This window comes from Aeromicrobium sp. Leaf245 (genome assembly GCF_942548115.1).
Taxonomy (GTDB): domain Bacteria; phylum Actinomycetota; class Actinomycetes; order Propionibacteriales; family Nocardioidaceae; genus Aeromicrobium.
Genome location: NZ_OW824151.1, coordinates 1,796,632 through 2,025,913, shown reverse-complemented (window position 1 = coordinate 2,025,913; position 229,282 = coordinate 1,796,632). Strand labels below are relative to the sequence as shown.

The 229,282-nt window shown below is 71.8% G+C and carries 213 protein-coding genes, 5 tRNA genes and 2 riboswitches (2 of these 220 running past the window's edge); of the genes, 60 read left to right on the top strand and 158 right to left on the bottom strand.

Annotation, left to right across the window (positions count from 1 at the left end):
• The 24 genes from NBW76_RS10010 to pyrR all read right to left on the bottom strand — a co-directional run.
• Positions 1-65 carry the beginning of an SseB family protein gene (locus tag NBW76_RS10010; RefSeq protein WP_055970377.1) on the bottom strand. Its footprint begins 421 nt before the window's first position, so only the first 65 of its 486 coding nucleotides appear in the window; the start codon lies at positions 63-65; its stop codon lies beyond the left edge, outside the window.
• On the bottom strand, positions 62-475 hold the full coding sequence (locus NBW76_RS10005) for a PH domain-containing protein (protein ID WP_055970379.1): 414 nt from the start codon (positions 473-475) through the stop codon (positions 62-64). Before NBW76_RS10005 ends, NBW76_RS10010 begins: the two co-directional genes overlap by 4 nt.
• Positions 472-1,323 carry an ATP phosphoribosyltransferase gene (gene hisG / locus NBW76_RS10000; RefSeq protein ID WP_056554981.1) on the bottom strand — a complete coding sequence of 284 codons (852 nt, stop codon included), beginning with the start codon at positions 1,321-1,323 and terminating at the stop codon, positions 472-474. The genes NBW76_RS10005 and hisG overlap by 4 nt, the downstream gene beginning before the upstream one ends.
• A gap of 115 nt (positions 1,324-1,438) precedes the next feature.
• Positions 1,439-1,702, bottom strand: coding sequence for a phosphoribosyl-ATP diphosphatase (locus tag NBW76_RS09995; protein ID WP_055970382.1), 264 nt, complete (start codon positions 1,700-1,702; stop codon positions 1,439-1,441).
• Positions 1,703-1,709: 7 nt separating this feature from the next.
• Positions 1,710-2,189 (bottom strand): 6,7-dimethyl-8-ribityllumazine synthase, encoded by a 480-nt coding sequence (ribH, locus tag NBW76_RS09990; protein WP_055970385.1) that lies wholly within the window; start codon positions 2,187-2,189, stop codon positions 1,710-1,712.
• Positions 2,186-3,466: a bifunctional 3,4-dihydroxy-2-butanone-4-phosphate synthase/GTP cyclohydrolase II gene (locus tag NBW76_RS09985; protein ID WP_055970387.1), complete on the bottom strand. Its 1,281-nt coding sequence runs from the start codon at positions 3,464-3,466 to the stop codon at positions 2,186-2,188. Before NBW76_RS09985 ends, ribH begins: the two co-directional genes overlap by 4 nt.
• Complete coding sequence (locus NBW76_RS09980; RefSeq protein ID WP_056554985.1) at positions 3,463-4,134, bottom strand: riboflavin synthase; 672 nt, start codon at positions 4,132-4,134, stop codon at positions 3,463-3,465. Before NBW76_RS09980 ends, NBW76_RS09985 begins: the two co-directional genes overlap by 4 nt.
• Positions 4,134-5,186 carry a bifunctional diaminohydroxyphosphoribosylaminopyrimidine deaminase/5-amino-6-(5-phosphoribosylamino)uracil reductase RibD gene (gene ribD, locus NBW76_RS09975; protein ID WP_056554989.1) on the bottom strand — a complete coding sequence of 351 codons (1,053 nt, stop codon included), beginning with the start codon at positions 5,184-5,186 and terminating at the stop codon, positions 4,134-4,136. Before ribD ends, NBW76_RS09980 begins: the two co-directional genes overlap by 1 nt.
• A 77-nt stretch (positions 5,187-5,263) precedes the next feature.
• A riboswitch (FMN riboswitch) is annotated at positions 5,264-5,394 on the bottom strand.
• A 96-nt stretch (positions 5,395-5,490) separates the two neighbouring features.
• Entirely contained in the window at positions 5,491-6,156 is a 666-nt protein-coding gene (rpe, locus tag NBW76_RS09970; RefSeq protein WP_055970394.1) for a ribulose-phosphate 3-epimerase, read from the bottom strand.
• A 34-nt stretch (positions 6,157-6,190) separates the two neighbouring features.
• Positions 6,191-7,462 carry an RsmB/NOP family class I SAM-dependent RNA methyltransferase gene (locus NBW76_RS09965; protein WP_055970396.1) on the bottom strand — a complete coding sequence of 424 codons (1,272 nt, stop codon included), beginning with the start codon at positions 7,460-7,462 and terminating at the stop codon, positions 6,191-6,193.
• A gap of 10 nt (positions 7,463-7,472) precedes the next feature.
• Positions 7,473-8,396, bottom strand: coding sequence for a methionyl-tRNA formyltransferase (gene fmt, locus NBW76_RS09960; RefSeq protein ID WP_055970398.1), 924 nt, complete (start codon positions 8,394-8,396; stop codon positions 7,473-7,475).
• 57 nt (positions 8,397-8,453) lie between these two features.
• Positions 8,454-10,454 (bottom strand): primosome assembly protein PriA, encoded by a 2,001-nt coding sequence (locus NBW76_RS09955; protein ID WP_162239221.1) that lies wholly within the window; start codon positions 10,452-10,454, stop codon positions 8,454-8,456.
• A 351-nt stretch (positions 10,455-10,805) separates the two neighbouring features.
• On the bottom strand, positions 10,806-11,993 hold the full coding sequence (metK, locus tag NBW76_RS09950; RefSeq protein WP_055970400.1) for a methionine adenosyltransferase: 1,188 nt from the start codon (positions 11,991-11,993) through the stop codon (positions 10,806-10,808).
• Between the two features lie 94 nt (positions 11,994-12,087).
• Complete coding sequence (gene coaBC, locus NBW76_RS09945; protein WP_056554992.1) at positions 12,088-13,341, bottom strand: bifunctional phosphopantothenoylcysteine decarboxylase/phosphopantothenate--cysteine ligase CoaBC; 1,254 nt, start codon at positions 13,339-13,341, stop codon at positions 12,088-12,090.
• 10 nt (positions 13,342-13,351) lie between these two features.
• Positions 13,352-13,657 carry a DNA-directed RNA polymerase subunit omega gene (rpoZ, locus tag NBW76_RS09940; protein ID WP_056554994.1) on the bottom strand — a complete coding sequence of 102 codons (306 nt, stop codon included), beginning with the start codon at positions 13,655-13,657 and terminating at the stop codon, positions 13,352-13,354.
• Positions 13,654-14,292 carry a guanylate kinase gene (gene gmk / locus NBW76_RS09935; protein WP_200932671.1) on the bottom strand — a complete coding sequence of 213 codons (639 nt, stop codon included), beginning with the start codon at positions 14,290-14,292 and terminating at the stop codon, positions 13,654-13,656. Before gmk ends, rpoZ begins: the two co-directional genes overlap by 4 nt.
• Positions 14,282-14,605, bottom strand: coding sequence for an integration host factor, actinobacterial type (gene mihF, locus NBW76_RS09930; RefSeq protein ID WP_055970407.1), 324 nt, complete (start codon positions 14,603-14,605; stop codon positions 14,282-14,284). The genes gmk and mihF overlap by 11 nt, the downstream gene beginning before the upstream one ends.
• 61 nt (positions 14,606-14,666) lie before the next feature.
• Positions 14,667-15,110: a hypothetical protein gene (locus tag NBW76_RS09925; RefSeq protein ID WP_056554997.1), complete on the bottom strand. Its 444-nt coding sequence runs from the start codon at positions 15,108-15,110 to the stop codon at positions 14,667-14,669.
• A gap of 64 nt (positions 15,111-15,174) precedes the next feature.
• Complete coding sequence (pyrF, locus tag NBW76_RS09920; RefSeq protein WP_082481958.1) at positions 15,175-15,990, bottom strand: orotidine-5'-phosphate decarboxylase; 816 nt, start codon at positions 15,988-15,990, stop codon at positions 15,175-15,177.
• A complete protein-coding gene (gene carB, locus NBW76_RS09915; RefSeq protein WP_056554999.1) occupies positions 15,987-19,334 on the bottom strand; it encodes a carbamoyl-phosphate synthase large subunit in 3,348 nt (1,115 codons plus the stop codon). Before carB ends, pyrF begins: the two co-directional genes overlap by 4 nt.
• Positions 19,334-20,545: a glutamine-hydrolyzing carbamoyl-phosphate synthase small subunit gene (gene carA, locus NBW76_RS09910; RefSeq protein ID WP_200932672.1), complete on the bottom strand. Its 1,212-nt coding sequence runs from the start codon at positions 20,543-20,545 to the stop codon at positions 19,334-19,336. The genes carB and carA overlap by 1 nt, the downstream gene beginning before the upstream one ends.
• The gene (locus NBW76_RS09905; protein ID WP_055970414.1) at positions 20,542-21,843 is read right to left on the bottom strand and encodes a dihydroorotase; all 1,302 of its coding nucleotides are present in this window, start codon (positions 21,841-21,843) and stop codon (positions 20,542-20,544) included. The genes carA and NBW76_RS09905 overlap by 4 nt, the downstream gene beginning before the upstream one ends.
• A complete protein-coding gene (locus tag NBW76_RS09900; RefSeq protein ID WP_055970416.1) occupies positions 21,840-22,805 on the bottom strand; it encodes an aspartate carbamoyltransferase catalytic subunit in 966 nt (321 codons plus the stop codon). Before NBW76_RS09900 ends, NBW76_RS09905 begins: the two co-directional genes overlap by 4 nt.
• Complete coding sequence (pyrR, locus tag NBW76_RS09895) at positions 22,802-23,395, bottom strand: bifunctional pyr operon transcriptional regulator/uracil phosphoribosyltransferase PyrR (protein WP_056555002.1); 594 nt, start codon at positions 23,393-23,395, stop codon at positions 22,802-22,804. Before pyrR ends, NBW76_RS09900 begins: the two co-directional genes overlap by 4 nt.
• A gap of 265 nt (positions 23,396-23,660) precedes the next feature.
• Here pyrR and NBW76_RS09890 point away from each other — a divergent pair, with 265 nt between their 5' ends.
• Positions 23,661-24,839 carry an HNH endonuclease gene (locus tag NBW76_RS09890; RefSeq protein WP_056555004.1) on the top strand — a complete coding sequence of 393 codons (1,179 nt, stop codon included), beginning with the start codon at positions 23,661-23,663 and terminating at the stop codon, positions 24,837-24,839.
• 33 nt (positions 24,840-24,872) lie between these two features.
• Here NBW76_RS09890 and NBW76_RS09885 read toward each other — a convergent pair whose 3' ends face one another.
• A complete protein-coding gene (locus tag NBW76_RS09885; protein WP_156364811.1) occupies positions 24,873-25,952 on the bottom strand; it encodes a hypothetical protein in 1,080 nt (359 codons plus the stop codon).
• Positions 25,953-26,020: 68 nt separating this feature from the next.
• Between NBW76_RS09885 and NBW76_RS09880 the strand changes: the two genes are divergently transcribed.
• Entirely contained in the window at positions 26,021-26,596 is a 576-nt protein-coding gene (locus NBW76_RS09880) for a GNAT family N-acetyltransferase (RefSeq protein WP_056555011.1), read from the top strand.
• 21 nt (positions 26,597-26,617) lie between these two features.
• Here NBW76_RS09880 and NBW76_RS09875 read toward each other — a convergent pair whose 3' ends face one another.
• From NBW76_RS09875 to aroC, 10 genes are all read right to left on the bottom strand, one after another.
• Positions 26,618-27,586 (bottom strand): glycine betaine ABC transporter substrate-binding protein, encoded by a 969-nt coding sequence (locus NBW76_RS09875; protein ID WP_055970425.1) that lies wholly within the window; start codon positions 27,584-27,586, stop codon positions 26,618-26,620.
• A gap of 1 nt (position 27,587) precedes the next feature.
• A complete protein-coding gene (locus tag NBW76_RS09870; RefSeq protein ID WP_056555014.1) occupies positions 27,588-28,379 on the bottom strand; it encodes an ABC transporter permease in 792 nt (263 codons plus the stop codon).
• On the bottom strand, positions 28,376-29,581 hold the full coding sequence (locus tag NBW76_RS09865; protein ID WP_082481952.1) for an ABC transporter ATP-binding protein: 1,206 nt from the start codon (positions 29,579-29,581) through the stop codon (positions 28,376-28,378). The genes NBW76_RS09870 and NBW76_RS09865 overlap by 4 nt, the downstream gene beginning before the upstream one ends.
• Positions 29,574-30,221, bottom strand: a complete 648-nt coding sequence (locus NBW76_RS09860; protein WP_055970427.1) for an ABC transporter permease — start codon at positions 30,219-30,221, stop codon at positions 29,574-29,576. The genes NBW76_RS09865 and NBW76_RS09860 overlap by 8 nt, the downstream gene beginning before the upstream one ends.
• A 153-nt stretch (positions 30,222-30,374) precedes the next feature.
• Positions 30,375-30,779 carry a transcription antitermination factor NusB gene (nusB, locus tag NBW76_RS09855; protein WP_056555018.1) on the bottom strand — a complete coding sequence of 135 codons (405 nt, stop codon included), beginning with the start codon at positions 30,777-30,779 and terminating at the stop codon, positions 30,375-30,377.
• A complete protein-coding gene (gene efp, locus NBW76_RS09850; RefSeq protein WP_055970431.1) occupies positions 30,779-31,342 on the bottom strand; it encodes an elongation factor P in 564 nt (187 codons plus the stop codon). The genes nusB and efp overlap by 1 nt, the downstream gene beginning before the upstream one ends.
• A complete protein-coding gene (locus NBW76_RS09845; RefSeq protein ID WP_056555022.1) occupies positions 31,342-32,460 on the bottom strand; it encodes a Xaa-Pro peptidase family protein in 1,119 nt (372 codons plus the stop codon). Before NBW76_RS09845 ends, efp begins: the two co-directional genes overlap by 1 nt.
• On the bottom strand, positions 32,457-33,572 hold the full coding sequence (gene aroB, locus NBW76_RS09840) for a 3-dehydroquinate synthase (protein WP_056555024.1): 1,116 nt from the start codon (positions 33,570-33,572) through the stop codon (positions 32,457-32,459). The genes NBW76_RS09845 and aroB overlap by 4 nt, the downstream gene beginning before the upstream one ends.
• Positions 33,569-34,084 (bottom strand): shikimate kinase, encoded by a 516-nt coding sequence (locus tag NBW76_RS09835; protein WP_056555026.1) that lies wholly within the window; start codon positions 34,082-34,084, stop codon positions 33,569-33,571. The genes aroB and NBW76_RS09835 overlap by 4 nt, the downstream gene beginning before the upstream one ends.
• Positions 34,081-35,259: a chorismate synthase gene (gene aroC / locus NBW76_RS09830; protein WP_055970439.1), complete on the bottom strand. Its 1,179-nt coding sequence runs from the start codon at positions 35,257-35,259 to the stop codon at positions 34,081-34,083. Before aroC ends, NBW76_RS09835 begins: the two co-directional genes overlap by 4 nt.
• A 64-nt stretch (positions 35,260-35,323) precedes the next feature.
• Positions 35,324-35,388: riboswitch (guanidine-III (ykkC-III) riboswitch) on the top strand.
• Between the two features lie 10 nt (positions 35,389-35,398).
• On the opposite strand from aroC, the gene NBW76_RS09825 reads away from it, so the two are divergent.
• Positions 35,399-35,713, top strand: a complete 315-nt coding sequence (locus NBW76_RS09825; protein ID WP_055970441.1) for a multidrug efflux SMR transporter — start codon at positions 35,399-35,401, stop codon at positions 35,711-35,713.
• Between the two features lie 7 nt (positions 35,714-35,720).
• Here the strand turns inward: NBW76_RS09825 and NBW76_RS09820 are convergent, their stop codons facing one another.
• The 9 genes from NBW76_RS09820 to NBW76_RS09780 all read right to left on the bottom strand — a co-directional run bounded on the left by NBW76_RS09820 (position 35,721) and on the right by NBW76_RS09780 (position 45,557).
• Positions 35,721-36,422: a prepilin peptidase gene (locus NBW76_RS09820; protein ID WP_056555029.1), complete on the bottom strand. Its 702-nt coding sequence runs from the start codon at positions 36,420-36,422 to the stop codon at positions 35,721-35,723.
• Positions 36,423-36,432: 10 nt separating this feature from the next.
• Positions 36,433-37,281 carry a shikimate dehydrogenase gene (locus NBW76_RS09815; RefSeq protein ID WP_082481959.1) on the bottom strand — a complete coding sequence of 283 codons (849 nt, stop codon included), beginning with the start codon at positions 37,279-37,281 and terminating at the stop codon, positions 36,433-36,435.
• Positions 37,274-38,404, bottom strand: a complete 1,131-nt coding sequence (gene mltG / locus NBW76_RS09810; RefSeq protein WP_056555032.1) for an endolytic transglycosylase MltG — start codon at positions 38,402-38,404, stop codon at positions 37,274-37,276. The genes NBW76_RS09815 and mltG overlap by 8 nt, the downstream gene beginning before the upstream one ends.
• A 7-nt stretch (positions 38,405-38,411) precedes the next feature.
• Entirely contained in the window at positions 38,412-38,858 is a 447-nt protein-coding gene (gene ruvX, locus NBW76_RS09805; RefSeq protein WP_055970447.1) for a Holliday junction resolvase RuvX, read from the bottom strand.
• A 10-nt stretch (positions 38,859-38,868) separates the two neighbouring features.
• Positions 38,869-41,547 (bottom strand): alanine--tRNA ligase, encoded by a 2,679-nt coding sequence (alaS, locus tag NBW76_RS09800; protein ID WP_056555035.1) that lies wholly within the window; start codon positions 41,545-41,547, stop codon positions 38,869-38,871.
• Positions 41,547-41,837 (bottom strand): DUF6167 family protein, encoded by a 291-nt coding sequence (locus tag NBW76_RS09795; RefSeq protein WP_055970452.1) that lies wholly within the window; start codon positions 41,835-41,837, stop codon positions 41,547-41,549. The genes alaS and NBW76_RS09795 overlap by 1 nt, the downstream gene beginning before the upstream one ends.
• Positions 41,834-42,355, bottom strand: a complete 522-nt coding sequence (locus NBW76_RS09790) for a hypothetical protein (RefSeq protein ID WP_056555038.1) — start codon at positions 42,353-42,355, stop codon at positions 41,834-41,836. Before NBW76_RS09790 ends, NBW76_RS09795 begins: the two co-directional genes overlap by 4 nt.
• Before the next feature lie 69 nt (positions 42,356-42,424).
• Positions 42,425-44,056, bottom strand: a complete 1,632-nt coding sequence (locus NBW76_RS09785) for a carboxypeptidase regulatory-like domain-containing protein (RefSeq protein WP_056555041.1) — start codon at positions 44,054-44,056, stop codon at positions 42,425-42,427.
• Positions 44,057-44,150: 94 nt separating this feature from the next.
• On the bottom strand, positions 44,151-45,557 hold the full coding sequence (locus tag NBW76_RS09780; RefSeq protein WP_055970459.1) for a replication-associated recombination protein A: 1,407 nt from the start codon (positions 45,555-45,557) through the stop codon (positions 44,151-44,153).
• 75 nt (positions 45,558-45,632) lie between these two features.
• Here NBW76_RS09780 and NBW76_RS09775 point away from each other — a divergent pair, with 75 nt between their 5' ends.
• Positions 45,633-46,655: a DUF695 domain-containing protein gene (locus NBW76_RS09775; protein ID WP_156364812.1), complete on the top strand. Its 1,023-nt coding sequence runs from the start codon at positions 45,633-45,635 to the stop codon at positions 46,653-46,655.
• Between the two features lie 67 nt (positions 46,656-46,722).
• On the top strand, positions 46,723-47,031 hold the full coding sequence (locus NBW76_RS09770) for a putative quinol monooxygenase (protein ID WP_055970463.1): 309 nt from the start codon (positions 46,723-46,725) through the stop codon (positions 47,029-47,031).
• 22 nt (positions 47,032-47,053) lie between these two features.
• Here the strand turns inward: NBW76_RS09770 and aspS are convergent, their stop codons facing one another.
• Genes aspS through NBW76_RS09755 form a run of 3 tightly spaced genes read right to left on the bottom strand, consistent with a single transcriptional unit; the run spans position 47,054 to position 50,944 of the window.
• The gene (aspS, locus tag NBW76_RS09765) at positions 47,054-48,841 is read right to left on the bottom strand and encodes an aspartate--tRNA ligase (protein WP_056555048.1); all 1,788 of its coding nucleotides are present in this window, start codon (positions 48,839-48,841) and stop codon (positions 47,054-47,056) included.
• Positions 48,838-50,244: a histidine--tRNA ligase gene (gene hisS, locus NBW76_RS09760; RefSeq protein WP_055970467.1), complete on the bottom strand. Its 1,407-nt coding sequence runs from the start codon at positions 50,242-50,244 to the stop codon at positions 48,838-48,840. Before hisS ends, aspS begins: the two co-directional genes overlap by 4 nt.
• Before the next feature lies 1 nt (position 50,245).
• Positions 50,246-50,944 carry an MBL fold metallo-hydrolase gene (locus tag NBW76_RS09755; RefSeq protein WP_056555050.1) on the bottom strand — a complete coding sequence of 233 codons (699 nt, stop codon included), beginning with the start codon at positions 50,942-50,944 and terminating at the stop codon, positions 50,246-50,248.
• A gap of 117 nt (positions 50,945-51,061) precedes the next feature.
• On the opposite strand from NBW76_RS09755, the gene NBW76_RS09750 reads away from it, so the two are divergent.
• Entirely contained in the window at positions 51,062-52,297 is a 1,236-nt protein-coding gene (locus tag NBW76_RS09750) for a DUF349 domain-containing protein (protein WP_055970472.1), read from the top strand.
• 936 nt (positions 52,298-53,233) lie between these two features.
• On the opposite strand, the gene NBW76_RS09745 is transcribed toward NBW76_RS09750, so the two are convergent.
• The 26 genes from NBW76_RS09745 to NBW76_RS09620 all read right to left on the bottom strand — a co-directional run bounded on the left by NBW76_RS09745 (position 53,234) and on the right by NBW76_RS09620 (position 80,295).
• On the bottom strand, positions 53,234-54,808 hold the full coding sequence (locus tag NBW76_RS09745; RefSeq protein WP_056555052.1) for an alkaline phosphatase: 1,575 nt from the start codon (positions 54,806-54,808) through the stop codon (positions 53,234-53,236).
• 77 nt (positions 54,809-54,885) lie between these two features.
• The gene (locus NBW76_RS09740) at positions 54,886-57,219 is read right to left on the bottom strand and encodes a bifunctional (p)ppGpp synthetase/guanosine-3',5'-bis(diphosphate) 3'-pyrophosphohydrolase (RefSeq protein ID WP_200914577.1); all 2,334 of its coding nucleotides are present in this window, start codon (positions 57,217-57,219) and stop codon (positions 54,886-54,888) included.
• Positions 57,220-57,419: 200 nt separating this feature from the next.
• Complete coding sequence (locus NBW76_RS09735; RefSeq protein WP_056555055.1) at positions 57,420-57,944, bottom strand: adenine phosphoribosyltransferase; 525 nt, start codon at positions 57,942-57,944, stop codon at positions 57,420-57,422.
• Positions 57,945-57,949: 5 nt separating this feature from the next.
• A complete protein-coding gene (locus NBW76_RS09730; RefSeq protein ID WP_055970478.1) occupies positions 57,950-58,405 on the bottom strand; it encodes a hypothetical protein in 456 nt (151 codons plus the stop codon).
• Between the two features lie 31 nt (positions 58,406-58,436).
• Positions 58,437-59,552: a protein translocase subunit SecF gene (gene secF, locus NBW76_RS09725; RefSeq protein ID WP_055970480.1), complete on the bottom strand. Its 1,116-nt coding sequence runs from the start codon at positions 59,550-59,552 to the stop codon at positions 58,437-58,439.
• Positions 59,552-61,240 carry a protein translocase subunit SecD gene (gene secD, locus NBW76_RS09720; protein ID WP_056555058.1) on the bottom strand — a complete coding sequence of 563 codons (1,689 nt, stop codon included), beginning with the start codon at positions 61,238-61,240 and terminating at the stop codon, positions 59,552-59,554. Before secD (NBW76_RS09720) ends, secF begins: the two co-directional genes overlap by 1 nt.
• Entirely contained in the window at positions 61,240-61,533 is a 294-nt protein-coding gene (gene yajC, locus NBW76_RS09715) for a preprotein translocase subunit YajC (protein WP_055970484.1), read from the bottom strand. Before yajC ends, secD (NBW76_RS09720) begins: the two co-directional genes overlap by 1 nt.
• A 135-nt stretch (positions 61,534-61,668) precedes the next feature.
• Positions 61,669-62,751, bottom strand: coding sequence for a Holliday junction branch migration DNA helicase RuvB (gene ruvB, locus NBW76_RS09710; protein ID WP_055970593.1), 1,083 nt, complete (start codon positions 62,749-62,751; stop codon positions 61,669-61,671).
• 5 nt (positions 62,752-62,756) lie between these two features.
• The gene (gene ruvA / locus NBW76_RS09705) at positions 62,757-63,350 is read right to left on the bottom strand and encodes a Holliday junction branch migration protein RuvA (protein ID WP_056555062.1); all 594 of its coding nucleotides are present in this window, start codon (positions 63,348-63,350) and stop codon (positions 62,757-62,759) included.
• Positions 63,347-63,883 carry a crossover junction endodeoxyribonuclease RuvC gene (locus NBW76_RS09700; RefSeq protein WP_056555065.1) on the bottom strand — a complete coding sequence of 179 codons (537 nt, stop codon included), beginning with the start codon at positions 63,881-63,883 and terminating at the stop codon, positions 63,347-63,349. The genes ruvA and NBW76_RS09700 overlap by 4 nt, the downstream gene beginning before the upstream one ends.
• Before the next feature lie 95 nt (positions 63,884-63,978).
• Positions 63,979-64,734, bottom strand: coding sequence for a YebC/PmpR family DNA-binding transcriptional regulator (locus tag NBW76_RS09695; RefSeq protein WP_055970490.1), 756 nt, complete (start codon positions 64,732-64,734; stop codon positions 63,979-63,981).
• 41 nt (positions 64,735-64,775) lie between these two features.
• Positions 64,776-65,399 carry a pyridoxal 5'-phosphate synthase glutaminase subunit PdxT gene (pdxT, locus tag NBW76_RS09690; RefSeq protein ID WP_056555068.1) on the bottom strand — a complete coding sequence of 208 codons (624 nt, stop codon included), beginning with the start codon at positions 65,397-65,399 and terminating at the stop codon, positions 64,776-64,778.
• A 43-nt stretch (positions 65,400-65,442) separates the two neighbouring features.
• Positions 65,443-66,465 carry a signal peptidase I gene (locus NBW76_RS09685; RefSeq protein WP_162239222.1) on the bottom strand — a complete coding sequence of 341 codons (1,023 nt, stop codon included), beginning with the start codon at positions 66,463-66,465 and terminating at the stop codon, positions 65,443-65,445.
• 17 nt (positions 66,466-66,482) lie between these two features.
• A complete protein-coding gene (locus tag NBW76_RS09680) occupies positions 66,483-67,100 on the bottom strand; it encodes a SipW-dependent-type signal peptide-containing protein (RefSeq protein WP_082481954.1) in 618 nt (205 codons plus the stop codon).
• On the bottom strand, positions 67,097-67,804 hold the full coding sequence (locus tag NBW76_RS09675) for an LPXTG cell wall anchor domain-containing protein (RefSeq protein WP_056555085.1): 708 nt from the start codon (positions 67,802-67,804) through the stop codon (positions 67,097-67,099). The genes NBW76_RS09680 and NBW76_RS09675 overlap by 4 nt, the downstream gene beginning before the upstream one ends.
• Positions 67,801-68,355, bottom strand: a complete 555-nt coding sequence (locus NBW76_RS09670; RefSeq protein WP_056555089.1) for a signal peptidase I — start codon at positions 68,353-68,355, stop codon at positions 67,801-67,803. The genes NBW76_RS09675 and NBW76_RS09670 overlap by 4 nt, the downstream gene beginning before the upstream one ends.
• 17 nt (positions 68,356-68,372) lie before the next feature.
• Positions 68,373-68,936: an alternate-type signal peptide domain-containing protein gene (locus NBW76_RS09665; RefSeq protein ID WP_056555090.1), complete on the bottom strand. Its 564-nt coding sequence runs from the start codon at positions 68,934-68,936 to the stop codon at positions 68,373-68,375.
• 160 nt (positions 68,937-69,096) lie between these two features.
• Entirely contained in the window at positions 69,097-70,026 is a 930-nt protein-coding gene (gene pdxS / locus NBW76_RS09660; protein ID WP_056555093.1) for a pyridoxal 5'-phosphate synthase lyase subunit PdxS, read from the bottom strand.
• 9 nt (positions 70,027-70,035) lie between these two features.
• Positions 70,036-71,685 (bottom strand): FAD-dependent oxidoreductase, encoded by a 1,650-nt coding sequence (locus NBW76_RS09655; RefSeq protein WP_056555094.1) that lies wholly within the window; start codon positions 71,683-71,685, stop codon positions 70,036-70,038.
• Between the two features lie 3 nt (positions 71,686-71,688).
• Entirely contained in the window at positions 71,689-72,738 is a 1,050-nt protein-coding gene (locus tag NBW76_RS09650; RefSeq protein ID WP_055970519.1) for a diiron oxygenase, read from the bottom strand.
• Positions 72,739-72,815: 77 nt separating this feature from the next.
• Positions 72,816-73,454 (bottom strand): phosphatidylinositol phosphate synthase, encoded by a 639-nt coding sequence (gene pgsA, locus NBW76_RS09645; RefSeq protein ID WP_055970521.1) that lies wholly within the window; start codon positions 73,452-73,454, stop codon positions 72,816-72,818.
• The gene (locus NBW76_RS09640; protein ID WP_082480853.1) at positions 73,454-73,939 is read right to left on the bottom strand and encodes an HIT domain-containing protein; all 486 of its coding nucleotides are present in this window, start codon (positions 73,937-73,939) and stop codon (positions 73,454-73,456) included. The genes pgsA and NBW76_RS09640 overlap by 1 nt, the downstream gene beginning before the upstream one ends.
• A 69-nt stretch (positions 73,940-74,008) precedes the next feature.
• Positions 74,009-75,364: a hypothetical protein gene (locus tag NBW76_RS09635; RefSeq protein WP_156364813.1), complete on the bottom strand. Its 1,356-nt coding sequence runs from the start codon at positions 75,362-75,364 to the stop codon at positions 74,009-74,011.
• Positions 75,365-75,406: 42 nt separating this feature from the next.
• Positions 75,407-77,392, bottom strand: coding sequence for a threonine--tRNA ligase (thrS, locus tag NBW76_RS09630; RefSeq protein WP_056555103.1), 1,986 nt, complete (start codon positions 77,390-77,392; stop codon positions 75,407-75,409).
• A gap of 100 nt (positions 77,393-77,492) precedes the next feature.
• On the bottom strand, positions 77,493-78,740 hold the full coding sequence (locus NBW76_RS09625) for a saccharopine dehydrogenase family protein (protein WP_056555111.1): 1,248 nt from the start codon (positions 78,738-78,740) through the stop codon (positions 77,493-77,495).
• Position 78,741: 1 nt separating this feature from the next.
• Positions 78,742-80,295 carry an APC family permease gene (locus tag NBW76_RS09620; RefSeq protein WP_055970532.1) on the bottom strand — a complete coding sequence of 518 codons (1,554 nt, stop codon included), beginning with the start codon at positions 80,293-80,295 and terminating at the stop codon, positions 78,742-78,744.
• Positions 80,296-80,446: 151 nt separating this feature from the next.
• Between NBW76_RS09620 and NBW76_RS09615 the strand changes: the two genes are divergently transcribed.
• Positions 80,447-81,832, top strand: a complete 1,386-nt coding sequence (locus NBW76_RS09615) for an aspartate aminotransferase family protein (RefSeq protein ID WP_056555114.1) — start codon at positions 80,447-80,449, stop codon at positions 81,830-81,832.
• Positions 81,829-82,287, top strand: a complete 459-nt coding sequence (locus NBW76_RS09610) for an Lrp/AsnC family transcriptional regulator (protein ID WP_055970536.1) — start codon at positions 81,829-81,831, stop codon at positions 82,285-82,287. Before NBW76_RS09615 ends, NBW76_RS09610 begins: the two co-directional genes overlap by 4 nt.
• 9 nt (positions 82,288-82,296) lie before the next feature.
• Here the strand turns inward: NBW76_RS09610 and NBW76_RS09605 are convergent, their stop codons facing one another.
• Positions 82,297-84,006, bottom strand: a complete 1,710-nt coding sequence (locus tag NBW76_RS09605) for a GMC oxidoreductase (RefSeq protein WP_055970538.1) — start codon at positions 84,004-84,006, stop codon at positions 82,297-82,299.
• Positions 84,007-84,062: 56 nt separating this feature from the next.
• On the opposite strand from NBW76_RS09605, the gene NBW76_RS09600 reads away from it, so the two are divergent.
• The 5 genes from NBW76_RS09600 to NBW76_RS09580 are packed head-to-tail and all read left to right on the top strand — an operon-like array spanning position 84,063 to position 87,318.
• Entirely contained in the window at positions 84,063-84,641 is a 579-nt protein-coding gene (locus NBW76_RS09600; protein ID WP_162237371.1) for a TetR/AcrR family transcriptional regulator, read from the top strand.
• On the top strand, positions 84,638-86,059 hold the full coding sequence (locus NBW76_RS09595; RefSeq protein ID WP_056555118.1) for an NAD(P)/FAD-dependent oxidoreductase: 1,422 nt from the start codon (positions 84,638-84,640) through the stop codon (positions 86,057-86,059). The genes NBW76_RS09600 and NBW76_RS09595 overlap by 4 nt, the downstream gene beginning before the upstream one ends.
• A complete protein-coding gene (locus NBW76_RS09590) occupies positions 86,050-86,649 on the top strand; it encodes an acetoacetate decarboxylase family protein (RefSeq protein WP_056555119.1) in 600 nt (199 codons plus the stop codon). Before NBW76_RS09595 ends, NBW76_RS09590 begins: the two co-directional genes overlap by 10 nt.
• A 53-nt stretch (positions 86,650-86,702) precedes the next feature.
• Positions 86,703-87,095, top strand: a complete 393-nt coding sequence (locus tag NBW76_RS09585) for a hypothetical protein (RefSeq protein WP_055970545.1) — start codon at positions 86,703-86,705, stop codon at positions 87,093-87,095.
• A 19-nt stretch (positions 87,096-87,114) separates the two neighbouring features.
• The gene (locus NBW76_RS09580) at positions 87,115-87,318 is read left to right on the top strand and encodes a hypothetical protein (RefSeq protein WP_055970547.1); all 204 of its coding nucleotides are present in this window, start codon (positions 87,115-87,117) and stop codon (positions 87,316-87,318) included.
• Between the two features lie 64 nt (positions 87,319-87,382).
• Here the strand turns inward: NBW76_RS09580 and NBW76_RS09575 are convergent, their stop codons facing one another.
• The 3 genes from NBW76_RS09575 to NBW76_RS09565 form a co-directional block, all read right to left on the bottom strand.
• Entirely contained in the window at positions 87,383-87,868 is a 486-nt protein-coding gene (locus tag NBW76_RS09575) for a YbaK/EbsC family protein (protein ID WP_200914573.1), read from the bottom strand.
• 73 nt (positions 87,869-87,941) lie between these two features.
• Positions 87,942-88,013, bottom strand: a tRNA-Val gene (locus NBW76_RS09570).
• Between the two features lie 52 nt (positions 88,014-88,065).
• Positions 88,066-88,902 (bottom strand): aminotransferase class IV, encoded by an 837-nt coding sequence (locus NBW76_RS09565; protein WP_056555121.1) that lies wholly within the window; start codon positions 88,900-88,902, stop codon positions 88,066-88,068.
• A 93-nt stretch (positions 88,903-88,995) separates the two neighbouring features.
• Between NBW76_RS09565 and NBW76_RS09560 the strand changes: the two genes are divergently transcribed.
• From NBW76_RS09560 to NBW76_RS09540, 5 genes are all read left to right on the top strand, one after another.
• Positions 88,996-89,067 (top strand) — tRNA-Gly (locus NBW76_RS09560).
• Positions 89,068-89,092: 25 nt separating this feature from the next.
• A tRNA-Cys gene (locus NBW76_RS09555) sits at positions 89,093-89,163 on the top strand.
• 34 nt (positions 89,164-89,197) lie between these two features.
• Positions 89,198-89,269, top strand: a tRNA-Val gene (locus tag NBW76_RS09550).
• A gap of 424 nt (positions 89,270-89,693) precedes the next feature.
• Positions 89,694-89,963: a hypothetical protein gene (locus NBW76_RS09545; RefSeq protein ID WP_055970553.1), complete on the top strand. Its 270-nt coding sequence runs from the start codon at positions 89,694-89,696 to the stop codon at positions 89,961-89,963.
• Positions 89,964-90,015: 52 nt separating this feature from the next.
• The gene (locus NBW76_RS09540) at positions 90,016-90,222 is read left to right on the top strand and encodes a hypothetical protein (RefSeq protein WP_055970555.1); all 207 of its coding nucleotides are present in this window, start codon (positions 90,016-90,018) and stop codon (positions 90,220-90,222) included.
• Positions 90,223-90,490: 268 nt separating this feature from the next.
• Here the strand turns inward: NBW76_RS09540 and NBW76_RS09535 are convergent, their stop codons facing one another.
• From NBW76_RS09535 to NBW76_RS09525, 3 genes are read right to left on the bottom strand one after another with little or no spacing between them, the layout of a single operon-like run.
• Positions 90,491-91,012 (bottom strand): hypothetical protein, encoded by a 522-nt coding sequence (locus NBW76_RS09535; protein WP_056555122.1) that lies wholly within the window; start codon positions 91,010-91,012, stop codon positions 90,491-90,493.
• Between the two features lie 2 nt (positions 91,013-91,014).
• On the bottom strand, positions 91,015-91,416 hold the full coding sequence (locus tag NBW76_RS09530; RefSeq protein ID WP_156364814.1) for a DUF4333 domain-containing protein: 402 nt from the start codon (positions 91,414-91,416) through the stop codon (positions 91,015-91,017).
• An 11-nt stretch (positions 91,417-91,427) separates the two neighbouring features.
• Positions 91,428-92,303, bottom strand: coding sequence for a YihY/virulence factor BrkB family protein (locus tag NBW76_RS09525; protein WP_055970563.1), 876 nt, complete (start codon positions 92,301-92,303; stop codon positions 91,428-91,430).
• A gap of 133 nt (positions 92,304-92,436) precedes the next feature.
• Here NBW76_RS09525 and NBW76_RS09520 point away from each other — a divergent pair, with 133 nt between their 5' ends.
• The 4 genes from NBW76_RS09520 (at position 92,437) to NBW76_RS16870 (ending at position 98,109) form a co-directional block, all read left to right on the top strand.
• Positions 92,437-93,057: a hypothetical protein gene (locus NBW76_RS09520; RefSeq protein WP_156364815.1), complete on the top strand. Its 621-nt coding sequence runs from the start codon at positions 92,437-92,439 to the stop codon at positions 93,055-93,057.
• 292 nt (positions 93,058-93,349) lie between these two features.
• The gene (locus NBW76_RS09515) at positions 93,350-95,032 is read left to right on the top strand and encodes a nitrite/sulfite reductase (protein ID WP_056555130.1); all 1,683 of its coding nucleotides are present in this window, start codon (positions 93,350-93,352) and stop codon (positions 95,030-95,032) included.
• A gap of 178 nt (positions 95,033-95,210) precedes the next feature.
• Complete coding sequence (locus NBW76_RS09510) at positions 95,211-95,969, top strand: sirohydrochlorin chelatase (RefSeq protein WP_055970569.1); 759 nt, start codon at positions 95,211-95,213, stop codon at positions 95,967-95,969.
• 67 nt (positions 95,970-96,036) lie between these two features.
• Positions 96,037-98,109, top strand: coding sequence for a metallophosphoesterase (locus tag NBW76_RS16870; RefSeq protein ID WP_256468957.1), 2,073 nt, complete (start codon positions 96,037-96,039; stop codon positions 98,107-98,109).
• Between the two features lie 6 nt (positions 98,110-98,115).
• Here NBW76_RS16870 and NBW76_RS09500 read toward each other — a convergent pair whose 3' ends face one another.
• Positions 98,116-98,943, bottom strand: coding sequence for a PPK2 family polyphosphate kinase (locus NBW76_RS09500; RefSeq protein WP_056555733.1), 828 nt, complete (start codon positions 98,941-98,943; stop codon positions 98,116-98,118).
• A 27-nt stretch (positions 98,944-98,970) separates the two neighbouring features.
• On the opposite strand from NBW76_RS09500, the gene NBW76_RS09495 reads away from it, so the two are divergent.
• The gene (locus NBW76_RS09495) at positions 98,971-99,621 is read left to right on the top strand and encodes a dihydrofolate reductase family protein (protein ID WP_056555731.1); all 651 of its coding nucleotides are present in this window, start codon (positions 98,971-98,973) and stop codon (positions 99,619-99,621) included.
• Here the strand turns inward: NBW76_RS09495 and NBW76_RS09490 are convergent.
• Positions 99,596-100,450 carry an SGNH/GDSL hydrolase family protein gene (locus NBW76_RS09490; protein ID WP_235493028.1) on the bottom strand — a complete coding sequence of 285 codons (855 nt, stop codon included), beginning with the start codon at positions 100,448-100,450 and terminating at the stop codon, positions 99,596-99,598. The genes NBW76_RS09495 and NBW76_RS09490 overlap by 26 nt on opposite strands.
• A 64-nt stretch (positions 100,451-100,514) precedes the next feature.
• Between NBW76_RS09490 and msrB the strand changes: the two genes are divergently transcribed.
• Positions 100,515-100,937 carry a peptide-methionine (R)-S-oxide reductase MsrB gene (gene msrB, locus NBW76_RS09485; RefSeq protein ID WP_055965946.1) on the top strand — a complete coding sequence of 141 codons (423 nt, stop codon included), beginning with the start codon at positions 100,515-100,517 and terminating at the stop codon, positions 100,935-100,937.
• 116 nt (positions 100,938-101,053) lie between these two features.
• Here the strand turns inward: msrB and hemQ are convergent, their stop codons facing one another.
• The 3 genes from hemQ to hemE are packed head-to-tail and all read right to left on the bottom strand — an operon-like array spanning position 101,054 to position 104,158.
• Positions 101,054-101,764, bottom strand: a complete 711-nt coding sequence (gene hemQ / locus NBW76_RS09480; protein ID WP_055965944.1) for a hydrogen peroxide-dependent heme synthase — start codon at positions 101,762-101,764, stop codon at positions 101,054-101,056.
• Between the two features lie 22 nt (positions 101,765-101,786).
• The gene (hemG, locus tag NBW76_RS09475) at positions 101,787-103,109 is read right to left on the bottom strand and encodes a protoporphyrinogen oxidase (RefSeq protein WP_056555728.1); all 1,323 of its coding nucleotides are present in this window, start codon (positions 103,107-103,109) and stop codon (positions 101,787-101,789) included.
• Positions 103,109-104,158: a uroporphyrinogen decarboxylase gene (hemE, locus tag NBW76_RS09470; protein ID WP_055965939.1), complete on the bottom strand. Its 1,050-nt coding sequence runs from the start codon at positions 104,156-104,158 to the stop codon at positions 103,109-103,111. Before hemE ends, hemG begins: the two co-directional genes overlap by 1 nt.
• Positions 104,159-104,257: 99 nt before the next feature.
• Between hemE and NBW76_RS09465 the strand changes: the two genes are divergently transcribed.
• From NBW76_RS09465 to NBW76_RS09450, 4 genes are read left to right on the top strand one after another with little or no spacing between them, the layout of a single operon-like run.
• Positions 104,258-104,836 carry a DUF3000 domain-containing protein gene (locus NBW76_RS09465; protein WP_055965937.1) on the top strand — a complete coding sequence of 193 codons (579 nt, stop codon included), beginning with the start codon at positions 104,258-104,260 and terminating at the stop codon, positions 104,834-104,836.
• Positions 104,833-106,068, top strand: a complete 1,236-nt coding sequence (locus NBW76_RS09460; protein ID WP_055965935.1) for an HRDC domain-containing protein — start codon at positions 104,833-104,835, stop codon at positions 106,066-106,068. The genes NBW76_RS09465 and NBW76_RS09460 overlap by 4 nt, the downstream gene beginning before the upstream one ends.
• Before the next feature lie 55 nt (positions 106,069-106,123).
• The gene (gene efeU, locus NBW76_RS09455; RefSeq protein ID WP_055965932.1) at positions 106,124-106,945 is read left to right on the top strand and encodes an iron uptake transporter permease EfeU; all 822 of its coding nucleotides are present in this window, start codon (positions 106,124-106,126) and stop codon (positions 106,943-106,945) included.
• 60 nt (positions 106,946-107,005) lie between these two features.
• Complete coding sequence (locus tag NBW76_RS09450) at positions 107,006-107,596, top strand: hypothetical protein (protein ID WP_055965930.1); 591 nt, start codon at positions 107,006-107,008, stop codon at positions 107,594-107,596.
• Positions 107,597-107,794: 198 nt separating this feature from the next.
• On the opposite strand, the gene NBW76_RS09445 is transcribed toward NBW76_RS09450, so the two are convergent.
• On the bottom strand, positions 107,795-108,766 hold the full coding sequence (locus NBW76_RS09445; protein WP_056555725.1) for an aldo/keto reductase: 972 nt from the start codon (positions 108,764-108,766) through the stop codon (positions 107,795-107,797).
• Positions 108,767-108,853: 87 nt separating this feature from the next.
• Here NBW76_RS09445 and NBW76_RS09440 point away from each other — a divergent pair, with 87 nt between their 5' ends.
• From NBW76_RS09440 to NBW76_RS09425, 4 genes are all read left to right on the top strand, one after another.
• A complete protein-coding gene (locus NBW76_RS09440) occupies positions 108,854-109,177 on the top strand; it encodes a hypothetical protein (RefSeq protein WP_055965926.1) in 324 nt (107 codons plus the stop codon).
• Positions 109,178-109,218: 41 nt separating this feature from the next.
• Positions 109,219-111,510 (top strand): protein translocase subunit SecD, encoded by a 2,292-nt coding sequence (gene secD, locus NBW76_RS09435; protein ID WP_055965925.1) that lies wholly within the window; start codon positions 109,219-109,221, stop codon positions 111,508-111,510.
• A gap of 93 nt (positions 111,511-111,603) precedes the next feature.
• Positions 111,604-112,980, top strand: a complete 1,377-nt coding sequence (locus NBW76_RS09430) for a cystathionine beta-synthase (RefSeq protein WP_055965922.1) — start codon at positions 111,604-111,606, stop codon at positions 112,978-112,980.
• On the top strand, positions 112,977-114,146 hold the full coding sequence (locus tag NBW76_RS09425; RefSeq protein WP_055965920.1) for a cystathionine gamma-synthase: 1,170 nt from the start codon (positions 112,977-112,979) through the stop codon (positions 114,144-114,146). The genes NBW76_RS09430 and NBW76_RS09425 overlap by 4 nt, the downstream gene beginning before the upstream one ends.
• Positions 114,147-114,164: 18 nt before the next feature.
• Here the strand turns inward: NBW76_RS09425 and rmuC are convergent, their stop codons facing one another.
• Positions 114,165-115,679 (bottom strand): DNA recombination protein RmuC, encoded by a 1,515-nt coding sequence (rmuC, locus tag NBW76_RS09420; RefSeq protein ID WP_055965918.1) that lies wholly within the window; start codon positions 115,677-115,679, stop codon positions 114,165-114,167.
• A gap of 133 nt (positions 115,680-115,812) precedes the next feature.
• Between rmuC and NBW76_RS09415 the strand changes: the two genes are divergently transcribed.
• From NBW76_RS09415 to tgt, 4 genes are all read left to right on the top strand, one after another.
• The gene (locus NBW76_RS09415; protein ID WP_056555723.1) at positions 115,813-116,490 is read left to right on the top strand and encodes a hypothetical protein; all 678 of its coding nucleotides are present in this window, start codon (positions 115,813-115,815) and stop codon (positions 116,488-116,490) included.
• Positions 116,491-116,553: 63 nt separating this feature from the next.
• Positions 116,554-116,958 (top strand): tetratricopeptide repeat protein, encoded by a 405-nt coding sequence (locus tag NBW76_RS09410; protein WP_056576449.1) that lies wholly within the window; start codon positions 116,554-116,556, stop codon positions 116,956-116,958.
• A 38-nt stretch (positions 116,959-116,996) separates the two neighbouring features.
• Positions 116,997-117,656 (top strand): M50 family metallopeptidase, encoded by a 660-nt coding sequence (locus tag NBW76_RS09405; protein WP_235493027.1) that lies wholly within the window; start codon positions 116,997-116,999, stop codon positions 117,654-117,656.
• Between the two features lie 49 nt (positions 117,657-117,705).
• The gene (tgt, locus tag NBW76_RS09400; RefSeq protein ID WP_056555822.1) at positions 117,706-118,962 is read left to right on the top strand and encodes a tRNA guanosine(34) transglycosylase Tgt; all 1,257 of its coding nucleotides are present in this window, start codon (positions 117,706-117,708) and stop codon (positions 118,960-118,962) included.
• Between the two features lie 12 nt (positions 118,963-118,974).
• On the opposite strand, the gene NBW76_RS09395 is transcribed toward tgt, so the two are convergent.
• Positions 118,975-119,697 (bottom strand): queuosine precursor transporter, encoded by a 723-nt coding sequence (locus tag NBW76_RS09395; protein WP_055965915.1) that lies wholly within the window; start codon positions 119,695-119,697, stop codon positions 118,975-118,977.
• On the opposite strand from NBW76_RS09395, the gene NBW76_RS09390 reads away from it, so the two are divergent.
• Complete coding sequence (locus tag NBW76_RS09390) at positions 119,696-120,994, top strand: geranylgeranyl reductase family protein (protein ID WP_304438622.1); 1,299 nt, start codon at positions 119,696-119,698, stop codon at positions 120,992-120,994. The two genes, NBW76_RS09395 and NBW76_RS09390, sit on opposite strands and share 2 nt — an antisense overlap.
• Positions 120,995-121,006: 12 nt before the next feature.
• Here NBW76_RS09390 and NBW76_RS09385 read toward each other — a convergent pair whose 3' ends face one another.
• Complete coding sequence (locus tag NBW76_RS09385; RefSeq protein WP_055965913.1) at positions 121,007-121,510, bottom strand: hypothetical protein; 504 nt, start codon at positions 121,508-121,510, stop codon at positions 121,007-121,009.
• 198 nt (positions 121,511-121,708) lie between these two features.
• On the opposite strand from NBW76_RS09385, the gene NBW76_RS09380 reads away from it, so the two are divergent.
• Positions 121,709-122,653 (top strand): RNA polymerase sigma factor RpoD/SigA, encoded by a 945-nt coding sequence (locus tag NBW76_RS09380; protein ID WP_055965911.1) that lies wholly within the window; start codon positions 121,709-121,711, stop codon positions 122,651-122,653.
• Between the two features lie 117 nt (positions 122,654-122,770).
• Here the strand turns inward: NBW76_RS09380 and coaE are convergent, their stop codons facing one another.
• The gene (gene coaE, locus NBW76_RS09375) at positions 122,771-123,361 is read right to left on the bottom strand and encodes a dephospho-CoA kinase (RefSeq protein ID WP_056555719.1); all 591 of its coding nucleotides are present in this window, start codon (positions 123,359-123,361) and stop codon (positions 122,771-122,773) included.
• Between the two features lie 17 nt (positions 123,362-123,378).
• Positions 123,379-124,140, bottom strand: coding sequence for an SH3 domain-containing protein (locus tag NBW76_RS09370; RefSeq protein WP_055965908.1), 762 nt, complete (start codon positions 124,138-124,140; stop codon positions 123,379-123,381).
• Positions 124,141-124,428: 288 nt separating this feature from the next.
• Between NBW76_RS09370 and NBW76_RS09365 the strand changes: the two genes are divergently transcribed.
• Positions 124,429-125,736 (top strand): class I adenylate-forming enzyme family protein, encoded by a 1,308-nt coding sequence (locus NBW76_RS09365; RefSeq protein WP_082482006.1) that lies wholly within the window; start codon positions 124,429-124,431, stop codon positions 125,734-125,736.
• A gap of 37 nt (positions 125,737-125,773) precedes the next feature.
• Here NBW76_RS09365 and NBW76_RS09360 read toward each other — a convergent pair whose 3' ends face one another.
• Positions 125,774-126,727 carry a GlxA family transcriptional regulator gene (locus NBW76_RS09360; protein ID WP_056555716.1) on the bottom strand — a complete coding sequence of 318 codons (954 nt, stop codon included), beginning with the start codon at positions 126,725-126,727 and terminating at the stop codon, positions 125,774-125,776.
• Between the two features lie 93 nt (positions 126,728-126,820).
• On the opposite strand from NBW76_RS09360, the gene NBW76_RS09355 reads away from it, so the two are divergent.
• A complete protein-coding gene (locus tag NBW76_RS09355; protein WP_156364841.1) occupies positions 126,821-126,970 on the top strand; it encodes a hypothetical protein in 150 nt (49 codons plus the stop codon).
• A 92-nt stretch (positions 126,971-127,062) separates the two neighbouring features.
• On the opposite strand, the gene rpsA is transcribed toward NBW76_RS09355, so the two are convergent.
• The 3 genes from rpsA to NBW76_RS09340 all read right to left on the bottom strand — a co-directional run bounded on the left by rpsA (position 127,063) and on the right by NBW76_RS09340 (position 131,089).
• Positions 127,063-128,508: a 30S ribosomal protein S1 gene (rpsA, locus tag NBW76_RS09350; protein WP_055965904.1), complete on the bottom strand. Its 1,446-nt coding sequence runs from the start codon at positions 128,506-128,508 to the stop codon at positions 127,063-127,065.
• Positions 128,509-128,717: 209 nt separating this feature from the next.
• Positions 128,718-129,983 carry a M18 family aminopeptidase gene (locus NBW76_RS09345; RefSeq protein WP_056555713.1) on the bottom strand — a complete coding sequence of 422 codons (1,266 nt, stop codon included), beginning with the start codon at positions 129,981-129,983 and terminating at the stop codon, positions 128,718-128,720.
• A 113-nt stretch (positions 129,984-130,096) separates the two neighbouring features.
• Positions 130,097-131,089: a DUF3068 domain-containing protein gene (locus NBW76_RS09340; RefSeq protein WP_055965900.1), complete on the bottom strand. Its 993-nt coding sequence runs from the start codon at positions 131,087-131,089 to the stop codon at positions 130,097-130,099.
• A 133-nt stretch (positions 131,090-131,222) separates the two neighbouring features.
• Between NBW76_RS09340 and NBW76_RS09335 the strand changes: the two genes are divergently transcribed.
• From NBW76_RS09335 to NBW76_RS09320, 4 genes are read left to right on the top strand one after another with little or no spacing between them, the layout of a single operon-like run.
• A complete protein-coding gene (locus tag NBW76_RS09335; RefSeq protein WP_156364840.1) occupies positions 131,223-132,989 on the top strand; it encodes a hypothetical protein in 1,767 nt (588 codons plus the stop codon).
• Positions 132,986-134,968 (top strand): hypothetical protein, encoded by a 1,983-nt coding sequence (locus NBW76_RS09330; RefSeq protein WP_056555708.1) that lies wholly within the window; start codon positions 132,986-132,988, stop codon positions 134,966-134,968. The genes NBW76_RS09335 and NBW76_RS09330 overlap by 4 nt, the downstream gene beginning before the upstream one ends.
• Positions 134,965-136,791, top strand: coding sequence for a hypothetical protein (locus NBW76_RS09325; RefSeq protein ID WP_056555706.1), 1,827 nt, complete (start codon positions 134,965-134,967; stop codon positions 136,789-136,791). Before NBW76_RS09330 ends, NBW76_RS09325 begins: the two co-directional genes overlap by 4 nt.
• The gene (locus tag NBW76_RS09320; protein WP_255353830.1) at positions 136,784-137,953 is read left to right on the top strand and encodes an acyltransferase; all 1,170 of its coding nucleotides are present in this window, start codon (positions 136,784-136,786) and stop codon (positions 137,951-137,953) included. The genes NBW76_RS09325 and NBW76_RS09320 overlap by 8 nt, the downstream gene beginning before the upstream one ends.
• On the opposite strand, the gene NBW76_RS09315 is transcribed toward NBW76_RS09320, so the two are convergent.
• Both NBW76_RS09315 and NBW76_RS09310 read right to left on the bottom strand, forming a co-directional pair.
• On the bottom strand, positions 137,854-141,864 hold the full coding sequence (locus NBW76_RS09315) for an alpha-(1->3)-arabinofuranosyltransferase family protein (protein ID WP_162239225.1): 4,011 nt from the start codon (positions 141,862-141,864) through the stop codon (positions 137,854-137,856). The two genes, NBW76_RS09320 and NBW76_RS09315, sit on opposite strands and share 100 nt — an antisense overlap.
• Positions 141,861-142,592: a class I SAM-dependent methyltransferase gene (locus NBW76_RS09310; RefSeq protein ID WP_235493025.1), complete on the bottom strand. Its 732-nt coding sequence runs from the start codon at positions 142,590-142,592 to the stop codon at positions 141,861-141,863. Before NBW76_RS09310 ends, NBW76_RS09315 begins: the two co-directional genes overlap by 4 nt.
• Before the next feature lie 141 nt (positions 142,593-142,733).
• On the opposite strand from NBW76_RS09310, the gene NBW76_RS09305 reads away from it, so the two are divergent.
• Positions 142,734-143,819, top strand: coding sequence for a glycosyltransferase family 4 protein (locus NBW76_RS09305; protein WP_055965886.1), 1,086 nt, complete (start codon positions 142,734-142,736; stop codon positions 143,817-143,819).
• A gap of 84 nt (positions 143,820-143,903) precedes the next feature.
• Here the strand turns inward: NBW76_RS09305 and NBW76_RS09300 are convergent, their stop codons facing one another.
• Positions 143,904-144,050, bottom strand: a complete 147-nt coding sequence (locus NBW76_RS09300) for a hypothetical protein (RefSeq protein ID WP_156364839.1) — start codon at positions 144,048-144,050, stop codon at positions 143,904-143,906.
• A gap of 87 nt (positions 144,051-144,137) precedes the next feature.
• On the opposite strand from NBW76_RS09300, the gene NBW76_RS09295 reads away from it, so the two are divergent.
• The 3 genes from NBW76_RS09295 to NBW76_RS09285 are packed head-to-tail and all read left to right on the top strand — an operon-like array spanning position 144,138 to position 147,122.
• Entirely contained in the window at positions 144,138-145,016 is an 879-nt protein-coding gene (locus NBW76_RS09295) for a decaprenyl-phosphate phosphoribosyltransferase (RefSeq protein ID WP_055965885.1), read from the top strand.
• The gene (locus NBW76_RS09290; RefSeq protein ID WP_235493023.1) at positions 145,013-146,362 is read left to right on the top strand and encodes an FAD-binding oxidoreductase; all 1,350 of its coding nucleotides are present in this window, start codon (positions 145,013-145,015) and stop codon (positions 146,360-146,362) included. Before NBW76_RS09295 ends, NBW76_RS09290 begins: the two co-directional genes overlap by 4 nt.
• A 7-nt stretch (positions 146,363-146,369) precedes the next feature.
• Entirely contained in the window at positions 146,370-147,122 is a 753-nt protein-coding gene (locus tag NBW76_RS09285) for a decaprenylphospho-beta-D-erythro-pentofuranosid-2-ulose 2-reductase (protein WP_056555700.1), read from the top strand.
• On the opposite strand, the gene NBW76_RS09280 is transcribed toward NBW76_RS09285, so the two are convergent.
• On the bottom strand, positions 147,072-148,799 hold the full coding sequence (locus NBW76_RS09280) for a hypothetical protein (RefSeq protein ID WP_056555697.1): 1,728 nt from the start codon (positions 148,797-148,799) through the stop codon (positions 147,072-147,074). The genes NBW76_RS09285 and NBW76_RS09280 overlap by 51 nt on opposite strands.
• Before the next feature lie 95 nt (positions 148,800-148,894).
• Here NBW76_RS09280 and NBW76_RS09275 point away from each other — a divergent pair, with 95 nt between their 5' ends.
• Positions 148,895-150,097 (top strand): hypothetical protein, encoded by a 1,203-nt coding sequence (locus NBW76_RS09275; RefSeq protein WP_055965879.1) that lies wholly within the window; start codon positions 148,895-148,897, stop codon positions 150,095-150,097.
• Between the two features lie 33 nt (positions 150,098-150,130).
• On the opposite strand, the gene polA is transcribed toward NBW76_RS09275, so the two are convergent.
• Together polA and NBW76_RS09265 are read right to left on the bottom strand one after the other, a co-directional pair.
• Entirely contained in the window at positions 150,131-152,794 is a 2,664-nt protein-coding gene (gene polA, locus NBW76_RS09270) for a DNA polymerase I (RefSeq protein ID WP_056555692.1), read from the bottom strand.
• A gap of 931 nt (positions 152,795-153,725) precedes the next feature.
• Positions 153,726-154,337: a GNAT family N-acetyltransferase gene (locus NBW76_RS09265; protein ID WP_082481990.1), complete on the bottom strand. Its 612-nt coding sequence runs from the start codon at positions 154,335-154,337 to the stop codon at positions 153,726-153,728.
• A 102-nt stretch (positions 154,338-154,439) separates the two neighbouring features.
• Between NBW76_RS09265 and NBW76_RS09260 the strand changes: the two genes are divergently transcribed.
• The 5 genes from NBW76_RS09260 (at position 154,440) to NBW76_RS09240 (ending at position 159,444) form a co-directional block, all read left to right on the top strand.
• Positions 154,440-155,255: a DUF554 domain-containing protein gene (locus tag NBW76_RS09260; protein WP_056555689.1), complete on the top strand. Its 816-nt coding sequence runs from the start codon at positions 154,440-154,442 to the stop codon at positions 155,253-155,255.
• Between the two features lie 121 nt (positions 155,256-155,376).
• On the top strand, positions 155,377-156,720 hold the full coding sequence (locus tag NBW76_RS09255; RefSeq protein ID WP_055965872.1) for a branched-chain amino acid ABC transporter permease: 1,344 nt from the start codon (positions 155,377-155,379) through the stop codon (positions 156,718-156,720).
• 10 nt (positions 156,721-156,730) lie between these two features.
• A complete protein-coding gene (locus tag NBW76_RS09250; RefSeq protein WP_055965870.1) occupies positions 156,731-157,726 on the top strand; it encodes a branched-chain amino acid ABC transporter permease in 996 nt (331 codons plus the stop codon).
• Positions 157,716-158,618, top strand: coding sequence for an ABC transporter ATP-binding protein (locus NBW76_RS09245; RefSeq protein ID WP_055965869.1), 903 nt, complete (start codon positions 157,716-157,718; stop codon positions 158,616-158,618). The genes NBW76_RS09250 and NBW76_RS09245 overlap by 11 nt, the downstream gene beginning before the upstream one ends.
• 1 nt (position 158,619) lies before the next feature.
• The gene (locus tag NBW76_RS09240) at positions 158,620-159,444 is read left to right on the top strand and encodes an ABC transporter ATP-binding protein (RefSeq protein ID WP_055965867.1); all 825 of its coding nucleotides are present in this window, start codon (positions 158,620-158,622) and stop codon (positions 159,442-159,444) included.
• A gap of 519 nt (positions 159,445-159,963) precedes the next feature.
• On the opposite strand, the gene NBW76_RS09235 is transcribed toward NBW76_RS09240, so the two are convergent.
• Positions 159,964-161,229, bottom strand: coding sequence for an ABC transporter substrate-binding protein (locus NBW76_RS09235; protein ID WP_055965865.1), 1,266 nt, complete (start codon positions 161,227-161,229; stop codon positions 159,964-159,966).
• Positions 161,230-161,359: 130 nt separating this feature from the next.
• Complete coding sequence (locus NBW76_RS09230; protein WP_055965862.1) at positions 161,360-162,028, bottom strand: ANTAR domain-containing response regulator; 669 nt, start codon at positions 162,026-162,028, stop codon at positions 161,360-161,362.
• 29 nt (positions 162,029-162,057) lie between these two features.
• Between NBW76_RS09230 and NBW76_RS09225 the strand changes: the two genes are divergently transcribed.
• A tRNA-Leu gene (locus NBW76_RS09225) sits at positions 162,058-162,140 on the top strand.
• A gap of 50 nt (positions 162,141-162,190) precedes the next feature.
• On the opposite strand, the gene NBW76_RS09220 is transcribed toward NBW76_RS09225, so the two are convergent.
• The 21 genes from NBW76_RS09220 to hisF all read right to left on the bottom strand — a co-directional run bounded on the left by NBW76_RS09220 (position 162,191) and on the right by hisF (position 185,166).
• Positions 162,191-162,457, bottom strand: coding sequence for a DUF3072 domain-containing protein (locus NBW76_RS09220; RefSeq protein ID WP_056555686.1), 267 nt, complete (start codon positions 162,455-162,457; stop codon positions 162,191-162,193).
• Between the two features lie 58 nt (positions 162,458-162,515).
• On the bottom strand, positions 162,516-163,973 hold the full coding sequence (gene pyk / locus NBW76_RS09215) for a pyruvate kinase (RefSeq protein ID WP_055965857.1): 1,458 nt from the start codon (positions 163,971-163,973) through the stop codon (positions 162,516-162,518).
• Positions 163,974-164,124: 151 nt separating this feature from the next.
• Positions 164,125-165,606, bottom strand: coding sequence for a glutamate synthase subunit beta (locus tag NBW76_RS09210; RefSeq protein ID WP_056555684.1), 1,482 nt, complete (start codon positions 165,604-165,606; stop codon positions 164,125-164,127).
• Positions 165,599-170,134, bottom strand: coding sequence for a glutamate synthase large subunit (gltB, locus tag NBW76_RS09205; protein ID WP_056555816.1), 4,536 nt, complete (start codon positions 170,132-170,134; stop codon positions 165,599-165,601). The genes NBW76_RS09210 and gltB overlap by 8 nt, the downstream gene beginning before the upstream one ends.
• 237 nt (positions 170,135-170,371) lie before the next feature.
• Complete coding sequence (locus NBW76_RS09200; RefSeq protein WP_055965853.1) at positions 170,372-171,094, bottom strand: VIT1/CCC1 transporter family protein; 723 nt, start codon at positions 171,092-171,094, stop codon at positions 170,372-170,374.
• A 41-nt stretch (positions 171,095-171,135) separates the two neighbouring features.
• Positions 171,136-171,972 carry a prolipoprotein diacylglyceryl transferase gene (gene lgt, locus NBW76_RS09195; RefSeq protein ID WP_055965851.1) on the bottom strand — a complete coding sequence of 279 codons (837 nt, stop codon included), beginning with the start codon at positions 171,970-171,972 and terminating at the stop codon, positions 171,136-171,138.
• Positions 171,969-172,763 carry a tryptophan synthase subunit alpha gene (gene trpA, locus NBW76_RS09190; RefSeq protein WP_055965848.1) on the bottom strand — a complete coding sequence of 265 codons (795 nt, stop codon included), beginning with the start codon at positions 172,761-172,763 and terminating at the stop codon, positions 171,969-171,971. The genes lgt and trpA overlap by 4 nt, the downstream gene beginning before the upstream one ends.
• Positions 172,760-173,986 carry a tryptophan synthase subunit beta gene (trpB, locus tag NBW76_RS09185; RefSeq protein WP_056555681.1) on the bottom strand — a complete coding sequence of 409 codons (1,227 nt, stop codon included), beginning with the start codon at positions 173,984-173,986 and terminating at the stop codon, positions 172,760-172,762. Before trpB ends, trpA begins: the two co-directional genes overlap by 4 nt.
• A gap of 86 nt (positions 173,987-174,072) precedes the next feature.
• Positions 174,073-174,879: an indole-3-glycerol phosphate synthase TrpC gene (gene trpC / locus NBW76_RS09180; RefSeq protein ID WP_056555678.1), complete on the bottom strand. Its 807-nt coding sequence runs from the start codon at positions 174,877-174,879 to the stop codon at positions 174,073-174,075.
• A 67-nt stretch (positions 174,880-174,946) separates the two neighbouring features.
• Entirely contained in the window at positions 174,947-175,381 is a 435-nt protein-coding gene (locus NBW76_RS09175; RefSeq protein ID WP_056555676.1) for a DUF2752 domain-containing protein, read from the bottom strand.
• A gap of 25 nt (positions 175,382-175,406) precedes the next feature.
• Positions 175,407-175,889, bottom strand: a complete 483-nt coding sequence (locus tag NBW76_RS09170) for a hypothetical protein (RefSeq protein ID WP_056555674.1) — start codon at positions 175,887-175,889, stop codon at positions 175,407-175,409.
• Between the two features lie 101 nt (positions 175,890-175,990).
• Complete coding sequence (locus NBW76_RS09165; RefSeq protein WP_056555672.1) at positions 175,991-176,626, bottom strand: RDD family protein; 636 nt, start codon at positions 176,624-176,626, stop codon at positions 175,991-175,993.
• 7 nt (positions 176,627-176,633) lie between these two features.
• Positions 176,634-176,879: an HGxxPAAW family protein gene (locus NBW76_RS09160; protein WP_055965834.1), complete on the bottom strand. Its 246-nt coding sequence runs from the start codon at positions 176,877-176,879 to the stop codon at positions 176,634-176,636.
• A gap of 86 nt (positions 176,880-176,965) precedes the next feature.
• Positions 176,966-177,694 (bottom strand): sugar transferase, encoded by a 729-nt coding sequence (locus tag NBW76_RS09155; RefSeq protein ID WP_055965832.1) that lies wholly within the window; start codon positions 177,692-177,694, stop codon positions 176,966-176,968.
• The gene (locus NBW76_RS09150; RefSeq protein WP_056555669.1) at positions 177,694-178,470 is read right to left on the bottom strand and encodes a hypothetical protein; all 777 of its coding nucleotides are present in this window, start codon (positions 178,468-178,470) and stop codon (positions 177,694-177,696) included. Before NBW76_RS09150 ends, NBW76_RS09155 begins: the two co-directional genes overlap by 1 nt.
• Entirely contained in the window at positions 178,467-179,657 is a 1,191-nt protein-coding gene (locus NBW76_RS09145; RefSeq protein WP_056555666.1) for a glycosyltransferase family 4 protein, read from the bottom strand. Before NBW76_RS09145 ends, NBW76_RS09150 begins: the two co-directional genes overlap by 4 nt.
• 109 nt (positions 179,658-179,766) lie before the next feature.
• On the bottom strand, positions 179,767-180,333 hold the full coding sequence (locus NBW76_RS09140) for a Trp biosynthesis-associated membrane protein (protein WP_056555663.1): 567 nt from the start codon (positions 180,331-180,333) through the stop codon (positions 179,767-179,769).
• Positions 180,330-180,668, bottom strand: a complete 339-nt coding sequence (gene hisI / locus NBW76_RS09135; RefSeq protein ID WP_056555661.1) for a phosphoribosyl-AMP cyclohydrolase — start codon at positions 180,666-180,668, stop codon at positions 180,330-180,332. The genes NBW76_RS09140 and hisI overlap by 4 nt, the downstream gene beginning before the upstream one ends.
• Before the next feature lie 19 nt (positions 180,669-180,687).
• Complete coding sequence (locus NBW76_RS09130) at positions 180,688-182,511, bottom strand: ABC transporter ATP-binding protein (protein ID WP_055965821.1); 1,824 nt, start codon at positions 182,509-182,511, stop codon at positions 180,688-180,690.
• Positions 182,508-184,400 carry an ABC transporter ATP-binding protein gene (locus NBW76_RS09125; RefSeq protein ID WP_369815010.1) on the bottom strand — a complete coding sequence of 631 codons (1,893 nt, stop codon included), beginning with the start codon at positions 184,398-184,400 and terminating at the stop codon, positions 182,508-182,510. Before NBW76_RS09125 ends, NBW76_RS09130 begins: the two co-directional genes overlap by 4 nt.
• Positions 184,390-185,166 carry an imidazole glycerol phosphate synthase subunit HisF gene (gene hisF / locus NBW76_RS09120; RefSeq protein WP_056555658.1) on the bottom strand — a complete coding sequence of 259 codons (777 nt, stop codon included), beginning with the start codon at positions 185,164-185,166 and terminating at the stop codon, positions 184,390-184,392. The genes NBW76_RS09125 and hisF overlap by 11 nt, the downstream gene beginning before the upstream one ends.
• 38 nt (positions 185,167-185,204) lie before the next feature.
• Between hisF and NBW76_RS09115 the strand changes: the two genes are divergently transcribed.
• Positions 185,205-185,546, top strand: a complete 342-nt coding sequence (locus NBW76_RS09115) for a hypothetical protein (RefSeq protein ID WP_055965814.1) — start codon at positions 185,205-185,207, stop codon at positions 185,544-185,546.
• A gap of 17 nt (positions 185,547-185,563) precedes the next feature.
• Here the strand turns inward: NBW76_RS09115 and NBW76_RS09110 are convergent, their stop codons facing one another.
• Together NBW76_RS09110 and priA are read right to left on the bottom strand one after the other, a co-directional pair.
• Complete coding sequence (locus NBW76_RS09110) at positions 185,564-186,067, bottom strand: DUF1707 domain-containing protein (RefSeq protein WP_056555656.1); 504 nt, start codon at positions 186,065-186,067, stop codon at positions 185,564-185,566.
• Positions 186,068-186,119: 52 nt separating this feature from the next.
• A complete protein-coding gene (gene priA, locus NBW76_RS09105) occupies positions 186,120-186,851 on the bottom strand; it encodes a bifunctional 1-(5-phosphoribosyl)-5-((5-phosphoribosylamino)methylideneamino)imidazole-4-carboxamide isomerase/phosphoribosylanthranilate isomerase PriA (RefSeq protein WP_055965809.1) in 732 nt (243 codons plus the stop codon).
• Between the two features lie 59 nt (positions 186,852-186,910).
• Here priA and NBW76_RS09100 point away from each other — a divergent pair, with 59 nt between their 5' ends.
• Complete coding sequence (locus NBW76_RS09100; RefSeq protein ID WP_055965807.1) at positions 186,911-187,648, top strand: DUF6498-containing protein; 738 nt, start codon at positions 186,911-186,913, stop codon at positions 187,646-187,648.
• Between the two features lie 82 nt (positions 187,649-187,730).
• On the opposite strand, the gene hisH is transcribed toward NBW76_RS09100, so the two are convergent.
• Genes hisH through hisD form a run of 4 tightly spaced genes read right to left on the bottom strand, consistent with a single transcriptional unit; the run spans position 187,731 to position 191,417 of the window.
• On the bottom strand, positions 187,731-188,393 hold the full coding sequence (hisH, locus tag NBW76_RS09095) for an imidazole glycerol phosphate synthase subunit HisH (protein ID WP_056555653.1): 663 nt from the start codon (positions 188,391-188,393) through the stop codon (positions 187,731-187,733).
• Entirely contained in the window at positions 188,393-188,995 is a 603-nt protein-coding gene (hisB, locus tag NBW76_RS09090) for an imidazoleglycerol-phosphate dehydratase HisB (RefSeq protein ID WP_056555650.1), read from the bottom strand. Before hisB ends, hisH begins: the two co-directional genes overlap by 1 nt.
• The gene (locus NBW76_RS09085; protein ID WP_056555647.1) at positions 188,992-190,083 is read right to left on the bottom strand and encodes a histidinol-phosphate transaminase; all 1,092 of its coding nucleotides are present in this window, start codon (positions 190,081-190,083) and stop codon (positions 188,992-188,994) included. Before NBW76_RS09085 ends, hisB begins: the two co-directional genes overlap by 4 nt.
• Positions 190,080-191,417 (bottom strand): histidinol dehydrogenase, encoded by a 1,338-nt coding sequence (gene hisD / locus NBW76_RS09080; protein WP_056555644.1) that lies wholly within the window; start codon positions 191,415-191,417, stop codon positions 190,080-190,082. The genes NBW76_RS09085 and hisD overlap by 4 nt, the downstream gene beginning before the upstream one ends.
• Positions 191,418-191,460: 43 nt before the next feature.
• Here hisD and NBW76_RS09075 point away from each other — a divergent pair, with 43 nt between their 5' ends.
• Together NBW76_RS09075 and ybaK are read left to right on the top strand one after the other, a co-directional pair.
• A complete protein-coding gene (locus NBW76_RS09075; RefSeq protein WP_082480717.1) occupies positions 191,461-192,660 on the top strand; it encodes a benzoate/H(+) symporter BenE family transporter in 1,200 nt (399 codons plus the stop codon).
• Positions 192,638-193,126 carry a Cys-tRNA(Pro) deacylase gene (ybaK, locus tag NBW76_RS09070; protein WP_156364838.1) on the top strand — a complete coding sequence of 163 codons (489 nt, stop codon included), beginning with the start codon at positions 192,638-192,640 and terminating at the stop codon, positions 193,124-193,126. The genes NBW76_RS09075 and ybaK overlap by 23 nt, the downstream gene beginning before the upstream one ends.
• On the opposite strand, the gene NBW76_RS09065 is transcribed toward ybaK, so the two are convergent.
• The 13 genes from NBW76_RS09065 to NBW76_RS09005 form a co-directional block, all read right to left on the bottom strand.
• Positions 193,092-193,622 carry a hypothetical protein gene (locus NBW76_RS09065; RefSeq protein ID WP_055965794.1) on the bottom strand — a complete coding sequence of 177 codons (531 nt, stop codon included), beginning with the start codon at positions 193,620-193,622 and terminating at the stop codon, positions 193,092-193,094. The genes ybaK and NBW76_RS09065 overlap by 35 nt on opposite strands.
• Positions 193,619-197,173: a DNA polymerase III subunit alpha gene (dnaE, locus tag NBW76_RS09060; protein WP_056555639.1), complete on the bottom strand. Its 3,555-nt coding sequence runs from the start codon at positions 197,171-197,173 to the stop codon at positions 193,619-193,621. Before dnaE ends, NBW76_RS09065 begins: the two co-directional genes overlap by 4 nt.
• A gap of 139 nt (positions 197,174-197,312) precedes the next feature.
• Complete coding sequence (locus NBW76_RS09055; RefSeq protein WP_056555637.1) at positions 197,313-200,087, bottom strand: YncE family protein; 2,775 nt, start codon at positions 200,085-200,087, stop codon at positions 197,313-197,315.
• Positions 200,084-201,385 carry a hypothetical protein gene (locus tag NBW76_RS09050; RefSeq protein ID WP_056555635.1) on the bottom strand — a complete coding sequence of 434 codons (1,302 nt, stop codon included), beginning with the start codon at positions 201,383-201,385 and terminating at the stop codon, positions 200,084-200,086. Before NBW76_RS09050 ends, NBW76_RS09055 begins: the two co-directional genes overlap by 4 nt.
• 138 nt (positions 201,386-201,523) lie before the next feature.
• On the bottom strand, positions 201,524-202,327 hold the full coding sequence (locus NBW76_RS09045; RefSeq protein WP_055965787.1) for an ABC transporter permease: 804 nt from the start codon (positions 202,325-202,327) through the stop codon (positions 201,524-201,526).
• Entirely contained in the window at positions 202,324-203,310 is a 987-nt protein-coding gene (locus NBW76_RS09040; protein ID WP_055966499.1) for an ATP-binding cassette domain-containing protein, read from the bottom strand. Before NBW76_RS09040 ends, NBW76_RS09045 begins: the two co-directional genes overlap by 4 nt.
• Before the next feature lie 121 nt (positions 203,311-203,431).
• A complete protein-coding gene (locus NBW76_RS09035) occupies positions 203,432-203,890 on the bottom strand; it encodes a hypothetical protein (protein WP_055965786.1) in 459 nt (152 codons plus the stop codon).
• Positions 203,890-204,912: an OmpA family protein gene (locus NBW76_RS09030; RefSeq protein WP_056555632.1), complete on the bottom strand. Its 1,023-nt coding sequence runs from the start codon at positions 204,910-204,912 to the stop codon at positions 203,890-203,892. Before NBW76_RS09030 ends, NBW76_RS09035 begins: the two co-directional genes overlap by 1 nt.
• Positions 204,913-204,916: 4 nt before the next feature.
• Positions 204,917-206,143 (bottom strand): pyridoxal phosphate-dependent aminotransferase, encoded by a 1,227-nt coding sequence (locus NBW76_RS09025; RefSeq protein WP_055965783.1) that lies wholly within the window; start codon positions 206,141-206,143, stop codon positions 204,917-204,919.
• Between the two features lie 46 nt (positions 206,144-206,189).
• The gene (locus NBW76_RS09020) at positions 206,190-206,738 is read right to left on the bottom strand and encodes a YbaK/EbsC family protein (protein ID WP_055965781.1); all 549 of its coding nucleotides are present in this window, start codon (positions 206,736-206,738) and stop codon (positions 206,190-206,192) included.
• Between the two features lie 12 nt (positions 206,739-206,750).
• The gene (locus NBW76_RS09015; protein WP_055965779.1) at positions 206,751-207,704 is read right to left on the bottom strand and encodes an RluA family pseudouridine synthase; all 954 of its coding nucleotides are present in this window, start codon (positions 207,702-207,704) and stop codon (positions 206,751-206,753) included.
• Entirely contained in the window at positions 207,701-208,255 is a 555-nt protein-coding gene (gene lspA, locus NBW76_RS09010; protein WP_235493022.1) for a signal peptidase II, read from the bottom strand. The genes NBW76_RS09015 and lspA overlap by 4 nt, the downstream gene beginning before the upstream one ends.
• 46 nt (positions 208,256-208,301) lie before the next feature.
• Entirely contained in the window at positions 208,302-208,703 is a 402-nt protein-coding gene (locus NBW76_RS09005) for a TraR/DksA C4-type zinc finger protein (protein ID WP_055965777.1), read from the bottom strand.
• Positions 208,704-208,987: 284 nt separating this feature from the next.
• On the opposite strand from NBW76_RS09005, the gene ileS reads away from it, so the two are divergent.
• Positions 208,988-212,218, top strand: coding sequence for an isoleucine--tRNA ligase (gene ileS, locus NBW76_RS09000; RefSeq protein WP_056555630.1), 3,231 nt, complete (start codon positions 208,988-208,990; stop codon positions 212,216-212,218).
• A gap of 840 nt (positions 212,219-213,058) precedes the next feature.
• Here the strand turns inward: ileS and NBW76_RS08995 are convergent.
• From NBW76_RS08995 to NBW76_RS08925, 15 genes are all read right to left on the bottom strand, one after another.
• The gene (locus NBW76_RS08995) at positions 213,059-213,868 is read right to left on the bottom strand and encodes a DivIVA domain-containing protein (RefSeq protein WP_055965773.1); all 810 of its coding nucleotides are present in this window, start codon (positions 213,866-213,868) and stop codon (positions 213,059-213,061) included.
• Between the two features lie 113 nt (positions 213,869-213,981).
• Entirely contained in the window at positions 213,982-214,281 is a 300-nt protein-coding gene (locus NBW76_RS08990; RefSeq protein ID WP_055965771.1) for a YggT family protein, read from the bottom strand.
• Positions 214,282-214,287: 6 nt separating this feature from the next.
• Complete coding sequence (locus tag NBW76_RS08985; RefSeq protein ID WP_055965768.1) at positions 214,288-214,782, bottom strand: cell division protein SepF; 495 nt, start codon at positions 214,780-214,782, stop codon at positions 214,288-214,290.
• 62 nt (positions 214,783-214,844) lie between these two features.
• Entirely contained in the window at positions 214,845-215,558 is a 714-nt protein-coding gene (locus tag NBW76_RS08980) for a YggS family pyridoxal phosphate-dependent enzyme (RefSeq protein WP_056555627.1), read from the bottom strand.
• Between the two features lie 19 nt (positions 215,559-215,577).
• Complete coding sequence (locus tag NBW76_RS08975; RefSeq protein ID WP_056555624.1) at positions 215,578-216,291, bottom strand: polyphenol oxidase family protein; 714 nt, start codon at positions 216,289-216,291, stop codon at positions 215,578-215,580.
• 32 nt (positions 216,292-216,323) lie between these two features.
• Positions 216,324-217,493 (bottom strand): cell division protein FtsZ, encoded by a 1,170-nt coding sequence (ftsZ, locus tag NBW76_RS08970; RefSeq protein WP_055965763.1) that lies wholly within the window; start codon positions 217,491-217,493, stop codon positions 216,324-216,326.
• Positions 217,494-217,694: 201 nt separating this feature from the next.
• On the bottom strand, positions 217,695-218,420 hold the full coding sequence (locus NBW76_RS08965) for a cell division protein FtsQ/DivIB (RefSeq protein WP_056555621.1): 726 nt from the start codon (positions 218,418-218,420) through the stop codon (positions 217,695-217,697).
• Positions 218,417-219,856, bottom strand: coding sequence for a UDP-N-acetylmuramate--L-alanine ligase (murC, locus tag NBW76_RS08960; protein ID WP_056555618.1), 1,440 nt, complete (start codon positions 219,854-219,856; stop codon positions 218,417-218,419). The genes NBW76_RS08965 and murC overlap by 4 nt, the downstream gene beginning before the upstream one ends.
• Positions 219,853-220,938 carry an undecaprenyldiphospho-muramoylpentapeptide beta-N-acetylglucosaminyltransferase gene (gene murG, locus NBW76_RS08955; RefSeq protein WP_055965757.1) on the bottom strand — a complete coding sequence of 362 codons (1,086 nt, stop codon included), beginning with the start codon at positions 220,936-220,938 and terminating at the stop codon, positions 219,853-219,855. Before murG ends, murC begins: the two co-directional genes overlap by 4 nt.
• Positions 220,939-220,941: 3 nt before the next feature.
• Complete coding sequence (ftsW, locus tag NBW76_RS08950; protein WP_235493021.1) at positions 220,942-222,126, bottom strand: putative lipid II flippase FtsW; 1,185 nt, start codon at positions 222,124-222,126, stop codon at positions 220,942-220,944.
• 126 nt (positions 222,127-222,252) lie between these two features.
• Entirely contained in the window at positions 222,253-223,716 is a 1,464-nt protein-coding gene (gene murD / locus NBW76_RS08945) for a UDP-N-acetylmuramoyl-L-alanine--D-glutamate ligase (RefSeq protein ID WP_056555615.1), read from the bottom strand.
• Positions 223,717-223,744: 28 nt separating this feature from the next.
• Positions 223,745-224,809, bottom strand: a complete 1,065-nt coding sequence (gene mraY / locus NBW76_RS08940; RefSeq protein ID WP_055965751.1) for a phospho-N-acetylmuramoyl-pentapeptide-transferase — start codon at positions 224,807-224,809, stop codon at positions 223,745-223,747.
• Between the two features lie 75 nt (positions 224,810-224,884).
• On the bottom strand, positions 224,885-226,240 hold the full coding sequence (gene murF / locus NBW76_RS08935) for a UDP-N-acetylmuramoyl-tripeptide--D-alanyl-D-alanine ligase (RefSeq protein WP_056555610.1): 1,356 nt from the start codon (positions 226,238-226,240) through the stop codon (positions 224,885-224,887).
• A complete protein-coding gene (locus tag NBW76_RS08930) occupies positions 226,237-227,757 on the bottom strand; it encodes a UDP-N-acetylmuramoyl-L-alanyl-D-glutamate--2,6-diaminopimelate ligase (RefSeq protein WP_235493020.1) in 1,521 nt (506 codons plus the stop codon). Before NBW76_RS08930 ends, murF begins: the two co-directional genes overlap by 4 nt.
• 258 nt (positions 227,758-228,015) lie before the next feature.
• A protein-coding gene (locus tag NBW76_RS08925) for a penicillin-binding protein 2 (protein WP_056555607.1) crosses the window boundary here: on the bottom strand, positions 228,016-229,282 show its 3' portion. 497 nt of this gene lie beyond the right edge of the window; only the last 1,267 of its 1,764 coding nucleotides appear in the window; its start codon lies beyond the right edge, outside the window — the gene reads right to left on this strand; it ends in the stop codon at positions 228,016-228,018.

The window sequence follows — 229,282 nt, the reverse complement described above, 5'->3', positions numbered from 1 at the left end:
AGGCGAGGATCGAGTCGTCCGTCGTCGTCGGGGAACGCCGGCTCGGCCAGCGAGCGACCGGTCACGGGACGCGCCGCACCAGGTCGTCGACGACCTGACGCACCCGGCCGTGGCCGCTCGTGCCCTGCAGGGCGAACAGCATCAGCCTCTCGTCGTCGACCGTCACGAGGGTGGGCCAGGGTGCGCCCTCGCCGAAGGCGAAGCCCTTCACCCGGTTCCACGGCACGTGGTGCGTGCGGTACCCGTTCACGACCTCGAGCTCGTCGTCGGACACCGTCACCCGGCTGCGACCGATGCCGTGCAGGATCACGATGAAGACCGCGATGGAGCCGTACAGCGTGAGCGCCTGGGAGAGCGTGACCTGGGACCGGATCTCCTGCGGCAGCGCGAAGGTGATCGCGACCGACATCGCCACCAGGGCCACGCAGGACCCGTAGGCGACGTAGCGGGTCCCGCCGGGACGGTGCGTGGTCATACCCGGCACGCCAGGATGTCGGTCACGAGGATGCCGCGGGCGCCCAGCTCGTAGAGGCTGTCCATGATCTTCTGGGCGGCGTCGCGCGGCACCATCGAGCGCACCGCGACCCAGCCCTCACGATGGAGCGGGGACACGGTGGGCGACTCGATGCCCGGCGTGAGCTCGACCGCCCGTTCGACGTGCTCCACGCGGATGTCGTAGTCCATCATCACGTACGTCCGGGCGACGAGGACGCTGTCGAGACGACGCTTGAACACGGCGTACCCGTCGGGCTCGCCCGTTCCTGCCTCGCCGCGCGTGATGAGGACGGCCTCGGACGAGAGGATCGGGTCGCCGAACACCGCGAGGTCGGCCTGGCGCAGCGTGCTCCCGGTCTCGACGACGTCGGCGATCGCGTCGGCCACGCCGAGGCGGATGGAGGACTCGACCGCACCGTCGAGGCGGACCACGGTCGCCGCGACCCCGCGCGCGCTCAGGTAGTCCTGCACGATGACGGGGTACGAGGTCGCGATCCGCTTGCCCTCGAGCTCGGCGATCGCGGACATGGAGCCGGTCGGCGCGGCGAAGCGGAACGTCGAGGCCCCGAAGCCCAGGCCGATCTGCTCGGCCGCCGGGGCCGCGGAGTCGAGCAGGAGGTCACGGCCGGTGATGCCGACGTCGAGCGTGCCCTCCCCCACGTAGACGGCGATGTCGCGGGGTCGCAGGTAGAAGAACTCGACGTCGTTCTCGGCGTCGACGAGGACGAGGTCCTTGGTGTTGCGGCGCTGGCGGTAGCCCGCCTCCGCGAGGATCTGGCTGGCGGCGTCGGACAGGGCGCCCTTGTTGGGAACGGCCACTCTCAGCATGGTGGTGACTTTCTGACGAAGGAGGTCGGGCCCGACCGGCGTCCGCCACGACGGGGGACGGTGGCCGGATCGCACGACAGCGGCACGGCCCGAGGAGGTGCTGGATCCGCTGTCGTCACAGATGCGCGTAGACGTCGTCGAGCGAGATGCCGGCGGCGATCATCATGACCTGGGCGTGGTAGAGCAGCTGGCTGATCTCCTCGGCCGTGCGCTCGGGGCCCTCGTGCTCGGCGGCCATCCAGGACTCGGCGGCCTCCTCGACCAGCTTCTTGCCGATCGCGTGCACGCCGGCATCGAGCTCGGCGACGGTGCGCGAGCCCTCGGGCCGGTCGCTGGCCTTGGCGGCGAGCTCGGCGAACAGGTCGTCGAAGGTCTTCATGGTGACCTCAGTCTAGGGACGCCAGCGTGCGCAGGGTCGCCCAGGTCGACAGCGCGGCCTCGGCGGCCTCCCGACCCTTGTCCTCGACGCTGCCCTCGAGCCCGGCGCGGTCGAGCGCCTGCTGCTCGGTGTCGCACGTCAGCAGACCGAACCCCACCGGCACACCCGTGTCGAGGGACACCCGCGCGAGGCCGTCGGTGGCTGCGGCCGAGACGTACTCGAAGTGAGGTGTGCCGCCTCGGATGATCACGCCGAGGGCCACGACCGCGTCGAAGCCGGCCGCCGCGCACCCCTGGGCGACGAGCGGCAGCTCGAACGAACCGGCAGCCCGCACGAGCGTGGCGTCGGTGACCCCGGCGTCCGACAGGGCGCGCTGGGCGCCCGCGATCAGGCCGTCCATCACCTGGTCGTGCCAGCTGGAGGCCACGACGGCCACGCGGGCCCCCGTGGCGTCGACCTGCAGGGTGGGTGCTCCGTGTCCGCTCATGCCGTCGTTCCCGTCGTCTCGTCGAGGCCCAGGTCGGGCAGGTCGTGACCCATCCGCTCGGCCTTGGTCCTCAGGTACTGGATGTTCTCGGCGGTCGGCTGGATCTGCAGGGAGATCCGCTCGGCCACCTTCACGCCGTAGGCCTCCAGCTGCGTCGCCTTGTCCGGGTTGTTGGTGAGCAGCCGGACCGAGCCGATGCCGAGGTCGCGCAGCATCTGCGCGCCGGCGGCGTAGTCGCGCTCGTCCTCGCCGAACCCCAGGGCGAGGTTGGCGTCGACCGTGTCACGGCCGGCGTCCTGCAGGGCGTAGGCCTGCAGCTTGTGCAGCAGACCGATCCCTCGGCCCTCGTGACCGCGCAGGTACACCACGACGCCCGCCCCCTCGGCCTTGACCGCCGCCATGGACGCCTGGAGCTGGGGCCCGCAGTCGCAGCGCCGCGAGCCGAACACGTCACCGGTCAGGCACTCCGAGTGCAGACGGACCAGCACGCTCGCACCCTCGGCGGCCGCCGCGGCGAGGTCTCCGTGCACGAGGGCCACGTGCTCGGCCCCGTCGATCGTGTCGCGGAAGCCGTGTGCGGCGAAGGTGCCGAACTCGGTGGGGAGCGTCGTCGTGGCGAGCCGCTCGACCTGGGACTCGTGCAGACGCAGGTGCACCTGCAGGTCCTCGATCGAGACGAGGGCCAGGTCGTGCTCGTCGGCGAACGCGCGCAGGGCGGGCGCCCGCATGAGGGTGCCGTCGTCGTGCACGACCTCGCCGATCACGCCGACCGGCGTCAGGCCCGCGAGCCGGGTGAGGTCCACCGCGGCCTCGGTGTGGCCGGCGCGCGCCAGGACGCCGCCCTCCTTCGCACGCAGCGGCAGCACGTGGCCCGGCATGACCAGCTCGAACGGCTCGGTCGCCGAGTCGGCGAGCACCCGGACCGTGCGCGCCCGGTCGGCCGCCGAGATGCCCGTGGTGATGCCGTCGCGGGCGTCGATCGAGATCGTGTAGGCGGTGCGCATCATCTCGCGGTTGTGCGGCGTCATGAGCGGGATGCCGAGCCGGTCGAGGATCGCCCCCGGCGCGGGTGCGCACACGTAGCCGCTGGAGTACCGCACCAGGAAGCCCATCAGCTCCGGCGTGGCCTTGCTCGCGGCGAAGATGATGTCGCCCTCGTTCTCGCGGCCCGGGTCGTCGACCACCACGACGGCCTTGCCGTCGCGGATGTCGGCGATCGCCCGCTCGATGCTGTCGAGGCGGACCGTGTCGCCGCCGGCGTCCGAATACGTCGTCATGACTGCTGCTCCTTCGGGAGGCGGGCGGCCAGCAGCCGCTCCACGTACTTGGCGAGGACGTCGACCTCGAGGTTCACCCGGTCGCCGGGGGCGAGGGTGCCGAGCGTCGTGTCCGCGAGGGTGGTGGGGATGAGGGAGACCGAGAACCAGGCGTCCGGTCCGTCCGCCGCCCACGGCCTGGCACCCCCGCCGGGGGCGTCGACGACCTCGACGACCGTGAGCGACACCCCCTGGACCGTGATCGAGCCCTTGGGGACCAGGTACCGGGCCAGCTCGGCCGGCAGGGAGAAGCGCAGCACGTCCCAGTGCTCGCTCGGCGTGCGGTCGATCAGCGCCCCGGTGCCGTCGACGTGCCCCTGCACGATGTGCCCGCCCATCCGCGCACCGGCCTGCATGGCGCGCTCGAGGTTGACCTCGTCACCGACCTCCAGGCCACCGAGCGACGTGCGGTCGAGCGACTCGGCCATGACGTCGGCGCTGAAGACGTCGCCGTCCCCCTCCTGCGACGACTGGTCCATGACCGTGAGGCAGCAGCCGTTCACGGAGATCGAGGCTCCGTGCGTCGCGTCGGCCGTGACGACGGGGCCGCGCACCGAGAGGCGCACGGAGTCGCCGAGCGACTCGATCGCCGTGACGACGCCCTTCTCCTCCACGAGACCGGTGAACATCAGGGCATCTCCTCACGTGGGGCACGGCCCGGCGTGCCGATGATGCGGATGTCGGGGCCGATCCGCGCGACGTCGTGCAGGTCGATGGGACGCAGGTCGGCCAGCGTGGCGGCCTCGCCCTCCAGCGCGGCCCGGCCCGAGCCGAGCATCGCGGGAGCGATGTAGCCGATCACCCGGTCGACCAGGCCCGCGTTCCAGAACGCGCCGGCCAGGCGAGGACCGCCCTCGAGCCACACGTGCCGGACGCCGTTCTCGACCATCTTCGCGAGCACCTCGTCGGGCTCGCGGCTCTGCACGAGCAACGTCGGCGCGACCCGGTCGAACACCCGGTAGTACGAGGGGATGTGGGTCTCCCCCACCACGACGCGCAAGGGCTGGCGGTCGTACGGGAGCGGGAGGTCGTCGGCGTCGCGGACGGTCAGGCGCGGGTCGTCGGCCAGGACCGCGCCGGTACCCGCCATGATCGCGTCGGCACCGGCGCGGAAGAGCTGCACGTCGCGTCGGGCCTCGGCCGAGGTGATCCACTTGCTCGAGCCGTCGGGAGCGGCGCTCAGGCCGTCCATGGTCGCGGCGTACTTCCAGGTGACGAAGGGGCGACCGTGGGTGAGGGCGAAGGTCCACTCCACGTTCAGCTCGGCGGCCTCGTCGGCGAGCAGCCCGGACTCGACCTCGACGCCGGCCGCCCTCAGGCGGTCGGCGCCACCTGTGGCCTCGGGGTTCGGGTCGGTCTGGGCGAACACGACCCGGGCCACACCTGCCTCCAGGAGCGCCTCGGCGCACGGCCCGGTGCGCCCGGTGTGCGCGCACGGCTCGAGCGTGACGACCGCCGTGGCCCCACGCGCGGCGTCACCGGCCTGCTGGAGGGCGTCGACCTCGGCGTGCGGCGTCCCCGCACCTCGGTGCAGACCGACCGCCAGCCGCTCTCCTGCGGGAGTCAGCAGCACGCAACCGACCCGGGGGTTCGGGAGCGCGCTGGCCACGGAGCGCGCGGCGTCGATCGCCATGCGCATGGCCTGCTGCTCGGTGCCCGTGCGTCCAGCCTCGGTGCCCATCGTGTCCTCCGGTCGGGCTCGCCGATCCGGGGTCGTCGGGTCGGGTGCACGGGTCCGCGCGGACCCGGCGCCAGACCCCGCGTGTGCCTCTCATCCGGACTTTCACCGTCGGTACCGGAGTTCCACCGGTTCAACCATCCTCCCGAAGGAGGGCGGGTCGCGGACTATGACCGCCGGCTCGGAATTGCACCGACCCCGGAACACGCGAGCTGTTGCTCGTACGGCGAAAGTGTAGCCGGGCGCACGAGAGCCTCGGCCGCCGTCTCCCGATGAGAGACCGGGACCACGTCCCGAGGCGTCCGACTCAGTGGCGGCAGGCGGAGTCGGCGAGCCCGCGCAGCGTCTCGACCATGGCGCCGGGGTCGTCGGCGCCGAACACCGCGGAGCCGGCGACGAAGGTGTCGGCACCGGCATCGGCGCACCGCTCGATGGTCTCGACGGAGACCCCGCCGTCGACCTGCAGCCAGATCTCGCCGCCGGTGCGCTCGATGAGCTCACGCGTGCGGCGGATCTTCGGCAGGCACAGGTCGAGGAACTTCTGACCACCGAACCCGGGCTCGACGGTCATGACGAGCACCATGTCGAGCTCGGGGAGCAGCTCGGCGTACGGCTCGATGGGGGTGGCCGGCTTGAGCGCCATGGACGCGCGGGCACCCTGCGCGCGGATCTCGCGGGCCAGGCGCACGGGCGCGTGCGCGGCCTCCACGTGGAAGGTGACGCTGCCCGCTCCGGCCTCCACGAACTGTGGTGCCCAGCGGTCGGGGTCGGCGATCATCAGGTGCGCGTCGATCGGCTGGGCGGAGGCCTTGCTGAGCGCCTCGATGACCGGTGCGCCGAGCGTCAGGTTGGGCACGAAGTGGTTGTCCATGACGTCCATGTGCAGCCAGTCGGCCGTCGGGATCCGTGCCGCCTCACCCGCCAGGTTCGCGAAGTCGGCGTTGAGCAGGCTCGGCGTGATCTGGATGGCCATGGCCGACAGCGTAGTGGCGCCCCGTTCCCGCCGGTCAGCGGCGGCGGAGGATCGCGAGGAACATCGCGTCGGTGCCGTCGCGGTGCGGCCACCAGCGGTGCACGGACTCGAGCGCGGCGACGCCGGGTCCCACCGACTCCACGACCTCGAGGGTCTCCTCCACCAGGGGCGAGCACGTGGCGTAGCCGACGACCCCGCCAGGACGCGTCAGCTCGACGGCACGCCGCAGCAGGTCGCGCTGCAGCGGCACGAGCGAGGCGAGGTCGTCGGGCGAGCGTCGCCAGCGCGACTCCGGACGTCGGCGCAGTGCGCCCAGCCCGGTGCAGGGTGCGTCCACGAGCACGCGGTCGAACGAACCGGGCTCCCACGGACCCTCACGGCCGTCGTGGACGGTGACGTCGACGTCGGGCAGGGCGCGCAGACCCTGCCGCACCAGCTCGGCCCGGTGCGGCTGGACCTCGTTGGCGACGAGGTGCGCACCTCGCTGTGCGGCGAGCGCCCCCAGGAGGGCCGCCTTGCCACCGGGTCCGGCGCAGAGGTCGAGCCACCGGGCGTCCGGTCCCTCGAGCGTCGCCTCCGCCACGGAGATCGCGACCATCTGCGACCCCTCGTCCTGCACACCGGCCAGGCCGTCCCGCACGGCGGCGACGTCGCCCGGGTCTCCCCCGTCGAGCACGCGCGCGTAGGGAGAGACCGAGCCGGGCCGCCCGGGCAGCCGCGCGGGGTCGACCAGACCGGGCCGAGCCACGAGCGTGACGCGAGGCGCGAGGTTGTCGGCCGCGAGCAGCTGCTCCAGCTCGTCGGCCGCGTCGACGGACCGCAGCGCGGTCCGCAGACCATCGACGATCCACGCCGGGTGGGAGTACCGCACGGCGAGCGCGTCGTCGCCGGCGCGACCCTGCACGAGGCGGTCGAGCCACGTGTCCAGGTCGTCGGCCGCGATCTTGCGCATGACCGCGTTCACCAGTCCGGCCGTCTTGTGCCCCACCACCCGTCGCACGAGGCTCACGCTCGTGGAGACGGCGGCGTGCGACGGGACCCGCATCGAGAGCGCCTGGTGGGCACCGAGCCGCAGCACGTCGCGCACCTCTGGGTCGAGAGGTCGGTCGACGAGGGAGTCGATCACGGCGTCGTAGGTGCCCCGCAGGCGCAGCGTGCCGTGGACCAGCTCGGTCGCGAACGCGGCGTCGCGCCCCTCGATGCGGCGTTCACGCAGCAGCTGCGGCAGCAGGAGGTTGACGTACGCGTCGCGCTCGTCGGCCGCCCGCAGCACGTCGTACGCGACGCCACGGGACGGGTCGCTCACGAGATCCTCCTCATGACAGCACCACGCCGGGCTCGATCGCCGTGCCGCGCGCCCAGTCAGCAGCCGACATGGCTCGCTTGCCGGTGGGCTGCACCTGACCGAGGACCACGTCGGTCGTGGCGGTGCCGACCCGCACCTCGTGCTTGCCGGCCTGAACCTGACCCGGCGCGAGGGTGTCCTCGGACGTCGGCGTGACCGGTCCGAGCTTGATCCGCTGGTCCCCCAGCACGGACCACGCACCCGGAGCAGGAGTGCAGCCGCGGACCTGGCGGTCGACCGCGAAGGCCGGGCGGGTCCAGTCGACGTGCGCATCGTCGGTGCTGAGCTTCGAGGCGTAGGAGACGCCGTCGTCGGGCTGCGACACCGCCGCGGCGTCACCGTCCTCGACGTGGTCGATCGCATCGACCAGCAGTCGGGCACCCTCGTGCGCGAGCCTGTCCAGGAGGGTCCCGGCGGTGTCGTCCTCGCGGATGCGCTCGGTGATCGTGCCGAGCACCGGTCCGGCGTCGAGCGCCTCGACGAGGCTGAAGACCGTGGCACCGGTGACCTCGTCGCCGGCCATGATCGAGCGCTGCACCGGTGCGGCACCACGCCAGGCGGGCAGCACCGAGAAGTGCAGGTTGAGCCAGCCGTACTCCGGGACGTCGAGCGCCTCGCGTCGCAGCAGCGCGCCGTACGCGACGATCGGGCAGCACGCCGGGCCGATCTCGCGCAGGCGGTCGAGGAAGGCCGGGTCGTCGGCACGAGCGGGCTTGAGCACCTCGATCCCGAGCTCCTCGGCGCGGGCCGCGACGGGCGAGGGATGCAGGGTGCGGCCCCTGCCCTGGCGGGCGTCGGGGCGGGTGATCACCGCCGCCACGTCGTGCCGGCTCTCGACCAGCGCCTCCAACGAGGGCAGGGCGGTCTCGGGGGTACCTGCGAACACGATCCTCACGTCGGCCGAGTCTAGGGCGTGCGCCCACGCCGGCCGTGCGGGCAGGACGTGCCGGGGTCAGAAGGCGTGCGGATCGATCCTGACCCGCAGGGGCGGGAGCTTGGCCGCCGAGCGCGCGGACTGCAGGTCCTTCAGGGCCGCCGCCAGCGCGGGGCCGTCGCGGCGCGGTGTGCGCAGCACCAGTCGGTCATGCTCCGGCTCCCCCGGCCGCGTCGGCACCGGGACCGGGCCCAGCACCTCGGTGGCTCCGGGCCAGGACCTGGACGCGAGCTCGGCGACGACGTCGGCCGGCGCCTCGACCACCGCGACGCGCGCGACCGGGGGCAGGTGCGCCTCGGCGCGCTCGGCCAGCTCGCGCTCGGCCAGGCCGGCGGGGTCGGCGCGGACGAGACCCTGCAGCGTGGCCGGGTCGCCCACCGCCACCGCCGCGGCGCGCTCGCGCGCGAGCGCCAGGGCGTTGAACCACCGCCGGTGCGCCTCCTCGCCGACCCGCAGGTCGTCGCGGCCCAGCGCCAGCCAGGTGTCCATGAGCACCACGAGCGCGTACCCGCCCTCGACGCGCGGCTCGGCACCCGGCGTGGCGAGGACGAGCACGTCGCCGGGCGGTGCCTCGGCCAGGACGTCGGCACCCCCGGAGGTGACGACCGCACGGTCGGGGAAGGCCGCCGCGTACTCCTCCGCCGTCCGCAGCTGGCCGACGACGGGGGCGCGCAGCCGGGCGGAGCCGCACGTCGGGCACGTCCATCGGGGGGCCTCGGTGCCGCACCACCGGCAGGCCAGGGTGGCGCCGCGACCGCCCTGCGCGAGCGGGCCGTCGCACGCCGCGCAGCGGGCCGGGGTCCGGCAGTCCTGGCAGCTCAACGACGTGCGGTACCCCCGGCGCGGCACCTGGACCAGCACCGGGCCGTCGGCGCGGCGCACCGCGGCGAAGACCTCGTGCGGCAGGCGTGCCGGCGCGCCACCGGCCACGCTGCCGTCGGTGACGTCGAGACGGGGCCACGCACGGCGTCGGGTGACGGCCTCGGCCCGCATCGACCGCGCCCAGCCGGAGCCGACGAGCGACTGCGCCTCGGCCGTGCGTGCGTAGCCGCCGACCAGCACCGCGGCGTCCTCGCGCACGGCCCGGGTGAGCAGGACCTCGCGGGCATGCAGGTACGGCGCCCGAGGCTCCACGTAGAGGTCGTCACCGTCGTCCCAGACGGCCACGAGACCCAGGTCGTGCACGGGCGCGAACGCGGCGGCTCGCGTGCCCAGCACGATCGACACCTCGCCCCGCGCCACGGCGAGGAACGACCGGTAGCGCTCGGCCGGCTTCTGGCCCGACGAGAGCACCACGTGGCGCCCGTGGCCGAGGACCGACGTGAGTGCCGCGTCCCAGTGGTCGAGCTCGCGAGCGTCGGGCACGCAGACCACCGTCCCCCTCCCCGACCGCAGGGTGGCGAGAGCGGCCTGCGCGACCGCGACGGCGGGGTCGCGCAGGGGCAGCGCCTCCCACACCACACGGGGAGAGGCGCCCGACTCCAGCGCGCCGAGGAAGCCCGGTCCGTCCGGCCAGAGGTGCCAGACCTCGTCGTCGACGCCCGGGAGGTCGTCGTCCGGACGCGGCACCGAGGGACGGGCCTCGACCTTGGCCTGGCGCGGTGGCACCGCCAGCCGCAGCACGTCCGACAGCGTGCCGGCCCAGCGGTCGGCCACCTCGCGGGCCAGTCCCAGCACCTCGGCACTCAGCACGGGCTCGGCCGAGACGACCTTGGTGAGCGGCGCGAGCCGTCCCTCGTGGGCGGTCGTCTCCCCCAGGCCGACGACGTAGCCGTCGGTCGCGCGCCCGGCGAAGCGGACCTTGACCCGGCACCCGGGGACGGGCTGCGGGTCGAGCTCGGGCGAGACGGCGTAGTCGAACAGCCGGTCCAGGTGCGGCAACGGGGTGTCGACCGCCACCCGCGCGATGCGGACCGGCGCGACCTCGCCCGACCGCTCGTCGGCACCCTCCTCGAGGGGCACCGACGGCGGCACGGGCTCGGGAGCCGCGAGGAGCTCGAGCTGGTCGCCGGTGGTCACGCGGACTGTCTACCAGGCGGTCCGGACGGTGGGCTCGGGGTCCGGCTGGGTCAGCGGTAGGTGGCCCGCGCTACCGGAGCCCCCAGAGGTAGGCCACCCGCGGATAGCGGCGTCGTGTCCGCGGGTGTCCTACCTGGACCCCCGACGTGACGCGGGCCACCTACCCCTCACCCGACGAAGCCCCGAGAACCCAGCCCCGCGCGCACCCGGATCCCCGTTCGAGGCCCTCGCGCGACCCACCACCAGAAGAGGCCGAGAGAAGCAGTCGCAGGCCGAGATCGCGCCGGGGTCACGCCGCACGCACGACCGCCCGCCACCCACGAGGGGCGACGGGCGGTCGAGGGACGAAGGTCAGGCGTGCGCGGCGGCCTTCAGGGCCTCGGCGCGGCCGGTGTCCTCCCACGGGAGGCCGGGGCGGCCGAAGTGGCCGTACGCGGCGGTCTGCGCGTAGATCGGGCGCAGCAGGTCGAGGTCGCGGACGATCGCGCCGGGACGCAGGTCGAAGACCTCGAGCACGGCCTCGCGGATCTTGTCGACCGGGACCGTCTCGGTGCCGTAGGTGTCGACGTAGAAGCCGACCGGGTGCGCCACGCCGATCGCGTACGCGACCTGCACCTCGGCCTTGGTGGCCAGGCCGGCGGCCACGATGTTCTTGGCCACCCAGCGCATCGCGTAGGCGGCGGAGCGGTCGACCTTGCTCGGGTCCTTGCCGGAGAACGCGCCGCCGCCGTGGCGGGCGTAGCCGCCGTAGGTGTCGACGATGATCTTGCGACCCGTCAGGCCGACGTCGCCCATGGGGCCGCCGATGACGAAGCGGCCCGTCGGGTTCACGTGCAGCTTGTAGTCGCTGGAGTCGATGTCGTACTGCGCGAGCACAGCGTCGATGACGTGCTTCTTGATGTCCCCACGGAGCTGGCCGTCGAGGTCGATGCCCTCCTCGTGCTGGGTGGACACCACGATGGCCTCGACGCGCTTGGGCTTGTCGTCGTCGCCGTACTCGATGGTCACCTGCGTCTTGCCGTCGGCGCGCAGGTAGGGCAGCGTGCCGTCCTTGCGGACCGCCGTGAGCTGCTCGGCGAGGCGGTGCGCGATCGTGATCGGCAGCGGCATCAGCTCGGGGGTCTCGTCGATCGCGAACCCGAACATCAGGCCCTGGTCGCCCGCGCCCTGGAGGTCGAGCGGGTCGACCGAGCCGTCGGCGCGGTTCTCGAACGCGGCGTCGACGCCCTGGGCGATGTCGGCGCTCTGCGCGTCGAGCGTCACCTGCACGGCGCAGGACTCACCGTCGAAGCCCTTGACGGAGGAGTCGTAGCCGATCTCGAGCACCCGGTCGCGGGCGATCCGCGCGATGTCCACGTAGGCCTCGGTCGTGACCTCGCCGCCGACCAGCACCAGGCCGGTCGTCACGTAGGTCTCGCACGCCACGCGGCTCTTGGGGTCCTCGGCGAGCAGCGCGTCGAGCACGCTGTCGCTGATCTGGTCGGCGATCTTGTCGGGATGGCCCTCGGTCACCGACTCGGACGTGAAGAAGCGGCTCACTCGATCTCTCCTGATGGGGTGGGGTGCGCGTACGGTGCGCCGGCGGATGCCGGGACGCGTGCGACAGGTGGTTCCTCGGGGAGTGTAACGACGCTCAGGCCGTGACGTTCCGCCGTCCCGAGCGGCGGACGACCTCGTCCCACACGGCGTGCGCCAGGGCGCTCTTCGGACCGCGCGGCACGGCGACCTCGGCACCGTCGGAGCCGAGGATGACGGCCTCGTTGTCCTCCTGGCCGAACACCTTGCCGTCGCTGACGTCGTTGACCACCAGCAGCTCGCAGCCCTTGCGCTCGAGCTTGGCCCGGGCGTGGTCGGCCACGCTCCCGTCGTCGTCGCCGGTCTCCGCGGCGAAGCCGACGACGAACGGGGTCGCGTCACCGGCGCGGTCGCGCACCAGCCCGGCGAGGATGTCGGGGTTCTCGACGAGCTCGATGACGGGCGTCCGGCCGTCGTCGCGCTTCTTGATCTTGTGGCCCGACACGTCGGCGGGCCGGAAGTCGGCGGGCGCGGCGGCCATGACCACGACGTCGGCGGATCGGGCCGCGTCGACCACGGCGGCCTGCAGCTCCGCGGTGGTGACGACCTCGACGACGTCGACCCCCGCCGGCAACGGCACCGACACGTTGGCGGCGACCAGCCGCACGGTGGCGCCCCGAGCCAGCGCGGCCTGGGCGATCGCGACGCCCTGGCGCCCGGACGAACGGTTGCCCAGGTAGCGGACCGGGTCGAGGAACTCGCGGGTTCCTCCCGCGGAGACGACGACGCGCAGGCCGGCGAGGTCCTGGGTGGGCGCGTCGAGCAGGGCTCGACAGGCCGCGAACAGCTCGTCGGGCTCGGGAAGCCGACCCTTGCCGGTGTCGCTGCCGGTGAGCCGACCGGCGGCGGGCTCGATCACCACGACGCCGCGCGAGCGCAGCGTCTCGACGTTGGCCTGGGTGGCGGCGTGCTCCCACATCTCGGTGTGCATGGCCGGGGCCAGCACCACGGGGCAGCGCGCCGTGAGCAGCGTGTTGGTGAGCAGGTCGTCGGCCAGGCCGTGGGCGGCCTTGGCCAGGAGGTCGGCCGTGGCGGGTGCCACCACGACGAGGTCGGCCTGCTGGCCGAGCCGCACGTGGGGCACCTCGTGGACGTCGGCGAACACCTCCGTGGACACGGGCTGCCCGCTGAGCGCCTCCCACGTGGGGGCACCCACGAACTGCAGCGCGGACCGAGTGGGCACGACGCGCACGTCGTGACCGGACTCGGTGAACAGGCGCAGCAACGAGGCCGCCTTGTAGGCGGCGATGCCTCCCGCGACGCCGAGCACGACGCGAGGTCGGTCCGGCCCCCCGGCCGCGGGATCCGTCATGAGCGGACGCTCAGGCCTTCTCGGGCTTGACCGTCCCGGTGCTGTTGGCCTCGGAGCCGTCGATGTCCTCGGCGGTCAGGAGACCGGCGTTGATCTCGCGCAGGGCGATGGACAGCGGCTTCTCCTGGACCTCGGTCTCGAGGAGCGGGCCGACGTACTCGAGCAGGCCCTCGCCGAGCTGGGAGTAGTAGGCGTTGATCTGCCGCGCACGCTTGGCGCTGTAGAGCACCAGCTTGTACTTGGAGTCGGCCTTGTCGAGCAGGTCGTCGATGGGCGGGTTCGTGATGCCCTCGGCCACGGAACGCGTGCTGGTCACTGTGCCTCGCTGTGATGGATGGCGGAAGAAGTCTGGTCCGGACTCGCGGCGTCGTTCTGGCGCGGGCCCTCGAACAAGCCTATCAACTCCTGGCACGCGGCCGGGACGTCGGTGTTGACGATCGTGACGTCGAACTCGCTCTCGGCCGCCAGCTCCTCGTGCGCGGTGCGCAGCCGACGGGCGCGTTCCTCGGGTCCTTCGGTGCCCCGTCCCAGCAGCCGACGCTCCAGCTCCTCGAACGACGGGGGCGCCAGGAAGCACATCAGCGCCTCCGGCATGGCCTCGCGGACCTGGCGCGCACCCTGGAGGTCCAGCTCGAGCAGGGCCGGCTTCCCGGCGCTCAGTCGCTGCTCCACGGGCTCGCGGGGCGTGCCGTACCGATGGCGACCGTGCACCACGGCCCACTCCAGCAGGCCGTCGGTCTCGACGAGGCGGTCGAACTCGGCCTCGCTCACGAAGTGGTAGTGCATCCCGTCCTGCTCGCCCGGCCGCGGTGGGCGGGTCGTGGCGGAGACGGAGATCCAGATGTCGGGCCGCTCGCGACGGACGCAGGCCGCCACGGTGCCCTTGCCGACCGCCGTCGGCCCGGCCAGCACCACGAGCCTGGAACGGGCAGGGGAACCGTCAGCGCTCACGGCTGCCGAACTCGCGCAGGAGTGCCTGCACCTGGTTGACGCCGAGGCCTCGGAGCCGACGGCTGTCGGCGATGCCGATGCGGTCCATGATCTCGCGGGCGCGGACCTTGCCGACGCCGGGCATCGACTGCAGCAGGTCGCTGACCCTCAGCTTGGCGATCACGTCGTCCACCCGCGACTCGGCGATCACGTCGGCGAGGCTGGCACCGGAGTGCTTGAGCCGGTTCTTGACCTCGGCGCGCACCTGGCGGGCCTGTGCCGCCTTCGCGAGCGCGGCCTGCCGCTGCTCGGGCGTCAGCTGTGGGAGGGCCACGATGGTCTACCTCTCTCCTGCCGGACGCCTGCGCGCCACGACGTCGATGGATGCAGGGCGATCACTTCAGGGTGATCTCGCACTCGGTCTTGGCGTTCTTGACCACCGCGGTGCGCTGGTCGGCCGTGGCGTTGAACGCCTCGTAGGCGTCGTTGAGGGTCTTGAGCTGCGCATCGTCGAGCTCGGCCACGACCTTCTCGTCGCGCATGTCCTCGAGCGGCAGGCCGACCTCCTTCTGCGCGGCGAGCACGCCGTCGGTCACCTTGGCCAGAGTCGTCCAGTCGTCCTTGACGCCCGCGGGCGCGTCCTTGGCGATGCTCTTGAAGGTCTTGGAGTAGGAGGTGTACGCCGCGTCGGTCCGCGTCTTGCCGAACGAGTTGAGGGTCTCGGCGTTCTTCTCCACGGCCCCGCAGTAGGGGCTCTGCCCACCGCAGCCTGCCAGCAGGACACCGGCCAGGGTCGCCGCCACGGCGGTCGCGGCGTGCTTCACGCGAGGGCGCGTCATGCAGGTCTCCTCGGATCGATGCGGGTGCTCTGACCAGCGCAGACGCGCGGTGGTCAGGGTGAGCCTACAACTGCAGGGACTCGTTCACGGCGACGGCTGCAGCACGCAGCGCGTCGACGTCGGGACCGGCCGACAGCACCTGCCGCGAGGTGGACGGCAGCACCAGGTGCGCGACGTCGCCGAAGATCCGGCGCAGGTCGTCGACGGTGCCGCCCTGGCTGCCGAAGCCGGGCGCGAGGAGCGGTCCGTTGACGTCGAGGTCCTCGTCGGTCTCGCCGATCGTCGCGCCGACGACGGCGCCGTAGGAGCCCATCGGGGAGGCACCCTCGTTGGCGGCACGCAGGGCGGCCAGCACGTCACCGGCGACGGTCCGGCCGGAGGCCGAGGCGGCGTGCTGGACCTCGGGACCCTCGGGGTTCGAGGTCAGCGCCAGCACGAACACGCCGGCGTCGTTCTTCTCGGCCACGTCGAGGAAGGGCCTGAGCGAGCCGAAGCCGAGGTACGGGCTCACGGTCACGGCGTCGGCGGCGAAGGGGCTGTCCTCGTCGAGGTACGCGTCGGCGTAGGCCTCGGCGGTGGAGCCGATGTCGCCACGCTTGACGTCGAGGATCGTGAGGGTGCCGGTGTGCCGCAGGTCCTGCAGCGTGCGCTCGAGGATCGACACGCCCCGTGCGCCGAACCGCTCGAAGAACGCCGACTGCGGCTTGGCGAAGCCCACCTGGCCCGCGAACGCCTCCACGCAGGCGGCCGCGAACCGGTCGAGGCCCTCGAGGGTGTCCCCCACGCCCCACGCCTCGAGCAGCGCCCCGTGCGGATCGATGCCGATGCAGGCGGGACCGTAGGCGTCCATCGCCGCGCGGGCGCGGGAACCGAAGCTCACGAGGCGCCCCCCGACGTCGCCGCAGCGGCCGGCTCGAAGCGTTCGGCCCACTCCTGGAGCGACCGGACGCCCACCCGCTGCTCGCGCAGCGCCTCGATGCCCTGAACCGCGGCGGCGAGGCCCTGCACCGTCGTGATGCACGGGATGCCCTCGGCCACGGCGGCCGTGCGGATCTCGTACCCGTCGACACGTGCGTTCGCCCCACCGGAGATGCCGTGCGGGGTGTTGATGATGAGGTCGACGTCCTGGTCGCGGATCTTGTCGACGATCGTCGACGGCTCCTGGCCCGGGAGCGGCTCCTCCTGCAGCTTGCGGATGACCGTGGCCTTCACGCCGTTGCGGGCGAGCACCACGGCCGTCCCGCTCGTGGCCAGGATCTCGAAGCCGAGGTCGGCCAGTCGCTTGATCGGGAAGATCATGTGCCGCTTGTCGCGGTTGGCCACCGACACGAACACCTTGCCCGACGTCGGCAGGCCGTTCTGCGCACCCGCCTGGCTCTTGGCGTAGGCGGTGCCGAACGTCGTGTCGAAGCCCATGACCTCACCGGTGGAGCGCATCTCCGGGCCGAGCAGGGTGTCGACGTACGTGCCCTCGTAGGTCCGGAACCGGTTGAAGGGCATCACGGCCTCCTTGACCGCGATGGGCGCGTCGTCCGGCAGCCGTCCGCCGTCGCGGTCGGTCGGGAGCAGGCCCTCGGCGCGCAGGTCGGCGATGCTCTCCCCCAGCATGATCCGCGCCGCGGCCTTCGCGAGTGGCGTCGCCGTGGCCTTGGAGACGAACGGCACCGTGCGGCTCGCCCGCGGGTTGGCCTCGATGACGTAGAGGATGTCCGACGACAGCGCGAACTGGATGTTCACCAGGCCGCGCACGCCGACGCCCCGGGCGATGGCCTCGGTGGCCTCGCGGATGCGGTCGATCTCCAGGTTGCCGAGCGTGATCGGCGGAAGGGCGCACGCCGAGTCGCCGGAGTGCACGCCGGCCTCCTCGATGTGCTCCATCACGCCGCCGAGGAACAGCTCGGTGCCGTCGTACAGCGCGTCGACGTCGATCTCGATGGCGTCGTCGAGGAAGCGGTCGACGAGCACGGGGCGCTCGGGGGTGATCTCCGTGGCCCGGGTGATGTAGTCGCCGAGGGTCTGCTCGTCGTACACGATCTCCATGCCTCGACCGCCGAGCACGTACGACGGACGCACCAGCACGGGGTAGCCGATCTCGTCGGCGATCTGCTTCGCGTGGTCGAACGTGGTGGCCATGCCGCTCTTGGGAGCCACGAGCCCGGCGGCGTCGAGCACCTGGCCGAACGCGCCCCGCTCCTCGGCGAGGTCGATGGCCGACGGCTGCGTCCCGACGATGGTGACTCCCGCCTCCTCCAGCCCGGCGGCGAGGCCCAGGGGGGTCTGTCCACCCAGCTGCACGATGACGCCGGCGACCGGGCCGGCCTGCTCCTCGGCGTGCACGACCTCCAGCACGTCCTCGAGCGTGAGCGGCTCGAAGTAGAGCCGGTCGGCCGTGTCGTAGTCCGTCGACACGGTCTCGGGGTTGCAGTTGACCATGATCGTCTCGTAGCCGACCGCGCTCAGGGCCTGCACCGCGTGCACGCAGGAGTAGTCGAACTCGATGCCCTGGCCGATGCGGTTCGGGCCGCTGCCGAGCACCAGGACAGCCGGCTTCTCGCGCGGCTCGACCTCGGTCTCCTCGTCGTAGGAGGAGTAGTGGTACGGCGTCCTCGCCGCGAACTCCGCGGCGCACGTGTCGACCGTCTTGTAGACCGGCCGCACGCCCAGGGCGTGGCGCACCCCGCGCACGACGTCGGCAGACATGCCGCGGATGCGACCGATCTGCCGGTCCGAGAAGCCGTGCCGCTTGGCGCGACGCAGCAGCACGGGCGACAGCTCGGCGGCGGCGATGAGGTCGGTCGCGACCTCGTTGATGAGGGCCAGCTGGTCCACGAACCACGGGTCGATGCTCGTGGCCTCGAACACCTCGTCGGGCGTGGCGCCCGCGCGGATGGCGTCCATGACCTTCTTGAGCCGACCGTCGTGCGGGCGACCGATCTCCTCGAGCAGCGCGTCCTTGTCGAGCTCGACCCACTCCTTGGTCCAGTCGAACTCCGCGTCGGGGCGCTCGAGCGACCGCAGGGCCTTCTGGAGCGCCTCGGTGAAGCTGCGACCGATCGCCATCGCCTCGCCGACGGACTTCATGTGCGTGGTGAGGGTGGAGTCGGCGGCCGGGAACTTCTCGAACGCGAAGCGCGGGACCTTGACGACCACGTAGTCGAGCGTCGGCTCGAAGGACGCGGGCGTGACGCGGGTGATGTCGTTGGGGATCTCGTCGAGCGTGTAGCCGATGGCCACCTTGGCCGCGATCTTGGCGATCGGGAAGCCGGTGGCCTTCGACGCCAGCGCCGACGACCGCGAGACGCGCGGGTTCATCTCGATGACGACGATGCGTCCGGTGGCCGGGTCGACGGCGAACTGGATGTTGCAGCCGCCGGTGTCGACGCCGACCTCGCGGATGACGCCGAGGGAGATGTCGCGCAGGCGCTGGTACTCCACGTCGGTGAGCGTGAGCGCGGGAGCGACGGTGATCGAGTCGCCCGTGTGCACGCCGACCGGGTCGAAGTTCTCGATGGAGCACACGATCACCACGTTGTCGGCGGTGTCGCGCATGACCTCGAGCTCGTACTCCTTCCAGCCGAGGATCGACTCCTCCAGGAGCACCTCGGTGGTGGGGCTGAGCGCGAGGCCGGAGCCGGCGATGCGGTGCAGGTCCTCCTCGTCGTACGCCAGGCCCGAGCCCGACCCGCCCATGGTGAAGGACGGCCGGACGACGACGGGGTAGCCGCCGAGGTCGTCGACTCCGGCGAGGCACTCGTCCATGGTGTGGCAGATGACCGAGCGGGCCACCTCGGCACCCCACTCCTTCGGCAGGTCCTCGACGATCTTCTTGAAGGACTCACGGTTCTCGCCCTTCTCGATCGCCTCGACCGAGGCGCCGATCAGCTCCACGTCGTACTTGCGCAGGACGCCGGCCTTGTCGAGGGCGATGGCGGCGTTGAGCGCCGTCTGCCCGCCCAGGGTCGCGAGCAGGGCGTCGGGACGCTCCTTGGCGATGACCTTCTCCACGAACTCCGGCGTGATCGGCTCGACGTAGGTGGCGTCGGCGAACTCCGGGTCCGTCATGATCGTGGCCGGGTTGGAGTTGACCAGGATGACCCGGATCCCCTCCTCGCGGAGCACGCGGCAGGCCTGCGTGCCGGAGTAGTCGAACTCGCAGGCCTGACCGATGACGATCGGGCCGGAGCCGATCACGAGGATCGACGAGATGTCGGTGCGCTTGGGCATCAGGCGCCGTCCTTCCCAGGAGTGGTGGAGTCGCTGCCGGTGTGCCCGGGTGCGTGGTCGGCCATGAGCTGGACGAACCGGTCGAAGAGGTACGCCGCGTCGTGCGGCCCGGCGGCCGCCTCGGGGTGGTACTGGACGCTGAAGGCCGGGCCGTCGACGAGCGCGACGCCCTCGACCACCTGGTCGTTCAGGCCGACGTGGGTCACGTGCGCGTCGCCGTAGGGCGTCTCGAAGGTGCCCTCGAGCGGGGCGTCGACCGCGAAGCCGTGGTTCTGGCTCGTGATCTCGACCTTGCCGGTGGTGCGATCCTGCACGGGCTGGTTGATGCCGCGGTGGCCGTACTTGAGCTTGTACGTGCCGCGACCGAGGGCGCGGCCGAGCATCTGGTTGCCCAGGCAGATCCCGAAGTAGGGGATGCGGCGCTCGAGCACCTCGCGCAGGACCCCCACGACGTGGTCGGCCGTGGCAGGGTCGCCCGGACCGTTGGACATGAACACCCCGTCGGGTCCCACGGCCAGCACGTCGTCGATGGTGGAGGAGGCCGGCAGCACGTGCACCTCGATGCCGCGCTCGGCCATGCGTCGGGGCGTCATGCCCTTGATGCCGAGGTCGATCGCGGCCACGGTGAAGCGCTTCTCCCCCACGGCCTCCACCACGTACGGCTCGGGCGTGGTGACGTCGTCGAGGAAGCTCGAGCCCTCCATCGACGGGGCCGCCTGGACGAGGGCGAGGAGCGCGTCGACCGAGCCGCCCGTGTGCTGGGGCTCGGTGCTGATCGCGGCGCGCATGGAACCGCGCTCGCGCAGGTGGCGGGTGAGGGCGCGGGTGTCGACCCCGCTGATGCCCACGACGCCCTGCTCGCCGAGCAGGTCGTCGAGCGAGCGGTTGGACCGCCAGCTGCTGCGGACACGGGAGGGGTCGCGCACCACGTAGCCGTCGACCCACACGCGACGGGACTCGAAGTCCTCGTCGTTGACGCCCGTGTTGCCGATGTGCGGGGCGGTCATGACGACGACCTGGCCGCGGTACGAGGGATCGGTCAACGTCTCCTGGTAGCCGGTCATGCCGGTGGCGAACACGATCTCGGCGATCGTGGTGCCCTCCGCGCCGAACGACTCGCCACGGAAGGTGCGACCGTCCTCGAGGACGAGCACGGCAGCAACGGGCGCACGGCGCGCCCCGCTCGGTCGGGTGGTGGACATCTGGGTCATGCGTGCACTCCTTCGGTCAGCTCGCCGGACAGGACGGTGGGGACGCCGCGCAGGAACGTGGCGACCACGCGGCCGGGCAGCTCGCGCCCGGCGTAGGGGGTGTTGCGTGACAGCGACGCGGTGTCCCCGGGCACCACGGTGCGGGTGGCTGCGGGGTCGTAGAGCACGACGTTGGCCGGCTCGCCCACGGCGAGCGGGCGGCCGTGCTCGCGCACGCGGCCGATGCGGGCCGGACGCGCCGAGAGCACCTCGGCGACCTGCTCCCAGGAGAGGGCGCCGGTGTCGACCATCGACTCCTGCACGATGGACAGCGCGGTCTCCAGGCCGATCATCCCGAAGGCGGCGGCAGACCACTCGCACTCCTTGTCCTCCATGGGATGGGGTGCGTGGTCGGTGGCGACGATGTCGATCGTGCCGTCGGCGAGACCCTCGCGCACGGCTGCCACGTCGTCGGCGGTGCGCAGCGGCGGGTTGACCTTGAAGATCGGGTCGTAGCTGCGCACGAGGTCGTCGGTGAGCAGCAGGTGGTGCGGCGTGACCTCGGCGGTCACGTCGATGCCGCGGCTCTTGGCCCAGCGGACGATCTCGACCGACCCGCGGGTGGACAGGTGGCAGACGTGCAGCCGCGAGCCGACGTGCTCGGCCAGCAGCACGTCGCGGGCGATGATCGCCTCCTCCGCCACGGCGGGCCAGCCGACGAGGCCGAGCTCGCCTGACAGCGCGCCCTCGTTCATCTGGGCGCCCTCGGTGAGCCGCGGCTCCTGCGCGTGCTGGGCGACCACGCCGTCGAAGGCCTTGACGTACTCCAGCGCGCGGCGCATCAGGACGGCGTCGGACACGCAGATGCCGTCGTCGGAGAACACCCGGACGCCGGCGGCGGAGTCGGCCATGGCGCCCAGCTCCGCGAGTCGCTCGCCCTTGAGGCCCACGGTAACGGCGCCGACGGGCTGGACGTCGCAGAAGCCGCCCTCGCGGCCGAGCCGCCAGACCTGCTCGACCACGCCGGCCGTGTCGGCGACGGGCGAGGTGTTGGCCATGGCGTGCACGCAGGTGAAGCCGCCGCGTGCTGCCGACTGCGTGCCGGTGAGCACCGTCTCGGCGTCCTCACGGCCGGGCTCGCGCAGGTGGGTGTGCAGGTCGACGAGACCGGGCAGGGCCACGAGGCCCTCGGCGTCGACCACGACGGCCCCGTCATCGTCGAGGTCGGGACCGATCTCGACGATGACGCCGTCGCGCAGCAGCAGGTCGACGGGGTCGCCGCCCAGCGGACGGGCGTCTCGCAGGAGGTAGGAGGTCATGCCGTTCCTTCGTTCTGGTTCTGGGAGCCGCCGAGCAGCAGGTACAGGACGGCCATGCGGACGGCGACGCCGTTCGTGACCTGCTCGACGATGACGGAGCGGCCGGAGTCGGCGACGTCGGCACTGATCTCCATGCCGCGGTTCATGGGGCCGGGGTGCATGACGATCCCGTGGTCGGGCAGTCGGTTCATGCGGGCGACGTCGAGACCGTAGCGACGGCTGTACTCGCGGGCGCTCGGGAAGTAGGCGTCGTTCATCCGCTCCCCCTGGACCCGCAGCATCATGAGCGCGTCGGTGCCCTCGAGGGTCTCGTCGAGGTCGTAGGAGGTCTCGACCGGCCAGGTGTCGACGCCGACGGGCAGCAGCGTGGGCGGCGCGACGAGCGTGACGTGCGCGCCGAGCGTGTGCAGCAGCAGGGCGTTGGACCGCGCCACCCGGCTGTGCAGCACGTCGCCGACGATGGTGACGCGCTTGCCGGACAGGTCGGCGCCGGTGCCGTTCGCCGCATCGTCGGTCAGGTGGCGGCGCATGGTGAACGCGTCGAGCAGAGCCTGGGTGGGGTGCTCGTGCGTGCCGTCGCCGGCGTTGACCACCGCGCCCTTCGTCCATGCCTCGTGCGCGAGCCGGTGCGGGGCACCCGACGCGCCGTGCCGGACGACCACGGCGTCGGCGCCCATCGCCTGGAGCGTGAGCGCGGTGTCCTTCAGGCCTTCGCCCTTGGAGGCGCTGGACCCCTTGGCGGAGAAGTTGATGACGTCGGCGGAGAGCCGCTTGGCCGCCGCCTCGAAGCTGATGCGGGTGCGGGTCGAGTCCTCGAAGAAGAGGTTGACCACGGTGCGCCCGCGCAGCGTGGGCAGCTTCTTGATCGGGCGCTGCGCCACTCCGAGGAGCTCCTCGGCGGTGTCGAGGACGTGGACCGCCTCGTCACGGTCGAGGTCGCCGGCGCTGAGCAGGTGCTTCATGCCGCGCCTCCCTCGATGGAGACGGCGTCGGGCCGGTCGTCGGCCTCCGCGAGGCGCACGCGCACCTTCTCGGTGAGCGACGTCGGCAGGTTCTTGCCCACGAAGTCGGCGCGGATCGGGAGCTCACGGTGCCCGCGGTCGACGAGCACGGCGAGCTGGACGGCCCTGGGACGGCCGAGGTCCGCGAGCGCGTCGAGCGCGGCGCGGATGGTGCGACCGCTCATCAGCACGTCGTCGACGAGGACCACGGTGCGGCCGTCGACGTCGTCGGGGATGTCGGTGTGCTCCAGCGACCGGACGGGGCCGCTGTGCAGGTCGTCGCGATACATCGTGATGTCGAGCGCGCCTGCGTTGATGGAGCGCCCCTCCACCTCGCTCATGCGAGCGGCGATGCGCTTCGCGAGCGGCACGCCACGGGTGGGGATGCCGAGGATCACGAGACCGTCGGCATCGCGGTTGCGCTCGAGGATCTCGTGCGTGATCCGGGTGAGAGCCCGGGAGATGTCGGTCTCGTCGAGGACGGTGCGCCCCACGTCGGAGGGGGTGGCTGCACGAGCGTCAGGACCGGATGTGCCGTCGGGCACGACCATGTCTGACCTCCTTCTCCGCCTCACGGGACGGTGGTTAAAGGATGTCGGGTGGAACGTGTCCGAGCCTAGCAGCGAGCACTCCCCCCTCGAGCGCGGCCCGTCGCCACCCGGACACCGAACGCGTAGACGCGGCTAGAAGCACGCTTCTCCTCCTGCGCACGCGGCTTCGTCGGTCTCGACACACACCTGAGGAGTGCTGCAACCTCAGTAGTTTCCGAGACTTTCGACCCTGGAGTATCGCTCATGTGTTCGGTAGTGTGGACTCATGATTACGCAGCACGTCGCCGAGCAGCTGGCCACTGCTGCGCGTGCGTTGCGTGAGTACCCGACGACCACCGATGCGCTGCGGCTGCTGCAGGTCGTGCAGAACGCGATCGATGCGGCGAAGGTCGACCTGGTCGCCGAGATGGCCGAGCACGGCGACCACGAGGCCGAGGGCTGCTCGAGCGTGAAGAACTGGCTGCGCGATCAGCTGCACCTCGACGTCAAGGACGCCTCCCAGCTCAGCAGGTCGGCCCGGACGCTGGACGACATGCCCGAGCTCGCCGACCTCGCCACCGCCGGGGCCATCTCGCTGGACCACGTCGACGCGTTCACCTACGCAAGTCGTCACATCGACCCTGCGGTCGTGGAGGTCTCGATGGACTGGATGCTGGACCTCGCGGCGAAGGCCGAGCCCAAGAAGATGCGCCAGGCGGTCAAGAAGCTCCGCGACGCTGCCCACCCCGACGACCTCGACGAGGCCTGGATCAAGGGCATGGCCAAGCACGACATCAAGCTCTCCGCCGTCGGCGAGGGATTTCATGTCACCGGGTTCCTGTCGTTCGACACCGGCACCAAGCTCAAGACCGTCCTGCAGTCGCTCTCCGCACCCACCTGCGCCGAGGACGACCGCCCCGTCAACGAACGCCGCGTCACCGCCCTCGACCAGATGCTCAGCAGCATCCTCGAATCCGGACTTCCCCAGGACAAGGGCGTCCGACCCCACGTCTCACTGACGCTCGACCTCGCCGACCTCGCCCAGGACGCTGACACCACGACCGCCGACCTCGCCGGCTTCGGGACCATCGGAGCGGCCCAGCTCCAGCAGATGCTCTGCGACAGCTCCCTCACCCCGATCCTCACCGCCGGCAAGCACTCCGTCCTCGACGTCGGCCGCACCGCACGCCTCGCCACCCCCGCCCAACGCAAGGCCGTCGTCACCCGCCAAGGCGGACGCTGCGGCGGACTCGGCTGCAACGGACCGATCGTGCACGTCCATCACGTCGAGTACTGGTCCCACGGCGGCACCACTGACCTCGCCAACCTCATCGGCCTCTGTCCCCGATGCCACGCACTCGTCCACCAGGGCTACTTCAGCATCGATCCCACGACCCACGAGATCGGCCGCACCCTGCGCACCCACCGCACCGGCAGACACATCCGCATCGCCCGAGCCGGCTGACGCGGTCCGATCGCCGGCACGAGCCGCCGACACTCAGTCGTCGAGGTCGTCCCAGGAGTCCCCGCCGTCGGGGCTGGTCCAGGCCTCGTCGTCGCCGAGCGCGACGAGGTCCTTCCCGGCGAAGGCCATCGCGAACACGTCCCCCGGGACGTCGAACCGTTCCAACCCCTCCGGCCCGCCGCGGAACCAGGTCTGCTCGTAGCCGATGAGCACCTCGCCGTCGACCGACCAGCCCAGGTACCCGTCGTCCACCCGCTCGGGGAGGTCGAGCGACCGGACCACCCCGTCCTCGACGACGTGCAGCGTCCGGGCGGAGAACGCCATGTCCGTCGCGGTCGAGTCGACGATCGCCAGCGCGTCGCCGTGCGCCGAGGTCCCCGCGGGGCCGGTGCGCGGCTCGGGAACGTACTCCGTGCCCGACCACTCCTCACCATCGGTCGACCAGCGAACCGAGACCTTCAGCGGCTCGGACTCCACGAGCCAGATCCGCCCGTCCGCGATCTCGACGTCCGGGAGGATGTCCGGGTCGACCTTCGGCAAGGGCACCTCGTGCACCGTGCGCGTCGACGGTCGGTAGAGGGTGACCACCTGGTCGTTGCCGACCAGGACGTCCCCGGGCTCCACGCCGTCGGCCGGCTCGTACCCCTCGAGGACGATCATGCCGTCGGCACCCGTGCCGTTGCGCGTGATCTCGCGCAGCGCACCGTCGGGCTCGACGGTCGTGACCTCGCCGGAGAGGGAGTGGAGCACCGCGTGGTCTCCGACGGCCGTCACCTCCAGGGCTGTGGGGACGAGCTTGGCCACCGGGTCGGCGCCGGGGCGCCGGACCTGCACCGCCGCCTTCTCCGCGTCGCCGCCCTCCTGGTCGTTGATCCCGTAGAGCCGCACCTCGGTGCCGTCGTCCATCTCGGCGATCCCGCTGGGGGCCTCGGCGACCTCGACGACGTCCTCGGCGCTCGCGTCGTCGTCGTACAGGACCTCGTAGTACCGCGTGTCCCGGAAGTCCCCGGTGAGCACCTCGATGCCGACGCCACGGCCGTGGAGCACCACGACGACGGCCGCCACGCCCAGGACCAGGGCGGCGAGGACGAGCGGGACGGCGCGGGCTCTCATCGAGCCATGGTGCACCACGGCGCCCGGGAACACCGGAATCGTCCGTCGCGCGCGGCACACTGGCTCCCATGGCCGTCACGACCCGCCCCGCCACCCGCTTCGAGGACGTCCGCACCATGGTCGGTCCCAAGCGACCGGACGCGAACGTGTGCTGGTGCCTGAGCTACCGGCTCACGTCGTCCAAGGAGAACCGCGAGCTCGCTGCCGAGGCACGGGGCGAGAAGGTGCGTGAGCTCATGGAGCAGGGACCGCCCGGTGTGCTGGCCTACGACGAGCAGGGCGAGGTCGTCGGGTGGGCCGCCGTGCATCCCCGCGCCGACACGTCGTTCGCGACCAGCCGGAGGATCCCGCACGTCGACGACCTCGACGTCTGGTCGATCTGGTGCATCCGCGTCCGTCCCGGCCACCGCAAGCAGGGGATCTCCCACGCGTTGCTGGCCGGCGCGGTCGACCTCGCCCGCGAGCAGGGCGCCCCCGCGGTCGAGGGCTACCCCGTCGACAACCGCGGCGAGAAGGTCGACCTGACCATGGCCTACGTCGGGACGAAGGCGCTGTTCGAGGCCGCCGGGTTCACGCAGGCCGCCGAGACCACGTCGACCCTCGCCGACTTCCCGAGAGTCCTCATGAGGCTCGACCTGCGCTGACCGGCGGAGCCGGGAACAGCCCTACTTCACCAGTCCCTCGGACTTCAGCCAGTCCCGCGCCACGATCGCCGGGTCCTCCCCCTCGACGTCGACCTTCGCGTTGAGCTCGAGCATGACCTCGTTCGTCAGCTTCGACAGCACAGGCGCGAAGATGTCCGCCACCTCCGGATGCTTCTCCAGGAAGGACGTCTTCGCCACGAAGCTCAGGTTGTAGAGGGGGAAGAACTCGCGGTCGTCCTCGAGCACCCTCAGGTCCAGACCCGGGATCCGGCCGTCCGTGGTGAACACCTCGCCGAAGTTGCAGGTCCCGTTGGCGGTCGCCGTGTAGATGACGCCGGTGTCGAGGTTGGTGACCTTGGCGAGGTCGGACTCCGTGAGGTCGTAGGCCTCGAGCATCGGGACGAAGCCGTCGTCGCGCTTGGCGAACTCGCTCTCGACGCAGAAGGTCAGCTCCTCCGGGGGCAGGTCGGCCAGCTGCGACAGCTTGGTGATGCCGAGCTCCTCGCCCTTCTTCTCGGCGATCGCGAAGGCGTACGTGTTGTTCATCGGTGCGTAGGGCAGCCAGGTCAGACCGTTCTTCAGGTCGGCGTCGTACACGGCCTTGTACTGCTGCTCCTCGCCCTTCACGGGCTTGTCGTTGCCGAGGTAGTTGATCCAACCGGTGCCGGTGTACTCCGGCGAGATGTCGACGCGACCGTCGAGCAGCGCCTGCCGGACACCGAAGCTGCCCGGGGTGTTGCTGAGGTTGGTCACGTCGGCGCCCGCCACGCTGAGCACGGTCGACATCATGTTGCCGAGCACGAGCTGCTCGGTGAAGTCCTTCGCGGCGACGGTGACCGGCACGTCCTCGAGTGACTTCACCGGCTTGATGGTCCCCGGCTCGGCACCGAGCACGGCGCCGGAGGCCGACTGCAGGCCACAGCCGGCGAGGGCCAGGCAGAGCAGCCCGGCGACGGTGCCGACGATCTTCTTGCTGGGGTGCTGACGCATGTCAGCCCACTCCCTTCGGCGCAGCCGCGATCTCCACGAGACGAGCCAGCCAGTCGATGAACAGGGCGAGGGCGGCCACCAGGACCGCCCCGACGACCAGCGTCACGTTCTGCTGGAGCTTGATGCCCGTGGTGATGAGGTCGCCGAGTCCCCCGGCTCCCGTAAACGATGCGAGGGCGGCCGTGCCCACGATGAGCACCAGCGCCGTGCGGACGCCCGCGACGATCACGCGCAGCGCCAGCGGCAGCTCGACCCTCATGAGGGTGCCCAGGGCCGAGACGCCCATCCCCCGCGACGCCTCGACGAGACGCCGGTCGACACCATCGATCCCCGTGACCGTGTTGGCCACGATCGGCAGGATGCCGTAGACCGTGAGGGCGGCGATCGCCCCGGTGCGGCCGACGTCGAAGATCACGGCACCGAGCGCGATGAGCCCGATCGCGGGCGCAGCCTGGCCGAACCCGGCGACGGTGATGATCGGCTTGGAGTAGCGGCGCATCGGCCCGCGCGTGAGCGCGATCCCGAGCGGGATGGCGATCAGGCAGGTGAGCGCGGTGGCGATCAGGCTGATCGTCAGGTGCTGCTGCGTGAGGTCGAGCAGGTTGCCGGCCGTCAGCGAGCGACGCTCGACGTCGGTGATCGAGGCGGTGTTCACGTACACCAGGCAGCCGGCGACCGCGGCGACCACGACGAGCGGCTGCCCGATCCACCGCGCGATCCCCGGTCGGTCGACAGTGACGGTCGGAGTGGCGGCCTCCCCGGCGACGGCCGGAGCGGCGGTGGCGGCGCTCACGGCTCCACCGGACGCGCCTCGGCGGCGGCGCTGCTGATCTGCTGCATCGCCTGCATGATCGTCTCGACCCGGACGACGCCCTGGTAGGAGTTGCGCCGACCGGTCACGACCACCACGCCGTGCGACGACGTGAGCATCTCGTCGAGCGCGTCGTTGAGGGTCGAGGCCGTGCTGACGACCTCGAGGTCACGGTCGCGCGAGATGCCCGTGAGGGAGCCCGCCCGCTCGAGCTCCTTGACCGAGACCCAGCGCTGCGGACGCTGCTGGTCGTCGAGGACGATGACCCACTCACGGCCCTTCGCGCGGGCGTCCTGGATCGCGGCCGTGGCGTCGCCACCGACCTGGGCGACGGCGGCCTCGTGCAGCTCGACGTCGCGCACGCGGGTGAGCGTGAGCTGCTTGAGCGCGGCGCCGTGGCCGACGAAGCCCTCGACGAAGTCGCTGGCCGGTGCGGCCAGGATCGCCTCGGGCGTGTCGTACTGGACGATGCGCGAGCCGACGTCGAGGATCGCGATCCGGTCGCCGAGCTTGACCGCCTCGTCGAAGTCGTGGGTCACGAACACGATCGTCTTGCGCAGCTCCTCCTGCAGCCGCAGCAGCTCGTCCTGCAGGCGCTGACGCGTGATCGGGTCGACCGCGCCGAACGGCTCGTCCATCAGCAGGACGGGCGGGTCGGCGGCCAGGGCGCGCGCCACGCCGATGCGCTGCTGCTGGCCTCCGGAGAGCTCACGCGGGTAGCGGTCGCGGTACTGCGCGGGCTCGAGGTTGACCAGCTCGAGCAGCTCGTCGACCCGGGCCGCGATGCGGTCCTTCTTCCAGCCGAGCAGGCGCGGGACGATCGCGATGTTCTCGGCGACCGTGTAGTGCGGGAACAGTCCCGCGCCCTGGATCACGTAGCCGATGTGGCGGCGCAGGTCGTCGGCGTTGCGGTGCGTGACGTCCTCGTCGCCGATGAAGATCTTGCCGCTGGTCGGCTCGATCAGGCGGTTGATCATCTTCATGGTGGTCGTCTTGCCGCAGCCCGACGGGCCGACCAGCATGACGATCTCGCCGGCGGGGATCTCGATGGTCACGTCGTCGACGGCGGCGTCGGCCTGCCCGCCGTAGCGCTTGGTGACGTTCTCGAGCAGGATCCGCTGGCCGAAGGACCGCCCGGGCTCGGTGTCGGTCTCTGGCGTGGACGGCTGGGTGGTCTCAGACACGGATGCCCCTCGAGGTCGTGACGCGGGTGAGCAGGTTCAGGACGAGGTCGAGCAGGACGGCGAGCACGATGACGCCGAGGGTGCCCGCCAGGATGGAGTTGGTCGCGTTGGCGCCGCCGGTACGGGAGATGCCGGAGAAGATGTAGCCGCCGAGCCCCGGGCCGAGCACGAACGCGGCGATCGCGGCGATGCCCATGAGCATCTGCCCCGAGACGCGGACCCCGGTCATGATCACCGGCCAGGCGAGCGGCAGCTCGAGCCGCACGAGGGTCGTCAGCCGTCCCATGCCCATCCCCCGCGCCGACTCCACGAGAGCCTGGTCGACGCCGGTGAGACCGACGATGACGTTGCGCAGGATGGGCAGGAAGCCGAAGAACACCAGGGCGATGACCGACGGGAAGACGCCGATGCCCACCACGCCGACCAGGAGGCCGAGCAGCGCGTAGGACGGCAGGGTCAGACCGACCGAGGACAGGGCCTGCGCGATCGACGTCCCGAAGGAGGACCGGTAGGCCAGGACGCCCAGCACGATGGCGAGCAGCGTGGCGATCGCCAACGTCTGCACCACCAGGCTGAGGTGCTGGTAGGCCAGGAACGACAGCACGGACCACCGCTCCTGGACGAACTCGATGAAGCTCACGCGTCGCCTCTCGTCAGGACGAGGGCGGCCGCAAGGACCTCCGGACCCCGTCTCGGTTCCCACGACCGTAGCGACGTGGGACGCATGTGCAACTTAACGCGACATCGTCCGGCCCACCGATGATCTCGAGGTGTGGGCGTGGCGACGGGTCCTTCAGGCGGGGGTGGAGACCTCGAGGATGCGGCTCAGCAGGCCACCGACGAACTTCGGCGACTCGTCCGTCGACAGGTCCGCCGCGAGGTCGACGGCCTCGCTCACGGCCACGGGACCCGGCACGTCGTCGACGTGGAGGATCTCGTAGACCGCCACGCGCACGATGTTGCGGTCGACGCCGGGCATCCGGTCCAGCGTCCAGCCCCGCGCGTGCTCGGCGATCAGGGAGTCGATGCTCTCCTGGTGCGCGGCCACGCCCTCCACGAGCTGGACCGTGTACGGGTTGACCGGCGGGTCGTTCGTCTCGAGCCGGGCGGCGAGGGTGCCGCCGAGGGGGACGCCCCGCATCTCGGACTCGAAGAGGACGTCCAGCGCCCGCTTGCGGTACTTGGTCCTGGCGCCCATCAGGCCTTCACGCGACCGAGGTAGCCACCGTCGCGCGTGTCCACCTTGATCTTCTCGCCGGAGCCGACGAACAGCGGGACCTGGATCTCGCGGCCGGTCTCCAGACGCGCGGGCTTGGTGCCTCCGCTGGAGCGGTCACCCTGCAGGCCCGGGTCGGTGTGCTCGATGAGCAGCTCGACCGACGCGGGGAGCTCGACGTAGAGCACACGGCCCTCGTTCGTGGCGACCACGGCGTTCTGGTTCTCCAGCAGGAAGTCGGTGGCCGTGCCCATGGCCTCCGGGGGGATCTCGATCTGGTCGAAGGTCTGCACGTCCATGAACACGTAGCTCGAGCCGTCGTTGTACAGGTACTGCATGTCGCGCTTGTCGACGGTCGCGGTCTCGACCTTGGTACCGGCGTTGAACGTCTTGTCGACGACCTTGCCGGACTCGACGTTCTTCATCTTGGTGCGCACGAAGGCGGGGCCCTTGCCCGGCTTGACGTGCTGGAACTCGACGATGGTCCAGAGCTGGCCGTCGATGTTCAGCACCATGCCGTTCTTCAGGTCGTTCGTGGTGGCCATCAGGCGATCTCCAGGAGCTCGGTGGTCAGGTCGGTCAATACCTCGGGGGTTCCCGGGTCCGCCGACGTGACGAGGACGGTGTCTTCGATGCGCACTCCCCCGCGGCCCGGGACGTAGATGCCCGGCTCCATGGTCAAGGTGGTGCGACTGGCCAGTGTACCGGCGTGCGAGGCGGCGATGAACGGGTCCTCGTGGATCTCCAGGCCCACCCCGTGCCCGAGCCCGGTCGTGAAGTGCTCGAGCCAGCCTGCGTCGGCGAGCACGCCACGCGCGACGGTGTCGGACTCGGCCACCGGACGGCCCTCGCGCAGCACGTCCACCCCGGCGGCCTGGGAGGCCCGCACGGCCGCGTGCACCTCCCGCTGCCAGGCGTCGGCGGTGCCGAGCACGACGGTTCGCGTGCAGTCGGCGTGGTAGCCCGAGACGCGGGCACCGAAGTCGGTCTTGAGCAGGTCGCCGGGCTGCAGCACCCGGTCGGTCGGGTGGTGGTGCGGGACCGCCGTGTTCGGGCCGGACGCCAGGATCGTCTCGAACGCGACGGCCTCGGCGCCGAGCTCGAGCATGCGCCACTCGAGGTCACGCGCCACGTCGCGCTCGGTCCGACCCACCAGCGGGCCGGCCCACAGCCCCTCGAGCGCCGCCGTGGAGATCCGGCACGCCTCCCGCAGGGCGGCGACCTCGGTGTCGTCCTTGATGGTGCGAGCGTCCTCCACGAGCCGGCCGGCGGGCACCAGCGTGACCGCCGGGGCCGCCTCGACCAGGCGGGCGTGCGCGTCCACGCTGAGCGCGTGCGTCTCGGCCGCCCACGACGTCTGCCCGGACGCGGTGATCCGCTCGGCGGCGACGCCCACGAGGTCGCGGGTGATGACGTGCTCGAGCCCCGGCACCTCCTGCGCGGCCTGGTCCCGGTAGCGACCGTCCGTGAGGAAGACCCCGCTTCCGTCGGCGTGCAGCACGAGCGCACCGTTGGAGCCGGTGAACCCCGTCAGGTACCGCACGTTGACGAGCGTCGTGACGACGAGGCCGTCGCGTCCTGCCTTCGAGAGCGCGGCTCCCACCCGACGTCGTCGCCGCGCGAGGTCGTCGGCGCCCGGCGTGGTGCCCAGGGGCGCCGTCATCGGCTCGTGAGCGCGGCGAACGAGTCGCGCAGCGTGGTCTCGTCGGGGCCGGCCAGGATGGTCGTGCGTCCCAGGTCCTCCAGCACGACGAAGCGCAGCTGGTCGCCCCGCGTCTTCTTGTCGAGGCGCATGGCCGCGAGCAACGGGGTGAAGGCCCCGGCCCAGGTGGTCGGCAGCGCGAGCGAGCCGAGCACGTCGCGGTGACGCTGCACGAGGTCGGCGTCGATGAGGTCGTGCCGCTGCGCCAGCTCGGCCACGAAGACCATGCCCACGCTGATGGCCTCGCCATGGCGCACGGAGTAGTTCTCCTCGCGCTCGATCGCGTGGCCGAGCGTGTGCCCGTAGTTGAGCGCCTCCCGGCCGATCGACGCCTCGTCCTCGCGGGATCCACCGGTCTCCCGCAGGTCGCCGGCCACGGTCCGGGCCTTGACCCGGATGCCCTTGGCCACCAGCTCGGCGAGGATCGGCGACGTCGGGTCGAGCACCGTCGCGGCCCCCGCCCCCTCCACCAGCTCCAGGATCGACGGGTCGGCGATGAAGCCGCACTTGACGACCTCGGCCAGGCCGCTGCGCAGCTCGGCCGACGGCAGGTCCGTGAGCAGCTCGAGGTCGCACAGCACGCCGACCGGCTCGTGGAACGCACCCACCAGGTTCTTGCCCGAGGCGGTGTTGATGCCGGTCTTGCCACCCACGGCCGCGTCGACCATGCCGAGGACGGTGGTCGGCAGGTTGATGAACCGCACGCCGCGCAACCAGCTGGCCGCCACGAACCCGGCGAGGTCCGTGGTGGCTCCCCCGCCGAACCCGACGACCACGTCGGACCGCGTGAACCCCGTCGTGCCGAGGACGCCCCAGCAGTACTGCAGCACCTCGGCGGTCTTCGCGGCCTCGCCGTCGGGGAGCTCGACGAGGTGCACGTCGACCGTGTCGGTCGCCTGCTCGCTGATCAGCTGGGCGCGCAGCCGGGCTGCACGCTCCCGCAGGACCGCCGGGTGCAGGATCGCCACCCGCCTCACGTCGTCGCCGACGAGCGAGGCCAGGCGGGCCGACGCGCCCGCGCCCACGACGACGTCGTAGGGGGCTGCGGTCTCGACCCTGATGCGGGTGGTCACGGGTGGATCTCCTCCTGGAGGAAGCGTCGGACGAGGTCGGCCACGTCGGTGGGGTCGAGGTCGTCGGTGACGACCGTGTGGACCGCGAGGCCCTGGTACAGGGGGCGCCGGGCGTCGAGCAGCGCCTTCAGCGTGGCGCGCACGTTGCCCAGCAGGAGCGGGCGGTTCGTCCCGAGCCCCACCCGCTGGGCCGCGGCGGTCAGCCCGACGTCGAGGAAGACGACGCGCTCGCCGCGCAGCATCTCCTGCGTCCGGGGGTGCATCACCGCACCACCGCCGAGCGCCAGCACACCGTCGTGCTCCTCCAGAGCCAAGGCGACCGCCTCTGCCTCGAGGTCGCGGAAGTGCGCCTCGCCTCGCTGGACGAACAGGTCCTGCACGCTGGTCCCGACCGTGGTCTCCACGTCGGCGTCGGTGTCGCGCACCGTGGTGCCGAGCGCCTCGGCCAGCAGCTGGGCCACCGTGGTCTTGCCGGCGCCGGGTGCGCCGATCAGGACGACGACCGGACTCAACGGAACCTCAGGTGGTCGCGGTAGGCCTCGACGTTGCGTCGGACCTCCTCGACCGAGTCGCCCCCGAACTTCTCGGTGATGGCGTCGGCGACCACGAGCGCGACCATGGCCTCGGCCACGATGCCGGCGGCCGGGACGGCGCACACGTCGGAACGCTGGTGGTGGGCACGCGTCTCCTCGCCGGTGGCCACGTCGACGGTCCGCAGGGCCCGCGGCACGGTGGCGATCGGCTTCATGGCGGCACGCACGCGCAGCAGCTCGCCCGTGGTCATGCCGCCCTCGGTCCCGCCGGAGCGGCCGGAGACGCGGCGGATGCCGTCGTCTGTCGGGACGATCTCGTCGTGGGCCAGCGATCCGCGGGTACGGGCCAGCTCGAACCCGTCGCCCACCTCCACGCCCTTGATGGCCTGGATGCCCATGAGGGCGCCGGCGAGCCGGGAGTCGAGGCGCCGGTCCCAGTGCGTGTACGAGCCGAGGCCGGGCGGCAGGCCCTCCACGACCACCTCGACGACGCCGCCGAGGGTGTCACCGTCCTTGTGGGCCACGTCGATCTCGGCCACCATCGCCTCGCTGGTGGCCGCGTCGAAGCAGCGCACCGGGTCGGCGTCGAGCGCCTCGACGTCCGAGGCGCTCGGCACGAGGCCCGCGGGCGCCGTGACGGTGCCCAGCTCGACGACGTGCGACAGGATCGTGGCGCCGGTGGTCTGCTCGACGAACTTCGCCGCCACCTCGCCGAGCGCGACGCGGGCGGCGGTCTCGCGGGCGCTGGCCCGCTCGAGCACGGGACGGGCTTCGTCGAAGCCGTACTTCTGCATGCCGGCGAGGTCGGCGTGGCCGGGTCGCGGCCGGGTCAGCGGAGCGCCCCGCTTGAGCCCGTCGAGCACCTCGGGGTCGACCGGGTCGGCCGACATGACCTGCTCCCACTTCGGCCACTCGCTGTTGCCGATGCGCAGGGCCACGGGGCTGCCCATGCTGACGCCGTGCCGCAGGCCGCCGATGACCTCGAGCTCGTCGGCCTCGAAGCTCATGCGCGCGCCCCGCCCGTAGCCCAGGCGGCGCCGGGCGAGCGCGTCCTGCACGTCCTTGCTGGTCACGTGCACGCCGGCTGGGAGTCCCTCGAGGATCGCGACGAGCGCGGGTCCGTGGGACTCTCCGGCAGTCAGCCATCGAAGCATGGGGGTCATTCTGTCAGGAGCTGTCGGGCCGGCAGGGAGGGCCTGCCCGGCTGTGCCAGGATGGGGTCGCCCGCTCCCTGGGGGCTCGGACGAGGCTGCCGTACCCGATCAGCGCAAAGACGGCAGGTCAGGAGTCGTCATGAGCTGGATCGTGCTCGTCGGGTCAGGAGTGCTGGAGGCGGTGTGGGCCACGGCCCTCGGTCGCTCGGACGGCTTCAGCCGCCTCGTCCCGAGCCTCGTGTTCGGCGTCGCCCTCGTGCTCAGCATGGTCGGCCTCGCGTGGGCGATGCGTGACCTGCCGACCGGGACGGCGTACGCCGTGTGGGTGGGCATCGGCGCCACACTCACCGCCGCCTGGGCCATGGCGCAGGGCGACGAGCCGGTGTCCGTGGCGCGGGTGCTGTGCCTGCTGGCGGTGGTGTCCGGGATCGTCGGGCTGAAGCTCACCCACTGACGCGCCGTCAGCGGAGCAGGGCCACCAGCGGCGGGCCGAGGAAGGCCCCCACGACGAGGTACGGACCGAAGGCGAACGGGTCACGGCGTCCGATCCGTCCCGTGGCGTACAGCCCCAGCCCGACGACGGCGCCCAGGATGAACCCCGCGTAGCCGCCGTACAGCGTCTCGGCGGCACCGAGCGCGCCCAGCAGCAAGCCGATCACGCCCGCGATCCGTACGTCGCCGAACCCGAACGGCTGGCTGATCCACCGGCCGAGGGCGTAGATGAGCCGGAAGACCCCGTAGAGCACGAGGTTGCCGATCAGCCCCTTGAGGATGATCGACCGGTCCTGGGCCACGAGCGACGCCAGGCCGACGAGCACGAGCACCACCACGTGCAGCGGCAGCGTGAGTGCGTAGGGCAGCAGCCGGGTGCGCAGGTCGATGAACGACAGCCACGTGCCGACGCCGGCGAAGACCGCCCAGGCCGGCAGCAGCAGCGGCTCGTCGATGCCGAGCGCGGCGACGAGCGCCAGCACCGCCGCCACCAGGGCGAGCGCCGGGGCGAGTCGAGGGCGTCGGGCGAGGTCGACGTAGAGCGGCTTCGGGGGCTCGTCGACCTCGGAGGGGTCCGGCTCCGGCTCGGGCAGCCGGGAGATCACGTGCGGGCCCAGCAGGCCGAGCACCCCCGCACCGACGGCGGTGGCGACGACGTGGAGGGTCTGCACGGCCGCAACCCTAGGGCACGTCGCGCGCGGCCGACAGCTCCGCGAGCGCGGCGTCGCGCAGCACGTCGACCTCGACCCGCGAGCCCGTCATGAGGGCGAGCTGCAGCACGGCCTGGTGGGCCAGGAGGTCGAGCCCGGACACCGCAGGACGGTCGGCCTGCTGCGCCGCGAGCAGCAGGCGGGTCGGCCACGGGTCGTAGACGACGTCGAAGACCGCGGCGGCGGACTCGACCAGCTCGTGCGACCGGGCACCGGCCGCGTCCTCCGGCACCGTGGAGACGAGCAGGTCCGCGACGTCGACGAAGGGGGCGTCGCTCGAGCGCACGACCACCTCGAGCCCGGCCGAACGCGCCGATGCCGCGGTCGTCTCGGCCCGCGCCACGTCGCGGACGACCAGCTCCATCCGGCGGGCACCCAGCCCCACCACGGCGTGGGCGACCGACGACGCCGTGGCACCCGCGCCGAGGACACGCACGAGCGGCACGTCGGCGATGCCGGCCTCCTGCAGCGCAGCGAGCGTGCCGGGCACGTCGGTGTTGTCGGCGCGGACCACGCCGTCGGCCAGCAGCAGGGTGTTCGCCCCACCCGCGGCGGCGGCGACGTCGGAGACGTCGTCCGCCAGCTCGAGCGCGTCACGCTTGTGCGGGGCGGTCACGGCGAGGCCGCGCCACGTGGGGTCGAGGCGCTCGACCCACGCACCGAGTCCCGCCGGCTCGACGTCGACCGCGTCGAACGTCCAGTCCAGGCCGAGCTCGGCGTAGGCCGCACGGTGCATGACCGGCGAGAGGGAGTGCGCGACCGGGTGGCCCACCACCGCACAGCGGCGACGAGCGGGCCGCCCGGTGCGCGGGTCAGCCACCACAGGAGCCGGCGCCGTAGACCTTCTGGCAGTCGGCGTTGTGCTGGGCGAAGTCGGTGTTGAAGATCGTGACGCCCTCCTTGTCGGCGAAGAAGTACAACCAGTCGCCGTCGGCGGGGTTGAGGGCCGCCTCGATGGTCTTCTCGCCCGGTGAGCCGATCGGACCGGGCGGCAGCCCGGTGTTCTGGTACGTGTTGTACTCCGACGGGTTCGCACGCTCCTCCGGCGTGGTCCACACGTCGCCCTCCCGCTGGCTCACGTACGAGACCGTGGAGTCCAGCTGCAGCGGCATGCCGTCCTCGAGCCGGTTGAAGAGCACCCGGGCCACCTTGGGGTAGTCCTCGTCGCGGGCCGCCTCGTACTCCAGGATGCTCGCCATCGTGAGGACGTCCTCCTTCGACAGCCCGAGGGCCTTGGCACGGGCGTCGATGTCGAGGTCGGCCTCGACCTCGAGGGTCTTCTTGACCATCTGCTGCATCAGCTCGAGCGCCGTGGTGCCGGGCTCGACGGTGTAGGTCGCCGGGAAGAGGTAGCCCTCGGGGTTGCCGTTGGCGCCCTCGGGCAGGCCGAGGTCCTTCGGGTCGTCGAGGACCGCGGTGACCTCGTCCTCGCTGATCTCCGAGCCGGCGGCGATCGCCTTCACGATCTGGCCCACCCGCGAGCCCTCGGGGATGGTGACCTTGCCCTCGACCCGGTTGCTCGCGTCGGTGAGCTCACGCATCGCCCACTCCGCCGACATCTTGCGCCGCAGCTGGTAGAAGCCGGGCTGGATGGTCGCGAAGCGCTCGTCGTTCAGCGAGAGCTGGTAGAACGCCTCGGCGCTGGCCACGACGTCCTGCTTCGCCAGGATCGACGCCATCGCCTGGCCGTCCGACCCGGCGGGGATCTCGACGACGACCTCACCGCTACCCTGGCCGGAGTAGTCCTCCGGTCCGTTCAGGTACGAGCCGGCCTTGTCCCACACGACCTTGCCGGCGAAGACCAGGCCGGCCAGGACCACGAGCACCAGCAGGATGCGTCCCCAGCGGGGTCCGCGCTTGCGGGGGGCACGCCGGCCGCCGGCCTTGGTGGCGCGTCGCCCACCACTGTCGGCGCCCAGGATGTCGAGTCCGCTGTCACTCACGTCGACCTCAGATCGTCTCGCCCGGGGCCGATCCCCGGGTCCGTTCGGTGTCCAGGGCGGTCTGCAGGATGACCGTGGCCGCAGCCTGGTCGATCACCGAGCGTCGAGACCGCCCTGACCGCCCGCCCTCGCGGAGCAGGCTGTCCGCAGTCATCGTAGACATCCGCTCGTCGAACAGCCGGACAACCGTGGGCGCGACCGTGTCGGCGAGAGCGCGGGCGAACACCCGCACCTTCGCCGCAGCAGGACCCTCGCGCCCGCTCAGCGACACCGGGAGACCGACCACGAGCTCCAGCGCGTCGACCTCGGAGGCGAGGGCGGAGAGCCGGCCGATCGCGTCGGGTCCGGCGGCCACCGTCTCCAGCGGCGTGGCCACGAGCCCGTCGGGGTCGCACACGGCCACGCCGATGCGGACGTCGCCGACGTCGACACCGAGTCGACGTCCCCTCCTCATCGGACCTGCCTCACCGAGAGACCGTCTCGCGCACGGCCTCGACGACCGCCCCGAACGCAGCGTCGATCCCGCCGACGTCGGTGCCTCCGCCCTGCGCGACGTCGGGCTTACCGCCGCCCTTGCCGCCGATGCGCTCACCGACGACCCCCACCAGCGTGTTGGCCGAGAGCCCGCGCTCCTGCGCTGCGGGCGTGACGGCCACGACCACGGAGGGCCGGTCGTTCGCGGTCCCGACGACCACCACCACGGCGGGCCGGTCCTGCAGGCGGCCGCGGACGTCGAGGGCGAGCGACCGGACGTCGCCCCCTCCGACACCCTCGGCACGGTGCGTCACGACGGAGACCCCGTCGACGTCGGCCGCGGCAGCGGCGATGTCGCCGGCCGCTCCCTGGAGCTGCGCGGTCCTGAGCTTCTCGAGCTCCTTCTCGGTGGCCTTGAGCCGTGCCACGAGGTCGCCGACCCGCGCCGGCACCTCCTCCGGCCGCGCCTTGAGCACGTCGGTGAGCTGCAGCACGAGGTCGCGCTCCTTGGCCAGGTACGCGAAGCCCTCGATGCCGGTGAGCGCCTCGATGCGACGGTTGCCGGCGCCGACCGAGCCGTCCGAGGTGATGACGACGGTGCCGATCTGACTGGACCGCTCCACGTGGGTGCCACCGCAGAGCTCACGCGACCAGGGACCGCCGATCTCGACCACGCGCACCTGCTCGCCGTACGTCTCGCCGAAGAGCGCGAGGGCGCCCCACTCGCGGGCCTCGGGCAGGGTCATGTACTGGGCCGAGACGAGCAGGTCCTCGCGCAGCGCCCGGTTCGACACGTGCTCGACGTCGTGCAGCTGCTCGGGCGACAGCGCCCCGTTCCAACCGAAGTCGAGACGCAGGTAGCCGGGTCGGTTGTACGAGCCCGACTGCAGCGCGGTGGGGCCCAGCACCTCGCGCAGCGCCGCGTGCACGACGTGCGTGCCCGAGTGCGCCTGACGCGCTCCGGTGCGCCACTCCCGGTCGACGTCGGCCGAGACCGTCTCGTCGACGACGAGCTCGCCCTCGAGCACGCGCACCTGGTGGACGACCAGGCCCTTGATGGGCCGCTGCACGTCGAGGACCTCGGCGCTGCCTCCCCCGCCCGACGTCCACGTGATGGTGCCGGCGTCGGCGTTCTGGCCGCCGGACTCCGCGTAGAACGGCGTCCGGTCCAGGACGACCTCGCCCACGCTCCCCGCACCGAGCGCAGGCGTCGCTGCGCCCTCGCTCAGCAGCGCGAGGACCCGAGACTCCGTCGACAGGGTCGTGTACGCCTGCCAGTCGGTCGGACCGTTCGCGTCGAGGGCCGCGCGGTACGCCGTGGTGTCGGCGTGGACGCCCTTCTTGGCCTTCGCGTCGGCCTTCGCCCGGGCCCTCTGCTCGGCCATGAGCGACCGGAACCCCTCGGCGTCGACCGTGAGGCCCTGCTCCTCGGCCATCTCGAGCGTCAGGTCGATCGGGAAGCCGTAGGTGTCGTGCAGCGTGAACGCCGCCGAGCCGGACAGGCCGCTCCCGCCCTCGGCCTTCACCTTCTGCGCCGCGACGTCGAAGATCTGCGTCCCCTTGCCGAGGGTGGACCGGAACGCGTCCTCCTCGGCGTAGGCGACCTGGGAGATGCGGGCGAAGTCGGCCTCGAGCTCAAGGTACGACGCCTTCATCCGGTCCTTGCTGACCGGGAGCAGCTCGGGCAGGGCGGGGTCCTCGAAGCCCAGCAGACGCATGGACCGCACCGCGCGCCGCAGCAGGCGCCGCAGCACGTAGCCGCGCGCCTCGTTGCCGGGGGTCACGCCGTCGCCCATCAGCATGAGCCCGCTGCGCACGTGGTCGGCCACGACCCGGAACCGGACGTCGTCCTCGTGATTCGCGCCGTAGGCCCGTCCGGTCAGCTCGGACGCGCGCTCGATGACGGGGTACACCTCGTCGATCTCGTAGAGGTTCTGCTTGCCCTGCAGCAGGTAGGCGACGCGCTCCAGGCCCATCCCGGTGTCGATGTTCTGGCTCGGCAGCGGGCCCACGACGTCGAACTGGTCCTTGGCGCGGACGTTGGTGATCTCCTCCTGCATGAACACGAGGTTCCAGATCTCCAGGAAGCGGTCCTCGTCGACGACCGGGCCGCCGTCGGGCCCGTGCTCGGGGCCGCGGTCGATGTAGATCTCGCTGCACGGGCCGCCAGGACCGGCGACCCCCATGTGCCAGTAGTTGTCGAGCAGACCCCGGTCCTGGATCCGCTCGTCGGGCAGGCCCGCGACGGACTTCCAGAGCGCGCGGGACTCGTCATCGCCCTCGAGCACCGTGACCCACACCCGGTCGGCGTCGAAGCCGAAGCCCCCGTCGTCGACGTGGCCGGTCACCAGGCGCCAGGCGTGGGTGATCGCACCTTCCTTGAAGTACTGGCCGAAGCTGAAGTTGCCGTTCATCTGGAAGAACGTGCCGTGCCGCGTGGTCTTGCCGACCTCCTCGATGTCGAGGGTGCGCACGCACTTCTGGACGCTGGTGGCGGTGCCGTAGGGCGGCGTCTCCTGGCCGAGGAAGTACGGCTTGAACGGCACCATGCCCGCGTTGACGAACAGCAGGTTGGGATCGTCCAGCAGCAGCGGGGCCGAGGGCACCACGGTGTGCCCGGCGGCCTCGAAGTGCTCGAGGAATCGGCGCCGGATCTCTGCGGTCTCCATCAGGGGTGGTCTCTCTCGTCGGTGAGCTCGGGGCGGTCCGCGGCTGGTTGGTCCGCGGCCGTGACCTCGAGCGAGGGTCGGGGTGGCGTGATCTGGTCGGCGAGCCGGGACTCGGCGGTGGACATCCCGTCGCGGACCTCGTCGGCGAAGGCCCGCCACCCGGTGCCGAGCGCGGCGGCCTGGTCGATGAGTCCGGGCATCGAGACCCGGTAGGCGGCCCGCCGGGCCTTGGCGCTGGCGTAGACCCCCACGGCCGAGCCGGCGACGAACCAGACGGCGCGGGGCTTCATCGCTCCCCCAGCCACTGGTCCGAGGGCGTCGGCGGTGCCGTGGAGGCGTGGGCCGCACGAGCGGCCCGGCGTCCGGCCCGGAGCCGGTCACGTCGGCGGTTCCTGTACTCCCGGCGCATCAGGGCGCCGATCCGGTCGCGGCTCTCGGGCCTCAGGGCGTGAGCCACACCCTGGACGACCACGGCGAACCGGACCTGCGGTCGGCTGAGCGCGGCCTCGACGACCTGGTCCTGGGTGGGCGGCACGACGACCCGACCCTCGACGACGCGAGGTTCCAGCACCGCGGGCCGCACCGCGAGCGCGGTGGTGTCCTCGTGCTGCGCCGCCGGCGCAGCCGGACGCTGCACCGACGCCGGTCGAGGCGCCGTGTCCTGGTCGGCCGCAGGTCCGGGGGCCGGAGCCACGGCACCGGCCGAACGGGCGACCCGGCGTGCGGCCACGACCGCCACGACCGCGGCCGCCACGGTCACGACCGCGAGGACCGCGGTGGCGACGAGGACGGCGACGTCGGCGGACATGACCTCGAGGTTACTAGGGACGGGTGCGGCGTCGCCGCGCGCGGGGACGGTCCCGCCACCGGACGGGCCTCAGTACCGAGGGTCGGCGTAGAAGACGATCCGCGACTTCGTCCGCTTGACCACGTGGACTCCGCGGGGGTGCTTCTGGCCACCGCCCGCCGACACGTTGCCCTCGATGGTCCAGACGTGGCTGCTCGAGACCTTGGTGACGATGCCGACGTGCGACGGGGTGCCCTTGCTGAAGTAGCCGATGTACGCCAGCCGTCCGACCTTCGCGGTCTGCGAGGTCCGACCGCGCTTGCGCTCGGCGTCCAGGAGCTTCTTGTACGACGTGGCCTTGATGATCGAGCCGGGCTTGCCCCCGGCGTGCGCGAGCCACGAGACGAAGAACCCGCACCACGGGTCGTAGCGTCCCGTCCGCCCGACCCACTTGTTGTACTTGCTCTTGCGCGGGGACGGCTCGCGGTAGCCGACCTGGGAGCGCGCCACGGCGAGCAGGTCCGCGGCCCCGAGCGTCGACGAGACGGCCGACGTCAGCGTGTCCTTGGCCTTGCTGTTGGTGTAGATCGCGCCGGTACGGAACTGCTGGAGGCATCCGCCCTCGGGCAGACCGCAGCGCACGTCGCCGGTGGGCCCACCCAGGGAGCCTCCTGCACCGCCCCGTGCGGACAGCTCGGACGTCAGTCGTCCCCGGACGACCCACGTGCGGCCGCCGGACTGGATCAGGACGCCCTTCGTGTACCCGCGCCACGACCGACCGCTGCCGGTGTGGGTGCCCGTGCGTCGTTCGCCGAGGAGGAAGGCGAGGGACGCCTCCCGCGACAGCAGCGTCCGCTCCCCCGTGCCGATGCGGACCGTCTGCTTCGCCGAGTAGCGCGTGCCGCTGACCTGCGCGCGGTAGGTCCCGGCGCGACGGTCGGCGGGCGACCAGGTGAACCAGCCGTAGGCGTTGGTCCGCACGGTGGCCACCTTGGTGCGACCCGAGCCGGCGTAGCGGTACAGCGCGACCGTGACACGCGGCTGGGGCTTGCCGGCGGTGGTCAGCACCCGTCCGCGCAGCCAGAAGTTCTCGCGGGTCAGCACCCGGGTCCCGAAGCCGTTGTTGACGAGCAGGCTCACCCAACGACCCGCTTGGACGACGACGGTCGCCTCGGCGGACCGGGATCCGGCATGGGTCCCGGTCTCCTGCAGCTCGGCGCGCAGCCGGTACGTTCCCGCCCGCAGACCGCTGAGGGCGTAGGTCGCGGCACCCGAGGTCCCCGTGGTCACGTCGACCGAGGTGTCGCTCGCACCGTCGGCGACCACCCTCACCCGGGCGCCGGCCAGCGGCTCGCCGTCGGCAGTCACCCGGACGGTCCCGCGTGCAGGCTCCTGGGGCGACGTGGTGCCGGCGGCGCGCTCGAGCACGACCGTCGTGGGGACGAGGTCCGGCGTCGGCGGCGGCTCGTCCGCCTGGGGCGTGGGCTCGGTGCCGTCGATCGTGGCACCCGGCTCGGACTCCTCGGTGGTCCCGGGCTCGACGGGGACGGCCGCCTCCTCGGGGTCCGACGACTCGTCGCTCGTCGTCGGGGTCGACGCGGGGGCCGAGGTGGGCGGGGCCGGCGTGGACTCCGCGGCGGCAGGGACGACGCCGGCCACGAGCGCCAGCGAGGGCACGAGGCAGAGGACTGCGAGGCGCGCGCGACGGCGGGCGTGAACCATGGAGGTCTCCGAGACAGGACGAGAAGGTTGCCTCACTGTCACACGAGGACGGCACCGGCGCCACTGGTTCGCCGCAGCGGTCCCGTCGAGCCGCTCAACGGTCGCGCAGGATGGCGCGGATGCGCGCGAGTCGCTCGGCGACGGCTGCCTCGGCTCCGTGGCGTCCGGGCTCGTAGTAGTCGCGGCCGTCGACGTCGTCGGGTGCGTACTGCTGGGTGACGACACCGCGCGGGTCGTCGTGCGCGTAGCGGTAGTCGTGCCCGTGGCCGAGCTTCTTGGCACCTGCGTAGTGCGCGTCCCGCAGCGCCGGCGGGACGGCACCCACCCGGCCGGCGCGGACGTCGGTCTGGGCGGCGTTGATGGCCTGGACCACGGCGTTCGACTTCGGGGCCGTGGCCAGGTGGATCACGGCCTGGGCCAACGGGATGCGAGCCTCGGGGAACCCGATCATGGCGACGGCCTGGGCCGTGGCCGTGGCCACGGGCAGCGCCGTGGGGTCGGCCATGCCGATGTCCTCGCTGGCGTGGATCATCAGCCGCCGGGCGATGAAGCGCGGGTCCTCCCCCGCCTCGATCATGCGAGCGAGGTAGTGCAGGGCGGCGTCGACGTCGGACCCGCGGATGCTCTTGATGAAGGCGCTCGTGACGTCGTAGTGCTGGTCACCCTGCCGGTCGTAGCGCACCGCCGCCTTGTCGACCGCGAGCGCCGCGTCGTCGACCGTGACCTCGATGCGACCCTGGCTGAGCGTGGCACCGGCGGCGGCCTCGAGGTAGGTGAGGACACGTCGGCCGTCGCCCCCGGCGAGCCGGACGAGGTGGTCGCGGGCGTCGTCACTCAGGGAGACCGCCCCACCGAGACCGCGGGGGTCCTCGACCGCCCGGTCGATCATGGTGGCGACGTCGTCGTCGTCGAGCGACTGCAGGGTCAGCAGGAGCGAACGGCTGAGCAGCGGCGAGATGACGCTGAAGTGGGGGTTCTCCGTGGTGGCGGCCACGAGCGAGACCCACCGGTTCTCGACCCCGGGCAGGAGCGCGTCCTGCTGGGCCTTGGAGAAGCGGTGCACCTCGTCGACGAACAGCACGGTCTCGACGCCGTTCTGCAGGGCCCGGCGAGCACCGGCGATGACGTCGCGGACCTCCTTGACCCCCGCCGAGACGGCCGAGACCTCCATGAAGCGCCGGTTCGTGTGGTTGCTGATGAGCGAGGCGATCGTGGTCTTGCCGGTGCCCGGCGGGCCCCACAGCAGGATGGTGAGCGGCTGGTCGCCGTCGATCACCTGCCGCAGGGGCGATCCGGGGGTGAGCAGGTGCTGCTGGCCCACCAGCTCGTCGAGCGTGCGCGGACGCATGCGCACCGCCAGCGGCGCCGAGGAGTGAGCGTTGCCGGCGAGCGAGCCCGACGAGTCGGTTCCGTTCGCCGCCCACGGCCCGGCACCCCCGCCGGACCGCGCCGTCGGACGGTCGTCCGCCGCAGGAAGGTCGAACAGTCCGTCGTCGCTCACCCCACGAGCCTAGTCACCGACGCCGACACCCCCGGACGCCGTGCCCGTCGGGGCCCATGGGCCAGGCTGGTGATCATGGGCCTGTTCTCACGACCTTCTCCCGACGACGACGCTCCACCGGCGCCGACTCCCGTCGGCGCCTTCTGGGGCTGGTGGGCCGACGACGGCCGGCACCTCGACCCGGCGCAGGCCGGGCCCGAGCACGCGGCCCTCGACGGACTTCTCTCCGCGATCGACCCCGACCTGACGTGGCACCTCGGTCCCGGCCGCTCCGCCGAGCACCGGTTGACCGTCTCCGCCGGCGGGCTCGCAGCGGCGCGCCCGGCCGCGGAGCGCTGGTTCCGGGCCGCTCCCCCTGCGGACACGACGTGGGAGTACGCGCCCGCGGTCGAGGCCGACCCCGCGGCGTTCGGCGCCGTCCTGGAGGTCGACGGGGCCGCGGTCGACCTCTCGGCGGTCGTGCTCCACGTCGAGACCGACCTCGAGGACCTCCGCGTGCATGTCGGCGTGCACCATCCGGCCTTCGCCGACCTCCCGGAACGGGTGCACGGCCCCGTCACCTTCATGGTGCTCGACTGGGCGCTCGGCGAGGACGACGTGGCGCGCTGGGTCGGGAGGGTCGAGCCGTCGACCACCGCCCCGGCGTCGCCCCGGTCCGTCGACGACCTGCGGGCCGCAGTGGCGGTCTGCACCGCCGAGCGTGACCCCGACGCGTGGTCCGCGCTGTCCGGCCAGGACGCCGAAGGACGCCCGGTGTTCGCGCTCGCCCGGACGGGTGCCCGCTGGATCGACCGGCCGACGCTCGACCTGCACCACGCGCTCACCGCGACCTTCGCACCCGACGAGCGTGGTCTCCCCTCGCCGGGGGACCTCGGCCGCCTGCAGGCGCTGGACGACTCGCTCGCGGCGACGATGGAGCCGCGCGGACTGGTGCTGGCGAACGTGACCACGAACGGCACCCGCACGTTGCACGTCTACACCGACGGCGAGGACCAGAACGCCGCCGACGACGTCACGCGCTGGGCCGATGACCACGGCCTCCGGGCCGCGAGCACACCCGATCCGGGGTGGACACGGGTCAGGCACCTGCTCGGCTGAGGGGCAGGCACCTCCGGGTCGTCCGCTCGCCGAGGTCCTGTCGGTGGCGGCCCCTAGCGTTCGCCGCATGAGTCACGGACTGTTCCTCAGGCACCAGGCAAGACCCGGTCGACGACCCGAGCTGGTCGCCGCGTGGGAGGCGCACATGCCGGACGCCGTCGCTGCGAACCCCCACCACGAGGCGTACGTCTACACCGAGGTGGCCGGCGACCCGGACGCCGTGATGGTCTACCAGCAGTACACGGACGCCGAGCACGCCGCCGCGTTCCTGCACGACCCGGCCTACCTCGCGTACCTCGCCGCGTCCGAGCACCTGCTCGCTGCACCACCCGTGGTCACGGTGGTGGCTCCTCGCTGGTCCAAGCACGTCGGCTGACGCGTCCGGGCCCCGGCCGGTCTCAGGCCGTGGTGTCGACCTCGTCGTCCTCGGGCTCCGGCCCCTCTTCGTCTGGCACTGCGTCGACGCCGGCCTCCTTGCGCTGCTCCGGCGTGATGGGGGCCGGGGCGGCGGTGAGGGGGTCGTAGCCGCCACCGGACTTCGGGAAGGCGATGACGTCGCGGATGGAGTCCGTGCCCGCCAGCAGGCCGACGGTGCGGTCCCACCCGAACGCGATGCCGCCGTGCGGCGGGGCGCCGAAGGCGAAGGCGTCGAGCAGGAAGCCGAACTTCTCCTGCGCCTCCTCCTCGCCGATGCCCATGATCTCGAAGACGCGCTTCTGCACGTCGGGACGGTGGATACGGATGGACCCGCCACCGACCTCGTTGCCGTTGCACACGATGTCGTAGGCCTGGGCGATCGAGCTGCCCGGATCGGCCAGCGTGGCCGGGTCCTGGGGCGCCGTGAAGGCGTGGTGCACGGCGGTCCACTCGCCACCTCCCACGGCGACGTCGCCGGAGTCGAGGTCGCTCACCGCCTCGAACATCGGCCAGTCGACGACGAAGCAGAACGCCCACGCCGACTCGTCGATGAGGTTCTCCCGGCGGGCGATCTCGATGCGCGCGGCACCGAGCAGCTGGCGCATCTGCTTGACCGGACCGGCCGAGAAGTAGATGGCGTCGCCGGGCTTCGCTCCGACGGCGTCCGCCAGTCCGTCGCGCTCGGCCTCGGACAGGTTCTTGGCGACGGGGCCGCCGAGCGTCCCGTCCTCGCCGACGAGCACGTAGGCCAGACCACGCGCACCGCGCTGCTTGGCCCACTCCTGCCAGCCGTCGAGCGTGCGGCGTGCCTGCGAGCCACCGCCGGGGTGCACCACGGCACCGACGTACGGAGCCTGGAACACCCGGAACGGGGTGTCCTTGAAGTAGTCGGTCAGCTCGACGAGCTCGAGGTCGAAGCGCAGGTCGGGCTTGTCGGAGCCGTAGCGACGCATCGCGTCGGCGTACGTGATGCGCGGGAACGGGCGCGGGAGCTCGACGTCGATGAGCTTCCAGAGCTCGGCGTAGACCTCCTCCGCCAGGGCGATCACGTCGTCCTGGTCGACGAAGCTCATCTCGATGTCGAGCTGGGTGAACTCCGGCTGACGGTCGGCACGGAAGTCCTCGTCGCGGTAGCAGCGCGCGATCTGGTAGTACCGCTCCAGGCCGCCGACCATGAGCAGCTGCTTGAACAGCTGGGGGCTCTGCGGCAGGGCGTACCAGCTGCCGGGGCGCAGGCGCGCGGGCACGAGGAAGTCGCGTGCGCCCTCGGGCGTGGAGCGGGTGAGGGTGGGCGTCTCGACCTCGACGAAGTCGTGACGCTCCAGCACCTGACGGGCCACGGCGTTGACCTTGCTGCGCAGCCGGATGGCGTGGGCAGGGGCGGGCCTGCGCAGGTCGAGGTAGCGGTAGCGCAGACGCGCCTCCTCCCCCACCTCCACGTGCTCGTCGATCGGGAACGGCAGCGGAGCCGACGCGCTGAGGATCTCGACGTCGCTCGCGATGACCTCGATCTCGCCGGTGGGGATCGCGGCGTTCTCGTTGCCCTCGGGACGCTTCTCGACGGTGCCGACGATCTTCAGGCAGAACTCCGAGCGGAGCTGGTGGGCGACCTCCTCGCGCACCACCACCTGCACGACGCCGCTGGCCTCGCGCAGGTCGATGAATGCGACGCCGCCGTGGTCGCGTCGGCGCGCGACCCATCCGGCGAGGGTGACCTGGTCGCCGACGTTGGCGGCGGTCAGGCTTCCGGCGTCGTGGGTGCGGATCACGGCGAGGTCTCCTTCGAGAGGGGGGTCCCGACGACGGTGGGCGTCAGGTCGTGAGCGGGGGGCGTCCAGGTGTCGGGGTCGACCTCGACCTGGTCGCCGGTGCGGATGTCCTTGACACTAGGCGGTTCGCCCGGGAAGAGGACGTACGGGATGCCGCGGCGCTCGGCGGTGCGGATCTGCTTGCCGAACTTCTGCGCGGCGGCGGACACCTCGGTGGGGATGCCACGGGCGCGCAGCCGCTGCGCGAGAGCGTCGCTCGCGGCGCGTGACGCCTCGTCGGTCACCGCGACGAGCACGGCGGACGGGACGGGCCGGCTGCTCGTGAGCCCGTCGGCGACGAGGGGCACCAGCAGCCGCGAGAGTCCGAGCGAGATGCCGACGCCCGGGTACGTGCGCTTCCCGTCGGAGGCGAGCTCGTCGTAGCGGCCGCCGGAGCACACGGAGCCGAGCTGCTCGTGGCCGCTCATGCGGGTCTCGAAGACCGTGCCGGTGTAGTAGTCCAGGCCTCGGGCGATGCGGAGGTCGGCGGTGACCCGGACGCCCTCGACGTCGGCGCACGCGGCCACCACGGAGGCGAGCTCGTCGAGGCCCTCGTCGAGCAGCGGGTGCTGCACGCCCAGCGCGCGGACACGCTCCACGAACGAGGTGTCCTCGGTGCTGATCTCGGCGAGCGCGAGGCAGGCCCGTGCGGAGGCGTCGTCGAGACCGGCCTCGGCCAGGAGCTCCAGGACCTTCTCGCCCGGCAGCTTGTCGAGCTTGTCGACGACCTGCATGACGGCGGTCGGCGTGGCCACCCCGAGCCCGAGGTAGAAGCCCTCGAGCACCTTGCGGTTGCTCACCTGGAGCGTGAACAGCTCCTCCGGAGCCGCCCGGAGCCCGGCACCCCCGCCGGGGGTCGCCCCCGCGCCGAGACCGAGGACCGACGCCACGGCCGCCAGTGCCTCGGCCATCACCCGCGCGACCTCGACGTCGGCGTGGAAGGGCAGGGTGCCGTCGCCGACGATGTCGATGTCGGCCTGGGTGAACTCACGGAACCGACCCTGCTGCGGTCGCTCGCCCCGCCAGACCTTCTGGATCTGGTAGCGCCGGAACGGGAACTCCAGCTTGCCGGCGTTCTCGACCACGTAGCGCGCGAACGGGACGGTGAGGTCGAAGTGCAGGGCGAGCGCGTCGGACCGCGACGACGACGCTCCTGGGGAGGCGTCGTCGTGGATGCGACGCACGACGTAGACCTCCTTGTCGATCTCGCCCTTGCGCAGCAGCGTCTCGACCGGCTCGACCGCCCGCGTCTCCACGTTGGCGAAGCCGTGCAGCTCGAACACGCGACGCAGGGCGTCGGTGACGGCCAGCTCGACCGCACGGTCGGCGGGCAGGAGCTCGGGGAACCCGCTCAGCTTCGCCACGTCAGGCCTCCTTCAGCTCGGACAGGAAGGGGTTGGTGGCCCGCTCACGTCCGATGGACGTCTGCGGCCCGTGCCCGGGGAGCACGACGACGTCGTCCGGCAGCGGGAGGATGCGCTCGCGCAGGCTGGTGAGCATCTGGTCGTGGTCACCGCCGGTGAGGTCGGTCCTGCCGATCGACCCGGCGAACAGGAAGTCGCCGGAGAACATCACCTGCGACACATCCTCGGGACCGTCCCAGTCCACCCGGTAGTAGACGGTGCCCGGGGTGTGCCCGGGCACGTGGTCGACGCTGATCCGCAGCCCGTCGACCTCCACCACCGCACCGTCGACCGCGTCGCGGACGTCGTCGGGCTCGCGGAACTCCGGCAGGTCGTCGAGGCCGAACTGGGCGCGCAGCATCGCCGCCGACGGTCCGGAGATCGCGGCCATGGGGTCGGCCAGGAGGTGCCGGTCGGCGGGGTGGATCCACACCGGTGCTTCGAGCTCGCGGGCGACGTCCTGCGCGCACCACATGTGGTCGAAGTGGCCGTGGGTGATGAGCACGGCGTCGACCGTCAGCCGGTGCTCGGCGACGACCTGGCGCACGCCCTCGATCGAGTCCATGCCCGGATCGACGACGGCGCAGCCGGTGCCGGGACCTCGGGCCACGACGTAGCAGTTGGCCTGGAGCGGGCCGGCGGGGAAGGACGTGAGCAGCACGCACCACAGGGTACGCGGGGCTGCGACGTCGGATCGCCCGGCGGTTCGTCCGCGGCGGCGACGCCCAGGCGATGCCGGGGTGGTCACGCCCAGGTGGTGTCCTCCTAGACTGTCGCCATGACCTCTGCCGCCGAGCATCCGTGGGGCCGCGTCGACGCCGAAGGAAGGGTCTTCGTCAAGACCGGTGACTCCGAGCGCGAGATCGGCGAGTGGAAGGTGGGAGAACCTGCCGAGGGTCTCGCCTTCTACGTCCGCCGCTTCGAGGGCCTCGAGACCGAGGTCGACCTGCTGGAGAAGCGCCTGACCACCGGTGCGCTGTCGCCCGACGAGGCGGCCAAGGCCGTCGCCAAGGTGCGCGGCGAGGTGGCCGACGCCGCCGCGATCGGCGACCTCGCGTCGCTCGACGCGCGCCTGGACGCGCTCGCTCCCGCGATCGAGAAGCAGCGCGAGGAGCGTCGGGCCGAGCGGGAGGCCAAGGTGGCCGAGGCGAGCGTGGCCAAGACCCGCATCGTCGAGGAGGCCGAGAAGATCGCCTCGGGCCAGGACTGGCGCGCCGGGGCCGACCGGCTCCGTGCCCTCCTGGAGGAGTGGAAGGCGCTCCCCCGCCTCAGCAAGTCCGCCGACGACGAGCTGTGGCACCGCTTCAGCGCCGCCCGCACCTCGTTCACGCGCAAGCGCAAGACGCACTTCGCCGAGCAGAACACCCAGCGCGAGGCGGCGCAGAAGGTCAAGGAGAAGCTGATCGTCGAGGCTGAGGCCTTGTCGTCCTCGACCGAGTGGGGTCCGACGTCGGGCAAGTACCGCGACCTCATGACCGAGTGGAAGAAGGCGGGCTCCGCCCCGCGCAACGTCGAGGACAAGCTCTGGAAGCGGTTCCGAGCCGCCCAGGACGTGTTCTTCCAGGCCCGCGACGCCGCGAACGCCGCGCTCGACGAGGAGTTCGCCGCCAACGCCGTGGTCAAGGAGCAGATCCTGGTCGAGGCCGAGGCGCTGCTGCCGATCACCGACCTCGACGCCGCCCGCAAGGCGCTGCACGACATCGCCGACCGCTGGGAGGCCGCCGGCAAGGTCCCGCGTGGCCGGGTCAAGGAGCTCGAGGGGCGTCTGCGCACGGTCGAGCAGGCCGTACGTGCCGCCGGTGAGCAGGAGTGGAAGCGCTCGGACCCGGAGAAGTCGGCCCGCGCCGACGACATGATCGGCAAGCTTCAGCGCGCCATCGACGAGACCCGCGAGTCCCTCGCCAAGGCCGAGGCCGCCGGCGACGCCCGCAAGGTGAAGGACCTGACGCAGAAGCTGGAGTCGAACGAGTCGTTCCTCGCGATGGCCCAGAAGGCCGCGTCCGACTACAGCTGAGCTGGGCGTCGGCTGGGTTGTCGGCGCGGCCGGGTCACGCAGGATTCTGCGTTCGCGCGCGTCCGCTCGATGGATGGTGCCATTGCGCCCCAGCCGCTGCTGCGCTGCTGCTGGTGGGTCGTTCGTTGCTGCTGCGCTCCTGCTGGTGGGTCGTTCCTTGCGGCTGCGTCGCTGTGGCTGCGAGTGGACCTGCTCTCCGAAAGGGCCTCGACCGGCGGACGGGTCCGGGCTCGGGTGAGCTTTCGGAGCGCGGCTCGGGTGGACGCAAGGTTCTGCGTTCGTGCGTGGGGGGTCGAAGGATGCTGCGTTCGTGGTCGGATCCCGTCGTGAACGCAGCATCGTTCGGGCTACCGCGCGCGAAGGCAGAATCCTGCGTCCGCCGGGGGCGCCGGTGCGCGGCGGGTGGGCAGGGATTCTTCCTCTGCGTGGGACGGTCCACGAGAAGGGAGAATCCCTGCCCGTTCGGGGCCCTTTTCGTCGCCACGATGCTTCCTTCGCGAGGCACGGTCCACGCGAAGGAAGCATCGTGCGTGAATCCCGCGCAGAAGGAGAATCGAGGCCGCGCCCCGCAGACCCACCCGAGCCCAGACTCACCGCTCCGGTCAAGGCCCTTTCGGAGACCGACCCGCCTCGCAGCCTCAGCGACGCAGCAGCAAGCGAGGACCCAGCCACGCCCCACAAACCCACCCGAGCCCAGACTCACCGCCCCGGTCAAGGCCCTCTCGGAGACCGACTCGACTCGCAGCCACAACGACGCAGCAGCAAGCGAGAACCCAGCCACACCCCGCAGACCCACCCGGCCCAGTCCCACCGCTCCGGTCGAGGCCCCTTTCGGAGACCACCCCGACTTGCAGCCACAGCGACGCAGCAGCAAGCGTTGACCCGGCCGCACGAGGCGACGAAGCCGGACGGCTCACCCGAGGGACGAGAGCCGACTCAGCGACGCTGCGCCTCCAACGTGCGTGAGTACAGGCCCCGGCCCTCGACGTCGCGCAGCGTGACCGTCAGGGCACGGGTGCGGGCGTCGATCTCGACCTCGCCGAAGAACTGGTAGCCGCCGGCGGGACCGGTGTTCGCCACGGGCGGGGCGCTCACGAACTCGGCGCGCGGTCCGAAGGTGTCGTCGAGCGCGTTCGGACCGAAGGCACCGGCGTTGAGCGGCCCGGAGACGAACTCCCAGAACGGGTCGAACCTCTGGTAGCTCGCGCGGTCGGGCGAGTAGTGGTGGGCGGCGGTGTAGTGCACGTCCGCCGTCAGCCACACGTGGTTGCGGATGCCCGCGTCCTGGAGCGCGGTGAGCACCCGCGCGACGTCCTGCTCGCGACCGAGAGGAGCACCGGGGTCGCCCTGGGCGATGCCCTCCTGCGCCGCCGCGCCGTCGGGCACCACGAGGCCGATCGGCAGGTCGGCCGCGATCACCTTCCAGGTGGCGCGCGACGCACGGAGCTCGCGGACCAGCCACCGAGTCTGCTCCTCCCCCAGCACGCCGCCGTCGCGTCGGGTCTCGTCGTTGGCGGTGTTGGGGTCCTTGCGCGTGCGCATGTCGAGCACGAACACGTCGAGCAGCGGACCCTGGTGCAGCACGCGGTAGACGCGCCCCACGCGGTCGGGCGAGATCTCGGCCACCGGCACGTAGTCGTGGAAGGCGCGGCGGGCACGCGAGGCGAGCACGTCCACCCGACGCTCGGTGTACCGCGGGTCGTCGAGCACCTCGCCGGGGTACCAGTTGTTGGTCACCTCGTGGTCGTCCCACTGGGTCACCTGGGCGGTGCTCGCCAGGAAGGCCCGCCAGTTGTCGGCCTCGAGGTTGTAGCGGTACTGGCCGCGGAACTCGGCCAGGGTCTCGGCGACCTTCTCCTTCTCCGGGGTCACGAGGTTCCTCCAGGTGCGCCCGTCCGGCAGCGTGACCGTGGGCTGCAGCGGCCCGTCGGCGTAGACGGTGTCACCGCTGCACAGGAAGAAGTCGGCGTCACGCCGCGCCATCGCGTCGGCGATGCGGTAGCCCCCGTACTCGGGGTTGGCACCCCACCCCTGCCCCGCGACGTCTCCGGACCACAGGAAGCGGACGTCCCGTCGGGACCCGCCGAGCGTGCGCAGGCGGCCGGCTACCGGACGTCCGGAGCGCCGCGGGTCGTGCAGGTCGACGGCACGCACGCGGTAGTGCACGTCGGAGCCCGGCGGGAGGCCGCGCACGGCCCACTGCCCGGTCAGGTCGGTCTCGGGCGTCACGCGCGGTCCCTGCACGGTCACGGCACGCCGGAAGGACGGGTCGCGCGAGATCTCGGCCACGAGACGCGCCGGACGGTCCGCACGCCCCCACAAGGTCGCCTGGCCGGCGTGCACGTCACCGGCCTGCACACCGTGCGTGAGCTCCGGCCTGCCGCGACGCACCAGTGTCGGTACGCCACGCGCCGACGCGGGACCGCCGCCGAGCAGCACCCCGCCGGTCGTGAGTGCGGCCAGGGCCGCGGAACGGACGGCGGTGCGACGGTCGATCTCCCCCGAGGTCATGGCCCGAGCGTCACGGAGCGAAGCGACGAGCGGGTGACCACCCGGTGACCACCGAGCGGCCGGTCACCCCGCCGACGTCACTGCGTGACGCGGTAGACGTCGAAGACGCCCTCGATGGTGCGGACGGCCGCGAGCACGTGGTCGAGGTGCTTGGGGTCGCCCATCTCGAAGCTGAACTTGCTCTTGGCCACTCGGTCGCGCCCGGTGGAGAGCGCGGCGGACAGGATGTTCACGTGCTGGTCGGAGATGATCCGCGTGATGTCGCTCAGCAGACGAGGCCGGTCGAGCGCCTCCACCTGGATCGCCACGAGGAACGTGCTGTGCGCGTTGGGCGCCCACTGGACCGGGACCAGCCGCTCGGGCTGCGACCTCAGCGACTGCAGGTTGACGCAGTCCCTGCGGTGCACCGACACGCCGGAGCCACGCGTCACGAAGCCCTCGATCACGTCGCCCGGGACCGGGGTGCAGCAGCGTGCGAGCTTGACCATCACGTCGCCCGAGACGCCTTCGACCAGCACGCCTGCCTGGCCGTCGGCCCGCTGGCGGCGCGAGCCGCTGCCGGGGATGACGGTGGCCTCCGCGAGGTCCTCCTCGGCACCGTCGCGCCCGCCCGAGAGGGAGATGACCCGCTCCACCACGTTCTGCGCGCCGACGTTGTTCTCCCCCACCGCGGCGTAGAGCGCCGACACGTCGGGCAGGTTGAGGTCCTTGGCGATCGCGTCGAGCGTGTCGTGCTTGAAGATGCGGTGCAGCGGCAGGTTCTCCTTGCGCATCTGCTTGGCGATGAGGTCACGACCGCGCTCGATCGCCTCCTCGCGACGCTCCTTGGTGAACCACTGCCGGATCTTGTTGCGGGCTCGCGGGCTCTTGACGAACTCGAGCCAGTCGCGGCTGGGTCCGGCGTCCTGCGACTTGGACGTGAAGACCTCCACCACGTCACCGGTCTTGAGCTCGGACTCCAGCGACACCAGACGTCCGTTCACGCGTGCACCGATGCAGGCGTGACCGACCTCGGTGTGCACGGCGTAGGCGAAGTCGACGGGCGTGGCCTCGGCCGGGAGCTGGATCACGTCGCCGCGCGGCGTGTACGCATACACGCCGACGCTGTTCATCTCGAAGCGCAGGTTGTCGAGGAAGTCGACGGAGTCCTCGGTCTCGGACTGCCACTGGACCAGCTCGCGCAGCCAGGCCATGTCGTCGCTGCCGGGGCTGGCACCCTTGGCCGTGGACGGGTTCGCGCTCCCGTCCTCCTTGTACTTCCAGTGCGCCGCCACGCCGTACTCGGCGCGACGGTGCATGGCACGGGTGCGGATCTGCAGCTCCACCGGCTTGCCCTGCGGACCGATCACCGACGTGTGCAGCGACTGGTACATGTTGAACTTCGGGACCGAGATGTAGTCCTTGAAGCGGCCGGGGATGGGGTTCCACCGGGCGTGCAGGACGCCGAGCACGCCGTAGCAGTCGGCCACGGTGTCGACGAGGATCCGGACGCCGACGAGGTCGAAGATGTCGGTGAACTCGCGCTCGCGCACCAGCATCTTCTGGTAGATCGAGTAGTAGTGCTTGGGGCGGCCGCTGACGGTCGCCTTGATCTTGGCGTGGCGCAGGTCGGACTCGACGTCGCCGATCACGCGCTCGAGGAACTGCCCCCGCGACGGTGCCCGGTCGGCCACGAGGCGCACGATCTCGTCGTAGACCTTGGGGTGCAGGGTCGCGAACGCGAGGTCCTCGAGCTCCCACTTGATGGTGTTCATGCCCAGCCGGTGGGCCAGGGGGGCGAAGATCTCGACCGTCTCGCGCGCGATCCGCTCCTGCTTGTCCTGCCGCAGGTAGCGCAACGTGCGCATGTTGTGCAGGCGGTCGGCGAGCTTGATGACGAGGACCCTGATGTCGCGACTCATCGCCACGACCATCTTGCGGATCGTCTCGGACTGCGCGGAGTCGCCGTACTTGACCTTGTCGAGCTTGGTCACGCCGTCGACGAGCAGGGCCACCTCGTCGCCGAAGTCAACGCGGAGCTTGTCGAGCGTGTAGGGCGTGTCCTCCACCGTGTCGTGCAGGAGCGCCGCGCACAGGGTGGGACCGGTCATGCCCAGCTCGGCCAGGATGGTGGACACCGCGAGCGGGTGGGTGATGTAGGGGTCGCCGCTCTTGCGGGTCTGCCCCTCGTGCATGCGCTCGGCGATCTCGTACGCCTTGCGGATGACGTCGACGTCGGCCTTGGGGTGGTTCTCGCGGTACACCGCGAGCAAGGGGTCGAGCACCGGGTTCTGCGGCGTCGACCGGCCCCCGATGCGGGCCAGGCGGCTGCGCACGCGGGCACCGGCCGGTGCCTGGTCGACGCGGGCAGGTTCCGGCGGCGCAGCCGTCTCGGCGGCTCCGCCGTGGTCGGTGTCGATGCGCTCAGCCACTCAGTGCTCCTGTCGTGCCTTCCATCGTAGGACAGGCCCGATCACCGCGGTCACGGGACGGACCCGACCTCAGAGCAGGACGTCGAGCAGCGTGGCCGCGGCGCCGAGCACCAGGATCGCGACGAGCACGAGGGCGATGGTTCGGGTGTGACGGGGGTTCATGGGTGTCCTGACGGATCGCGGGGTCGACGAGCGAGGGGTCAGTAGCGGCGCAGGCTGACGAGCGGCGTGCCGGCGAGCACGTCCCGGCCACCGAGCGCGCCGATCTCGAGGACCACGACGTTGCCGACGACGGTGCTGCCGCACGCCGCCACGAGCTCGCCGGCCGCGACCAGCGTGCCCCCGGTGGCGAGCACGTCGTCGACGACGACCACCCGGGCACCGGGCGCCAGGGCGTCGGTGTGGATCTCGAGCGTGGCCTCGCCGTACTCCAGCGCGTACGTGGCGCTGTGGGTGTCGGCCGGCAGCTTGCCCTGCTTGCGGACCGGGACGAAGCCGACGCCGAGCTCGAGGGCCAGCGGTGCGCCGAAGATGAAGCCACGCGCCTCGACACCCACGACGACGTCGGGATCGAGGTCGCGCACGGCGTCGCGCAGGGCCGCCGACACGGCCGAGAAGGCCTCGTGGTTCGACAGCAGGGGCGTGACGTCACGGAAGGTGACGCCCTGCGCCGGCCAGTCCTCGACCGGCCGGACGCAGGCGTCGATGGCCGTGGCCGCGTCCATGGACGTCAGGAGCCGTTGCCGCTCAGGTCGACGTCGCACTCGTCCTTGGCGTGCTTCTCGATGGCGTCGGAGGCCTTCGTGAACTTCTCGTCGCTCAGCTTCTGGAAGTCGGCGGCCAGGCCCTGGAGCTTGGCCATGTCGACGCCCTCGGGCAGCTCGCCCTGCTGGACCTTCGCGAGGTCCTCGAGCTTGATGCCCGCGTCGTCGAGGGACTTCTCGACCGACGTGATGCCGTCGTCGAGCACCTTCCAGTCGGACTCGACGTCGGAGGGGGCCTCGTCCGCGAGCTTGTGGAAGGTGGCGAAGGCCTTGTCGATCTGCCCGAGGTCGCTGCCCTCGAGGGAGTCGAACTCCTTCGTGGCGGACTTGAGGTCGGAGCAGTAGGCGCTGCTCCCGGATCCACAGGCGGTCAGGGTCGTGGCGGCGGCGAGCACGGCGCCGGCGAGAGCGAGCTTCTTCATGCGCGCAAGCATGTCATGGTCGCCTGAGAGCTCAGGACCGACCCGCCCGGCCCTGGCCGCTGCCACCGCGCTTGCGCGACGACCGCGGACCTCGCGTCGGCTGGCGACGACCTCCCGCTCCCGCCCCGGCCGCCACCGGCACCGCCTCGCCCGCGCTGGGCGTCGCGGCGTCCTTCTCGCGCCGGGCGAGCACGCGCCCGGTGTGGGCCGCGACCGCCGGGTCACGCTCGCGCAGCTGGACGGCGAGCGGTGTGGCGATGCAGATGGAGGAGTAGGTCCCCGCGGCCATGCCGATGAACAGCGCGAGGGCGAGGTCCTTCAGCGGCCCCTGCCCGAGCACGAACGTGCCGACGACGAGCAACGCCAGGACGGGCAGCAGCGCGGTGACGGACGTGTTCACCGAGCGCACGAGCGTCTGGTTGACGGCGAGGTTCGCCTGCTCGGCGTAGGTACGACGGGACGAGGCGAGCACGCCGTGCGTGTTCTCGCGCACCTTGTCGTACACGACCACGGTGTCGTACAACGAGTAGCCCAGGATCGTCAGGAAGCCGGTGACCGTGGCGGGCGTGACCTCGAAGCCGGACCAGGCGTACACGCCCGCGGTGATGAGCACGTCGTGGGCGAGCGCCACGAGCGCAGCGAGCGACATGCGCCAGTCGCGGAAGTAGGCGGCGATGAAGATGACGACGACCACCAGGAAGACGGCGAGGCCGGTGAGCGCCTTGGTGGCCACCTGCTTGCCCCACGAGGGCCCGATGAGGTTCTGGCTCACCTCCTGCGCGCCCGCGTCGGTCAGGGCCTTCTCGAGCACGGACGTCTCGTCCTGGCTGAGGGCACGGACGTCGATCCGGACGGTGTCCGAGCCGGAGGTCGTGACGATCGGGTCACCCGCGGCGGGGACGTTCGCGTCCTCGATCGCCTGGGCGAGGGCGTCGGCGGTGGCCGCGTCGGCCTTCTGCACCTTGGCGGTCAGCTCGACACCGCCCTTGAACTCGATGCCGAGGTTGAAGCCCTGCACGACGAAGCCGAGCGTGGAGGCGACGATGATGAGGACGGAGATCGAGTACCAGAGCCGACGACGTCCGACGAAGTCGACCGAGACCCGCCCGGTGTAGAGGTGCTGGCCGAAGCTGCTGATGCGTCCCATCAGGATCGTCCTCCCGTGGTGCTGCCGGGTGTCGGGGCTCGGTCCGGACGGCGGACCGGTCCGGTGCGGTCGACGGCCCGGTCCCCGATGCCGAGATGGGCCGCGTCGAAGCCGGAGAGCTTGTGGCCGCGACCGAAGAACGTGGTGCGCGCCAGGAGCGACATGAGCGGCTTGGTGAACAGGAACACCACGATCACGTCGATCACCGTGGTGAGACCCAGCGCGAAGGCGAACCCGCGCACGACGCCGATCGCGAAGATGAACAGGATCACCGCCGCCAGCAGCGAGACACCGTCCGCGGCCAGGATGGTGCGACGCGCGCGCTCCCAGCCGGACTCCACGGCCAGGCGCAGCGACTTGCCGTCGCGCACCTCGTCACGGATCCGTTCGAACAGGACGATGAACGAGTCCGCGGTGATGCCGATGGCCACGATGAGGCCCGCGATGCCGGGAAGGGTCAGCGTGAAGCCGAGCGACTTCCCGAGCAGCAGCACCATGGCGTAGGTGGACGCGCCGGCGACGAGCAGCGAGCCGATGGCCACGAGCCCGAGCGCGCGGTAGTAGAGCAGCAGGTACGCCATCACGAGCACGAGCCCGATGGCCCCGGCGACGATGCCGGCCTCCAGCTGGGAACCCGCGAGCGAGGGGCCCTCGACGGACACCCCGTTGACCTCGAAGGTGAGCGGCAGTGCCCCGTACTTCAGCTGGTTGGCCAGCGACTGCGACGTGGACTGCGTGAACCCGCCGGAGATCTGCGAGCTTCCGTTGGTGAAGTGGCCGTTGGTGGTCGGTGCGCTCAGCACCTCGCCGTCGAGCACGATCGCGAAGCGCGACGCGGCCTGGTTGCCGGCCTGCTCCTGCTGGTAGAGCGCGTCGGTGATGGCGTCGAAGGCCTCGGTCCCGGCCTTGCGCAGCTCGATCGCCACGACCCACTCGACGGAGCCCTGGGGCACCACGGCGTCCGCACTCTTGACCTGGGTGCCCTCGATGACGGTGGGGCTGAGGATCATCGTCTCGCCCGTGGACGGGTCGCACGAGACGATCGGCTCGTCCGGCACGTCGTCGACCGCGAGGTCGTCCTTCGTGCACCGGAACCCGGCCAGCTCGGTCTGCAGCGCCTCGGCGGCCGAGGCGTAGTCCTTCGGCAGCGAGTCCAGACCCTGGGTCTCCGCGGCGATGAGCTGGTCGAGCGAGAGCTTCGACCAGTCCGCCGCGCTCACGGTCTTGGCCGCCGCCGCGACCGCCTTCTGGTCCGGTGCCTGGGCCGCGCTCTGCCCCGACCCCCAGAGCAGACGGAAGCGCAGCTGGGCGGTGCGGCCCACCTCGTCGACGATGTTGCCCTTGCGCTGCCCCGGGATCTCGATGACGACCTGGTTGCCGCCCTGCGTGGAGACCTCGGCCTCGCTCACGCCCGTGGCGTTGACCCGCTGGTCGATGATGTCCCGAGCCTCCTGCAGCTTGGCCTGCGTGACGTCACCGGAGGACGCCTCGGCCTGCAGGGTGATCCGGGTGCCGCCCTGCAGGTCGAGCCCGAGCCTGGGCTTCCAGACCCCGCCGCCGTCCTTGAGGTCGAGCCCTGCCAGCAGTCCGAACAGGGCGAGCAGGAGGGCGAGGAACAGCAGCAGCGTGCGTCGCGGACGCGGGATGCCGGCAGTGCTCCTGCCGGGACGGGGCGCGGGTCTGGCCATCAGTCGGTCGGGCTCTCCGGTTCGGTGGTCGGGCTCGGGTCGACGACCTTCGCGACGGCCTGGCGGTTGACGGTGATCACCGTGTTCGGGGCGATGCGCAGCTCGGCCTCGGTGTCGCCCAGCGACACGAGCTCGCCGAAGATGCCGCTGGCGAGCATGACCCGGCGGCCCGGCTCGAGCGCGGTCTGGGTGGCGAGGTAGTCCTTCTGGCGAGCCCGCGCGGGGCGCATGACCAGGAGGTAGAAGATGACCAGCAGGAGGACGAGCGGGATGAAGCTGTAGACATCGGACACGAGATTGCTCCGTCGAAGGGAATGACGTCCGCACAGCGGACCTGGCACGGGGCCAGGGAGTAGTTTAGACATGCAACCAAGCCCGGCGGCCCTGTCCATGCTTCCACGGACGGCGCCCGGGTCGAGCAGGTGCCTCTAGACCGGGTCCGCGGCGTCGTCGAGCGGCAGCTGGTCGGTCCCGGCGGGCGCCGCCAGACCGAGGTGCCGCCAGGCAGCGGGCGTCGCGATGCGCCCGCGAGGCGTCCGCGCGAGGAAGCCCAGGCGCACGAGGAAGGGCTCGGCGAGCTCCTCGACGGTCTCGCGCTCCTCACCGACGGCGACCGCGAGCGTGCTGATGCCGACCGGTCCCCCGCCGAAGCTGGCGCACAGCGCCTGGAGCACCGCCCGGTCCAGACGGTCCAGACCGAGGTCGTCGACCTCGTACAGGGCGAGCGCGCTGCGGGCCTCGCCGTGCCCCACGGTGCCGTCACCGCGCACCTGGGCGTAGTCACGCACCCGCCTCAGCAGGCGGTTGGCGATGCGCGGGGTCCCACGCGAGCGGGACGCGATCTCGTGGGAGCCGTCGTCGGAGATCGTCAGGTCGAGCAGTCGCGCGGACCTCTCGACGATGCGCTTGAGCTCGGCCGACTCGTAGTAGTCCAGCTGGGCGGTGAAGCCGAACCGGTCGCGCAGGGGTCCGGGCAGCAGACCGGCCCGGGTGGTGGCCCCGACGACGGTGAAGGGCGGGATCTCCAGGGGGATGGCCGTGGCACCCGGGCCCTTGCCGACGATGACGTCGACCCGGAAGTCCTCCATGGCCATGTAGAGGAGCTCCTCGGCCGGGCGCGACATGCGGTGGATCTCGTCGATGAACAGGACGTCGCCCTCGTCGACGCCTGAGAGGATCGCCGCGAGGTCGCCGGCGTGCTGGATCGCGGGCCCGCTGGTGAGCCGCAGGTGGGCGCCGAGCTGGTGGGCGATGATCATGGCGATCGTGGTCTTGCCCAGGCCGGGCGGGCCCGACAGCAGCACGTGGTCGGGGGTCCGCCCCCTCCCCTGGGCCGCCTCGAGCACGAGGGACAGCTGCTCGCGCACGCGCTCCTGGCCGACGAGCTCCTCGAGCGTGCGAGGACGCAGCGCCGCGTCGAACGCCCGGTCGTCGGGCGTGGCCTCGGCGAGGACCGCGTCGAGCCCGTCGACGTCGTAGGCGGATGCCTCGGGGTAGGAGTCGTCGTGCACGCCGCTCACGCCTTGGACAACGATCGGAGGGCGAGCCGCAGCAGCTGGCCGACGTCGGGCGAGTCGCCTGCGGCGTCGGAGACGGACTCGATGGCCTTCTCGGCGTCGCGGGTGGACCACCCGAGACCCTCGAGGGCCTGCAGGACCTGGGCACGCCAGGGCGCGGCGGAGGTTCCCGGCGCGGCGGACGTGGGGAGCACGGGACCGACCCGGTCCTTGAGCTCCACCACGATGCGTTCGGCGCCCTTGCGACCGATGCCCGGGACGGAGGTGAGCGCGGCGTGGTCGGACTCGGCGATGGCGCGTCGCAAGCGGTCCGGCGGGAGGACGGCGAGCATGGCCTGGGCCACCTTGGGACCGATCCCGCTGGCCGTCTGCACGAGCACGAACATGTCGCGCTCCTCGGTGTCGGCGAAGCCGTAGAGGGTGAGCGAGTCCTCGCGCACCACGAGCGACGTGGCCAGCTGCGCCTGCTCCCCGAGCCGCAGCCGCGCGATCGTGCCCGGCGTGCAGTAGACGTGGTGGCCGAGACCGCCGACGTCGATGACCGCGGAGTCGAGCGAGAGGGCGGCGACCTCGCCGCGCACGTGGGCGATCATCGGACGGACTCCTTCAGCTGGGCCTGCGCCTGCTGCAGGCGGTTCTGCGCTCCCCCGCGCCAGATCTGGCAGATGGCCAGGGCCAGCGCGTCGGTGGCGTCGACCGGCTTCGGGGCCTCGGCGAGCCGGAGCAGCCGGACCACCATGGCGGCCACCTGGGCCTTGTCGGCCCGACCGCTGCCGGTGACGGCGGCCTTGACCTCGCTGGGCGTGTGCAGGCGGACGTCGATGCCGTGCCGCGCGGCGACCAGCATGGCCACGCCGCTGGCCTGCGCGGTGCCCATGACGGTGCGCACGTTGTTCTGGCTGAACACCCGCTCGACCGCGACGACCGTCGGACGGTGCAGCCGGACCGCCTCCTCGAGCCCCTGCTCGAGCCGGTGCAGGCGCTTGGCCGTGTCGAGGTCGGCAGGGGTGCGCAGCACGTCGACGTGGACGAGGTGCAGCGGTCGACCGACCGAGCCCTCGACGACGCCGAGGCCGAGGCGGGTGAGCCCGGGATCGACCGCGAGCACACGCGTGGGAGAACGCATGTTCGAACGATAACCCGCTCCCCCGACGCCCCACCGGACGCCACGCCGACCGACGCACCTCCCGCCGGCACCGACGTCCGATGCTCCTGGCGGACCTACTCCTCGTCGAGCGCGGCGAGCACCTCGTCGCTCATGTCGACGTTGGAGTAGACGTTCTGGACGTCGTCGAGGTCCTCGAGCGCGTCGACCAGCTTGATGACCTTCTTGGCGCCCTCGACGTCGACCGGCACCTCGACCGACGGGACGAAGGAGGCCTCCGCGGAGTCGTAGTCCAGACCGGCGTCCTGCAGCGCGGTGCGGACCGCGACCAGGTCGGACGCCTCGCTGATCACCTCGAACGCCTCGCCGTGGTCCTTGACCTCCTCGGCACCCGCGTCGAGCACCGCCAGGAGGATGTCGTCCTCGCCGGCGTCCTGGGCCGGCACCTGCACGACGCCCTTGCGGTGGAACATGTACGCCACCGAGCCCGGGTCGGCGAGGTTGCCACCGTTGCGGCTGACCGCCGTGCGGACCTCCATGGCGGCCCGGTTCTTGTTGTCGGTGAGGCACTCCACCAGGAGGGCGACGCCGCTCGGGCCGTACACCTCGTACGTGATCGTCGTGTAGTCGACGGCGTCCTCGCCGATGCCGCCGCCGCGCTTGACCGCACGGTCGATGTTGTCGTTGGGGACCGACGACTTCTTGGCCTTCTGGATCGCGTCGTAGAGCGTCGGGTTGCCGTCGGGGTCGGGCCCGCCCTGACGTGCCGCCACCTCGATGTTCTTGATCAGCTTGGCGAACATCTTGCCGCGCTTGGCGTCGATCGCGGCCTTCTTGTGCTTGGTCGTCGCCCACTTGGAGTGGCCTGACATCCCCTGCCCCTTTCCGCGCCACCCCGGCGGGTGGCGGATCCCTACGTCGTCACGAGGTCCAGGAACAGGCGGTGCAGGCGCAGGTCGTCTCCCACCTCGGGGTGGAACGACGTCGCCAGCACCGAACCCTGCCGGACCGCCACGATCCTATCGGCAGCACGGTCCGTCGCGCCCGCCGCGGCACCCGGGCCGACCGGGACCGCGGCCAGCACCTCCACGCCCGGGCCCGCCTCCTCCACCCAGGGGGCGCGGATGAACACCGCGTGGACGGGGTCGTCGAAGGTCGTGAAGTCGACGTCGGCCTCGAAGGAGTCGACCTGCCGACCGAAGGCGTTGCGCCGCACCGTGACGTCGAGCCCGCCGAAGGTGGCCTGTCCCTCGGCACCGTCGACGAGCCGGTCGGCCAGCATGATCATCCCGGCGCACGTGCCGAACGTGGGCAGCCCGTCCGCGATCCGACGCCGGAACGCCTCGGCCACGCCGAAGACGTCGGCCAGCTTGATCATCGTGGTGGACTCCCCGCCGGGGATCACCAATCCGTCGACGCGGTCGAGCTCCTCCTCGCGACGCACCGTGACGGCCCGGACGCCCAGCGCCTCGAGGGCCTGCACGTGCTCGCGGACGTCGCCCTGCAGGGCGAAGACGCCGATGGTCGGTGAGATCACCGGGACAGCGTAGTGAGGTGGTCCGCCACGCCTGCGTGGCGCCTCAGGCGTGCCCGCACCGGAAGGCCGCCCCGATGATGAGGACGCTGGCGCGACGCACCGGTGTCGTGGTCGAGGTCGCGGCGACCCAGGTGGGTGAGGACGTGAGCCTGGCCGTCACGACGAGGTCGTAGTTCGTGTTCGTGCCGATGAGCCCGGTGCCGAGATCCACCTGGACGGTCGTCCCGGCGGCCTGGCCCGTCCCGGCCGTCCCCGAGGCGACCGCGGTGCCGTTGTCGGTGCGCCGGAGCACCCAGGCGTACTCGTGGTCCGCGGCGACCTGGCTCCAGGTCACACGCGCGATGTTGCCCAGGACCAGCACCCCGTCGACGTTGGTGCAGACCGGCTGGGCCTGGGAGACGATCGTGCGGGCGGACGAGGTGGCCGTCAGCGTGCCGTCGTCGGTGAACGACGCGTCGGTCGGCACCGCCCTCGAGGACGACGGCGCCGCCAGGGCGAGAGCGACCAGCACGGCGGCACCGCGGCCCGCGTACGGTACCGATCGACGCGCGCGGTTCGGGCGTGCACGCCGGTGCTCCCCCGCACGGGAGACCTCGGGACCACCACCACGACGCCAGGGCACCAGGAGCACGAGGCACAGGCCCAGGCCGGCGCCGGCGGCGAAGCGCCCGGCCGGCGTCCCGACCGCCGCGACGACGTGGCCCGCGGCCGGCACGGAGGTCACGACGCGCTCCACCTGCTCGACGTTGTAGGCCTCGGCGTCCGGACGGGCGTTCGCGTCACCCTTCAACGAGAGCACGACCGAGCCGGCGTCGACCGGGTCGACGTCGACCACGCGGTGGGTGACGCGCCGACCGGCGGCGTTGACCACGCTCACGACGTCTCCGACCGCGACCGCTCGCGCCGGGGTCGACTCGGCGAGGGCGAGGTCGCCTGCAGCGATCTGCGGGGCCATCGACCCCGAGGTGAAGACGAGGGGCGTGAGCCCGAGCACGTGGGTCGCTGCCGCCCACAGCACGCAGAGACCGCCCAGGCAGGCCCCCACCCAGAGGACCGTCTGACGCACGCGTTCCAGCACGGTGATCAGCTCAGCTGCGTCGCGTCGAACACGAAGGAGGCGGTGGCGGACAGACCCTGAGCCGCGTTGGCGGTGCCGCTGGGGAGCTCCACACGGATGCAGACGTTCTCGCTCATGGTGGCGCCGGAGAGGGTCCGAGCCGACGCGATGACGTCGCTGGACGACCCAGACAGCGTCACGTTCGTGACGAGGGCGGTCCCGCCGCACGTGTTGGTCCTCAGTCCGGAGCTGCTGGCCGTGCCCGCCGACCCGGCGGTGACGGTCCACCGCAGGTAGGGGGCGAGCGCTCCCGCCGCGGTCGCCCTCGCCGTGTAGGTGAAGCCGCCGGTGCTCGCGGCACGCTGGACCGGGACCGTCACGGCGATGCTCTCGCCCGGGACCATGCCCGTCAGACCGAGCGTGGGCGTCGTCGTGGTGCCCCCTTGGCCCGGGAGGTTCCCGGCGATCAGGAGGTCGAGCGAACCCGCCTGGATGGTGCCGACGTCGAGCGCGGCGTCGTCGGTCCAGGACGCCATGGTGTTGAGCGAGCCGAGTCCCAGCACGAGCCCCGCCGAGAGAAGGACCCGGACCCATCCTCGACGCTCTCGCGCCCTGCCGCGCCGCGGTCCTGCATGCCGGCTCATCGCCCGACCCCCTCGTGACCGCGCCGGCGAACCACCAGTGAGGTCCCACCGAGCACGAGGGCGGCGCCGAGCAGCAGGATCCACCCCTCGGTCGTCGTGCCCGTGCCGGGGAGGGCTCCGGCGGCCTCCTCGCCCTCGGGCGGGTCGAGATCGGCGTCGACGCCCGATCCGTCGAGATCGGCATCGGCCCCGCCGTCCGCGTCGGCGTCACTTTCCCCGTCGGTACCGGCGGCGTCGGCCAGCCGCACACGGAGGTCGAGCGCCAGGCGCCGGACCTGGGACCGGTTGGTCGACGTCGGGTCGAACGTCGCGTTCACGTCGACCTGCACGACCCCGTCCTGCTCGATCTCCCGCTCGGTGAGGCGGGCGGAGGCGACGCCGTTGCGCAGCTCCACCCACGCCCCGCCGTCCGCCCGCGCCCGCAGGTCGATGTCGTCGTCGGCGAGCAGGTCGTCCTCGTCCGCGCTGCGGGCCTCGATGGTCAGGGAGGCACCGCTCGGACCCTCGTTGCGGACGTAGAAGCTCTCCGTCCGCGAGTCACCCGGAACCCACCGCACGTCAGGATCGAAGAGAGGCGCGTCCAGACCGGACGACCACGTCACCCCGTCGTCGCTGAGCCCGATCTCGTCGGCCGCGTACGCCACCGAGGCCCCGAGGAGGGTCGTCGTCGCGAGGCCGGCGAGCAGGAGTCGGGCGCGCCTCACCGGGACTGCTCCTTCGCGGCGCTGCGGCGTCCGGGGGCGCTGCGGGCGACGAGACCGGCCACGACCATCCATCCGGAGTAGAGCAGGAGACCGGCTGCCACGGCGTGGACCGCCGTCCGTCGCTGCACCGGGTCGAGAGCGGTGCTGAGGCGTCCGAGGTGCGGGACCGCGTACCAGACCCGACCACGCACCTGCTCCTGGCGGACCGGACGTGCGTCGGAGACCTGGTTGGCGTCGCCACGTGTCGTGAGCACCGCCGTCCCGTCGGTCCTCACCCCCGAGCCCACCACCCTGTGGGTCACCACCGTGGGCTCCCCCGACCGCAGCTGGTAGGTGATGGTGTCCCCGACGGAGATGTCGTCCATCTCGACCGGCCGGACCACCACGAGCGTCCCGGGCGGCAGCGCGGGGCGCATGGAGCCGGTGAGCACGGTGTACGGCGTGGCGCCGACCAGTCGTGGCACGACGACCGCCGCGCCCAGGGACTCACCGACGGCGAGGATCACCGTCCAGGCCACGGCCTGGACGGCGATCCGACACCAGAGGCGCACGGGGACACCGCCGACGATCAGTTCGGGTCGTTCTGCTCGACCGAGACCGTGATGGAGTCCAGCGTCGCCGTCACGCCCTGGGTGTCGTTGATGTTCACCGGATCGGGATCGTCCTCCGCCGTGCCGTAGGGGAACGTGACGCTGATCGTCGCGGTGATCACACCGTCGTTCGCGTCGGTGATCGTGGCGGGCAGAGGATTGCCGCCGGCGTCGGCGTACGTGGCCGCGACCGTCGCGTCGAAACTCGGGGCGGCGGGGGCCACGGAGGTGAACGTGGCGGTGCCCGGCACGACGAGGTCGGCACTCAGGTTGTCGCCCGTGGCGACGACCTCGAACTCGCACTCCTTGGAGATCACGTCGCCGGGGACGACGAGGTTCACGGGCTCGCCCACGCTCGCGCTGCCGACGGCGTAGACCCAGTCGGCGTCGCAGGACTCGTTCAGCAGCTTGAGCTCACCGGAGGTGACGGTCCCGCCGGGAAGGTCGACGGCATCGCTCCAGTACGCCAGCGTCCCGGCGCCACCGAGCAGGAGGACGGCAGCCGCACCTGCGGCCAGCGCACCCTTGGTCGAGTTCTTCATCGCGTGCTCCCATGTCTCGAGGCGCGGCGCTCCCTACGCCGGCACGAGGGACGAGCCCTCACCTCGAGCATGGGACGTGAGATCTGCGTCACATGGGCATTCGTGAAAAGTAGGAGACAAATCCCAAAGACAGGGGCGGCACACCCGCCACCGGGTGCGGCTACCAGCCGCGCTCGGCGAGGCGGTGCGGCTCGGGGATGTCGTCGACGTTGATGCCGACCATGGCCTCACCCAGGCCGCGCGACACCTTGGCGACGACGTCGGGATCGTCGTAGAACGTGGTGGCCTTGACGATCGCCTCGGCACGCTGGGCCGGGTTGCCGGACTTGAAGATGCCCGAGCCCACGAACACGCCCTCCGAGCCCAGCTGCATGACGAGCGCGGCGTCGGCCGGGGTCGCGATGCCGCCGGCGGTGAAGAGGGTGACGGGCAGCTTGCCCAGCTCCGCGACCTCCTTGACCAGCTCGTACGGCGCCTGGAGCTCCTTGGCGGCCACGAACAGCTCGTCCTCGCGCAGCGACTGCAGGCGACGGATCTCGCCGGTGATCGTGCGGATGTGCGTGACGGCGTTCGACACGTCGCCCGTGCCCGCCTCGCCCTTGGAGCGGATGAAGGCCGCACCCTCGGTGAGCCGACGCAGCGCCTCGCCCAGGTTGGTCGCACCGCACACGAACGGGACGTTGAAGGCCCACTTGTCGATGTGGTTGGCGTAGTCCGACGGCGTGAGAACCTCGGACTCGTCGATGTAGTCGACACCCAGGCTCTGCAGCACCTGCGCCTCGGCGAAGTGCCCGATGCGGGCCTTGGCCATGACCGGGATCGAGACCGCCGAGACGATGCCGTCGATCAGGTCCGGGTCGCTCATGCGCGCCACGCCGCCCTGGGCCCGGATGTCGGCCGGGACGCGCTCGAGGGCCATGACGGCCACGGCGCCGGCGTCCTCGGCGATGCGCGCCTGCTCGGCGTCGACGACGTCCATGATGACGCCGCCCTTCAGCATCTCGGCCATGCCGCGCTTGACGCGCGCGGTACCGGTCGACTGGGGGCTGGTGCCGTCGGGGGACGTGGAGGGGGTCTGCTCGTTGCTCACCCCTCGAGTCTATCGGCCGCCTCTGGCGGCCTCGACGACGTCCACCATCCGGCGCCGGTCCACCACCTTGCGACGTGGACGTCCTGCCCTGCGCCCCGCCTCGCGCTCGTGCGCGTCGAGCAGCAGCCAGCCCTCGCGGTCGAGGACACCGGCCGTCGCCCGCAACGGCTCCGGCCGGTCGACGGCCTCGATCCGTCCCTGCGCCACGTCGGAGAGCAGGTGGTTGACGGTCTCGAGCGAGCACGACTTGTTGGTGCCGATGAAGCCGGACGGACCGCGCTTGACCCAGCCCACGACGTAGGTGCGCGGAAGCACGTCACCGCCCGGCACGTCGAGCACGCGTCCGCCGACGTTCGGGATGCGATGGGTCACCGGGTCGAACGGCACCCCCGGGACCGGAGCGGACCGGTACCCCACGGAGCGGAGCACCGCCCGAGTGGGGATCACGTCGTGGTCGCCGGTCGGCACCGCTGCGACCACGCCGTCGGGTCCCGTCACGAGACTCGTGCGCGTGACCTCGAGCCCGGTGACGGACCCGTCCCCCAGCACCGCCACCGGTGCGACGAGGAAGCGCAGGACGACGTGCCGTCGAGCCGGGTCGGCCTCGGCGACCGTCCCCTCCCGCAGGAGGCGGCTCTTGACGTCGTCCCCGTCCAGCAGCTCGCGCTGCGGCACGACGACGTCGAGGTCGGGGTGGTGCAGCAGCCCGACGAGCTCGGGGACGGTGAAGGCCGCCTGGGCCGGACCACGTCGCGCCAGCACCTCCACCACCCTCACCCTGCTGACGCGCAGGGCGTCGAGGGCGTGGTCGGCGATGTCGGTGCTCGCGAGCGACTCCGGATCGCTCAGCAGCACCCGCGAGACGTCGAGCGCCACGTTGCCGTTGCCGACCACCACGATGCGGTCCCCCGACAGGTCCAGCGGTGCCTCCACGTGGTCGGGGTGTCCGTTGTACCAGGCCACCACGTCCGTGGCGGTCGCGTTGCCGGGCAGGTCCTCCCCCGGCACGTCGAGCCGCCGGTCCACGGCCGCGCCCGTCGCGTAGACCACGGCGTCATGGGTGGCGAGCAGCTGGTCGTGCGTGACGTCGGTCCCGACCTCGACCCCGAGCTCGTACGCGAAGCCGGGGTGGGACTCGATCTTCTCGAACAGTCGCCCGATGTCCTTCGTGTGCTGGTGGTCGGGTGCGACGCCGGCCCGGACGAGTCCGTGCGGGGTCGGCAGCCGGTCGAGGACACGGACCCGCACCTGACGCTGCTTGAGCAGCTCGTCGGCCGCGTACAGCGCGGCCGGACCGGCACCGACGACGGCCACGCTCAAGCGTCGCGACCCGTCGATGCGCACGACCGGCGGAACCGGCGCCTGCGCCGGGCGGGTCGGCGACTCGAGCCCGTTGCCGACGTCGGAGTCGGCGTGGAAGAGCGCGTTCAGCTCGACGAACACCCGCTCGTCGGCCGTGAGCCGCGACTCCGGCTTGATCGCCCCCACCGGGCATGCCTTCACGCAGGCTCCGCAGTCGACGCAGGCCTGAGGATCGATGTAGACCATCTCGGCCGTGGCGAAGTCCGGCTCGTCGGGCGTGGGGTGGATGCAGTTGACGGGGCACGCGAAGGCGCAGGCCGCGTCACCGCAGCACGGCTGCGTGACGACGTGGGTCACGGGTCAGACCGTGTCGACAGAGACGGGGTCGACCGAGGCGGGGTCGGCCAGACGCGCGGGCGGCTCGCTGCGGTACCGGGCCGGGCGACCGTCGATCTTGAGCCAGCGCCACATGCGCCGCGAGGACCGTGTCATGAGCGTGGACTCCTCGGCCAGCATGCGCACGTCGCTGAACAGCTCGGAGAGGAACACGCGCGACTCCGGAGCGTCCCAGTAGAGCTCCTTGACGACCTCCTTCGGCACGCCCATCTCGGTGCGCAGCTCCTTCGGCGGCACGAGGATGAGGTCGCCCGCGATCCGCATGATGATCGGGAACAGCATCGACATGACCCACCGGTCGACCTTTCCCAGGTTCGGGCCGCTGCGCATGACGTAGGCGTGCGCGAACGAGATGTGCCGCGCCTCCTCCGCCACGTGGATCTGCATGATGCGGCGCATGACCGGCGGGATCGTGGCGCCCTCGCGCAGCATCTTCTTCTGCGTGTGGTCGATCGGCTCCTCGCCCGCGAGCACCGCGATGAAGAAGCCGAGCGGGTACCGCGAGGCCATGAGCGGGATGATCCCGTGGATCGCCCGCATCCATCGCGGCATGCCCGGGACGTCGGCGCCGATGCGGTTGATGCACTCCTGGAACATCTGCGTGTGGTGGCACTCCTCCGTGGCCTCGTGGGTGAGGTAGCGGAACTCGGCCGACCCGTTGGGGCGGGAGAAGACGTACTGCATGATCCCGCGGATCAGGAGGTTCTCGAACTGCAGACCGACCTTGAAGATGTTCGCGTAGCGCCACATCCCGATCTCGATCTGCCGCTCGACGGGGAGCGACTTGTACCAGGGGTGGGCACCGAGCGGGTCGGCCTCCGGAAGCACCCAGTGGGCGTCGGTCGGGTCGATCGCGAAGTCCGGGTGGTCCCACGGGACGTCGACGAAGGCGTCGAAGTGACGGTCGACCGACGCCTGGGACAGCTGGGTCAGCGTGGCCTCGTACTCGCTGCGCGTCAGCGAGGCCAGCGCGTCCTGGGTGCGGTCGAGGTCCTGCTCGTCCATGAGGGTCATACCGCGAGTATGTGACCCCGATCTCTACGTGTCAAGAGTGATGTCACATTCGCGATGTCACGTTCGGCGGAAGACGGTCAGGACTCCGTCCCGGCGGGCGGGAAGGCCTGCCGGTGCACGATCGCCATGCGCTGGAACACGGTCACCAGGCTCGCGAGGGCGAGCGCCCACAGCGTGATCTCGGTCAGGACGGGCAGCCCGAACAGACCGTTCAGCCCGGTCATCACGAGGATCGCGACCAGACGGTCGGCCCGCTCGGCGATGCCACCCTTGGCCTGCATGCCCAGGCTCTCGGCGCGGGCCCGCGCGTACGAGGTGAGGTTGCCCAGCACGAGGCAGGCGAGGCTCAGGCCGAGGTAGAGGTCGGCCGGGCCGAGCGTGGTGTCGGCGTCGGCGCGCGTGTAGTAGAGCAGGAGGCCGCCGAACACCGCAGCGTCGCCGACCCGGTCCAGCGTCGAGTCGAGGAAGGCCCCCCACCTCGACGACTGGCCGGACTTGCGGGCCATGTAGCCGTCCATGAGGTCGCTGAACACGAACGCGGTGACCACCATGACACCGACGAAGAACTGCCCGCGCGGGAAGAACCACAACGCGCCGGCACTGACCCCGAGGGTGCCGACGATCGTCACGTGGTCGGGCTTGACGCCCAGGCGCAGCAGCAGGTCGGCCAGGGGCGACCAGATGTTCGTCCAGAACTGGCGGAAGCGTTCGAGCATCAGGCGTCGTCCTCGGTCGTGGGCGTCTCCCCCGGCCAGGCGTCGGCCAGGAGGTCGCGGGTGTCCTCGAGCAGCTGCGGGAGCGTCTTGGTCTGCCCGAGCACGGTCATGAAGTTGGCGTCGCCGGACCATCGGGGCACCACGTGCTGGTGCAGGTGCTGCGACAGCGAGCCGCCCGCCACTCCCCCGAGGTTGAGCCCGACGTTGAACCCGTGCGGGTTCGAGGCGGCGCGGACGGCGCGCAGGGCCTGCTGGGTGAGCGTGGCGACCTCGCAGGTCTCGTCCTCGGTGAGGTCGGTGTAGTCGGCCACGTGCCGGTTCGGGACGACCATGAGGTGCCCCGGGTTGTACGGGTAGAGGTTGAGGACCACGAAGCAGTGGGTCCCCCGGTGCACGACGAGCTCGGACTGCCGGCCGCCGGAGGCGATGCGGCAGAACGGGCAGGAGTCGTCGGGCTCGGGCTCCTCGCCCCGCACGTAGGACATGCGGTACGGCACCCAGAGGCGCTCCAGGCGGTCGTCTGCAGTCACCGGGACAACCTACCGAGACGTCGCTCAGCGCCGGGTGACGGTCCAGGTCTTCGTCGTCGCGACCGGGTCGAACGCGTGTCCGCCACCCCGGGTGGACGTCACGTCCCCGATCACGAGTCGGTAGCCCTTCGTCCCCCTGACCTTCGGCACGGTGAACGTCAAGCGACCCCTGGCGTCGATCGTGCGCAGGCCGCCGACGGGGTCCCAGGCGCGGTACCGCGGGTTCCAGACGCGCAGCTCGGCGCGGGCGTTCTCGTGTTCGGCGATCGTGACGGTGCGACGCAGGGTCGTCGACCGCTTGGCCGCGATCCGCTTCACCGGCCAGCCGCTGATCTTCGGGCGGAGGCGCACCCTCAGGGTGGCGGTTGCGCCCTGCTCGGCCCTCGTGCCGCGGAAGGAGAAGTGGTACGTGCCCGACCTGGTCGCCCGGTGGGAGCTGTCGAGCGCGATCTCTCCGTCGAAGTCGGCGACCACCAGCGGGGACAGACTGGTGGAGCGACCGGTCACCCGGTCCACGAAGGTGACGTCGACCACCCGGTCCAGCGCACCGCGCCGCCGCCCGTCCCCGCCGTCGGCGACCAGCTCGGCCCGGGTCGTGTAGGTCGTTCCCCGGGTCAGCAGGGTGGACGCCATCAGCTCGCTGCGCACGCCCGTGACAGAGGTGTTGATCCAGGTGGCCTCAGGCGCCAGGTCGCCGGCGCGGCGACCGAGGTGGAGGACGTGACCGTCCGGCGTCCGGCTGCGGACGGTGAACGTCGTCGGGCCGCCGAAGGTCGCCCAGCCGGAGAAGCGCCACTCCCCATCCTCGTCGGGAGGGAGGGATTCCAGCAGCATGGATTCTGAGTCCTCGGGACCGGTCGCGAGCACGTCCACGAGCGCCCCGGGAACCGGCCGTGTCGTGCACGAGAGGTCGGCCTTCGCCGTCCACTCCCTCGGCCCGGCCCCTCCGACGTCCAGCGGGCGCACCACGGAGGAGGGAACGACGAATCGCCGCACCCAGCCCGCCGAGGCCAGCACCCCGGTGTCACGCACCCGGTCGGGCAGGGTCACCGACCGACCGCTCGCCGGGTCCACGGACGTGACCATCACCGGTTCGTCGGTGCGGACGGCCTGCACGCCCTCGGCCTGCGCGACGCCATGGTCGTCGGTGACCGCGGTGTGCAGGATGGTCCCGTCCTGACGCCACTCCACGGTGGCACCCGCGACGGGGGCCGCGTCGGAGTGCACCGTCACCGACGCGAGCGGGTAGCCCTGGCCGGGCGCCACGCATCGCTCCTTCATCCCGAGACGCAGCAACGCCTCACCTTCTGCGGCAGACGCCGGGACCGTCGACGTCACCATCGCGAGCGCGACGGCACCCGCCAGCATCCCCCTGATCACGGGGCCAGACTAGGTCGCCGCACCGCCCTGCGTGGCGATTCGTCAGACCTGCTCGCGCGACGCGACGGCCTCGAGGATGCGGCGCACCGCGTCGTCGACCGGGACGCCGTTCTCCTGCTCCCCGTTGCGGTAGCGGAACGAGACGGCGTCGGCCTCGACGTCGTTGTCGCCGACGATGAGCATGAAGGGCACCTTCTGCGTCTGCGCGGTGCGGATCTTCTTCTGCATGCGCTCGTCGGAGTCGTCGACCTCGAACCGGATGCCGGCACCCTTGAGTCGCTGGCCCAGGGTGTACAGGTACTCGGCGTGGCGCTCCGCGACCGGGATGCCGACGGCCTGCACCGGGGCGAGCCACGGAGGGAAGGCGCCCGCGTAGTGCTCCACGAGCACGCCGAGGAACCGTTCGATCGAGCCGAACTTGGCCGAGTGGATCATCACGGGCTGCTGGCGGGTGCCGTCGGCGGCCACGTACTCGAGGTTGAACCGCTCGGGCGACGGCTGGTTGAAGTCGTACTGCACGGTGCCCATCTGCCAGGTGCGGCCGATGGCGTCACGGGCCTGGACCGAGATCTTGGGGCCGTAGTACGCCGCTCCTCCCGGGTCGGGCACGAGCTCGATGCCGGTCTCCGCGGCCACGTCGGCGAGCACCTGCGTGGCGACCTCCCAGTCCTCGTGGGAGCCGATGAACTTGTCCTTGCGGTCGTCGCGGGTGGACAGCTCGAGGTAGAAGTCGTCGAGCCCGAAGTCGCGCAGCAGGCTCAGCATGAAGTTCAGCAGGTGGCGGATCTCGTCGGGCGCCTGCTCGGGGGTGACGTACGAGTGCGAGTCGTCCTGCGCGAACCCGCGCACGCGGGTGAGGCCGTGGATGACGCCCGACTTCTCGTTGCGGTAGACGTGCCCGAACTCGAAGAGCCTCAGCGGCAGCTCGCGGTACGACCGCTGCCGCGAGCGGTAGATGATGTTGTGCATCGGGCAGTTCATCGCCTTGAGGCGGTACTCCTGGCCGTCCACGTCGAGCGAGGGGAACATGCCCTCGCCGTAGTAGGGCAGGTGGCCGGAGGTGTGGAAGAGCCCCTCCTTGGCGATGTGCGGGGTGCCGACGTACTCGAAGCCCTCCTCGATGTGCCGACGACGGACGTAGTCCTCCATCTCCCGCTTGATGACGCCACCGCGCGGGTGGAAGACGGGCAGTCCGGAGCCGATCTCGTCGGGGAAGCTGTAGAGGTCCAGCTCGGTGCCCAGCCGACGGTGGTCACGACGCTGGGCCTCCTCCAGGCGGTGCAGGTAGTCCTCCTGCGCCTCCTTGGTGGGCCAGGCGGTGCCGTAGATGCGCTGCAGCTGCTTGTTCTTCTCGTCACCGCGCCAGTAGGCGGCGGCCGAGCGCATGAGCGTGAAGGCCGGGATGCGCTTGGTGGTGGGCAGGTGCGGGCCGCGGCACAGGTCCTTCCACGCCAGGGAGCCGTCGCGCTTGACGTTGTCGTAGATGCTGAGGCCGCCCTCGCCCACCTCGACGCTGGCACCCTCGGTGGAGCCGGCCTGCGACTTGAGACCGATGAGCTCGAGCTTGTACGGCTCGTCGGCGAGCTCGGTGCGGGCGTCGTCGTCGCTGATCTCGCGACGGTCGAACCGCTGGCCCTCCTTGACGATCTTCTTCATCCGCGACTCGATGGCCTGCAGGTCCTCGGGCTTGAACGGCTCCTCGACGTCGAAGTCGTAGTAGAAGCCGTCGGTGATCGGCGGACCGATGCCGAGCTTGGCGTCCGGGAAGAGCTCCTGCACGGCCTGCGCCATGACGTGGGCGGCCGAGTGGCGCAGCACGTCGAGGCCGTCGGGGCTGTCGATGGCGACGGGCTCCACGGTCGACCCGTCGACGAGGACGGTGGACAGGTCACGCAGCTCACCGTCGATGCGGGCGACGACCACGTCGGGCTGCTCGGCGAAGAGCTGCCACGCCTTCGTCCCGTCGTCCACGGTCTGGGAGGTGGGTTCTGCCCCGGCCTCGACGGCGACGTGCACGGTGACGGACATGGCGGTGCTCCATTCGGTTCTCGACGACCCCTACGACTGGGCCGTGCTGCTTGCCACCACCCTAGGGGGCCCGCGCCGGTCCTCGCAGGTCAGGACGACCTCAGGAGTCGCGCTGGCCCCACGGGGCGCCGTACTCGCTGAGCAGGTCCAGGAACGGCACGGCGTCGAAGGCCTCCGGGCCGAGCACGCCGGCGCCGCTCCAGGTGCCGTTCGCGAGCAGCTCGAGCGCCACGACCGGGTTGACCGCCGTCTGCCACACGACGCACTGGTGCCCGTACTCGCGCATCGCCCACTCGTTGTCGACCACGTGGTAGAGGTACGTCTCGCGCTCCTCACCGTCCTTGCCGACACCGGTGACCCACAGCCCGGCGCACGTCTTGCCGGTCATCTGCGGACCGATGGTGGCCGGATCGGGCAGGCAGGCCGCCACCACGTCGCGCGGGGAGACCATGACCGGGCCGTCGGCCGACGCCACCTGCACGGGGTCGGTCCGGTCGAGGCCGACGTCGTGCAGGGCGCGCAGGACGTTGATGAAGTCCTCGCCCAGGCCGTACTTGAACGTCACGCGCTCGGCATCGACCCAGCGCGGCATCAGGAGCACCTCCTCGTGCTCGACGTTGACGCACTCGACCGGTCCGATCCCCTCGGGGAACTCGAAGACCTCGGGCTCGGAGAACGGCGGCGTCGTGAACCAGCCGCCGTCGGGCTCGTCGGCGCGCGCCTTCTCCCAGATGACGGGCGGGTTGAGGCACTCCTCGATCGTGGTCCAGATGGAGAACGAGGGGGCGAACAGCTCGTTGCCGTCCTCGTCGTGGACGGCCAGGTTGGCGCCGTCGCGCGTGCCGAGGTCGCGGATGGAGCTGAAGAGGTGGTCGGCGGCGTAGCGCGCGAACACGTCGGAGAGCCCGGGCTCGACACCCATGCCCACGAGGGCGAGACGACCGTCGGACTCCCACTGGTCGGCGACCGCGAACTGCTCGTCGCCCAGCTTCACTCCGACCCTGGCGTACGGCTCCTCCGGGTGCCGGCGCGACAGCGACATCGCCATGTCGACGTAGTCGGCGCCTGCCGCGTGCGCGCCCTCGAAGACCGGCATGACGAAGCGCGGGTCGACGGCGTTCATCACGTGCGTGACGCCGTGGTCGCGGCACAGCGTCGCGACGGCGTCGGCGGACGACGCGTCCACCTGTGCGGAGACGAAGCGGTCGTCGTCGAGCGCGTCGACCGCCTTGTCCGCACGCGCCTGGTCGTAGTCGGCGACCACGATCGTCTCGAAGAAGTCGCGTCGCGCGGCGATGGCGGTGAACGCCGCCCCCACGCCACCGGAGCCGACCAGCAGGATCCTCATGTCACTCCCCGTCCTTGGGCAGCGCCGCGCCCGGGCGCGTCGGTCCCAGAGCAGCGAGGGCCACCGCGTCCGAGACCGTCTCGAAGCCCTTGCGGCTGAAGAACGCCGCGCCCACCGTGAACCGCCACACGAGCATGAGCACGAGACCGAGTCCGAGGAAGAACACGGCGATCGCGAGCGGCAGACCCACGCCCAGCACCGAGGTGCCGCTGTAGGACGCCTCGGGGTCGGCCAGGGAGCGCACCGACTCGAACAGCAGGTAGAAGAGCGTCGCGGCACCCACCAGCGGGCCGACCCCGATGAGCAGGAACGCCTTGACCGACGTGAACAGGCGGCGTCGCCAGTAGATCGCGCACGCCACGCCGGTGAGGGCGTAGTAGAAGGCGATCATGAGCGAGAGCGCCGAGATCGAGTCGAACAGGAAGTTGTCGCTCACCGCGCTCGCGCCGACGTACCAGAGGATCGCGACGCCGCCGATGAACCACGTGCTGAACGACGGCGTGCCGTAGCTCGGGTGGATGCGCGAGAAGATCCTCGGGAACGCCCCGGCGCTCGCCATCGACAAGGAGACGCGGGACGCGGGCAGGATCGTCGTCTGGGTGGACGCGATGCCCGAGGTGATGATCGAGAGCAGGAGGATGAACGCGAACGGCCCGAGCACCAGGTCCCCGATGGCGCCGAACAGGGCGTCGTCGTCGTCGTAGCCGGTCACGAAGTCCACGCCACCGGCGGCGATGGTGACGATGCCGACCCCGAGGTACGTGACCACCAGGATCACCGTGCTCCAGATCCCGGCCCGGCCGGGAGCGGTGTCACCGTCCTCGGACTCCTCCGAGAGGTTGACCGCGCTCTCCCAGCCCCAGTAGATGAACACGCCGATGAGCAGCCCGCTGACCAGCTGGTCGGAGGTCAGGCCCGACGGGCTGAGCCAGCTCCAGTCGGGGTTGGTCGCCCCGGCGGGCAGGTTGCCCATGAACAGACGCACGACCGCCACGAGGACGAACAGCAGCAGTGCACCGACCTGGGCGAAGACGAGCCAGACCTGGAACTTGGCCGACGCCTCGGTCCCCCGGACACAGAGCCACGTCATGACCAGCACGATCACGACGGCCACGGTGATGACGACGGTGCGGTTCGCGGCGAGGTCGTCGGCGCCGACCATGACGAACAGGTAGCGCGCGGCCACGTCGGCGAGGGAGCCGATCACGAGGACGCCGGTGGTGAAGACGGCCCAGCCGCCGATCCAGCCGATCCAGGGCCCCATCGCCCGCGTGACCCAGGAGAACGTGGTTCCACAGTCCGTGTCGGCGCGGTTCATGTAGAGGAACGCGCCGGCGATGAGGAACATCGGCACGAACGACAGCCAGATCACCGCGGGCGCATGGATGCCGGCCACGACCACCATCGAGCCGAGGACCGCGGCGATCGAGTAGGCCGGCGCCGTGGCGTCGAGCCCGATCGAGAGGCCCTCCCAGAACCCGATCGCGTTGGCCTTCAGACCCTTCTTGCCTGCCGTGGTCGTGCTGCCCGGCCCGGTTCCCTCGACCTCAGACATGACGCTCCTCTGCTCCGCCGACGATGACCGAACTCTGCACCTCGCCAACGGAATCCGCAAGAGTCGTCACACGATCGTTACGCAATCAGATGCGAGGACCCTTGCACTCGACGCAATCCGTCGCGAATACTCACAGGTGATCGGAGGAACCATGACCCCACTCGACCCCGAGGCCGCTCGACGTCAGAAGGCCGCCAAGGACCACCTGTGGATGCACTTCGCTCCCCTGAGGTCCCCCGACGGTGCCGACGTCCCGGTGATCACCCGCGGCGAGGGCTGCTACGTCTGGGACGACCGCGGCCGTCGCTACCTCGACGGCCTGGCCGGGCTGTTCGTGGTGCAGGCCGGGCACGGGCGCCGCGAGCTGGCCGAGGCCGCGGCCCGGCAGGCCCAGGAGCTCGCGTTCTTCCCGCTCTGGTCCTACGCCCACCCCACCGCGATCGACCTGGCCGAGCGCCTGGCGGCGCTCGCCCCCGGGGACCTCAACCGCGTGTTCTTCTCCAGCGGGGGCGGCGAGGCCGTCGAGACCGCGTGGAAGCTGGCCAAGAACTACTTCAAGCTCGTGGGCAAGCCGCTCAAGCACAAGGTGATCAGCCGGTCGATCGCCTACCACGGCACGACGCACGGTGCGCTCTCCATCACCGGCCTGCCGACGCTGAAGCAGCAGTTCGAGCCCCTCGTGCCGTCGACCTTCCGCGTCCCGAACACCAACCACTACCGGGCCCCGGTGCACGAGGACGACCTGGAGGCGTTCGGACGCTGGGCCGCCGACCAGATCGAGGTCGCCATCGAGGCCGAGGGACCCGACACCGTCGCTGCGGTGTTCCTGGAGCCGGTGCAGAACGCCGGCGGGTGCTTCCCACCCCCACCCGGCTACTTCCAGCGGGTGCGCGAGATCTGCGACGCGCACGACGTGCTCCTCGTCTCCGACGAGGTGATCTGCGCCTTCGGCCGGCTCGGCACCACGTTCGGCGCCGAGCGGTACGACTACGTGCCCGACATGATCACGTGCGCGAAGGGGCTGACGTCCGGCTACTCGCCGCTCGGCGCGACGATCGTGAGCGACCGCCTGGCCGAGCCGTTCCTGCGCACGGGCACGAGCTTCGCCCACGGGTACACCTTCGGCGGCCACCCCGTGTCGTGCGCCGTCGCGATGGCCAACCTCGACCTCTTCGAGCGGGACGGGCTGCTCGAGCACGTGCGAGCGACCGAGGGTGCGTTCCGCGGGACGCTCGAGTCCCTGCTCGACCTGCCGATCGTGGGCGACGTCCGCGGGGACGGGTTCTTCTACGGCATCGAGCTGGTGAAGGACAAGACCACCAAGGAGACCTTCACGCCCGAGGAGTGCGACCGTCTGCTGCGCGGGTTCCTGTCCACGGCGCTGCTCGACGCCGGTCTCTACTGCCGCGCCGACGACCGTGGCGACCCGGTGGTGCAGCTCGCGCCGCCGCTGGTCGCCGACCAGGCCCAGTTCGACGAGATCGAACAGGTGCTGCGTTCCGTGCTCGGTGAGGCATGGGCGAAGATCTCCGCATGACCGCACCCGCGCTCGACCAGGTCGCCAAGCGCATCATCGCGCTGCTCCAGGCCGACGGCCGCATGTCCTACGCCGCGATCGGCAAGGAGGTCGGCCTGTCGGAGGCAGCGGTGCGCCAACGCGTGCAGAAGCTCACCGAGGCCGGCGTCATCAACATCGTCGCGGTCACCGACCCGATGCAGCTCGGCTTCGCCCGCGAGGCCATGATCGCCATCCGGGCCAACGGTCCGCTCGAGCCCCTCGCCGACGCCCTGGCCGAGATCCCGGAGGTCGACTACGTCGTCATCACGGCCGGCTCGTTCGACCTCATCCTCGAGCTGGTGTGCGAGAGCGACGAGCACCTGCTGACGGTGCTGTCGGAGAAGATCCGGTCCCGCGAGGACGTGATGAGCACCGAGACCTTCATGTACCTCAAGCTGGTCAAGCAGACCTACTCGTGGGGCGTCCCGGACTGACGCGTCGGTTCAGGCCTCGACCTGCGCGCGGGCGCCCGGCCTGACGGTCGGCATCGGGAGCACCAGGGCACCCGGGGCGTCGTCGGGCACGACCGGGGACCGTGGCGCGACCGCGTCGATGCGCTCGTACGGCTCACCCAGCGCTGGACGCGGGTCGGGCTCGCCCTTGTTGGGCCAGAACGACATCGCGCGCTCGGCCTGGGCGGTGATGGTGAGCGACGGGTTGACGCCGAGGTTGGCACTGATGGCGGACCCGTCGGCGACGTGGAGGCCGTCGTGGCCGTAGAGCCGCTGGTAGGGATCGATGACCCCCTCCTCGGGCGACGTGCCGATCGCACACCCGCCGATGAAGTGGGCGGTGAGCGGGATGCCGACCAGCTCGCCGAAGGAGCCGCCCGGCACGCCGTCGAGCTTGTCGGCGAGCTCGCGCGCCACGTGGTCGGCCACGGGGATCCGCGACGGGTTGGGCTCGCCCTTGCCCTGACGGCTGGTCATGCGCAGCCCGAACGGGCCGCGCTTCAGGAACGTGGTGACGGAGTTGTCGAGCGACTGCATGACCAGCACGACGATCGACTGCTCGGCCCAGCGGCGCGGGTCGTGCAGGCGGAGCGACCGTCGCAGGCCGAGGCCGCGGTAGCCGCGCAGCACCTTGCGCAGCTGCGATCCCCCGCCTCGGTGGTCGGCCAGCGCCATGTTCATCAGGCTGAGGGCCCCGGAGCCACGGCCGTAGCGCACCGGCTCCACGTGGGTCACGGCGTCGGGGTGGAACGACGAGGTGATCGCGATGCCCGGGGTGACGTCGGCGTCCTTGGCGCTCGCGCGGGCCGAGAGGACGGCCTCGGAGTTGGTGCGGCTGAGCTCGCCGACGCGGTCGGAGAGGTGCGGCAACGACCGTCGACGCAGGCGGTGCAGCAGGTCCTGGGTGTTGAGCGCGTTGCCGGCGAAGACCACGTGGTCGGCGCTGAAGCGACGTCGGCGCAGTCGGTTGCCCGTCCGCCGGGTGCGCACCTCGTACCCGCCACCGGTCCGCGGCCGCACGTCGGTGACGGTCGTCAGGGGGTGGACCTCGGCGCCGGCGCTCTCCGCGAGGTACAGGTAGTTCTTGACGAGCGTGTTCTTGGCGTTGCGGCGGCACCCGGTCATGCAGGCGCCGCACTCGGTGCAGGTGCGGCGGCTCGGTCCCGCGCCCCCGAAGTACGGATCGCCGACGTCCTCGCCGGGCCGGTCGCCGAAGAGGACGCCGACGTCGGCCGCGTGCACGGTGTCGCCGACGCCGAGCTCCTGGGCCACCTCGGCCATGAGCCGGTCGGGCAGCGTGTGGCCGGGGTACGTGGCCACGCCGAGCATCCGCTTGGCCTGGTCGTAGTGCGGGGCCAGCTCGTCGCGCCAGTCGGTGACGTGCGCCCACTGCGGGTCGTCGTAGAAGCCGTCGAGCGGCTGGTACAGCGTGTTGGCGTACACCAGGGAACCGCCGCCGACGCCGGCACCGCTGGCGATCAGGACGTCCTTCAGGGGCGTGATGCGCATGATGCCGAAGCACCGGGCCCACGGCGCCCAGAGGTAGCGCCTCAGGCGCCAGGAGGTCTCGGGCAGCTCGTCGTCGGCGAACCGTCGACCGGCCTCCATGACGGCGACCGAGTACCCCTTCTCGGTGAGTCGCAGGGCGCTGACGCTGCCGCCGAACCCCGAACCCACCACCACGACGTCGTAGTGCTTCATGTCCCGCACCGTACCCGCTTGTTGACACTTTGCCAATAGCGTTGTTCACTCGTCCCGTGAACGCCCTCAACCGCACCCGGCTCGAGCCCGACGCCCGGCGACGCCAGATCGTCGAGGCCGCGCGATCGCTGTATGCCGAGCGATCCTACGACGACGTCTCGCTCGCCGAGCTCGCTCGCGCGGCGGGGGTCACCCGCGGGCTCCTGCACCACTACTTCGGCTCCAAGCGCGAGATCTTCCTCGCCGTCATGCGCGACTCGCTGCTCATGCCGGCCAGCGAGCTGCCCGACCTCCTGCACCTGCCGCTCGAGGAACGCGTGCGCGTGACGATGGACTGGATCCTCGACGCCGCCCAGACCTACGGCCAGGCCTGGGTGGCCGCGGCGGGCGCGGCCGAGCTCAGCGGCGAGTCCGACCTGCAGCGGATCGTGGACGAGGCCGACGACCGCGCGGCACGACTGGTGCTCGACGCCGTGGGTCTGCCCGACTCCCCCGACCTGCGCGCACGCCTCAGGGCCTCGGCCGCCTACGTGAAGGCACTGTGCCGCGAGTGGCTGCAGCGCGGGACCCTGGCCCGCGAGGACGTCCTCGCCCTGCTCACCATCCACCTCGTCCACGTCCTGGAGGCGTCATGACATCCGTCGGCATCATCGGCTCCGGCTTCGGCGGCATCGCGGTGGCAGCGGAGCTGCTCTCGCACGGCCACCACGACGTCCGCCTCTGGGAGCGTGGCGACGACATCGGAGGGGTGTGGCGCGACAACACCTACCCCGGTGCCGGGTGCGACGTCCCGTCACCCCTGTACTCCTACTCGTTCGCCGTCAACACGCAGTGGTCGAAGCGGTACGCGCTGCAGCCGGAGATCCGGGAGTACCTGCACCGGGTCGCCGACGAGTACGGCATCACGCCCCGCGTCCAGCTGGGCCGCGAGGTGGTCTCGGCCCACTGGCAGCAGGACGAGCAGGCCTGGGACGTCGGCTTCGCCGACGGGGTCGTCGAGCGGGTCGACGTGCTCGTGAGCGCCGTCGGCCAGCTCTCGGAGCCGCGCCTGCCGGCCCTGCCGGGCCTCGAGGACTTCGCCGGCGACTGGTTCCACTCGGCTCGCTGGGACCACGACGTCGACCTGGCGGGCAAGCGCGTCGCTGCCGTGGGCGTGGGCGCGAGCGCGATCCAGTACGTGCCCCACGTCGCCGAGGACGCCGCCCACCTCACGCTCTTCCAGCGCTCGGCGAACTACATCCTGCCCAAGCCCGACGGCCCGCTCCCCCGCTGGTGGCGACCGGGCATCCGCCTGGAGCGCCCGCTCTGGTGGACGTTCGGCGAGCAGTTCTCACGCGGCCTCGACGAGGGCAGCCTGGTCGGCAAGGTCGAGCAGAAGGCAGCACTCGCGCACCTGCGCCGCCAGGTGCAGGACGCCCGCCTGCGCGAGCTGCTGACGCCCGACTACCCGATCGGGTGCAAGCGGATCCTGTTCTCCAACAACTTCTACCCGACCCTCGAGCGAGACCACGTCGACGTCGTGGCCGATCGCATCGTGCGGGTCCTCCCCCAGGGCGTCGAGACCGCCGACGGCACCGTGCACGAGGTCGACGTGATCATCTACGGCACGGGATTCGACTCGCAGGACTTCCTGAGCTCGATCGACGTGCGCGGCGCCGGGGGCGAGCCTCTGGCCGAGCGCTGGACCGACGGGGCCCACGCCCACCTCGGGATGTACGTGCCGGGGTTCCCCAACCTGTTCGTCTCCTACGGGCCCAACACCAACCTCGGTGGCGGCTCGATCATCTACATGCTCGAGGCGCAGGCCCGACACATGCGCCAGGTGCTCGACCGCATGGAGGCCGGTGGCTACGAGGCGGTCGACGTGCGCCCCGAGGTCGAGGCCGAGTACGACCAGCAGGTCCAGGAACGGCTCGAGTCCTCCGTGTGGGGCAGCTGCGACAGCTGGTACCGCCATCCGTCGGGCCGGATCACGTCGAACTGGCCGGGGTCGACCTACCCGTACCACCGGCGCGTGCGGACCGTGGAGCCGGAGGACTTCGCATGGACGTGACCTACCCCCCGGAGCCGTGGGACCTGCACGGCCAGGCCCTGGCGTCGGTGTTCCTCGTGCCGGCCGCCGACCTGCCCGCCCCGCCGCCGGGCACGACGATCGTCACCCTCCGCGGCCGGGCGGTCGTGACGGCGGCGTTCTTCCGGTACGAGGAGCCCAGCCCGCTCACCTACGACGAGATCATGGCGACGGTGCTGGTGCGCCGTGGGCTGAGGTTCCGCGTGTGGATCCCGTGGATCTGGGTCGACAGCGAGGCGTCCCGCGACGGTGGCCGGGCGCTGTGGGCCATCCCGAAGGACCTCGCCGAGTTCCGCGTGGAGCCGGGCCGGCGGCACGAGGGCCTCGGCCTGGCGTCAGCCACCGTCGAGCGCACCCGGGCGCTCCCCGGACGCTGGCCGCTCGGCTTCCGCATCGCCCAGGCCCGCGCCGGGCGGTCGGTCGTCACGCCGGTGCGCGGGCGGGTGAGCGCCCAGCTGGTGCGTGCCTCGTGGACCTTCGACGGCGTGCTCGGCCTGCTCTCCGGGCGCAGGCCCGTGGTCTCCATGCGCGTGCCGCGCTTCGCCCTGCTCTTCGGACGGCGCTCGTCCTGACCTCGATGGCCCAGAGCGAGAAGACCCTGCGCGAGATGGCCTAGCCTCGAGGGATGCGTCGTCTTGCCAGCATCCTGCTCCTCGCCGTCCTCGCCGCCGGCTGCACGTCCGGAGGGTCGGACGAGCCCTCGGGCGGCTCCGGTCCCTCGGACCAGCCACGCGGCTCCGACGGAGCGAGTGCCAGCGCGTCGCCCGTGCCCACGGGTCCGGACTGCTCCAGCGTCTGGAAGGCCGGGGACGACCTCCCGGCCGACTACGACCTCTGCGTCGCCGACGGGGAGGCCGGGGTCCAGGAGGTGACGGACTGCGTCGACGGGCCGCCGCTCATCGTGTTCGACGACGAGCTCTACGGCCGTCCGGGCGAGCAGATCGAGGCGCCGACCGCGTCGCCCGTGCAGGACACCGAGGAGTACGGCAAGGCCTACGCGGAGTGCACGGGCGAGTGATCCGGTGCACGGTGGACCCATGGCCGACTACCGACTGACCACCGAGGACGGCGACGTCGTCGCCGAGCGATCCCTGGAGCACGACCAGGCTGCCGTGGCCTGGCGCTCCAGCCACCCCTTCGAGGGCCCGTCCGCGGGCGAGGGGCGCGGGCTCCGGCTCGAGCGCCACACCGACCGCGGCTGGACCCGGCTCGACCCCCTCGGCACCGCCGAGACCACCTGAGCGCGCCCGCGCGCGTCCTGACGCGTTCGGGTCGGTCCTGGCTCCGTCGATCGACCCGAAGGTGTCAGGACGCCGGCGCGGGGTCCTTCGTGACCTGGACCCAGCCCACCGGCTCGGCCACGACCTCGAGCTCGTCTGGCGTCAGCTCCACGGCCGACGCGGCGTTGCCGACGGCCGGGAACACCGACGCGAAGCGCCGTAGTGAGGCGTCGAGGTGCACGGCGGCGACGTCGGGGTTGGCGAACGGGCACACACCGCCGATGGCGTGCCCGGTGAGGGCCTCGACGTCGTCGGGCTTCAGCATGCGCGCCTTGATGCCGAAGGCGGCCTTGAACGCCGCGTTGTCGACCCGGGCGTCGCCGGCCGCCACCACGAGGATGCTCGTGCCCGGCTCGGCTCCGTAGAAGCCCAACGTCTTCGCGATCCGTGCCGGCTCGACACCCAGCTCGGCGGCAGCGAGCTCGACGGTGGCGCTGGACCCCGACGTCTCCACGACGTCGTCGCCTCGACCGAAGCGGGCGAGGTGGGCGCGGGCGGTCTCGATCGACATGCCCGCCATCGTAGGAGCGCCCTGCGGACGCACGACGAAGCCCCCGGCGCTGGGCCGGGGGCTTCGGTGTCGGTGGGCGATACTGGGTTCGAACCAGTGACCTCTTCGGTGTGAACGAAGCGCGCTACCACTGCGCCAATCGCCCGGGGACGCACAGAACCTTAACGCACGTCTCCGCGGCGGTCCCACTCGGTTCCCTACGGGTCGGAGTGCTTGGCCGCCTCGCGGGCCCAGATGGCCTGCGCCCGCTGGGTGATCGGGCCGGGGGCCGCGCCGACCGCGCGGCCGTCGACGTGGGAGATGGCCTGGATGTCGCGGGTCGTGCCGACGAGCACCACCTCGTCGGCGTCGGCCAGGACCTCGATGGGAGCGTCGCGCTCGACGACGTCGAGCTCGGCCGACAACCACTCGAGGGCGAGGGCGCGCGTGATGCCCGCGAGGCAGCCCGACGCCAGCGTCGGCGTGACCAGCGTGCCGTCGAGGACGTACATGATGTTCGATCCCGTGCCCTCGCAGAGGTGGCCCTGCGTGTTGGGCATGACCGCCTCCGACGCACCCGCGGCCCGGGCGGCCTCGACCATCTTCGCGTTCTCGGCGTACGACGTGGTCTTGAGCCCGGCCAGCGCGCCGCGCTCGTTGCGGGGCCACGGCACGGTGGCGATCGACGCGACCGAGGGCGGGCGCTCGGCCGGCTCGGTGACCACCACGTGCGTGAGCCCGTGGTCGCCGCGCGGCGAGCCGAGGGGGCCCCGGCCGGAGGTCACGGTGATGCGGATCCGACCGAAGGGCAGGTCCTGCCCGTCCATCGTGGCGGCGACACCCTCCCGCAGGAGGCCGAGGTCGGGGCGCCCGATGCCGAGTCCCGCGGCCGAGCCGGCCAACCGCTCGAGGTGGCGCGTGAGGGCGAACGGCACCCCGCTGTCGACGGCGATCGTCTCGAAGACTCCGTCGCCGACCACGAGCCCGTGGTCGAGGACGCTGATGGCCGGTTCTTCCGGTGATCCGAGGACTCGTCCGTCCACCCAGGCACGCATGTCGCCACCGTACCCCCGCCGACGACGACCCCCCGTTTGGTGCGCCGGAGCCCATCGGCTAATGTTTCTTCCCGCGCCGGAAACGGTGCGAATGCGGACATAGCTCAGTGGTAGAGCATCACCTTGCCAAGGTGAGGGTCGCGAGTTCGAATCTCGTTGTCCGCTCGGAGGGTCTCCATACCCATCCAGCGGTGGGTTGGCCGAGAGGCGAGGCAACGGACTGCAAATCCGTGTACACGGGTTCAAATCCCGTACCCACCTCGACACGACGCACCAACTGAACAGCACCACCCTCGGGCGATTGGCGCAGCGGTAGCGCGCTTCCCTGACACGGAAGAGGTCACTGGTTCAAACCCAGTATCGCCCACTTCGAGAAGGCTCCGGAATCTCGCCGAATCCGGGGCCTTCTCGTCTTTCTCCCCACGGCGGATCCGTCCGCTCATGCGGTGCACGTGCCGTGGGGCTCTCCGCACGAGACTCCCGCGCCGGCTCGCCCCACACCGCGAGCACCACGCCGCCAGCCCCATGCCTCAGCGCCCCGCGACGGCTTCACAGTCGCCCCACCGCGTGTGAAGCGCGCAGATGGTGGAATGCACCTGCGCGCGCACGACCCCCGGCTCACCCACTCCCATGCCGAGCCGGGGGTCCACCCACGTTCACGCCCCGGCGTCGGACCCGCACGTCCCACGACGGGAAGGCTCCGAAAGCTCGACGATTCCCGAGCCTTCTCGTCTCGTTGCGTCCAGCGGCGCTCCGTCGCATTCGATCACCTGTTCGAGTACGATCGCCCGGTGGGCGCCAACCGTCGTTACGGAGACCGCTCCCCCGCCGACCACCTCGAGCGGGCCGAGCGGATCCGGCACGTCTGGGTCGCCCCGTCCGCGAAGCACCCGGACATGGCGCCCTACCCGGGGCTGCTGATCACGTGGCAGCGACGTGACGGACAGTGGTGGGCCCACGTCGCGATGGTCCTGCCCGAGGGCGCCGTCGTCCTGAACTGGCTCCCGGCCACGCGACTTCGACCTGCCGCGCCGCCCCGACCCTTGGCAACCGGGAGGTGAACGATCGGCACGGCGACTGGCGCGAACGCCGATCCCGGCGCACCATCGGTGCATGAAGTGCGCGGAGGTCAATTGCCACGAGACGGCGTCCACGCTGTCGCAGTTGGAGCTGGACGACGCGCGCTTCGCCGTGCCGGTCTGCGCGCTCCACGACGTCGGCGACGTCTCCGTCGAGAAACCGACCCGAGCCGCCGGCCTGGACATCAGGCCGACACCCGTCGACGGCAGGTCCCTCGCGGAGTCCACCACACCGATGTGAGCCCTCTGGGGCCTGCGGTTGACGCCACGGGCCGAAGCTCCGACGCCGTGACGACCGGCACCTTCGGGCCTCGTCCTGCGCCGGAGCCCGACCGAGACGTCCGCACCCCAGGACCGGGTGTGTTTCGGACTCCTCGGGCCGGGGAACGTGCAGGGCAGCACCGTTGGTTGAGACCACAGCTGCGCGTGCCAGTGGTCCCGGACCCCCGCGCGGGGGTCCGGGATCGCGCAGCTTCGCCGAGGACGCGCCGAGGACGGCGCGGCGTCGGTCAGGACCGCGAGCTCGACCGCCAGGTGAACTGACCCTGGCGGGAGGTGATCCGCACGGTCGCGTCGGCGATGACCGTGGCCGGGGCGGACGCGTAGGCCACCGTGCAGGTGAAGGTGGTCCCCACGGCCGCGGACACCCGAGGCGGGCACCAGACCGACGTCGGCTCGCCCTTGGCGTCGAGCGAGGACCTGATGCGCGCCACGACGGCGCCGGTGGTCCGGGTGGTGCGCGGCGCCGGGGCCGCGGTGCGACGCGGAGCGGACGTGGCCCGCGGAGCCGCGGTGGTCCGCGTCGGTGTCGGCGTGGCCGACGGGGTCTCATTGGGGGTCGGCTCCGCTGTGGGCGAGGCCGAGACACTGGCCGACGGGGTCGGCGCGACCGACTCGCTCACCACACCGGGCGAGGCGGAGTCGTCCGACGCCGCCTCGGTGCCGACCCATGACCGCAGCCCGAAGACGCCGCCGGCCAGGACCAGCACCGTGAGCACGAGCCACGGCAGCACCTTGCGTGCACCGGACATGGTCACTCCCCCTGCGACTTCGGCGTCGACGTCCACACGTAGTGGCCGTCGGGGCCGTCGATCTCGACCGCGGCCGTCGCGATCGCAGCCGTGTCCGGCTCGTCGTCGAAGAACACCTCGCAGTCGAAGGTGGTGCCGATCTTCTGCGTCACCCGCTCCGGGCACTCGATGCGGGTGGGGCGCCCTGCGTTCTGGTCCAGACGCGCCTTGATGGTCCGCTCGATCTTGGTCGTCGACATCTTGGCCGGCGCCAACGACGGGGGCGCGGTCGGCTCGGCCGACGCGGTCGACTCGGGATCGGAACCGGCGTCGTCGTCGCTGCTGCAGGACCGCAGGGCGAACAGCAGCGCTGCCACGCCCAGGAGCACGACGACGAGCGCAGCCACCTTCCGCAAACCCTTCACAGGCGCCGATCCTAGCGGTCGACGCGGGGGTGGCGTTGCTCGTCGAGCGAGGCGTTGATCGCAGCACCGATGAGCACCGCGATCGACAGGACGTACAACCACAGCAGCACGGCGATCGGAGCTGCCAGCGGGCCGTAGATCGACGTGCCGCCCGTGGAGAACCCCAGGGCCCAGCGGACGAGCAGGCTGCCGCCGATCCACAAACCCATCGTGAAGAAGGCCCCGGGCAGCCCGGAGCGCCACGACACCTTCACGGGGACGGCCAGGTGGTAGAGCGACGCGAGGAACCCCACGGAGACGAGCAGCACCGCCGGCCAGTACAGCGGCTCCAGCACCGACAGCTGGGAGGGCACGATCGAGGCCGCCACCTCCGGCCCGGCCAGGACGAGCGGGACCACGATGATCGCGAGCGCCAGCGCCACCACGTACAGCGAGAACGACAGGGCGCGGGTCTTGACGATGCCGCGCACCCCGCCGAGCCCGTAGAGGATCGAGATCGTGTCGAGGAAGACGTTGAGCGCCCTCGACCCCGACCACAGGGCCAGCACGAAGCCGATGGACACCACGTCGATGCGGCCCGAGCTCAGCACCTCGTCCAGGGTCGGCGCGATGACCTGGTCGACGGTGCCCTGGGTCAGGGCCTGCGACGACAGGTCGAGCACGCGGTCCTTGAGCACGTCGACCTGCGCGACGTCGTAGCGCTCCGCGACGAAGCCGATCGTGCCGGCGAGCCCGAAGACGAGCGGCGGCAACGACAGGATCGCGAAGAACGCGGCCTCGGCCGCGAGCCCGGTGACCCGGTGGGTGATGCAGCGCGACACGGTGCGTGCCGTGACCCGCGCCAGCAGGTCGACAGCCGCCGGGCGTGCTACCCGTTCAGCCGCCATGGCCCTACGGTATCGACATGCATCCCCTCCGCTGCGCACCGTCGCGCCAGGCGATCCCTCACGTCGATCGGGACGGCGCCGATCGGAACCGCGGCGAGCGGGCCCGCGCCGCCCGCCCGTCCGGGGCGTGCGCGTGAAGCCGCTCGCCGTCGCTGGCGTCACGTCGGCCCTGACGACCGCCGTCGCCGCCTGGTCGCTACGGGCCACCGATCCGGCCACGGCCGTGGCCGCGGTGGCGGTCGTCGCCGTGGCCGCCGCCTGGCTGGCCGGCTTCCACGACACCTCGGAGACCTCGGGTCTCGCCCTCACCGGGCCGGCGCAGCTGGTCTCCTTGACCCTGGTCGGCCGCGCCGCGGTGGGCGGAGTCCTGCCGACGCTGGCCGCCCAGGTGGTCGGAGCCGTGGCAGCAGGCGCGGCGGTCACCGCACTCGACCTGCCCGGAGGATCGCTCGTGTGGGACGAGCCCGGCCTCCTCACGGGTGGTGTGCTGGGCTTGGTGGCCGGACTCGTCCTGGCGTGGACCACGTTGGCGGCCGACACCGGCGCCGTGGCCTGGGCCGCCGCCGGGCCGGTCACCTCCGGGGCGGTGCTGGGCGTGGGACTCGCGGCCGCGGCGCACCCGGGCGCCCTGCTGGGGCTTGCCGTCGCCGGGGTCGTCGCCTGGCCCGTGGCTCTCGTGATCGCCGGGGCCGTGCTCGTCGGGACGGCACTGGGCACCTTCGTGGTCTCCTGGGTGTCCCCGCACGCTGCGTGACTCAGGTCACTCTTCCACCCGCCATTCCAGGCGGAACGCTGTCCGACGTCCATCATCTGGACGCATGGTCCAGATGATGGACATTCCAGTTGTGGGGGCGTCCACGACCTGACCAGACTGTCCGCATGTTGATCGCGCAGACCGTCTGGCTCGTGGAGCGTCTCCACGTGGACCTCGGCCGCGCGCACACGATGATCTGTCGCTGATCCGCGCGCCCGCTGACCCTTCCGCGACGCGCGACGACACCGTCCGTCGGACGCGACCGTCGTGCGTCCTCTCCCCGAGGACCTTCATGACTTCGAGCACCACCCCGCCCCCCGCACGCACGGCACGTCGTCGCCGTGGTGAGGGCCAGTGGGCGCTCGGCTACCGCGAGCCCCTCAACGCCAACGAGCAGTCCAAGAAGGACGACAACCCGCTCAACGTGCGCGCCCGCATCGAGAACATCTACGCCCACCGCGGGTTCGACAGCATCGACCCCGGCGACCTGCGTGGCCGCTTCCGCTGGTGGGGCCTCTACACGCAGCGCAAGGCCGGCATCGACGGCGGCAAGACCGCGACGCTCGAGCCGGAGGAGCTCGACGACCGCTACTTCATGCTCCGCGTCCGCATCGACGGCGGCCAGCTGGACCTCCGACAGCTGCGGACGATCGCCGACATCTCGGTGGACTTCGCCCGCGACTCCGCCGACCTGACCGACCGCCAGAACGTGCAGTACCACTGGATCGACGTCCGGGACATGCCCACGATCTGGGAGCGCCTGGAGTCCGTCGGGCTCTCCACCCAGGAAGCGTGCGGCGACTGCCCCCGCGTCATCCTCGGCTCCCCCGTGGCCGGCATCAGCGAGGCCGAGATCATCGACGGGCGTCCGGCCATCGAGGCGATCGAGAGCCGCTACATCGGTGATCGCGCGTTCTCCAACCTCCCGCGCAAGTTCAAGTCCGCGATCAGCGGCCACCCCGGGCACGACGTGGTCCCGCAGATCAACGACATCGCCTTCATCGGCGCCGAGCACCCCGAGCACGGCCCGGGCTTCGACCTCTGGGTCGGGGGTGGGCTCTCGACCAACCCGATGCTCGCCCAGCGGGTGGGCGTCTGGGTCCCGGTCGACGAGGTGCCCGAGGTGTGGGAGGGCGTCGTCAGCATCTTCCGCGACTACGGCTACCGACGTCTGCGCTCGCGCGCGCGGCTCAAGTTCCTCGTGGCCGACTGGGGCATCGAGAAGTTCCGCGAGGTGCTCGAGACCGAGTACCTCGAGCGTTCCCTCGTCGACCTCGAGGCCCCCGAGGTACCCACCACCCCGGTCGACCACGTGGGCGTGCACCGCCAGAAGGACGGCCGGTACTACGTGGGCGTGGCCGCCACGGTCGGTCGCATCTCCGGCACGCTGCTCAACCAGGTGGCCGACGTGGTCGAGGCGCACGGCTCCGACCGCGTCGCCACGACGCCCATGCAGAAGCTCGTCGTGCTCGACGTCGAGGAGGACCGCGTCGAGTCCCTCGTGGACGCCCTCGCCGCCCTCGGCCTGTACGCCCGGCCCTCGCAGTGGCGCCGCAACACCATGGCCTGCACGGGCATCGAGTACTGCAAGCTGGCCATCGTCGAGACCAAGGCGCGCGCCCGTGACCTGGTCGACGAGCTGGAGCAGCGCGTGCCCGAGCTCGACTCGCCGATCACGATCAACGTGAACGGCTGCCCGAATTCCTGCGCCCGCATCCAGACCGCCGACATCGGCCTCAAGGGCCAGCTCGTCCTGGACGAGCATGGCCGGCAGGTCGAGGGCTTCCAGGTCCACCTCGGCGGCGCCCTCGGGCTCGAGGCCGGGTTCGGCCGCAAGCTCCGCGCCCACAAGGTCACCGGCGAGCAGCTCCCCCACTACGTCGAGAAGCTCTCGCGCACCTACCTCGAGCAGCGCGACGGCGACGAGTCCTTCGCCCGCTGGGTCGCGCGCGCCGACGAGGAGGTCCTGCGATGACAGGCAGGGCCACGCCGTTCCACTGCCCGTACTGCGCGGACGAGGACCTGCGGCCGCACGGCGAGACCCACGGGGAGTGGGAGTGCCGAGCGTGTCAACGCGCCTTCCGCCTCGGCTTCATCGGCATCCTCTCCCCCACCCCACCCAGCACGACCGAGCCCTCTGGAAGGAGGACAGCATGACTGCACCAGCGTTGATCGCCCTGGCGCACGGCAGCCGCGACCCGCGGTCCGCCGCCACCATCACTGCCCTGACGGAGCTCGTGTCGTGCATGCGTCCCGACCTCCGCGTCACGACGGCGTTCCTCGACCACTCCGAGCCGAGCCTCGACAGCGTCGTCGACCGCCTCGTGGCCGAGGGGCACAGCGAGATCGTCCTCGTGCCGCTCCTGCTCACCGAGGCCTACCACGCGAAGGTCGACGTGCCCGAGGCCGCCGAGGCCGCTCGGGCGCGGCACGACGGGATCCGGATCCAGGTGACCGACGTGCTCGGCATCGAGTCCGCGTTCTTCCGCGTGCTCGACCGACGGCTGCGCGACGTGCTGCGCGAGAACCGGGTCCGGGAGCTGGATGCTCTGGTGCTCGCGGGAGCCGGCTCCTCCGACGCCATCGCCAACGCCACCATCGCGCGCGCTGCCCGGGCGTGGGGCGCCCACCACAAGCTCCCCACGATCGCCGCGTTCGCGTCGAGCGCACCTCCCGCCGCCGGCGAGGCCGTCCGGGCCCACCGGGCCGACGGGCGTCGCAACATCGCGGTCGGCCAGCTCATGCTGGCTCCGGGCTTCCTGCCCGACCGCGTCAAGGAGCTGGCCTACGAGGCCGGTGCCGTGGCCGTGGCCGAGCCGCTCGGCGTCGACGAGGAGATCGCCGAGGTCATCCTGGCGCGCTACGCCGTGGGCGCCGTCCAGCTGGTGTCGTTCGACGCGCTGTTCACGTAGTCGCTGCACCCACCGCGTCACGATCGGGGTCCTCACGTCTCTCTCAGACGTGAGGACCCCTCTGCGCGTGACCCCCCTGCTCCTGTCGCTCCTGCTCGCGGGCGGTCTGCTCGTCGGGGTCGCACCACGCGCGACGCCGCCGGCCGCGGGCGCCGAGGCCGACGCCTCCTTCACCGTCGTGGTCCTGCCCGACCTTCAGGGCTACACCGTCTCGAGCACCTACGCCGCCACCGCCACCGCGCAGACGCAGTGGATCGCCGACCAGGCCGAGGACCTCGACGTCGCAGTGGTGGCGCAGGTGGGCGACCTGGTGGAGACGCACCCGATCCCCGAGCAGTGGACACGGGCGTCGACCTCCATGAAGGTGCTGGACGACGCCGGCGTGCCCAACGCGGTGCTGCCCGGCAACCACGACATGGACGTGAGCACTGGCGAGGCCGTGCGGTACGACGCGAGCTTCCCGGCCTCGAGGTACACCGGTGCGTCCTGGAACGGACGCGACGCGACCTACGTGGAGGGCTACCGCGGCAACAAGAACAGCGCCGTCACGTTCAAGCGCTCAGGCATGGACTTCATGCTCCTCAGCCTCGAGTACGACCCCACCGACGCCGTCCTGGCCTGGGCGCGAGGCGTGCTCGCCGCGCACCCGGAGCACCGGGTGATCTTGTCCACCCACTCGTTCATCCACACCGCCGGCGGTCGTTCCACCACGACCACCCGCACCGACGCCGGCGCCAACACGCCGCAGCAGGTGTGGGACGAGCTCGTGCAGCCGAGCTGCCAGATCTTCCTGGTCGTCAACGGCCACTGGCACGACGGGCCCGACCGCACCGAGGCCCGCCGCGCCGACGCCAACGCCTGCGGCCGCCCGGTGCAGCAGATCCTGTCCGACTACCAGGACCGCCCCAACGGTGGCGACGGCTGGCTGCGCACCTACCGGTTCGACCCGGCGGCCGACACGATCACGGCCGCCACCTACTCCCCCACGCTCGCCCGCTACGAGACCGACGCCGACAGCGCCTTCACCCTCGCCTACGACATGACGAGCGGCACCACCCCGCCCCCCACGACGACACCGACGACCTTGGTCGGCCCCGGGTCGGCGTGGACCTACCGCTACGACAACACCACCCTGCCCACCACCTGGAACACCCCCGCCTTCGACGCCTCCACCTGGCGCACCGGCAACGCCGTCCTCGGCTTCGGCAGCACCGTCACCACCAACATCGACGTCCCCGCCCCCACCACCAACCGCCCCCGCAGCGCCCAGCTCCGCCGCACCTTCACCATCAACGACCCCACCACGCTCTCCGACATCACCCTCACCACCCGAGCCGACGACGGGATCGCCCTCTACCTCAACGGCACCGAGCTCACCCGCAAGAACCTGCCCACCGGCACCCTCGGCCGCGACACCTACGCCACCGCCGCACCCCGCACCAGCGCAGCCCTCGCCGCACCCGTCACCGTCACCATCCCCGCCAGCGCCCTCCGCACCGGCACCAACACCCTCGCCGCCAGCGTCCACCTCAACTACCGCGGCACACCCGACCTCACCTTCGACGCCACCCTCACCGCACGGCAGCAGGTCGCGCCCCCGCCCCCGCCGCCGACACCGGTGGCCACGACCTTGGTCGGTGCCGGGTCGTCGTGGATCTACCGCTACGACAACACCACCCTGCCCACCACCTGGAACACCCCCGGCTTCGACGCCTCCACCTGGCGCACCGGCAACGCCGTCCTCGGCTTCGGCAGCACCGTCACCACCAACATCGACGTCCCCGCCCCCACCACCAACCGCCCCCGCAGCGCCCAGCTCCGCCGCACCTTCACCATCGACGACCCCACCACGCTCTCCGACATCACCCTCACCACCCGAGCCGACGACGGGATCGCCCTCTACCTCAACGGCACCGAGCTCACCCGCAAGAACCTGCCCACCGGCACCCTCGGCCGCGACACCTACGCCACCGCCGCACCCCGCACCAGCGCAGCCCTCGCCGCACCCGTCACCGTCACCATCCCCGCCAGCGCCCTCCGCACCGGCACCAACACCCTCGCCGCCAGCGTCCACCTCAACTACCGCGGCACACCCGACCTCACCTTCGACGCCACCCTCACCGCGAAGAAGACGGGCTGAGGGAGGTCACTCCCCGAGACGTCGCTTCTGCTCGGCGACGTCGTAGTCGGCCTCCGGCCAGGTCAGGTCGAGGCCGCGCAGCGCCTCCAGCAGGAGCCTGCCGACCGCCCAGTTGCGGTACCACTTGCGGCCGCTGGGCACGACGTGCCACGGTGCGTGCTCCGTGGACGTCCGCTGGAGCACCAGGTCGTACGCGGCCTGGTACTCGTCCCAGAGCTCACGCTCGTCGATGTCGCCCGGGTTGAACTTCCAGTGCTTGGTGGGATCGTCCAGGCGCGCAGCCAGGCGCTCCGCCTGGTCCTCCGGGCTGATGTGCAGCAGGCACTTCAGGAGCGTGCCCCCGGCGTCGACGTAGCGACGCTCGAAGTCGTTGATGGCGTCGTAGCGCCGTTCGATCTCGTCGGCGTCCGCGAGCGACCGGACCCGACCGATCAGGACGTCCTCGTAGTGCGACCGGTCGAACACGCCCAGCACGCCGCCGGCCGGGAGCTGCTGCTCGATCCGCCAGAGGAAGTCGTGCGCCAGCTCCTCCTCGGTGGGTCTCTTGAACGAGGCGATGCGCACGCCGAGCGGACTCACCAGCCCGACCACCTTCTCGATGACGCCTCCCTTGCCCGAGGTGTCCATCCCCTGGAGGACGAGCAGGACGGACCGCTCACCCCCGGTGGCGCCCTCGGCGTGGAGCCGCTCCTGCAGGTCGGCCAGCTCGGGGCCCAGTGCAGCGAGGGCCTCGAGGGCGTCGTCCTTCGCACCGTCGAAGCCGGGTGTCGACCTGGAGTCGACGTCGGCGAGGGAGGTGGTGCCCGACAGCGTGCTGCTCAGGGTCTGCGTCATGGCGTCACCGTACCTAGGCTGTGCGTCATGGCCCTGCCGACGATCGACCCCGCGCTCTACGCCTACCCCGACGTCGACCGGGCCTGGGTCCGCGTGAACTTCGTGTCGAGCGTGGACGGCTCGGCCCAGGGCCCGGACGGCGTCTCCGGCATGCTCGGGACCGACGCCGACCAGGCCGCCTTCGACCTCCTGCGCGACCTCTGCGACGTCGTCCTCGTGTCCGCCGGCACGGCGCGCGCCGAGGACTACGGCCCGATCGAGGACGGCGTGCTGGCCCTGGTGAGCCGCAGCCTCGACGTCCCCGATCGTCTGCGCGTGCCCGGGGTCCTGGTCGTGGCGCCGGCCGACGTCGACGGGCAGAAGGTCGACGCGCTCGAGGCGGCCGGCGTCGAGGTGCTCACGACCGGTGACACGGACATCGACTGGCCCGCGGTGCTGGACGAGCTCGGCCGGCGCGGACTTCGGCGCGTGCTGTGCGAGGGCGGGCCGTCCCTGCTCGGCACGTTGACCACCCTGGACCTCGTGGACGAGCTGTGCCTGACGCTCTCGCCCGTGCTCGTGGTCGGCGAGGGCCGACGGATCTCCGTCGGGGACGAGACCACCGACGTCCCCCTCCGCCTCGCGCACGCGCTCGACGTCCAGGGGACCCTGCTCACCCGGTGGGTGCGCGACCGCTGACCGGATCGGCGAGGACCGGCCAGGCGTGGCCGAAGGGCACCTCGTCGTGCTCGCCCAGCGCTGCCAGCACCGACGGCAGCATCGCCTTCGCCGTGCGCTTGTAGCCCAGCGAGCTGGGGTGGAACCGGTCGAGGCTGAACATCTCGTCCGGGTTCGTGACGAAGAACGGACCAACGACGTCGGCCAGCGACACCACGTAGGCGCCGTGCCGCAGGGCCACCTCGCGCTGGGCCGACGCCAGCTGGCGTGACGCGCGGGCACCGAGCGCGCGCAGCGGCTGCGGCACCGGGGTCAGTGCGCCGAGGTCCGGGCACGTCCCCACCACGACGGCGCTGCCCTTCGCCCGCAGGTCCACGACGCACTTCTCGAGGTGCCCGACCGACTCCGCCACCGGCACCCGGTGCGTCACGTCGTTGCCGCCCACCACGACGATCGCGACGTCGGGGACGTAGTCGAGCGGAAGGGTGGCCAGCTGCGCGTCCAGCATGCTGCTCTCGGACCCGACCACGGCGGCCGTGCGCAGGCGCACCGCACGGTCGGTCCGCTTGGCGACCTGACGCGCCAGCCGCGCCCCCAGGGTGCCCCGCGGTCCGTCGGCACCCAGCCCGGCTGCGATCGAGTCGCCGAGGACCAGCAGGTCGATCGTGGCGCCGAGCCGCTTCTTGAAGACCCGGTCGGCGCGCGGCGCGTCCTCGCCCAGGGGCTTGCCGATGGCCGCGCGCGCCGCCGCCGCCTGGTGCTGCAGCACCGCACGGGCACCGAGTGCAGCCGCCACGGTGGCCGTCGTCGTCACCAGCAGTCCGGTCGTCACCACGCGTCGCACGTCCACAGGGTCGTTCCTCCCACACGCTCGTGAACGCGTGGACACTTGCACCTGAACGTAGGCTGGAGACATGTCCGACCAGGTGGAACAGAACAGCTACGACGTCGAGAAGTCCGACGAGGAGTGGCGCGCCGAGCTCAGCGCCGCCGAGTACCACGTGCTCCGCGAGGCGGGCACCGAGCGGCCCTTCAGCTCCTCCTTCGAGACCGACACGACGAAGGCAGCGTACGCCTGTCGGGCGTGCGGCTCCGAGCTCTTCCGCAGCGACACCAAGTTCGACGCGCACTGCGGCTGGCCGGCGTTCTACGCGCCCCTGGCCGAGGACCGCGTGCAGTACATCGAGGACCGCTCGATGGGCATGCGCCGCGTCGAGGTCCGCTGCGCGAGCTGCGGCTCGCACCTCGGCCACGTGTTCGAGGGCGAGGGCTTCCCCACCCCGACCGACCAGCGCTTCTGCATCAACGGCATCAGCCTGACCCAGGTCCCCGACTGATCTGCTCGCTCACCCTGGTTCTCACCCACTCACCCTGGCGTGCACGCGATGGTGAGTGGGTGAAGACCGTGGTGGGCTCGTGATTCCCATCAGCTGATGGGAATCACGATCACGGGTCAGGGCCAGAGGGCCGTGAGGTCGGCAGGGTCGTGGCGACGGCCGGTGTAGAAGGGGATCTCCTCGCGGACGTGGCGGCGGGCGGTGCTGGCGCGCAGGTCGCGCATGAGGTCGACGATGCGGTGCAGGTCGTCGGCCTCGAACGCCAGGAGCCACTCGTAGTCGCCCAGCGCGAACGAGGCCACCGTGTTGGCGCGCACGTCGGGGTACGGGCGGGCCTGCATGCCGTGCTCCTTCAGCATCGCGCGGCGCTCCTCGTCGGGGAGCAGGTACCACTCGTAGGACCGCACGAACGGGTACACGCACACCCAGTCGCGGACCGTCTCGTCGGCCATGAAGGCGGGCACGTGCGACTTGTTGAACTCGGCCGGGCGGTGCAGCGCGGTCTGGGACCACACCGGCGCCATGCGCGAGCCGAGGGCGGTCCGCCGGAAGGCGTTGTACGCGGCCTGGAGCGCCTCGGCGGTCTCGGCGTGCCACCAGACCATCAGGTCGGCGTCGGCACGCATGCCGCTCACGTCGTAGAAGCCACGGACCACCACGTCGTCACCGGCGAGACGCTCGACCAGCGCGTCGACCTCCGCCGCCTCGGCGGCACGGTCGGCGTCGCCGAGCACCCGCTCGAGCCTGAAGACCGACCACATCGTGTAGCGGATGGTCTCGTTGATCTCCTTGGCCAGCTTTCCCTGGTTCGGCAGACGATCGCTCATGGCACCATCCTCCCCCGCTCGTCTACCGGGCGAGGAGGCGGGCTGCGGCCTCTCGTGCCGACCCGATCACGGCGGGCACCCCGACGCCGCGGTAGGCCGCTCCGCAGACCTCGAGGCCGTCGACCCGGGCCACCGCGGCCTCGACGGTCGCCACCCGCGACAGGTGGCCGACGTCGTACTGCGGGAGCCCGCCGCCCCAGCGCTGCACGTGGGCGGACTGCACGGACGGGAGCGACCCGTAGGCCGCAGCGAGGTCGGTCAGCGCCAGGTGGGCGACCTGCTCGTCGTCCTGGTGGAGCACCCCCGTGTCGCCCGCGCGGCCGATCGACGCCCGCACGACCGTGCGGTCCCCGGCGACCTCGGCCAGCCAGGCCCACTTGTGGGTCGAGATGGTGGAGCCCTTCACGACCGTGCCGTCGATCGGCGGCACGAGGAACCCGGACCCCTCGACGTCGATGGGGCCGTCGAGCACGAAGGTCGCGATGGCCATCGAGGCGTAGTCGATCGCCGCGAGGGAGAACGCCGCCGGCGGCGCGGCCTCCGCGAGCAGGCGCGCAGCGGCCGGCGCGGGTGCGGCCACGACGACGGCGTCGAAGGCCAGGGTCTCGATGGCCGACGTCGGCCCGACGTGGAGCTCCCAGCCGCCGTCGACGGAGGTGATCGCGCGGACGGTCGACCGCAGCCGGACGTCGAGGCCGCCGTGCTCGACGACGCGGTGCGGCAGGGTGCCGACCCCGCCGACGATCCCGGCGAACACCGGGGTCTCCAGCGTCCGCGTCTCCGCCCGGGTCCGAGCGGCGCCCGCGAGGGGGTCCTCGCCGAGGGCCAGCACCTGCGGCGCCGCCGCCCGCAGCGACAGCCGATCGGCGTGCCCCGCGTAGACCCCACCGAGGAGCGGCTCGACCATCCGGTCCACGACCTCCCGGCCGAGACGCGGCTCCAGGAAGGCGGTCACCGAGACGTCGTCCTCGGGCACGGGGAGGGCGTGCCCGACGGGCCGCTCGGCGACGATGCCCGAGGCCTCGAGGGCGTCGAGGTCCGCCGGGACGCCCATGACGGTCGGCGGCAGGGGCCGCAGAGCCCCCCGGGTCCAGATCGACGCCGACGTGGTCGCGGGGTGGGTGAGCTCGGCGCCCACCCGTGTCGCGAGGTCGACGGCCTCGGGACGTCGCGCGAGCAGCGACTCGGCCCCGACGTCGACCCGCAGGTCGCCCACCCGGTCGACGTGCAGCTTCCCGCCGATCCGGTCCGATCCCTCGAGCACGACGACGTCGCACCCGGCCTCGACCAGGTCGAGCGCCGCCGTCAGCCCGGCGATGCCGGCGCCCACCACCGCGACGCGCATCAGACCCGCTCGTACCCGTGCACGAAGTCCACCAGGCCCTTCACGGCGTCGGGGTCGGTCTGCGGCAGCACCCCGTGCCCCAGGTTGAAGACGTGGCCACGGGCGCTGCGCCCGCGCTCGATGGCCGCCGCGGCCTTCGTGTGCAGCACGTCGGCCGGCGCGAACAGCAGCGTCGGGTCCAGGTTCCCCTGCACCGACCGGCCCGGGCCGACCTTCTCGATGGCGCGGTCGAGCGGAACCCGCCAGTCCACGCCCACGACGTCGGCGCCGACGTCACCCATCTGGTCGAGCAGCTCGCCCGTGCCGACACCGAAGTGGATGCGCGGCACGCCGAGGTCGGCCACGGACTCCAGCACCCGGCGCGAGTGGGGCGCCACGTAGGTCTCGTAGTCCGACGGCGAGAGCGTCCCGGCCCACGAGTCGAACAGCTGCACGGCCGACGCGCCGGCCTCCACCTGGATCCGCAGGAAGTCCGCCGCGATGTGGGACAGCCGCTCCAGCAGGTCGTTCCACAGGCCGGTCTGGGAGTACATCAGCTGCTTGGTGATGCGGTGGTCGCGCGAGGGCCCGCCCTCGACGAGGTAGGACGCCAGCGTGAAGGGCGCCCCGGCGAAGCCGATGAGCGGCGTCGCGCCCAGCTCGCCGACGAGGGCGCGGGCCGCGGCCGCGATGCTCTCGACGTCGTCGGGCTCGAGCCGGCGCAGCTGCTCGAGCTGACCCCGGCGGCGGATCGGGTCGGCGATGACCGGCCCCGTCCCGGGGACGATGTCGAGGTCGACGCCGATGGCCTTCAACGGCACGACGATGTCGGAGAAGAAGATCGCGGCGTCGACGCCGTAGCGCCGCACCGGCTGCATCGTGATCTCCACGACCAGGTCGGTCGAGAAGCACGAGTCGAGCATGGCCACGCCCTCGCGGATCTTCAGGTACTCGGGCAGGTGCCGGCCCGCCTGACGCATGAACCACACGGGGACGCGGCTCGTGGGCTCGCCACGGCAGGCGCGCAGGAAGTCGCTGTCGGCGGTGATGTCGGAGGGGGAGGTGCTCACCGGCCGATTCTCGCAGGGACAGGGCCGAAGGGTGCAGCCGCGGTGCCGGGCCCTGCGTGTCGGGACCCCGACGCGGCCCGGAGTGCCTACGATCGGCCTGTGGGCGTCCGCAGCGAGATCGATCACACTCCTCCAGCGTTCCTGGCTGCCCTGGAGCAGCTGCACGCCGCACCCTTGCGCCCGGAGGTCGCGATCGACGAGATCCCGGCACCGCAGCGCATCGCCCCGCACGCCCACGCGCTCAGCGGCGACGTGGAGGTCGCCGGCGACGACGTCGCCACCGGGCGCTTCATCCTGCTCCACGACCCCGCGGGCAACGACGCCTGGAACGGCGAGTTCCGCTGCGTCACCTTCGCCCGCGCCGAGGTCGAGGCCGAGATGGCCGCCGACCCCGCCCTGGCCAGCGTCGGCTGGAGCTGGCTGGTCGACGCGCTCGCGACCCACGGCGGCACGCACACGGCGGCCAGCGGGAGCGTCACGGTCGTCACCACCGAGACGTTCGGCGAGATGGCCGACGACGCCGGGTCCGCCCAGGTCGAGGTGCGCGCGTCGTGGACGCCCACCTCCGAGGTCGGCGCCCACGTCGCGGCCTGGTCCGAGCTGCTGTGCACCCTCGCCGGGCTTCCCCCGCTGAGCCCCGGGGTGGTCCCGCTGCAGCGACGTCGAGGACGTCGTTGAGCTCGTCCGCGTCGGACACGCCCGGGAGCGAGGAGGTCGCTCCCCCGCTGCCGCGCCTGCAGCTGCGTGATCCGCTCCCTCCGGTCATCGACACCGTCGACGACTACGTCAACTACTGCGCCCGGGTCTCCCTCGGCTCCGGGCCCGTCGCCCTCGACGCCGAGCGCGCCTCCGGCTACCGCTACTCCCAGCGCGCCTACCTGGTCCAGGTGCGACGCGACGGCAGCGGCACCGGTCTCGTCGACCCGATCGCGTTCGACGACCTCACCGACCTCGACGAGGCGATCGGTGACGCGGAGTGGATCCTGCACGCCGCCACCCAGGACCTTCCGTGCCTGGCCGAGATCGGCCTTCGTCCCACCGCCCTGTTCGACACCGAGCTCGCCGGGCGGTTGCTGAACCTGCCCCGGGTCGGGCTGGCCTCGCTCGTGGAGCACTACCTCGGGCTCAGCCTGGCCAAGGAGCACTCCGCGGCCGACTGGTCCACCCGCCCGCTGCCCGAGCCGTGGCTCGAGTACGCGGCGCTCGACGTCGAGGTGCTGATCGAGCTGCGCAACCTGATCGAGGCCGACCTCGAGAGGACCGGCAAGCGGGAGTGGGCCGCCCAGGACTTCGAGGCCCTGCTGTCGTTCACCGGGGCACCTCAGCGCGAGGAGCGTTGGCGTCGCACCTCCGGCATCCACCGCGCCCGTGGTCGACGCACCCTGGGTCTCGTCCGAGCGATCTGGGAGGCGCGCGACCGCATCGCCGAGCAGCGCGACACCACCCCGGGCCGCATCCTGCCCGATGCCTCGATCCTCGAGATCGCCCGCGAGGCACCGCGCGACGCCTCCGCGCTCCGCCAGCTCTCGGTCATGCGCTCGCGCGGTCCGCGCCGCTTCGTCCAGGAGTGGCTCGACGCCGTCGAGGAGGGTCTGGCCCTGGCGGAGGACGAGCTGCCGCACTCCACGCCGAACCGCGAGGGACCGCCTCCGCCGCGCGCCTGGGCCGACAAGCACCCCGAGGCCGCGGCACGCCTGGCCGCCGCCCGCGAGGCCGTCGCGCGCATCGCCGAGCAGAACGACCTGCCGACCGAGAACCTCATCTCCCCCGGGCTGGTCCGCGCCCTGGCCTGGGAGCCCCCGAGCACCCCCGACGTCGCCCACGTCGGCGATGCGCTGGCCGAGGCCGGCGCCCGCCCGTGGCAGGTCGAGCTCGTCGCGACCGACCTGGCCGCCGCCCTGCAGCCGTAGGCGATCTCACAGGCACAGCCCTGTCAGGAAAGGCGAACCTGAGTAGCATGTCGTTGTGCTCGCCAACTTCCTGATCGGCCTGCGCGAGGGACTCGAGGCCAGCCTCGTCGTCAGCATCCTGCTGGCCTACCTCGTGCGGACCGACCGTCGCCACGACGCCCGGTACATCTGGCTCGGCGTGGGGGGCGCCATCGCGCTCGTGGTCGTGGTGTTCACGGTCGTCACGCTCGTGTTCGAGCAGCTGCCCTTCGTCTGGCAGGAGGCCGTCGGCGGGACGCTGTCGATCCTGGCCGCAGCGCTGGTCACGTGGATGATCTTCTGGATGCGGCGCACCGCACGGGGGCTCAAGCGCGAGCTCGAGGGAGAGCTCGCCACCGCCGTCGAGCTCGGACCCCTGGCGATCGCCACGGTGGCGTTCCTGACGGTGGGTCGCGAGGGCCTGGAGACGGCCGCCATCATCTGGGCCACCATCTCGGGCAGCTACACGGCGGAGCCGTTCGTCGGGGCGATCAGCGGCATCCTCGTCGCGGTGGGCCTCGGCTACCTCATCTACCGAGGAGCCGTGCGCATCAACCTGGCGACCTTCTTCACCGTCACCGGCGCGCTGCTGGTCGTGGTCGCCGCCGGGGTCCTGGCCTACGGGATCCACGACCTGCAGGAGGCCGGCATCCTGCCCGGTCTCGGCACGCTCGCGTTCGACGTGTCCAGCACCATCCCGCCCGACAGCTGGTACGGGACCCTGCTGAAGGGGACCGTCAACTTCCAGCCGAACCCCACCGTGCTGCAGGTCGTGGCCTGGGTCGCTTACCTGGTCCCGGTGCTGTGGATCTACCTGCGTCCGCGTCGCACGGCGGCGACGGTCGGCTCGGCGGCCTGATCCGGTGGCGGGCTACACCCCGGCGGATACGGTGGTGCCCATGCCAGCCCGGTGTCCGCGATGAGCGACTTCCATCGCCCGTCCCTGCCGGGGCAGAAGCTGTTCGAGGCGCTCGCGCACGACACCGATCCCGCCGAGGTGGCTGCTGCCGGTCACCGCATCGCGCACCTGCTGGTGCGCGGCCCGCTAGACCGCGACGACCGCGAGCTGGTGGACCGGGTGCTGCACCTCTCCGACGCCGAGGGACTCGGCGTCATCGCCGAGCTCTGGTCGCACGCCGCGCCCGACACGCTCTCGGGAGCCCTGTGGCGGTTGTACCTGCTGCGTGAGTGGGTGCACCGCCAGCCACGGCAGGCCGCCGCGGAGTTCGCCGCCGGCCGCGGCTTCGCCCCGGTCCACGAGGTGCTCGCCGGCGTCGTCGAGCCCCCGGGCGCCGACGAGGTGGTGGCGCTCGTCGACACCGTCGTGCGCGGCATCGTCGTGACCGACCTCGACGTCGTCCTCGACCGGGCGGCCGCGTTCGCCCACATCGTGGGAGTAGGTCGCGGACAGCTCGACGACGGCGATGCGCACAGCGCGGCCCGGCTCCTCGACATGGCCCAGCACCTGCGCCGCTCGGCGGCGCTGGAGCGGTCCGGCTCCCTGCACTGACGGGCACCGCAGCCCTGCGTGGGATGTGTCACGAGGTCAGGTCGGCTCGTCGCTTGTGTGGGCCGGCGAGCGAGTTAGGCTGGTGCACGCGCCGGGTCGGTGCAAGCCCCGGGTCCCAAATGAAGCCGCTACGAGCGGCCACGCGCCGTGAGGCGCTTCCCGGCCCGGCGCATCACTCCTCGGCCCGTCCCCGACGCCTCAGGAAGGCGCGAAGGTCGTGTACGACTGACGTGCGGCCCCGATCTCGGACAGGGCCGCGAGGTCGTCCCCGGACGGCAGCCAGCCGACCGCGTCGGCGTTGGCGCGCACCTGCTCGGGGCGGGTCGCACCGGCGATCACGCTCGTCACGGCGTCCTGGGCCGCCAGTCCGCCCATGGCCACCTGCAGGAGGGTGAGGTCCCGCTCGTCGGCGAAGGTCTGCAGTGCCTCGATCCGCTCCCAGTCGGCCCCGGCGAGCCGCTCCGTCTGCGCTGCGAGACGGGTCCCGGACGGAGCGTCCTCGCCGCGCCGGTACTTGCCGGTGAGCAGTCCGTAGGCCAGCGGGAAGTACGGCAGCAGCCCGACGTCGAGCTGCTCGCACGCCGGGACCAGCTCCACCTCCGCCGTGCGGTTGTACAGCGAGTACTCGTTCTGCGCGGTCGCGAATCGGGCCAGGTCCGCCGACCGGCTGCGCCAGTCGGCGTCGACCAGCTGCCAGGCCTGGAAGTTCGAGCAGCCGATCGCGCGCACGGTGCCCGCCTGCACCAGGGCGTCGAGCGCCTCGAGGGTCTCCTCGACCGGCGTCAGCGGGTCGGGGGTGTGCAGCTGGTAGAGGTCGACGTGGTCGGTGCCGAGCCGACGCAGGCTGGCCTCCACGGCCGTGCGCACGTACGCGGCGCTCCCCCGCCGCCCGCCGTCGTCGCCGTTGCGGCCCTGCATGTCCATGCCGAACTTCGTGGCCACCACGACGTCGTCGCGTCGCGAGCCCAGCGCGGCGCCCAGCAGCTCCTCGCTCGCTCCCAGCCCGTAGGTGTCGGCGGTGTCGAAGAACGTCACGCCGCGGTCGATCGCGGCGTCGACGACCTCCTGCACCTGGTCGGCGTCGATCCGACTGCCGAAGGCGTTGCACCCGATGCCGACGACGGGCACCTGGATGCCGGAATGACCGAGGGGACGCTGCGCGAGATCCATGCCACCGAGACTAGGACCCCGACCAGGCGGGTGACCCCCGTGGCCGCGTCCACCGGCTCCACGCGCACGTCGCCTAGACTGCAGCGCATGCCTGGACCCCGTCGCACGCTGGCCGCCGCCGTGTGCGCCGCCGTGGTCGGGCTGTTTCTCGTGGCCGGGGTCGGGGTCGCGCAGGCGTCGCCGCAGCACCGGGCCACCACGGTGCACGCGTCGTCGGCCACGCACCACGCCGCCCACGTGCGGTCCACCGGCGACCACACCGACCACCGGGACCTCGACCTGTGGTCCCTCCCGCCGGTCGAGGCGGACCAGGTTCCCGAGCTCGAGCGCGGCGCGGCCCCGGTCCACGCCGTCGTGCCCGTGCCCGGGCAGGCGGTGCGCCCGCTCGTACGAGGTCCTCCGGCTGCCTGAGGTCCCCGTCCAGCAGCCGCCACCACCTCGAAAGTCCTTCCATGAGCAACCGTGCACCTCTGTGGCGCGCGATCACGGCCTTCGCCGTCCTCGCCGCCTCCCTCGCCTTCGCGTACTTCAAGCCGGCCAACCTCGGACTGGACCTGGAGGGCGGCACCCAGATCGTCCTCGAGACCCAGAGCACCGACCGGATCGAGGCCGACGCGGAGTCCACCGCCCGAGCGCTGGAGGTCATCCGCGGCCGCGTCGACGCCCTCGGCGTGGCCGAGCCGACGCTGGCGCAGTCGGGCGACCGGCGCATCATCGTCGAGCTGCCGGGCGTCCAGGACCCCCGTGAGGCGGCCGAGGTCATCGGCCAGACCGCCCAGCTGTCGTTCCACGAGGTGCTGAGCCCGGCCACCGAGGGCCAGGAGCCCGAGGAGGGCCAGGTCGTCGCCGCCGACGAGCAGGGCCAGCCGCTCCTGCTCGGACCCACGGTCATCGACGGCGAGGGCGTCTCCGACGCGCAGGCCGCCCAGCCGCAGCAGAGCATCGGCCAGTGGGTCGTCAACGTCGACTTCGCCGGCGAGGGACGTTCGGGCTGGCGCGACCTCGTCGCCGCGGCCTGCGCCAACACCGCGGGCGGGAACCGGGTCGCGATCCTGCTCGACGAGGACATCATCTCCTCCCCCGCCGTCCAGCCCGACCTGTGCACGTCGGGCGGCGGCAACAGCACCAGCATCACGGGCAGCTTCACGCAGGCCGAGGCCGACGACCTCGCCGTGCTCATCAAGGGCGGCGCGCTCCCCGTGCCGGTCGAGGTCATCGAGCAGCGCACCGTCGGCGCTACCCTCGGTGCCGCCGCCATCGACGCCTCCATCGAGGCCGGCATCATCGGCATCATCCTGACCGGCCTGTTCATCGTGCTCGTCTATCGCGCCATCGGGTTCATGGCCACGCTCGGCCTGGCCACGTACGCCGCCATCTCCTACGGCCTGCTCGTCTGGATCGGGGCGACCCTGACCCTGCCCGGACTGGCCGGCTTCGTCCTGGCCATCGGACTGGCGATCGACGCCAACGTGCTCGTGTTCGAGAGAGCGCGTGAGGAGTACGAGAAGAACGGCAACCTCCACCTGTCGCTGACGACCGGCTTCAACAAGGCGTGGTCGGCCATCCTCGACTCGAACGTCACCACGATCCTCGCGGCGGGCCTGCTGTTCGTCCTGGCATCCGGCCCGGTCAAGGGCTTCGGCGTGACGCTGACCATCGGCACGATCGCGTCGATGTTCTCGGCGCTGGTCGTCGCGAGGGTGCTCACCGAGTGGGCCGTGAAGCGGTCCGTGCTGCGCAAGCGTCCGGGCGTCACCGGCATCGCCAACACCGGACCCGTGCGCAAGTGGCTCAACGAGCGCGGTCCCGACCTGATGAAGCGCAGCGGCACGTGGATCGCGATCACGCTGGTCGTCGCCGGTGTGTCGGTCAGCGGCATCCTGCTGCGCGGTCTCAACCTCGGTGTCGAGTTCACCGGCGGCCGGATCCTGGAGTTCTCCACCGCCCAGACGGCCGACGTCGAGGACGTCCGCACGGCCGTCTCCGACGCGGGCTTCCCGCGTGCCGTCGTGCAGGAGTCCTCCGGCGACGGACAGAGCGAGAACGTCACCGTCCGGCTCGACGACATCTCCAACGAGGAGGCCGTCCAGGTCGAGGAGGCGGTCGAGACCGTGGCCGGCGAGGCCACCAAGGAGAGGGACGAGCTGATCGGCCCGAGCCTGGGCAAGGAGCTGCGCGACAAGGCGCTCATCGCCTTCGGCATCGCGATCGCCGCCCAGATGCTCTACCTCGCGTGGCGGTTCCGCTGGACCTACGCGGTCTCGGCCCAGCTGTCCATGTCGTCGGTGGTGCTGACGGTCGTCGGCATCTTCGCCTGGTGGGGCAAGCCGATCGACGGCGTGTTCCTGGCTGCGGTCCTCTCGATCATCGGCCTCGCGGTCAACGACACCATCGTGGTGTTCGACCGCATCCGTGAGCACACCGGCGACAACCGCGGCCGCAAGCTGCGCGAGGTCGTGAACGAGGCGATCCTGCAGACGATCCCCCGCACCGTGAACACCGGCCTCGGCGCGATGTTCATCCTGGCTGCGCTCGCGGTCCTCGGCGGCGACTCGCTCACCGACTTCGCGATCGCCCTGCTCCTCGGCCTGTCGATCGGCATCCTGTCGACGATCTTCACCGCGTCCGCCCTGGCGGTCGTGCTGGAGGAGCGCTGGCCGCACGACCCGGAGCGGAAGCCCAAGGTCGTCGACAAGTACGCCCAGATCGACGACGGACGCAGCGCCGACGGCGCCGTCGTCTGAGCCGACCCCGGTGAGGAGCTGCCGCCCGCCCACGTGGTGACGGCGGCAGCGCCTCGGGGTCGCCCGCATCGGCCGGGTGGCAGGATGAGCAGCATGCGCATCGCGAATCACGTGGTCGACCTCGTGGGCGGCACCCCGCTCGTGAAGTTGTCCAGCGTCGTCCCGGCAGGATCTGCCCTGGTGGCGGCCAAGATCGAGTACCTCAACCCCGGCGGCAGCTCCAAGGACCGCATCGCCGTCAAGATGGTGGACGAGGCCGAGGCCTCCGGTGCCCTCAAGCCCGGCGGGGTCATCGTCGAGCCGACGTCGGGCAACACCGGGGTCGGGCTCGCGCTGGTGGCCCAGCAGCGCGGGTACACCTGCATCTTCGTCTGCCCCGACAAGGTCAGCGAGGACAAGCGCAACACCCTGCGCGCCTACGGGGCCGAGGTCGTCGTGTGCCCCACGGCCGTGCCGCCCGAGCACCCCGACAGCTACTACAACGTCTCCGACCGCCTGGTGCGCGAGACCCCGAACGCCTGGAAGCCCGACCAGTACTCGAACCCGGCCGGGCCCGCCTCGCACTACGAGACGACCGGTCCGGAGATCTGGGCCGACACCGACGGCACGGTCACCCACTTCGTCGCAGGCGTCGGGACCGGCGGCACGATCACCGGCGCCGGGCGGTACCTCAAGGAGGTCTCCGGCGGCCGAGTCAAGGTCGTCGGCGCCGACCCCGAGGGATCGGTGTACTCCGGCGGCACGGGCCGCCCGTACCTCGTGGAGGGCGTGGGCGAGGACTTCTGGCCGAGCGCCTACGACCCCGAGATCGCCGACGAGATCATCGCCGTCTCCGACGCCGACGCCTTCGACATGACGCGGCGCCTCGCCCGCGAGGAGGGCCTGCTCGTCGGCGGCTCCTGCGGCATGGCCGTCGTCGCCGCCCTCCAGGTCGCCGAGCGCGAGGGTCCCGACGCCGTCGTCGTCGTGCTGCTGCCCGACGGGGGCCGCGGGTACCTGTCCAAGATCTTCAACGACGACTGGATGTCGTCGTACGGGTTCCTGCGCGAGCCGCTCGACGGCCGGACCGACCGCCCCAGCGTCGGCGACGTGCTGCGCCGCAAGAGCGGCGACCTGCCGGCACTCGTGCACACGCACCCGTCCGAGACCATCCGCGACGCCATCGAGATCCTGCGCGAGTACGGGGTCTCCCAGATGCCCGTCGTCGGCGCGGAGCCGCCCGTCGTCATCGGTGAGGTCGCGGGCAGCGTCAGCGAGCGCACGCTCATCAGCGCCGTCTTCGAGGGCCGCGCCGCCCTCACCGACCCGGTCTCCAAGCACATGGAGGCGCCGCTCCCCCTGCTGGGCGCCAACGAGGACCTCGACGCGGCCCTCGAGGCGCTCGGCGAGAGCGACGCCGTCATGGTCATCGAGGACGGCAAGCCGCTGGGCGTCCTCACCCGTCACGACCTCCTGGGGGTTCACGTATGAGCGACGAGAAGAGCCAGCACGAGCTCGACCCGCGCGGCTTCGCGACCCGTGCGATCCACGCCGGCCACGAGCCCGACCCGGCCACGGGTGCGGTCAACGTCCCGATCTACGCCTCCAGCACCTTCGCCCAGGACGGCGTCGGCGGCATGCGCGGCGGCTACGAGTACGCCCGCACCGGCAACCCCACGCGCGCGGCCCTCGAGGCCAACCTCGCGTCGCTGGAGGACGGCCGGCACGGCCGGGCGTTCTCGTCCGGCATGGCTGCCACCGACGCCGCCCTGCGGACCCTGCTTCGTCCCGGCGACCACCTCGTGATCCCCGACGACGCCTACGGCGGGACCTTCCGGCTCATCGACAAGGTGTTCACGCAGTGGGGCATCTCCTACACCCCGGTGGCCGTCAACGACGTCGACGCGGTGCGCGCCGCGATCACGTCCGCCACCAAGGTCGTGTGGGTCGAGACGCCCACCAACCCGCTGCTCAACATCGCCGACATCGAGCGCGTGGCCGAGGTCGCCCACGACGCAGGCGCACGCTTCGTGGTCGACAACACGTTCGCCTCGCCCTACCTGCAGCAGCCGTTGAGGCTCGGTGCCGACGTGGTGCTGCACTCGACCACCAAGTACCTGGGCGGCCACTCCGACGTCGTGGGTGGCGCGCTCGTGACCGACGACGCCGAGCTCGACGCCGGGTTCGGCTTCCTGCAGAACGGTGCAGGCGGGGTCCCCGGGCCGTTCGACGCCTACCTCACGTTGCGTGGCGCCAAGACGCTCGCGGTCCGCATGGAGCAGCACTGCACCAACGCCGAGGCGGTCGTCGACCTGCTCGTCGGCCATCCCGCCGTGGCCTCGGTCCTGTACCCGGGTCTGCCGGACCACCCGGGCCACGAGGCAGCCGCGCGCCAGATGCGCCGGTTCGGCGGCATGGTGTCGCTGCGCCTGGCCGGAGGACGTCAGGCCGCGCTCGACCTGTGCGCCCGCACGAGCATCTTCACCCTGGCCGAGAGCCTCGGCGGCATCGAGTCCCTCATCGAGCACCCCGGCGCGATGACCCACGCCTCCACGGCCGGTTCCGTGCTCGAGGTCCCCGACGACCTGGTGCGTCTCAGCGTGGGCATCGAGGACACCGCAGACCTGCTGGCCGACCTCGAGCAGGCACTCGCCTGATCGAGCCGTGACGTCGGGTCAGCCGACGTCGCGGCCCCGCTCGGCGTCGGAGGGCGTGACCATGTCGACCTCGAGCTCCTCGCGCTCGAGGTCGGCGAAGAGGTCCTGCTCGTCGACCGCCGCCGGCGGTGCGGGCACGGCCGGCTCCGGCTCGGGCGCCGCCGCGACAGGCCCGACCTGCGGCGCCGTGTCGGCGGCGAGCTCGGGGGCGTTCAGCTTCCGCACGTGCGTGTCCTCGATGGTGGCGATGCTGCCGAGCTGGGCGGCCTCGTCGACGGCGTCGAGCTTGCGGGCGGTGGAGATGACCTGGCGATCGAGCGAGCCGACGAGCTTGTTGTAGTCGTCGACGGAGCGCTCGATCGTGCGGCCGAGCTTGGACACGTGGCCCGAGAGCGTGCCGAGGCGCTTGTAGAGCTCGCGGCCGAGCGCGACGAGCTCGAGCGCGTTCTCGGCCATCTGCTCCTGCTTCCAGGTGAGCGCGACGGTCTTGAGCACGGCCCAGAGGTTGACCGGGGTCGCCAGCGCGATGCCCTGGCTGTAGGCGTGCTCCATGAGACCGGGATCGGCGTCGAGCGCGTCGTTGAGGATCGCCTCGTTGGGGATGAACGCGATCGTGAACTCGGGGCTCTCCTCCAGCCCGGTCCAGTACTGCTTGGAGGCGAGGGTGTCGACGTGCGACTTGACGGCCCGGGCGTGCTGGAGGCGGACCTGCTTGCGCCGGTCGTCGTCGAGCTCGTCGCGGTAGGCCTCGATGAACGCGCGGTACGGCACCTTGGCGTCGATCGCCAGGCGCTTGCCCCCGGGCAGGTTGATGACCATGTCGGGGCGGCGCGCACCGCTGTCGGCCGTGATCGACTCCTGCACCGAGTAGTCGATGCGGTTGAGCAGCCCGGCCGACTCCACCAGCGTGCGCAGCTGGGTCTCGCCGTAGGTGCCGCGGACGGCGTTGTTGCTCAGGGCGGCGGACAGCGCCTCGGCCGCCTGCTTGGACTGCGCCGCCGTCTCGCGGGTGACCCGGAGCTGCTCGGCCAGCTGGCCGTGCTGCTCGGCGCGCTGCTGCTCCAGCTCGTCGACCTTGGCCTGCATGCCCTTGAGCTGGGCGGCCACGGGAGCCAGCTGCTGCAGCACCTTGCTCTCGGCGGCACCGGAGGCCTCACGCTTCTGCTCCTCGCGCCGGTGACGCTCCACCGCGTCGCGGTACTGCTGCTGCGCGACGCCGACCTGCTCACGCAGCTCCTTGGCCTCCGCTGCGACCGCGGCCAGACGCGCCTCCACCGCGGCACGTGCCGAGGCGAGCGAGCTCTCGAGCTGCGCCTGCTCGACGGCGGCCGCGTGCCGGACCTCGGCCAGCTGCACCTGGGCGTCGTGCCGGAGCTCGCTGATCTCGGCGGTGTGCCGCGCCTCGACCACGGCGGGGTCCTCGTGACCGCAGACCACGTCCTGCCGACGCGCACGATCCACCAGGGCACCGACCACCGCACCGAGCGCGATGCCCACCAGCAGACCGAGCAGAAGTGCCGTCGAGGAAGCCATGGCCCGAGTCTCCCAACCAGGACCGACAGAAGCGTGGAGGCGTGCCGTGGCCCGGCGCGTGGACCCGCCCGACGCGACCCGAACGTCCTCGCGGGGCTCGGACGGGTGGGTCGGCCCCTCTACCCTGGACGCCATGCCCGACTCCCCCGACACCCGCGAGCGCTCGTTCCTGAGCGGACTGTCGTGGTTCCAGGTCCTGGCCGGCGCTCTCGCCGCGATGACGTCGGCCTGGGTCGCCTCGGCGCTGGGCGTGGGCGGCACGATCATCGGCGCGGCGCTCGGCAGCCTCGTCGTGACGATCACGTCGACCTTCTACGCCAGCACGCTCGACCGTGGCCGCACCCTCATCGTCCAGACCGACAGCGGCACGTTCGTCGAGACCGACGTCGAGCCCGGTCACACCGCCGAGGCGCTCGCCGCCGTGAGCGAGGCCACCCACGAGCAGGTCAAGGGCGCCGAGGTGGTCGAGGACCCTCGTCGGTCCATCCGCTGGAGGACGGTCGCGCTCACCACGGCGATCATCCTGGCGGTGTCCGGCCTCGCGATGGGCGCCTACGAGATCGTCACCGACAAGGCCTACGGCTCCGATCCCGACAACGCCCGGATCGGCAACCCGTTCGGCGGTGGGAGCAAGGCCGAGCCCACCGAGGACGCCGAGCCGCAGGAGTCCTCGTCGCCCGACCCGGCCGCCACGCCGACGCCGACCCGCCGCCCCACGGCCACCGCGACGCCCACCCCGACGGCCACCCCCACGCCCACGCCCGCACCGACCGCCACGGCCACCACCGAGCCACCCGTCGACCAGGAATGAACGGACCCGACCCGACGTTGACCAGCGCGATCACGACCCCGTGACCTCTGGGAGGAGGACCCCATGACCATCTACCTGACCCCGAACCTGTCCGACGAGAAGATCGCCGCGATGGACGCCTTCGAGGCCTTCCGCCTGGGTGAGGAGCTGTTCGACTCGCGCTACCCCCGCGACGCCGTGCGGGTCCTGCGGCGTGTGGTCGACGAGGTGCCCGACAACGCGTCGGCGTGGGAGCTGCTCGCGCGCTCGCACTTCGCCGCGGCGCAGCTGGCACCCGCGGAGGCCGCCTTCCGTCGGCTCATCGCGCTCGAGCCGACGAGCGGCTGGGCGCACACGGCCCTCGGTCTGACGCTGGACCGGCAGAGCCGCCACCGCGAGGGGGCGGCGATGCACCGCCTCGCCGCGGCCCTGGGCGAGTCGGCGCGCGACGCCACCCGCGTCGAGCTGGTCGACCGGCCGGCCACCTGAGTCGTGGCCGCCCCGAACCCTCCGTCCGGCGGGCACCCGTGAGTCCGTGGGTGCCCGTCGCGGTCGGTGCCGCGGCGGCGCTGCTGCCGTGGGGCTGGGGGCCCGGCCGACACGTCGTCACCCTCGTGCACGAGGCCGGGCACGCCCTCATCGCGGTGCTGACCGGACGCCGGCTCAACGGCGTGCGTCTGCACCGTGACACCTCAGGGCTCACCACGTCGGTCGGACGTCCGCGCGGGCCGGGCATGGTCGCGACGGCGGCGGCCGGGTACCTGTCCCCCACCGCCCTGGGCCTCGGGATGCTCGCCACGGCCGCGCTCGGCAGCACCGCCTGGGCGCTGTGGATCGCCCTGGCCGTCGTGACCGGCATGCTGGTCTTCATCCGCAACTGGTTCGGCCTGCTCGTCGTGGGCCTCGCCGCCCTGGTCGTGGGCTACCTCGTCTGGCGCACCGACGAGGGGGTCCAGCAGCTCGCCGTCGTGGCCCTCGCCTCCTTCCTGCTCGTGGGCGGGCCGCGCACGACGGTCGAGCTGTGGTCGAGCCGCCGTCGCTCCCGCTCCGCCACGTCGGACGCCGACGTGCTGGCCCGCCTCACGCACCTTCCCGCGGCGCTCTGGAACGCCGTGTTCGTGGTCGTCACCACGGCGGCCCTCCTGCCCGCATGGCACCTGCTGCGCGGCCTCGACGGGCTGGGCTGAGACCACGCCGTCGTCGGGGTGCTTGGATGAGGCGGTGACCGACGGACCCATGACGACCCCATCCTTCTTCGAGGTCGAGGCCCGACTCGACGGGCGGGCCGGACGCACCGGCACCATCACGACCGCCCACGGCGCCATCCGGACACCGGCCTTCGTCCCCGTGGGCACCAAGGCCACGGTCAAGGCGGTCCTGCCGGAGGCGATGGCCGAGCTGGGCGCGCAGGCGCTGCTCGCGAACGCCTACCACCTCTACCTCCAGCCCGGCGACGACGTCGTGGAGGCCGCCGGCGGACTCGGCCGCTTCATGGGCTGGGACGGCCCCACCTTCACCGACTCCGGCGGGTTCCAGGTGATGAGCCTCGGCTCCGGCTATCGCAAGACCCTGTCGATGGACGCGTCCACGGACGCCGCCGACGTGATCGCCACGGACAAGGACCGCCTGGCGCACGTCGACGAGGAGGGCGTCACGTTCCGCAGTCACCTCGACGGATCCACGCACCGCTTCACGCCCGAGGTGTCGATGGGCATCCAGCACCGCCTGGGCGCCGACATCATCTTCGCCTTCGACGAGCTCACGACCCTGCTCGACTCCCGGACCTACCAGGAGGAGGCCCTCGCCCGCACGCACGCCTGGGCGGCCCGGTGCCTGGCCGAGCACGGCCGACTCGCGGCCGAACGCGCGTCTCGGCCCGGCCCCTCCGGCGGCCCCGGGCCCGGCACCCCCGCCCCGGCCCTGTTCGGCGTCGTCCAGGGTGCCCAGCACGAGGACCTGCGCCGCCGTGCGGCCCGCGACCTCGCCGCCCTGGAGGTCGACGGCACCCGCTTCGACGGCTTCGGCATCGGCGGCGCCATCGAGAAGGAGAACCTCGCGACCATCGTCGGATGGGTCACCGACGAGCTGCCCGAGGACCGGCCCCGACACCTGCTGGGCATCGGCGAGCCGGACGACCTGTTCGCGGCGGTCGAGGCAGGGGCGGACACCTTCGACTGCGTGGGCCCGTCCAGGGTGGCGCGGTCGTCGCGCGTGTACACCGCCGACGGACGCGAGAACCTGCTGGTCGCCGCGTCACGGCGTCGCTTCGAGCCCATCGAGGACGGCTGCGACTGCTACACCTGCGCGCACTACACCCGCGCCTACCTGCATCACCTGTTCAAGGCCAAGGAGTACGTGGCGGCCACGCTCACCACGATCCACAACGAGCGCTACGTCGTGCGGCTGGTCGACCGGATGCGCGGCGCCATCGAGGACGGCACGTTCGACGACCTGCGCGACGAGACGCTCGGCCGCATCGCGGCGTCGCGCTGAACCGACCGGCCGTCAGTACGTCGGCTCGGCCGCCTTCAGCCGCGCGATGACCGTCACGGTGACCGGCATGACGAGCAGCTCGACCGCGCACTTGAACAGCACGCCCACGACGAAGTAGTTCAGGAAGCCGCCGAACCCGGTGATGCCGATGGCCGACGCGGCGATGGCGCAGAACAGGAACGTGTCGACCAGCTCGCCGACGCCGGTCGACGACGCCAGCCGCACGACGAGCGCGCGTTCTGCGGTGCGGGCCTTCATGCGGGTGAGCACCCAGGCGTTCGTGAGCTGCCCGCAGACGTAGCCGACCACGCTGGCCAGGACGATCTGGCCGACCGGGCCCAGCACCGCCTCGTACGCGTCCTGGTTGGCGTAGAACGATGCGCCCGGGATCCGCTGGACGACCGCGAACGTCAGGACGGCCAGGACCGCGCACGCGAAGCCCACCAGCACGGCCCGGCGGGCTGCCCGGAAGCCGTACACCTCGGCCACGACGTCGCCCAGGACGTAGGCCAGGGGGAACAGCACGGCTCCACCGTCCACGAGCAGGGGCCAGACCTGGACCGGGCCGAGGCTGAACGAGCCCGTGCCGATCTCGATGGGCTTGGCGGCCACGATGTTCGAGACCACGATGATCGTGCAGAACAGCGCGAGCACCACGGCGTAGTACGACGAGCCCGACGACGCGAAGCGGACTGTGCCGGGGCCCGCGGACGGAGCGGACGACGGTGAGGCCATGCGCGCCATCCTGGCACGGGGTGGGATGATCGGGGGCATGACCCTGCCCGAGCGCACCGACGTCCTCGTGGTCGGCGCGGGGCCGGCCGGAGCCGCTGCCGCCGCCTGGTCCGCACGGGCCGGCGCCGACGTCGTGCTGGCCGACGCCGCCACCTTCCCGCGCGACAAGACGTGCGGTGACGGACTCACCCCCCGGGCGATCGCCGAGCTCGACCGGCTGGGCCTGGGCACGTGGACGCGCTCCTTCGGCACCAACCGGGGCCTGCGGGCCGCCGGCTTCGGCCAGGAGCTGCTGCTGCCCTGGCCCGGTGGCTCGCTGCCCGACCACGGCTCGGCGGTCCCCCGGACCCAGCTCGACGCGCGGATCCGCGACGTCGCGCTGGCCGACGGCGCCCGCCCCCTCGACCACGCGCGCGCGGTCGACGCCGAGCGCGACAGCTCGGGTCGGGTCACGGGCGTCGTGTTCGCCGTGGGACCGGACAAGCAGCGCCACGTGGTCCGGTGCGACCGGCTCGTCGTGGCCGACGGCGTCCGCTCCCCCCTGGGCAAGGTGCTGGGCCGTGAGTGGCACCGCGACACCGCCTACGGTGTCGCCGGCCGGTCGTACGTGAAGTCCGGCCGCGCCGACGACCCCTGGATCTCCTCGCACCTCGAGCTGCGTGACGAGGACTCCTCACTCCTGCCCGGGTACGGGTGGATCTTCCCGCTCGGCACCGCCGGCGAGGGCGGCGAGGTGAACCTCGGCGTCGGCGCCCTGGCCACGGCCAAGCGACCCGCGGCGCTGCAGATCCGACCGCTCATGCAGTACTACGCCGAGCTGCGACGTGACGAGTGGGAGCTCGGCCCCGAGCTGCGGATGCCGACGTCGGCGCTGCTGCCCATGGGCGGCGCGGTCTCCGGCGTGGCCGGACCCAACTGGATCCTGGTCGGCGACGCCGCCGGGTGCGTCAACCCGCTCAACGGCGAGGGCATCGACTACGGCCTCGAGACCGGCCGGGTGGGGGCGGAGCTGATGACCTCGGGGGCCGACCTCTCGACGGCCTGGCCCGAGCTCCTCGTCGGCCACTACGGCGAGGCGTTCTCCATCGCACGGCGCCTCGCGGGGCTCATCACGGTCCCGCGCCTGCTGCCCACGCTCGGCCCGCTGGGCATGCGGTCCCACACGCTCATGACGATCGCTCTGCGGGTCATGGGCAACCTCGTCACCGACGAGGACCGTGACCTCACTGCGCGGGTGTGGCGCTGGGCGGGACGGCGGTCGGTCGCCCTGGACGACCGACCACCGTTCACCGCCTGACCACCGGTCGGCTCAGGCCGCCGGCGGGTCGTTCTTCTTGTTGACCTCGGGAAGCTTCTCGCCGGAGTCCTTGAACGCGAGCGCCGTGAACACGGTGAGCGCGATGGCGGCGATGAAGAGCAGCCAGCCGGACCAGCCGGGACCGACGCTGACGCTGACGCTGCCGAAGCTGCCGCCGCCGTCGGCGGTGAGGGCACGCAGGATCACGAGCAAGGTGCCGAGACCAGCGGCTGCGAGGGCCACGAGTCGCCACGGCACGGTGTCCGGCAGGCTCTGCGCGGCGAAGGCCTTGATCGCCACGACCGCGACCGCGACGAGGATGAGCAGCATGCCGAGGGTCGCCCAGCTGTTCCAGGCGTTCACCCCGCTCGACGTGTCGACGGAGATCGGCAGGTCGTCGCCACCGTCCACGGAAGCCACGACGTACGCCCCGAAGAAGGAGAAGAGGAGCGCGAGCACCCCGGCGACGAGTGCACCTTGATCGTTGCGGGAGAGCGCCTTGAAGTCGGCTGCCATGGGTAGACCTTTCATGCTGAGAATTGGGTAAGGACAACCTAGCCGTCCGCGCGCCTCCCGCGCACCACCCCGTGCCGGACCGACCGCCGTGCTGGGACTGAGACCCCGGCCAACACCTGCCAAGAAGACCCTGAGAGCGGAATCAGAGGGCGATCCGGTGCGTTGCACTGGTACAGACACGATGGGAGGCGTATTCAGATGACGTCAACGAGGCACGAGAGCGCCGAGGGCAAGGACAGCGTCGGCATGTACCTGGCCGAGATCGCCCGGACGCCGCTGCTGGACGCCGCCCGCGAGGTCGAGCTCAGCCGGAGCATCGAGGCCGGGCTGTACGCCCAGCACCTGCTCGACGAGGGACGCGTCGGCCGCGCCAAGGGCGGTGCGCCCAAGCGCGCTACCCGCGAGGAGCTGGAGTTCATCGCCGCCGAGGGCGAGCGTGCGCAGCAGGAGTTCGTGCAGGCCAACCTGCGTCTGGTCGTCTCCATCGCCCGCAAGTACGGGCGCTCGGCCATGCCGATGCTCGACCTGGTGCAGGAGGGCAACACCGGCCTGATCCGCGCGGTCGAGAAGTTCGACTACGCCAAGGGCTTCAAGTTCTCCACCTACGCCACGTGGTGGGTGCGTCAGGCGATCACCCGAGGCATCGCGCAGCAGGCACGCGTCGTGCGGCTGCCCGTGCACGTGGTCGAGGAGCTGAACCAGGTCACGGCTGCTCGCCGCACGCTGGAGCGGACCCTCGGCTACGACCCGGAGCCGCAGGAGATCGCCGAGGAGCTCGGCATGGACGTCGACCGCGTGATCGACCTGCTGTCCTGGGGTCGCGACCACGTGAGCCTCGACACCCCGGTCGACGACGACGGCGACACCTCGCTGGGTGACCTCATCGCCCGCGACACGTCGCCCGGTCCCGACCTGGCGGTGCTCGACGACGAGACCAAGCACCTGATCAGCACGCTGATCGACCACCTCGGTCCGCGCGAGGCCGACATCGTGCGAGCCCGCTACGGCCTGCTCGACGGCCGTCAGCAGAAGCTCGCCGACATCGGCAAGCGCCACGGCATCTCCGCCGAGCGGGTCCGCCAGCTCGAGCGCCAGGCGCTCGTGACGCTGCGCAAGATCGCCGACCCCGACCTGGCGGCCTGACACGCTCAGGGACCGCCACCCCACGCGAAGCCGCCCTGCCTCCCCCGACAGGGCGGCTTCGTCATGTGCGGACGGTCGCGGAGACGGGCGTGAGCCTCGCACCGTGCCGGACGCGGGTCAGCCGGCGAGGCGTTCCCAGAGGGCGTCGACGACGTCGAGGAGCTGCTCGCGGGTCCCGCTGTTGTCGAGCACCTCGTCCGCGACGGCGAGGCGTTCCTCCCGCGACGTCTGGGCAGCCAGACGGGCCCGGGCGTCGGCCTCGGTCATCCCGCGCTGCTCGACGAGCCGCTCGACCTGGACGTCGGTCGGGACGTCGACCACGACCACCGTGTCGCACTGCCCGGCCATCCCCATCTCCACGAGGAGGGGGTGGTCGTGCACCACGACCGACTCTGCGGGAGCCTGGGCGATCCGCGCGGCGGCGAGCTCGCGGATGGCGGGGTGGGTGATGGCCTCGAGGTCGCGCCGGGCCTGCTCGTCGGCGAAGACGACCGACCCCAGGGCCGGCCGGTCCAGCGTCCCGTCCGGGGCGATCACGTCGTCACCGAAGCGCGCGCCGATGGCCGCCAGAGCCGCGGAGCCGGGCTCGACGGCCTCACGCGCCAACAGGTCGTAGTCCACCACCACGGCGCCCAGCTCGGACAGCCGCGCGCTGACGGTGCTCTTGCCCGAGCCGATGCCGCCGGTGAGACCGACCTGGAGCGTCATGCGTGCACGAGCCGGGCTCAGCCGGTGGCGGCGTTGCCGTAGGTCGTGACGTGCACGTGGTCGAAGTGGTTGGCCGTGTCGCCACCGCGGCTGCTCATGCCCCGCCAGCTGTTCGACGTGGCCGGACGCCAGATGCGCTGCTCCCAGATGAGGTACTCGATGCCGAGCTCGGCCCGGTTCTCCTGCAGGAACGCGGCGATCTGGTCGCCCAGCGGACCGCGCACCATGATGTCGAGAGCGTGGCCGGTGGCGTGCTCGCCTCGGCCGGCGATCGCGCCGTACGACGAGATCTCCGGGAACTTGGCGCACACGGCCCGGAACACCTTGACGGTGTCGGGCTGCATGCCGCTCTCGGAGAGCTTGGGGCACGGCTCGGTGCCGAGCGGGAGGTCGTCGGCGATCTTCTTCGTGCTGACCCAGCGCGGAAGCCCCTTGTAGACGACCTCGCTCCAGCCGTCCTTCTTCTCGCCGGTGACGTCCAGGACGTCGCCCTGGTCGACCTTCTTGAGCACCGGGGAGTCGGAGTCGGCGTCGGCGTGGATCGTCACGCCGTCCTCGAGGGCGACCTTCTGGCCGGTCACGTCGACCGCGACCGTGTCCTCGTCGGGCAGCTCGGGACGCTCGGCGCTGCGGTTGACCTCGGGGGTGTCGGCGAGCGCCTCGGTGATGATGTCGTCGGCCGGGGCGGCGACGCTGGCCGAGGCCGGCGCGACCTCGGCGTCGGAGGACACCACGGCGACCGCGGCACCGAGCACCGCGAGGGCGCCGACGGTGGGCATGGCGACCTTGATGACCTGACGGCGCCAGGGGGACGGCGCCGAGTGCCGGCTGCTGTGTCGAGCGGGGGCGGTGGAGCGGGGAGCGGGGGACGTGGTTCCGCGTCCGGCACGCCGCGGGACGGCGTGCTTGTGGCGCGAAGAAGCCACAGACGATCACCTTCAGACGGAGGGGGGACAAGACCGATCAACCACTGAAGCATACTTTGTGCCTGAGTTCACGCACTCGTGACGATCCACACCCGTCGCCCCGCGGGGGCTGTGACCGACCTCTCACGAAGGGAGAGCGACGTGGAGGTGCTGACGGCCGAGCGGAGCCGGCACGACCAGGCCCGCGTGGCCGGCGCGCTCCGGGCGCGTGGGCTGCGCGAGGGTGACCGCCTGGTGCTGCTCTGCCCTGGCGAGCCGGACTACGCGAGCGTCGTGCTCGGAGCCTGCCGGAGCGGCGTCGTGCCGGTGCCGCTCGACCCGCGACTCACCCCGTGGGAGCGGTCGCGCATCCTCGACGACCTCGATGCCGCGCTGGTCGTGGAGAGCGCCGACGAGCTGCACGCCCTGCTCGACGGCGAACCGACGGAGCTCGACGCCGCCCCGCGCTGTCGGCCCATGCACTTCACGTCGGGCACGACCGGCCGACCCAAGGGCGTGTGGTCGGGCCTGCTCGACGCGGGCGACGCGGCGCAGCTGGTGGCCGAGGAGCGCGAGCTGTGGGGGTTCTGCGCCACCGACGTCGACCTCGTGGTGTCGCCGATCTACCACTCCGCTCCCCTGCGCTTCGCCACCGGGACCCTGCTGGCCGGGGGCGGCATCGCGATGCTGCCGCGCTTCGAGCCCGCCGCGTTCCTCGACGCCGTCGAGACGGTGCGCCCGACGACGATGTTCTGCGTCCCGGCGCACCTGCAGCGGTTGCGGCAGCACCTCGACCACACCGGCGGCCACCCCGACCTCTCCTCGTTCCGCCTCGTCGCACACGCCGGGGCCCCCTGCCCCGAGCCGGTCCGCCGGTGGGCGCACGACCGCTTCGGCGTCGACGCGGTCTGGGAGTTCTACGGATCGACCGAGGGACAGTGGACCGCCTGCCGTGCGCAGGAGTGGCGCGAGCACCCCGGCACGGTCGGTCGTGCGCGGCCGGGACGGGTCGTGACGGTCGACGACGAGGGCCTGCTCTGGTGCGTCGTCCCGCCGTGGGGACGCTTCACCTACTGGCGCGACGACGACAAGACGGCCGACGCGTGGCGCGAGACGGCCGCGGGGCCGGCGTTCACCGTCGGCGACCTCGGGCGGGTGGAGGACGGCTACGTGCACCTCGACGCCCGGCGCAGCGACCTCGTGATCAGCGGTGGCGTGAACGTCTACCCGGCCGAGGTCGAGGCCGCGCTGGAGGACGTCCCCGGCGTGGTCGAGGTGGCCGTGTTCGGACGACCCGACGACCGGTGGGGACAGCGTGTGGTGGCGGCCTACGTCGGCGACGTGGACGAGGACGTCCTGCGCGGGCGCGCGACGGAGCGGCTCGCGCCCCCGAAGCGTCCGAAGGAGTACGAGCGGCTCGACGCGCTCCCCCGCACGGCCACGGGCAAGGTGCGGCGCACGGAGCTGTGACCCTGGGCGCCACGACCCTGGGCGCCGCGGTGGTCGGTCAGCCGGCCTCGAGGCACGTGAAGGTCCGGCGGAACTCCTGCGGCGTGGTGCCGAGCGCCTGGGTGAAGTGGTGGCGCAGGGTGGCGGCGTTGCCGAACCCCACGCGGCCGGCGATCTGCTCGATCGACAGCGGCGAGCTCTCGAGCAGCTCCTCGGCCAGGGCGATGCGCTGGCTCGTGAGCCACTGCAGCGGCGTCGTGCCCGTCTCGTCGCGGAACCGTCGCGCGAAGGTGCGCGGCGACATGTGCGCCTGGGCCGCGAGGCGGTCGACGGGCAGCGGCTCGTCGATGTGCTCGAGCGCCCAGGCGAGCACGGGCGACAACGTCTCGGCCTCCACCTGGCCGACGGGGGTGCGCACGAACTGCGCCTGTCCCCCGCTGCGGTGCGGCGGCATGACGATGCGTCGTGCCGCCGTCGCGGCCGTGCGGGCCCCGAACACTCGACGCATCAGGTACAGCGAGGCGTCGATGCCGGCAGCGGAGCCGGCGCCGGTCAGCACGCCGTCGTCGAGCACGTAGAGGACCTCGGGGCGGACCACCGCCTCCGGGAACGCCTCCTGGAGCTCGGCGCCGTAGCGCCAGTGCGTCGTGCACTCCCGCCCGTCCAGGAGCCCGGCCTCGCCGAGCAGCCACGCCCCGGTGCAGTGCGCCGAGACGTAGGCTCCGCGACCGGCCGCGGCACGGACGGCCTCGATGGCCGCCGGGTGGTGGGCCCGGTAGCCGCGCTTGGGGGCGATGCAGACGAGGTCGGCGTCGGCTGCGGCGTCGAGCGACTCCTCGACGAAGAGGTCGTAGCTCGAGCCGCGGACCCGTCCGGGCTCGGGCGTGCACACGGAGAACTCGAACACGGGGTTGTCGTCGTCCGGGTGGTACGGCTCGTTCCACACCTCGCAGATGGAGCCCAGCCCGAACGCCTCCACCCCGTCCTGCACGATGACCGCGACCTTCTTCATGGGACCAGCGTGCCACAGGTGTGGCAGTAAATCGACTGATACTGGCGATGCTGCCACTGGTGGCAGGTTCCCGATGTGGCGAGAATTGCTGCCATGATCATCCTCCTGCTCCTCCTCGCCCTGTCCGCCCTCGTCATCACCCTCGCCGTCCTCGTGTCCTTCGACGGCTACGGCACGCGTCCCCCGCCCCGCAGCCACCACCAGGACGCGTTCGAGCCCGACCAGCACCTGACCGTCCGGTGATGCCGCCACACCCCCGGACACGACGAGACCCCCCGACCTGACGGTCGGGGGGTCTCGTGTGCTGGATCAGCGTCGTTCGGTGGGAGTGTGGATCACTCGCCGCCGGTCAGCTTCTCGCGCAGGGCCTGCAGGGCCTCGTCGGACGCGAGGGAGCCCTCGGTCGTCTCGACCTCGCCACCGGCGGAGTAGTTGCTGACCTCGCCGGCCTCGACGTTGGCCTTCTCGGCCTCCTCGATCTGCTTCTTGTGCGCCTCCCAGCGCTCGTGAGCCTCGGCGTACTGCTTCTCCCACGCGGCGCGGGCCTCGTCGAAGCCCTCCTGCCACTCGCCGGTCTCCGGATCGAAGCCGTCGGGGTAGATGTAGTTGCCCTGCTCGTCGTACGAGGAGGTCATGCCGTACAGCGTCGGGTCGAAGTCGTCGCCCTCGGCCGCCTGCGTCTCGTTCGCCTGCTTGAGCGAGAGCGAGATACGACGACGCTCGAGGTCGATGTCGATGATCTTGACCATGACCGAGTCGCCGATCTGCACGACCTGCTCGGGGATCTCGACGTGACGCTCGGCCAGCTCGGAGATGTGCACGAGGCCCTCGATGCCCTCCTCGACGCGCACGAACGCGCCGAAGGGGACGAGCTTGGTGGCCTTGCCGGGCACGATCTGACCGATCTGGTGGGTCCGGGCGAACTGCTGCCACGGATCCTCCTGCGTCGCCTTGAGCGACAGCGACACGCGCTCGCGCTCGAGGTCGACGTCGAGGACCTCGACGGTGACCTCGTCGCCGACCTGGACGACCTCGTTCGGGTGGTCGATGTGCTTCCAGGACAGCTCGGAGACGTGGACGAGACCGTCGACGCCGCCGAGGTCGACGAACGCACCGAAGTTGACGATGGAGGAGATGACGCCCTTGCGGACCTGCCCCTTCTTGAGCTCGTCGAGGAACTTCTGGCGCACGGCCGACTGGGTCTGCTCGAGCCAGGCACGGCGCGACAGGACCACGTTGTTGCGGTTCTTGTCGAGCTCGATGATCTTCGCCTCGAGCTTCTGGCCGATGTACGGGTCGAGGTCGCGAACGCGACGCATCTCCACGAGCGAGGCGGGCAGGAAGCCACGGAGTCCGATGTCCATGATGAGGCCGCCCTTGACGACCTCGATGACGGTGCCCTCGACGACGCCTTCCTCGGCCTTGATCTTCTCGATGTCGCCCCAGGCGCGCTCGTACTGAGCACGCTTCTTGGACAGGATCAGACGGCCTTCCTTGTCCTCCTTCTGGAGGACGAGGGCCTCGACGCTGTCGCCGACGCTGACGACCTCGTTGGGGTCGACGTCGTGCTTGATGCTCAGCTCGCGCGAGGGGATGACGCCCTCGGTCTTGTAGCCGATGTCGAGGAGGACCTCGTCACGGTCCACCTTGACGATGGTGCCGTCGACGATGTCGCCGTCGTTGAAGTACTTGATGGTCGAGTCGATGGCGGCGAGGAAGTCGGCCTCGCTGCCGATGTCGTTGACCGCAACCTGCGGTGCCGCAGAGGGAGCGATGCTCATAGGTAGATGGACTCCGATGGATGGATGATGTCGGGAACGGCCGGTGGACGGCGCCGCGGAGCCCGCAGGACGGACATGCCGAGGACGCTCCTGCTCGTCCCGAGGAACGCACAGGTCACCAGCGCATCTCTCAGGGTACGCGATCTTCCTCGGCTCCGGGGTGGCGGGGCCCCTGTGACGTCCAGGCCGGTCGCGAGCCGGCCGGACCGTCAGTCGGCGAGCTCGAAGAAGGCCGTGAGGGCCTTCACGTAGTGCTCCACGTCGGCGGCGGCCATCGTCTCCCGCGCCGAGTGCATGGCCAGCTGCGGCGCTCCGAAGTCCACGGTGGAGATGCCGGTGCGGGCGGCGCTGATGGGCCCGATCGTCGACCCGCACGGCAGGTCGGCCCGGTGGACGTACCGCTGCAGCGGGACGCCGACGCTCTCGCAGGCTCGCGCGAACACCGCCGCGCCGGCGGCGTCGGTCGCGTAGCGCAGGTTCTGGTTGACCTTGAGCACGGGCCCTCCCCCGAGCACGACGTGGTGCAGCGGCTCGTGGCGCTCGGCGTGGTTGGGATGCGTCGCGTGCGCCATGTCGCCGGACGCGCAGATCGACCCGGCCACGGCGCGGTGCAGGTCGTCGCGCGCTCCGCCTGCAGCCAGCACGATGCGCTCCAGCACGGTGAGCAGGAGGTCGGAGGCCGCTCCCCGCTCCGATGAGCTGCCGACCTCCTCGTGGTCGAACAGCACGAGCACCGAGCGCTGACCCGGCACCGGGCCGGACCCCGACGCCCCCGAGGTCAGGAAAGCCTCCAGCCCGGCGAAGCAGGTCGCCTGGTTGTCCAGACGTGGGGCGGCGACCAGCCAGCCGTCGGCCCCGACCCGCCCGCTCGGCACCACGTCGGTCGTCATGAGCTCGTGGCCGAGGACGTCCTCGGCCGCGAAGCCCTCCCGCTCCCCCAGCCAGGCCAGGAACGGCCTGCCCCGCTGCGACCACACCGCGTCGAGGTGACGCTGGCGGTCGGGCGCCCCGGCAGCGTCGCGGTCGAGGTGGATCGCCAGGTTGGGCACGCGCAGGACGGGCTCGTCGACGTGGACGAGCCGCTCGGATCCGTCGCGCAGCACGACCCGGCCGGCGACGCCGAGGTCGCGGTCGAGCCACGTCGTGAGCAGCGGTCCTCCGTACGGCTCGAGCGCGAGCACGTCGGTGCCCTCGAACCGGCGGTCGTGGTGCTGCTTGAGGCGCAGGTTCGGGCTGTCGGTGTGGGCACCGACGATGCGGAACGGGTCGGCCGGCCCGGTCGCCGCGGTGTCGTCCCAGGCCACGAGCGAGCCGCCACGCACCACGTACCCGCGTCCGCCCGAGGCGGGCCACGCGTCGCGCTCGTCGGCGCGGGACCAGCCTGCGGCGTCGAGCGCCGCGGCCGCCGTCGCCACGGCATGGAAGGGCGACGGCGAGGCGTCCACGAAGCGGCAGAGGTCGTCGGCGGCAGGCATGGCCTCACCGTATCGAGCCGGTCGCCCGGGCTCGGGACCCCACCACTGCCGTGCACGAACGCCTCCGGCGCGCCACCGGTGAGGGTGGCGCGCCGGAGGCGGTGGTGGCGTGACTACGCCGCCGTGTGCGTGCCGTTCTCCTTGCGCCCGCGGGCGAGGGCGACCGCACCGAGGACGAGCAGCAGCAGTCCCACGAGCCCACCCACGATCGGGAAGGTCGAGTTGACGGCCTTCAGCAGCGTGGCCTTGCCCTTGTACTCGTCGACCGTCTCCTGGATGTAGGCGTCGGTGTAGCCGAGCGTGGCCTTCGTCGTCGTGGCCTTGCGCTCGCCGTCGAGCTCCAGGTAGCCGTCCTGCGACTCCCCACCGCGGATGATGACGCCCGTGACGGGCTCCACGAGGAAGGTGCGGGTGTTGGAGTAGATCCGGTCGGCGACGACCGTGGGCCGGTCCTCGCCGATGAGCGACCCCGGGACCGCGATGGTCCCGGTCTTCGTCGGCTCGATGACCTGCTCGAACTCGTAGACGTCGAGGCCCTTGATGGTGGTCTCGCCCTGGTACGTCGCGGGCGTGGCCTCCTTCAGGGTGCCGTCCCAGAACATGTAGTCCTTCTTCTCCGTCCCGAACGGGAACTTGAAGTAGAGGCCCTTGAACGCACCGCGCGTCTTGGTGCCACCGGACTCGGTGCGCGACTTGGCCCAGTCGACGGTCTCGCCCGTGTGGGCGTCGAAGGCGACCGTGTCCTTCGTGCTGCTCAGCGGCGTCTCGCCGCTGCCGCAGTCGAAGTCGGGCGTGTCGGTGCACGTGAACGTGTCCCACACGGCGACGTCGCGGTTCAGCTCGTCGGACGCCTCCTCGCTCAGCTCGACGTTGCCCTCGACGATGCGCGTGGACTTGAGCGGACCCGTCACGATGGCCGGCCCACCCTCGGCCCCCACGTCGAGGTACTCACCGTCCTCGCCCGACGCGGTCTGCGAGATGCTCGTGGTCTGGTTGTTGTCCGGCACGACCGCGAGGCGGTCGTACATGTAGAACTTGCTCAGACCTGCCAGTACCACCAGGAAGGCGCCCAGCACGAGCGCCACCAGTCCCAGCTTCTTTCCCACAGTGGGGCTCCCTCCGCCGTTGTGATCAGCGGCACGTTACCAGTCCGTAGGGTCACGACTCGCCGCCCGCGCCGGACCCGGGCACGTGGCAGGATCCTCCCTTGTGACCCTGCGCCTCCGACCGCCTTCCGCGGTGACCTCGGCGGCCCTCCTGATCATCCTCGCGCAGCTGGTCGTCCGGGGTGTGTTCGTCTCGCGCAGCTGGTTCCTCGTGGACGACCACATCTTCATGGCCGACATCGCGCGTGGGGAGGACGACCTCGCCTGGTACACCCGGTTGCACCAGGGTCACTTCATGCCGCTGTCCTTCCTGCTGGTGAAGCTCGTCGTCGCCGTCAGTGAGCCGTACGCGTGGTGGCCCGTCGCCGTCGAGATCGTCGTGCTCCAGGCACTCGCGAGCCTGGCCTGCTGGTGGATGCTGCGCACGGTGTTCGGACCGGGGCGCGTCGCGCTGGTGGGCCTGGCCGTCTACGGCACGACCGCTCTCACCGTGCCGGCCCTCATGTGGTGGGCGGTCGCCATCAACCAGTACCCGCACCAGATCGCCTTCTTCGGCGTCGTGACGGCGCACGTCCTGTACGCGCGCACCCGTCGAGTGCGGTGGGTCGCCGTCGCCGGCGTCTTCCTGACGGTCGGCTACCTCTCGTACGCCAAGACGGGACTGGTGGTCGTCACCGTGGCGGCCCTCACGCTGATCTGGCTGGTCGAGGGTCGGCCGTGGGACCGCTTCTGGAGGGCCGTCCGGGACTTCCGGGTCGCCTGGGTGGTCTACGGCGCCCTCAGCGTCGCCTGGCTCGTCGTCTACGTCACCCGGCCGCAGGCGGCGGTGCCGGCGAGGGCGAGCCAGTTCGTCGAGCTCGCACAGGCGCAGCTCTTCGAGGCGCTCCTGCCGACCCTGGTCGGCGGTCCCTTGCGGTGGGTCGACTTCGGGACGGGTCCCGTGCAGTTCGCGGACCCCCCCGTGGTCATGGTGGTCGTGGCCGCGACGCTCGTCGCCGTGGTCCTGCTGCACAGCTGGGGCACCTACGAGCGTTCGCTGCTGGTGCTCTGGCCCGTCGGCCTCTACCTGTTCGCCTCCGCCGTGCTGGTCTACACCGGACGTGCCTACACGATCGGCCTCCTGGGCGGCGAAGGCATCGGCATCCACGTCCAGTACCTCTCCGACGCCGCGCCGCTGCTGCTGCTCGCCGGCGTGTCGCTGGTGCGCAGCCCCGTCGACGTCGCCGACCCGCCGCGCCGACGGCCGGTCCCCCTGGTCGACCTCGTCCCGGCCGTCCCGGTGCGCGCGACGCTCGTCGGTCTCGTCGTGCTCCTGGGACTGATCAGCTCGGCGGTGTACGCCGACGGGTGGCGGACGTTCGACGAACGCACCGTCAACCAGCGGGCCATCGCGGACCTGAGGTCCCACTCCGCGACCCGACTCGCCGACGTGTTCGCCCCGTCCACCGTGGTGGCGCCGGTGCTCGGCGACAAGGCGCTCCTGAGGAACTACTTCGCCCTGCTCGACGACCGGTACACGACCTCCCTCGCCGGAGCCGACCTCCAGACCTTCGACGACGCGGGTCGCCTCCGCCCCGCGGACGTGGTCCCCGTCGAGGGGGCCGTCGCCGCGCCGGCCGTCCGCGGATGTCGTCCCGTGGGCACGACGGGTCGAGACTTCAGGCTGACGCCGCCGACGGTCCTGGGTCCGTGGGTGGCGGTCGACTACGTCTCGGCCCGACCCGGAACGGTGTCCGTGGGTGGGATCGGGGTCACGAGGGTGGGCATCGCGGCACCCGCCGGGCGGCACAGGATCCTGGCGGCCGCACCGCGCCCGCTGGACCGGGTCGTGGTCACCGCGTCGGCCGGGACGTCTCTGTGCGTCACCAGGGTCGAGTACGGACTGGTGGCGCCGTCATGAACGAACCACTGCCCGCGGACCCGGTGGCCCGCCTGCTGGGACGAGCACGCGAGCGCGTCGCAGCCAGCCGTCCGGCTCGCAGTCGCGTGGCACGGCGGCTCCCCCGCGTGGGCACCACCACGTGGCTCGCGGTCGCACTCATCGGCGCTCAGGCGCTGCTGCGGGGCTGGGCGACCTCACGCAGCTGGTTCATGTGGGACGACTACATCTTCATCGCCGACGTCGTTCGGGGGGAGACCGGCCTGGGTTGGCTCTTCCGCAGCCACTTCAGCCTTCTGCAGCCCGTCGGCTTCGCCATGGCTCTGCTCGTCGGAAAGGCCGGCTTCGCGTGGTGGGCCTACGCCACCCACATCCTCCTCATGCAGGTCGCGGCCTCGGTGGCGTGCTGGGTGATGCTGCGGGTGCTGTTCGGCGACCGACGACTCCTGCTGGTGCCGCTGACCTTCTACCTGGCCAGTCCCTTCACCGTGCCCGGCTCGGTCTGGTGGTCCGTGGCCATCTACCAGTACCCCTTCCACATCGGGCTGTTCGGCGCCGTCACCTGCCACGTGGTGTGGCTCCGCAGACGACGCCCGCCCGCACTGCTCGGAACCTTCGCCTTCACGGCGCTCGCCCTGGGCTCCTACATCAAGGCACCTCTGCTGGTTCCCGTGCTGGTCGGCATCTCGCTGCTGTGGTTCACCGCGGGTCCGTGGCGCGAGCGGCTCCGCGATCTCGGGCGGCAGTGGCCCGCCTGGCTCGGCCTCGGCCTCCTGCTCGCGGGCTATGTCGCACTCTGGCTCTCCCGGCAGACCGACGCTCCGCCTCGACAAGCCTGCGAAGCACCTCGACTGGTCGAGACGTCCGTCCTCGAGACCATCGGCAGCGGACTGGCCGGAGGGCCCTGGTCATGGCGCCTGTGGACCGGCGGCATCGACCCGTTCATCGCCGCCTCCGACTGCGCGCCGCTGGCCTACCGTGGCAGCCCTGACCTCGTCGTCGGAGGCGCGCCGCAGTCCCTCGCGACGGCGCCACTCGCGCTCGTGGCCCTGTCGTGGGTCGTGATCGTCCTGCTCGTCGTGCACCGGTGGGCCCGACACCGCAACGCGCTGCTCGTGCTGTGGATCCTGGTTCCCTACGGCCTCGCCTCGGTCGTCCTGGTCTTCGCCGGCCGCGCCGCCACCTTCGGCAGCCAGGTGGGCGCCCGCGAGGTCCGCTACTTCGCCGACCTCGCCGCCGTGGGGGCGTTCGGCATCGCTGCGGCGTTCCTGACGATCCGTGGCGCCCGCACCGGACCCGAGCCGCGCGAGGTGCCTCGCATCACGCTTCCGCTCCCGACGGGCCTCGTGCGCACGCTGGGCGTGCTCTTCGTCGCCGGCTCGCTCGTCTCGACCGTCACCTACGTGCTGCCGTGGCACGCTCGCGACGACGAGACGGCGTTCCCCGAGCGTGCGTTCGTCGCACAGGTCGAGCGTTCACTCGCCCAACGTGAGGGCACGGTCACGGTGGCCGACGTCCCGTTCCCGCCCAAGGTCGCCAACCCGGTCATCGCGCCCTACAACCTTCCCTCGCGGAAGCTGGCTCCTCTGGCACCGAAGCTGCGTGCCGTCACGCAGGGCACGGACCTGGAGGTCCTCGACCAGCAGGGCCGGCTCCGCCCCGCCACCGTCGAGGCCGGCCCGCGAGCCGCCCCGGGCGAGGTCGAGAACTGCGGATACCTGGTCCAGCAGGCCCGGCGCACGATCGAGGTGGCGGAGGTGGTCCCCGGTGGCTTCTGGGTACGACTCGACTACCTCGCGAACGCCGACGGGTTCGTCGACGTCACGGTCGGCGACATGTTCCGACGCGTCGAGGTCGAGTCCGGGCTGCACACGATGCTCTTCCTGAGCGACGGCGACTTCTCCGAGGTCGAGCTGGTCGCCTCCGCGAACCTCAGCGTCTGCATCGACAACGTCCGCGTCGGCTTCGTCACCCCCCGCGGCCAGGAGCCCCCGGCATGAGGCGCCGTCCGTTCGACCGCGAGGAATGGGTGGTCATCGCCTCGCTCGCCCTCGTGCTCGTCGCGCTGCTGTTCCGTCTCTGGGCCGTCACCGGGAGCTGGTTCTACTCCGACGACTTCATCTTCCTCGGTGACACGGCGACCGGGATCGATCGAGGTGGTTGGTACCTGGAGCCCCACAACGTCCACTTCATGCCGTTCAGCCGATGGCTGACGACCCTCGTCGGTCACAGCGGGACCTTCCCGTGGTGGGCGGTCGTCGTCCAGGTCATGACCCTGCAGCTCGCGGCCGCAGGGAGCTGCTGGTGGATGCTCCGGACGCTCTTCGGCGACCGACCCGGCATCCTCCTGCCCCTGGCCCTCTACCTGTTCTCGCCGGCCACCGTCCCCACCACGGTGTGGTGGGCCGCGGCCATCAACCAGCTCCCCCACCAGGTCGCCCTCATGGGTGCGGTGGCGGCACACGTCGGCTACCTGCGGCACCGGACGCCGTCTCGGGCCGTCCTCACGGGCGCATTCCTCGCCCTCGGCTACGCGAGCTACACCAAGTCGGTCCTCATCCCGGTCCTGCTGCTCGTCGTCACGTTCTGCTACTTCGCCTCGAGCCGTCGACTCGTCCCGCGACTCCGCGAGACGGTGGGACGCTACTGGCACGCCTGGCTGGTGACCGGCGGACTCACCGTGACCTACCTGTGGATCTACCTCACGGTCGCGCCGAGCTCGCCTGCTCCCTCACCGTCGGTCGTGCTGGACACCATCGACCTGTCACTCGTCCGATCAGCCGTCCCCTCGCTCCTCGGAGGTCCCTGGTGGTGGACGACTCTCGGCCAGCCCGGTGGCGTGGGCCCCAGGCTCTTCGTCGACACGCCGCTGCTGCTCACCGTGCTGGCCTGGCTCGTCCTGGGCGGCCTGACCGTCTGGCAGGGTCTGCGGCATCGCCGCGCCTGGTGGCCGGTGCTGATCGTCCTCGGCTACGCCGTCCTCGGCGCCGTGATCATCGCGATCGGTCGCGCGACGGCCTTCGGTCCGGAGTCGGCGGCGCTGGAGCTCCGGTACTTCGCGGACCTGGCTGCCGTGGCCGCACTCGGCGTCGGCCTGGCGACCATGCCGGTCCGGGGAGCGCACCAGTCCCTCGAGCCGCGGGAGCCGGCGGTGCTGGTCGTCCCGCTGCGTCGACGCTGGGTCGTCGCCACGGCAGCAGTGGTGCTGGTCTCCGGTCTGGTCAGCTCCGTGCTCTACGTGCGACCGTGGCACGAGGAGGCCACCATGCCGCAGCGGGAGTACCTGGCCACGGTCGAGTCCCAGACGTCGCCGACGACCCCGCGTCAGGTCCTGGACACCGGCGTGCCGGACGTCGTGCTGTGGTCGGCGGCGTTCCCGAAGAACCTCGCGTCCCACGTGCTGGCGCCGCTGGGTGACCGTCTGGACTTCGTCGACCAGGGCGTGGACCTGGAGATGATCGATCCCGCAGGACGGGTCGTCGACGCGGCCGTGGGCGGCGGCCCCAGGAGTCTGCCCGGACCCCGGGAGGGATGCGGGTACCTGATCCAGCCCGGCTCCACCGGTCGGGTGCCCCTGCAGCCCGTGCTCGACTTCCCGTTCATGCTGTCCTTCGGCTACCTCGCCGGCGCCGACCTGGACGTCACGGTCCGCGCAGGGACGGTGACGCGCGAGCTCGATCTCGCCCGGGGAGCCCACACCGCCTTCCTGCCGTCGGCCGGCGCGTTCGACGAGCTCGTCGTCCGCAACGACGGGACCGCCGCCCTGTGCATCGACACCGTGTCGGTCGGCGGCATCGAGCCCTTGGTGGTGCCCGGTGCCTGAGACCACGCGTCGAACCTATCCAGGACTCGACACCGTCCGGGCCATGGCGGCTCTCGCGGTCCTGGCCACCCACACCAGCTTCTGGGCAGGCTTCTACCCCCAGGGTCTGCTCGGGGCGATGACCGCACGGCTCGACATCGGCGTCGCCATCTTCTTCGTGCTCTCGGGCTTCCTCCTGGGCCAGCCGTTCCTCGCCGCCATGGCCGACGGCACCTCCTCGCCGCGCGCGGGACGCTACCTCTGGAAACGCTTCCTGCGGATCGTCCCCCTCTATGTCGTCACCGTGGTCGTGGCGCTCCTCGCACTGCCGGAGAACGACGCCGCCGGGCCGGGCACCTGGATCCGCCAGCTCACCCTCACGCAGGTCTACCCACCCGCCGACCTCGTGGCCGGCCTGACGCACATGTGGAGCCTCTGCGTCGAGGTCGCGTTCTACCTCGCCCTCCCCCTGCTCCTGTGGCCTCTGCACCGCTGGTCCGCCCGTCGTGGCTGGAACCCGAGGGCCGTGCTCCTGGTGCTGGCGGGGGCGGGCCTCGCGTCCTGGTGCTGGCTCGGGCTGGTCGCCCCGCGCGTGGACGGCTCGAACCTCTGGCTCCCGGCGTTCCTCGGCTGGTTCGCCGTGGGGCTCGCGCTCGCGGTCGTGGACCTCGAGCGCCGCACTGCTCCTCGGTTCGCGACCCTCGCAGGACTCGCCGGTCAGCCCGGAGTCTGCTGGACCCTCGCCGCCGCCGCCTTCGCCGTCTCGGCGACGCCGCTGGCGGGGCCGACGCTGCTCGAGCAGCCGACGGCGGGCCAGGCGGTCGTCAAGAGCGTCCTGTACGCCACCGCGTCGGGGCTCCTCGTCCTGCCGTCGGTCCTCGGTCCGACCGACACCCGGTACGCCCGCGCGATGGCCTGGAGGCCACTGCGGCACCTGGGACACATCTCGTACGGCATCTTCTGCCTGCACCTGCTGGTCGTGCACGGCGTGGCCGCCGCCCTCGACCTGCCCCTCTACCAGGGCAACGGCTGGACCCTGTTCGGCCTGACGGTCCTCGGCAGCGTCGTCGCGGCAGAGGTCGCCTACCGGCTGGTGGAGAGGCCCGCGATGCGGCTCAAGGACCGGGGACGCGGCACGACCGTCCCCACGAGCGCGCCCACCGCCAGCAGCACCAGGAGCTGAGGCCACGCCTCTGCCCCGGCCCAGCCGCCCGCCGAGCCCCACGGCGCCAGCACGTACCCCGTCCCCGCCGCCGTCACCGCCAGCGGCGCGACCCAGGTCCCTCGCGCCCGCAGCAGTCCGGTCACGACGGCACCGACGCCGGCCGCGGCCAGCCCCGTCCATCCCCCGAGGAGTCCGACCGACACCACGGTCGCGAGGCCCAGGACCGTCGCGCGCAGGCGCCGCCGTGGTCGCGGTCGCGCCGCGGATCCCGGCGCGCCTCGAGGGCTCGACCGCCACCACCAGAGGACCAGGCCGAGCACGGAGACGGCGCCCAGGGCCAGGCCGAGGCGGTACACCGTGCCGGCGCCGAACGACGCCTGGACGCTTCCCCGGTCCGTGATCCACCCCTGCATCCAGCCGTTGACGGTCACGGCCGTGGCGTCGTCGGCCGTCCAGCCCGGGTTCGCCGTCTGGGGGACGGCGACGAGGCGCTCCGTCCCCTCCCCGAGGTCGTCGACCCGCAGGGTGCCGCTGCCGTTGCGCCCGATGGCGCTCTCGGAGCCGGCAGCGTCGGCACGCGGCCCCTGCGACAGGCGCAGGAGGGTGGGTCGGAAGGCCTCGCTGCCCCGGACCACGATCCGGTTGTCACCCTCCTGCAGCGCGATCGAACCGCCGTCCTCGCACACGGTGGCGGGGAGCTCGGCTCGCGCCGCGACGGCGGCGCGCGACCCTCGGACGGAGGTGGGGTACCGGGCACCGTTCACCCGGAGGTCGGGACCGGAGCCGCACGGGAGGTCGACCGTGGTGGCGGCTCCCTCGGCGGGATCGATCCCGCTGCCGGGCAGTGACACCTCGCTGACGCCGACGGGCAGACCGCTGCCCGATCCGTCGAAACCGAGGGTGGACCGGACGTACACGTCGGTGACCGTCACCTTCACCAGTCGTGCGTCGCCCGGGCGCTCGAGCTCGGCCAGCCCGTCGACGTCGAACCGCACGCGCTGTCGGGCGCCGTCGTCCAGCTCGACCACCCCTCGCCGCGGCGCAGAGGCCGCCAGCGTCGGATCGGTGCGCAACCTGATCCGCGAGACCTCGGCGTCCTCGTCCAGACGCAGGGTGATCGTCGGGTCGCTGTCGCCGAGCGAGGCCACCCAGCCGGTCTGCGGATCACCGTCGACCATCGCCAACGGCCCGGCCGCGGGATCCGACGAGGCCGACGAGCTCGTCGTCGGCTCCACCGGACCGGCGAGGAGCCTCTGGAGGTCCGTGCCGTTCACGGGCAGCACGCTCATGCCCGAGGCGAACACCGCTCCCGCCCCCATCGGCACCACGCGGTCGAGCATCGATGCGTCCTCGCCGCGGCCGTCGCGGCCCGGGACGCACCGGGTGACACCTTCGACGCGCCAGCACGAGGCGTCACCGGGGTCGGCGGTGAGCACCACGTCGGTGGGCGTGCCCCATGCCTTGGGCAGGTCGGGCAGCCGAAGGGGGCGCGACAGCGGAGCACGCGGCACGTCGACCTCGGCGAGGGACAACGGATCGAGGTCCGGTCGGGGCAGCCCGATGCGCAGCGTCCGTGTCGTCCCCGCGTCGATCGAGGCGGGACGACCGGGCCGCAGCCTGAGCGTCTGGACGCCACGGTCGGTGCGGACCTCGACCGTCCTCGGCTCAGCCCCTCTGGGCAGGGTGACCGTCGCGCCCTCCGTGGAGACGGCGCGGCCGTAACGCACCTCCAGCCACCCGTCGAGGTCGCCGGCGGTCCAGGCCGTGCTCGGGTCCCCGTCGAGCGCCGCCCACGGCGCAGCCGTCTGGTCGATCCGACCCTGGGTGACGTCCGAGGCCGACGAGGAGACCGCGACGTCCCGGGCACCTTCGAGCTCGGGCACGGTCTGCCAGGCCTCGTCGTCGCCGGTGACGTAGTCGTGCACGGGCCGCTCGATCCGGTAGGGATCGGTTCGAGCCAGCGAGGCGGAGCGGTTGTCCACGACACGGCCGAACGCCACCTCCTGCCGCCGGTCCGTGTCGGTCAGGACCACCTGCCGCGGGGTGAGGGTGTCGGGGACGTCGCGGGCCATCAGCACGTCGACACCCGTCGGCAGCAGGCCCAACAGCTGTGCCGCAGGACTCCCGACCACGACGGGTGTCGCGTCCGCCTGCTGGCTGCGGGCCGTCGACGCCGAGGTCTCGGCGACCTCGAAGACCTCGACGGCACGGTGGCGTGACTGGCGTCCACCGTTCACGAACACCGTCTCCCCCTCGTCGGTCTCCTGGCTGGCAGGACTGCCGACCCGGGGACCGAACCCGGCCCGTCGTTGCACGCCCGGTGTGGAGGACAAGGTGGAGTAGACCAGCTCCGGATCGGTGGCGCCGGTCGCGGCGAGGTCGTTGCGGACGAGGAGGAACCGGATGCCGGAGCGTCTCAGCAGGTCGGCGAGGGCCGGGGAACCGCGCCCGGAGGCGAAGGCCTCCTCGAGCGCGTCGAGCGAGCGGATGGCTCCCGGCGGCACGAGCGGCACCGCGTTGCGCAGGCTCCAGGGCGTCGTGCCGAGCGCCTGCACCAGCTCGTCCCGCGGCCTGCCCCACAGGTAGTCGCCGAACGCCGAACCCGGCAGGACCAGCGTGTTCTCCCCCGACGTGTTGGCCGTCATCCACCGCGTCGCGTCGTCCCAGTAGCCCGGCACGGAGACGAAGCCACCGGTCCGCGGCAGCTCGGCCGTCCAGGCAGGGGTGGTCGCCGACGCCAGGGAGGCGACTGCGAGGACCGCGACTCCCGAGACACGGAGACCTCGCACCGTGACCGGCTGGGCCCGGGCGACCAGGTGCACGAGGCCCAGGACCAGCGGGATCCTCAGGACGAGGTCGAACTTGTGCGTGTTCCTCAGGGGTGCGAGGGCGCCGTCGAGCCACCCCGCCACCGTCCCGCTCCCCCAGCCGCCGTCGCCCTGGCCTGCCGTCACCAGCACCAGGCCGAGGAGGGTGCCGCCGACGAGCCAGGATCGATGCGGCACGTCGCGACGGGCAAGGCCCCACACGCCGAGCGCGAGCACCAGGGTGCCGTTGAGGATGAGCAGCGGCTCGGTGACCAGCGCGTTGCCGGCGACCTGCGTCCCGTCCAGGTAAGGCAACCAGTTGGTGGTGCCCCGCAACGCGTCGAAGGGGTGAGCCGCGAACGTCGTGGTCGTCGCGCTCTCGATGAAGTCCAGGAAGGGGGGACTCACCCTTCCGAGCAGGAGCAGCGGGATCCACCACCAGGCCGTGGCCACGATCGTCAGCGCCGGCCACCACAGCATGAGAGCTCGGCGCCGAGGGCCCGGATCGGCCAGCAGGACGAGCAGGACGCCCAGGGGCAGGACCGCGGCCGTGGCGGCGGCGTTCACCCCGCCGGTCGCCGCGACCGCGAGGGCCGCCGCCGCGGCCCACCGACGTGGGTCACCGCGCGTCAACCCGATCGCGAGCGCCACGAGGACCCAGGGCGCGGTGGCCATCGGCCACACCTCGACCGAGCTGGGCCCGATGACCGTGAGGATGCGGGGCGACAGCACGTACGCCAGGGCACCGAGCATCTGGGTCCCGTGCGTCCCGATGCCGAGGACCCGCGCCAGCGTGGCGACGCCCCAGAACCCCAGGACGAGCAGGAGGGCCCACCAGGCTCGCTGGACGACCCAGGGTGGTGCCGCCAGCAGGTCGCCGAGCCAGAAGAACGGTCCCATCGGGAACAGGTAGCCGTACGCCTGGTTCTGCACCTGCCCGAACGAGCCGGCCGGGTCCCACAGGCTCAGCGCCCGCTCGAGGAAGCGCCCCGGCGCGAGGGCCAGGTCGATCTTGGTGTCGTTGAGGATCCGGTCCGGGGCCTGCACGAACGCCAGCGCGACGAGCGCTCCCGAGACGGCCACCATGCGCCACCGCTGGACCGCGGTGAGTGGTGTGGTCATCGCCGTCTCAGGACGATCGCGAGGTTCCACGTGACGACCTCGCGCAGCAGCGGGACGCGCAGCACCCCGTAGGCCCATCGCGGGAGGTAACGAGGCTGGAGGGCCACGACCTCGACGTCGTCACGCCCCCGGGCCCAGCGCAGCCCGGCAGCGGCGGTCACGGCGAACAGGGAGGTGCCGAAGACGTTCTTCGGCGGCCGTCCGTGCCGCCTCGTGTAGCGCCGGGCGGCACGACGACCGCCGAGGTAGTGCCACGGCGCCGTCTCGTGACCGCCCCACGGCCCCCACCAGAGCGTGTAGGAGCAGAACACGAGGCCGCCCGGCCGGGTCACACGGACCATCTCGTCGGCCATGAGCCATGGCTGCGGCACGTGCTCGAGCACGTTGGAGGAGTAGGTGACGTCGAAGCTGCCGTCGGCGAACGGCAGCTGCATGCCGCTGCCCAGCACGGTCCCCGGCTCGGGCGCCCCGAGTCCGCTGAGCTCTCCGAGGTCCGCGTCGAGGGGGGTGTAGCGGGCGCCGGCCGCCCGGAACTCCCGGGCGAAGTAGCCCGGTCCTCCTCCCACGTCGAGCACCCACGCACCGTCGAGGTCGGTGTGGTGCGCGACGTGGGCGACGGAGTCGGCGGCGAGTGCCCCGTAGAACCGGTCGGGATCGGTCTGCTCGACGCGGAACGCCTGGAACAGCCTCCAGGATCGTCTCGTCGACGGTCGGAACGGCGCAGGCACCCGGGCACGATAGCCCAGCCCCTGGACCAGCGGCCGAGTACACTCGGGAGACCGCGTGAGGGACGCGGGGCGCCGTTCGGCGTCGTCGAAGCGCCGACCTCGGTCGGCGTCGAGGGAGGACCGGCCCCGGCCGGGCATGACGTGCACATCCTGATCTGCAACTGGCGAGACACCCGCAACCCCGAGGGCGGCGGGTCGGAGCTCTATGTCGAGCAGATGGCCCGTGGCCTCGTCGCGCGCGGGCACCACGTCACCATCGCCTGCGCCAAGCACCCCGCGGCGGCGGACGACGAGGTCGTCGACGGTGTGCGCTACGTCCGTCGGGGCACCAAGCTCGACATCTACCTCGTCACGGTGCTGCGCCTGCTCCTGCGTCGCTACGGTCGGGTCGACCTCGTGGTCGACGTGCAGAACGGCCTGCCGTTCTTCACCCGCCTGGCCACCCGCCGACCGGTCGTGGTGCTCGTGCACCACGTGCACCGCGAGCAGTGGCCCGTCGTGTACCCGGGGGTCGTCGGCCGCCTGGGCTGGTGGATCGAGAGCCGGCTCTCGCCGCGGCTGTACCGGCGCAGCCGGTACGTCACGGTGTCCGAGGCCAGCCGACGTGAGCTCGTCGAGCTGGGTGTCGACGACGACCGGATCACGGTCGTCCACAACGGCACCGCCGCGCCGCCACAGGTTCGTGCCGGCCGCAGCGAGCTCGCCCGGCTCTGCGTCCTCGGACGGCTGGTCCCGCACAAGCAGGTCGAGCACGCCGTCGACGCCCTCGAGGCCGTGCGGACGAGTCATCCCGGCGCAACGCTCGACGTCGTCGGCGACGGATGGTGGTCCGAGGAGCTGCACGACTACGTCGCACGACGTGGGCTCACCGACGCCGTCACGTTCCACGGCCACGTCGACGACGTCCGCAAGCACGAGCTCCTCGCCGAGGCCTGGGTGATGCTGCTCCCCTCGCTCAAGGAGGGCTGGGGCCTGGTCGTCGGAGAGGCCGGGGCCCACGGCACCCCCACCATCGCCTACCGGTCGGCCGGCGGGACGACCGAGTCGATCGACCACAAGGACTCCGGACTTCTCGTCGACGACCACGACGAGCTGGTCGCGGCGACGTGCGAGGTCGTGGGCGACGTCCAGTGGCGGACCTTCCTCGGCGAGGGTGCGCGGGCGAAGTCGGCGACCTTCACCTGGCCGGGGGCGCAACAGCGCTTCGCCGACGTGCTGGACGGCTGAGCACCCACCACGACGAAGAGGGCCCGATCCTCACGGACCGGACCCTGTCGGACGAGCGGCGAACGCCGTCCCGTCGCAAGTTCGTCAGTTGTTGCCGTAGTTGACGTTCGACGTCTCCACCGGCTCGGTGCCGGCACTCTGCTGAGACTGGACGACGCCGACAGCGGTGGCCGCTGCCAGACCGCACCCGACGAAGAAGGCGACGATGCCGCCGATGGCTGAAGTTCCCACAGTGATGTCCTCCCTCAAGACGTCACCATGTTACCAGCCGGTCGGGGTCAGGGCGCGAACCTCGCTGCGCCTACCCTGGGCGGTGCCATGACGACCTCCACGCGCCGGCGAGCGCCCCTCCTGCGCGCGACCCGTCCGCGCCAGTGGACCAAGAACCTCCTCGTGCTCGCGGCACCCCTCGCTGCCGGGGTGCTGACCGACGGAACCGTGCTCCGATCGGTCTCGACGGCCCTGGTGGCCTTCACGGCGTGCGCCGCGGCCGTGTACCTGCTCAACGACGTGGTGGACGTCGAGGACGACCGTCGTCACCCCCGCAAGCGTCACCGTCCTGTGGCGTCCGGGGAGCTGTCGAGGTCGACGGCCGTCGTCTTCGCGGCCGTGCTCGCCGTGGCAGGAGTGGGACTCGCCGTCGCCGTGCGACCCATGCTGGCCGCGGTCCTTCTCGTCTACCTCGTCGTCCAGGTGGCGTACGCCTACTGGCTCAAGGACCAGCCGGTCCTCGACCTCGCCGTCGTCTCCTCGGGGTTCCTGCTGCGGGCGATCGCAGGGGGCGTCGCCGCCGACGTGCCCCTGTCGCAGTGGTTCCTCCTCGTCGCCTCGTTCGGATCGCTCTTCATGGTCGCGGGCAAGCGGTACTCCGAGCTGCTCGGTGTCGGCGCCGAGGGGGGCACCCGGCCGTCGCTCGCGCTCTACTCGGAGTCCTACCTGCGCTTCGTGTGGAGCACGGCCGCGGCCGTCGCCGTCACGGCGTACTCGTTGTGGGCCTTCGAGATCCCCTCCGACGCCACGGTGAACTGGCAGGCCCTCTCCATCGCGCCCTTCGTGCTGGGCATGCTGCGCTACGCGGTGGACATCGACCGTGGCCTCGCCGGGGAGCCCGAGGACGCGGTGATGCGCGATCCCGTGCTGCTCGTCCTGGCCGCGGCCTGGATCGTGCTCTTCGCCGTCGGGGTCTACGTCTCGTGACGCCGCGCAGCCTGACCGGCTGGGGCCGGACCATGCCGACGGTCTCGACCGTCGAGACGTGCCGGTCGGTCGCCGACGTCCGGTCCGCCCTCGGGGCCGGCGGTCCACGCGGCGCGATCGCCCGTGGGCTCGGACGCAGCTACGGCGACCCGGCGCAGAACGCCGGCGGCACGGTCCTCGACCTCACCGGCATGGACCGCGTCCTGGACGTCGACGTCGCCGCGGCGACCGTGACGGTGGAGGCCGGGTGCAGTCTCGACCGCCTCATGAGACTGCTCCTGCCGCTCGGTCTGTGGCTCCCGGTCGTCCCCGGGACCCGACAGGTCACCGTGGGTGGCGCCATCGCCGCGGACGTCCACGGGAAGAACCACCACCGCGACGGCAGCTTCGGCAGGCACGTCACCGAGCTCGAGCTGGTGCTGCCCTCCGGCGACGTGCTGACCGTGCGTCCCGACGACGCCGATCCCCGGCTGTTCTGGGCGACGGTCGGCGGCATGGGTCTCACCGGCATCGTCACGCAGGCCACGATCGCCCTGCACCGCGCCGAGACGTCATGGTTCGTGGTCGACACCGAGCGCACCGACGACCTCCGGACCCTGCTGGCCTCACTGGCCGAGCGCGACGCCGCGTACCCGTACTCCGTCGCGTGGTTCGACGCCGCTGCCCGGGGGTCGGCGACGGGCCGTTCCGTCATCACCCGTGGCCGCGCCGCACGGCGAGAGGACCTCGACGCCGCCCGATCCGCGGGCCGTCTCGAGCTGGCCGCTCCCCAGCTGGGCCGTTTCCCGCTCGTGCCCCCCACGAGCCTGGTGAACCCGGTGACGGTCCGCGTCTTCAACGAGCTCTGGTTCCGCAAGGCGCCGCGGCACCGGGTCGACGAGCTGCAGGACGTGACCCAGTTCTTCCACCCGCTCGACGTGGTCGCCGACTGGAACCGGGTCTACGGGCCCCGAGGCTTCGCCCAGTACCAGTTCGTCGTGCCGTTCGGCGCCGAGTCGGCGCTGCGGGACATGGTCACGACGCTCGCGGCGTCCGGTCACGCCTCCTTCCTCAACGTCCTGAAGCGGTTCGGCGCTGCCGACCCGGCCCCGCTGTCGTTCCCGACCCCGGGATGGACGGTCGCGGTGGACCTGCCCGTCCGACGAGGTCTCCAGCCCCTCCTGGACCGGCTCGACGGGATCGTCGTCGACGCCGGAGGACGCCTGTACCTGGCGAAGGACTCGCGCACCTCGGCGGCCACGCTGTCTCGGATGTACCCCCGGCTCGACGAGTTCCGCGCCGTGCGTGACACCGTCGACCCCCGACGCGTCCTGCGCTCGGACCTGTCCCGCCGACTCGACCTGTGAGGCCCTCGTGATCAACGCCCTCGGCATCCCCACCTCCGTCCTGCTGCTCGGAGGCACGTCCGACATCGCGATGGCCACGGCCGAGGCGTGGGCGCGTACCTCGCCCGGTCTCGAGGTGACGCTCGCCGCCCGACCAGGTGAGCGGCGCGACGACGCGGTCGAGCGGCTCCGCGCCCGCGGGTGCGTGATGACCCCGGTCGACTTCGAGGCGGCCGACACCTCGAGCCACGCTGCCGTGGTCGACGCGGTCCCCGGCGACGTCGACGTCGCCCTGGTGGCCTTCGGGGTGCTCGGTGACCAGGAGCGCGCCTGGACGGACGTCGGTCTCGCGCACGAGATCGCGACCGTGAACTACGTCGCCGCCGTGACGGTCGGGGTGGCGCTCGGGGCACGGATCCGGCGTCAGGGACACGGTGTGGTGGTGGCGCTGTCCAGCGTCGCCGGTGAGCGGGCACGCCGCTCGAACTTCGTCTACGGCTCGAGCAAGGCCGGGATGGACACGTTCTACACGGGCCTCGGGGAGGCCGTGCGCGAGCACGGCGGGCGGGTCGTCGTGGTGCGTCCGGGATTCGTGCACTCGACGATGACGCACGGACTCGAGCCGGCTCCCCTGGCCACGACGCCGGAGGCCGTGGCTGCGGCGATCGTCGACGCGGTCCGGGACGGTCGGGAGCAGGTGTGGGTGCCCAAGCCGCTCCGAGGCGTCATGTCAGGGCTCCGGCACGTGCCGCGGCCGCTGTTCCGCCGGCTGCCCCTCTGAGCCGCGGCTCGACGTCAGGAGGCCCCCCAGGCGACGGGCCGCGCCGGTGGCGCTGCCCGCGAGGGCTGCGCCCACCACCACGGCCCACACCACCCAGACCGCGGTCATCACGGCCCGGTCCGTGTCGTCGACCCCGACCTCCTTCGCACCCTCGACCGCGTACACCCGCAGGTCGGTGCCACCCAGGAGCTCCAGGCCCCGCACCGACCGGGCGGCACGATCGGCGTCGGGAGCCGTGGTGACGAGCACGACGAGCCCGATGCCGAGCCGCGCCAGCGCGCGGGGCACGTCGTCGGACGCCAGGGCGCGTCGCACGGCGGCGGCCCGCGGGTCCTCCCCCGCGACCGTGCGGCCGGACACGACGAGCCGGTCGTCGGTCACCGTCGGCCGGTCGAAGAAGCGACCCGCCGGGTCGAGCACCGGGCGGCCCGCGTTCCACGAGGGCGCACGGTAGGCGGTGAAGGGCAGCACCGCGAGGTCGCCCTGCACCGTCGACCGCTCGACGACCAGCCGTGCGGTCTCCCACGACCTGGGGTACTGCACGGGCTCCAGGCGGCCCCCGAACCCGTCGGCCAGCGCGGGGACGACGGCCAGCGGCAGCAGCAGGCCTGCGACGGCCGGTGCCGCCGCGAGCCCGCGCGACCGGGACAGGGCCACGAGCCGGTCGGCGCCGAGGCCGAAGCCGACCACCAGCGCGGGGGCCACGAGTGCGAGGTAGCGGGCCCCGTCGCGGAGCACCGCCGCCGGCCCGAACGCAGCCACCAGGTCCGCCAGGGCCGTCGGCGCGAGCCACCCGGTGAACGCGACGGCGAGACCGGCCACCGCCACCAGGAGCACGGCGACGAGGTCGGGACGAGCGGTCCGGGCCAGCACACCCAGCCCGAGCAGGGCCAGGGCCCACACCGTCACCGTCAGGACCACCACGAGGGTCGATCCCCGGCCCTCGGGCACGACGTCGGCGTTCCAGATGCCCCCGAGGGAGAACGCCGTGCCGACGTGGCCGAGCAGTCCTTCCGAGCGCAGCGCGAAGGCCTCGACGCCGCCGGGGTCCGCCCGCACCGATCCGCGCAGGAACGACGAGACCAGCCACGGTGCGTTGAGCAGCGCCGCCAGCACGGTGATCCGCACCAGACCGAACCGCGCACCGGCGAGGACGGCGACCGCGAGACCCATGAGCCCGCCTGCGGGCGTGAGCGCGGTCCCGGCCAGCGCCAGGACGACCGTGCGCAGCCGTGGGTCGTCGCGGCGCAGCTCGGCCACGAGCCACAGGATCGCCGCGTAGCCGAGCAGCATGGGCCACTGGCCGATGGCCAGCCGCTCCAGCACGTACGGGTTCCAGATCGCGATCGTCGCCGCGGCCGTGCGCCCGGCGAGGCCCGCCGTGGCGACCAGTCGGGCGCCGCCCACCCCGGCGAGAAACAGGGCACCGAGCAGGACCAGTCTCTGGACGAGCTGAGGGTCCACCACCGCCCCGAGCACGGCCACCACGGCGTCGGAGGGCACGGCGCGCGGCAGGGCCGAACCGAGCCCCCACAGGTCCGGACGCCCCAGGTCCAGACGCGGGACCCAGACCATGTCGTAGGACAGCACGAAGCCCGGCCGGAACCAGGGCAGCCCCACGAGCACCGCCAGCAGCAGGCTCCACTGCAGGACGATCGTGCGGCGCCACGCGGCCATGTGCCTCCCTTGTCGAGGACAGACTAGGTGAGCAACCTCCCCCCGCCGGACGATTCGGCGAGGCGCGGGAACCAGGCCGTCGCTAGGGTTGCCCGGTGACGAGCACCAGCCACCGCCTCTCGAGCGGATCGACGGTGGCGCTCGGCATGATGGGGATGAACGTCGCGATCTACGGGTTCACCGTCGCGGCCGCCCGCAACCTGGTGCCTGCCGAGCTCGGCGCCCTGGTGGCCCTCCTCGGCATCCTGCTCATGGGCAACGTGGTGTCGCTCGGCATCCAGGCCGTCACGGCGCGCCGCATCGCCGTGGCCCCCGACGATCGCGCCGACGTCGTCGGCGTCGTGGTGCGGGTGACGGCCGCCGCAGCGCTCGCGGTGGGCGCCGTCGTGGCGCTGCTTTCGGTGGTGCTGGTGCCGTTGCTGCGCCTCGACTCGCCGTGGCCGATCGTCCTCGCCGGGCTGACCCTCGTGCCCCTCACCGTGATGGGCGCGCAGGCCGGGGTCGCGCAGGGCTCGGAGCGGTGGGGGTCGCTCACGGCGATCTACCTCGCGAACGGGCTCGGCCGCCTCGTCCTCGGGACGGCGGCCCTCCTCGTGGAGCCCTCGGCGACGTCGGCGATGGTGGGCATCGCCCTCGGTGCGTGGGTGCCCGTCCTGGTGGGCGCCCCGCTCCTGCGCGGCCACGTGCTGCACCCGCGCGGGATCAGCCGCCGCCCGCTCGTGCGCGAGGCCGTCCTCGGCTCGCACGCGCTGCTCGCCTACTTCGTGCTGAGCAGCCTGGACGCCCTGGTGGCCCGCAACCGGTTCGAGGCCGGCGAGGCCGGGCTCTACGCGGCCGGGCTCATCCTCTCGAAGGCCGCCCTGTTCGCCCCGCAGTTCGTCAGCGTGGTCCTGTTCCCCGACCTCGCGCGCGACGAGACCCGCCGGGCCCGGACCCAGGCGGTGCTGGCCGTGGCGGGCCTCGGAGCCGTGGCCGTCGCCGCGACGGCACTGCTGCCACGACTCGCGCTCGTGCTCGTCGGCGGCGAGCAGTACGAGGAGATCGCCGGCCGCCTGTGGCTCTTCGCCCTCGCCGGGTCCTGCCTGGCCGTCGTGCACCTGCTGGTCTTCGACGCTCTCGCCCGCCACGCGCACGGAGTGGTCGTGCTCGTGTGGGCCGGCGCCGCCGTGGTGGTGGGCGTAGCCTACGGGCTCGACGTGCACCTGACCGGGCTGGTGACCACCGTGGCCTCGGTCTCGGCCGTCCTGGCGGTCATCGTCTGGTTCGTCCCGGGGCGGACGACCACCCAGGACCACTGACGGTCCTCCACCCCGCGAGGGGCCACGCAGGGTTCAGTGCGCGGCCTCGTGCCACGTGCGTCCGGTGCCGACCGACACGTCGAGCGGGACGGACAGGTCGGCCGCCGCGGCCATCTGCTCACGGACCAGCGCCTCGAGCGTGTCGCGCTCCCCGGCGGCGACCTCGAGCACGAGCTCGTCGTGGACCTGCAGCAGCAGCCGCGACCGCAGGCCCTGCTCGCGCAGGGCGGCGTCGACGCCGAGCATGGCGACCTTGATGATGTCGGCCGCGGACCCCTGGATGGGAGCATTGAGGGCCATGCGCTCGGCCATCTCCCGCCGTTGGCGGTTGTCGCTCACCAGGTCGGGCAGGTAGCGGCGTCGGCCGAGGATCGTCGCGGTGAAGCCGGTCTGGCGGGCCTCCTCGACGACGCCGTGCAGGTAGTCGCGCACCCCGCCGAAGGTCTCGAAGTAGTCGTCCATGAGGCCCTGCGCCTCACCAGTGGAGATCTGCAGCTGCTGGCTCAGCCCGTAGGCCGAGAGCCCGTAGGCCAGGCCGTAGTTCATGGCCTTGATGCGGGCCCGCAGCCCACCGTCGATGTCGGTGGGCTCGCGCTCGAAGACCTTGGCCGCCATGACGGTGTGGAAGTCGTGGCCCGACCGGAACGCCTCGATGAGGTCGGCGTCCTCGGACAGGTCGGCCATGATCCGCATCTCGATCTGGCTGTAGTCGGCGGTCAGGAGCGTCTCGTAGCCCTCGCCGACGGTGAAGGCCTCGCGGATGCGTCGGCCCGACTCGGTGCGGATCGGGATGTTCTGCAGGTTCGGGTCGGCCGAGCTGAGCCGGCCCGTGGCCGCGATGGTCTGGAAGTAGGTCGTGTGGATGCGCCCGTCCGGCTGCACGGTCTTCTGCAGACCCTCGACGGTCTGCCGCAGCCGGGTGACGTCGCGGTGCGCGAGCAGGTGCTCGAGGAACGGGTGCTCGGTCTTGACGAACAGCTGCTGCAGCGCCTCGGCGTCGGTGGTGTAGCCGGTCTTGGTGCGCTTGGTCTTGGGCATGTCGAGCTGGTCGAAGAGCACCTCCTGCAGCTGCTTCGGCGAGCCGAGGTTCACCTCACGGCCGATCGCTGCGTAGGCCTCGTCGGCCGCGGCCACCATGCGCTCGGTGAACTCGGCGTGCAGCGCGTCGAGGTGGTCGGTGTCGACCGCGATGCCGGCGGTCTCGGCCCGCGCGAGCACGTCGACGAGCGGCAGCTCCAGGTCGTCGAGCAGGCCGAGGGACTCCTGCTGCTCCAGCTCCTCGCGCAGCACGGTCCAGAGGTCGAGGGTGGCGCGTGCCCGCTGCGCGGCACCCTCGGCGCCGGCCGTGTCGTCGTCGAACGCGAGCTGCCCGGAGTCGTCGCTCACCGCGATGTCGCGCTTGAGCGAGCGCAGGGCGAGGTCGGCGAGGTCGTAGGAGCGCTGGTCCGGACGCACCAGGTAGGCCGCGAGCGCCGTGTCGGCGACGAGGCCCTGCATCGTCCAGCCCTGCGCGGCGAGCGCGTGCAGCTGCCCCTTCGCGTCGTGCATGACCTTGGGCCGGGCCGGGTCGGCCAGCCAGCCCTGGAGGGCGGCGTCGTCGTCGGGTCCGAGGGACTCCGGGGACAACGAGACGGCGCGGCCGCCGGGCGTGGCGATCGTGACGGTGTCGACGCGGGGGCCGACGGGTCGCAGGACTCCCGCCACCTCGACGCCGACCGCCTCCTCGCCCAGGTGCTCGTCGATCCAGGCCGCGAGCCCGCCCTCGCCCGGCAGGTCGACCTCGACCTCGACCGAGGCCGCGTCGGTGGTGGCCTCGTCGCCGCCACCGAGGTACTCGAAGAGTCGCGTGCGCAGCGCGGCGAACTCGAGCGCGTCGAAGACCTGGTGGATGGCGTCGCGGTTCCACTCGGTGCTGAACGCCAGGTCGGCCGGCTTGGCCGGGAGGTCGAGGTCGCGGACGAGCGCGTTGATGCGCCGGTTGCGCAGGACGGAGTCGAGGTGCTCGCGCAGCGACTCCCCCGCCTTGCCGGGCACCGCGTCCACGTCGGCGACGAGCGCCTCGAGGGAGCCGTGCTGGTTGATCCACTTGGCGGCGGTCTTGGGACCCACGCCGGGGACGCCGGGGAGGTTGTCGCTCGTCTCGCCCACCAGGGCGGCGATCTCGGGGTAGTGCTCGGGCGTGACGCCGTACTTCTCCTCGACGGCCGCCGGGGTCATGCGGGCGAGGTCGGAGACACCCTTGCGCGGGTACAGCACCGTGGTGGTGTCGGTGACCAGCTGGAGGGCGTCGCGGTCGCCGGTGCAGATCAGCACCTCCATGCCGGCGGCCTGCGCCTGGGTGGCGAGGGTGCCGATGATGTCGTCGGCCTCGAAGCCGTCCTTCTCGAAGCTCGTGATCCCGAGGGCGGCGACCACGTCCTTGATGAGGGTGACCTGGCCCTTGAACTCGTCGGGGCTCTTGGCGCGGTTGCCCTTGTACTCGGCGTACTCCTCGGTGCGGAACGTCCGGCGCGAGACGTCGAACGCCACGCCGACGTGCGTGGGCTGCTCGTCGCGCAGCACGTTGATGAGCATCGAGGTGAACCCGAACACCGCGTTGGTGTGCTGGCCCGTGGTGGTGGAGAAGTTCTCCACGGGGAGGGCGAAGAAGGCACGGTAGGCGACGGAGTGACCGTCGATCAGCAGCAGTCGATCCACGCGCTCGACTCTAGACGCTCGGACCGACACGGCTCGGGGTGCGGGGGCGGGCGATGGCGGCCACCGTTGGTGCGCGCGTCTCGGGCCTGCTGCGGCGCCGGTCGCGGTCATCGCGGCAGCTGCTCGGTGCAGCACCTGCGGGGCTTCGGTGAGCTGCTGCGGTGCCTGCGAGGGCCTCGGCTCGCCGCCGCGTCGCCCGCCGGAGCTTCGGCTCGCTGCTGCGCTGCCGCGGCTCGCGCCCCGATCGGTCTCCGAGAGGGCCTCGACCGGGCGGCCGGCGCGGGACGCGGTCCGGGTTCTCGGGCTGTGGCGGGTGCTGGTCGGACGCAGGAATCTGCGTTCACGCGTGGGGACGCACGATTCTGCGTTCGCGTGTGGGGGACGCAGGATTCTGCGTTCGCGCGCTGGGAGGCGAACGCTTCTGCGTTCGTGTCGGGATCCGGTCGTGAACGCAGCATCGTTCGGGCCTGCGCACGTGAACGCAGCATCGTGGCCGCCTGGCCGCGCGGGCTGGCAGGGATTCTCCCTTCCCGTGGACCGGTCCACGAGAAGGAAGAATCCCTGACCCTTCCGCCCTCGACATCGGTGGATCCTCAACCTCTGCAGGCCGTCTGCGGTGGAGGATCCACCGATGGCACGCACCAACGAAGAATCCTGCGCCGATCACGCGCAAAGGAAGAATCGTGCGTCACCCGCAGCACCAGACCGGACGCCGCGATCCCGGAGCGGCGCCCACCCAGCCCCCCGGTCGAGGCCTTTCGGAGATCACCCCCAGCGAAGGCCGAGGCGTCGCAGCAGCAAGCCCACGACCACCGCAGGCAGCGCACCAGCACGTCGAGACGAACCTCAGGCAGCGCAGCAGCGGCGACGACGCCCACCGGCAGCGCTCCAGAGAGACCGAGACCAACCCCGGCCCGGCCCGGCTCGACCCTCAGACCTTGTCGGCGCGCCGCTCGTCCTGGCGCCGACGCAGCGTCCGGCGGACGGCGATGAGCTTGCCGGTGTCCCTGGAGTGCGTGGCCTTGGAGCTGAGGCGCGAGCGGAGCCGGCTGGCCTGGATCGCCCGCACCGCCGCGACCTGGGTGAAGCCGATCTTGGTGAGGTAGCGGTGCGGCTCGCGCGCCATGAGCGGGATGGCCGCCACGACGATCTCGCAGGCGTGCTCCTCGCCGTAGGTGGCGGCGGCCGACAGCAGCGTGGCGGCGACGTTGCGTCGGCGGTGGCGCGGCGACACCTGGATGTCGGTCACGAGCAGGATCGGCGTGAGCGTGATCGGCGTCAGCGTGCTGAGGTCGCACACCGTCGCGCCGACGATCTCGCCGTCGACGAGGGCCACGATGATCCGCTTGCCCGGCTTCGCCAGGTTCTGCTCGATGGCCGACGCGGCCTCGGCGACGCTCGGCTCACGGAACAGCGACTGGTAGGAGAACGCCTCGGCACCCTCGTCGTCGCTCGCCTTGGCCGACTCCGCCCACAGCTCGACGAGCGCGGCTGCGTCCTCGGGCACCGCGTCGCGCATCACGATCGGTGAACGAGTGGCCATGGTGTCCTCGGCGGGAGTGGTGTCTGGACCGGGTCGGCGCCAGTGCCACGATGGGCGACGTCGGGGTGGGTCGCGCCGGCAACGGCGAGAAGGAGAGCGTACATGTTCATCGGGGCAGGCACGCTCACCAACGTGCTCACCGTGCTCGTCGGCGGTGGGCTCGGGCTCCTCGTCGGGCACCGCCTGCCCGAACGCGTCCGCACGACCGTCACGTCGGCACTCGGCCTGGTCACGCTGCTCATCGCCGCCGACGCCGCCGCAGCCGTGAACAGCGACGCCCTGACCTCCTCGACCGGTCGCGGCGCGCCGACGCTGATCGTGCTCGGCTCGCTCGCCGTGGGCGGGATCATCGGCTCCTTCGCCCGGCTCGAGGACCGGCTCGAGGACCTGGGCGGGTTCCTGCAGCGCCGCCTCGGCGGCTCGGCCGCCCGTCAGGTCCCCCTGGGCGATCCCGCCGGCCCCACCACCGACGGCGGCCCCACCGACCGTGGCCCCGACGACGGTGACCGCGAACGCTTCGTGCAGGGCTTCGTCATCGCCTCGCTCGTGTTCTGCGTCGGGCCGCTCACCATCCTGGGCTCGCTGAACGAGGGACTCGGCCGCGGCGCCGAGCAGCTGCTGCTCAAGTCCACCCTCGACGGCTTCGCCGCCCTGGCCTTCGCGGCGGCGTTCGGCGTCGGTGTGCTCGCGTCCGCGATCTCGGTGCTGGTGGTGCAGGGATCGCTCACCGGGCTCGGCGTCCTCGTCGGCGGACTCCTGCCCGCCGCGCACCTCGACGCCGTGGGCGCGACCGGCGGCCTCATCCTCGTCGGGGTCGCGCTGCGGCTGCTCGACCTGAAGCAGCTCCCGGTGGCCGACCTGCTGCCCGCCCTGCTGGTGGCCCCCGCTCTCACGCAGCTCGCCGTCGCCCTCGCCTGAGTCGACTTCACAGAACTGTTACCTGGCGAGTCTCCAGATGGGACCTCCTGCCACCCTCCCGGGGATATAGTCCCCGGGACGAAGGCGCCACCTGCGCTGCCCGAACCTCCAGGAGACCTGCGTGCGACTGACATCCAAGGTCCTCGTGTCGGCGATCCTGGCGTGCCTGGTCGTCCTGGTGCCGCTCGGCGGCGCCTCGGCGACCGACGCGCCATCGCCCAGCACGAGCCCCTCGGCGCCCACCGCGGCCGCCACCCCGCCGGACGGCCCGTACGTGGGCGTGACGCTGCAGAACAGCGGCGCCGACGCCGGGCCCATCGCCGGAGCCACGCTGACGGCCTCCACGTCGGACGGCACGGAGGTCGGCGAGGCGGTCACGGGGCCTGAGGGCCGCGCCTTCATCCCGATCCCCGAGCGCGGCACCTACGTCGTCACCCTCGACGTCGACTCGCTCCCGGCCGGCATCGAGTTCGCCGGGAGCCCCGAGCGCACCGTGAACGCCCTCCTCGACGGCGGCAACTTCGTGCAGTTCCAGATCGGCGTGGTCGAGCAGACCGGCCCGCCGCTCGGCGAGCGGTTCGCCGCCGCCATGGTCAACGGCGTCAAGTTCGGCCTCATCATCGCGCTCGCGGCGCTCGGCCTGTCGCTGATCTTCGGCACCACGAAGCTGACGAACTTCTCCCACGGCGAGCTGATCACCTTCGGCGCCATCGCGACCTACGTCGCCAACCGCGCCTTCGGCCTCCCCGTGATCCTCGCGATCATCGCGGCGGTGGTCGCGTCCGCGGCCTTCGGCTGGCTCCAGGACAAGTTCCTCTGGAAGCCGCTGCGCAGCAAGGGCGTCGGGATCATCGCGATGATGATCGTCTCCATCGGCTTCGGACTCTTCCTGCGCAACATCTTCCAGTACACGTTCGGCGGCTCGCGACGCTCGCTGTCGCAGTACGTCAACCAGAGCCGTGAGACCTACGGACCGTTCTCGCTGGCGGACAAGGAGCTCGCGATCATCGGCGTCGCGGTCGTCGTCCTGACCGTCACCTGCGTCGTCCTCATGAAGACCCGCCTCGGCAAGTCCATGCGAGCGGTCGCCGACAACCCGGCCCTCTCGGCCTCGTCGGGCCTGCGGGTCGACGGCGTCATCCGGTCGGTCTGGGTGCTCGGCACCGCACTGACCGGGCTGGCCGGCGGCCTGCTCGCCGTCAACAGCCAGGTCAACTTCCTCATGGGCTTCAAGCTGCTGCTGCTCGTCTTCGCCGCGGTCACCCTCGGCGGCCTGGGCACCATCTGGGGCGCGCTCGTCGGCTCCATGATCATCGGGATCATGGTCGAGGTCGGCACGCTCGAGATCGGGTGGTGGCCCGGTGTCCCCTCGTCCATCAAGGAGGTCGGCGCGCTCGTCGTGCTGATCCTCATCCTGCTGATCCGGCCGCAGGGCATCCTCGGCCGCGCCGAGCGGATCGGCTGAAAGGGCTCTCATGGACTTCGGAAGCATCCTCAACTCGGCACTCTCCTCCGCCCTCGGGCCGCAGGCGATCGTGTTCGCGCTCGCTGCGATCGGCCTCAACATCCACTTCGGCTACACCGGCCTGCTGAACTTCGGCCAGGCCGGGTTCATGGCCGTGGGCGCCTACGGCCTGGCCGTCACGGTCGTCACGTTCGACCAGTCCTTCTGGCTCGGCATCGTGGTGGCCATCGTCGCCTCGATGCTGCTCGCCCTCGTGCTGGGCGTCCCGACGCTGCGGCTCCGGGCCGACTACCTCGCGATCGCCACCATCGCCACGGCGGAGATCCTCCGCCTGGTCTTCGGCGCGGTCGAGACGAAGGACGTCTTCGGCGGGTCGAACGGTCTGACGGGCTTCGCGTCGACCTTCCAGGACCTCAACCCGTACGGCGGGGGCATCGACCTCGGGATCGTCTCCTTCCGACGCGGTGACCTCTGGTCGCTCACCGTCGGCTGGGCGCTCGTGGCGCTGGCCTGCCTGCTCGTGTGGCTGCTGATGCGCAGCCCGTGGGGTCGTGTCCTGCGCTCCATCCGCGAGGACGAGGACGCCGTGCGCTCGCTCGGCAAGAACGTCTTCGCCTACAAGATGCAGGCCCTCATGCTCGGTGGCGTCTTCGGTGGCCTCGCCGGTCTCTTCCTGGCCCTCAAGCAGGCGTCGGTCGTGCCCAGCGACTACTCCACGAACGTGACGTTCTTCGCCTACACGGCCCTGCTGATCGGCGGTGCGGCCCGCGTGCTCGGACCGGTCATCGGCGCGATGATCTTCTGGTTCCTCATGGCCGGCATCGGCTCCTTCTTCAGCCAGGCCACGGCCGGCGACAACCCGCTCATCCCCGACTGGGCGATGAGCGACATCCAGGCCAGCCTGGTGCGACTCATCCTCGTGGGCCTGGGACTGATGCTCCTGATGATCTACCGACCCCAGGGAATCTTCGGCGACCGGAAGGAGCTGGCGATCGATGCCCGCTGACACCACCAACCAGGTCGACTCCCTCGCGGGGGTCGCGAACACGCCGGGCGTCGCCAAGCCCGACCCGATCCTCAAGGGCACCTCGATCACCCGGCAGTTCGGTGGCCTCAAGGCCGTCGACGTCGACCACGTCGAGATCCAGCGGGGCGTCATCACGGCCCTCATCGGCCCGAACGGTGCGGGCAAGACGACGCTGTTCAACCTGCTGACCGGCTTCGACGCCCCCGACACCGGCGAGTGGTCCTTCAACGGCTCGTCGCTGCAGAAGGTGCCGGCCTACAAGGTCGCGCGCCGCGGCATGGTGCGCACGTTCCAGCTGACGAAGGTGCTCTCGCGCCTCACCGTCATCGAGAACATGCGCCTCGGTGCCACGGGCCAGCGGGGTGAGAGCTTCTGGTCCGCGCCCTTCCGCGCGCTGTGGTCCTCCCAGGAGGCCGAGATCACCGCCCGCGCGGACGAGCTGCTCGCCCGGTTCAAGCTCGACGCCAAGCGCGAGGACTTCGCCGGGTCGCTGTCCGGTGGTCAGCGCAAGCTCCTCGAGATGGCGCGCTCCCTCATGGTCGACCCCGAGCTGATCATGCTCGACGAGCCCATGGCCGGCGTGAACCCGGCGCTGAAGCAGTCGCTGCTCGGTCACGTGAAGTCGCTGCGCGACGAGGGCCGCACGGTCCTGTTCGTGGAGCACGACATGGACATGGTCCGTGACATCTCCGACTGGGTCATCGTCATGGCGCAGGGCAAGATCGTCGCCGAGGGCACGCCCGAGCAGGTCATGTCCGACCAGGCCGTGATCGACGCCTACCTGGGTGCGCACCACGACACCGACATCACCGAGCTGGACGAGAGCGAGCTCGAGGCGGCCACCGAGGCCGAGCTCGACGAGGAGGCCTGACATGTCAGAGATCCACGAGCCCGGCCACGGCACCAGCCGCGAGGCGGCCCGCGACGCGAACTTCGCGGAGGAGCAGGCCAAGCACTCGGCCGGGGCCGAAGGTGCGATCCTGCGCGCCGACGGTCTGATCGCGGGCTACCTGCCGGGCGTGAACATCCTCAACAGCGCCGACCTCTACTGCCAGCCGGGTGAGCTCGTCGGCATCATCGGTCCGAACGGTGCCGGCAAGTCGACGCTGCTCAAGGCCCTGTTCGGCCTGGTGACCATCCACGAGGGCACCGTGACCCTCGACGGTGCCGAGATCACCAACCAGCGAGCCGACCAGCTGGTCACCAAGGGCATCGGCTTCGTGCCGCAGTCCAACAACGTGTTCCCGAGCCTGACGATCGAGGAGAACCTCGAGATGGGGTGCTACCAGGCACCCAAGCGGTTCGCCGAGAGGTTCGGGTTCGTGACGGACCTGTTCCCGCGGCTGGGCGAACGACGCAAGCAGCGAGCCGGCTCGCTGTCCGGCGGCGAGCGCCAGATGGTCGCCATGGGCCGGGCGCTCATGATGGACCCGAAGGTGCTGCTGCTCGACGAGCCCTCGGCCGGCCTCTCCCCCGTCCTGCAGGACGAGGTCTTCGTACAGACGCGCAACATCAACAAGGCCGGCGTCTCGGTCATCATGGTCGAGCAGAACGCCAAGCGCTGCCTGCAGATCTGCGACCGCGGCTACGTGCTCGACCAGGGCCGCTCGGCCTACTCCGGCACGGGTCGCTCGCTCGGCAACGACCCCAAGGTCATCGAGCTCTACCTCGGCACCCTGGGCAAGAAGGCCAGCTGACGCCGCACCGCACCACCCACGACGAAGCCCCCTGGCCGACGGTCAGGGGGCTTCGTCGTGTCCCCGCCGCTCCCCCGACGCCTCAGGGCTGTGCCGGAGATTCCCAGGTCGACCTGGGAATCCTGCAGAAGCACGGGAAGCAAACCGTGCAGACGTGGGAAAGCCGTGCACTCCGGCCCCATCGGTGGATCTGGCACGTCAGGAGCGCAGGTGCGGTTGCTGAGCCACCGATGAAGGGCGCGCGGTGCGTTCTCCGCCGAGTCCCCGCTCGGGCGGGGAACGGCGCAGACCGCGGTCCGGAGGCTCGGCCGAGACGCTGGGATCGGCCCGGGAAACTGCAGAAGCACGGGGAGCAACCCGTGCAGCTGCAGGGGAAGCCGTGCAGTCCGGAGGATTCCCAGGTCGACCTGGGAATCTCCCTGACGGTGGGGACGGGGCGGAAGGTCCGACGCGCGGACATGACGAGGCCCCCGGGTGGAACCCGGGGGCCTCGTGCGGGACGTGCGCTACGTCAGCGGATCAGATGTTGCCGCTGATGTAGTCGACCGCCTTGTAGGTGTTGTCGGCGCCGTACTCGTAGATGCCGATCGAGGCGGCCGTGGGGCTGCCCGTCTCGCCGAGCTCGATCGGACCGGAGACACCGTCGTAGTCGATGTCCGTGCCGTCGGCGAGCAGGTCGGCGCACGCCTTGAACTCGGTGCACTTCTCGCCGCCGGTCGTGATGCCCGGGATCTCCTTGGCGATCTTGTCGCCGGCGTCGCTGTCGGCCGCGATGGCCGCGAGCGCCGAGACGATGACCGCGTCGTAGGACTCCGCCGAGTAGGAGTAGTCCTTGAGGTCGGGGTCGACCTCGAGCAGACGGTCCTTGAAGTCACCCGAGGTCTCGGCACCGGGGATGGTGCCCTTGGTGCCCTCGAGCGTGCCGTCGGGCAGCTTGCCCGCGTAGTCGGCCGTGTTGCCGTCGACGAAGTACGTGTCGACGTCCTGCGGGCCGGCGCCGGCCTGGACCAGCTGCGGCACGATCGTCGTGGTCTCCTCGAAGGCGACCAGCACGACCGCGTCGGGCTTGGCGTCGGCGATCTCCTGGACCTGCGAGTCGTAGGACTGCGCGTTCTCGCCGTAGAAGACCGTGGCAGCGACCTTGCTGCCCGCGTTCTCCAGGCCCTTGCCGATCTCCTCGGCGAGGGTCTCGCCGTAGGCGTCCTGACGGGCGAGGATGGCGACGTTCTGCTTGCCGTCCTCGATCAGCAGGTTCGACATGACCGCACCCTGGAGGATGTCCGAGGGCGCCGTGCGGAAGTACAGGTCAGGCTTGGAGTAGTCGCCGTTGTCGAAGTCGGTCGACGTGTTGGCGGGCGAGAACATGACCGAACCGGCCGACATGATCTTGTCGATGACCGTCATGGAGACGCCCGAGGAGGCCGCGCCGACGATGACGTCGGACTTGGCGTCGAGCAGCTTGTCGGTCTCGGCGGGGGCGATGCCCGAGTCGGTGTCGCCCGAGTCGGCCTTGACGCCCTTGACGTCCTTGCCGAGGACTCCCCCGGCCGCGTTGACGTCCTGGATGGCGAGGTCGACGCCGGCGAACTCCGGCGGGCCGAGGAACGCCAGGCTGCCGGTCTGCGGCAGCAGCGAGCCGACGGTGAGGACGCCGTCGGACTTCGACGCGGCCGCCTTGTCGTCGCCGCCGTCTCCGCCGTCGTCGCCACCACCGCAGGCGGCGAGCACGAGGGCGCCCGCTGCTGCGACCGTGGCCAGTCGCATGGTCCTGGTACTGCGCTTCATTGATCCTCCGGGGAACTGTGGTTCGGCCCCCGACGGGCCGAGCCGTAGGTCGAAACTAGTCGCCAGCAGGGTCACCGGGGTCAGCCTGGCAGGAATGTCGTGCTTCGTAGCCAAGTTGTAACCCGCGCGCTCACTCCGGCAGTTCTCCGGCGTCCCCACGAGTGGATCCGTCGACGCCGTGCTCGACCACGCGCTCGGCGACGGTCCGCATCGACATCCGCAGGTCCATGGCCGTGCGCTGGATCCAGCCGAAGGCCTCGGGCTCGCTCAGTCCCAGCGCAGCCTGCAGCTGGGCCTTGGCCCGCTCGACCACCTTGCGCGTCGCGAGCTGGTCGCTCAGGTCCTCGACCTCGGCCTCCAGGGCGGCCAGCTCCGCGAACCGGCTGCGGGCCATCTCGATGGCCGGCACCAGGTCGGAGGCGGTGAACGGCTTCACGAGGTAGGCCATGGCGCCGGACTGGCGCGCACGCTCGACCAGCTCGCGCTGACTGAACGCCGTCAGCATCACCACCGGCGCGATCCGCTGGCCGGCGATCCGCGTCGCCGCGGCGATGCCGTCGAGCCGCGGCATCTTCACGTCCATCATCACGAGGTCGGGCTCGAGCGACGTGGCGAGCTCCACGGCCTCGAGCCCGTCGGCCGCCTGCCCGACGACGTCGTACCCCTCCTCCTCGAGCATCTCGGCGAGGTCGAGGCGGATCAACGCCTCGTCCTCGGCGATGACGACGCGAGGCCTCGCGGCGGAGGCGTCGCGGGCCGCGTCGTCGGGGAGGGCCGTCTCAGGTGGGGTGGGGCTCACGTGAGAAGGTTATCGGGCGCTCTGGGCGCGCCGACTTGGCGGAATGGTAGACGCGACGGTCTCAAAAACCGTTGTCCGAGAGGGCGTGCGGGTTCGAGTCCCGCAGTCGGCACATCACCCGGCGCCACCCCCCGCGCCGCCGCGCCGGCGGACCGCCGGGGCTCACGTCGACGTGCCGCGGCCGGTCTCCTGCTGCAGCCGTTCGATGTGCTCGGAGGCCTCGGCCTTGGTGAGGTCGGCCGACAGCGTCTCCCCCGCGTCGCGGGCGAGCGTGTCCAGGTAGCTGCGCTGCGCCCCGGTCATGGGCTCGTCGCCGGTCACCCAGTCCTCCGGGTCCTTCACGGTGGTCCCGCCCGCGTCGGCGCCGAGGACCTCGCCCGTGGGCCGAGTGGTGTCGTCACCGTCAGAATGCATGTTCGATTCAGTCATGGTCCCACCGTAGGCCGGGACCCGGACAGGCGCTCGTCGAGCGACGGCGCGCGGCGACTCAGTCCTCGTCGGAGGGGTGCGCGTAGGCCGGCACGACCCGGTTGATCGCGTCGCCCATGCGGTGGATCCGCAGGGCGTTCGTGGATCCCGGGATGCCCGGAGGGGCACCGGCGACGATCACGACCTCCTCGCCCTGCGTGCAGCGCGCGACCTCGAGCAGGCGCTTGTCGACCTGCATCACCATCTCGTCGGTGTGCTTGACCTCGGGCACCAGGAAGGTCTCCACGCCCCAGGTGAGGGCGAGCTGGTTGCGGGTGAGCGGGTCGGGCGTGAACGCGATGACCGGGATGGCCGAGCGGTACCGCGACATGCGCCGGGCCGAGCCGCCGATCGTCGTGAACGCGACGACGTAGCGCGCGTCGATGGACTCGGCCACCGTGGCGGCGCCGCGGCAGATGATGCCGGCGCGGGTCTTGGCCTGCCAGGTGTAGGCGGCCATGCGCGGCAGGCCGTGGTCCTCGGTGGACTCGATGATGCGGGCCATGGTGCGCACGGTCTGGATCGGGTACTCCCCCACGCTCGTCTCGCCCGAGAGCATCACCGCGTCGGCCCCGTCGAGCACCGCGTTGGCGACGTCGGAGGCCTCGGCGCGCGTGGGGCGCGGTGCCGAGATCATCGACTCGAGCATCTGCGTGGCCACGATCACGGGCTTGGCGTTGCGCCGCGCCTTCTCGACGATGAGCTTCTGCACGATCGGCACGTCCTCGAGCGGCAGCTCGACACCGAGGTCGCCGCGCGCGACCATCACGCCGTCGAAGGCGTCCATGATCTCGTCGAGGTTCTCGACCGCCTGGGGCTTCTCGATCTTCGCGATGACCGGACGGTGGATGTCGAGGTCGCGCATGACGCTGCGCACGTCGTCGGCGTCCCGGGCGTTGCGCACGAAGGAGAGCGCCACGAAGTCGACGCCCAGCTGCAGCGCGAAGCGCAGGTCGGCGATGTCCTTGTCGCTCATGGCCGGGACGCTCACGGCGACGCCGGGCAGGTTGATGCCCTTGTTGTTGCTGAGGCGCCCGGCGGTCTCGCAGATGGTGACGACGTCGGTGCTCGTGACCTCCACGGCGCGCAGCCGCACCCGGCCGTCGTCGACGAGGATCTCGTCGCCGGGCGAGACGTCGCCCGGCAGGCCCTTGTAGGTCGTGGAGGCGCGCTCGGCGTCGCCGGGCACGTCGTCGACGGTGATGGTGAACCGGTCGCCCAGCGCGAGGTCCACCGGGCCGTCGGCGAACCGACCGAGCCGGATCTTGGGGCCCTGGAGATCGGCGAGGATGGCGATCGCCTTGCCGGTGCGCTCGGCGGCCGCGCGCACGTGGCCGTAGTTCTCCTCGTGGTCGGCATGGTCGCCGTGACTCATGTTGAGTCGCGCGACGTCCATGCCCGCCTCGGCGAGCTGGAGGATGCGCTCGGCGGTCCCGACGGCCGGTCCGAGCGTGCAGACGATCTTGGCTCTACGCACACCCCGACCCTACCGACGTGGGACCAGTACCCGCGAGTCACTTTGTGGTGCGGCGCAACAAATCTCCCGACCGTCCAGTCCCACGCACGGACGAGGGCCGGGAGCAGCGCTCCCAGCCCTCGTCGAACGCAGTCCTCGTGACGTGCTGACCTCAGACCATCATCGGCCGGTCGTTCGGCTTGATCGGACGCGGCAGCGGGCTGTGCCCACCGGTCAGGTACGCATCGACACCCGCGGCGGCCGAGCGGCCCTCCGCGATGGCCCACACGATGAGCGACTGGCCACGGCCCGCGTCGCCGGCGACGAACACGCCCGGCACCGACGACATGAAGTCCTTGTCGCGCACGACGTTGCCGCGCTCGTCGAGGTCGACACCGAGCTGCTCGACGAGACCCTCGCGCTGCGGGCCGGTGAAGCCCATCGCGAAGAGCACCAGCTGGGCCGGCAGCACCTTCTCCGAGCCCGGCACCTCCTCGAAGCGACCGTCCTGCATCTCGACCTCGACGATGCGCAGGCCCGAGACGTTGCCGTCGTCGTCGCCGACGAACTCCTTGGTGGAGACGGCGTACACGCGGTCGCCGCCCTCCTCGTGCGCCGACGCCACCCGGTAGGTCATCGGGTAGGTGGGCCACGGCTGGTTCTCCGGGCGGTCCTTCCCCGGCTGCGGCATGATCTCCAGGCTGGTGATGGATCGCGCACCCTGACGGATCGAGGTCCCGAGGCAGTCGGCGCCGGTGTCGCCGCCACCGATGATGACGACGTCCTTGTCGGTGGCGAGGATCTGCTCCGACCCGTCCGTCGTCGGCTCGGCACCCAGCGCGGCCCGGTTGGCCTGCGGCAGGAAGTCCATGGCCTGGTGGATGCCACCGAGCTCACGGCCCGGGGCGGGCAGGTCGCGACGGACCGTGGAGCCGATGGCGAGGACGACGGCGTCGTAGCGGTCGCGCAGCTGGCTGCCCGTGAGCGTGTCGCCCACCTGGACACCGCTGCGGAACACGGTGCCCTCGCGCTGCATCTGCTCGATGCGTCGGTCGACGTGGACCTTCTCCATCTTGAACTCGGGGATGCCGTACCGCAGCAGTCCGCCGGGCTTGTCGTCGCGCTCGTACACGGCCACCGTGTGACCGGCCCGCGTGAGCTGCTGGGCCACGGCGAGACCAGCCGGGCCCGACCCGACGACCGCGACGGTCTTGCCGGTCAGGTACTCCGGGGGCTCGGGACGCACGTTGCGCCACTCCCACGCCCGGTCGATGATCGAGACCTCGACGTTCTTGATGGTGACGGGCTCGCGGTTGATGCCGACGACGCAGGCCGTCTCGCACGGCGCGGGGCACAGCCGACCGGTGAACTCGGGGAAGTTGTTGGTCGCGTGCAGCCGGTCGATCGCCTCGATCCAGTCGTCGCGCCACACCAGGTCGTTCCACTCCGGGATCAGGTTGCCCAGCGGGCAGCCCTGGTGGCAGAACGGGATGCCACAGTCCATGCAACGCCCGGCCTGCTCGGAGATGATCGGGAGCAACGCCTTGCCGGGCCCACCGGGGTAGACCTCGTTCCAGTCGTTGACCCGCTCGTCCACGGGACGACGGGGTGCCACCTCTCGGGCGGTCGTGATGAAACCTCGGGGATCAGCCACGTGCGGCCACCTCCATCATGCGTGCGGTCGTGTCGTCCTCGGACAGGCCCTCGGCCTCGGCCTCGGCCTTGGCGTCGAGCACCTTGCGGTAGTTGACGGGCATGACCTCCGTGAAGCGTGCGAGCGACTGCTCCCACGCGCCCAGCAGCTGCTCGGCCACGGCCGAGCCGGTCTCCTCGTGGTGCTTGGCGACCAGGGTCCTGAGCGACTCGGCCGCCTCGGACCCCGCCTCGACCGGGTTGAGCTCGACCATGTCGGGGTTGACCAGCGAGTGGTCGAGGTCCAGGACGTAGGCCTGTCCCCCGCTCATGCCGGCAGCGACGTTGCGACCCGTGGGGCCGAGGATCACCACCGTGCCCCCGGTCATGTACTCGAGCGCGTGGTCCCCCACGCCCTCGACGACGGCCCGCGCACCGGAGTTGCGCACGCAGAACCGCTCGCCGACCTTGCCCCGCAGGTAGATCTCGCCACTGGTGGCACCGAAGCCGATCACGTTGCCGGCCACGATCTGGGCCTCGGCCGCGAACCGTGCGTCCCGCGGCGGGCGCACGATGATGCGTCCGCCGGAGAGACCCTTGCCCACGTAGTCGTTGCCGTCGCCCTCGAGGCGCAGCGTGATGCCGTGCGGCACGAAGGCGCCGAACGACTGGCCGGCCGACCCGAGGAAGGTCAGGTCGATGGTGTTCTCCGGCAGGCCCTCGCCGCGGTAGCGCTTGGTCAGCTCGTGGCCGAGCATGGTGCCGACCGTGCGGTTGACGTTGCGGATCGCGAGCTGCGCCCGCACCGGCTCCCCACGCTCCAGCGCGTCGGCCGAGAGCCTGATCAGCTCGGCGTCGAGCGCGACGTCGAGACCGTGGTCCTGGACCGTGGTGTTGCGCAGCGAGGCACCCTCGGGCAGCGCAGGCACGTAGAGGATCGGCGACAGGTCGAGGCTGGCGGCCTTCCAGTGGTCGACGGCCTTCTTGACGTCGAGCACCTCGGCGTGGCCGACGGCCTCGTCGATCGAGCGGAAGCCGAGCTCGGCGAGGTACTCGCGGACCTCCTGCGCCAGGAACTCGAAGAAGTTCACCACGTACTCGGCCTTGCCCGAGTACTTCTCGCGCAGCTGACGGTTCTGCGTGGCCACGCCCACCGGGCAGGTGTCCAGGTGGCAGACCCGCATCATGATGCAGCCGCTCACCACGAGCGGAGCCGTGGCGAAGCCGAACTCCTCGGCACCGAGGAGCGCCGCGACGACGACGTCGCGGCCGGTCTTGAGCTGGCCGTCGCACTGCACGACGATGCGGTCGCGCAGCCCGTTGACCAGCAGCGTCTGCTGCGTCTCGGCCAGGCCGAGCTCCCACGGACCCCCGGCGTGCTTGAGCGACGTCAGCGGGGACGCGCCCGTGCCGCCGTCGTGGCCGGAGATCAGCACGACGTCGGCCTTCGCCTTCGAGACGCCCGCCGCCACCGTGCCGACACCGACCTCGGAGACCAGCTTGACGTGCACGCGGGCCGACGGGTTGGCGTTCTTGAGGTCGTGGATGAGCTGCTTGAGGTCCTCGATCGAGTAGATGTCGTGGTGCGGCGGCGGCGAGATGAGACCGACGCCGGGCGTCGAGTGCCGCGTCTTGGCCACCCACGGGTACACCTTCGGGCCGGGCAGCTGGCCACCCTCGCCGGGCTTGGCACCCTGAGCCATCTTGATCTGGATGTCGTCGGCGTTGGAGAGGTACTCGCTCGTGACGCCGAAGCGGCCGGACGCGACCTGCTTGATCGAGGACCGACGCTCGGGGTCGTAGAGACGCTCGGGGTCCTCGCCGCCCTCACCGGTGTTGGACTTGCCGCCCAGTCGGTTCATGGCGACGGCGAGCGTCTCGTGCGCCTCCTGGCTGATGGAGCCGTAGCTCATGGCCCCGGTCGAGAACCGCTTGACGATCTCGCTGACCGGCTCGACCTCGTCGATCGGCACCGGCGGACGCTCGCCCTCCTTGAAGGTGAACAGGCCACGCAGCGTCATGAGCCGCTCGGACTGGTCGTCGACGCGCTGCGTGTACTTCTTGAAGATGTCGTAGCGGCCCGACCGGGTGGAGTGCTGGAGACGGAAGACCGTCTCGGGGTCGAACAGGTGCTCCGGGCCCTCGCGGCGCCACTGGTACTCGCCGCCGACCTCGAGGAAGCGCCGGCGGCCGACGATGCCCTGGGACGGGTAGGCACGGGCGTGCCGCGACGCGACCTCGGCGGCGATGACGTCGAGCCCGACGCCGCCGAGCTTGCTCGACGTGCCGGTGAAGTAGGCGTCGACGACCTCGTGGGACAGGCCGACGCACTCGAAGATCTGCGCGCCGGTGTAGGAGGCGACGGTGGAGACGCCGATCTTGCTCATGACCTTCAGCACGCCCTTGCCGAGGCCGTAGGCCACGTTGCGCAGCGCCTGCTGGGGCTCGACGTCGCGCACGAAGTTGCCCTCGCGTGCCAGGTCCTCGGCAGACTCCAGCGCGAGGTACGGGTTGACCGCCGTGGCGCCGTAGCCGATGAGCAGGGCGACGTGGTGGACCTCGCGGACGTCGCCGGCCTCGACCAGCAGGCCGGCCTGCGACCGCAGCTTCTCGCGGACCATGTGGTGGTGCACGGCCGCGGTGAGCAGCAACGACGGGATGGGGGCGCGCTCGGAGTCGGAGTGCCGGTCCGAGAGCACGATGATGCGCGCACCGTCGGCGACGGCCCGCGACACGTCGGCGCAGATCTCGTCGATCTTGGCCGCGAGCGCCTCGCCGCCGCCGTTGACGTCGTACAGCCCGCGCACCACGTGCACGCTGAACCCCGGCATGTCGCCGTCCTTGTTCATGTGCCGGATCTTGGCGAGCTCGTCGTTGTCGATGACCGGGAACGGCAGCTGCAGCATGCGGCAGGAGGCCGGGCTCGGCTCGAGCAGGTTCGCCTCCGGTCCCATGGTGCCGGCGAGCGACGTGACGACCTCCTCGCGGATGGCGTCGAGCGGCGGGTTGGTCACCTGCGCGAACAGCTGGCTGAAGTAGTCGAACAACATCCGCGGGCGGTCCGAGATCGCGGCGATGGGCGTGTCGGTGCCCATCGAGCCGATCGCCTCGGCGCCGGTCCGGGCCAGCGGCGCGAGCAGGATCCGCAGGTCCTCCTCGCTGTAGCCGAAGACCTGCTGGCGACGGGTGACCGACGCGTGCGTGTGGATGATGTGCTCGAGGTCGGGCAGGTCCTCGAACCGGACCAGCCCGGAGTAGAGCCACTCGTCGTAGGGGTGCTCGCCGGCGAGCCGGTTCTTGATCTCCTCGTCCTCGACGACGCGGTGCTCGTCGAGGTCGAGCAGGAACATCTTGCCGGGCTCGAGCCGGCCCTTGCGGGTGATGGTCGCGGGGTCGAGGTCGAGCACGCCCGCCTCGGACGCGAGCACGACGAGACCGTCGTCGGTGATCCAGAACCGACCGGGGCGCAGGCCGTTGCGGTCCAGCACGGCACCGATCTGCGTGCCGTCGGTGAAGCAGACGCACGCCGGACCGTCCCAGGGCTCCATGATCGAGGAGTGGAACTCGTAGAAGGCCCGCCGGGCCGGGTCCATGACGTCGTTGTTCTCCCAGGCCTCGGGGATCATCATCATCACGGCGTGCGGGAGCTCGCGGCCACCGAGGTGCAGCAGCTCGAGCACCTCGTCGAGCGAGGCCGTGTCGCTGCCCTCGGGGTCGCAGATCGGGTACAGCCGGCTGAGGTCGCCGGGGATCAGCTCGCTCTCGAGCGTCGCCTCACGGGCCCGCATCCAGTTGCGGTTGCCACGTGCGGTGTTGATCTCGCCGTTGTGCGCGACGAACCGGAACGGGTGGGCGAGCGGCCAGCTGGGGAACGTGTTGGTGGAGAACCGGCTGTGCACGATCGCGAGCGCCGACTCCATGCGCTCGTCGAGCAGGTCGGGGAAGAACTCGTCGAGCTGCTCGGTGGTGAGCATGCCCTTGTAGACGAGGGTGCGCGACGACAGCGTCGGGAAGTAGACGCCGGTCTCGTGCTCGGCACGCTTGCGCAGGCAGTACGCGAACCGGTCCAGCTCGATGCCCTCGCGCGACCGATCGGTGGACTCCACGTAGAGCAGCTCGAACGACGGCATCGCGCCGAACGCCATGGACCCGAGGATCTCGGGCTTGACGGGCACGGGACGCCAGCCGAGGACGGTCAGCGCCTCCTCGGCAGCGATCGCCTCGACCCGCTGCTTCGCCTCGGCGGCGGCCTCGGGCTCGGTCGGCAGGAACGCCAGGCCCACCGCGTAGTGGCCGGCCTCCGGCAGCGTGAACCCCTGCTCCTGCGCGACCGCCCGGACGAACCGGTCGGGCACCTGCATGAGGATGCCGGCACCGTCGCCGGTGTTCTCCTCGGCGCCCACCGCGCCGCGGTGGTCGAGGTTGCGCAGCGCGGTCAGGCCGTGCTTGACGATCTCGTTGCTCGGGATCCCCGAGAGCGTGGCGACGAAGGCGACGCCGCAGGCGTCACGCTCGTGCACCGGGTCGTACAGGCCCTGTGCGGCAGGCAGTGCCGAGAACTTGGGGGCCGAGAACGTGGGGGCCGAGAACGTCGGGCCGACCGTGCCGGGCTGCTGGAGCTCAGGAGGAATGGATGCGCTCACCGAGAGGTCCCTTCTCGCGTCATCATGGATGGGTGCTGGACCACCGATGCGGTGGCCCGACCGTGGGACGACGTTGGCCCAGGACAGCATCGTCACTGTACAGGCACGACGACCCGGGAGCGAGCAGGGCCGACCGGTCGCGCGTCACCCGAGCTGGGTCCCCACCGCCTCGCCGATGAGGTAGGTGATGCCGGCCGCGGCTCCGCCGAGCACGAGCTGCCGCAGCCCGCCGTACCACCAGGCGCGGCTCGTCACCCTCGTGACGATCGCGCCGCAGCCGAACAGCGCCAGCAGCGACACGACGATGGTCGGGACCGACGAGCTCGCCCCCAGCACGAGCGGCAGGAGCGGGATCAGGGCCCCGACGGTGAAGGCCCCGAACGACGACATGGCCGCGACCATCGGCGAGGGCAGCACGTCGGCGTCGATGCCCATCTCCTCCGCGGCGTGCACGGCGACCGCGTGGTCCAGGTCGAGGTGCACCTGCCGGGCCACCTCTCGCGCGGTGGTCTCGTCGACACCCTTGGCCATGAAGGTGGCCGCCAGCTCGGCCTCCTCGGCCGGGCCGTTGCGCACGATCTCGTCGCGCTCCACCGCGAGCTGGGCCTGGGCCAGCTCGCGCTGGCTCGCGACGGACGTGTACTCACCGGCCGCCATCGAGAACGCGCCGGCGGCCAGGCCCGCCAGGCCGGCGATGATCACCGGGGCGCGCTCGGTGCTGCCTCCGGTGACGCCCATGATGAGCGCGAAGTTCGACACGAGGCCGTCCATGGCCCCGAAGACGGCGGGCCTCAGCCACCCGCCGTTGACGTCCGGGTGCTCGTGGGAGACCGCGCCCGGGTCCGGCAGCGGTTCAGGGGTGCTCATGGGACGAAACCTACGCCTGCACCCGGTGCGAACCGGAGCGGCTAGGCGGCGTCTGCGGCGGTGCGGCCGCGGCGACGCGCCAGGAGGAAGTACGCCAGTGCACCCACGAACACGATGACCGAGGTGAACACGTTCAGCCGGACGCCGAGGAACTCGTTCGCGGTGTCGATCCGCAGCTGCTCGATCCAGAACCGGCCGGCGGTGTAGAGCATCACGTAGAGCGCGAACGCCCGACCGCCCGTGAGGCGGACCCGACGGTCGATCGCGACGATGAGCGCCGCGGCGGCGAGGTTCCAGATCATCTCGTACAGGAAGGTGGGGTGGAACGTCGCGAACTGCTCGTACCCGTCGGGGCGGTTCTGCGGCGCGATCTCGAGCGCCCACGGCACGTCGGTGGGACGGCCGAAGAGCTCGGAGTTGAAGTAGTTGCCGATGCGACCGACGGCCTGGGCCACGAGGAGCCCCGGCGCGAGCGCGTCGGCCACGGCCAGGAACGACAGGTCGTAGCGGCGACAGGCGATCCACACGCCGAGCGCACCACCGGCGATGGCACCCCAGATGCCGAGGCCGCCGTTCCAGATGTAGAGCGCCTCGATCGCTCGGCGCCCCTCGCCGAAGTACAGCTCGGGGTCGGTGACGACGTGGTAGATCCGCGCGCCGACGATGCCGAACGGGATGGCCCAGATCGCGATGTCGCTGATGGCACCCTCGCGCCCGCCGCGGGCCTGGAGGCGGCGTTCGCCGATCCAGATCGCGAGCAGGGCGCCGACGATGATGCCCAGGGCGTAGGCGCGCAGCGGGAAGGGTCCGACCTCCCACACGCCGGTCGACGGGCTGGGGATGGAGGTCGCGAGGCCCGCGACGGACGACACGGTCATCGGACGACTCCTGCCCGCAGCTCACGGGCCAGCTCGCCGACGGCGGCGACCCCGCTCTCGGCGTCGGGCGCGTCGAGCAGCAGCCGCACGAAGGCCGAGCCGACGATGACCGCGTCGGCGTACTGGGCGATCTCGTGGGCCTGGGCGCCGTTGCTGACGCCCAGACCGACGCCCACCGGCTTGTCGGTGACCTTGCGCAGACGCGCGACGAGCTCGGGGGCCAGCGAGCTGGTCTCCTGACGCTGACCCGTGACCCCCATGACGGCGGTCGCGTAGATGAAGCCGCTCGCCGCGTCGGCGGTCATCGCGAGCCGCGCGTCGGTCGAGGACGGCGCCACGAGGTACGTGCGGTCCAGCCCGTGCTCGCGCGACGCCGCCTCCCACTCGGCGGCCTCGTCGGGGATGAGGTCGGGCGTGATCAGCCCGGCTCCCCCGGCTGCGGCGAGGTCGGCGGCGAAGCGGTCGACGCCGTACCGCTCGACCGGGTTCCAGTAGGTCATGACGACCGTGGGGGCGCCGGTCCCGGCGACACGTCGCACGACGTCGAAGGCCTGGCTCGTGCGGAACCCGTTCGCGAGCGCGGTCTCGGCCGCGGCCTGGATGGTGGGGCCGTCCATGACGGGGTCGCTGTACGGCAGGCCGATCTCGACGAGGTCGCACCCGCCCTCGACCATCGCCGTCAGCGCGGCGACCGACGTGTCCACGTCGGGGAAGCCGGCGGGAAGGTACCCCACGAGGGCGGCGCGGTCGTCGGCACGCGTGCGCTCGAACAGGGCGTCGATCCCGCTCACTCCTCCACGCCTTCCTCGAGCACGACCGGGCCGTCCAGGAGGCCGAAGTACTCGGCGGCGGTGTGCACGTCCTTGTCGCCGCGGCCCGAGAGGTTGACCAGGATGGTGGCGTCCGGTCCGAGCTCCTTCGCCAGCGTCACCGCACCGGCGAGGGCGTGGGCGGTCTCGATCGCCGGGATGATGCCCTCGGTCTTGCAGAGCAGGTCGAAGGCGGACATGGCCTCGGCGTCGGTGGCGGGCACGTACCGGGCGCGGCCGATGGTCGCGAGGTAGGAGTGCTCCGGCCCCACGCCCGGGTAGTCGAGCCCGGCCGAGATGGAGTGCGACTCCATGGTCTGGCCGTCCTCGTCCTGCAGCAGGTAGGAGCGGGCGCCGTGCAGCACGCCGACGTCGCCGGCGGTGATGGGCGACGCGTGCCGGCCCGTCTCGTAGCCGTCGCCACCGGCCTCGACGCCCAGCAGCTGGACGTCGGGGTCGTCGATGAACGCCGTGAAGAGGCCGATGGCGTTGGACCCGCCACCCACGCAGGCCACGGCCGCGTCGGGCAGCCGGCCGGTCAGCTCGAGGACCTGGCGACGGGCCTCGTCACCGATGCCGCGGGTCAGGTCGCGCACCATCGACGGGAACGGGTGCGGGCCCGCGGCGGTGCCGAACAGGTAGGACGTGTGGTCGACGCTGGCCACCCAGTCGCGCAGGGCCTCGTTGATCGCGTCCTTCAGGGTGCGACTGCCGGTGGTGACCGGCACGACCTCGGCGCCGAGCATCTTCATCCGTGCGACGTTGAGCGCCTGGCGCTCGGTGTCGACCTCGCCCATGTAGACGGTGCAGTCGAGGTCGAGGTAGGCGCACGCAGTGGCCGACGCCACGCCGTGCTGACCGGCGCCGGTCTCGGCGATGGCTCGCGGCTTGCCGATCCGCTTGGCCAGGAGAGCCTGCCCGAGGACGTTGCGGATCTTGTGCGCACCGGTGTGGTTGAGGTCCTCGCGCTTGAGCAGCACCCGTGCGCCGACGGCCTCGGAGAACCGGCTCGCCTCGTAGAGGGGGCTGGGCACGTTCGCGTACTCGCGGAACATCCGGTCGAGCTCGCCGATGAACGCGGGGTCGGCCTGCGCGTCGGCCCAGGCCTCGGCCAGCTCGTCGAGGGGCGCGACGAGCGCCTCGGGCATGAAGCGACCGCCGAAGCGGCCGAAGTGGCCGGTGGCGTCCGGCTGTACGTAGGTCATGAGGTCCTTCTCTGGCGTGGCTGCGCGGTGGGTGACGGTGGGGTCGCGGCGACCGTCACCATCGCCGCAGTGGCGTCGTGACCACGTCAGGACCTCTGCTGCAGGGCGGGGTGGGCGCCGGCGGCCACGAGGTCGGCGACCGTGGCCCGCGGGTCGTCGCCCCGTACGAGGGTCTCGCCGACCAGCACCACGTGGGCACCGGCGCGGGCGTACTCGAGCACGTCGTGCGGACCGCGCACGCCGGACTCGGCGACCCGGACCACACCGTCGGGGATCCGTGGGGCCAGACGTTCGAAGGTGTCGCGCTTGACCTCGAGCGTCTTGAGGTCGCGCGCGTTGACGCCGACGAGCTGCGCTCCGGCGTCGAGCGCCCGCTCGACTTCCTCCTCGTCGTGGACCTCCACGAGAGGCGTGAGGCCGATGGACCGGGCGCGCTCGACGAGGCTCACGAGGGCCTCCTGGTCGAGCGCCGCGACGATGAGCAGGGCCATGTCGGCACCGGCGGCGCGGGCCTCCCACAGCTCGTAGGAGGTCGTCATGAAGTCCTTGCGCAGCAGCGGCACGTCGACCTGGGCACGCACCGCGCGCAGGTCGTCGAGGCTGCCGTCGAAGCGGCGCTGCTCGGTGAGCACGCTGATGGCGGCCGCTCCGCCGGCGGCGTAGTCGCAGGCGAGCGCGGCGGGGTCCTTGATCGCGGCGAGCGCGCCCTTGCTCGGGCTGGAGCGCTTGACCTCGGCGATGACGCTCACGCCGTCGGCCCGGAACGCCGGCATCGGGTCGAGCGCCGGGGGCTGGCGCAGCGCCTGCTCCTTGAGCTGGTCGAGCGAGCACGTGGCCTGACGTGCGACGCGGTCGGCCGCGACGCCCTCGAGGATGTCGTCGAGCACGGTCATGGCCACCTCCTCGTCGTCGGCACTTCTCCTGCCCTCCAGGGTAGACCGCACCGACCCCGCGGGTCGGTCAGGGTCCGAGCACTCCCCCTGCAGGGGTCCACCGCACGAGGGTGAAGACCACGACGACCACGCCCACGACGAGGAGCAACGTCGACGAGACACCCGTCGACGTGGTGGTGGCGCCGGGGCCCGAGACGCGGGCCGGCCCCCTCCCGGCGGCTCGGACGGCCCACCGCGTCCAGGCGACCGCCGCGAGGAGCACCAGCCCGACCGCGAGCGCGTTCTGGGCCAGCGCCGCACCCACGTCGCCGTGGAGCAGGTCGTGCGTGGCACGCAGCCCACCGCACCCCGCGCAGGGCAGACCCGTCGCTGCGAGGAACGGACAGGCGCCGAAGGCGCCCGGGACGTGCGGGTCCCGCACCGCCACCACCCCCAGCAGGACTGCTCCGGCCAGGCCACCCCACAGGGGGCCCGACCGGAGCAGGTCGCGTGCCTGCGTCACGAGGAACCGGGTCTCGCCGCGGAGATCAGGCCTTCTTGAAGTAGGCGTTGGACTCCGGTCGGAACAGCAGGAAGACGGTGGCGATCGTCAGCAGGGTGCTGATGATCGACAGGACCAGCAGCAGCGCAGGCTGGTTGCCCAGGCCCATCAGGCCGAAGAGCACGCCGATGACGCCCAGCACGGTGTAGACGATGCGCGCCCAGTTGGCGCCCTTGCCGATGAAGTAGGCGAACATCGCGGCGAGGGCGACGCCGATGACGACGCCGATGACGAGACTGATCATCACGCCGGCGCGAGCGGCGTCGCGGTCCAGGGTCGTTCCGGAACCGGCGCTCTCGATGGCCTGGTCCACCAGGTCGTCGATCATCGTGAAGGTCAGGACGGTCGAGATCAGGCTGAGGCCGACGCTGACCCAGATCAGCTTGACGGCGTTCTGCACCGACGCCGGGGCCGGACCCTTGGCGTCGGGACGGTACTCGGGCTCGGGGCTTGCGGGGAACGGCTCCATGGGTCCTCTTCCGGTCGGGCCGGGTGTCGCCCCGGCTCGTGTCCATCCAAGCGTGGACTGGGCAGAACGTCCAACGTCCGGCCGCGCGGCGTGTCCCGACGTCAGCGACGCACGGGGTAGGTGTTGATCGCCTTGTCGTGCACGGTCTGCTTGCGCTCGTCCCACAGGGGCCAGAGCAGGTCGACGAGCAGGCCGATGAAGGTCCACTGCAGCAGACCGGCGACGAGCCACCGGAAGAATCCCTCGAGGGCGCCGACCGGTGCGCCGTCACGTCCGACGACGTGCACGCCCACCAGCTGCTTGCCGAGGCTCTGTCCGCGGTACCCGACCCTCAGACCTCGGTTCCACAGGTCGAACCCGAGGTACAGGACGAACCCGAGCCCGACGACCACGAGTCCCCACGGGTTGGTGTTCGTGAACTCGTCGGTGACCTCGTCGTAGTCGGCGTCGACGAAGAGCAGCACGAACCCGCCGACGATCGGCACGATCGACAGCGCCAGCACGATGAGTCCGTCGACGAACGACGCGAGCACGCGGATCCACCACCCCGCGGGCTCCTCCGGGACCGAGCGGTCCGCCTGGCCAGGGAAGGCCGGCGCGCCAGGCTGGACGCCCGCACGGACGTCCGGCTGCGCGGGCGGCGACCAGGGCGTGCCGTGCGTCGGGCCGGCACCGCCGGGCTGCTGCTCCCCCGGGTAGCTCGGGTAACGGGGCCCCTGGGGCACGTCGGGGCTCATGGGAGCGTCAGTCGGTCGTCGCGCGGTGCTCGTCGACGCCGTGCGGCCGGTCACCGTGGCCGGGTGCGCGCTCGGCGCCCAGACCCATGCGCGACATGATCAGGCCGATCGGACCCGCGGCGACCGCGAGCACGACACCGATCGTGAAGGGCACCCAGTGCGGCTCGGGGATCAGAGCGATCCCGCCGATGGTGAAGCCTGCGAGGCAGACCAGGACGGCGGTCCAGGACGCGGGCGACGATCCGTGCGACATGCAGCTCTCTCTCCTGCGAGGGGGACGACGGGCGACAGCCTACCGGGGCGCATCGGCGTCGGCCGGTGCGCCCCGGAGGGCGTCGCTCAGGACGGCTGCGACCGTGCGAGCACCGAGGACGCGGGAGCGGGCGCCAGGACGGCGGCGCTGCGGGGGCGGCCGGAGTGACGCGCGATCAGGTCCATCACGTCGCGGCGGCCGAGCTGCTTGCCGATGCCGAGGACCCCGAAGATCGTCGCGGCCAGGATCACGACGTCGAGCTTCGCCTGGTAGCCGTTGAGGCAGGCGCGGCAGTAGGCCGCCTCCAGCTCGAGGCGCTCGCCGTCGGTGAGCGCCTCGCGGCCGACGAGCTGGGCCGGGCCGGTCAGGCCGGCACGCGTCAGGAACCGGTCGGAGACCTGCGGGTACTCCTCGCGGAGGCAGTCGATGACGTTCTGCGGCAGCGGACGGTTGCCCACCACGCTCATGTCGCCGCGCAGGACGTGCCAGAGCTGCGGCAGCTCGGTGAGCGCGAAGCGCTCCACGAAGCGACCGATCCGGGTGTAGAGCGGTGAGTCGGCCGGGATGTTGAGGAAGCGGGTGTCGGACGCGACCGGCACGGTCTCACGGTTCACGAGCTTGTCGGCGTTGCGCACCATCGTGCGGAACTTGGTCAGCAGCACGACCTCGTCGACGCTCACCCGGCGGCGTGACCGGTAGAACACCGGGCGCCCCTCCGACACGAGGACGGCCAGGGCCACCGTGAGGACGACCGGGACCCAGACGACGGCTCCGGCCACGGTCAGCAGCAGGTCGAGCGAACGCTTCTTCCACATCAGGAGGTCTCCTTGGTGCCGACAAGCTCGAGGGGTGGGTCGATCCGCCCGGGCAGAGCGCCCGAGACGACGAGTGAGAGGGACCGCACGAGCAGCCACAGACGGGCGTCCAGGCCCACGACGCGGCGACGCCCGGCTCGCGCTGCCCGGTCCTGCAGGCATCGCTCGACGCGGACCGCGAGGCCGGAGAAACCGGCGTGGAGGCGGTGCCAAGGACGGGTGCGCTCGCCGCCGGCGACGAGACGTCCCGGGTAGAGGACGTCGAGGCGCGCGGCGGGGTGCTCGGCGACGAGTGTTACGAGCGCCTGCTCCACCAGGGACTTGAAGCCCCCGTAGTAGCGCCGGTCGGCCGTGGGTGCCAGCGCCACGACGGAGGACACGAGGACGAGCCGGACCGGACGACCGGCCGCCGCGTCCAGCACCCGGCGCAGGAAGGCGAGGTCGCGCTCCGTCGCCGCGGTGTCACCCACGAGGTCCACCGGCCCCGGGTGCACCGGTCCGAGCGCGCAGACCGCGACGTCCACGGACTCGACGTCACGGAGCAGCGTGGCGAGCTCGTCGCCGGCCACGTCGACCACGTCGGCTCCGGCGGCCCGCAGGGCCGCCGCGTCGGTCGCGCCACGCGAGACGGAGAGCACCGGCCCGCCGTGCCGGTCGGCCAGCTCACGGCCCGTGCGGGTCAACGGTCCGACGACGACCAGCGGCACGCCGGTGGGCCGCGACACGTCACGCACCCCGACGTCGAGACCGGTGACGGCCCGCGTCGCGGCACTCATCGCGCGCTCCGCAGCAGCACGGACTCGAAGCGGTCGGCGCACGAGGCCAGGGAGAACTCCTGCTCGGCGAGGTCGCGCGCCTCGGCACCGACGTCGTCGCGACGTCCGGGCTCGCCCAGGAGCTGGTCGACCCACGCGGCCGCTGCCGGGAGCGAGGCGGCGTCGGGTCGGCCGACGTGCCCGCCCGCCCGGCGCACCAGCCCGGAGGCGGCGTTCTCCTCGGGCATCAGTCCCACCACGGGACGACCGGCGCACAGGTAGGACAGCGTCTTGGACGGGACGGAGAACGCGCCCGCCTGCTGGTCGAGCAGGACCACGAGCACGTCGCCGCTGGCCAGCACCTCCGGGAGCCGGTCGTAGGGCTGGAACGGCAGCAGCGTGAGCGGGACGTCGAGCGCGGCGGCCTCGGCCCGCAGGACCGGGACGGCGGGCCCCTCGTTCACGACGACCAGCCGGACCTCACGGCCGCGCTCGCGCACCGCGGCGGTGAGCTGGACCAGCAGCGCGGGGTCGTGCTTGAGCCCGAGGGTCCCCGAGTACAGGATCGTGTCGACGTCGTCGAGCTCGTTCTCGACCGCCCAGTCGTTCTTGCGCGGACAGGGCACGATCTCGTCGAGCGGGGCCCAGTTCGCGATGACCGTCACCTTGGCGGCCGTGCCCCATCCCGCGTGCACGGGCACGAAGGACTCGGCGATGACGACGATCTCGCGGGCGCGGCGCGACGTCCACCGCTCGGCGACCTCGAAGCCGACCGCCACCGCACGGAAGGAGCGTGAGAGCTTCGCGCCGGCGAAGGACCGCACCGCCACGGAGTACACGTCCTGGTGCCAGAGCACCCACGGCTGGCGCAGCACGAGCATCGCGGCCGCGAAGACCACCAGGGTCGGGATCTGGACGTTGGACATGAGGGCGACGTCGGGACGGACGCGTCGGACGTGGCGGACCAGCTCGAACCCCAGCCTCAGCTCGAGGAGCAGACGATGGACGAAGCGGCTCTTGTCGAACACGATGCCGTCGCCCACGGTCTCGAAGGTGATCGACTCGCCCTCCGCGGACTCGAGTCGACCCTTGCCCGAGACGTAGGCGTTGCAGGTGGAGTGGGTGACGTCGTGGCCACGCCGCGCGAGCTCCCGGCTCAGCTGGGCCTGGAAGGGATGCCCGCTGAAGTCGTGCACGAGTACGCGCATCGGACCTCCAACCGTCGTCACCGCTCGTCGGTGTCGAAGATCTCAACGACGGGTGCACCCGGGAGTTACGAGTCCTCCAGGTGAATTCAGGACTTTCGTCCCGCATGGCTCAGAGCGTGGGGTCGCGTCCCTCGTCGAGCGCCTTCCACGGGTCGTCGTCGACGCGTGAGCGCGACGGCGCGTCGTACCGGCCGCTCATGGCGGGCCACGACCTGCCGTGCCGGACGGTCACGGCACCGAGGCCGGTCGCGAGCAGGAACCCCGCGGCCGCGACGTAGGACCACGACGACCTCGAGACGGCTCCGAGGTCCTGGCCCGTGAAGGCCGGGGACTGCTCGGCGGCCGAGGACAACGACGCGTCGACGTCGGCCGCCGAGACCAGGCACACGGCAGCACCGCCGAGTCCGAGCACGACGACGAAGAGACCGACGACGAGCCGCCCGCGCCCGCGGGTCGCGAGCACGGCGAGCGCGGCGGTGACCACGACGACGGCCAGGGCGGCGGCCAGCGGGGCGACGTCGCGGCCCGTGACCACGATCGTGTCGGGCGGCAGGCCCGTCGGGGCCAGCCGGGTGCTGGCCCAGGTGCGGCCGAGTGCCAACCAGGTGAGCCCACCCACCGCCAGCAGGCCGAGCACCACCGGCGCGTACAGACGCCGCCCGGACGCAGCCGTCACAGCAACCGGTCCGCGTCGAAGCAGGTGGTCGCGCCGGTGTGGCAGGCCGGACCCTCCTGGTCGACCACGACGAGCAGCGTGTCGCCGTCGCAGTCGAGGCGCACCTCGCGCACGGCCTGGGTGTGGCCGGAGGTCTCGCCCTTGACCCAGTACTCCTGGCGGCTGCGGCTCCAGTAGGTGCCCCGGCCGGTCGTGAGGGTGCGGTGCAGCGCCTCGTCGTCCATCCACCCGACCATGAGGACGTCGCGCGTGCCGGCGTCCTGCACCACGGCGGGGACCAGCCCCGCGGGATCGCGCTTGAGCCGGGCGGCCACGGCTGGGTCGAGTGAGGTCACGGTGCCATCCTCCCAGAGGTCACTCGGCCGCCGGCACGATCCCGAGCGAGGCCTGCGCCACCCAGCTGGCGTGCAGGCGGGCGTACACGCCCCCGGCGTCGACCAGCTCGTCGTGCGACCCGTCCTCGACGAGGCGGCCTGCGTCGAACACCAGCACGCGGTCGGCGTTCTCCGCCGTGCTGAGCCGGTGCGCGATCGTGACGCTCGTGCGTCCCTCGAGCAGGGTCTCCAGCGCACGCGTGGCACGCAGCTCGGTCTGCGGGTCGACCGCACTCGTGGCCTCGTCGAGCACGAGGAAGTCGGGGTCGGCCAGGGCCGAGCGCACCAGCGCGACGAGCTGGCGCTCCCCCGCCGACAGCGACTCGCCCCTCTGCCCCACGCGTGTGTCCAACCCGTGCGGCAGCCCCGCGAACCAGTCGGTGAGGCCGAGGTCGTCGACCGCGGCGACGAGCTCGACGTCCGTCGCGTCGTCGCGCCCGTACAGCAGGTTCTCGCGCAACGTCGCGTCGAACAGGAAGCCCTCCTGGGGGACCATGAGCACGTGGCGCCGCAGCTCGTCGAAGGAGACCCGCGCGATGTCGGTGTCGCCGAGCCGCACCGTCCCGCGCACCGGGTCCATGAGGCGGGTGAGCAGCTTGGCGAAGGTCGTCTTGCCCGAGCCCGTCTCGCCCACCACCGCCACGCGCTGGCGCGGCTGGATCGTGACGTCGACGTCGCTGAGCACCTCCGGGCCGTCGGGGTAGGCGAACGCGACGTGCTCGAACCGGGCGCCGAGCACCTCGTCGGGCAGACCGACCCCGTCGGGACCGGGGTCGACCACGTCGGCCGGGGTGTCGAGCAGCTCGATGACCCGCCGCCACGAGGCGATGGCGTTCTGCGCCTCGGTCAGGACCTGCGTGGCCATCTGCGCGGGCCCCACGAGCAGACCGACGAGGAACGCGAACGCGATGACGGTCCCCATCGACAGGCCACCGGCCACGCCGAGGACCACTCCGACGGCCACGGCACCGGCGTTCGCGAGCCCGCCCACGAGGCCGGCGGAGGCGAACGTGACCGCCACGAGCTTCTGGGCGCGGACGTTGGCGTCGAGGTTGCGCTGGATGCCCGCGTCGACCCTGGCCTGCGTGCGGTCCTCGATGGCGTGCGCCTTGACCACGGAGGCACCGACGACCGGCTCGGCCACGACGGCGAGCATCTCGCCGACGGTCCGGCGCACGGTGTCGTAGGCGCGGCTCAGCCGTGCGGCGAAGTACTTCAGGCTGGCCGCGAGCGGGAGGAAGCACAGCCAGACGACGAGGGTCAGCTGCCAGGAGTAGAACGCCATGATGACCGTCGCGACGAGCATCTGGCCGAGGCTGATGACGATCATGATGCCGGTGAACTGCAGGAACAGGGACACCTGGTCGATGTCGGACGTCACCCGCGAGACGAGGACGCCCCGGCGCTCGGCGTTCTGCGTGAGCATCGAGAGGTCGTGCACGTGGCGGAACGCCGTGACACGCAGCTCGGCGAGGCCGCGCTCGCTCGCCACGAACAGGCGCACGCGCATCCAGTAGGCGACGACCGCCGTCAGCAGGACGAGCACGAGCGCGCCGAGCAGGTAGGGACCGATGGCGGACAGGGTCGTCTCTCCCCCGTCACCCAGCCCCGAGTCCACCGTGCGCTGGATGACCACGGGCACCACCGAGCCGCCCACCGTGCTCAGCACGGCGAGCAGCAGCGTGAGTCCCAGGCCGTCCTTGATGGCCGGCGACAGCGCGAGGCCGCGGCGCACGATCTCGCGACCGGACGCCCGGACGGTGGTGACGCCCGGCAGGCTCACCTCGGTGCTCGTGGCGGTCATGCCTGTGCCTCCCTCGCCTGGTCGTACGCGTCGACGAGGTCGCGGTAGACCGCCGACCCCGCCATGAGCTCGGCGTGGGTGCCACGCTCGGCCACCCGTCCGCCGTCGAGCAGCACGACCTCGTCGGCCAGGGCGATGGTGGCCTTGCGGTACGCCACGACGAGGACCGTCGGCCCGCCCCCGTCGGCCGTGCGATCGGCCAGGGCGCGCAGGATGCGCTGCTCGACCTCGGGGTCCACGGCGCTCGTGGCGTCGTCCATGACCAGCAGCCGGGGCCGCCGCACGAGGGCGCGCGCCAGGGCGAGGCGTTGGCGCTGCCCGCCGGACAGGGTGGTCCCGCGCTCACCGAGCTGAGTGTCGAGCCCCGCGGGCAGGCGGGCGACGAAGCCGTCGGCCTGGACGGTCCGCAGCGCCTCCCAGACGTCGGCGTCGTCGACGTCGGCCCCGAGCGTGACGTTCTCACGGACGGAGTCGTCGAACAGGAAGGTGGTCTGCGGGACCACGGCGACCGCGTCGGCCAGGGCCCGGTGGGTGAGGCCCGCGACGTCGTGACCGTCGAGCTCGACCGTGCCGGAGCGCGGGTCGACGAGGCGCGAGAGCAGGGTCGTGAGGGTGCTCTTGCCGCTGCCGGTGGCACCGACGAGGGCCGTGACGGACCCCCGCGGCACGTGCAGCTCGACGCCGTCGAGGACGTCGTCGCCCTCGCCCGACTGCACGGCGTCGTCGAACTGGTAGGAGACTCCCCGCAGGTCGAGGTCGACCGCACCTGCGCCCGGCAGGGTGGCGGTGCCGTAGGTCATGGACCCCGACGCCTGCAGCACGCTCTCGACACGGTCCCAGCCGACGACGCTGCGGGGCAGCTCGCCGAGCACCCAGCCGATGGCACGCACCGGGAAGGCGACCACGGTGAACAGGTAGGCCACCTGCACGACGTCGCCGGGCTCGGCGGCACCGCTGGCCACGCGGCCGACGCCCAGGACGATCACGGCGAGGATGCCGAGGTTCGGCAGGGCCTCCAGCAACGGGTCGAAGATGCTGCGGATCTTCCCGACCTCGATGTTGGCGTCGCGCAGCTCCTCGGTGGACCGGGCGAAGCGGGCGGTCTCGTCGGCCTCGCGACCGAGCGACTTCACCACCAGCGCGCCGTCGAAGGACTCGTGGGCCACGGCGCTCAGGTCGCCGCGCAGGGCCTGGGCGTGCGCGACCTTGGGCGAGAGCCAGCGCTGGTAGAACACGTTGATGCCGAACAGGGCCGGGAACACCACGAGGCCCACGAGCGTGAGCACCCAGTCGGCCTCGAGCATCGCCACGAGAGCGGCTGCGAGCATGGCGATGACGCCGACCGCCATCGGCAGCGGCATGAAGACCGCCCACGTGGCCTCGACGTCGGCGTTGGCGTTGGAGAGCAGCTGGCCGGTGGGGTGGCGGTGGTGCCACGACATCGGGAGGGCGAGGTACTGACGGGTGACCTTGCGGCGGTAGGTGGCGACCAGGCGGTAGTAGACGATGCCGCCGATGAGCCGCCGCGCGATGACGCCGAGCGCCCGCAGCACGGCCACGCCGAGGAACAGGGCGATCGAGGTCCAGAGGGCGCCCTGCAGCACCTCGCCCTGCTCGAAGGACGGCCGGATGACGTTGTCGGTCGCCCACCCGAGCACCCAGGCGTCGGCGACGGTCATCGCGCCGAAGAGCACGCTGCCCACGACCGAGATCGCGAACAGCGCCTTCTGCTCGCCGATGCCGCGTCCGAGCAGGCCGAATCCGCGGCGCATGATCCGGTCGGGCTGGGCCGATCCGAGCTGGCCCGATCCCGTCGGTACCGCCTCGGTCCGGGCTGCCTCGGCCTCGACCGCCTCGGCCTGGGCCGGCCTGGGGGCGCTACCTGACACGGTGTCCCGCTGCTCGCAAGGTCTCTTTCACCTGTCCGATGGTCAGCTCGCCGAAGTGGAACACACTCGCGGCGAGCACGGCGTCGGCACCGGCCTCGACCGCAGGAGCGAAGTGCTCGAGCCGTCCGGCGCCACCACTGGCGATCAGTGGCACCTGTGTAACGCCGCGGACCGCCCGAATCATTTCCAGGTCGAAGCCCTGCTTCGTCCCGTCGGCGTCCATCGAGTTGAGCAGCACCTCGCCGACGCCCAGCTCGTCGGCCTGGCGGACCCACTCCACGGCGTCGATCCCGGCGCTTCGCCGGCCGCCGTGCGTGGTGACCTCGAACCCGCTGGGCTGGGCGCCCTCGCCCGACGTCGGGGCACGTCGCGCGTCGACGCTGAGGACGAGCACCTGGTTGCCGAACCGCTGGGCGATCTCGGCGATCACCTCGGGGCGCGCGATGGCCGCGGTGTTGATGCCGACCTTGTCGGCGCCCGCGCGCAGCAGCCGGTCGACGTCGTCGACGGTGCGCACTCCCCCGCCGACGGTGAGCGGGATGAAGACCTGCTCGGCCGTGCTGCTCACGATGTCGAACGTGGTCGCGCGGTCCCCGCTGGAGGCCGTGATGTCGAGGAAGGTGAGCTCGTCGGCGCCCTCGGCGTCGTAGACCCGTGCCATCTCGACCGGGTCGCCCGCATCGACCAGGTCGACGAAGTTGACGCCCTTCACGACGCGCCCCGCGTCGACGTCGAGGCAGGGGATGACACGCACGGCGAGACTCACCCGCCGAGCCTATCGGCGCCCCCGTCTAGGCTCCCGCCGTGGCCACCACCTACCAGTGCTTCTTCTGCCGGGCGACGATCGACATCACCTCCGACGAGGCCATGGTCGTGAACGTGCACCGTCGGATCGACGAGGACGAGTGGGGTGACGACTGGTTCGTCGACAGCGCGAAGGACACCTTCCGCTTCTGCTCGCAGGCTCACCTGGCCCAGTACATGCAGCAGTACCCGCTGCCCCCGCCGAACATGGGCGTCGACGCCGACGACGACGAGTGGACCCTCGGCGACACCGTGGGGTGCGCCGTGGTCGTCCTGGTGCTGGTGGCTCTCCTCGCCGGGTCCGTCTACGGGCTGGTCACCCTGGTCTCCGACCTGCTCTGAGACCGCCGGACGAGTCGTCAGCGCTCGAGCCCGCGGCGCTTCCTGGCGATCTTCTCCTCGAGCTCCTCGACCCGCTGCTCTCGGTTGAGGTGGTGCATGAACCAGCCGAACCCGATGCCGAGGCTCGGGAAGACCGGCCAGAAGAAGAGCAGCTCGCCCGATCCCGCGCTCGTGGCCGCCCAGATCCCGGTGGTCAGCGCGGTGACACCGATCCAGCCGTTGCGGGAGTCGCGCGACTCACGCCGGAACTTCTCCTCCGCCTCGGTGCGGGCGGAGCGCGCCGTACCGGCGGGGCGTCGCTCAGCGACCAGGTCCGAGAGCAGGGGCACGACGTCCGCCACCACGAGCACCCCGAGGGCGCCCTCGACGCGACGTTCGTACTCCGCACGGTCGAGCCGGCCCTCGGCGTACGCGTCGCGCAGCACGCCGAGCACGACGTCGCGGTCGGCGTCGCTGGCGCGCAAGGTCGCGGCCGCCGGCGTGCTCGGGTCGGCGCTCAGCCGGTCCCACTCCCCTGTCATGGGCCCAGCGTGCCACGGCCCAGGAGCTGGGCGCCGGACGTCGTGGACCTGCTCAGCGACCGCGCGTGAGGGCGAGCGCGTCCTCGAGCGTGAACTGGCCGGTGTACAGGGCGGTGCCGGCGATCGCGCCCTCGACCCCGATGTCGACCAGACCCATGAGCGCCTCGACGTCGGCCAGCGTGGTCACGCCGCCGGACGCCACCACCGGGCGGTCGGTGCGCGAGCACACGTCGCGCAGGAGGTCGAGGTTCGGACCCTGCAGCATGCCGTCCTTGTTGACGTCGGTGACGACGTAGCGAGCGCAGCCCTCGCCGTCGAGCCGCTCGAGCGTCTCGTACAGGTCGCCACCGTCGCGGGTCCACCCGCGCGCGGCGAGGGTCGTGCCGCGGACGTCGAGCCCGATGGCCACCCGGTCGCCCCACTCGGCGATCGCTCGCGCGCACCACTCGGGGTGCTCGAGCGCGGCCGTGCCGATGTTCACGCGCCGGCACCCGGCGGCCATGGCGGCGGCGAGCGACTCGTCGTCGCGCATGCCGCCGGACATCTCGACGTCGATGTCGAGCGTGCCGACGATCCGGGCCAGCAGGTCACGGTTGTGGCCGTGCCCGAAGGCGGCGTCGAGGTCGACCAGGTGGATCCACTCCGCGCCGGCGGACTGCCAGCGCAGCGCCGCCTCGACGGGGTCGCCGAACCGCTTCTCCGAGCCGTCGACCCCCTGGACGAGCTGCACGGCCTGGCCGCCCTTGACGTCGACGGCGGGCAGCAGCTGCAGGTAGTCACTCACGGGGCCGATCGTATCGGCGGTCCTCGGCCGCGGGGATCGCGGCGTCGTAGGGTGTCGCCGTGCCGCTGCTGCTCCGCCTGCTGGGTCTGGGATCGGTCGCGCGCGCCGGGTCGCAGCTGCCCCCGGGCCTGCCGCGTGTCGTCTCGTCCGTGCTGCTCGTGGTGGCCAACCTCGTGCCCGTCTGGGGCGTGCTGCGCGGCGACCTCGGCGTCGGCGACGTGTTCGTCCTGTACTGGATCGAGAACGTGGCCGTCTGGCTCGTCACGATCGTCAAGATCGCCACGGCCCGGGCGAAGGACGACGCAGCGAGGCTGACCATGACCCTGAACGGCCGACGCGTGGAGCCGGACCCGCGCGTCATGGCGGGCTTCTTCGCCTTCCACTACGGCCTCTTCACCCTCGTGCACGGCGTGTTCGCCTTCGTGCTGGCCTTCGCGACCGGCGGGTTCACCGGCAGCGCGGGCTTCTGGGTCCTCTCGGTGCTGGTGCTGGTCTGGAGCCACGTGCTGTCGCTCGCGCTGCACTGGTTCGGCCGCGACGAGCGTGCGCGCGCCACCCCGTCGCGCACGATGCTGCTCCCCTACCCGCGGATGGTCGTGCTGCACCTGTCGGTGATCGGGGCGTTCTTCCTGCTGGGTGGTCCCGACGGCCGTCCCGCGGAGGCGATCGGACCCGTCGTCCTGCTCTGCGGCCTCAAGACGCTCGTCGACCTGGGCTTCCACCTGCGCGAGCACCGATCCTCGCCGCCGGCCGACCCCGTGGCGCTCGAGCCACGGTCGGGCCCGGGCCAGCGGTAGGCCTAGCACCCCACCAGCACCCGATTCGGTGCGACACCTACCTCCGACGGCCGGATTCGGTGCGACACCTACCTCTGACGGGTCAGAGGGTGGCGAGCCAGTTCTCGAGCAGGCGGCGGCCGGCGTCGCCGGACTTCTCGGGGTGGAACTGCGTGGCCCAGAGCGGACCGTTCTCGACGGCGGAGACGAAGCGGTCTCCCCCGTACTCGGTCCAGGTGACCTGCGGCGCGCGGAACGACGTGCCCTCGACGTCGAGCTCCCAGCGCCGCACGCCGTAGGAGTGCACGAAGTAGAACCGCTCCCCCTCGAGACCGGCGAACATCCGGGAGCCCTCGGGCGGCTCGACCGTGTCCCAGCCCATGTGCGGGACGATCGGCGCCTGGAGACGCTCCACGACGCCGGGCCACTCCCTGCACCCGGTCGTCCGGACACCGTGCTCGATGCCCTCGCCGAACAGGATCTGCATGCCCACGCAGATGCCCAGCACCGGCCGACCGGCGATGAGCCGGCGCTCGATGATCCGTTCGCCGTCGACCTCCAGCAGGCCGGCCATGCACGCCGCGAACGCGCCGACGCCCGGCACGAGCAGTCCGTCGGCGGTCTCGGCCACCGCAGGGTCCGACGTCAGCGTGACGTCCGCCCCCGCGCGCTCGACGGCGCGCACCGCCGACCGGAGGTTGCCCGATCCGTAGTCGAGGACCGCGACCGTGGGTCGCCCCGCGACCGGCGCCGTGCCGTCTGTCACTACAGCGCGCCCTTGGTCGACGGGATGCCCGTCTCCCGAGGGTCGGGCTCGATCGCCTCACGGAGCGCGCGGGCCAGCGCCTTGAACTGGCACTCGGCGATGTGGTGCGGGTCGCGGCCGGCGAGCAGCGTCATGTGAAGCGTCAGCCCCGCGTGGTGCGCGATCGACTCGAGCACGTGCGACGTGAGGGACCCGGAGTACTGGCCACCGATCACGACCGTGATCTGGCGCTCCGGCTCGCCCGCGTGCACGAAGTAGGGCCGCCCGGACACGTCGACCGTGCAGGTGGCGATCGCCTCGTCGAGGGGGATCGTGGCCGTGCCGTACCGACGGATGCCGGCATTGTCGCCGAGCGCCTCGCGCAGCGCGTCGCCGATGGCGATCGCGGTGTCCTCGACGGTGTGGTGGGCGTCGATGTGCAGGTCGCCCTCGGTCTTGACGGTGAGGTCGACCAGCGAGTGCCGGGCGAGGGCGGTGAGCATGTGGTCGTAGAAGCCGACACCCGTCGAGATGTCGTGCTTGCCGGTGCCGTCGAGGTCGAGCTCGACGACGACGTGCGACTCCGAGGTCTTCCGCTCGATGCGTGCTGTTCTGCTGCTCACGAGGTGACCTCCTTCAAGGCCGTGAAGAACGCGTCCATCTCGGACGGCGTCCCGATGGAGACGCGCAGCCATCCTAGGGGGCCCGTTTCGCGGATCAGGACCCCGCGGTCCACCAGCGCCTGCCACGTGGCGTGCCGGTCGTCGAACGGACCGAACAGGATGAAGTTGGCGTCCGAGTCGGCCACCGTGAAGCGGTGCTCCCGGAGCCGGGCAGCCGTCGCGTCGCGCGTGGCGCGCAGGGCGTCGACCTGGGCCAACAGCTCGTCGGTGTGGCGCAGCGCCGCCTCCGCCGTGGCCTGGGTGACCGACGACAGGTGGTACGGCAGCCGCACGATGCGCAGCGCGTCGACGACGTCGGCGTGCGCGGCCAGGTAGCCCAGACGCCCGCCGGCGAGCGCGAAGGCCTTGCTCATGGTGCGCGTGACGACGAGCCGCGGGAACTCCTCGAGCAGCTCGAGCGCCGACGGCGTGCCCTCGCGGCGGAACTCGGCGTAGGCCTCGTCGACCACGACGAGACCGGGCGCGGCCTCGAGCACGGCCCGCGTGTGCGCAGGGTCCAGCGCGGTGCCGGTGGGGTTGTTGGGCGAGGTCAGGAACACGACGTCGGGCCGCTCGGCCTCGATGAGCGCGACCGCGGCCGCCGCGTCGATCCCGAAGTCCTCGCGGCGCTGCCCGGCCACCCACCTCGTGTGGGTGTTGCGCGCGTACTCGGGGTACATCGAGTACGTGGGGGCGAAGGAGAGCGCCGTGCGGCCGGGTCCGCCGAAGGCCTGCAGGATCTGCTGCATGACCTCGTTGGAGCCGTTGGCCGCCCACACCCGCGAGGCGTCGAGGTCCGCCGCCGGCACCTCGGCCGTGAGGTAGGCGGCGAGGGCCGTCCGCAGCGACCACGCCTCACGATCGGGGTACCGGTTGAGCCCGAGCGCGGCGGCACGCACCGACGCGGCGATGTCGTCGGCGGCGGCCTCGCTGGGCCCGTAGGGGTTCTCGTTGGTGTTGAGGCGCACGGGCACGTCGATCTGCGGCGCGCCGTACGGCTCCTCGTCCCGGAGCTCCTCGCGCACCGGGACCCAGTCGGGGACGCTCACTCGGCGCGCCCCGGCAGGGGTGCCGGGCCCTGGGCGGCAGACGATCCCGTACGGATCCCGACGGCGGCACCGTGCGACGGCAGGTCCTCGGCAGCCGCGAGCACCTCGACGTGGTGGCCGACCTTGCGCAGGGCCTGCTCGGTGTAGGTGACGACGTGCACGTTCTTGCAGAAGGCGCGCACCGACAGTCCCGACGAGTGGCAGGCGCAGCCCGCCGTGGGCAGCACGTGGTTCGACCCGGCGGCGTAGTCGCCGAGGGACACCGGCGTCCAGGCGCCGACGAAGATCGCACCGGCGTTGACGATGCGGGCGGCGACGGCCGCCGAGTCGGCGGTCTGGATCTCCAGGTGCTCGGCCGCGTACGCGTTCGCGACGTCGACCGCCTGGTCCAGGTCGTCGACGAGCACGATGGCGGACTGCCGGCCGGCCAGCGACGTGGTGATGCGCTCCGCGTGCGTGGCGGTGGGGACCTGGCGCTCCAGCTCGGCGGTGACCGCGTCGGCGAGGGCGTCGCTGGGCGTCACGAGGACGCTCGCGGCCATCGGGTCGTGCTCGGACTGGCTGATCATGTCGGCCGCCACGAACGCGGGATCGGCCGTGTCGTCGGCGATCACGGCGATCTCGGTGGGCCCGGCCTCGGAGTCGATCGCCACGGTGCCCTGGAGGTAGCGCTTGGCCGCGGCCACGTAGATGTTGCCCGGACCGGTCACGAGGTCCACGGGCTGCACGGAGCCACCGGTGGCGACGCTGCCGTAAGCGAGCAGCGCGAGCGCCTGCGCTCCGCCGGCGGCGTACACCTCGTCGATGCCGAGAAGGGCGCACGCCGCGAGGATCGTGGGGTGCGGGAGCCCGCCGAACTCCGACTGCGGGGGCGACGTGAGCGCGATGGACCCGACGCCCGCGACCTGCGCCGGCACCGTGTTCATGACGACGGTGCTGACCAGCGGTGCGAGCCCGCCGGGCACGTAGAGGCCGACGCGCTGCATGGGCACGATCCGCCGCTCGACGGTCGCACCCTCGGCCACGGTCGTGACGACGGTCTGCTCCAGCTCGGCCTCGCACGTCACGCGCAGCCGGGCGACGGACTCCTCCAGACCCGCCCGGATCGCCGGGTCGAGCTCGGCGAGAGCGGCGGCCAGGTGCTCCGGAGCCACCCGCAGCGACGCCGGGCGCACACCGTCGAAGCGTTCGCCGTACTCGAGGACGGCCTCCTCGCCGCGGGCTCGGACGTCCTCGCACAAGGGCGCCACCACCTCCAGCGCGTGCTCGACGTCCTGCTGCGCACGGGGCAGCTCGGCGGTCGGGTCGAGGCGGAGGTCGAGGCGTCTGATCACGCACCGATTCTAGGGACCACCCCTGCGCCTAGGATCGGGCCCCGTGACGTCACGCGACCTGCAGCAGCCCGTCGTGGCCGGCGTCGTGACCGCGATCGTCGGCTTCACGTCCTCGTTCGCCGTCGTGCTGGCGGGTCTGCGCGCCGTCGGCGCCTCGCCCGACGAGGCCGCGAGCGGGCTGTTCGCCCTCACCGTGGCGTTCGGACTGCTCATGTCGGGCCTCGCCCTGTGGACACGGCTGCCGGTCACGCTGGCCTGGTCGACCCCGGGTGCCGCCCTGCTGGTGAGCACCGGCCCCGTGGCCGGCGGATGGCCCGCCGCCGTGGGTGCGTTCGTGCTCACCGGCGTGCTCCTGGCCCTGACCGGCCTCGTGCCGTGGCTCGGCCGGCTGGCGGCTGCCATCCCCGTCCCGCTGGCCCAGGCGATGCTCGCCGGCGTGCTGCTCCAGCTCTGCCTCGCCCCCTTCACGGCGTTCGCGGCGTCGCCCTGGGCGGTCGGCCCGGTGATCGTCGTGTGGCTGCTGGGCACCCGGTGGGCGACCCGGTGGGCCGTCCCGCTGGCCCTGCTCACGGCCCTCGTCGTCATCGCCGTCTCGCTCGTCGACAGGGGGACCACGCTGGAGGCCGCGTCGCTGCTCCCCCGTCTCGAGCCCACGGCACCCGTGCTCACGGTCGCGTCCGTCGTCGGCATCGCGCTCCCGCTGACCGTCGTGACCCTGGCGTCGCAGAACATCCCGGGCGTCGCGGTGATGCGCAGCTTCGGCTACACCGTCCCGTGGCGCGCCTCGATGGTGACGACCGGCGCGGGAACCGGGGTCGCTGCGGTCTTCGGCGGTCACGCGATCAACCTCGCCGCCATCTCGGCCGCGCTCGCCGCCGGTGAGCAGGCCGGTGACCGGTCCCGCCGGTGGGTGGCCGCGTTCGTCGCGGGGCTCACCGCGCTGGTCCTGGCGTTCACCTCGGGCGCCCTCGTGGCCGTCACCGAGAAGGCGCCGGCCGGCATCGTCGAGACGGTGGCCGGGCTCGCACTGCTGTCCACCTTCGCCGCGTCGATCGTCGCGGCCCTGCAGGACGCGCACGGGCGGACGAGCGCCGCGGTCACGTTCCTGGTCGCCGCCTCGGGGCTGCAGCTGCTCGGCGTCGGGGCAGCGTTCTGGGCGCTGGTCGTCGGCCTGCTGGTCCGGTCGACCATCGAGCGGCCACCGCACGAGGAGGAGCCCCGTGGTGAGACCGACGAAGCCTGAGGCCACGCCGGCCCTGGCCGCCGTGCGACGTGCCGGCGTGGAGCACCGCGTGCACCGCTACGAGCACGATCCGCGTGCCACCTCGTACGGGCTCGAGGCCGCCGAGGCCCTCGGCGTGGAGCCGGCGCGGATCTTCAAGACCCTCCTGGCGGACGTCGACGGCGAGCTGGCCGTGGGCGTCGTGCCCGTGACCGCCCAGCTCGACCTCAAGGCCCTGGCGGCGGCCCTCGGGCACAAGCGCGCCCAGATGGCCGACCCGCAGCGCGCCGAGAAGGCCACCGGCTACGTGCTGGGCGGCATCTCCCCGCTCGGCCAACGACGTCGGCTCCGCACGGCGATCGACGCGTCGGTGCTGGACTGGGACACCGTGCACGTGTCCGCGGGCCGACGGGGGCTCGAGGTCGAGCTGGCACCGACGGACCTGGTGCGGCTCACCGCAGCGACGCTGGGTCCGCTGGCACGCTGACGCGGGAACGACGCCCGGTGGCCCACGTGATGAGCAGCAGGCCGAGCAGACCGGCGATCGGCCACACGAGGAACGAGGCGAGGGCGTCGACCGCCGGCTGAGCCGGGATGAGGTCGCCGATCTGCGGGTCCGTCGTCGCCGCCGGGTCGCCCGGTCCCAGCCAGAGACCCACGCGCCACGTGACGACCGACGCCAGGAGGGTGCCGGCGACGACGATCGGTGCCAGGACCCAGCCGAGGCGACGCAGCACGAAGCCCACCACGACCGCCCACACCAGGCTCAGTGCGGCCCCGATCGCCACGAACAGCAGCTCGACGCCGACCTGCAGGCCGGAGGCCTCCTCGGTGAGGACGATCCCCTGCTCGGTGACGAGCCACTCCGGCGGACGGGAGAGCCCGATCCACAGCGCACCCGCGCCGACCGAGACCAGGAGCAGGACGAGGACCGCCAGCACGGCTCGCCCGATCGCGCCGCGGGCACCGTGGCCCCCGCTCACCCCAGACAATGTGGCCCCAGGAGCTCCTTGAGGTCGGCGATGAGCGACGAGGACGGCTTGACCCGCAGCCCGTCGTCGAGCCGCATGACCTTGGTGGTGCCGGTGCCGACGAGGCGCAGGTGCACCTCGGTCATGCCCGGGTGGTTGCCGAGCACCTGCTTGAACCTGCCGATCGTGTCGCTCGTGCACCGCGCCACCGGCAGGGTGACGACCACGGGGGCGTCGGACTGTCCGCCCGAGCCCATGGCCGGCAACGTCACCTCGAGCGCGTTCAGCTCGATGCTGTCGTCCTTGCGGCGCAGGCGACCCTTGACGACCACGACGGTGTCGGGCACCAGCACCGGCGCAGCGAGGTTGTAGGCGCCGGGGAAGACCATCACGTCGACGCTGCCGTCGAGGTCCTCGACGGTCACGAGGGCCCACGTGTCGCCCTTCTTGCTGAGCCGGCGCTGCACGGCCGTGATGAGACCGCACACGCGCACGGTGGTGCCGTCGGGTCGTTCGGCGTCGGCGATGAGGTCGCCGATCGAGCAGTCGCTGCTGGCCTTGAGCACGTGCTCCAGACCGGCGAGCGGGTGGTCGGAGACGTACAGACCCAGCATGTCGCGCTCGAACGCGAGCAGCTGGGTCTTCTCCCACTCAGGCATCTGCGGGACCGCGACCGTGACGCCGGTGAACGCGTCGTCCATGCCCCCGAACAGGGAGTCCTGGCCGATGGCGGCGTTGCGCTTGAGGTCGATGTACTGGTCGACGGCGTCCTCGGCGATGGTCGTCAACGCCCGCCGCCGGTGGCCGAGGGAGTCGAAGGCGCCGGCCTTGATGAGCGAGTCGAGCACGCGCTTGTTGCACACGTGGGTGGGGACCTTGTCGAGGAAGTCGGTGAAGTCGGTGTAGGGGCCGTTCTCCTCGCGACCGGCCACGATCCCGGCCACCACGTTCTCGCCGACGTTGCGGATCGCGCCGAGCCCGAATCGGATGTCCTCCCCGACGGAGGCGAAGTTGGAGACCGAGTCGTTGACGTCGGGCGGCAGGACCTGGATGCCGAGCCGTCGGCACTCGGCGAGGTAGATGGCCGACTTGTCCTTGTCGCCGCGGGTGCTGGTGAGCAGCGCCGCCATGTACTCGGCCGGGTAGTTGGCCTTGAGGTAGGCCGTCCAGTAGGAGATGACGCCGTAGGCGGCCGAGTGCGCCTTGTTGAAGGCGTAGTCGGAGAAGGGCAGCAGGATCTCCCACAGCGCCGTGATGGCCGGCTGGGAGTAGCCCCGCTCGAGCATGCCGGCCTGGAACCCGGCGTACTGCTTGTCGAGCTCCTCCTTCTTCTTCTTGCCCATGGCACGCCGCAGGTTGTCGGCCTGGCCGAGGCTGAAGCCCGCCAGCACCTGGGCGATCTCCATCACCTGCTCCTGGTAGACGATGAGGCCGTAGGTCTCCCCCAGGACGTCCTTGAGCGGCTCCTCCAGCTCGGGGTGGATGGGCTCGATGCTCTCGCGACCGTTCTTGCGCCGGGCGTACTTGTTGTGCGAGTCCGCACCCATCGGGCCGGGACGGTAGAGCGCGCCCACGGCCGAGATGTCCTCGAACTTGTCCGGACGCATGCTGCGCAGCAGGGCACGCATGGGACCACCGTCGAGCTGGAACACGCCGAGCGTGTCGCCCCGCGACAGCAGGTCGTAGGTGGCCGGGTCGTCGAAGGTCAGGTCCTCGAGCACGACCTCCTCGCCGCGGTTGGCCCTGATGTTGATGAGCGCGTCGTCGAGGACGGTGAGGTTGCGCAGCCCCAGGAAGTCCATCTTGACCAGCCCGAGCGCCTCGCACATCGGGTAGTCGAACTGCGTGATGATCGCGCCGTCCTGCTCGCGCCGCATGATCGGCACGATGTCGATGAGCGGCTCGCTGCTCATGATCACGCCGGCGGCGTGCACGCCCCAGTTGCGGATCTGGCCCTCGAGCCCGAGCGCCGTGTCGTAGATCTTGCGGACCTCGGCGTCGCTCTCGTGGAGGTCGCGGAACTCCTTGCCGTCGTTGTAGCGCTTGTGCTGGGGGTCGAACAGCTGCTTGAGGGGCACGCCCTTGCCCATGATGTCGGCCGGCAGCGCCTTGGTGATCCGCTCGCCCATGTTGAACGGGTAGTCGAGCACGCGGTTGGCGTCCTTGATGGCGGCCTTGGCCTTGAGCCGGCCGAAGGTGGCGATGTAGGCCACGCGGTCGTTGCCGTACTTGTCGCTGACGTAGCGGATGACCTCGCTGCGACGACGCTCGTCGAAGTCGATGTCGAAGTCGGGCATCGACGGACGCTCGGGGTTGAGGAACCGCTCGAAGATGAGGCCGTGCGTGAGGGGGCAGAGGTCGGTGATGCGCAGCGCGTACGCGGCGATCGAGCCGGCGCCCGAGCCACGGCCGGGACCGACGCGGATGCCGTTGTCCTTCGACCAGTTGATGAAGTCGGCGACCACGAGGTAGTAGCCGCAGTACCCCTTGGTCTTGATGACCTCGAGCTCCATCTCGACCCGGTCGCGCACGGCTTGGGTGAGGGCGTCGCCCGGGTAGCGGGCCTCGATGCCGCGCCAGACCTCCTGGACGAACCAGCTCTCCTCGGTCTCGCCCGCCGGCACGTCGGCCCGGGCCATGTAGCCGCCGTTGGACTCGGTGAACTCCACGTCGCAGCGCTCGGCGATGAGGAGCGTGTTGTCGCACGCCTCCTTCATGTCGAAGCGGTCCTCCCACAGCTCGCGCATCTCGGCCGCGGACTTCACGTAGTAGCCGCCGCCGTCGAACTTGAGCCGCTTGGGATCGGCGACGGACTTGCCCGACGCGACGCAGATCAGCGCGTCGTGCGCGGCGGCGTCCTCGGGGTGCGTGTAGTGGCAGTCGTTGGTCGCGACGGGCGGCAGGCCCAGCTGCTTGCCCAGCCGCAGGAGGTCGTCGCGGACCTCCTTCTCGATGGGGATGCCGTGGTCCATCAGCTCGAGGAAGAAGTTGCCCTTGCCGAAGATGTCCTGGAAGTCGGCAGCGGCCTGGACCGCCTCGTCGTACTGACCGAGGCGGAGCCGCGTCTGCACCTCGCCCGACGGACACCCCGTGGTGGCGATGAGCCCCGTGCCGTAGCGCTGCAGGAGGTCGCGATCGGCGCGCGGCTTGTAGTAGTAGCCCTCCAGGCTGGACAGCGACGACAGCCGGAACAGGTTGTGCATGCCCTCCGTGGTGGAGGCGAGCATGGTCATGTGCGTGTAGGCGCCACCACCGGCGACGTCCTTGCCGCCCTCCTCCTCGTCACCGCTGACACCACGGCCCCACTTGACCTTGCGCCGCTCGCTGCGGTGGGTGCCCGGCGTCAGGTAGGCCTCGAGCCCGATGATCGGCTTGACGCCGTGCGACCGGGCCTTGGACCAGAAGTCGTAGGCGCCGTGCACGTTGCCGTGGTCCGTCATCGCGATGGCCGGCATCCCGAGCGACGCGGTGCGCTCGAACATGCCGTCGAGCAACGCGTGACCGTCGAGCATCGAGTACTCCGTGTGGTTGTGCAGGTGCACGAAGGACGAGTCGCTCGGCATCGGGTGATGCGCCTCCAGACATGGCGGACGGACGGCCCCGAGGGGCGGAGGAGGGGAAGGACCTCAGCCTACGTGACCCTCCCGACGCATCGGCCGAGGCACGCGGGCCGCCCGGGCCGCCGAGGCGGCCCGGGCACGATCAGTCCTTGGGGGCGGCGGGCTTGTCGAGGGCGAACAGGCCCACGTCGAGCACCGGTCCCTTCGGCGGGTCGTTCGGGGCGTCCGGTCCGTACGTCGACGACCACGAGTAGTCGTTGCGGGTGAGGGCCACGCCGCCCTTCCACGGGGTCACGTCGGGCGAGACCTGCAGCCCGTTGCGGGCGTCGGCCCCGAGCTTCCACCGACCGGTGATCTTCCCGCTCCTCGCGTCGATCGTCATGAGCTCGGTGCTCACCTCGTTCGACAACGTGACGAGCACCGAGCGTCCGCCGTCGGTGAGCTGCAGGTCCTCGGACAGGTAGGTGCCGCGGCGTGCCTTCTCCATCGAGGTCTCGATCGAGGAGGTGTCGACGGTCCAGAGCATCTCCTCGTCCTCGAGGGAGTACCGGACGATGCCGCCGTTCTGCGTCATCACCACCGACCCGTCCTCGAAGCCGACCGAGGCGTAGCCACCCACGACGGCGCTCGTCAGGTCGAGCTTCGTGAGGTCGGGCTCGCCGTACGCCCGCTCCTTCGTGCCGGTCTTGGCGACGACCTTGCCCGTGGCCGGGTCGAGCTTCACGAGGGAGTCCGACAGCTTCGACTCCGGGCCCGTGTAGGTGCCGAACGTCACGCCGACCCAGAGTCCGTTCCCGCTGAACGGGGAGACGGTGTTGTCGGCGTCGGGCTTCTTGCCGAACAGGGCGGACGCCTTGGCGGACCAGACCTTCTCGAACGTCGGGGCCCGGAAGGCCTGCACGGTCCAGTCACCACCCTTGGCGTCCTTCGCGGAGACGACGACGAGCGACGGGTCCTCCGGGGTGCGCTGCCAGTAGTACGGCGTGAGCCCGAGGTCGGCGACCTCCACGAGCCGGTCGCCGTCGACGCGGTTGATCGTGTCGTCCTCGGCGATCACGAAGTCGGTGCCGTCGTGGGTGACGATCCGCCCGACGGACTTCTTGGCCGCCGGCACGTCGACCTCGACCTGCTTGCCCTGGCCCGAGCCGACCCTCATCAGTCCCGTGCAGCGGTCGCCCTCGCGGTACGAGAGCAGGATCGAGGTGGCCTTGCGGTCGGGGTCGGACGCCGCGCACACCCGGGCCTCGGGGTCGTCGCCGAGGGTGCCCTTCCAGGTCTTCTTGCCCTTCGTGTCGTAGGCCTGCAGGCGGTTGCCCACGTAGGTGACGACCGCGGAGCCGGTGTAGACGGCGCCGACGGACGACGTGGCGTCGGGGTCGTCGGCCTCGATGGAGGCCAGCGGCTCGGCGTCGACGTCGATCGGGCCGGCGGTGGGCACGGGACGGTCCTGCGGTGCGACCTCCTCGCCGGGCTCGGGGAACGTGAAGACCCCGATGTCGAAGAGGTCGCCCTCCGGCGCCTCGAGCTCGCCGACGCCGTCGAAGGTCCGCTGCCAGGACTCGAAGTTGCGGGTGAGCACGAGCCCGTCCTCGTAGAGGGTCGCTCCGGGCTCCACCTGGAAGCCGTTCGCGTACTCCTCCGGCAGGGGCCACCGGCCGACGAGGGTCCCCTTGGCGGCGTCGACGGCGATGACCTCGGTGGTCGTGTCGTTGCTGACGGTCGCCACGAGGTACCCGTCGGCGGTGAGGCCCTGGGGCAGCACGGTCCGCAGCGGGAACCGCTCGTCGGACGCCTGCTCCAGCTGCGTCAGGTCGAGCTCCCACGTCTGCTTCTTCGTCTCCAGGGAGTAGCGCGACAGCCCACGGGCCTGGGCGAAGATCATCTCGCCCTTCTTCCCGACGGCGAGGGAGCGGTCGAACTGGTTGGCGGCGCTCGCGAGGTCGAACGTGCCCTCCTCCAGCGGCTTCTCCGGCGGTGAGGTGGGCGCCTCGGCGCTGCCGAGGGGCTCGCCGCTCGCAGGGTCGAGCTTGGTCATGTGGTACGTCGAGCCGATCTGCTGCATGGCCCAGGTCGGGTCCCCCGGCGAGAGCGAGACCACGCAGTCGGCCCCCTGGTCCGGGAAGGCGGTGGCGCCCGGGGTGGTCCAGACCGGCTCGAACGAGGGCAGCTCGTAGGCGTCGACGTTGCACTCGGGGTCGCTCAGGCGCGACCCGACGAGCAGCGTCCCGTCGGCGGACGGGAAGAGGTCGAAGTAGGAGTCGTCCTTCAGCCGGGCGATGGGCTCGGGCTCCTTCGCGGTCGCGCGCCACACGACCCCGCGCATGTCGATGAGGTAGTCCTTGCCGTCGACGGTGAGGAGGTTCTCGAACGCTCCACCCGCCGGTTCGCCCTCGAAGTTCGCCCCCAGGTCCTGCTCGGCCATGTTCGAGAGGACCTTGCCGTCGGCCACGCGGACGGTCGCGACGGACGCGCAGTACGTGCCGTCGCCGTAGACCACCGTGAACCGCTTCACGGCCCGGTCCGGCTGGGACACGAAGCAGACCGAGCCGCCCTTGAGGTCGAGCTTCGCGGTCCAGAGCTGGTCGCCGGACTCCAGGTCGTAGCCGGAGATGTCGTCGACGGAGTAGCCGACCGCGGTGGACCCGCTGATGAACGCACCGGAGCGACGCTCGACGAGCGCGGTGTCGAGCGAGCCGACCTGCTCCTCGAGGTCGTCGGCTGCGGCGAAGAGCGCCTTCGCCTCGAGGGCGGGACCCGTGGCCGGCCCGGCCGCGGCGGGCGGCTTGTCGGGCAGCGGGAGCGAGGCCTTCTTCTCCTCGTCCTCACCGCCGGTGCACCCGGCCAGCAGCAGCGCGCTGCACGCCAGGCCCACCCACGTCCGTCGGACGGTCCAGCGGGATCCCCCGAGCCTCGTCATGCGTTCAGCCACTTCCTCGTGTCGTCGAACAGGTCGCGGGTGCGCCCGTCGAGCTTGCCCTCGTAGCCCTCCTGGCCGGGGTTGCCGTAGTAGTACTCGGCCTGGTCGAACACCGACGAGCGGCCACGCTCGGACTCGAGGTAGGCGAAGACGGCCGCGGCACAGACGTAGTTGTTGTACCGGACCTCCTGGTTCTTGTCGTAGAACCCCTCGGCGCCCTTGGCGGCGATGTCGACGAACCGGCCGAAGTGTCCGCGGATCCGGCCTCCGTCCCGGCCCAGCAGCCCCGATGTCCCGTTGTCGGCCCAGGTGGCCAGCCCCTCGGCGGCCCAGGTGGCCTTGGCGCCGGGCGTGATCCACTGGTTCGCCAGCACGTGCACCGCCTCGTGGCAGGCCACGCCCTCGAAGTCGGAGCGGGTCAGCGACGACTGGTGCATGCCGACCCGGCCGGTGCCCTTGGGCAGTCCCTTCGCCGAGGTCGTCTTCTTCTGGCCCTTGGCGAGCTCCTCGGGGTCCAGGAACGGGTGGTAGTAGGCGTGGGCGTCCGCGTCGCCCACGGCCACGCCGCCCCACAGCTTCCCGTCGATCTTCGGCCAGGTGAGCGCGTAGAAGATCTTGTCGACGCCCTTCGGCCGTGGCATCAGGTCGAAGGCGCGCTTGGCGCCGGCCTCGATCGTGCCGGAGATGCGCTTGGCGGTGGCCGCGTCCTTCGAGCGGAAGGCGAGGTAGGTGTGCTTGGTCTCGATCGCGTCGATGTCGGCGACGTCCCAGAAGGACGGGTCGTAGCTCTCCTCCGGCTCGCCGATCCTCAGCAGCTCCAGCGGGGACTTCTCGTCCGCCTTGCGGAAGCTGGCCCGGTAGGTCTCGACCACCTGCTGGCCGTCGGCGCCGCGGACCTGGTGGGCGAAGACGAGGTCGCCGTCGTACTCGACGATGCCGCCGGCACCGTTGCGGGTGCGCCCGCCCGGCACGCCCACGTACCACTCGCCGTCGATGAAGCCGAGCCGGCCGAAGTTCTCGAAGCGCCGGCTCCAGCGCGCACGCACGTCGTCGAGGGAGTAGTCGTCCCCCTTGATCACCTGCAGGAGCTTCTCGACGTCGCCCGTGCCGAAGGCGGTGTTCAGCTGGTCGCGCAGCGCGGCGACGTCGTCCTGGGTGACCGCGTTCCCGGCGTTCGGGCGGTGGATCTTCGGGCCCTTCGTCGCCTCCGTGCCGGGCGAGGAGCCCCCGGAGGAGCACGACGCGACCAGGAGCCCCGCCGATCCGAGCAGGAGGGTCCGACGATCCAACGCGTTCATGCTTCTCCCCGACGTGGTGGTGACGTGCCGACCGATGGTAACCGCCGACGAACCCGGCCCGGGCCACATCGGCAGGATCCGCGCGACGTCGGCAGGACGCCCACCTCGGGGCGGGCTGCTCCGTGCGAGCAGTGGCCGTCAGCGGGAGCCGGCGATGTTGTACTGGCGGATCGAGAGGGGGACGAAGACGGCGAGGATCAGCACCACCCAGATGAGCGTGTACAGCACCGGGTGCTGCATCGACCAGGCGTCGGGCACGGGCACCGAGGCGCTGGTGTTGCCGAACAGCTCGCGGCACGCCTGGGTGACGGCCGAGACCGGGTTCCACTCCACGAACGGCCGCAGGAAGGAGTTGAAGCTCTCCGTGGGCACGAACGCGTTGGAGACGAACGTCAGCGGCATGATGACGATGAACGAGGCGTTGTTGATCACCTCGACGCTGGGCACCAGCAGGCCGATGTAGCCCATGATCCAGCTGACGGCGTAGGCGAACAGCAGCAGCAGGAGGAAGCCCGCGAGCATGTCGAGGACACCCTCGCGCGCCCGCCAGCCCACCAGCAGCCCGGTGAGCGCCATGATGATCAGCGAGAGGACGTTGTAGATGATGTCCGACGTCGTCCGCCCCACCAGCACCGCGGAGCTGGACATGGGCAGCGAGCGGAAGCGGTCGATGATGCCCTTCTGCATGTCCTCGGCCAGGCCGGCCCCGGTGAAGGTGGCACCGAACACCACGGTCTGGGCGAAGATGCCGCCGATGAGGAACTCGCGGTAGTTGAGGCCCTCCCCCGCGTCGATGGCGTTGCCGAAGACGAAGGCGAACAGCAGCACGAACATGATGGGCGAGATCAGGACGAAGACCAGGATCTCGGGGACCCGCTTGATCTTGATGACGTTGCGCTTGGCGACGACCCAGCCGTCGCTCGCGACCCGGGCGGCGCTCATGCGGATGCCTCTTCCTGCTCGTCGGTCTCGGTGGCGGACTCGCGCTCGGCGGCGTGCCCGGTCAGGCTGAGGAACACGTCGTCGAGCGTCGGCCGCCGCAGCCCGATGTCGACCACGGCGACATGCTCGTCCTGCAGGCCCTGCAGGACCACCGCCAGCTGCCTGGCGCCGTCGGTGACGGGTGCGGCCACCCCGCGGCCGTTGGCGTCGACCTGGACGTCGCCGATGGCGACGCCGGCCAGGATCCTGGCGGCGGTGTCACGGTGGGCGGGGTCGGCGACCACGATCTCGACACGCTCGCCGCCGGTACGGGACTTGAGCTCGTCGGCGGTGCCCCTCGCGATGGCGCGACCGGAGTCGATCACCACGATGTCGTCGGCCAGCAGGTCGGCCTCCTCCAGGTACTGCGTGGTCAGCAGCAGGGTGGCGCCGGAGTCGACCAGCTCCTGGATGACGCCCCACATCTGCTGGCGGGCCCGCACGTCGAGCCCGGTGGTGGGCTCGTCGAGGATGAGCACCGGCGGCGCGGCGACGAGGGCGCCCGCGAGGTCAAGCCGACGTCGCATGCCGCCGGAGTAGGTCTTGGAGGGCCGGTCCCCCGCCTCCGCGAGGTCGAAGCGCTCGAGCAGCTCACGTGCCCGGGTCCGCGACGCGGAGCGCCCGAGTCCGTAGAGCCGGCCGATCATGTCGAGGTTCTCGAAGCCGGTGAGGTACTCGTCGACCGCGGCGTACTGCCCCGAGAGCCCGATGCGGGCCTTGACCCCGTCGGGGTCCTTCGCGACGTCGATGCCCGCGACCTCGGCCGTGCCGCCGTCGGCCTTCAGCAGGGTGGCGAGGATGCGGACCGCCGTGGTCTTGCCGGCACCGTTCGGCCCGAGGAGGCCGAGGACGGTGCCTTCCGGCACCGCGAGGTCGAGCCCCGACAGCGCCTCGACCCCCTTGTAGCGCTTGACGAGACCGGTCGCCCGGATCATGTCGGCCATGAGCACACCTTCCTGGTGGTCCTCCGAACTGGAAGACCGCTGGGACGATCATGCCGTGAGCCACGGACAGAACGCATCAGCCGAAGGTCGCGGATCGCGGACCAGCTGGCTCCAGGACCGGTCAGCCCTGCGAGGGCGGTGGCCGGAAGCCCGCCGTGCGCGCCGCCTCCGCGTCCTTGAACCAGACGTCCGCGGTCACCCGGGCGTGCGCCGGGGACCCGGGGAGGTAGTAGGTCAGGGAGTCGACGTTCGCCTTCACCTCGTAGCCGGGGCCGGGCGACCCACCCCCGGGTCCGGGCAGGGCCGAGCCGCGGAAGGGGCCCACCGAGCCCGGGGCGGGACGTTCCGGCTCCTGAGCCGGCTGGGCGGCCTGGGCGGCCGGCCGCGGCCGGACCGGGTCCGACGAGCCGTACCGCGTCTCGGGACCGGGGACGGTCCAGCGGTCGGCGGACGTGGTCGACCCCGTCCCGGTGCCGGGAGCGGCGCGCCGGCGCGAGCCGAGCAGCCAGCCCAGCGCGACGCCGAGAGCGGCGGCGAGCACCAGCCACACGACGATCTCGCCTGCGGTGTACACGGACATCAGCGTTCCTCCACTCGGAAGTCGACCCGACGGTACAGCGCCGACCGGGGGTCGATGCCTCGATCGTCGCCCGAGCCGATCGCGGTGGAGACGAGGCGACCGGCCGGGACGCCACGCGCCACGAGGTAGGCACGCACCACGGCCGCCCGGTCGGCGGCGAGCGAGTCACCCCGCTCGGGGTCGGCGGGCCCGGCGTGACCGAGCACGTCGAGCGAGACGTCCGTGCGTGCCATCACCGCGGCGACGCGGTCCAGGTCGGCGCGACCTCGTGGGCCGAGCACGTCGCTCCCGATCCCGAAGGTGATCCGTGTGCCCTCGAGGACCTGGGCCTGCCGCCGACCGAGACGCGTGGCCCCGGCCGTGAGCGAGACCCGCACGTCGTCGACCGCCTGCTGCTCCTCCAGGGCGGCCGCGACCCGGGCCCGCGTCGTCGGGGCAGCCGTCGTCCCCTCGACCTCGAGGACGCCGTCGCGGATCGTCAGTCGCAGGTCGTCGACCTGGGCGGTGTCGTCGAGCACCGCACCGAGCGCCGGCCACCAGCGCGGCCTCGCGAGCGTGGTGTCCACGGCCAGGTCGACCGCCACCGGCACGCCGCGCACCCTGGCCACCCGCCGACCGATCTCGTCGGCCAGGGCCTTGCTGGGGACCGCGCTGGAGAACGCCACCCCGGTGGGCGACACCTCGAGGGCGAGGTCGATGTCCTCCGCGGTCGACGTCGGCCGCGGCGACGTGCCCACGTCGATCGGACGCACCTCCACCGAGCGCACCCCTGGCACGTCCTCGACGGCGTCGACGGTCCGCTGCACCACCGCGTCCGACGCCGACCACGGGTCGATGCGGACCTCGCGACCCGTGACCTCGACGCCGACCTGGTCGGGAGCCGTCGACCGCACGGCCTGCTCGACCTGGGGCGTGAGCGCCCGGCCGACGTCGCGGGTGCCGACGACCGCACCGCTCACCACCACGACGACCAGCGCGCCGGCCACCGCCCACGTCGCCGTCGTGCGTGTCCCGGGGTCCACCCCGTCAGTCCTGTCGATAGCTGCTGAGGAAGTTCCCGAGTCGCTGGATCGCGTCGCTGAGGTCCGCGGCCCAGGGCAGCGTGACGATGCGCAGGTGGTCGGGCTCGGGCCAGTTGAACCCGGTGCCCTGCGTGAGCAGGATCTTCTCGGCCAGCAGCAGGTCGAGGACGAGCTGCTGGTCGTCCTTGATGGGGTGCACCTCGGGGTCGAGCCTCGGGAACACGTAGAGCGCACCCTTGGGCCGCACGACGGAGACGCCGGGGATCTTCTCCAGCTCCGCGACGGCCGTGTCGCGCTGCTCGACCAGGCGCCCACCGGGGAGCACCAGGTCCTTGATGCTCTGGTAGCCGCCGAGCGCCACCTGGATCGCGTTCTGCGCAGGCACGTTCGGGCACAGCCGCATCGACGCCAGGAGGGTGATGCCCTCGAGGTAGTCGCGAGCGCCCTCCAGCGGCCCGGTGACCACGAGCCACGCCGCCCGGTAGCCGCACACCCGGTACGCCTTCGACAGGCCGTTGAAGGTGAGGGTGAGCACGTCGGGGGCGATCCCGGCCAGGGAGTGGTGCTGGGCGTCGTCGTAGAGGATCTTGTCGTAGATCTCGTCGGCCATGAGGACCAGGCCGTGCCGGCGGGCGAGGTCGGCGATGCCCGCGAGCGTCTCCCGCGAGTAGACCGCACCCGTCGGGTTGTTGGGGTTGATGACGACGATCACCTTCGTGCGGTCGGTGATCTTGGACTCGAGGTCCTCGAGGTCGGGGTTCCACTCGTTCTGCTCGTCGCAGCGGTAGTGGACCGGCGTCCCTCCGGCCAGGTTCGTGACCGCGGTCCACAACGGGTAGTCGGGGATCGGGATGAGGACCTCGTCGCCGTTGTCCAGCAGCGCCTGCAACGCCATCTGGATGAGCTCGGAGACCCCGTTGCCGATCCACACGTCGTCGATGTCGATCGCCGGGAAGTCGTCGACGAGCTGGTAGTGGTGCACGACCGCCCGACGAGCGGACTGGATGCCGCGGGAGTCGGAGTAGCCGGCCGAGCCGGGCAGGGCGGCGATGACGTCCTGGAGGATCTCGGCGGGTGCGTCGAAGCCGAAGGGCTGGGGGTTGCCGATGTTCAGCTTGAGGATGCGGTGGCCCTCGGCCTCGAGGGCGGCGGCACGGGCACTGACGGGTCCGCGGATGTCGTAGAGGACATCCCTCAGCTTCTCGGACTGGCGCACGCGCTGGCTGGACATGCGCTCATCTTCCCAGACCGGTCGGGCTCCCCGGCCACGACGTGGCTCAGGCGCGGCGACCGAGGCCGTCGACGACCTCGACCCCCGGCACACGGGCCAGGACCGAGCCGTCCAGGAGCAGCTTGGACGCCCGGACACCCGAACCCATGACGAGCACCGGCTGCGCGACGACGGCGGCGTCGACGAGCACCCGCCAGCCGTCCGGCAGGCCGAAGGGGGTGATGCCTCCGTGCTCCATCCCGGTGCGCTCGACCGCGTCCTCGTGGGGCAGGAACGACGCCTTGCGCACGTCGAGCACGCGCTTGACCACGCCGTTCACGTCGGCGCGGGTGGACGCCAGGACGACGCACGCGGCGACCCGCTCCTGCCCGTCACGACGTCCGCCCACCACCACGCAGTTCGCGAGCGCCTCCGGCGGCACGCCGTACGCCTCCTGGTTGGCGGCGGTGTCCGACAGCGCGGGATCGATCGCCACCACGCCGACCTCGCGGTCGAGACCGGCCGCGGCCAGGGCGGCCACCACCGACGGGCCGGCCAGGTCGGGTTCGTCGGCCAGCGGCCTCGCCTCGAGGGCTCCCGCGAGCCAGTACCTCATCGGCGGCGCTCGTCAGTCAGCACTGCGGACGACGTCGAGGGCCTGCGCGAGGTCCGCGGGGTAGGGGCTCTCGAAGTCGACGCGCTCCCCCGTCGTGGGGTGGACGAATCCGAGGTGCTTGGCGTGCAGCCACTGGCGGTCCAGGCCGACCCGGGCGGCGAGCGTCGGATCGGCGCCGTACTGCAGGTCACCGACGCACGGGTGGTGCAGCGCGCTCATGTGCACGCGGATCTGGTGGGTGCGACCGGTCTCGAGCTTGATCGTCAGGAGCGAGGCGAAGCGGTGCGCCTCGAGCGTGTCGTAGTGGGTGATGCTCGGACGGCCGTCCGCGCGCACCGTGAACTTGAAGTCGTGCCGGGGGTGCCGCGCGATGGGGGCGTCGATGGTGCCGGTGTGCGGGTCGGGGTGGCCTTGGACGAGCGCGTGGTAGGTCTTCTCGACGGTCCGGTCGCGGAACGCCTGCTTGAGCACCGTGTAGGCCCGCTCGGACTTGGCGATCGTCATGAGCCCGCTCGTGCCGACGTCGAGCCGCTGCACGATGCCCTGCCGCTCCGGTGCGCCCGACGTCGAGATCCGCACGCCCGCACCCGCGAGGTGCCCGACCACGGTCGGGCCCTCCCAGCCGACGCTGGGGTGTGCAGCCACGCCGACCGGCTTGTCGACGACGACGATGTCGTCGTCCTGGAAGACGATGCTCATGCCCTCCACGACCTCGGCCACGACGGTGGCGGTCCGCGGAGCCGGGATGGTGGCCTCGAGCATGGCGCCGGGCTCGACGCGCTCGGACTTCTGGGGCACCTGGCCGTCGAGGAGCACGAGCCCGTCGGCCACGAGCTCGCTCGCCCGGGTGCGCGAGAGACCCAGCAGACGCGCGAGCGCCGTGTCGACGCGCTCACCTGCGAGGCCCTCGGGCACGGAGATCACGCGGTGCTGGCTGGGGTGCTGGCCGTGGTCGGTGTCGCTCACGCGCGCTCCTTCGGGTCGGTGCGTGCGCCGTCGAGGCCGACGCCCTGCCAGGTGCGCACGACGACGAGGACCGCGGCGACGGTGAGGTAGATGTCGGCCACGTTGCCCACGAAGAACCCGCCGTAGTCGATGAAGTCGACCACGTGGCCACGGAAGGGGCCGGGCTCGCGGAGGATGCGGTCGGTGAGGTTGCCGAGCGCGCCGGCCAGCAGCAGCACGAGGCCCACGGTCCAGACCCGGTCGCGCAGGCGGGCGGCCATGCGCACCACCACGACGCACACCACGACCGACACGATGCTGAGGACGACCGTCATGGACGCGCCCATGCCGAAGGCGGCACCGGGGTTGCGCAGGAAGGTCAGCTCGAGGACGTCGGGCAGGAGCCGGATCGGCTCGTCTCGGTCGGCCAGCCGCTCGACGGCCAGGACCTTGGTGACCTGGTCGACGACCCAGGCGACCGCCACGGCGGCGAGGAACAGCGGGAGGACCCGGCGGCGGGGCGCGGGCACGGCGCTGGAGGGCTCGGGCGTCGCGTCGGAGGATTCAGGCATGTCGTGGGTCATCGTCCCACGTGCCACCACACGAGCCGGGCTCGGCTCAGCGACGCTCCTCGCGCTGCTTGCACTCCTTGCACAGCGTGGCGCGGGGGAAGGCCTGCAGACGCATCTTGCCGATCGCCTCGCCGCACACCTCGCACACGCCGTAGGTGCCCTTGCCGAGCCGGTCGAGGGCCTTCTCGGTCTGCAGCAGCAGCTCGCGCTGGTTGGCGGCCAGGGACATCTCGGCGTCACGCTCGAGGCTGTTGGAGCCGACGTCGGCCTGGTCGTTGCCGGCACCGTCGACGCCGTCCCGCAACAGGTCCTGCAGCTCCTTGGCGGAGAGGTCGAGCTCCTTGCGCAGGCGGAGGAGGTCGTCCTCCAGCTCGACGCGGATGGCCGCGGTCTCGTCGGCGGTCCACGGATCTTCGTCCGCCCGCACGGCCAGGGTGGTCTTGGGCATGGCCAGACAGTAGACCCGGCAGGTCCACCGCACAACTTCGCCCTGTGCCCCGGCTCCCCCGCCTGCGGGGTACCCTGTCAGGCACAGCGTTCGAGCCGTCATCAGCGGCGAGCTTCCGGAAGAACGGGGTCCCTCGCGGGCCCTCAGTAGAACCGGACGGGTGGCCCGTCACAGCCGTTCGACGAGTGGTCGCAGCCGGCAGGTCCGGGGGTGGCAACCGAGGTGGTACCGCGGTCCTTCCAGGGTCGTCCTCGAGCAGAGCAGACCACCGAGGAGCAGCCGCCATGACCTACCCGAAGGCTCAGACGGGCACCGACCAGCCCGCGACCGCCGTCCCCTCCACCCCTCGCTTCCCCGAGATCGAGGAGCGCGTCCTCGCGTACTGGAAGAGCGACGGCACCTTCCGGGCGAGCGTCGAGGCCCGCGACGGCGGCGCCGACGGCTCGAACGAGTTCGTCTTCTACGACGGTCCCCCGTTCGCCAACGGGCTCCCGCACTACGGCCACCTGCTGACCGGCTACGTCAAGGACGTGGTCCCGCGCTACCAGACCATGCGGGGCCGCAAGGTCGAGCGCCGGTTCGGCTGGGACACGCACGGCCTGCCCGCCGAGCTCGAGGCCATGCGCCTCAACGGCATCAAGACGACCGACGAGATCGTCGAGATGGGCATCGACCGGTTCAACGAGGCCTGCCGCGCCTCGGTGCTGAAGTACACCGGCGAGTGGGAGGAGTACGTGACCCGCCAGGCCCGGTGGGTGGACTTCGAGAACGACTACCGCACGCTCAACCCGGAGTACATGGAGTCGGTCATCTGGGCGTTCAAGCAGCTGCACGACAAGGGCCTCGTGTACGAGGACTTCCGCGTGCTGCCCTACTGCTGGAACGACGAGACGCCCCTGTCCAACCACGAGCTGCGCATGGACGACGACGTCTACCAGAACCGCCAGGACCCGGCGGTCACCGTCGGCTTCGAGATCACCGGCGACGGACCCCTGGCCGGCGCGCGGCTGATGATCTGGACCACGACGCCCTGGACCCTGCCGAGCAACCTGGCCGTCATGGTCGGCACCGGCATCGACTACGTCGCGGTCGAGCACGAGGGCACTCGACTGGTGCTCGCCGAGGCACGCCTGGGCGCCTACGCCCGCGAGCTCGGTGACGAGCCCACCGTGGTCTGGCGCGGCACCGGCGCCGACCTCCTCGGGCTGTCGTACACCCCGCCGTTCAGCTACTTCGTCGGTCACGAGAACGCGTTCCGCGTCGTGGCCGCCGACGACGCCGTGACCACCACCGACGGCACCGGCCTCGTGCACAGCGCCGGCGCGTTCGGCGAGGTCGACAAGGAGGTCACCGACCGCGAGGGCATCGTGGCCGTCATGCCCGTGGGCAAGGACGGCCGGTTCACCGTGCCGGTCACCGACTACGAGGGCATGCAGGTCTTCGACGCGAACCCGCACGTCATCGACGACCTGAAGAACGGCACCGGCTCGGTCTCCCCGGGCACGATCCTGCTGCGTCGCGAGACGTACGACCACTCCTACCCGCACTGCTGGCGCTGCCGCGAGCCCCTCATCTACAAGGGCGTGGAGTCGTGGTTCGTGCAGGTCACGGCGTTCAAGGACCGCATGGTCGAGCTGAACCAGCAGATCCGTTGGGTCCCCGACCACATCCGCGACGGCCAGTTCGGCAAGTGGCTCGAGAACGCGCGCGACTGGTCGATCACGCGCAACCGCTTCTGGGGCTCCCCCGTGCCCGTGTGGAAGAGCGACGACCCCGCCTACCCGCGGCTCGACGTCTACGGCTCGTTCGAGGAGCTGGAGCGGGACTTCGGCACGCTCCCGATGAAGGACGGCGTCCCCGACCTCCACCGGCCGTACGTGGACGACCTGGTGCGCCCGAACCCCGACGACCCGACCGGCCGGTCGATGATGCGTCGCGTGCCCGACGTGCTCGACGTCTGGTTCGACTCGGGCTCCATGTCGTTCGCCCAGGTGCACTACCCGTTCGAGAACGGCGACTGGTTCGAGGACCACTTCCCCGCCGACTTCATCGTCGAGTACATCGGCCAGACGCGCGGCTGGTTCTACACGCTGCACGTGCTGGCCACGGCACTGTTCGACCGTCCCGCGTTCGAGGCGTGCGTCAGCCACGGCATCGTGCTCGGGTCCGACGGCAACAAGATGAGCAAGTCCCTGCGCAACTACCCCGACGTCTCCGAGGTCTTCGACCGCGACGGCGCCGACGCGATGCGCTGGTTCCTCATGGCGTCGCCGATCCTGCGGGGTGGCAACCTCGTGGTCACCGAGCAGGGCATCCGCGACTGCGTCCGCCAGGTGATGATCCCGCTCTGGAACAGCTGGGCGTTCCTCGGCCTCTACGCCAACGCCGCCGGCTACGAGGGGCAGCCGCTCACGTCGGCGCCGAGCGACCCGCTCGACCGCTACGTGCTGGCCAAGCTGGGCCGGTGGGTGCGCGACATGACGACCCAGCTCGACGACTACGCGATCGCGGAGGCCTGCGAGTCGACGCGCGAGTTCCTCGACGTGCTCACGAACTGGTACATCCGACGCTCGCGGGAGCGCTTCTGGCTGTCCGACGCCGGTGCGGAGCTCACGGCCGAGCAGCGGGCACCGTTCGACACGCTGCACACGGTCCTGGAGACCGTCTGCCGGGTGGTCGCCCCCCTGCTCCCCCTGACGACGGAGGAGATCTGGCGCGGTCTCACCGGTGGACGGTCGGTGCACCTCACCGACTGGCCCGACGCCGACGCCTACGTGCGCGACGACGCCCTCGTCGACGCGATGGACCAGGTCCGCGCCGTCTGCTCGACCGGTTCGGCGCTGCGCAAGGCCTCGGCCCTGCGTGTGCGGCTCCCGCTCGCGTCGCTCGAGGTGGCTGTGCCCGATCCCGGCGCCCTCGAGGGCTTCGAGGACGTGGTGGCCCGCGAGCTCAACGTGAAGCACGTGCGGCTGATCGCGGCCGACTCCGACGAGGCGGCCGCACACGGGCTCACGTCGCGGCTGACCGTGCACGCCCGCGCGGCCGGACCCCGGTTGGGCAAGGACGTCCAGCACGCGATCCGCGGGTCGAAGACCGACGACTGGTCGGTCGCCGACGACGGCACCGTCACGTCCGGCGGCATCGAGCTGCAGGAGGGCGAGTACACGCTCGAGCAGGTGGCCGGGTCGTCCGGTGGCACGGAGATCGCGGTGCTTCCGGGCGGCGGATTCGTGGCGCTGGACACCACGGTGACGCCGGAGCTGGAGGCCGAGGGCCTGGCGCGCGACGTCGTGCGCGGCGTGCAGCAGGCCCGGCGCGACGCCGGCCTGTCGGTCTCCGACCGCATCACGCTCCACCTGGACGGCGACGACGCCGTGCTGGCCGCGGTCCGCACCCACGAGGCGCTCGTCGCGGGCGAGACCCTGGCGACCTCGGTCTCGCTGGGCGACCTGCCCGACGGCACGCCGATCGACGTCACCGGCGCGACCGCCCGCGTCGCGGTCACGAAGGCCTGACCCTCCCCGCGAGGGTGCGGGAGATTCCCAGGTCGACCTGGGAATCTCCCGCACCGCACGGCTTTCCCACGTCTGCACGGCTTGCTATCCGTGCTGGAGCGAGGTTCCCGTGCTGCTGCGCTGCTCCGGGCCGGTCGTTCCCTGCTGCTGCGTCGCTGGGGCTGCGAGTGGACCTGCTCTCCGAAAGGGCCTCGACCGGCGGCTCGGCCGGGCTCTCGGGGCGCGGCTCCCGGTGACGCAAGGTTCTGCGTTCGCGCGTGAGGGGTCGAAGGATGCTGCGTTCGTGTCCGGATCCCGTCACCAACGCAGCATCGTTCGGGGTTCTGCACGCGAACGCAGAATCCTGCGTCCGGCGGGGGCTACGGCGAGGCGGGTGGGCAGGGATTCTCCCTCTGCGTGGGACGGTCCACGAGAAGGGAGAATCACTGCCCCTACGGGCTCCTTTTCGTCGCCACGATTCTTCCTTCGCGAGGCACGGTCCACGCGAAGGAAGAACCGTGCGCGGATCCCGCACAGATGGAGAATCGTGGCCGCGCCCCGCGAGCTCGTCCGACCCCGGCGTCCTGCTCCGGTCGAGGCCCTTTCGGAGAACGACCCGCCTCGGGGTCACAGCAACGCAGCGGCACGGGAAGACCCACCCACAGCGGTGCAGCAGGTGACGGCCCACCGACAGCGACGCAGCAGTGAACGAAGACCCACCCCGGGGCGACGTAGCCGCAGGGCCGCACCCCCGAGCAGCAAGCGACGCGCAGGCCGACGACACCTAGCCTCGCCACCGACCCGGCGACGCACGAGGGCCCGCCACCGTGACGGTGGCGGGCCCTGCGTGGTGGCTGGTACTCAGAGCGAGGCGTTGCTGTCCTCGTCGCCGAGCAGCGAGCGCAGACGACGGGGCGAGCCGTCGTTCTGGTTCTGCGCCGGGGCCGGGGTGTTCTCGTTGGCCGCGAGCTGGTCGAGCTGGCTCTGGAAGTAGTTCTTGAGCCGGGCCCGGTACTCACGCTCGTAAGCCCGCAGGTGCTCGACCTCGCGCTGGAGCTCGTAGCGCTCCCGCTCGATGGCCGCGACGGCCTGCTGGCGACGCTCGTTGGTCTCGTCGTCGAGCTTCTGCGCGCGGATGCGGGCGTCGGTCTCGAGCCGGTCGGCCTTGCCGCGCGACTCGTTCGTCAGGCGCTCGGCCTTGGTGCGGGCCTCACCGACGATGCGGTCGGCCTCCTCCTTGGCCTGGTCCATCAGCTGGTCCGCGTTGTTGGACGCGATCTCCAGCAGTCGGGCCGCAGCCGAGGATGCATCACCCATGCTGTTGCGCGCGGGCGCAGCGGCCACGACGGGCGCGGGAGTGGGCTCCGGCTCGGGCTCGGGCTTCTTCTCGACGACCGGCTCCGGCTCGGGCTCGGGAGTCGGCTCGGGCTCGGGCTCGGCGGCCACGGGCTGCGGCGTCGGCTCGGGCTTGATCGCCGGGATCAGGCCGGTGGGCTCGCCGGTCGAGGCAGCGGCGACCTTGGCGCGCAGCTCCTCGTTCTCGACGGTGAGTCGCTCCAGCTCGGCTTCGACCTCGTCGAGGAACTGGTCCACCTCGCCCATGTCGTAACCCTCGCGGAGACGTACCGGAGTGAAGCGCTTGTTGCGCACGTCCTCTGGCGTCAGGGGCATGAGTTCACCTCGTGTCGTGGTTTCGTCGCAAGATCTGTGGTTCTGACCCACCGTACTCGGTCACCGTTCACTGCTGCCACACCCGTCCCAGTCGAACGGGATCCACCGGCGCGTCACTGCACCATGGTGCGGTTGACGATCGCCTGCAGGATGTAGATCACGACCAGCAGGATCATCGGCGAGAGGTCCAGCGCCGCGCCACCCAGACGGATGGGCGGGATCACGCCACGCACCACGCGCAGCGGCGGGTCGGTGACGGTGTAGATGCCCTCGCAGAGGACGGCCACGACGCCGCTGGGGCGCCAGGACCGGGCCAACAGCTGGACCCAGTCCAGGATGAACCGCGCGAGCAGCACGAGGATGCAGACGAGCAGGACGAACGAGATGACCTGCCCGATGGAGTTCAGTGCCATGTCTCCCTAGCCGTGGTTGTAGAACCCGCCCGCAGCGATGCGCTGCTTGTCCTCGTCGGTCACCTCGATGTTCTCGGGCGACAGCAGGAAGACCTTGGCGGTGACACGGTTGATCGTGCCATGCACGGCAAAGACGAGGCCGGCGGCGAAGTCGACCAGGCGCTTGGCGTCGTCGTCGTCGATCTCGGAGAGGTTCATGATGACCGGCACGCCGGACCGGTAGTGGTCGCCCACGGTGCGGGCGTCGTTGTACGTGCGCGGCGTGACCGTCTCGATGCGCGCGAGCATCGACGGCGCCGGCTCGACGGCGCGGGGCGCGCGGCGGTGCTCGTCGATCGACGCGACCTGGGCCCGACGCTCGGGGGTGCGCACGACGGCGGCGCTGCGCTCGTCGTCGCGCCGGACGGCGATCGGCCCGGTGGGCTCGTCGTCGAACTCGTCGTACTCGGCCTGCTCGACCAGGCCGAGGTACTCGCCGACTTTTCGCATTGCGCCAGCCATGATGTCTCCGTGGTTTGCAGGTGAGCGGGGTGGTCGAAGTGTCGTGAACGACACTGGTGAGATTACCGGAGAGTTGCCCTCTCCCCCAGGACCGCGCGCCCGATTCGCAGGTGTGTCGCGCCCGCGGCGACGGCGTCCTCGAAGTCACCGCTCATGCCGGCCGAGACGACGTCCGCGCCCGGGTGGGTCGCGCGCACCGTGTCACCGAGCTCACGCAGCTGCTCGAACACCGGCCGCGGCTCCACTCCGAGGGGCGCGACGGTCATCAGCCCACGCAGGTTCAACCGGGGCAGCTCCGCCACCAGGTCGGCCAGGGCCGGCACGTCGGCGGGCGCCGTGCCGGAGCGGCCGGGGTCGGCGAGGTCGAAGTCGACCTGGAGCAGCACCTCGAGGTCACGCGCGGCCGCCTCGGCCCCACGGGACAGGGAGCGGACCAGCTTGGCCCGGTCGACGCTCTGCACCACGTCCGCGTAGCGCGCGACCGCCCCGGCCTTGTTGGTCTGCAGGCCCCCGACGAAGTGCAGGCGCGGGGCGGTGACGCCGTCGGCGAGGAGGTCGTCGAGCTCGGCCCGCTTGTCGCCGGCCTCGGGATGACGGTTCTCCCCCACGTCGGTGACACCGAGCTCGGCCAGCAGCGCGACGTCGGAGGCCGGGTAGGTCTTGGTGACCACGATCGTGGTCACCTCCTCCGGCGCACGGCCGGCAGCGGCGCACGCAGCGTGGACCCGCTCGCGCACCTCGGCCAGGTTGGCGGCCAGCTCGTCGTGACGGCTCATGGCACTCCCTCTTCCTCGATCAGTGGCGCAGGACGACGACGGCGCCCATGCGGCCTGCCCGGTCACCCTGACGGCGGTGGGACCAGAAGCGGTCGTCCTCGATCGTGCACGCGTCGCGGCCGATGTCGTGCACGGTCACGCCGAGCGCCCGCAGCTGGGAGACCACGCCGGCTCCGACGTCGACCGCGGGTGTCCCCCACGACGTGGTGGACCGGGTGCCGGGCACGGCGGACTCGACGGCGTCGGCCATGTCCTCCGGCAGCTCGTAGCAGCGTCCGCAGGCCCGCGGGCCGACCCAGGCGTGGAGCTGCGACGGAGATTCGTCGAGGACCATCGCCCGGACCGCCGCAGGCACGACGCCGCGCACGAGACCCTCCCGACCCGCGTGCACGACGGCAGCCATCGGGCTCATGTCGCTCGCCAGGACGATCGGCGTGCAGTCGGCCACGCGCACGACGAGCGCGACGTCGACGTCGCGCGTGACGAGCGCGTCGGCCGTGGGGGCCGGCAACGACGCCCTCAGCGACTCCCGCCGCACCGACACGACGTCGGCCCCGTGCACCTGGTGCATCGACGCCACCTCGAGCCGCTCGGTCGACTCCTCACCCCGGAGCCCCTCGGCCACACGACGACGCGTGGCGACGTGCTCGGGGTCGTCCGTGCGCCCCAGGTCGGTCGAGGCATCGGTGAAGCCGATCTCGGCCCACCCCAGGTCGTCGCGGTGGAAGAACACGTCGTCGACGCTACCGCCCGCGTCCGACCTGCTCAGCGCAGGAAGTCCGGGATGTCGAGGTCGTCACCGTAGGGCACCTCGCGCGGCTCGCGGGCCGGCACGGAGCGGGGGTCGCCCGACGGCACCGGGTCGGCCTGCGTGGACGCGGAGTACTTGCCGCCGGTGTAGGTCTCGGCCGTGGGAGGAGGCGTGGCGGCCTGCTCCTGGGCACCCTGCTCCTTGAGCAGCGCCGGCTGGGAGGAGTCGCGCGACTTCGGCTCGCCGCCGTCGAACCCGGCCGCGATCACGGTCACCCGGACCTCGTCGCCCAGGGCGTCGTCGATGACGGCACCGAAGATGATGTTGGCCTCGGGGTCCACGGCGTCGGCGACCAGGCCGGCCGCCTCGTTGATCTCGAACAGGCCGAGGTCGGAGCCACCGGCGATCGAGAGCAGGACCCCACGGGCCCCCTCGATCGACGCCTCGAGCAGCGGGCTGGAGACGGCCATCTCGGCGGCGACCGCCGCGCGCTGCTCACCGCGCGCCGAGCCGATGCCCATGAGGGCCGAGCCGGCGTCGGACATGACGGACTTGACGTCGGCGAAGTCGAGGTTGATCAGGCCCGGCGTGGTGATCAGGTCGGTGATGCCCGAGACGCCCTGGTGCAGCACCTGGTCGGCCTGGCGGAACGAGTCCAGCAGGCTCACGTTGGGGTCGCTGATCGACAGCAGCCGGTCGTTCGGGATGACGATGAGGGTGTCGACCTCCTCGCGCAGCGCCTGGATGCCGGCGTCGGCCTGCCCGGAGCGGTTGCGGCCCTCGAAGGTGAACGGGCGCGTGACGACGCCGATCGTCAGGGCACCGAGGGAGCGCGCGATGCGGGCGACGACCGGCGCACCACCGGTGCCGGTTCCGCCGCCCTCGCCCGCGGTGACGAAGACCATGTCGGCGCCCTTGATGGCCGCCTCGATCTCCTCCGCGTGGTCCTCGGCGGCGCGCTTGCCGATGTCAGGGTTGGCGCCGGCGCCGAGTCCGCGGGTCGAGTCACGGCCGACGTCGAGCTTGACGTCGGCGTCGCTCATGAGCAGCGCCTGCGCGTCGGTGTTGATCGCGATGAACTCGACGCCCTTGAGGCCGACCTCGATCATCCTGTTCACGGCGTTCACGCCGCCGCCGCCGATGCCGACGACCTTGATCACGGCGAGGTAGTTCTGGACCGCCATGTGCGATGCCTTTCAGGAGAGGTGAGCCGAGCTGTGGAGCCGGTGAGGTTGTAAGTCTTAACGTGAACGACAGGGTTATAGTTATGTCAACCTGCTGTCTGACGCTCACGCTACGCGCGACCGCGACGGCCACCTCGCAGACACGCCGCGTGTCGCCGGTTCGTTGCCGTCCGTGTCCCCTCCCGAGGCCGACGGCCGGGCTTACTGGCGCGTGGTCGGCTGCTCGGGCGCGCTCACGTCGTACCCGGTCGCGTCGATCCGCAGCAGGGCCTCGAGGACCCGAACCTTCTGCTCCGGCTTGGCCGCGCTCCCCCACGTGACCGTGCGGCCCTTCGTCAGGTCCAGGGTGACGGCGTCACGGCTCGGCGCGTCGACCGACTGCACGAGCTCCATGAGGGAGGGCGCGTCGGCCCTGAGTCGGGAGACCACCGACGCCGCGGCCACGAGCGCCAGCTGGCGCTGCCGTGGTTCCGTGGCGGTCGTGGCGACCTCCACCAGTCCCTTCGGCTCCTTCGACAGGGTGCGGAAGTCCACGCCGAACCGGTCGAGGGCCCGGATCCGGCCGTCGACCCTCGTCCAGGCCACCGCCGTCCGCTCGGTGACGACCACCGTGACGGTGCGCGGCCAGCTGCGCTCGACCTCGACGTGCTCGACGCGTTCGAGCCTGGCCACGCGGGCCGCAGCGGCCGACGTGTCGACCCGCGCGAGCGGGGTACCGGGGGTCAGGTCGGCCGCGGTGCGCACCTGTTCCGGCTTCAACGTGCTGAGCCCCTCGACCTGCACCGTGCGGACACCGAGCAGGTCCGAGAACCAGATCACCCACACGAGCCCGACGACGGCGGCGACGCCCAGCACTCCCCCCAGCCAGCGCAGCAGGCGCCGACGGCGGTCCTGTCGGCGCCGGAGGGCGAACCGTTCCTCGCTCATGCTCCCGACGCCTCGCGGGTCCGCAGACCCTCGAGGATGCGCGGTCCGACCGTGGTGACGTCGCCGGCCCCGAGGGTGAGCACGAGGTCGCCGTCGCCCAGCTCGGGCAGGAGCGCCGCGTGCACCGACTCCACCGGTCCACCGGCCGACGCCGGCGGTCCGTGGACGGCGTCGACCACGAGCGCGGCCGTGACGGCGGGATCGGGATCCTCCCGCGCGAGGTACAGGTCGGCCACCACCACGCGATCGGCGGACGACAGGGCCTGCCCCATCTCGGCGCCGTAGCGACGGGTGCGGCTCACCAGGTGCGGCTGGTAGACGACGACGAGGCGACCGTCCCCGGCGAGCGACCGTGCGGCCGCCAGGTCGGCGCGGATCTCGGTGGGATGGTGCGCGTACGAGTCGTAGACCGTGACGCCGTCGACGGCGCCGAGGCGCTCCATGCGGCGTCGGGCTCCCCCGTACGTGGCCAGGCCGGCCACGAGGGCGTCGGCCGGGTGTCCGAGGCGCAGGCCGACGGCCAGGGCCAGCAGGGCGTCCTGGGCGTAGTGCGCACCGGGCACGGCCAGCTGCACCGGCAGGCCGGACAGGCCCATGCCGTCGACGAGGAAGGTGGTGGCGCCCTCGACGACACGGACGTCGCGGGCCCTCAGCTCGTCGTCGGGGTGGTCGGGGACCTGCGTCGACGGGTCGATTCCGGTGGTCACCACGTCGAGGCCGCGAGCCCGCCCGACCGCGACGAGGGCGGCGGCGCCGGGGTCGTCGGCGCCCACGACGAGCAGCTCCGCGACGGTGCCGACGAACTCGTCGAAGGCGGCGGCGTAGGCCTCCTCGGTGCCCCACGTGTCCAGGTGGTCGGCGTCGACGTTGGTCACGACGGCCACGGCGGGCTCGTAGTGCAGGAAGGCGCCGTCGCTCTCGTCGGCCTCGGCGACGAGGAGGTGTCCCGCGCCGAGCCGGGCGTTCGTGCCGAGGCTCGCGACCTCGGCGCCGATCGCGAAGGACGGCTCGGCGCCCGCGCCCACCATGGCGCACGTCAGCATCGCGGTGGTGGTGGTCTTGCCGTGGGTGCCCGCCACGGCGACGGTCCGACGGCCGGACATCACCGAGCGCAGCCCGGCCGACCGGGGCCAGAGGCGCGCGCCGGCCGCGCGGGCGGCGACGACCTCGGGGTTGTCCTCGCGGACCGCGGTCGAGACGATCACGGTGTCGACGCCCGCCACGTGCTCGGCCGCGTGACCGACGTGCACGGTGATGCCCTCCGACCGCAGGGCCCGGACGACGTCGGTGTCGGCGGCGTCGCTGCCGCTGACCGACACCCCCTGCTGCGCCATGAGACGGGCGATCGCCGAGAGCCCGGCGCCGCCGATGCCGACCAGGTGCACGCGGCCCAGCCCGTCGGGTCCGGGCACGGAGTCGGGGAAGGGGACCTTCATCGGCCCAGCTGCCGTCCGGCCGCGGCGACCACCATGCGGGCGAGGCGGACGTCGGCGTCGCGCGGCACGAGGTCGCGCGCGGCAGCCGACATCGCGGCCAGGCGCTCCGTGTCCTGCACGAGCGGGACGACCACGTGGTCGACCCACGACGGCGTCATGGCCTCGTCGTCGATCAGCAGCCCGCCCCCGGCCTGGACCACGGGGTGGGCGTTGAGCGCCTGCTCCCCGTTGCCGATCGGCAGCGGTACGAACGCCGCGGGAAGGCCCACGGCCGCGACCTCGGTGACCGTGTTGGCGCCCGCGCGGCACACCACGAGGTCGGCCGCGGCGTAGGCGAGGTCGATCCGGTCGATGTACTGCTCCACCACGTAGGGCGGTGCGCCTGCCGGACGGTCGAGCACCACCTCGTCGGGACGACCCGCGGCGTGCAGCACCTGGATGCCGGCCTCGGCGAGGTCACGCGCTGCCCCGCTGACCGCGTGGTTGATGCGTCGGGCACCCTGCGACCCGCCCGTGACGAGGAGGGTCGGACGGTCCGGGTCGAGACCGAAGTGCGCGCGGCCCTCCGCACGCGAGGCCGCGCGGTCGAGCCCGGAGATCTGGCGCCGGATCGGCAGGCCGACGTAGCGCCCGTGCCGCAGCGGCGTGTCGGGGAAGCTGGTGGCCACGTGCGTCGTGAAGCGCGCTCCGAGCCGGTTGGCGATGCCGGGCTTGGCGTTGCCCTCGTGCACCACCAGGGGGATGCGCATCCGCCGGGCCACGAGGTAGGCCGGCACCGACACGTAGCCGCCGAACCCCACGACCACGTGCGGCTTGACGCGCTCGAAGACGTCCTGCGTCTGGGCGACGGCGGCGCGGAGACGGCCGGGCACCCGGAGCATGGCGATCCCGGGACGTCGGGGCAGCGGCACCGGAGGCACCAGCTCGAGCGGGAACCCGGCCTCCGGGATGAGCGTGGTCTCCAGACCACGAGGGGTGCCGAGGCAGGTGACGTCCACGCCCTCGTCGCGCAGGACGGCCGCCGTGGCGAGCAGGGGCGAGGTGTGGCCGGCGGTGCCACCGCCGGCGAGCAGGGCGCGCACCGCTCATCGCCTCCTGGCTGCGTTGCGTCGGGCGCGACGGGCCTTGCTGGCGGCGAGGGCGCGCTTGGCCCCCGGCTCCGTCGTGGCGCAGCTCAGCAGGACGCCGCAGCCCACGAGGGTGACCAGCACGCTCGAGCCGCCGTAGGAGAGCAGCGGCAGCGGGATGCCGATGACCGGGAGCAGACCCAGCACCATGGCGATGTTGATCATGGCCTGGGCGGTGATCCAGACGGTGATGCCGGCCGCGGCGTAGCGAGCGAAGGGATCGCGGCTGCGCGTGGCGATCCGCACGCCCGCGACGGCGAGCAGCACGAACAGGACGAGCACGACGAGGCTGCCCAGCAGGCCGAGCTCCTCGCCGACGACGGCCAGGATGAAGTCGGTGTGCGCCTCGGGCAGGGAGCCCCACTTCTGCCGGCTGCCGCCGAGGCCGACGCCGCCGAAGCCGCCCCGTGCGAACCCCATCATGGCGTGGACGGCCTGGTAGCCGTCCTTGTCCGGGTCGGCGAGCGGGTTGAGGAAGCTCAGCATGCGCGCCACGCGGTGCGGCGCGGTGGCGACGAAGAACACGCACAGGACGCCGACGAACGCCACGATCGCGCCGAGGTAGCGCCCTGGCAGCCCGGCGACCCAGAGCATGCCGACGATGACGGCGAAGAGGACGAGCGCCGTGCCGAGGTCGTTCTGCGCCACGACGAGCGCGGCACACGCTCCGGCGACGATGAGCATGGGCAGCAGGATCAGGCGCGGCGTGTCCAGGTGCTTCTGCCGGCGCGCGTAGTGGTCGGCGATCCAGAGCACGAGCGCGAGCTTGAGGAACTCCGACGGCTGCAGCCGGAAGCCCGCCGCGACCGGGATCCAGTTGGTGTTGCCGTTCACCTCCACGCCCACGCCCGGGATGAACGTGGCGAGCGTCAGGCCGATGGACACGACGAGCCCGGGCAGGATGAGCTTGCGCAGGGTCGCGAGCGGCAGCCGGGTCACGAGGTAGGCACCGACCAGGCCCACGACGGCCAGCACGAGCTGGCGCTGCACGATCGCGAAGGAGTTCCCGTACACCTGCAGCGACAGCACGGAGCTCGCGCTGAGCACCATGATCAGGCCGAGCCCGAGCAGCAGGGCCGTGGTCCCGAGCACCAGCTGGTACGACGCGAGGGGCCGGTCGAGCAGGCGCTGGGCACCGCTCATCGGACCTCCGGCGCCTGCACCGGGGGCCGGGCGGCGATCGGTCGTGCTCATCGGCCGCTCACGTCGCTGGTCATGAGTCGCTCACGCCTCTGCTCATGAGTGCTCACGCCTCTGCTCATGAGTCGCTCACGCTCCGGGGAGCCGTCGCACCGACGCGGCGAACGCGTCGCCTCGGGCGGCGTAGTCACGGAACTGGTCCATGGACGCGCATCCGGGGGCCAGCAGCACCGAGTCACCGGGGCGGGCCATGGCTGCAGCAGCCGCGACGACGTCGTCCATGAGCTCATCCTCCCCGGCCAGGACCTCCGTCACGGGCACATCCGGCGCGTGTCGGGCCAGCGCCTCGGCGACGACCGCACGGTCGGCACCGATGAGCACCACGCCGCGCAGCCGATCGGCGACGGCCTCGACGAGGTCGTCGAAGCGCGCACCCTTCGCCAGTCCCCCGGCGATCCAGACGGCCGACGGGACCCCCCGCAGCGACGCGAGCGCGGCGTGCGGGTTGGTCGCCTTGGAGTCGTCGACGTAGCGGACGCCGCCGATCTCGGCCACCAGCTCGGAGCGGTGCGGCCCGGGCCGGAAGTCACGCAGCCCGTCGCGCACGGCGCGGGCCTCGACGCCGTGGGCGCGGGCCAGGGCGGCTGCCGCGAGGGCGTTGGCCACGGTGTGGGGTGCGTCGTCGGGCAGGTCGCTCACCGAGCCCAGCTCGGCGGCGCTGGTCTGACGGTCGGGCGCGAAGGCACGGTCCGCGAGCAGGCCGTCGACCACGCCGAGCATGCCGGGAGCGGGGACCCCGAGCGTGAACCCGATGGCGCGGGCGCCGTCCTGCACGTCGGCGTCGCGGACCAGCTGCTCGGTGGTGGGGTCCTCGACCGCGTACACGCACGCCTTCTCGACGTTCTCGTAGACGCGGCCCTTGGCGCGGGCGTACTCGTCCAGCGAGCCGTGCCAGTCGAGGTGGTCGTCGGCGACGTTGAGCACCGCGGCGGCCTCGGCCGCGATCGAGTCGCTCCAGTGCAGCTGGAAGCTCGACAGCTCGACCGCCAGCACGTCGAGCGGCTCAGGGTCCATGACCGCCTCGAGCACGGGGCGGCCGACGTTGCCGACCGCGGCGCTGCGCAGGCCCGCCGCACGCAGGATGGAGTCGAGCATCTGCACGGTGGTGGTCTTGCCGTTGGTCCCGGTGACGCACAGCCAGGGCGGCGCGTCGGCGGCCCGCAGCCGCCAGGCCAGCTCGACCTCGCCCCACACCGGGAGCCCACGGTCGGCCGCCGCCCGCAGGACCGGCGCCTCCGGGCGCCAGCCCGGCGAGGTGACGACCAGGTCGACGTCGTCCGGCAGCTCGGCCGTGCTGCCGGCACGCAGTCGCAGGTCGACCCCCAGCGTCTCCAGCAGCGTGGCTCGCTCCTCGTGGGCCGAGCCCGGGACGGGCGCGTTCTCGTCGAGCACGACCACGTGGGCACCGAGGTGCTGCAGGGTGTCGGCGGCGGCGAACCCGCTCACGCCGAAGCCGGTGACCACGGCGCGCACGGCGGACCAGTCGTCGTCGCGGCCGAGAGACCCGACGTCGGGACGCTCCGCGGCACTCATGCGACCACGTCCGTGGTGGGTGCCGCGCTCACAGGCGGGCGAGCCATTCCCAGTAGAAGACGCCGAGCCCGGCCGCGACGCAGAGGCCGCTGATGATCCAGAAGCGGACCACGATGGTGATCTCGGCCCAGCCGAGCAGCTCGAAGTGGTGCTGCAGCGGTGCCATGCGGAAGATCCGCTTGCCGCCGGTGGCCTTGAAGTAGGCCACCTGCAGGATGACCGACGCGGTGATGGCGACGAACAGGCCGCCGATGATCACGAGCAGCAGCTCGGTGCGGGTCATGAGGGCGAAGCCGGCCATCGCGCCGCCGAGCGACAGCGAGCCGGTGTCGCCCATGAAGATCTTGGCCGGGGAGGCGTTCCACCACAGGAAGCCGAAGCAGGCGCCCGTGATGGCGGCCGCCACGACGGCGAGGTCGAGGGGGTCCCGCACCTCGTAGCAGCCGAGGACGTCCTCCGTCGCACAGCTCTGGTTGTACTGCCAGACGTTGATGATGATGAAGGCGCCGAAGACCATGACGGAGGCACCGGTCGCGAGGCCGTCGAGGCCGTCGGTCAGGTTCACGCCGTTGCTCGCCCCCGCGATCATGAGCAGCACCCACACGACGAGCAGCACGGTGGGCAGCTGGGTCCCAGGGATGTCCCTCGTGAACGAGATGGCGTGCGAGATGGGGGTGCGGCCGTTCTCGTCCTCCCAGCCGATGGCGAGGATCGCGAAGACCAGGCCCACGAGCACCTGGCCGATCATCTTGGCCTTGCTGCGCAGCCCGAGGCTGCGCTGCTTGGAGATCTTGATGTAGTCGTCGAGGAAGCCGATGAGGCCGAGTCCGGCGAAGAGGAACAGCAGCAGGATCGCCGACGCGCTCGGCGCGTAGCCGGTCACGAGCTTCGCGACGGCGTAGGCGACGAGCGACGCGAGGATGATCACCGTGCCGCCCATCGTGGGCGTGCCGCGCTTGACGTGGTGCGACGTCGGTCCGTCGTCGCGGATCAACTGGCCGTAGCCCTTCTTGACGAGCACCCGGATGGCCACACGGGTGCCCAGGAGGGTGCCGACGAGGGCGAGGGCTGCGGCGATCAGGACGGCGAGCATGGGGGCGGGATCCTCTCGGCGGTTCGGGGGGTGGGGGGACGTGGGCGGGCTCAGGGTCGTGCACGAGTATGCCGGTCAGGCGTCGAGGAGTCCTGCCGTGACGCGCTCGAGGCGCGCTCCCCTCGATGCTTTCACGAGCACGACGTCTCCCGGCTCGAGCCACGCGCGGAGTGTGGTGAGCGCCACGTCGACGTCGGGCACCTCGCGGGCCTGCGCACCGGCGCCCTCGGCGACCCCGCGGGCCCCCTGGCCGACGGCCAGCACGAGGTCGAGGCCGGCGTCGGCCGCCGCACGGCCGATCTCGACGTGCCGGAGGTGGGCCTCGGCGCCGAGCTCGAGCATCTCCCCCAGGACCGCGACCCTGCGCGTGGCGTCGATCGTCCGCAGCGTCTCGATCGCGGCGACCACCGACTCGGGGTTGGCGTTGTAGGAGTCGTCGAGCACGACGACGCCGTCGGACCGCTCGAGCCGCTGGAGCCGCTGGGCGCTGGCGGAGCGGTAGTCCGAGAGCACCTGCTCGTCGACCCGCTGGTCGAGGGCAGCGGCGACCGCAACGGCGGCCGCGAGGTTGAGGCCCTGGTGGGCACCGGGCAGCGGCACGTGGGTCGTCCAGCGTCGGCCTGCCCGTGAGAGCGTCACGTCCGGCTCGCCGCGCCCGTCGACGTGGACGTCGTCCAGGCGCACGTCGTCGGGGCCGTCGGCGGTCCGGCCGAACCGCACCACGGCGGCACCGGCCGGCACGCGCGCCGCCATGGCGGCGACCCGCGCGTCGTCGGCGTTGAGCACCGCGACGCCATCGGGCTGCAGACCTTCCACGATCTCGCCCTTGGCCACGGCGATGTTGTCGACCGACCCGAACTCGCCCACGTGCGCACTGCCCACGTTCAGCACGACCGCCACGTCCGGCGGCGCGATGCCGCACAGCCGGGCGACGTGCCCGACCCCACGGGCGCCCATCTCGACCACCAGGTAGCGGGTGTCGTGGTCGGCCCGCAGGACCGTGATCGGGACGCCGAGCTCGTTGTTGTAGTTGCCGGCCGTCGCCACGGTCGGGCCCGCGCGACCCAGCAGGTGGGCGACGAGGTCCTTCACGCTGGTCTTGCCCTGCGACCCGGTGATCGCGACGACCTCGGCGTCGATCTCGTCGGCCACGTGGCGCGCCAGACGTCCGAGCGCGGCCGTGACGTCGTCGACCACGACGGTCGGTGCCTCGACCGGCCGGGACCCGAGGACCGCGACCGCTCCCCCGTCGAGCGCGGACTGGACGAAGTCGTGGCCGTCGACGTGCTCGCCGGCCAGGGCGACGAAGAGGCCGCCGCCCTCGACCGCACGCGAGTCGAGGGTGGCCGGACCGGTGACCACCACGTCGCCGTCGCCGTGCACCACGCCGTCGACCACCCGGGCCACCGCGGAGAGGCTCATCGGGATCATGCGTGCTCCTCGATGAGGGCACGCAGCACGTCCCGGTCGTCGAACGGGTGGACCACGTCGCCGACCTCCTGGCCCTGCTCGTGTCCCTTGCCCGCCACCACGACGGTGTCGCCGAGCTCGGCGACGGACACGGCGTGGGCGATCGCGTCGCGACGTCCCGGAACCTCGACGACCTCGGCAGCGCCACCGGAGGCTCCGGAGAGCACGGCACGGCGGATCGCGGCAGGGTCCTCGGTGCGGGGGTTGTCGTCGGTGACCACCACGAGGTCGGCGTAGCGGGCCGCGACCTCGCCCATGAGCGGCCGCTTGCCGTGGTCGCGGTCGCCGCCGGCGCCGATCACGACGACGAGCCGGCCTGCGGTGACCGGCCGAAGGGCCGTCAGGACCGCCTCGACGGCGTCGGGCTTGTGCGCGTAGTCGACGACGGCCGTGAAGCTCTGGCCGGCCTCGACCCGCTCCATGCGGCCGGGGACGCCCCGGCTGGTCTCGATGCCGGCGGCGAGCGCGGCCGGGTCGTGGCCCACCGTCGCGAGCGACGAGATGACCGCGAGGGCGTTCGCGACGTTGAACACGCCGGGCAGGGGGACGTGCAGCTCCAGCTCCAGGCCGTCGGGGCCGAGGACCTCCAGGTCCGTCCCGAGGCGGTGCGGGCGCACGTTGGCCGCGCGCCAGTCGGCGACCCGTCCCTCCGTCGAGAAGGTCGTGACCGGCAGGGCGGTCAGCTCGACGAGGCGTCGGCCGTGCTCGTCGTCGACGTTCACGACGGCGCGCCGGGCGTGCTCGGGGGTGAACAGGCTCGCCTTGGCCGCGAAGTACTCGTCGAGGTCGCGGTGGAAGTCGAGGTGGTCACGTCCGAGGTTGAGGAACGTGGCGACGTCGAAGGCGAAGCCGTCGACGCGACCCTGCACGAGGGCGTGGCTGGAGACCTCCATCGCGCAGAGCTCGACCTGCTCCTCGCGCATCACCGCGAAGAGCGCCTGGAGGTCCGGCGCCTCGGGGGTCGTCAGCGCCGAGTCGGCCGCGATCCCCCGCACCCGGGTCCCGATGGTGCCGACGACCGCGCTGCGGGCGGCGCCGACGGCCGACTCGGCCAGGTAGGTGCTGGTGGTCTTGCCCTGCGTGCCGGTGATGCCGAGGGTCGTGAACGCCGTGGTCGGGTGGTCGTGGAACCAGGCGCTGAGCTCGGCGAGTCGCGACCGGGGTCCGTCCACGACGATCGTGGGCAGCGTGGAGAGGCGGGACGCGCCCTCGGCGTCGGTCAGGACGGCGACCGCACCTGCCGTCTCGGCGGAGTCGACGAAGTCGGCCCCGTGCGCGCGGCCGCCGGGCAGGGCCGCGTAGAGGTCGCCGGGCCGCACCGTGCGCGTGCTGAGCGTGATGCCCGTGACCGCCGTGGCGTCCGCGGGCGTCCCGGGCCCCGGCACGCCGAGGTGGTCGGCCACGTCCGCGAGGGTGAGCGCCCGAACCTCCCTGGGCCGGGTCCGCATGATCGCCGTGGAGCCGTCGGAGTCCGTCACGATTCCAACGTAGCGAGTCCCCGCCATCTCCTCACCCCGCCCCGGAACCCGTTCCACCCCCACCGTGCGGTACCCGCCGCGAACCCAGCACCAGCGAAGGAAGAACCCACCCCCAACGGCAGCGAGCTCCACCGAACGCAGGACTCACCTCCAACGGCAAGCGAGCGCCAGCGAGCGCAGCCGAGGCGGGCAGCGGTGACCGAGCGCCAGCGAGGGAGCCGCGACCGAGCACGAGGAGGAACGACGAGTGCGCCCCGCCTACCATTCCTGCTCGACCTTCGGGGACTTCGACCCGGTCGGCGTGACGCCGAAGCGCTCGAGGGCCATCGACATGATGTCGTGGAAGACCGGGGCGGCGGTGGAGCCACCGCCGGCGTTGCTGAAGGGCTTGTCGAGGACGACGTAGGTGACGAACCGGGGCTCGTCGGCCGGGGCGAAGCCGATGAAGGAGACGGTGTTCTGCCCGCGCACGTAGCGTCCCGTGACGGGGTTGACGCGCCAGGCGGTGCCCGTCTTGCCTGCGACGCGGTAGCCGGGGATCTGCGCGGCGGGGGCGGTGCCGTCGTCGGCCGTGACCGCCTCCATCATGCGGGTGACCTGGGCGGCGGCCTTCTTGGAGACCACACGTCGGGTGGGCGTCTCCCGCGACTTGGTGGTGGCGCCCTCCTGGTCCACGTACCCGCTGACGACCGACGGGTCGACCATGACGCCTCCGTTGGCGATGGCGCCGACGGCTCGCACCACCTGCAGCGCGGTGACCGAGATGCCCTGGCCGAACGAGATCGTGGCGTGGTTGGCCTTGGTCCACTCGGCGGCCGGCTTGAGGATGCCCTTGGACTCGCCCGGCAGCTCCACGCCGGAGCCGACGCCGAAGCCGAACTTCCGGAAGTAGTCGTGCATCGTCTGGTTGTCCATCTGCTGGGCCGCGACGATCGTGCCGAGGTTGGACGACTTCGCGATGACGCCGGCCGCGGTCAGGTTGATCGTGCCGTGCTTCCAGTAGTCGCCGATCGGATACTTGTCGATCGTCATGCTGCCGGGGACCTTGATCTGGGTCTCGGGCGTGATCTTGCCCTGGTCGGCCAGCGCCGCCATGGTGACGGTCTTCAGCACCGAGCCCGGCTCGTACACGGTCTGGACGAAGCGCGAGACGGTGTTCCCGTCGTTGCGGGTCGAGGGCGTCTCGGGGTCGAAGGTCGGCGCCTGGGAGAGCTGGACGACCTGTCCGGTGCGCACGTCCATGGTGATGGCGAGCCCCCAGTCCGAGCTCGACGAGCGCACCGCGTCGGCCAGCCGCTGGTCGGCGTACCACTGCAGGTCCCGGTCGATCGTGGTCTTGACGTCCTGGCCGGGCTCCATCTCGACGACGGTGCTGTCGGCCATGGGGATGCGCTGACCGCTCGGTGACACCTCGTAGGTGGCCGAGCCGTCCTTGCCGGTGAGCAGGTCGTCGTACTGCCGCTCGATGCCCTGGACGCCGACCGGCTTGTCGGACTCCTTGGTCTGGCTCATGTAGCCGACGAGG

Bases quoted from the DNA above. Each gene is read 5' to 3' on its own strand.
- NBW76_RS10005 (WP_055970379.1), bottom strand. From the start codon at position 475: ATGACCACGCACCGTCCCGGCGGGACCCGCTACGTCGCCTACGGGTCC.
- hisG (WP_056554981.1), bottom strand. From the start codon at position 1,323: ATGCTGAGAGTGGCCGTTCCCAACAAGGGCGCCCTGTCCGACGCCGCC.
- NBW76_RS09995 (WP_055970382.1), bottom strand. From the start codon at position 1,702: ATGAAGACCTTCGACGACCTGTTCGCCGAGCTCGCCGCCAAGGCCAGC.
- ribH (WP_055970385.1), bottom strand. From the start codon at position 2,189: ATGAGCGGACACGGAGCACCCACCCTGCAGGTCGACGCCACGGGGGCC.
- NBW76_RS09985 (WP_055970387.1), bottom strand. From the start codon at position 3,466: ATGACGACGTATTCGGACGCCGGCGGCGACACGGTCCGCCTCGACAGC.
- NBW76_RS09980 (WP_056554985.1), bottom strand. From the start codon at position 4,134: ATGTTCACCGGTCTCGTGGAGGAGAAGGGCGTCGTCACGGCGATCGAG.
- ribD (WP_056554989.1), bottom strand. From the start codon at position 5,186: ATGGGCACCGAGGCTGGACGCACGGGCACCGAGCAGCAGGCCATGCGC.
- rpe (WP_055970394.1), bottom strand. From the start codon at position 6,156: ATGGCCATCCAGATCACGCCGAGCCTGCTCAACGCCGACTTCGCGAAC.
- coaBC (WP_056554992.1), bottom strand. From the start codon at position 13,341: ATGACGGATCCCGCGGCCGGGGGGCCGGACCGACCTCGCGTCGTGCTC.
- NBW76_RS09925 (WP_056554997.1), bottom strand. From the start codon at position 15,110: ATGACGCGCCCTCGCGTGAAGCACGCCGCGACCGCCGTGGCGGCGACC.
- carB (WP_056554999.1), bottom strand. From the start codon at position 19,334: ATGCCCAAGCGCACCGACATCTCGTCGATCCTCGTGATCGGCTCCGGC.
- carA (WP_200932672.1), bottom strand. From the start codon at position 20,545: ATGACCCAGATGTCCACCACCCGACCGAGCGGGGCGCGCCGTGCGCCC.
- NBW76_RS09905 (WP_055970414.1), bottom strand. From the start codon at position 21,843: ATGACCTCCTACCTCCTGCGAGACGCCCGTCCGCTGGGCGGCGACCCC.
- NBW76_RS09900 (WP_055970416.1), bottom strand. From the start codon at position 22,805: ATGAAGCACCTGCTCAGCGCCGGCGACCTCGACCGTGACGAGGCGGTC.
- pyrR (WP_056555002.1), bottom strand. From the start codon at position 23,395: ATGGTCGTGCCCGACGGCACATCCGGTCCTGACGCTCGTGCAGCCACC.
- NBW76_RS09890 (WP_056555004.1), top strand. From the start codon at position 23,661: ATGATTACGCAGCACGTCGCCGAGCAGCTGGCCACTGCTGCGCGTGCG.
- NBW76_RS09885 (WP_156364811.1), bottom strand. From the start codon at position 25,952: ATGAGAGCCCGCGCCGTCCCGCTCGTCCTCGCCGCCCTGGTCCTGGGC.
- NBW76_RS09880 (WP_056555011.1), top strand. From the start codon at position 26,021: ATGGCCGTCACGACCCGCCCCGCCACCCGCTTCGAGGACGTCCGCACC.
- NBW76_RS09875 (WP_055970425.1), bottom strand. From the start codon at position 27,586: ATGCGTCAGCACCCCAGCAAGAAGATCGTCGGCACCGTCGCCGGGCTG.
- nusB (WP_056555018.1), bottom strand. From the start codon at position 30,779: ATGGGCGCCAGGACCAAGTACCGCAAGCGGGCGCTGGACGTCCTCTTC.
- efp (WP_055970431.1), bottom strand. From the start codon at position 31,342: ATGGCCACCACGAACGACCTGAAGAACGGCATGGTGCTGAACATCGAC.
- NBW76_RS09845 (WP_056555022.1), bottom strand. From the start codon at position 32,460: ATGACGGCGCCCCTGGGCACCACGCCGGGCGCCGACGACCTCGCGCGG.
- aroC (WP_055970439.1), bottom strand. From the start codon at position 35,259: ATGCTTCGATGGCTGACTGCCGGAGAGTCCCACGGACCCGCGCTCGTC.
- NBW76_RS09825 (WP_055970441.1), top strand. From the start codon at position 35,399: ATGAGCTGGATCGTGCTCGTCGGGTCAGGAGTGCTGGAGGCGGTGTGG.
- ruvX (WP_055970447.1), bottom strand. From the start codon at position 38,858: ATGAGGAGGGGACGTCGACTCGGTGTCGACGTCGGCGACGTCCGCATC.
- alaS (WP_056555035.1), bottom strand. From the start codon at position 41,547: ATGGAGACCGCAGAGATCCGGCGCCGATTCCTCGAGCACTTCGAGGCC.
- NBW76_RS09795 (WP_055970452.1), bottom strand. From the start codon at position 41,837: ATGAAGCCCCGCGCCGTCTGGTTCGTCGCCGGCTCGGCCGTGGGGGTC.
- NBW76_RS09790 (WP_056555038.1), bottom strand. From the start codon at position 42,355: ATGTCCGCCGACGTCGCCGTCCTCGTCGCCACCGCGGTCCTCGCGGTC.
- NBW76_RS09785 (WP_056555041.1), bottom strand. From the start codon at position 44,056: ATGGTTCACGCCCGCCGTCGCGCGCGCCTCGCAGTCCTCTGCCTCGTG.
- NBW76_RS09775 (WP_156364812.1), top strand. From the start codon at position 45,633: ATGGGCCTGTTCTCACGACCTTCTCCCGACGACGACGCTCCACCGGCG.
- NBW76_RS09770 (WP_055970463.1), top strand. From the start codon at position 46,723: ATGAGTCACGGACTGTTCCTCAGGCACCAGGCAAGACCCGGTCGACGA.
- NBW76_RS09750 (WP_055970472.1), top strand. From the start codon at position 51,062: ATGACCTCTGCCGCCGAGCATCCGTGGGGCCGCGTCGACGCCGAAGGA.
- NBW76_RS09745 (WP_056555052.1), bottom strand. From the start codon at position 54,808: ATGACCTCGGGGGAGATCGACCGTCGCACCGCCGTCCGTTCCGCGGCC.
- NBW76_RS09735 (WP_056555055.1), bottom strand. From the start codon at position 57,944: ATGGACGCGGCCACGGCCATCGACGCCTGCGTCCGGCCGGTCGAGGAC.
- NBW76_RS09730 (WP_055970478.1), bottom strand. From the start codon at position 58,405: ATGAAGAAGCTCGCTCTCGCCGGCGCCGTGCTCGCCGCCGCCACGACC.
- secF (WP_055970480.1), bottom strand. From the start codon at position 59,552: ATGGGACGCATCAGCAGCTTCGGCCAGCACCTCTACACCGGGCGGGTC.
- secD (WP_056555058.1), bottom strand. From the start codon at position 61,240: ATGGCCAGACCCGCGCCCCGTCCCGGCAGGAGCACTGCCGGCATCCCG.
- ruvA (WP_056555062.1), bottom strand. From the start codon at position 63,350: ATGATCGCCCACGTGCGCGGCGAGGTCGCCGCCCTCTCGCTCGACTCC.
- NBW76_RS09700 (WP_056555065.1), bottom strand. From the start codon at position 63,883: ATGCGTTCTCCCACGCGTGTGCTCGCGGTCGATCCCGGGCTCACCCGC.
- NBW76_RS09695 (WP_055970490.1), bottom strand. From the start codon at position 64,734: ATGTCAGGCCACTCCAAGTGGGCGACGACCAAGCACAAGAAGGCCGCG.
- NBW76_RS09680 (WP_082481954.1), bottom strand. From the start codon at position 67,100: ATGAGCCGGCATGCAGGACCGCGGCGCGGCAGGGCGCGAGAGCGTCGA.
- NBW76_RS09665 (WP_056555090.1), bottom strand. From the start codon at position 68,936: ATGAAGAACTCGACCAAGGGTGCGCTGGCCGCAGGTGCGGCTGCCGTC.
- NBW76_RS09650 (WP_055970519.1), bottom strand. From the start codon at position 72,738: ATGACCCTCATGGACGAGCAGGACCTCGACCGCACCCAGGACGCGCTG.
- pgsA (WP_055970521.1), bottom strand. From the start codon at position 73,454: ATGCTCGAACGCTTCCGCCAGTTCTGGACGAACATCTGGTCGCCCCTG.
- NBW76_RS09640 (WP_082480853.1), bottom strand. From the start codon at position 73,939: ATGTCCTACGTGCGGGGCGAGGAGCCCGAGCCCGACGACTCCTGCCCG.
- thrS (WP_056555103.1), bottom strand. From the start codon at position 77,392: ATGTCCGTCACCGTGCACGTCGCCGTCGAGGCCGGGGCAGAACCCACC.
- NBW76_RS09625 (WP_056555111.1), bottom strand. From the start codon at position 78,740: ATGAGGATCCTGCTGGTCGGCTCCGGTGGCGTGGGGGCGGCGTTCACC.
- NBW76_RS09620 (WP_055970532.1), bottom strand. From the start codon at position 80,295: ATGTCTGAGGTCGAGGGAACCGGGCCGGGCAGCACGACCACGGCAGGC.
- NBW76_RS09615 (WP_056555114.1), top strand. From the start codon at position 80,447: ATGACCCCACTCGACCCCGAGGCCGCTCGACGTCAGAAGGCCGCCAAG.
- NBW76_RS09610 (WP_055970536.1), top strand. From the start codon at position 81,829: ATGACCGCACCCGCGCTCGACCAGGTCGCCAAGCGCATCATCGCGCTG.
- NBW76_RS09605 (WP_055970538.1), bottom strand. From the start codon at position 84,006: ATGAAGCACTACGACGTCGTGGTGGTGGGTTCGGGGTTCGGCGGCAGC.
- NBW76_RS09595 (WP_056555118.1), top strand. From the start codon at position 84,638: ATGACATCCGTCGGCATCATCGGCTCCGGCTTCGGCGGCATCGCGGTG.
- NBW76_RS09590 (WP_056555119.1), top strand. From the start codon at position 86,050: ATGGACGTGACCTACCCCCCGGAGCCGTGGGACCTGCACGGCCAGGCC.
- NBW76_RS09585 (WP_055970545.1), top strand. From the start codon at position 86,703: ATGCGTCGTCTTGCCAGCATCCTGCTCCTCGCCGTCCTCGCCGCCGGC.
- NBW76_RS09580 (WP_055970547.1), top strand. From the start codon at position 87,115: ATGGCCGACTACCGACTGACCACCGAGGACGGCGACGTCGTCGCCGAG.
- NBW76_RS09575 (WP_200914573.1), bottom strand. From the start codon at position 87,868: ATGTCGATCGAGACCGCCCGCGCCCACCTCGCCCGCTTCGGTCGAGGC.
- NBW76_RS09565 (WP_056555121.1), bottom strand. From the start codon at position 88,902: ATGCGTGCCTGGGTGGACGGACGAGTCCTCGGATCACCGGAAGAACCG.
- NBW76_RS09540 (WP_055970555.1), top strand. From the start codon at position 90,016: ATGAAGTGCGCGGAGGTCAATTGCCACGAGACGGCGTCCACGCTGTCG.
- NBW76_RS09535 (WP_056555122.1), bottom strand. From the start codon at position 91,012: ATGTCCGGTGCACGCAAGGTGCTGCCGTGGCTCGTGCTCACGGTGCTG.
- NBW76_RS09525 (WP_055970563.1), bottom strand. From the start codon at position 92,303: ATGGCGGCTGAACGGGTAGCACGCCCGGCGGCTGTCGACCTGCTGGCG.
- NBW76_RS09515 (WP_056555130.1), top strand. From the start codon at position 93,350: ATGACTTCGAGCACCACCCCGCCCCCCGCACGCACGGCACGTCGTCGC.
- NBW76_RS09510 (WP_055970569.1), top strand. From the start codon at position 95,211: ATGACTGCACCAGCGTTGATCGCCCTGGCGCACGGCAGCCGCGACCCG.
- NBW76_RS09500 (WP_056555733.1), bottom strand. From the start codon at position 98,943: ATGACGCAGACCCTGAGCAGCACGCTGTCGGGCACCACCTCCCTCGCC.
- NBW76_RS09495 (WP_056555731.1), top strand. From the start codon at position 98,971: ATGGCCCTGCCGACGATCGACCCCGCGCTCTACGCCTACCCCGACGTC.
- msrB (WP_055965946.1), top strand. From the start codon at position 100,515: ATGTCCGACCAGGTGGAACAGAACAGCTACGACGTCGAGAAGTCCGAC.
- hemQ (WP_055965944.1), bottom strand. From the start codon at position 101,764: ATGAGCGATCGTCTGCCGAACCAGGGAAAGCTGGCCAAGGAGATCAAC.
- hemG (WP_056555728.1), bottom strand. From the start codon at position 103,109: ATGCGCGTCGCGGTGGTGGGCGCCGGCATCGCCGGGCTGACGGCGGCG.
- NBW76_RS09450 (WP_055965930.1), top strand. From the start codon at position 107,006: ATGAGCGACTTCCATCGCCCGTCCCTGCCGGGGCAGAAGCTGTTCGAG.
- NBW76_RS09445 (WP_056555725.1), bottom strand. From the start codon at position 108,766: ATGGATCTCGCGCAGCGTCCCCTCGGTCATTCCGGCATCCAGGTGCCC.
- NBW76_RS09440 (WP_055965926.1), top strand. From the start codon at position 108,854: ATGCCTGGACCCCGTCGCACGCTGGCCGCCGCCGTGTGCGCCGCCGTG.
- secD (WP_055965925.1), top strand. From the start codon at position 109,219: ATGAGCAACCGTGCACCTCTGTGGCGCGCGATCACGGCCTTCGCCGTC.
- NBW76_RS09430 (WP_055965922.1), top strand. From the start codon at position 111,604: ATGCGCATCGCGAATCACGTGGTCGACCTCGTGGGCGGCACCCCGCTC.
- NBW76_RS09425 (WP_055965920.1), top strand. From the start codon at position 112,977: ATGAGCGACGAGAAGAGCCAGCACGAGCTCGACCCGCGCGGCTTCGCG.
- rmuC (WP_055965918.1), bottom strand. From the start codon at position 115,679: ATGGCTTCCTCGACGGCACTTCTGCTCGGTCTGCTGGTGGGCATCGCG.
- NBW76_RS09415 (WP_056555723.1), top strand. From the start codon at position 115,813: ATGCCCGACTCCCCCGACACCCGCGAGCGCTCGTTCCTGAGCGGACTG.
- NBW76_RS09410 (WP_056576449.1), top strand. From the start codon at position 116,554: ATGACCATCTACCTGACCCCGAACCTGTCCGACGAGAAGATCGCCGCG.
- tgt (WP_056555822.1), top strand. From the start codon at position 117,706: ATGACGACCCCATCCTTCTTCGAGGTCGAGGCCCGACTCGACGGGCGG.
- NBW76_RS09390 (WP_304438622.1), top strand. From the start codon at position 119,696: ATGCGCGCCATCCTGGCACGGGGTGGGATGATCGGGGGCATGACCCTG.
- NBW76_RS09395 (WP_055965915.1), bottom strand. From the start codon at position 119,697: ATGGCCTCACCGTCGTCCGCTCCGTCCGCGGGCCCCGGCACAGTCCGC.
- NBW76_RS09385 (WP_055965913.1), bottom strand. From the start codon at position 121,510: ATGGCAGCCGACTTCAAGGCGCTCTCCCGCAACGATCAAGGTGCACTC.
- NBW76_RS09380 (WP_055965911.1), top strand. From the start codon at position 121,709: ATGACGTCAACGAGGCACGAGAGCGCCGAGGGCAAGGACAGCGTCGGC.
- coaE (WP_056555719.1), bottom strand. From the start codon at position 123,361: ATGACGCTCCAGGTCGGTCTCACCGGCGGCATCGGCTCGGGCAAGAGC.
- NBW76_RS09370 (WP_055965908.1), bottom strand. From the start codon at position 124,140: ATGCCCACCGTCGGCGCCCTCGCGGTGCTCGGTGCCGCGGTCGCCGTG.
- NBW76_RS09360 (WP_056555716.1), bottom strand. From the start codon at position 126,727: ATGAAGAAGGTCGCGGTCATCGTGCAGGACGGGGTGGAGGCGTTCGGG.
- NBW76_RS09355 (WP_156364841.1), top strand. From the start codon at position 126,821: ATGATCATCCTCCTGCTCCTCCTCGCCCTGTCCGCCCTCGTCATCACC.
- rpsA (WP_055965904.1), bottom strand. From the start codon at position 128,508: ATGAGCATCGCTCCCTCTGCGGCACCGCAGGTTGCGGTCAACGACATC.
- NBW76_RS09345 (WP_056555713.1), bottom strand. From the start codon at position 129,983: ATGCCTGCCGCCGACGACCTCTGCCGCTTCGTGGACGCCTCGCCGTCG.
- NBW76_RS09330 (WP_056555708.1), top strand. From the start codon at position 132,986: ATGAACGAACCACTGCCCGCGGACCCGGTGGCCCGCCTGCTGGGACGA.
- NBW76_RS09325 (WP_056555706.1), top strand. From the start codon at position 134,965: ATGAGGCGCCGTCCGTTCGACCGCGAGGAATGGGTGGTCATCGCCTCG.
- NBW76_RS09315 (WP_162239225.1), bottom strand. From the start codon at position 141,864: ATGACCACACCACTCACCGCGGTCCAGCGGTGGCGCATGGTGGCCGTC.
- NBW76_RS09295 (WP_055965885.1), top strand. From the start codon at position 144,138: ATGACGACCTCCACGCGCCGGCGAGCGCCCCTCCTGCGCGCGACCCGT.
- NBW76_RS09280 (WP_056555697.1), bottom strand. From the start codon at position 148,799: ATGGCCGCGTGGCGCCGCACGATCGTCCTGCAGTGGAGCCTGCTGCTG.
- NBW76_RS09265 (WP_082481990.1), bottom strand. From the start codon at position 154,337: ATGGCCACTCGTTCACCGATCGTGATGCGCGACGCGGTGCCCGAGGAC.
- NBW76_RS09260 (WP_056555689.1), top strand. From the start codon at position 154,440: ATGTTCATCGGGGCAGGCACGCTCACCAACGTGCTCACCGTGCTCGTC.
- NBW76_RS09250 (WP_055965870.1), top strand. From the start codon at position 156,731: ATGGACTTCGGAAGCATCCTCAACTCGGCACTCTCCTCCGCCCTCGGG.
- NBW76_RS09245 (WP_055965869.1), top strand. From the start codon at position 157,716: ATGCCCGCTGACACCACCAACCAGGTCGACTCCCTCGCGGGGGTCGCG.
- NBW76_RS09240 (WP_055965867.1), top strand. From the start codon at position 158,620: ATGTCAGAGATCCACGAGCCCGGCCACGGCACCAGCCGCGAGGCGGCC.
- NBW76_RS09235 (WP_055965865.1), bottom strand. From the start codon at position 161,229: ATGAAGCGCAGTACCAGGACCATGCGACTGGCCACGGTCGCAGCAGCG.
- NBW76_RS09220 (WP_056555686.1), bottom strand. From the start codon at position 162,457: ATGACTGAATCGAACATGCATTCTGACGGTGACGACACCACTCGGCCC.
- NBW76_RS09200 (WP_055965853.1), bottom strand. From the start codon at position 171,094: ATGAGCACCCCTGAACCGCTGCCGGACCCGGGCGCGGTCTCCCACGAG.
- lgt (WP_055965851.1), bottom strand. From the start codon at position 171,972: ATGACCGTGTCGTCCGTCGCGGGCCTCGCGACCTCCATCCCCAGCCCG.
- trpB (WP_056555681.1), bottom strand. From the start codon at position 173,986: ATGACCTACGTACAGCCGGACGCCACCGGCCACTTCGGCCGCTTCGGC.
- trpC (WP_056555678.1), bottom strand. From the start codon at position 174,879: ATGACCGTGCTCGACGACATCCTCGAGGGCGTCGCGGCCGACCGCGTC.
- NBW76_RS09170 (WP_056555674.1), bottom strand. From the start codon at position 175,889: ATGGAGCCGTTCCCCGCAAGCCCCGAGCCCGAGTACCGTCCCGACGCC.
- NBW76_RS09165 (WP_056555672.1), bottom strand. From the start codon at position 176,626: ATGAGCCCCGACGTGCCCCAGGGGCCCCGTTACCCGAGCTACCCGGGG.
- NBW76_RS09160 (WP_055965834.1), bottom strand. From the start codon at position 176,879: ATGTCGCACGGATCGTCGCCCGCGTCCTGGACCGCCGTCCTGGTCTGC.
- NBW76_RS09155 (WP_055965832.1), bottom strand. From the start codon at position 177,694: ATGTGGAAGAAGCGTTCGCTCGACCTGCTGCTGACCGTGGCCGGAGCC.
- NBW76_RS09150 (WP_056555669.1), bottom strand. From the start codon at position 178,470: ATGAGTGCCGCGACGCGGGCCGTCACCGGTCTCGACGTCGGGGTGCGT.
- NBW76_RS09145 (WP_056555666.1), bottom strand. From the start codon at position 179,657: ATGCGCGTACTCGTGCACGACTTCAGCGGGCATCCCTTCCAGGCCCAG.
- NBW76_RS09130 (WP_055965821.1), bottom strand. From the start codon at position 182,511: ATGACCGCCACGAGCACCGAGGTGAGCCTGCCGGGCGTCACCACCGTC.
- NBW76_RS09110 (WP_056555656.1), bottom strand. From the start codon at position 186,067: ATGACAGGGGAGTGGGACCGGCTGAGCGCCGACCCGAGCACGCCGGCG.
- dnaE (WP_056555639.1), bottom strand. From the start codon at position 197,173: ATGCCGAGCGACTCGTCCTTCGTGCACCTGCACAACCACACGGAGTAC.
- NBW76_RS09055 (WP_056555637.1), bottom strand. From the start codon at position 200,087: ATGACGAGGCTCGGGGGATCCCGCTGGACCGTCCGACGGACGTGGGTG.
- NBW76_RS09050 (WP_056555635.1), bottom strand. From the start codon at position 201,385: ATGAACGCGTTGGATCGTCGGACCCTCCTGCTCGGATCGGCGGGGCTC.
- NBW76_RS09045 (WP_055965787.1), bottom strand. From the start codon at position 202,327: ATGAGCGCCGCCCGGGTCGCGAGCGACGGCTGGGTCGTCGCCAAGCGC.
- NBW76_RS09040 (WP_055966499.1), bottom strand. From the start codon at position 203,310: ATGGCCGACATGATCCGGGCGACCGGTCTCGTCAAGCGCTACAAGGGG.
- NBW76_RS09035 (WP_055965786.1), bottom strand. From the start codon at position 203,890: ATGTCCGTGTACACCGCAGGCGAGATCGTCGTGTGGCTGGTGCTCGCC.
- NBW76_RS09025 (WP_055965783.1), bottom strand. From the start codon at position 206,143: ATGTCCAGCCAGCGCGTGCGCCAGTCCGAGAAGCTGAGGGATGTCCTC.
- NBW76_RS09020 (WP_055965781.1), bottom strand. From the start codon at position 206,738: ATGAGGTACTGGCTCGCGGGAGCCCTCGAGGCGAGGCCGCTGGCCGAC.
- lspA (WP_235493022.1), bottom strand. From the start codon at position 208,255: ATGCCTGAATCCTCCGACGCGACGCCCGAGCCCTCCAGCGCCGTGCCC.
- NBW76_RS09005 (WP_055965777.1), bottom strand. From the start codon at position 208,703: ATGCCCAAGACCACCCTGGCCGTGCGGGCGGACGAAGATCCGTGGACC.
- ileS (WP_056555630.1), top strand. From the start codon at position 208,988: ATGACCTACCCGAAGGCTCAGACGGGCACCGACCAGCCCGCGACCGCC.
- NBW76_RS08995 (WP_055965773.1), bottom strand. From the start codon at position 213,868: ATGCCCCTGACGCCAGAGGACGTGCGCAACAAGCGCTTCACTCCGGTA.
- NBW76_RS08990 (WP_055965771.1), bottom strand. From the start codon at position 214,281: ATGGCACTGAACTCCATCGGGCAGGTCATCTCGTTCGTCCTGCTCGTC.
- NBW76_RS08985 (WP_055965768.1), bottom strand. From the start codon at position 214,782: ATGGCTGGCGCAATGCGAAAAGTCGGCGAGTACCTCGGCCTGGTCGAG.
- NBW76_RS08980 (WP_056555627.1), bottom strand. From the start codon at position 215,558: ATGAGCCGTCACGACGAGCTGGCCGCCAACCTGGCCGAGGTGCGCGAG.
- ftsZ (WP_055965763.1), bottom strand. From the start codon at position 217,493: ATGGCGGTCCAGAACTACCTCGCCGTGATCAAGGTCGTCGGCATCGGC.
- NBW76_RS08965 (WP_056555621.1), bottom strand. From the start codon at position 218,420: ATGAGCGAGGAACGGTTCGCCCTCCGGCGCCGACAGGACCGCCGTCGG.
- murC (WP_056555618.1), bottom strand. From the start codon at position 219,856: ATGAAGGTCCCCTTCCCCGACTCCGTGCCCGGACCCGACGGGCTGGGC.
- ftsW (WP_235493021.1), bottom strand. From the start codon at position 222,126: ATGAGCGGTGCCCAGCGCCTGCTCGACCGGCCCCTCGCGTCGTACCAG.
- murD (WP_056555615.1), bottom strand. From the start codon at position 223,716: ATGAGTGCCGCGGAGCGTCCCGACGTCGGGTCTCTCGGCCGCGACGAC.
- mraY (WP_055965751.1), bottom strand. From the start codon at position 224,809: ATGCTCGCCGTCCTGATCGCCGCAGCCCTCGCCCTCGTCGGCACCCTC.
- murF (WP_056555610.1), bottom strand. From the start codon at position 226,240: ATGATCCCGATGAGCCTCTCCGCGGTGGCCCGGGTGGTCGACGGCGTG.